Source organism: Nevskia ramosa DSM 11499 (assembly GCF_000420645.1).
Taxonomy (GTDB): Bacteria; Pseudomonadota; Gammaproteobacteria; order Nevskiales; family Nevskiaceae; genus Nevskia; species Nevskia ramosa.
In genome coordinates this window covers 286123-490933 of sequence record NZ_ATVI01000007.1, presented here as the reverse complement: position 1 = coordinate 490933, position 204811 = coordinate 286123, and the positions used below count along the sequence as shown (strand labels likewise).

The window sequence follows — 204811 nt, the reverse complement described above, 5'->3', positions numbered from 1 at the left end:
CAAATTGACGAAAGGACAGGACAATCTCGAACTTTCGATCGCGCCAGCTCACCGACATAATCTATTCCGACGCGTTTTCACACAGCCTCAGCCCGAGGCCGACGGATTACGCCTGCGCTTCAATGCCGGGAAGCAGACATTCGCCTGTCGTCACGGCGCTACACCCCTACGGAGCACAGACTTTCAGCGCGATCAAAGATCGTCATGGTTCGATGTTCTGACCTCAACGTCGGTTCTGGTAACGCTCCAGTTCGTCCGGGTCGTAGCCCTGGTCAGTCAGCACCATTTCGTCGAGATCGAAGTTGAAGTGCAGCACTCGTTCGAGCACGCGCCGCGCGAGGCGGTCGAACCAGGTCTGGTTGCGCGAAGCCTTCTTGGCCAGCGCGAAGCCGACCTTGGCCAGCGCCACGCGAACGATGTAGGGCTGCTTCATGCGAGCGCTCCGCTGCGCTTGACGATGCGGCAGGGCAGGCCTTTCAGATGCGGCACGCCCTGCTCGACATCGAGGTACTCGCCATCATCCGGGCACAGCTGGGCGTCGGCGTACTGCATCGCGCCGGACAGCTTGCCAAGGCCGCGCTCGGTCTCCGGCTTCCACCAACCGTGTGGAATGCGCACCAGGCCATCGGGCATGTTGGTGCGCACGCCGACCTGAATGTCGACCTTGCCGGTGCGGGTTTCGACCTGCACCCATTCGCCTTCGCTCAAGCCCTGTGCTTTCGCCGTGGTCGGACTGACGAACAGCACCGGTTCCGGTTTGCGTGCGCGCAGCTCGGGCACGTGGCGGCCACCGGTCTGGAAGTACTCGGCCTCGCGCACGCCGGTGAACATGGTGAGCGGGTACTCGGCATCCGGCGGCGGTGCGTCGCGCCAGTACGGCAGCGGATCGAAGCCGAGGTCGTCGAGGATCGACGAACGCAGTTCGACCTTGCCGCTGGGCGTGGCGAAGCCTGTCTTTTCGTACTTGCGGAATTCGAGCTTGTCGGCGTGGACCTCGTAGGTCTCGGCGAAGGTTTCGAAGTCGACACCGAGCGCCTCCAGTCGCCAGTCGTACAGCGCTTCCAAGGTCGGCCAGGGCACCAGCTCGGGTCGGCCGAGCGCGCCGGCGATCCGCTTCCAGAACTCGAAGGTGCTGGTGCATTCGCCCGGCGGCTCCATGGATCTCTGCGAAGGCTTGTAGATCGACAGCCAGCCGTAGCCATCGAACATCCACGGCCGCTCCAGCCAGGAATCGCCGGGCAGCACGTAGTCGGCGAGCTGGGCGGTCGGCGTCATCACGTGCTCCTGCACCACGATCAGGTCCTGGTTCAGCAGGGCCTTGAGGATCAGCGGCATGTTGGCGAAGCCCATCAGCGTGTTGTTGCCGATCGAGAACAGCGCCTTCACCGGATACGGCCCTTCGCCGGCCATGGCCCGAAACACGGCCGAGGGATTGGCCATGAAGCAGCCGGTGACCTGATTCGCGTACTCATGGCCCCAGACCCGCTTGCAGGGTTCGCGCAGCGCGGCCTGGCCGCGATAGGTGAACACCGGATGTGCATCCGAGCCGAGCTGCTTGGCCTTCTGCGACTCCGGCAGCGCCTCGTGCATCTCGATCTCGGATTCCGAGACGATCTTCGGATGAAAGCCCATCAGCGCTTCGCCGCCCGGCACATCGAGGTAGCCGCAGACCGCGCGCAGGATGCTCTGCAGACGGATGCCCGAAGTGCTGTTGCGCTGCTGGTCGGTGATCGGCGTCCACGGGATCACCGACGGCCCCATCGTCGCGTACATGCGTGCGGCCTTGGCGATCATCTCCGGCGAGCAGCCGGTGAGCTCGGCGACTCTCGACAGCGGGAACTCGTCGACCCGCTTGCGTAGATCCTCGAACCCGATGGTCCAGCGTTCGACGAAGGCGCGGTCATACAGGCCTTCATCGAAGATAACCTTCAACCAGCCGAGCATCATCGCGGCATCGCTGCCGACCTTCAGTGGCAGCCACAGGTCAGCCATCTCGGCGCATTCGCTCTTGCGCGGATCGAGCACGATCAGCTTGCCGCCGCGCGCCTTCACGCGCTGGATCTGGTTGTAGACCGGCACCCAGCTGTTCTTGCCCGGGTTGTGGCCGAACAGCACCACGCAGTTCGTGTTGTCGTAGTCCGGCCAGGGATACCAGCCGTAGGTCAGGCGATTCACCGCCGCGGTATTGCCCGCGCACAGCGCCACCCCGCTGATCCAGTTCGGCGAACCGACGTGATTCATGATCCGCCGGCCGAGGCCGTGATCGGTGCCGGTATTCCACTGGCTGGTCGACACCGCCCAGGCTTCGGGGCCGTGCTCGTCGATGATCTTCTTCAGGCGCGTGCCGATGTCGGCCAGTGCTTCGTCCCAGCTGACGCGCTCGAACTTGCCGGAGCCACGCTCGCCGACCCGTCGTTGCGGATAGAGCACGCGGTCGGGGTTGGCGAAATTCTTAGGTGCCGTGATGCCCTTGATGCAGATGTTGTCCTTGAACAGCGGATTGTCGGAGGAGCGCACGCGCGTCACCCGGCCTTTCTGCACTTCGGTGACCACGCTGCAGGCGATATCGCAGCTTGCACACAGCGTCTTTCGGGTCGTGATGCCGGGGCGCTGATGCGGACGCGGGATGCTTTTGCTGCCAGCGGCGGAAGGGGTGATCGAAGGGGCGCCGGGCATCGTGAGCTTCCTGGATGAAGGGGTCAGGCCGTGACAGGCTGACATGGTGCGTGTATATACACTCAAATGAACGCCAAGCGCTACCACCTGCCTTTCCTCGAAGACGTCCGCACGCAGCGTTACGTCTGCTTCGCCGAACAGCTGCGCTCGGCGAACCGCGCGATCACCAAGCTGTACACCGAGCATCTGGGTGATGCCGATATCGGTATCGCCCAGCTGTCGCTGCTGATCCGGCTGTACTACTTCGGCGAGATCACGCTGTCGCGACTGGCGCAGAACCTCGAAACCGATCGCACAACCCTGACCCGCAACGTGCAGATCCTGGAGCGCTCCGGACATCTGGAAATCGGCGGCGGCGAGGATCGCCGGCAGCGCAAGGTCCGCCTCACCGATCGTGGCTTCGAATCACTGAAGACCACGATTCCGCGCTGGCTCAAGGCTCAGGAGGCGCTGCGCCAGCAGCTCGGCGATCCGCTATGGGACGAGCTGTTTCAGGGCATGCGCAGGCTGGCCCGGATGGAAAAGGAACCGACTCGGCAGAAATCGTCGGTTCGGTCTCATTCCCATGGAGCAAGCAGATGAGCCGTGTGGTGACCGACCGAGTGGGGAGCAGCATGTCGACGGATCTTGATCGTCTCAACCGCGAGGCGATCGCCGCCGCACAAAGGCACATGGGCGAGGTCGCCTGGGGCACTGTTGCGCTGGTGATCGGGGTCGTCACGGCAACCATCGCCAATCTGTGGCTATTCGCCGCCGGCATGATTCCGGCGTGGGCTGCAGCCGTGGCGCTGGCTGTGCTGACCTATGCGTCCTACACGCCACTGCACGAGGCCGCGCACGGCAATATCCACGGCCGCAACGAGCGCTACCGCTGGGTCGGCGAACTCTGCGGTTACCTGTGTGCGCCGATGATCATGCTGCCGCACAGCTCGCACCGGCTGGAGCACATGAACCACCACCGGTACACCAATGATCCGGTGCGTGATCCGGACTTCCACATCAGCTCGATGGGCAACGGTCCGTGGGCCTTCCTGATCGCGCCTTTCCGGCTACTGTGGATTCATGTCACCTACATCTTTCGCGGCCATTGGCAGCAGCGAGCCAGCTTCGGCGAAAAGTGCCGCTACATTGCCGAAGTGAGCTTCAGCCTTGGATGGCGCATCGCATTCCTGAGCCAGGTGCCCCTGCTACCGGGGCTGGCTGTGATCGTGATCGGGTACATCGCGGGGGCCTTCTTCACGGTGTACTGGTTCGCTTACCGGCCGCATGTACCGTACGACACCATCGGCCGATACGCGGATACCTGCAGCCTGATCGTGCCGCGCTGGTTGAAGCCCTTCGAATGGATCTGGCTTGGGCAGACCTTGCACTCGGTCCATCACGCGTTCCCGCGAGTGCCGTTCTACCGCTATCAGTCGCTGTTTCGCGAAGTCGAAGCCGCGATGCGCGCGCATGGAGGCAAGGCGATCGGGATCTTCTCGCGCGTGACAGTCACACTGTAAAAGCGGCCCCGCAGGTTGTGCCGGCAAGCCCTAAGCGGACGGACGTGAATGTCTGCAGCTGGCACAAAGCTGCCATTGAGAGCAATTTGAGCAGACGGCTTGCATGCCGCTTGAGCATTGAGAAAAAAGCGGATGTGGTTATGTCGGTTCATTCCTAGCGCACACGAAAAAGCCCCGCAGCTTTCAGAAGGTGCGGGGCTTTTTCGAAACGCGAGCTTCAGCGAACGTCGTAGCTGAACGTCACGCCAACGATGCGCGGCTGGCCGGCATAGGCGAAGGCCGTGTCGCCGAGGTTGACCACTGAGGCGCGGTAGAACTCGTTGGTCAGATTGCGGACGAAGGCGGTGACCTGCCATTGCTGGCCGGGTGCCGAGAAGCCGAGGCGTACGTCGATGATCTGATGTTCGTTGAGCTTGAAGACCGGATCGCCTTCCAGGGTCGAGTTGGTTTCGCCGGTATGCGTCCAGACCACGCCGGGTGAGACGTTCAGCGAGTTGTCGATGGTGAACGTGTAGTTGGCCAGCAGGCTGGTCTGCAGATGCGGTGCGTAGTTGAACGGCCGGCCGGCGAAATCGAAATCGTCGCCGGTAGCAGTCTGGCCGACGAATTCGATGACCTTGGTGCGGACATAGGAACCGAGGGCCGTCAGGTTCAGGTTCTTGATCGGCAGCCAGGTGGCGGTGATTTCGCCGCCTTCCACGCGTGACTTCGGCACGTTCTGCAGGTACTGCAGGTTGCCGAAGATCGGGTCGCTGAAGTAGGTCAGCAGCTGCTTGTTCTTGTAGTCGTAATAGAACGCTGCGCTGTTGATCTGCACGCGGTTGTCGAACAGGCCGAGCTTGGCGCCGACTTCGTAGGCATCGAGCCGCTCCTGGACGACCGGCGCCAGGCTGGCCTGATCGACCGAGAACACGGTCGGGAAGCCGCCGGACTTGAAGCCGCGCGTGTACGAGCCGTAGAACAAGGTGTCCTTGATCGGCGTCCAGCTGAGCACGCCGCGATAGGAGATGTTGTCCTGCTTCAGGTGATCGCTGTAGAGGCCGGCGTTGCCGTCGGCATCGACGCTGCCGCAGTCGCCGGCACGGACGACGGAACTGCCGCCACGGGCGATGCTGGCGAAGGTGAACAGTGCCGAGAGCGGCACGATCGAATCGTTGTCCGCGTTCTCGTAGGTGCAGCCGCTGTAGGCCTGCGCTTCACGCGAGTAGCGGACGCCGGCGGTGAGCTTCAGCGTTTCGATGAACGCCCAGGACGCATCGGCGAAGGCGCCGTTGGAACGGATCTGACCGTCGCCGCGTGCCGAGCCACGGTTCAACACCAGTGGCGTGAACAACGGTGGCGTCGAGCCGTACAGCGGGAAGTTCAGGCTGTTTTCCGAGCCGCGACCTTCGCTGACGATGCCGTATTCGTCGTAGTTGGAGTTGACGCCAACCAGCCAGTCGGCCGTGCTGCCGATGGTGCCTTCCAGGCGCACTTCACCGGACACGGTGCGGATGTTGCCGGTCAGGAACTGGTCGATGTTTTCCAGGTCGGTGCCGCCCTGCGGCAGCGCCGAACCATCGGAACGCACCTGCGAATACGCGAACAGGCCGATCAGCTTCAGGTTCTCGTTGATGTTCCACTGCGGCCGCAGCGTGGCGTTCCAGAAATTGTCGTTGAGGCCGAAGCCGCCATCGGGATTCCAGTCGGCGACCTTGTTGCTGTTGTTGTTCGGAATCAGCGGGTAATCGCGCAGGCGTGGCGAGATCGAAGCGTTCCCGGGCACCAGCGGGTTCTGCGGCCGGATATCGACCGCATACGGCGCCTGCGGCTCGCTCTTGTCGAGCCAGCCGGACACCGCCAGACGCACCGAGACATCCTCGACCACATCCCAGTCGGCGATGCCGCGCGCGGCACGCTTCGAGACCTTGCCGAGCCGGTCATCCGGCCGGGTGTTGCTGGTCTGCCAGCCGGTCTGCGATTCGCTCATGGAGCCGGCGAGGCGCACCCGCAGGTTGTCGGTGATCGGGCCGCTGATGAAGCCTTCGGTATCGAGGCGGCCATAGCTGCCACCGGTCACTTCGGCTCCGGCCGTGAAGGTCTTGGTCGGCTTGTTGGCGATGTAGTTGATGGTGCCGCCGGTGGAGTTGCGCCCGTACAAGGTGCCCTGCGGTCCCTTCAGCACTTCGACCCGGCGCAGGTCAAGATTCGGGCCCTTGGTCATCACCGGATAGGGCAGGGCGACTTCATCGAGATAGACGCCGACGGTCGACTGGTTGGCGAAGCTGGAATCGGCGAAGCCGACACCGCGCAAGGTGTAGATCGGCGTGTTGAAGCCGGAATCCGCGGCTGTGAAGCCGGCCACCAGCTTCGACAGTTCGCGGGTGTCGCGCACGCCGACCGCTTTCAGGTCTTCGCCGCCGTAGGCGCTGATCGACGCCGGAATGTCATCGATGTAGCCGTTGCGGCGGGTGGCGGTGACCACGATCTCTTCGATGCGGGCAACGTCCGGCGCGACGGTCGTCGGGCTCGCCGTTGCCGTCACGGCCACGGCTGGGCTTGGCTCTGCAACGGGGGCTGCATCGGCCGCAGCCGCTTCCGGCGTGACCGTGACGGGCTCGACAGGCTCCTGCGCCAGCGACGGGGTCCAGGGGGCGACGAAGCTGCCGAGGGTGGCAGCGGAGACAAGGGTTCGAATGTTCATCGAGCTTTAACGTTGCTGGAGTTTGGGAATGCGTTCCTGCACGAGACGGCGGCGCGTCTCGGCATCGGGGACAGCGGCTACCGCCTCGACCAGTTCGCGGGTCAGGTGCGGTGCGAAGCGCTGCATGAAATCGAACATGTAGCCGCGCAGGAACATGCCCTGGCGGAAGCCGATGTGCGTGGTGCTCGGCTCGAACAGATGATCGACCGGCAGGCTGACCAGATCGGCATCGAGCGTTTCGTCATGCGACATCGACGCGACGATGCCGATACCCAGACCGAGCCGGACGTAGGTCTTGATGACATCGGCATCGACTGCTGTCAGCACCACGTCGGGCTTCAGGCCTTGTGCGGCAAAGGCCTGATCGAGCTTCGAGCGGCCGGTGAAGCCGAAGGTGTAGGTGATCACCGGATGCTCGGCGATCGCTTCCAGGGTCAGCTCCTGCGGCTTGTCGCGATAGCGCTGGGCGAGCGCGTGAGTCGGCGGCACCAGGATGCTGCGATTCCAGTGGTAGCAGGGCAGCATCACCAACTCGTCGAAATGCTCCAGCGCTTCGGTGGCGATGGCGAAATCGGCAGTGCCTTCGACCGCCATCTTGGCGATCTGCGGCGGGCTGCCCTGATGCAGATGCAGGGCCACCTGCGACCAGGCCTGGCGGAAGCCGCTGATCACCGGTGGCAGCGCATAGCGTGCCTGCGTGTGCGTGGTGGCGACGCTCAGATCACCGCGATCGGCAGTGCGGAACTCGGCGGCGATGTTGCGGATGTTGTCGGCTTCCAGCAGCAGGCGCGCCGTGTATTCGAGGATGCGCTTGCCGGCCGGCGTGATCTCGGAGATGTGCTTGCCGTTGCGCACGAAGATGTCGACGCCCAGCTCGTCTTCGAGCAGGCGCACCTGCTTCGACACGCCCGGCTGCGAGGTGAACAGCGCATCGGCGGCGGCAGTGACGCTCAGGCCGCGCTTGGATATTTCCTGCACGTAATGCAGTTGACGGAGTTTCATGACGCTTCCCTTGATTCTTGATCGTTATGGTTTTTCAGCAGGGCCTGCTCGCCCCTTCAGCAGAACGTCGGTCTCTCGTTCAGCAGAACGAGGCCTCGGTCGCGCGATAGACGCCGTCATGGCCGGCCAGCGACAGCAGGCTGCGATCGACCCAGCGCGTATTGCTGAGCCACAGGCCATTCCAGTCGAAGCCATCGGCGCGATGCAGCAGCTCGATGCGGCCCTCGGTCTCATCGAGAAACACGATGCGGTTCTGCGGCCCCAGCCAGGCATCGAGGATGTGGCGGAAGGCGCGGTCGTAGATCAGCTTCCGCCGGCTGCTCAGGAACGGCGCCAGATAGTCGTTCACCAGATGCCAGGTGTCCGAGCGCCCGGCCTGGCGGATCTCGACCTTCGCGGTGCCGTTGTGCATCAGGTAAAGACCGGGCGCGATCTTGAACGGATGCAGGTTCTCGGCGTGCGACGAGCCTCGCGTGCGGCGCCGGAAATGGAACGCGCAGTTGCGCCCGGCGAACTCCTCGGCCAGGCGCGTTGCCAGTTCGACATCGGCGTTCGGGCTGCGCTCGATACGCAGCTTGCCGGAGGCATCGAACCCCATGAAGCCGAAACCGTCCGGGTTGTACTCGGCGGCCGAGCGCAGCAGCGCGACGGGTGTCGTGAGTTCTTCAGGCTGGTGGATGATCAGGCACATGGGCGCGGTGCTCGTTGACGAGGGAAGAAGGCCGGTGAAGACGGGCTCAGATCTTCGCGAGCATCACTTCGGTGGCCTTGAACACGGCCAGCACTTCGGTGCCGACCTGCAGATTCAGGCTCTTGATCGAACGGGTGGTGACGATCGAAGTGACGATGCCGGACTCGGTTTCGACATCGACTTCGGACACCACCGGGCCGAGCACGATCTCGACGATCCGGCCCGGGATTTGGTTTCTGCTGTTGATCGCGTGGATGACCATGACTCGCTCCTGAAACGCGGTGGTTGATAACGGAACGAGACTGTACGGGGCGATTGATATTCAATAAAGAAATATAAAGGAATTTTTATATATCAATTAATGGAATAAAGACCCGACAAAAAGCGCCCGGGCGAAATTTCGCTCCGGGCGCTTTTGTTTCAGGCCATCAAGGCTTGATGCCGCCCCCCCTGATCTCCGGGAAGGGCGCAGCCGGCTGCTTCAGCCTGCGTGCAGCGCAGCCAGCACCGGGTCGTTGGCCGGCTCGCGGCGCGACGGCTGGGCAGCGGCGATGACGCTCAACAGATGCCTCGCCAGGGTCTGCGCCTGGCCGCGGATTTCCGGCACGGCGGTGGTTTCCCAAAGCTCGCCCTTGCGGGTCGGGCCCAGGGTGAACACGCGTGCCGAGGCACCGCCATCACGTTCGACCAGGCCGCCGGCCGCGTCGGTTTCCAGGCCCAGGCCCAGGGTGTCGACTGTCGCCAGCCCCTGCTCGCGCAGCGACTGCAGCAGCGGATGGTTCAGGCGCCGATAGTTGCTGTCCGGGCCGGTGCAGTTGACGACTCTCTGCACGGTGCGGGTGATCGTCTGTTTGCCGCCGCGCGTGCGCAATTGCACCTCGACGGCATCGCCGTTGTCCGCGTAGCTGATCGGCCGCGCAGCCAGCACTTCGAGCTGACCACGCTGGGTCAGCCGGTTGACGGTCTCGACGATGCGCGGTGCCGCGCGATGGCGGTGGATGTCCCAATAGGTGCGGGCATGGCGCAGGAAGCGCAGCTGCTCCGGGCGCGACAGGCGCTGCCACAGGCGCTGGCCGTGCGGACGCAGCGCGTCCATTACCGAGCGCCAGTCGCCGCCTTCGGCAATCACGGTATCGATCTCGTTGCGGATCACGCGCATCAGCTGGCGCACCGTCGGCGGCACCGCGAACAGATCGAAGCTCAGCACATGCCGCGGCGCGACCGCATGCGCGCGCGGCAGCAGGCCGCGCCGCGAGACGACATGGATCGGCCCGCGATGGCCGCGCTCGTGCAGGGCGGCCAGCCAGTCCAGCGTGGTCAGGCCGGAGCCGATCAGCAGCACGGCATCGTCGTGGCGTACCGAGATCAGGCCATGCGTGGACCAGGCGTGGCTCTGGTACAGCGGGCTTGAATAGAAAGAGGGATCGTCGGCAGGCGGATCGGCCGGGCCGGGGTTGCCCATCGCCAGTACCACGCGCTGTGCAGTGATCGAGTTGCCCTTGGCCATGCGCAAGCGGATTTCGCGCTCGCTTGCGGCAACGCCGAGCACTTCGTCATGCACCAGTTCCAGGCGCACGTCGCGGCGCGAGGTGGCGGCGGCTTCGGCGAGGATCGAGCGCAGATAGACGCCATAGAGACGACGCGGCAGGAACGCGGCCGGGTTGACCAGCGCTTCATCGCCGCGATGTTCGGCAAGCCACTTCAGGAAGTGCGAGGGCTGATCCGGAAACGCGCTCATGCCTTCGGCGCGCACGTTCAGCAGATGACAGTCCGGCTGCTCGCGATAGGCCACGCCGAGACCGGCAGCGTCGGCACGCTCGATCAGGATCACCCGCAGCGGGCCGGTCGCCTCGCGAAGCAGATTGACGGCGACCATCGTGCCGCTGAAGCCAGCCCCGATGATGGCGACTGCTGGACAGCGTGGGTCAGTGTTCGAGGTCGACATGGGATTCCAATCAGCAGATGAGGAAGTATGCGAGGCCGCTTGTTATATCGGTATGACCTAATAATTAAATGTTACCGCCAGTCACCTGCGATCGAGTTCTATCGAGCCCGTCTGATGCGCGAAAAATGGTCGACAGCGATTGCTTGAAGCTGGCTGCTCATAATTGCATAAGCATGTTTCGCGCCGGAATAAGGCCTGACGGTTCTCCGATGAGAGCCCGTCGCCGCCCGCCCGCTGGTCGCTTGCCGTCTGCCGTCGGAAACGACAAAGGGCGACGACCCTGCGGTCGTCGCCCTTCGTTCAGGACCGCCCGGCGTGAAGGCCGGCGGTCAAGACTTCAGCGAATGGCCGATCAGGCCACCGCGTCCTTCAGCTTCTTCAGCGGACGCACGCGGATCTTCAGCGAGGCCGGCTTGGCGGCGAAGGTCTGCTCCTGGCCGGTGAAGCGGTTGATGCCCTTGCGCTTCGGCTTGGCCGGAACCTTGACCGCCGAGATCTTCAGGTAGCCCGGCAGCACGAACGAGCCTGCGCCCTTCTTGCTGACCGACGAGGCGATCGCGCCTTCCAGCGCTTCCAGCACCTTCTTGACGCCCTTCGCTTCGATGCCGCTATGGGTGACGAGGTGGGCGATCAGCCCGGTCTTGTTCAGCGTTTCCTTGATCGGCTTCAGTGCTGCCGGTTCGGCGGCCTTCGGCTTGGCGGCTGCTTTGGTCGCAGCAGCCTTGGTCGCGGCCGGCTTGGCAGCGGCCTTGGTCGGGGCGGTCTTGGTCGTGGTCTTCGAGGCTACTTTGGCCATGGGGCTCCTGATGTCTTTAGATGTGATTGTGTGATTGCGCCAGTGCTGCAAGCTTGTTGCAAGCTCACGACTACCGCCGGCACGCGAGTATAGGTGCTTGCGCGCCGAATTCCTCATTCTGCTTGTCGGCGTAGCTTATCCGTTGATCGCAGACTTTCGGCACTTGCCCAGCATCAAGCCGCAACGGGCTCCGGTCAACGGAGTGCAAACCCCGGCCAAATGGCTGGGGCGAACGGTCAGCAGACCCGCCACAATCCGGCTTTCACGATGGGCCGCACAAGCGCGCAAGCGCTGCAGCAAGCTTGTACAGGCCTGTCGACGCTTGCATCTCCCTCGAACCGAACCTTACGAACTCATGCTGACTGAAGAACAAAGACTGGTCGACGACGCCGCGCGCCGCTACTCGCGTGAAGTGCTGGCCCCCGGTGCTGCCGCGCGCGAAAAGGCGCTGGCGATCGAGCCGGCGGTGTTCGAAGGCCTGGCCAGCATCGGCCTGCTGGGCATGACGGTGTCGCCGGACTGGGACGGCGCGGGCGCCGATTACGTCTCCTACGCGCTGGCGCTGATGGCCGTGGCCGAAGGCGACGGTGCGGTGTCGACGGTGATGTCGGTCCATAACGCGCCGTTCTGCGCGATCCTCGAACGCTATGGTTCGGATGCGCACAAAGCCGAGGTGCTGCGCCCGGCCGCGCGTGGCGAGTTCATCGGCGCGTTCGCGCTGACCGAAAGCCAGGCCGGTTCCGATGCCTCCGCGCTGCGCACCCGCGCCGTGCGTCACGGCGATCGCTACGTCATCAACGGTGCCAAGCAGTTCATCACCAGCGGCAAGATCGGCCGCTACACGATCGTCTTCGCGGTCACCGATCCGGCCAACACCAAGCGCGGCATCTCGGCGTTCCTGGTGCCGACCGACAGCACCGGTTACAGCGTGTCGAAGATCGAGCACAAGCTCGGCCAGAAGGCTTCCGACACCTGCAGCCTGCAGTTTGATGACCTGGAACTGCCGCTAGCCGCGATGATCGGCGGTGAAGGCGAGGGCTACAAGATCGCGCTGTCGAGCCTCGAATCAGGCCGCATCGGCATCGCCTCGCAAAGTGTGGGCATGGCCCAGGCTGCGCTCGATGCGGCGATTCGCTACGCCGGCGAGCGCACCTCGTTCGGCAAGCGGCTGATGGATCATCAGGCGGTCAATTTCCGGCTCGTCGATGCCAAGACCAAGCTCGAAGCGGCGCGCCAGCTGGTGCTGTCGGCCGCGCGGATGAAGGACGCCGGCGTGCCTTGTCTGGAGCAGGCCTGCATGGCCAAGCTGTTTGCTTCGGAAACGGCAGAGGCCGTCTGCTCGGTCGCGATCCAGACTTTCGGCGGCTACGGCTATGTCGAGGATTTTCCGGTCGAACGCATCTATCGCGATGTTCGCGTCTGCCAGATCTACGAAGGCACCTCGGACATCCAGAAAATCATCATCGGACGCAGCCTGGCGGCTTGATCCTTCAGCGCAGCGATACAGAGACTGACACCGGCGTCTCGCTGCGATCGAAGCCGTACAGCACGCAGACCACCAGCAGCGCTGCCGGCGGTCCTGCGTAGGGATGCAGGGTCGCGGCCAGAATCGGCGCGACCAGCACCAGATAACGCAGGCCCCAGCTGTACAACACGCCGCCGCGTCGCACGCAGACTCGTCCGGCGTCGTTCCAGCGCTGCCGGCCCGGCGATTCGCAAGGCATGCCGGCGATGAAGCCGGCGTGGTTGTAGTAGCGCACGGCCATCGCCGAGCAGACCAATGACGCGAACAGCAGGCTCAGCAAGACCAGCTCCAGCATCAGGCTGGGCGTGATCAGCACCAGGCCGTCCGGATCGCTGAAACGAGCATGCAGCGAGGGTGCGGCGAGGCTCACCGTGGCCACCAGGCCGAGCACGGCGGTCGAGGCGGTCATCGTGGCCGACATCAACGAGTTGCGCAGCGTCTGCACGGCAAGCAGTTCCGAACCCGGATGGCTGGACACAGCCGCGAACCATTCTTCGCGCAGACGCGTGTGCGCAGTACGGGCAACGCGCTCCGGCGTGCGCCAGCGCATCAACGCCTGCAGCGCTTCGTAGCAGATCAGCACCGCGATCGTCGCCAGCGCCGCGATCCAGGTATGCGAGTTATTCATCACGATGAGTGGTGCCGTTGCGATTGCCCCGCGTCAGCCAGAACGCGAACAGGCCCGCAGTCGCCATCATGATCGGGCTGTACAGCGTTGCCGGGATCGCCATCGCCGGCTGGTTCAGCAGCAGCGGCGACAAGGCGATGGCGATGGCCAGCGCCGAGTTGTGCACGCCGATCTCCATGCCGATGGCGATCGCCTGCGGGCGGCCTAGGCCGAGCAGGCGCGGCAGGTTGTAGCCGATCGCCAGACTCATCAGATTGAACAGCAGCGCGGCACTGCCAACGCTGGCCATGTGCTGGGCAATGGTTTTCCAGCCGCTGACCATGATCAGCACCACCAGCAGGATCAGGAACAGGATTGAAAAGAGCTTCACCGGCGTCTCGAAGCGGATCGCCAGCGCCGGCCGACGATTGCGCAGCAGCATGCCGACGAGTACCGGCACGATGACGATCGCCACCACCTGCGCCACCTTCGAGAACTGCAGCGGCACGCTGCGTCCTTCGCCGATGAAGTGCACCAGCGCCAGATTGATGATCAGCGGCAGGCTGATGATCGCCAGCACCGAGTTCACCGCCGTCAGCGTGATGTTCAGCGCCACGTCACCGCGCGCCAGATGGCTGAACAGATTGGCGCTGGTGCCACCGGGCGAAGCGGCGAGCACCATCAGGCCGACCGCCAGTTCCGGCGGCAGCGCAAAGGCGAGGCACAACCCGAACGCGATCGCCGGCAGGATCAGCACCTGCACGACCAGCGCCACGGCGACGGCCCGCGGCTGGGTCAGCACGCGACGGAAGTCGGCCGTGGTCAGCGACAGGCCGAGTCCGAGCATGATCACGGCCAGCGCGATCGGCAGATAGGTGGAGGAGATCGTCGCCAGCATTGGATCGGAAGACCGGTGAAGCAGGGGCCGCTACTGTCCCGATTGCTGCGCTGCGCTGTAAAGCGAGGGGCAGCCCGAGAACCTAGGTCAGAACGTGAATTTGGTGACCTTGTAGCCGGCGTTGCCCGGAATCCGCAGCGTTCGCTTGCCTTCGGCGCCATCGGCCTGCTCGACGACTTCCGGCAGCACCATCACCGGCGGCTGCTTGCGGGCCGCGGCGAGTGCGCCAGCGACGGTGGTCTGCTCACCGAGCTTCTCGACGTTCAGCAAGGTGGCCGGCACCAGGGTCCGGGTGCCTGCTGCTGCCTCGGCGATCACAGCCGCCGGACGCAGCCAGACCGAGTCGACCATCTCCCGGCCGTCATGACCGGCCACCTGTTCGGACGGCGCCACGGCGAGGAAGAAGTAAGTGTCGAAGCGCTTCGGCATGAAGGTCGGCGTGACCCAGTGTGCGAACGGCACCAGCGCTTCGCAGGCCAGTTCCAGGCCTTCGCTTTCGAGCATCTCGACGATACCGATTGCACCCTTGTCGAGCGGCTTGCGGTAGTGATCGAGCGCGTCGAGCACTTCAGCACCAATGAGCTTGGCCGCGCCACGCTTGCGCGCCAGCAGCACGCCGCTTTCCTCGAAGGCTTCGCGGATCGCCGCGACCCTCAGTGCCAGCTGCTCGGTCGACAGGTCATCGGCGCCCGAGCACAGCTGGGCGAGGCGCGAATCGCTATCGCCGGCCGCGAGCTTGCCGCCCGGAAACACCAGCGCGCCGGATGCGAAATCGATCTGCTGATGGCGCACCACCATGAAGACTTCCATCTGAGCTTCGATTTTCGCGTCGACAGCGGCAGGGTCGTCGCGCAGCAGCAGGATGGTCGCCGCGAGGCGGGCAGGGGCGATGGCAGCGGTGTCGGGCATGTCTGCTTCCGGAACGAGGAAATTGATACGGTACCCGACTATTTTCGACGATCGCAGCCGGGTGTGCCCGCTGCGCCGCATCCACGACGACCCGACCGCCATGCCGACCTCCCGTCTCGACCCCCAGGGCTTCGCCGAATCGTTCCGCCGCCGCGCCTTGCGGATGCCCGAAAGACCGGCAGTGAGCTTCGAAGGCCGAACCACGAGTTATGGCGAGATGCAGCGGCAGATCGAGCAGATGGCCGCGGTATTCGTGCACGGCGGCGTGCAGGCTGGCGATCGTGTCGCCTGGCTGGGCCTGAACCACGCGCTGATCCTGGTCGCGCTGTTCGCCTGCGCCCGCATCGGTGCGATCTTCGCGCCGCTGAACTATCGGCTGTCGCGCACCGAGCTGGCCGACATCATCCGCGATGCCAGCATCCACACCCTGGTTGCCGACGCGCAGCACGCGCCGCTGATCGAACCGGCGCTGGCCGATCTGCCGGTACGGCGACGCCTGCTGCTCGGCGCCACCCAGCCGGGCTGGGAGGCGCTGGACGCACAGCTTGCCGCAGACCTGGCAATTCCCGACGCGATCGATGGCAAGCCGGATGACGTCGTGGTGCTGATCTACACCTCCGGCACCACCGGCAAACCCAAGGGCGTGATGCTCAGCAATCGCAACCTGTGGACCAACAATCTCAATTGGCTGCTGGCCAGCGATTACACGTCGCAGGACGTGACCCTGAACTGCGCGCCGCTGTTTCATAGCGGTGGCCTCTGCGTGGCGCTGCTGCCGACCTTGCTGATCGGCGGCCACGTCGTGCTCCAGCAGGGCTTCGAAGCCGGGCAGTTCCTGGATGCGCTGGAGCACTACCGGGTGACCGTGAGCTTCGCGGTGCCGGCGATGATGCTGTTCGCCAGCCAGCACCCACGCTTCGCGAGCACCGATTTGTCGGCGATGCGTCTGATCGTGGCCGGCGGCGCGCCGGTGCCCGAGCCGCTGCTGCGCACCTACGAGTCGCGCAACATTCCGGTCAGCCAGTGCTACGGCATGACCGAGTCCTCGACCGGCGCCACCTTTCTCGAAACCGGCCGGGCGACGACCAAGCTCGGCTCCTGCGGCCGGCCCGGCCTGCTGACCGAGGTCAAGCTGATCGACAGCGATGGCAACACGATCACCACGCCGGGCGAGCGCGGCGAGATCTGCATGCGCGGCGGCAACATCACCCCGGGCTACTGGCAGCGCCCTGCGGAGACGGCCGCGGCGATCGATGCCGACGGCTGGCTGCACAGCGGCGATGGCGCCTACTTCGACGACGAAGGCTTCTACTACATCTGCGATCGCCTCAAGGACATGATCATCAGTGGCGGCGAGAACATCTATCCGGCCGAGATCGAAAGCCTGCTCTACGAACATCCGGCGATTGCCGAAGCCGCGGTGATCGGCGCGCCCGACGCTCGCTGGGGCGAAACCGTGGTCGTGATCGCCGTGCTGAAGGCCGGGCAGGCGCTTGATCTGGAGACGCTGCTCGCCTTCGTCGCGCCACGACTGGCGCGCTACAAGCTGCCGAAAGCGCTGCACGTGATCGAGACGATGCCGCGCAACCCGAACGGCAAGCTCGTCAAGACCGAGCTGCGTCGGCTTTACAGCTGAACGTCGCCGTCCTCGACTTCACCCCGCCTCTGCGGCGGGCGTCCCCCAGTCCAAGTGAGACAAGGTTCCGGACGGACATCGCGCCGACACGATGTTTCCGTGCTGTGGCATCGCGCTGATACGCGCGCTGCCTAGTCTGGGCTCCAGCGAAAGTGACTCGCTTTCGACCTGCCTCGGAGCCCCAACATGAACACCTCGACCTTCTTCCGCCGTTCCACGCTCGTCGCCGCAGCACTCGCGAGCTTTGCCCTGTCGCAGCCGGCCGCTGCGGCTGGCGGCGTCTCTGTCGCGGCTGGCGACGTCAATGGTGATGGCGTGCACTACGTCGGCCGGGATGGCAACTGGTTCAACCCGTCCAACTGGAGCAGCCGCCGCGTGCCGGGTGCGGGTGACAACGTGTTTCTGGATGGCCAGGACTACGTGGTGATCGATCCGAAAAATGATCCGACCGGCTATTCCAAGGTGACCTTCGGCGATCTGGTGATCAGCAGCGTGGCGGTGCTGGAAACGCTGCCGGGCGCGCGGATCGAGAATCGCGACACGCATGTGTTCGACGCTGGCCAGTTCATCCACCGCAGCAGCACGCAGGGCGGGACGTTGGTCATCGGCGGCCGCAGCGCGACTATGAACGTGGGCTTGGGCGGCACCACGCCGGCCAGCCTGATGCGGGACGCAGCGGGGAGCAACCAGCTTGCTGCCGGTCCCGGCCAGTACTCGACGATGACGGCCGACACGATGGACATCGAAGGCGAGCTGAAGCTCTCGACCTACTACGGCTTCGAGCCGAGGCCCGGCGATTCGTACCAGATCATCACCATCAACGGCACGCGCAGCGGCGAGTTCAACGGCCTGCCCGAGGGCGGTTACGTCGGCTGTACGGATCAGAACGTCGGCATGCGCATCAGCTACGTGGGTGGCGACGGCAACGACATCGTGATCTCGGCCGAACAGACCGAGCCGGGCATCTGCCTGCTGTTGCCGGCGGTGCAGAAGGTGCGCGAGGCAGCGAGCCGCAGTCGCGAGGCCGCGCTCGATCCGATCGACAACGTCGGTGGCGCTGCTGCCGGCCTGGCGCCGCCCTCAGTGCAGAAGGAGCGCGAGGCGACTGTCAGTCCCTTGATCAAGACCCCGTTCAAGTGGGGTACCAAGCCTGCGCAACCGCTGCCCCACGATTGCGAAGGAACGCAGTGCTCCTGCTTTGGCGACGGCTGCAAGGGATTCGCAGCAGTTTGCAAGGCAGACACGCTCGAATGCGGCCTTTACCAGTGCGTCTGCGAGAAGAAATGACGTTGACGCAGGCGGGCGAAGCCTTCCGATCGTCGACCGCGCGGCCCGGATCACGGGCCGCGTTTCGCTTTCGGACGGGCTATCCGAACTGACTCACTCTCTGCAACATTGCGTCTGCAAAGCTCCTGACATCATGTTTCAGCCAGCTGACATGATCCGAAGCACCGTTGACACCGGCCGCGCCCACACTCGCCAGGCGCGGCCGAATTGCGGTCCGGTCTGTCGCGCCTCAGAGTCAGCTCCGGAGCCGCCGGCAGGACGATTGATGAACGACGCCACACCTCCCGCACCGCCAAGAGATCTCCGCCGGCTTGGCAGGGCGCGCTTCGACAAGGCCGCGCAGGAACACCTGATGAGCGACCTGGCGGAGTCGCTCCCCGGCGCGGTGTTTCAACTCGAATCCGACTGCGCCGACAACCTGCGCTACAACTTCGTCAGCGGCCGCGTGAGCGAAGTGCTGGGCGTGGAGCGGCAAGCGGTACTGGACGATCCGCTGCTGCCGTCGAAGTTGGTCATTGCCCAGGACTCGGCAATCCTGTTTACCGCGTACCGCGATTCGGCGCGCGAGAACCGGCCGGTGAACGCGGATGTCCGCATCCGCAAGCCCGATGGCACGCAGCGTTGGGTGCGCACCTTCGCGACGGTCCGCAAATCCGGCGACACGATGCTTTGGAACGGTTACTGGAACGACGTCACCGAGGAGCGCGAGGGGCGCGAGCAGTTGGAGCGCTCCGAGGCGCGCCTCCGCGCCATCGTCGATACCGTGCCCGGCGTGCTGTTCCAGCTGCGCCGCGGTGAAGACGGCTCCATCGGCCTCAACTATCTCTCGCACGGCAGCGAGCAGATGTCGGGAGTGCCGCACGCGGAGCTTATCGAGGATTTCGGGGCCTTCCTTCGTGTGGTGCACGAAGAGGACCGCCCGCAGATCGCCGAGGCGCTGGAACGCTCGGTGTCCGAAATGCAGGTCCAGGAACACGTCGTGCGCGTCAACCATCGTGACGGTTCGACGCACTGGATCAAGAATATTGTCGCGCCTCGCCGCGCCGAGGACGGGCAGGTGCTGTGGGAAGGCATCACCGTGGACGTGACCGAGCACAAGCGCGCCGAGGCAGCGCTGATCGACGCCGAAAACCGCATGCGCGAGATCGTCGGGTCCACGCCTGGCGCGATGTACCAAGTGGTCATCGGGGGCGATGGCGTCATTCGCATGACCTATGTGAGCGAGGGCATCGTCGATCTGGTGGGCATCGACAAGGCCGCCGCCGAAGAAGATGTGGGACGTCTGTACGCGATGGTGCAGACCACCGATCTGCCGCGGCTCAAGAAGGCCATCGTCGCCGCTGCCGGGCAACGGGACGCGTTGAGTTTCGACTTCCAGTTTCGCCACGCGATCACCGGCGAGCTGCGCTGGCTGCGCTCACGGGCGACATCGACCCGGCGATCAGGTGGCGAAGTCGTCTGCAACGGCTTCTGGCAGGACATCACCGATATCAAGATGCTGGAAATCGAACTGCGTGCTGCGCGTGATGCCGCGCAGGTCGCCGAACGCCGGGTGCTCGACATCACCGACAGCCTGCCGGGCGTCGTCTTCCAGATGGTTTACGGCACCGACGGTTCGGCGAGAGTCGCGCACGTCAGCGAGGGCATGCGCGCGCTTACCGGCATCGAGCGCGACGCCGCGATGACCGATCTGTCCGAGCTGGTCCGCAACATCGTTGACGAGGACCGCGCCCACGTCATCGCCGAGACCACGCGCATGGCGCGCGAGGCCGGCACGCTGCGGCTGGAATTCCGTCTTCGGCATGTGCTGAGCGGCGAGATCCGCTGGCTGCTCGCGCGGTCCGCCGGTCGGCGCATGCCCGATGGCAGCGTAGTGTCGAACGGTTTCTGGCAGGACATCACGGAGATGAAGACGCTGGAAGCCGAGTTGCGCGCAGCACGCGACCAGGCGCAAGCCAGTTCGCAGCAGCTGCGCGTGGTCACCGACTCGCTGCCGGGTGTGGTCTACCAGTACCGCGTCGCGCCGAATCTCGGCGGCACGTACACGATGATCAGCGACCAGGGACCGGTGTTGTTCGGACGCGCGCGCGAGTGGATCACCGGCACGCCGAACTCACTCCTTTATCTGGTGCACAAGGAGGATCAGTCCAAGTTGATCGGTGCGTTCATCGAAGCCATACGTAGCGGCGGCAATGTCGAGGCCACCTATCGCTCCGAAGTGGCCGACGGCCGCATGGCCTGGCTGCGCACTTCTGCCAAGCCCATTCCGCAGCCGGACGGTGGTGTTGCCTGGAGCGGCTTCACCCTGGAGGTGACAGCCGAGCGTGAGGCGCAGGCGCGTGCAGAAGAGGCTACTCGCCTGCTCATGGTGGCGCGTGATGCGGCGCAGGCCGCCGAAGCGCGTCTTCGCGCGATCTTCGACTACAACCGCATCGGACTGGTGATGATCGACGAGCAGCGTCAGTTCTCGGAGGCCAATCCCAGCTTGCGTGAACTGCTCGGCATCGAGGACGAGCAGGAATTTGCACGCGATTTCCCGAGCTTTTCGCCTACGCGGCAGCCTGACGGCCGGCCGTCGATGGAGAAGGCGGAAGAGGTGATTGGTCTGGCGTTCGAGCGCGGTTACAACCGCTTCGACTGGATGCACCAGACGCGAGCGGGCGAGCTGCGGCCCTGCGAGGTGGCGCTGACACGCATCCAGCTCGGCGGCAAGACGCAGCTGTTTGCGACCATGATCGACCTGCGCGAACGCACGCGCCACGAGGCGGAACTGAAAGCCGCCGAAGCCGCCGCGCATGCAGCGTCGAAGGCCAAGGGCGACTTCCTCGCCAACATGAGCCACGAGATCCGCACGCCGATGAATGCGATCGTCGGTCTGACCCACCTCGGCTTGTCGAGCAGCGAGCCCGACCGGCTCAAGGACTACCTCGGCAAGATCGACACAGCGGCCAAGTCGTTGCTGCAGATCATCAACGACATTCTCGACTTCTCGAAGATCGAGGCCGGCAAGCTGAGCCTGGAGGCGACGCCGTTCGATCTCTATGGCGTGCTCGATAATCTCTCCGACATGCTCAACCTGCGCGCGGCGGAGAAGGGCCTGGAACTGTTGTTCTCGGTGGAGCCGGGATTGAGCGCGCAGCTGGTCGGCGATCCGCTGCGGCTCGGGCAGGTGTTGCTGAATCTCACCGGCAACGCGATCAAGTTCACGGACAAGGGCCAGATCGTGGTGCGCGTGGAGACGGCCAAGCGCGGCCGCGACTTCGTACGTCTGCGCTTCGAGGTGGCGGACACCGGCATCGGGCTGAGCGAGGCACAGATCGAAAAGCTGTTCGAGAGCTTCTCGCAGGCCGATACCTCGACCACGCGGCGCTACGGCGGCACTGGCCTGGGCCTGGCGATCTCGCAACGTCTGGTCGATCTGATGGACGGCGAGATCACCGTGGACAGCACGCCGGGCAGTGGCAGCACGTTCTCCTTCACCGCGCGCTTCGGCCTTGCCCCCGCCTCGGCCAAGCGCAGCGCGACGCCGAAATCTCTGCGCGGCATGCGCGTGCTGGTGGTTGACGACAACGCGACTGCGGTGTCGATCTTGCGGGCCTACCTCGAATCGTTCGGCTTCGTCGTCGAGTCGGCGAGCGACGGACCACGGGCAATCGAGAAGATTCGCGCCGCCAACGATGGCGCCTTCCGCCTCGTGCTCATGGACTGGCAGATGCCGGGCATGAACGGCATCGAGGCCGTACGTCGCATCCGCGATCTTGCTCACCCGGAGCCGACCGTGATCATCATGGTCACCGCGTTCGGGCGCGAGGAAGTGGAGCGTCAGGCGCTGTCGGCCGGACTCGACGGCTTCCTGATCAAGCCGGTGAATCCTTCAGTGCTGCTCGACACCATTGTCGATGCTTTCGGCAGCGAGGCTGCGCTGGAGGTGACCAAGACCCCGGCCGCAGTGGTGGGTGCGAACACACTCGCCGGCCGTCGCGTGCTGCTGGTGGAGGACAACCAGATCAACCAGGAAGTCGCGCGCGAGCTGTTGCAACGCGTGGGCATCGGCGTGGACCTGGCCGTGCACGGGCAGGAAGCCGTGGAGCGCGTCGCCGCAGTCGATTACGACGCGGTGCTGATGGACGTGCAGATGCCGATCATGGATGGGCTGGAGGCCACGCGCCGTATCCGCGCGCTTGCGTCCAGGCGCGCGACGGTGCCGATCATCGCGATGACTGCGAACGCAATGGCCGAGGATCGGCAACGCTGCATCGAGGCTGGCATGAACGATCACCTCGGCAAGCCGGTGGACGTCAACCGGCTGTACGCGCTGCTTGCGAAGTGGATTCAAGCCGATACCGTTGGCGGGACAGACGTTCCGCGCGTGCCTGAAGGGAGCACGGGTGCCGCGCCACACACCACGAGTGCAAGCCGCCTCTCCCAGGGAACGGATGCAGAACCGGACTTCGATTTCCTGGCGTCAATTCGCCAGATGGCCGACAGCCGCGCGCTGTGGCAGAAGCTTGCGCGGCGCTTCCTCGCTGCGCCTCCGGCATCGAAGCAGATCGCGGAACTGCTGCACGGCGGCGAACTTGAATCAGCGAAGCGCGACGCTCACTCACTCAGAGGCGTGTCGGCCACGCTCGGCCTGCTCGCGTTGCGGCGCGCGGCGGCGGCGCTGGAATCGCGGCTGGGCGAGCAGGCCGCGAGTCCGGACGTAGAACTGGCCTCAGAACTGGCTGGCCTGATGCAAGCGGATGAGACAGCACGCCGCGTCATCGGCGAGTATCTGCAAAATCGAATGGAGTGCTGACGTGAAATCCCGCATCGCCGTGGTCGACGACGACGACATGCTGCGCGAACTGGTCGTGGACTATCTATCCAGCCAGGGCTACGAGGTGCTGAGCCTGGACGGTGGCCCGGCCCTGCGCGCCGCGTTTGCGACTGCGCCGGCGGACTGCGTGATCCTCGATCTGATCATGCCCGGCGAGGACGGCCTTTCTGTGCTGCGCTGGCTGCGCGCCGGCTCCGATGTGCCGGTCATCATGCTGACCAGCAACGACGCGACGGCGGATCGGGTGGTCGGCCTGGAACTGGGCGCCGATGATTACGTAGCCAAGCCGGCCGATCTGCGAGAGCTGCTCGCACGCGTGCGCAGCGTGCTGCGGCGGCGTCCCTCGCAGAACATCCAACCACTGGAGGCGATGCCGGTCAGCGCGGTCGAACGCCAGCGCGCGCCGGGAGAAGCCTGGTTCGGCCGCTGGAAGCTGGACCGCACGCGTCGGCGCATGGTCGATACCTCTGGCGAGGTGCTGCCCGTCACTGGTGCCGAGTTCGGCTTGCTGACCGCCTTTGCCGATCACCCCAACGTGGTGCTTTCGCGAGAGAAGCTGCTGGAGTTGTCCGGCACCGATCCGGGCGAGGTCTTCGACCGCGCCATCGACCTGCGCATCACGCGCCTGCGGCGCAAGATCGAGCCAGTGCCGGGCGATCCGACCGTGATCCGCACGGTGCGCGGGCATGGTGGCGGCTACGAGTATCTGCCGTCCGATGGGCCGAATTACGGCAGATAGAGGCGGGTGAGTGAGGAGGGGCGTCAGGCCTCTGCGATTGCAGGAGCGGATGAGCGGAAACATCCCGGACATCATGTTTCAGGATTTGGAACTTGGGTGGAAACAGGCCGGGCGTAGCCTGTTTTCATCGAAAGGAATTCTCCTCTCGAACACACCTGCAGGAGTTTCGCCATGACCACTTCCAAGTCCTTCTCTTTCTCCGCTCTCGCCACCGCTGCGCTGGTCTTCGCTGCCCTGTCCATGCCGACACAGGCTGGAGTCAGGCTCAACGGCCCCGTGCTTCAGGGCCCGATTCTTCAGGGCGTCACGCTGCAAGGCGTTACGCTGCAAGGCATCTCGCTGCAAGGCATCACGCTGCAAGGCATCCTGCTCAACGGCCAGACCACCACCGGCACGCAGGCCGGCAAGTACCTCGCGGTGACCCTGCCCAGCGGCGAGACGGTATCGCTGCGCTGAGCCCGCCCCATCCCGGGTTCAGAATCTTTCCCTTGCGTCCGCCTGGGTCTTGTCCGGCGGACGTATTCTTTTGCGCGGCAGGCCGCCAGCCTGCGGGTCATGCTCTCCGGATTGCCATGAACATCCTTGCGCTGCCGCGTGTGCTCGCGGTGCTGGTCCTCGCTGCGGCTTCGACTGCCTGCAACCGGCAGGACTCTGCCGCGACACCGCCGCCTGCCGCCGCCCCCGAATCGCCCGCCGCGGTCGCCGCCGGCGCCACGCTGGACGTGGACGGCAGCGCATTCGTGCTGCGCATGCCGGATGGCCGGGTACTGCGCGGGCGCGAACTGGAAGGCGCGGTGATTCACGTCGGCATCGACGGCGGGCAGGTCGCGCCGATGAAACTCAAGTCGATCACCCCGGACCCGAAGCAGCCGCAGGTGTTGCGTCACGAGTTCGAGACCTCGGACGGGCAGGGTGGCTGGAAGAACGCCTGCGCGCCGAATGCGGATGGCGAAACCTGGGGGCTGCCGCTGAAACTCGCACCGGGGCATCCGGGCCGCGACGGCGAGATCACCGTCAGTTGCATTTCGGGCGTGGTCGCCAAATGCGTGCGCTGGGGTTATCCGCCGTGGGAGAAGGGCCCGAGTGGCGAGAGCCTGGCACCGTTCCACGCTGCCTGCGTGCGCATGGCGCGCGCGGACTACTGTGGTGACGGCACGCCGCACACCAAGCAGGGCACGTCGATCGACAACTTCGACGACCTCGGCATCCAGAAGCGTGGCGCGGCGGACGATGCGAGCTATGTGTTCGAGGCTGGCTGGTCGCCGCAGGGCGCGGTGTGTGTGGCGCATACGCGCTGGAACGACGTGGTGACGCTGGACCAGCTAAAGGCGCAATGCCCGCGGCTGTCGGCGATTCCGCATTGCGACGAGAACAGCGCAAGAGCGTTGGGTGCGCGCATGTTCAATCACTCGCGGCTGCTGCCGGCGAAGTGAGCAGGCACGGAAGCCATGGCTGGCCTTCCCAGAGGCAGGTCATGGAGACGATCTAGGAGCGCGTGATCGCCCACCAGGCCGGCAGCAAGGCCTGCACGTCGGCACGCGCATACCGGCGATCGACCAGCACCACGGTGCCGCGATCGCTGTGATGGCGGATCACTCTCCCCGCGGCCTGAACCACCTTGCGCAGGCCCGGATACAGGTAGGCGTATTCGTAGCCGGCGCCGAACAGGGTTTCCAGCCGCGCCCGCATCGCTTCGTTGACCGGGTTGATCTGCGGAATGCCGAGCGTCACCACGAAGGCGCCGATCAGCCGTGCGCCGGGCAGGTCGATGCCTTCGGAAAACACGCCGCCGAGCACGGCGAAGCCGATGCCCTGATCCGTCGCGCTGAAGCGTTCGAGAAAGGCGAGGCGTGCCGGCTCGTCCATGCGCCGCTGCTGCGCCCAGACCGGCAGTTCCGGATGCGTTTCGATCAGCCGGGCGAGCACGCGATCGAGGTAGTCGAAGCTGCTGAAGAAGGCCAGGTAGTTGCCCGGCTGCTTGCGGTACTGCGTGGCGATCAGCGCGACGATCGGTGCCAGCGAAGCTTCGCGGGCATCGAAGCGGGTCGAGATGCGACTGGCGATCTGCACCGAGAGCTGATCGGCGGAGAACGGCGACGCGATGTCGAGCCAGGGTGTGTCCTCGGCCAGCCCGAGCAGCTGGCGGTAGTAGTCCGGCGGGTTGAGCGTTGCCGAGAACAGCACGGCGCCATGCGCGGCAGCGAAGCGTGGACCGAGGAATGGCGCCGGCACGACGTTGCGGACGCACAGGGTCGAGCCCGGTTTGGTGCTGAAGGCGTCCGGAGAATGCCGGCTCAGATCGACCATCGAATGCGGGCCGAAACTTTCCGCCAGCCGCACAAGACCGATCGCATCGAAGAAGAACTGCTGCAGGTCGAACGGCAGGCGCTCGCCCGTTTCGCCGAGCAGCCTGCTCGCAGCGGCGATGAAATCCGATAGCGCGTCGATCAGCGCGGCGGGCAGGGTGTCCAGAGTTTGATAGCCATCCGGCGCATCGAGATCGGCCGCGGGCCAGCGTCGCTGCACGCGATTCAGTGAGGCTCGCAGTTCGTCGGGTGCAGCCTTGCGCGCGCGCTGCAGGGCGCGTTGATCGAGCGTTGCCGAATACATGTCGCGAGCACGATCGACGAGGTTGTGGGCTTCGTCGACGAGCAGGCTGATCTTCCAGTCGTTGAGTACGGTCAAGCCGTGCAACAACGCATGGGCATCGAAGTAATAGTTGTAATCGCCGACCACGACATCGGCCCAGCGGACCAGTTCCTGGCTCAGGTAGTACGGGCAGACGACATGCTCGGCGGCGACCGTCTGCACGCTGCGCTGATCGAGCTTCGCGCTGCTCACCGCCGCGGCTCGCGCGACTGGCAAGCGATCGTAGAAACCCCGCGCCAGCGGGCAGGAGGCGCCGTGGCATTCCTTGTCCGGATGCACGCAGCTCTTGTCGCGCGACACCAGTTCCAGCACCCGCAGCGCCGGCTGATCGCCCTGGATCAACGCCAGCGCGTCCAGCGCGACTTGCCGTCCCGGCGACTTCGCGGTGAGAAAGAACAGCTTGTCGATCGGTGCCCGCGTGCAGGCTTTCAGCGCCGGGAACAGCGTGCCCAGCGTCTTGCCGATGCCGGTCGGCGCCTGTGCCAGCAGCGGCTGCTTGTTCAAGGTTGCGCGGTATACGGCGGCAGCAAGCGCGCGCTGGCCGGCGTTGAACTCGACGTGCGGAAAAGTCAGCGCTTCGATGGCCTGATTGCGGGCCAGCCGATGCGCCTGCTGCTGGCGCGCCCAGGCCAGGTAGTTCGCCGCCTGCTGTTCGAAGTACCCGAACAGCGCTGCCGCCTCGTGGCTTTCGCTGGTCGAGGTTTCGGTTTCGTCGTCGATGCGGAAATAGACCAGGGTCAGGGTGATCGATGCCAGCCCGCGCGCCCGGCACAGCAGCGCGCCGTAGACCTTCAGCTGCGCCCAGTGCAAGGCGCGATGGTTGTCGGGAATCCGCGCGCTGTCGCCACGATGGGTCTTGATCTCTTCGAGTTCGTTGCCGGCGGCGTCATAGCCATCGGCCCGGCCGCGGACCCGCAGGTCCTCGTGTCGACCTTCCAATGCGACTTCACGCTCGTACCCATCCGGACGCCGCCCGGTGACCTTGGCGTGGCCGGCGATGCCTTGCTGGCCGGTTGGTGCCGGCGTGAAGCGGCGATCGAGATCGCCACGCTTGGCAGTGAATTCGACCAGTTCGCGAACCGGGACGATGATCGCCGTCATCTCGTCTTCGGCGCCAGCCAAAGACTTCGCCGCCGCCTTCGCTCGGGGCTTCAGAGGGCGGGCTGGCTTGCCAGTTGTAGATGCGGTGGTCACGGCTGCGGCATTCTGCCGGGATGGATCGGATGGCGTGTCATTTGCTCACCGAGTTCCACCCACCGCGACGGAGTTTCCATGACGCCCCCCGAGCCTTTCATCCCGGCAGATCGGCAGATTGCCGAATTCACCGTGCGCGCCGTGGTGCTCGGCACCTTGCTCGGCATGGTCTTCGGCGCTTCGTCGCTGTATCTGGTGCTCAAGGTCGGGCTGACGGTCAGTGCCTCGATTCCGGTGGCGGTGATTGCGATCACCCTGTTTCGCCTGGTTTCGAAAGCCGGCGGCCGCGATTCGACGATCCTCGAAAACAACATCGTCCAGACCGCGGGCTCGGCGGGCGAATCGATCGCCTTCGGTCTCGGCGTAACCCTGCCGGCGATCCTGATCCTCGGTTTCGATCTCGACATCCTGCGGGTGCTGCTGGTCGGCGTGCTCGGCGGGCTGCTCGGCATCCTGATGATGATCCCGCTGCGGCGCAGCTTGATCGTCGCCCAGCACGAGACCCTGAAATATCCGGAAGGCACCGCCTGCGCTGAAGTGCTGAAGGCGGCGGAGTTATCGAAGGGCAGCGCCGATGACAGCCGCGCCAACGCCAGCCGCGCCGGGATCATCTTCGCGGGTTTCGGCATCGGCCTGCTGTACAAGGCGTTGAACGTCGCCTTCAAGGGCTGGAAGGATGTGCCGGAGCAGGTCTTCGGCGCGCCGCTGAAGGCGGGCTCGATCAGCTGCGAAATCTCCCCTGAGTTGCTTGGCGTCGGCTACATCATCGGGCCGCGGATCGCCGCGTTGATGTGCGCCGGCGGCGTGCTGGCCTATCTGCTGCTGATCCCGATGATCGCTTTCTTCGGCGATGCGCTGACCGTGCCGCTGGCACCCGGCGTCAAGCTGATCCGGGACATGAGCCCGGACGACATCCGCGGTGCCTACGTGTTGTACATCGGCGCCGGCGCGGTGGCGGCCGGTGGCATCGTCAGTCTGGTCAGGGCGATACCGATGATCTGGCACAGCCTGCGGGACGCCTTGCGGAGCTTCGGCGGCGCCGGTGTCGGCCAAAGCAGCATGCGCAGCAAGCGCACCGATCAGGACATTCCGATGAAGTGGGTGCTGATCGGCTCGCTGCTGCTGGTCGTCGCCATCATGCTGGCCACGCCGCTGCACATGAACCTGCTCGGCGCGCTGCTGATCCTGGTGTTCGGCTTCCTGTTCTCCACCGTGTCCTCGCAGCTGACCGGCGAGATCGGCTCATCGAGCAATCCGATTTCCGGCATGACCGTGGCGACCCTGCTGTTCACCTGCCTGATCTTCCTGCTGGTCGGCTGGACCGGCGGGCCGTACTACGTCACCGCGTTGTCGGTCGGCGCGATCGTCTGCATTGCCTCCAGCAACGCCGGCACCACCTCGCAGGATCTGAAGACCGGTTTCTTGGTCGGCGGCACACCGCGCCTGCAGCAGTACGCGATCCTGTTCGGCGCACTGGCCTCGGCGCTGATGCTCGGGCCGATCCTGATCAAGCTCAACGATGCCGCCACCGTCTACGTACCGATCGCGCAGGTGGCGCCGGGTTTGAGCACCGACGCTGCAAAGCTCACCGAGACCGCAGGCTTGCAGGGCCCGCAGGCCGAGCAGGATGGCCATCGCTATCGGGTCTGGCACAAGACCGATCTTGCTGGCGGCCCCGCCGGGAAGTACCTGGTCGGTGACGACGGCAAGGTTGTCTACTTGGTCGATCCGGGCATCAACGGCGCCTACAAGCAGCGACCGGATGGCAGCGAAGTGCGCAAGTACGATGCCCCCAAGGCGGTGCTGATGTCCTACATCATCAAGGGCATTCTCGACCGGCAACTGCCGTGGGCGCTGGTGCTGTTCGGGGTGATGATCGCCCTGGTGCTGGAGATGTGCGGCGTGCCGTCGCTGGCGTTTGCGGTCGGCGTCTATCTGCCGCTGTCATCGTCGATGCCGATCTTCGTCGGCGGTCTGGTGCGCTGGGCGGTCGATCGCCGACGCAACCGGCAGGCCGAGCATCGCAATGCCACGGCCGAGGAACAGAGCGCGGCCGGCGACCGCAGTCCGGGTGTGCTGATGGCCTCCGGTTACATCGCCGGCGGTGCCCTGGCCGGCATCATCATCGCCTTCACCGCCGGCGTGCTGAGCGACTTCGATACTTTCATCACCGACTGGTCGACGGCCCACAATCCGTTCTTCGAAGGTGCAAACGCGGATCTGTTGTCGGTGCTGCCGTATGCCTTGCTGGTGGTGGTGCTTTACTGGGCGGGCAGGGAAGCCGTCAGAACGCCGCCGAAGGCCTGACGCAAGTGAATTTTCATCGGCGTTCGTCAAGGACGATTAAGTACACGTCCGCCTTGGGTCTGCGGTTCTGCACTGCGATAATGTTGCTGCTCGCGGCCCTGCCGCTCGATCTCCACGGACCAAGACTCGCCTCACGATGAACAACATCCTCATCTGGAATTCCTTGCCGAAGCTGGCGCTCGTCAGCCTCGTCGCATTCAGCGTTGGCTGCCAGCGCAACACGCCTGCCCCTGCATCCGAACTGGCATCCGAACCGGCAGCGGCAGCAGCGGCGGAGCCGAAGCTGGTCGACACCGCGCGCATCGCCGCGGGAGACAGCGAACCCGGCAACTGGCTGAGCACCGGCCGCACCTACAACGAGCAGCGCTACAGCCCGCTGGAGAAGGTCAACGCCGGCAACGTCGCCAAGCTGGGTCTGGCCTGGAGCTACAAGGTCGACATCGATCGCGGTGCGGAAGCCACGCCCGTGGTCGTCGACGGCGTGATGTACACCACTGGCGCCTACAGCATCGTCTACGCGATCAATGCCAAGACCGGCGAGCAGCTGTGGAAGTACGACCCGCAAGTGCAGCGCTCGAAGTCCGGCAATGCCTGCTGCGATGTGGTCAATCGCGGCGTGGCGATCGGTCAGGGCAAGGTCTATGTCGCAGCCTTCGATGGCCGAGTCATCGCGATCAACGCCAAGGATGGAACCAAGGCCTGGGAAGTCGACGCCAAGGACGGTTCCGGCCGCACCTTCGCGCTGACCGGTGCGCCGCTGCTGGTCAAGAATCTGGTGCTGGTCGGCAGCGGCGGGGCCGAGTACAACGCTCGCGGCTACATCTCCGCGTTCGACGTTGCCACGGGCAAGCTGGCCTGGCGCTTCTACACCGTGCCGGGTGATCCCGCGAAGCCGGACGAAAGCGCGGCGATCACCCTGGCGCGCAAGACCTGGACCGGCAAGCAGTACTGGAAGCAGGGCGGCGGCGGCACCGTCTGGAACACCATCGCCTACGACCCGGAGACCGATCTGATCTATTTCGGCACCGGCAACGGCGTGTCCTGGAACAAGCTGGAACGCGACGAGCCGAACGGCGACAACCTGTTCATCTCGTCGATCGTCGCGGTCAAGGCCGAGACCGGCGAGTACGCCTGGCACTACCAGGAAACGCCGAACGACAACTGGGACTACGACGCCTGCGCCAACATCATCCTGGCCGACATCACCCTCGACGGTCAGCTGCGCAAGGTGCTGCTGCATGCACCGAAGAACGGCTTCTTCTACGTGCTCGACCGCAAGGACGGCAAGCTGCTGTCGGCCGAGAAGTTCGCGCCGACCACCTGGGCCACGCACGTCGATCTGAAGACCGGCCGGCCGGTGGTCGACCAGAAGGTGGCCGACTGGAGCAAGGAGGCGAAGGTCGTCGCTCCGGGCCCGTTCGGCGCGCACAACTGGCAGCCGATGTCGTTCAGTCCGAAGACCGGTCTGGTCTACATCCCGGCGCAGGAAGTGGCCTCGATGATGGCGCCGCACAAGGTGGTTGCTGACGGTGGGGGCTTCGACAACCGTGAAGGCGTCTGGAACATCGGTGGCGATCTGCCGATCCCGGCCGATCCGAAGGTCATCGAGCAGATCGCCGCCTCGCTCAAGGGCCGGCTGATCGCCTGGGACCCGGTCGCCCAGAAGCAGGTCTGGAGCCAGCCGTACACCAACATCTGGAACGGCGGCACCTTGGCGACCGCGGGCAATCTGGTGTTCCAGGGCACGGCCGATGGCCGCGTCGTTGCCTACTCGGCGGACAAGGGCGAGAAGCTCTGGGAATCGCCGGCCAATTCCGGCGTCATGGCCGGGCCGATGAGCTATGAAGTCGACGGCGAGCAGTACGTCACCGTGATGGCCGGCTGGGGCGGCGTGTTCCCGCTGATCGGCGGCGCGATTTCGAACTACGCCAAGGTTCGTCCGGAAGCGCGGGTGCTGACCTTCAAGATCGGCGGCACCGCGAGCCTGCCGGCGCCGAAGAATGAAGCGGTGCCGCTGCCCGAACTGCAGGAAGTGAAGGCCGACGCGAAGACGCTGGCCCGCGGCGCCGAACTGTTCATCGGCAACTGCGCGCAGTGCCACGGCCTCAACGCCGTCGGCGGCGGCGTGATTCCCGATCTGCGCTACCTGACGCCGGAGAAGCACGCGATCTTCGCCGGCATCGTCGCCGGAGCGAAGTCGGATCGCGGCATGCCGTCGTTCGCTGGCCGCTTCAACCCCGAAGAAGTCGAAGCGATCCACCAGTACATCATCGAGCGCTCGCATGCGCTGAAACAGGCGCTCGGCAGCCCTGCCGAGGGCGCCGCCAGCGCGAAGTGAGACTGCGCTGATTCGTTTGCCGCAAGGCTGCCAGCACCTTCGAGGTGCTGGCAGCCGACACACGGCAGCGATCATCCACACCAACGTAAAAGACAAGCAGCCTCTCAAGTTGATAAGGTTTGCGAATCATCAACCTAGGCTCAGGTCTTAATCCCCTAGTGAACACTCTTTCCTCCGCCCGGCCGGCGCCGCGCAAGCTTGCTCTCGGGCTGTTTCTGGTCCTGCCATTGATCTGGGCCGCCTGTGTGATTCCGGCCCAGGCCGCGACCGTCGCAGAGCGCGCGAAAGCGCCTCAATCGAAGGCTCCGCCAAAGACGGCGGCGAAGGCTTCGTCGAAGACTGCCGCGAAGGGCCGCCCGACCGTCGCCCCGGCCAAGCGCAAGGCCGTGGCGAAAGCCAAGGCCAAGGCCGCGACCAGCGATCTGGTGCTGAAGTCGAACGCAGCCCTGGTCATCGACGAAGACAGCGGCGAAGCGGTGGCGCTGAAGAATCCCGATGTCGTGCTGCCGATCGCGTCGCTGACCAAGCTGATGACCGGCCTGGTGGTGATCGATGCCAAGCTGCCGATGGACGAGGTGCTGGAGATCAGCAGCGCCGACGTCGATACCGAAAAGCACACCTATTCGCGGCTCGCGGTCGGCTCCGAGCTGACCCGCGACGAGATGCTGCTGCTGGCATTGATGTCGTCCGAGAATCGCGCGGCGATGGCGCTGAGCCGCAACTATCCCGGCGGCCGTGAAGCTTTCATCGCAGCGATGAACCTTAAGGCCAAGTCGCTGGGCATGAACTCGACCCATTTCGCCGATCCGGCTGGCCTGTCCAATCGCAGCGTCTCGACCGCGCGCGACCTGCATCGCCTGCTGATCGCCGCCCGCGCCCAGCCGCTGATGCGCAGCCACACGACGCAGCTGGAAAGCACCGTCCACACCAACGGCCGGACGCTGACCTTCGGCAACACCAATCGTCTGGTGCGCGCCGAGGGCGACTGGAACATCGACCTGCAGAAGACCGGCTTCACCAACGAAGCTGGCCGCTGCTTGGTGATGCACGTCACCGTCGAAGGCCGCCGTCTGGCGATGATCTTCCTCGACTCCAACGGCACCTTGACCCGCTACGCCGATGCCGCCCGCGTGCGCCGGCGCCTGGCGCTCGAAGCCAAGGCGCCGGCTCAGCCGGGACCGATCGCCACGGCTGCGGCGGCATCTTCTTCCTGACGGCCCTGATCAGGGCGGCGCTCAGCCAGCGAGGCTGAGCTCGGAGATTTCGAGCCGAGCTACCCGCACGCCGCAGTAAGAGCGGCGAGTGAACGGACTTCTCGTAGGCCTTTGCTCCGCTGGTTTTTGCAGCCTGTCCCGCGTTTGCGTTTCCTCAAAACGCGTTTACAAATCGTTCTCATTCGATTCAGTAACGTGGCGAACTTTTTCACCCCTGCCGGGTGAAGGTCCGCCGCCCCATGCTGAATCGAGCCATGAACGAAGAACGTCTAGCCATCATTCCCCGCCGATCCGCTTTCGCCATCGGCATTGCTGTCGCCTTCGGCGGCTGTCCTCTCGCAGGATTTGCCCAGGCGACGGACGCGCCGGTGCAACTGGCGCCGGTTCAGGTGGTGGGTGAAACGATCGACGACGGCTATCACGTCTCGAACACCAGCACCGCGACCAGGACCGATACGCCGCTGGTCGACGTGCCGCAGTCGATCACGGTGGTGACCCGCAGGCAGGTGCTCGATCAGTCCGCCCAGAACATCGCCGATGTCGTCCGCTATGTGCCGGGCGTGGTCATGGCGCAGGGCGAGGGCAATCGTGAAACGCCGGTGTTCCGCGGCAATGCCTCGACGTCCGATTTCTTCGTCAACGGCATGCGCGACGACGTGCAGTACTACCGTGATCTCTACAACATCGAGCGCATCGAAGTCCTGAAGGGCCCGAACGCGATGATCTTCGGCCGTGGTGGCGTCGGTGGCGTGATCAACCGCGTGACCCGCCAGGCGAACTGGGACGAAGTGCGGGAAATGTCCCTGCAGGTCGGCAGCTTTGCCAACAGGCGGGCGACCGTCGACCTGGGCACCGGCTTCAACGAGAACATATCGGGCCGGATCACCGCGCTGCTGGAGGATTCTGGGTCCTATCGCGACGGCGTGAGTCTGCAACGCGATGGCATCAATCCGACGCTGTCGCTGCGCACCGGCAAGAACACCCTGGTGACGCTCGGCTACGAGTATTTCCGGGACGAGCGGGTCGCCGATCGCGGCATCGCTTCGCAGAACGGCAAGCCGTTTCCGACTGATGAATCGACCTTCTTCGGCAACCCCAAACTGAGCCCGACCGACACCGAACTGAACACCACGACCGTCGGCATCGAACATCGGTTCACACCGAACCTGACGTTGCGCAACCGCACGCTGTACGGCAGCTACGACAAGTTCTACCAGAACGTTTTTGCCAGCGGCGCGGTCAGCGCGACCGGCACGGTGCCGATCCAGGCCTACTTCGCGGCAACCGATCGCCAGAACCTGTTCAACCAGACCGATCTGATCTACAAGCTCAGTACCGGCATCTTCCAGCACACGCTGCTGGCCGGCGCCGAGTTCGGCCGCCAGCGCACTGCCAACCTGCGCCTGACCGGCCAGTTCGCCGATGGCCCGGATGCAGACGCCAATCCGGATACCACCTTCATCGCCTCGGCCAGCGATCCGAACATCTCCGAGCCATTGGTCGGCTGGGTCGTCGGTGCCAACGATGGCAACAACTCGAGCGTTACCAAGATTGCGGCGGTCTATGCCCAGGACCAGATCCGCATCACCGAGCAGTTCGAGGCGGTGGTCGGTGTCCGCTTCGATCAGTTCAATGTCGATTTCACCAACCGCCGCACCGATGTGGCGCCGGAGAATCGCGAGATCAACACCAAGGACAGTCTGGTTTCGCCGCGCGTTGGCCTGATCTACAAGCCGCTTGAGGTCGCTTCGCTTTATGCGAGCTACTCGCTGTCCTATCTGCCGCGTTCCGGCGAGCAGCTGGCTTCGCTGTCGCCGACCAACAAGGCCTTCGATCCCGAGGAATACAAGAACTATGAAGTCGGCGCGAAGTGGGACCTTCGGCCAGATCTGTCGGTGACCATTGCGGTCTACCAGCTCGATCGCAGCAACGTGATCCTGCCGCCGATCAATGCCGGCGATGCCTCCACGCTCGGCGATGGCGCGCGGACCCAGGGCATCGAACTCGGCGTCAGCGGCAACATCACCAAGGCCTGGAGCATGGCCGGCGGCTACGCTTACCAGGACAGCAAGCTGACCGCGACCACCGGCGCCACCGCTCGCGACGGCTCGAGAACCGCGAACGTGCCGTACAACACGTTCTCGCTGTGGAACCGCTACGACTTCACGCCGTCCTGGGGCGCCGGCGTCGGCGTCTTCACCCGCAGCTCGATGTACACCACCACCAGCAATGCGGTGAAGCTCGAAGGCTATACCCGGGTCGACGGCGCGATCTTCTACACCCTGACCCCGAAGATCCGCGCCCAGTTGAACGTCGAGAACCTGCTGGGCGAGGACTACTTCGTCAACGCCCATACCGACAACAACATCTTGCCGGGTGCGCCGGCCAACGTCCGGGTCAGCCTGATCGCCGGCTTCTGAGCACAAGGCGTCTGTCTGCGCAGCGCTGCCTCACTGCAGGCCGGTCCGGCGCTGCAGTCGCAGGGGATCTAGAAATGGCACCCCGCTGCGACGATCACGTGGTCCAGCAGCAGGCTGCGGACAGTCGGGGGAATGTCGGCGGAACGGCGCGTGGTTTCGTCGATCATCACCAGCACCGATTCGGCGACGGACACGCAGCGATCACCGATGAACAGACCCTGGACCATGCGGCAAGAGCGGCTGCCGATCGTTGACACGCCGGTGCCGACGTCGACTTCGGCCGGCCAATAGATTTCGCTCAGATACTTGATGCGGAATTCGGCGAGCACCAGCAATGCCCGCGGATCGGCGTCCGGCGCCATGAAGCGGCGCAGCAGGATGGCGCGGCCGGTTTCGGCGAACGCGGCGCAGGCCAGGTTGTTGGCGTGGCCAGCCATGTCGGTGTCGGACCAGCGCACGTGCTCGTGAACCCAGTGGCCGTAGGCGGCTCGCTGTTTCAGGCGCGGGTCAGCCAGCAGATCGGCGGCAGCAGTGCAAGTACTTGGGTTCATCGGGATTTCGGGAAAGAGAATCGGTTGGATGGAGGCGGCTGGTTGAGCACCGCCGCGCCATGTTCCACGATTCCGTCGACGGCCGGCTCGGATCGCGTTGGCGTTGTGCCGGTGCGACCCTTGTCCTGCTTGTCGAAGAACGCCTGCGAGCTTCCCGCGATCACGCGGCAGTGCATCGTTCTTCGCTCTGCAGGTCGCTGGGCCGCATGTTTCAGGGCTTGTCGACGCCAGCCAGCAGGCTGGGGCCGAAGGCATAGACCACCATCAGCAGCACGGTGACCAGCATCAGCCAGCCGCTGATGACGCTGCGCCAGGGGTTCGGCGCATGGCGCAGTTCCATGAAATCGAGGATCACCAGGCGGCCCTTGATCGCGGCGATCGCCAGAGTCGCGGCGCCGGCCGTGATGCCGACCAGGCCATCGGCGCGCACCCAGAAGGTGGCGGCCGTCGCGATGATCAGGATCAGCCAGGTGCGGTGAGGATTGAGCAGGATGGTGGGCATCAGCGTCAGCCTCAGCGAAGCAGATACAGCAGCGGAAACAGGAAGATCCACAGCAGGTCGACCATGTGCCAGAAGCTGGCACCGGTCTCCAGGCCGCGGGTATTGCCGGCGTGGTACTTGCCCTGGCGAGCATTGCTCCACAGCACGATCAGCACGATGGTGCCGCCGATCACGTGGACCAGATGGATCATGGTCAGCGCGAAATAGAAATTGAAGAAGGTATTGGTGGTCAGCGAGATGCCGGCTGCGAACTTCGCCGAGTACTCGAAATACTTGATGACCATGAAGCCGACACCGAGCGCGATGGCCAGTGCCAGATAGCGGGGGACTGCCTTGACCTGGTTCTTGCGGGCCGATTCGATCGCGGTCACCACGGCCCATGAACTGGTCAGCAGGAACAGCGTGTTGATGACGCCGAGCGTCCGGTCCAGCGACAGCTGGGACTCGTTGAACAGATCGACTTCGAGCGCCCGATAGCCCACGTAGGCGACAAAGAACATGCCGAAAGTCATCAGCTCGGCAAAGATCAGGAACCAGATGTCGGGATCGCCGGGCAGGCGCAGCGCCGACTTTGAGTCAGCAGAGGCAGGGGCCGTCAGCTCGACTGGCATGAGAGAAGTGTCTTCGGGATGAGGAACAGCAAACTCCCTCCCCCGCTGGCGGGGGAGGGAGCTGGACGCTAGATCAGGCAGCCGCGAGGCGGCTGGAGCCAACCGGCTCGGCGACGGCCATCCGGCGACGGATTTCCTTGATCATGAAGATGCTGGCGGTGGAGTACCAGCAGAGCCAGCAGAAGTACGGGAAGTAGAAGCTCAGCACGCCGCTCCAGGCGAACGGGCCGGTCTTCATCACGCCGGTGAGGCTGGCCGGGAAGAAGCTGATGCCGCACCAGATGGTCAGGTAGCAGACCCAGCGCGGGAACAGCGGCACCTTGCTCTTGTCGGCGAGGCCGACCAGGGCCGCGGCAACCATCTGCAAGGTGGTGCAGGCGTACTGAAGATCGATGCAGAGCCAGCCGGTATCGGTCATCAGCTGGAAAGTTTCCGGGCTGGCGTCGGGACGGAACGCGGCAACGGCCCAGAACATCGCGCTGAACGAAACGACCATCACCGTGAGCGCGCCGCCGATCAGCTGCAGGTAGGACAGCAGCGGCATGTTCTTGCCTTCGATGCGCGACATCTGGCCAGCGAGCACGCAGCTCCACGGCATGTACAGGCAGACGGTGATCATCGAGATGATGAAGCCGAGGCGGATCTCGCCGAGGTTGCCGAGGTAACGCTCCTTGAGCGCCACGGCCGTCAGGTTGGGCGAGGGATTCGGCAGGTTGTGGCCGAGGATCAGCCAGAAGATGACGAAGGTGACCACGAACGCCGGGCCGCACCAGGCGCTGATCAGCTGATAGCGCAGACTCGTTTTCTCATCCATTTCCACTCTCCCCCACGTTGTGTCGATCGTCGTCGACGGACTGATGAAATTGTTCGGTACTAAGCCGCAGCGCTCATCGCACGCGCACTGTTGTCCAGTGACACGATCAGCTTGCGCAGCAGCTGGTCGAGCAGCGCGAATTCCTCGGCGCTCAGGCCCGAGAAGGCGCGTTCCAGCGGCTCGATCATCTTCGGCACGATGTCGCGCACGGCCTGGCGGCCGGCAGCGGTGATCGCGATCTCGTGACGGCGGCCATCGCGCGCGTGCACGCTGCGAGTGACCAGCTCGGCCTGCACCAGGTCCTCGACGATGCGCGTGGTGTTGGCGCGGCTGGTGCCGATCATTTCGCTGAGTTCGCTGGGCGCCGCCGAGCCCTGTTCGCTGGCCACCAGCAGACACAGCGCATGGAAGGCGTGCTCGCTGGTGCCGAGTGCGCGAAACACCGGCTCGAAGAAATTGCCGAGACCGAAGGCGCTGATGCGGATCAGGCGAACCAGCACGGTTGGCGCCATCGGCATGTCCGGCAGCGCCCGCGACATGCGTGGCGTGCTCGATTCGACAGCCGACAAGCGTTCGATGCCTTTCACTAGATGGTTGCCTGATAGTTTACCGGTGAACTATATGCTTGCACATCGAAATGCTGCGCGCAATGCGGGGGGGGGCGTCGCCCCCGCAAACGCTCGCTACATCGCGATGTAACCGCCATCGACGGACAGGCTGCTGCCATGCACGAACGAGGCGTCATCGGACAGCAGCCACACCGCGGCGGCGGCGATTTCCTCTGGCTCGGAGAAGCGGCCGATCGGATGCACGGAGTTCAGGTAGGGCTCGAGGTTCGGGTCCTCGGCGAACTTGCCGGTCAGCATCGGCGTGCGGATCGCACCGGGCAGGATCGCGTTCACGCGGATGCCTTGCTTGCCGTAGTCCACTGCTGCTGCCTTGGTCAGGCCGACCACGGCGTGCTTGCTCGACACGTACTCCGCCGCCATCGGGAATGCGGTTGCGCCTGCGGCGGAGGCGGTATTGACGATGGCGCCACCACCGGTGGCGAGCATCGCTTTCACTTCGTGCTTGATGCACAGGAAGGTGCCGGTGAGATTCACGTCCAGCGCGCGCTGCCATTCGGCCAGCGGCATTTCGTGAATCAGCTTGCTGATCTGCGGAATGGCCGCGTTGTTGAACGCACCATCGAGCCGGCCGAACGCGGCAACAGTGGCCTCGATCATCTTCTGCACCTCGGCTTCGCTGGCGATGTCGGTGCGGATGAAGTGCGCCACGCCGCCGGCCTGCTCGCACAGCTTCACGGTTTCGCGGCCGCCGGTCTCGTTGGTATCGGCCACCATCACGCGGGCGCCGTCGGCAGTCAGCAACAGCGCCGCAGCACGGCCGACGCCGCTGCCGCCACCGGTGACGATGATCGCCTTGCCGTTCACTTTCGCCATCTTCGTTCTCCTCTCGCTTTTATGGATGCAGCTGCCGCTCAGCGCGTCCAGGGCGCGCTGCTGTCGGCTTCGACGCCGTAGCGGGCGATGGCGTCGGCCAGCAGGCTCGCCTTGATCTTGCCGTCGCGCACCAGCGCATCGAGCGCTGCCAGTACCACGCCGTGACGATCCACCTCGAAGAAGCGGCGCAATGCCCTGCGCGTGTCGCTGCGGCCGAAGCCGTCGGTGCCGAGCACGACGTAGCGGCCCTGCAGATACGGCGCGATCAGCTGCGGATAGGCGCGCACGTAATCGGTGGCGGCGATCACCGGCGCATCGCCAGCCAGCTGCGTTTCCAGATGGCTGAGGCGCGGCGTCTCCAGCGGGTGCAGGCGATTCCAGCGCTGCACGTCGGCAGCCTCACGCGACAGCTCGCTGAAGCTGGTGGCGCTGTACAGGTCGGAGCCGATGTTCCAGTCCTGGGCCAGCAGTTCGGCGGCAGCGATCACTTCGCGGAAGATCGTGCCGGAGCCGATCAGGCGGACTTTCGCGACCGGCTTCTTCGGCGCCTGGCCGCCGTAGCGATACAAGCCCTTGATGACGGCTTCGTGCACCGCCGCCGGCAAGGACGGCTGCGCGTAGTTCTCGTTCATCACGGTGAGGTAATAGAACTCGTCCACCTGCAGCTCCAGCATGCGGCGCATGCCGTGGTCGAGGATCACCGCGAGTTCGCCGGCGAAGGTCGGATCGTAGCTGTGGCAGTTCGGCACGGTGGACGCGATCAGCTGGCTGCTGCCGTCCTGATGCTGCAGGCCTTCGCCGCCGAGCGTGGTGCGGCCAGCCGTGGCGCCAAGCAGGAAGCCGCGGGCGCGCTGATCGGCCGCGGCCCAGATCAGATCGCCGACTCGCTGGAAGCCGAACATCGAGTAGTAGATGTAGAACGGCAGCATCGGCACGCCGCTGACGCTGTACGAGGTGGCGGCCGCCGTCCACGAGGCGAGGGCGCCGGCCTCGTTGATGCCCTCTTCGAGCAACTGGCCATCGGTCGCTTCGCGGTAGGACAGCATCGACGACGCATCTTCCGGTTCGTACAGCTGGCCGACCGGCGAATAGATGCCGACCTGCCGGAACAGATTGGCCATGCCGAAAGTGCGCGCTTCGTCGGCGACGATCGGCACGATGCGCGGCCCCAGCTGCTTGTCCTTGAGCAGGCCACCGAGCATGCGCACGGCGGCCATCGTCGTCGACATCTCCTTGCCGTCGGCCTGTAGCGCGAATGCGGCGTAGCTGTCGATGGCCGGTACCGGCACGGCATCGGCCCGGGTGCGACGGGCCGGCAGATAGCCGCCGAGCGCTTCGCGACGCTGGCGCAGATAGCGCAGCTCGATGCTGTCCTCGGCCGGACGATAGAAGCGCAGGCTCGCGCAGTCCTCGTCGGACAGCGGCAGATGGAAGCGGTCGCGGAATACCTTCAGGCCTTCGATGTCGAGCTTCTTGGCCTGGTGCGATGTCATCCGCGACTCACCGGCGCTGCCCATGCCATAGCCCTTCTTGGTCTTGGCCAGGATCACCGTCGGCCGGCCCTTGTGGGCCTTGGCGGCGGCGAAGGCCGCGTGCAGCTTGCGCAGATCGTGACCGCCGCGCTTCAGCGCATCGATCTCGGCATCGCTCATGTGCGCCACCAGCTTCGCCAGCGCCGGGTCCTGCTGGAAGAAGTTGGCGAGGTTGTAGGCGCCGTCCTTGGCACCGAGCGTCTGGTATTCGCCATCCGGCGTGTTGGCGAAGATGCGCAGCAGGGTGTGCTCCGTATCGCGGGCGAACAGCGCGTCCCAGTCCGAACCCCAGAGCACCTTGATGACGTTCCAGCCGGCGCCGGTGAACAGCGCTTCCAGCTCCTGGATGATCTGGCCATTGCCGCGCACCGGGCCGTCGAGGCGCTGCAGATTGCAGTTGACGATGAACGTCAGGTTGTCGAGCTTTTCGCGGGCGGCGAGGGTGAGGCCGGCGATCGATTCCGGTTCGTCCATTTCACCGTCGCCGAACACGCCCCATACGTGACGGCCGTCAGTGGCGCTGAGCTTGCGATCGCGCAGATAGCGCAGGAAGCGCGCCTGGTAGACGGCGCTGATCGGGCCGAGGCCCATCGAGCCGGTGGGGAACTGCCAGAACTCCGGCATCAGCCAGGGATGCGGATACGAGCACAGGCCGCCGCCGGCAAGTTCCTGCCGGTAGTGGCCTAGCTGGTCTTCGCTCAGGCGGTCTTCCAGGAAAGCGCGAGCGTAGACGCCGGGTGCCGAATGTGGCTGGAAGTAGATGAGATCGCCGCCGTGACTATCGCTGCGGGCATGGAAGAAGTGCTGGAAGCCGACTTCGAAGATCTCCGCCGCCGACGCATAGGACGCGACATGGCCGCCGAGATCGCCGTATGCCGCATTGGCGCGCATCACCATCGCCAGCGCGTTCCAGCGCAGGATCGCCACGATCCGTTCCTCGATCGCCAGATCGCCCGGATAGGCACCTTGCTGATCCAGCGGCACGCTGTTGCGGTACGAGGAATACGGCTGCGCCAGCGCCACGGCGCCACGATCACGCAGCCGCGCTTCGAGCTGCTGGATCAGGTACTGCGCCCGCTCGCCACCGCCGCTCGCGAGCACGGAATCCAGCGCGTCCAGCCATTCGCGCGTCTCCTGCGGATCGGCATCGGGAAGGCTGATGGTGGACAGGCCACGAGCACGAGGATTTTCTGCGGACATGAGCAGCCTCCGGAAGCCGCGGCGCGGCCACCATGGTTCAGCGAATGAAGGTACGCCGATCCGGGAGATGGATATCGGCGTGAGTGCCGCTAGGAAGGAACCAGCACGATCTTGCGCAGCTGGATGCGCCAGCCGTCGGCGGTCAGCGTGTAGCGATCGTGATAGATGCCACGCAGACGCTGCACCTCGTCGCTGCCGGCGATGCCGCGCTGCATGTCGAGATCGACCTCGCCCGAAGCATTGCGGCCATCGGCATCGACGGTGACGCGGATGTTGCTGCAGACATGCTTCGACCAGGTGCCAGGCGGGCGTCCGGCGATCACTTCGCGGATCGCGGCGTGGCCGACGATCAGCTGGCCCATGCGATCGAACACGCCATCCTCGACATAGAGGCGAGCGAACTCATCGGCCTTGCCGGCATCGGCCAGCGCGCCGTAGGCCTTGCACAGCGCCGTGCAGGCGTCGATGGCTGCGGTGTTCTCGGAGATGCTCATGCCGGACCCTGCGATGGTGGGGGCGGTGGCGGCAGCGTGGTGAACTGATAGGCCTTGCCCGGCGCAACTGGCGCTGCGCCCTGCTGCAGCAGCTTGTTGATAGGCGTACCGCTGTGCAGCTTGGCGCTGAGTGCTGCCGGATCGAAATCGACGCCGATCGGATTGGCCTCGAATGCCGCAGAGCTGAACCAGGCCGTCGATTCGGCGAGCGTGTCGAAGTTCTCGACCTGCAGCTCGACCTCGTTGCCGTCTGGGTCGCGGTAGTACATCGAGGTGGTCGGGCCGTGGTTGATGCACCAGAACGGCTCGATGCCTGCGGTCTTCAATCGCTGCCAGGTGTGCAGCAGCGCCGGCAGATCGGCATAGGTGAAAGCGACGTGGTCGATGCCGGTGCGCATCGTGTCCGGGCTCGGCAGATGCGCGGTGTTCAGGAAGGCGATGCGGTGATGTTCCTCGTCATAGCTGAGGAAGGCGATCACCGGCGCTTCGAAGGTGGTGCGCAGGTGGAATACCGTGCGGTACCAGCTGAGCATCGCTTCGAAATGCTTGGCGCGGATGACGTAATGCGCGAGCTTGGTCGGCACGATTGTGCCGTTGGGGGCCGTGGCCGGAGCCGCTGCCTGGGTTCGCGCCGGCGTGGTCGCCAGACTGTCTGCGTTCATGGTTTCTCCTCTCCTGTCGCATCCCGAGTGTGTGCCGCGGGTGCTTGCATTCTGCATATTCTTACCATATGGTCAACTCGGATCGATGCGAGGTACGAGGCGGATGCCGGTACTCCACATCGATGATCAATACAGAAAAGTCCATCGACTGAATGGACCGCTGGAGGAGAGACGATGAAGCTTGCGACGTACACCGTGAACGGCGGCCAGGCACGGATCGGGCTGGTAGTCGGCAAAGGCTTGCACGATGTTGCGCGTCATCTGCCGCAGTCGCCTCCGACGATGCTCGGCCTGCTGGAAGCGCTGCCGGGCCTGCGTGCCGATCTGGACAAGATCGCCACCACCCAACCGGACCACGCATTGACCGACGTTCGTCTGCTGGCACCGATTCCACGCCCGGGCAAGATCCTGGCGCTCGGCTTGAACTACCGCGATCACGCGCTCGAAGCGAACATGGCGCTGCCGGAAGTGCAGACCTGGTTCGCGAAGATGACCACTTCCGCGAATGGTCCTTACAGCAATATCGACCTGCCCAGCGTCTCGACCAAGCTCGACTACGAAGCCGAGCTGGCCATCGTCATCGGCAAGAAGGTTCGCCATGCCACACGCGAACAGGCCAAGGCGGCGATCGCCGGTTACTGCTGCGCCAACGATGTCAGCGTTCGCGACTGGCAGTTGCGCACCTCGCAGTTCGTGGTCGGCAAGTCCTTCGATACCCATTGCCCTTTCGGACCCTGGATCACCAGCGCCGACGAGATCGCCGATCCGCAGGCGCTTTCCATTTGCGCCACCGTCAATGGAGAAGTCCGCCAGGACTCCAATACCCGGGAAATGGTTTTCGATGTCTACGCGATGATCGAACACCTGTCGCAGGCAATGACGCTGGAACCGGGCGATCTGCTGCTCACCGGCACGCCGGCCGGTGTCGGTGCCGTGTCGAAGCCGCCGCGCTACTTGAAGGCTGGCGATGTGGTGCGCATCGAGATCGAAGGCCTGGGCGCGATCGAGAATCGGGTCGAACCCGAGCCGCGCTGAAGCAAAGCTGCCGACGAACCGCGCCGATAGAGCGCGATCGTTCCATGCGAGAGAGGAGACGCTGATGCAGATGCAGAGTTCATTGCCCAATTCGTTGCCTGCAGGCTTCGAGGCGCTGGAGCCTTTCGTCGATTACTGGGCGGGTGCGACCAACGACATCCGCTGGGATCGCCGGGCTCGGGCCTCGATGGCCGAGATCCGCAGCTTCTACGACGCGGCCGTGCCGCGCGCCGATGAAGGTCTGCGTTATCTGGAGCAGTTCCCGCTCGATGCGATGCCGGACGACGCGATCCGGTTGCTGCGCCTGCTGCTGTCGCTGCCGCACGCGGCGATGGCGGTGGAATTCCATGGTCAGCCGCGCGCCGCCGCTTCGCCATTTCCACACGGCATGCATATCGGCCGGGGACCCTGGCCGCAAGGCTGATGAATCTCGCAAGCGGCTGTATCGCCTTTCAGTTGTCCGGAGAGTGCTCATGAGCGTCGTTGACCTGCAAAAGCCGAATACCGAATTCCCGAAGCTGACCGTGCCGAACGGCCTCGGCACCGGACCGATCCCGATCGCGCCCTATATTTCCCAGGCCTGGTACGAGCAGGAACGCGATCGCGTCTTCGGCCGCGCCTGGCTGTGCATGGGCCGGGTCGAGCAGCTGCCGGAAGCCGACAGTTTCATCGTCAAGGAAATCGAGATCTGCGGCGTCATCACGCTGATCACCCGCGATGCCAAGGATCAGATTCGCGCTTTCCACAACGTCTGCTCGCACCGCGCCAACCTGGTCGTGCACGAGACCTCGGGCAAGGGCAGCCGCTTCGTCTGCAAGTATCACAACTGGGCTTATCGCAATACCGGCGACTGCATCGGCGTGCCGGACCGCGCCAACTTCTTCGATCTGGACATGAAGAAATGCGGCCTGACGCCGATCGCCTGCGAGACCTGGGAAGGCTGGATCTTCATCAATCTGCAGAAGCAGCCGGAAGTGACGCTGACCGAGTTCCTCGGCAACTTCGGGGTAGCCTTTCGCGATGCCCCGGCCCCGTCCGCCACGCAGGCGTTCACCGTCGACGTGACCAGCATGCGCGCCAACTGGAAGGTGACCATCGATGCCTTCTGCGAGTCCTACCACGTACCGGTGCTGCATCCGTCGACCCTGGGTGACACCTTCGCCAACGACAGCAATCGCTATGCGCGGCCGCTGAGCGGCAATGTGCGCGGCGCCCATCGCACGATGACCACCTTCGGCAATCCGGACTATGTGCCGCCGGAAGCGTCGCTGGTCGAGCGTCTGGCCTACAGCAATATCGATACCGGCAACACGCTGGGCGCCAACGACGCAGCCGGCATGCAGGCGCTGCAGAACCATCCGGCAATCAATCCGAACAAGGTGTCCAACTGGGCAACCGAAATCTGCTGGCTGTTCCCGAACTACCTGATCTTCTACTCGCCCGGCGGTTTCTTCACCCTGGAGTTCTGGCCGCTGTCGGTGAACACCACACGCTGGGTGGCGAGGATGCACACGCCGGTCGCCGCCGATGTTCGCCAGCGATTCCAGCAGGAACATTACAGCTGCCGGATGGCGGAAATCTTCCTCGAGGATGTCGGCAATCTGGAGCGCCAGCAGAAGGCGATGGAGTCTGGCGGCAAGTCGGAAATCATCCTGCAGGATGGCGAATTCCTGCTTCGCCACTCGATCGAAACGATCCAGAAATGGGTGGCCTCGGCGACGGTGCGCGAAGCGCTCGCCGATTAGTCGATCACGAGCGCAATTTTCATGGACACCATCGCGGTCAATGTACTGATCGTCGGAGCCGGCGGCTGCGGCCTGAACCTGTCGATCTTCCTCGCTGATCTCGGCGTCGATTTTCTTTGCGTCGAGCGCAGTACAAGACTGGCAAACCTGCCGAAGGCGCATTACCTCAATCAGCGAACGATGGAGATCCTGCGCCAGCACGGCGTGGCCGATGACATCTATGCGATGGGCACGCCGCCGGAGAACATGAGCCGAGCGATGTGGCTGACCACTCTGGGCGGCGATGGCCCGCACGATCGCAAGGTGATCCACGAGATGGATGGCATCGGCGGTAGCGGCGATTCGCAGCGGGCGAGCTACGAGCGCGACAGCGCTTGCCGCAGCGCCAATCTGCCGCTGATCCGTTCGGAGCCGATCTTCCGTCGCCATGCCGATGCCCGCGCGCCGGGCCGTCTGCGCTTCGGCACCGAGTTGCTCGGCTTCAGCCAGGATGCCGATGGCGTGACGGCGACGATCCGTGATGTCGCCAGCGGCGAGGAATCGACCGTGCGAGCCCAGTACCTGATCGCTGCCGATGGCGGCCGCACGATCGGCAAGGCGCTCGGCAACAAGATGGTCGGGCCATCGGGCCTGGCGAAGAACGTCACCGTGCACTTCACGGCTGATCTGTCGAAAGTGCTGCTCGACGATCGGGTAATGCTGCATTTCTTCATTCACCCGACGCGGCGTGGCCCGTTGGCCAGCGGTGCGCTGGTGCCTGCCGGTGGAGCCGATGCGAAGTGGGGCCGGCACAGCAAGGAATGGATCTTCCATTTCATGGTCGCGCCGGATGATCCGGCGAAGTTCGATGAAGCCGTGGTCAGCCAGCAGATCCGTGAATTGCTGAAGCTGCCGGACCTCCAGATGGACGTTCACAAGATCAGCCACTGGATGATCGAAGCCGTGCTTGCCGAGCGCTACCAGTACGGCCGTGTGATCCTGGCTGGCGACGCCGCGCATCGTCATCCGCCGGCTTCCGGTCTGGGCCTGAACACAGGCATCCAGGACGCGCACAACCTGGCCTGGAAGCTGGCCCTGGTGACGCGCGGGCAGGCGAGTGCCGCGCTGCTCGACAGCTACGAAGCCGAGCGCCGGCCGATCGGCTCGTTCAACGTCGCCTGGGCGTTGTCGAGCTATTGGAATCATCTGCTCAGCGCCGCTTCGATCTTCGCCATCCATCCGGCCAACGTCTATGAAGCGGTCGGCCAGCCGGACGAGGACAACGAGATTGCCGGCCTGTTCGCTGACACGCCGGACGGCCGCATGCGCCGTGCGCGCACGGCCGAAGTGTTCAACACCCATCGCGTCGAGATGTACGACCACGATGTCGAACTGGGCTACGTCTACGAGCAGGGCGCGCGAATCCCGGACGGCACGCCGGCGCCGGCCCGCGATCCCTGGGGCACGGTCTATGTGCCGACCACGCGGCCCGGTCATCGTCTGCCCCATGCCTGGCTGGAGCGCGATGGCCAGCGCGTCTCGACTCACGATCTGCTCGATGACAAGGCCAGCCTGGTGCTGATCGCCAACGCCAGGGGCGCCGCCTGGTGCGAAGCCGCGCGCCAGCTGGCCACCGAATTGAAGCTGCCATTGCTTGCGGTCCGCATCGCGGCGGATGGCGATGCGCTCGACGCTGATCGCGCCTGGCAGGCGCTGTCCGAAGTCGACGAAACCGGAGCGCTGCTGGTGCGCCCCGATGCCATCGTTGCCTGGCGTGCCAGGCGGGGCGTTGCCGATCCACACCACGAATTGAAACAGGCCCTGCAGCAGATCCTGCGGCCGGCTCACTGAACTCCAACCTGGAAGCGACTCCATGCAAACCCTCGAAACCCCGGTCCTGATCTGCGGCGGTGGTGGTTCCGGCCTGAGCCTGTCCATCTTCCTGTCGGCGCAGGGCACGAAGTCGCTGCTGGTGGAGCGCCACGATTCGACCTCGCATCTGCCCAAGGCGCATTACCTGAACCAGCGGACGATGGAGATCTTTCGCGAGTACGGCGTCGCCGACACCATCTACCAGCGCGGCACCAAGTTCGAGAACATGCACCAGGTGCATTGGCTCACCTCGCTGGGCGGCGATGGCCCGCTCGACCAGAAGACCATTTACCGCATGGACGCCTTCGGTGGCGGTGCGCTGTACGACACCTACACGAAGGACAGCGCGGTGCTGTCTGCCAATCTGCCGCTGCTGCGCCTGGAGCCGGTGCTCAAGGATTTCGCCGAACGCGGCGCGCCAGGCGACGTGCGTTTCGGCAATGAGTTGCTGAGCTTCGAGCAGGACGCCGACGGCGTGACCTCGCTGATCAAGGATCTCAAGAGTGGCGAGACCTACCAGGTGCGCTCGCAGTTCCTGGTCGGTGCCGATCGCGGCCGCACCATCGGCCCGAAGCTGGGCATCGAGCTGGAAGGCCCGACCAACCTGATCGACATGGTCAGCACGCATTTCACCGCGGACCTGTCGAAGCACATCAATGACGACGCGCCGCTGATCCGCTGGTTCATCAACCCGGAAGGCGGCGGCGGCTGGGGCAGCGGCGCGATGGTGGCGATGGGGCCGACGCATTACGACCGGCGCTCGGAGGAATGGGTGTTCCACTTCGCGTTCCGTCCCGGCGATCCGGACTTCGACGAGAGCGTGATCGTGCCGCGCATCCGCGAGCTGCTGAAACTGCCGGACCTCGACATTCACGTGCACAAGGTCAGCCACTGGATCGTCGAAGCGATCCTCGCCAACAAGTATCAGGGTGGCCGCTGCGTGGTGATCGGTGACGCGGCGCATCGCCACCCGCCGACCACCGGGCTGGGACTTAATTCCGGCATCCAGGACGCGCACAACCTGGCGTGGAAGCTGACCGCTCTGGTCAAGGGCGAGGCCTCGCTGAAGCTGCTCGACAGCTACGAGCAGGAGCGTCGTCCGGTGGCTGCGCGCAACACCAAGTGGGCGCTGTTCACGTTCATGAATCACTTCGTCACCGATGCCGGCTTCGGCCTGATTCCGGGGGCGCCGCCGGAGGTCAATGCCGGCGCGTTCCACATGCTGATCTCCGAAGGCTACGAAGGCGACTGGGCCCGCGCCCGCATGCACGAAGTGCTGCAGACGCAGCGCATGGAGTTCTGCGCGCACGATCTCGAGATGGGCTTCCACTACGACGGCAACGCCGTGGTGGCCGATGGCACGCCGGCGCCGGCGCGCGATCCGATGGGCGTCAACTACGTGGTCACCACGCGTCCTGGTCACCGCCTGCCGCATGCCTGGCTCGAAGGCGCCAGCGGCAAGGTGTCGACACACGACATCACCGGCCATGGCCGCTTCGTGTTGCTCACCGATGCCAGGGGCAAGGCCTGGAAGGAAGCCGCGTCGGCCGCCGCGAAGAAGTACGGCGTGACCATCGATGTCTATGTGATCGGCGAGGGCGGCGATTACGCCGATGCTAGCGGCACCTGGGCGCAGCTGAAACAGGTCGAGGACGGTGGCGCGATCCTGGTTCGGCCGGATACCCATGTCGGATTCCGCTCCAGCGGCAAGGAAACAAATCCTTCGGACGTTCTTGCCCGAGTGCTCGCACAGATTCTCTGCAAGGCCTGAATCATCCACTCCACGTCGTCAGGAGCACCGTACACATGAGTACTACCGATCCCTTTCGTGTCGACGGCAAGGTCGCGCTGGTCACCGGCGCGGCACGCGGCATCGGTGCCGAAACGGCCGAGCAGCTGATTGCCGGCGGCGCCCGCGTGCTGATCACCGATCTGCTCGTCGACGAAGGCCAGGCGCTGGCGGCGAAGTTCGGCGCTGCAGCCAGCTTCTTCCGGCTCGATGTCACCCAGGAAGCCGATTGGCAAGCGGCGACTGCCGAGGCCATCGCGCGCTTCGGCCGCCTCGATCTCGTAGTCAACAACGCCGGCCTCGAACTGGCCGGATTCTTTGCCGACATGAGCGTCGACGACTACCGGCGGCAGATGGAGGTCAACGGCACCAGCGTCTTCCTCGGCATCAAGCACGCCATCCGCACGATGCGGCCGGGCGGCACGGCAGGCAGGGGCGGCGTCATCGTCAACCTGTCCTCGGCCGCCGGCATCAAGGGCGTTGCCGGGCTCGGCGCCTACTGCGCATCGAAGGGCGCGGTGCGGCTGATGACCAAGGCGGCAGCCAACGAATGCGCGCGCCTGCACTACGGCATCCGCGTCAACTCGGTGCACCCGGGCCTGATCAAGACCGAGATGGGCGTGAAGACGCTACGCGACTTCGTGAAGCTCGGCATCGTGCCCGACGAGGCCGCGGCCGAAGCCGCCTTCGAGGCCGGACATCTGCTTGGCCTTGGCCGTCCCATCGATATCGCGCTGGCAATTCGCTATCTCGCCTCCGACGCCGCGCAGTGGATCACCGGCATGGAGATGGTCGTCGACGGCGGCTATACGGCGGCCTGAGCCGTCGCGTTTCAGACCCGACAGATCGCAATCACAGCAGGAGCACAGCCGATGGCAGCGGACGATTTCATCGCCAACAAATGGACCCAGCTCGCGGGTCTCAAGAACGGTCCGGTTTCGGCTGAGTCCTATCGCTCGCCGGCGTTCTACCAGCTGGAACGAGAGCGGGTGTTCGGGCGCTCCTGGCTGATCATGGGAAGAGTCGAAGAGATCGCCAGGCCGCACAGCTTCATGGTCAAGGAGATCGAGATCTGCGAAGCCTCGGTGCTGATCACGCGCGACGGTGAGGGCCGCGTACAGGCCTTCCATAATGTTTGCTCGCATCGCCACAACCTGCTGGTCAGCGAGCCCCAGGGCTGCAGCCAGCTGATCAAGTGTCCGTACCACGGTTGGGCTTACGGTACGGATGGCGAGTTGCGCGGCGTGCCGGACGAGAAATGCTTCGTCGGCCTTGATCGCAAGACCGCCGGTCTTGCGAAGATTGCGACCGAAGTCTGGAATGGCTGGATCTTCATCAACCTGGAGCGCAAGCCCTCGGTCTCGCTCGAGGATTTTCTCGGTGACTTCGGCAGCTTCCTGGCCAACATGGAGTATCCGAATGCCGACAATCCGATCGTCGTCGAGGCCCAGCTCAACTGTAATTGGAAAGTGGTCGCCGATGCCTTCAGCGAGTCGTACCACATCCCGGTGATCCATCCGGAAACCATCGGCACCACGTTCGCGTCCACGAGCAATCGCACCGGCCGCCTGATGGACGCGCGCTTTTTCGGTCCGCATCGCTTCTGCTCGATGTACGGCAACCCGGAATATCGGCCGCACGATCACCAGAAGGTCGAACAGCTCGCCTACAGCCAAGTGCAGACCGGCAGCACCATCGCCGCCGGCAAGGTCGGCAGCATGGATGCCTTCCTGGCTCATCCCTCGGTCAACCCGACGCGCACCAAGAGCTGGTCGATGGATGTGAACTTCGTGTTCCCGAACTTCAATCTCGACACCGGCCCCGGCGGTTTCTGGACCCATCATTTCTGGCCGACCAGCTATCACACCACCCGCCATGAAGTGCGCTTCTACGTGCCCAAGGCGCTCAGCGTGCGCGAGCGTTTCCAGCAGGAGCATTACCTGTCGCGCGTGGTCGAGGTGCTGGTGGAGGACGTTTCCAACGTCGCGCGCGTGCAGCGCGGCCTGGAGTCCGGCGCCAAGGAAGCGATGTACCTGCAGGACAACGAAGCGCTGCTGCGGCACTCGGTGCATCACGTCGAGAAATGGGCGCAGTCGGCCACTGTGCAGGAGGCCATGAGCGAATGAACAACGCTCTTCTGCCAGCCGATTTTGCCGACCTCGAAGCGCATGCCGCCGAATGGGCGCTGCCCAGTTTCGATGCCCGCATGCAGCATCGTGCCGCGTCTTCGATGGACAGCATCCGGCGTTTCTACGATGCGATGCAGCCGCGCGCCGAAGCCGCCCTCGCATACCTCGAGAGTTTTCCGCTCGATGCGATGCCAGAAGCCGAGCAGCGCCTGATGCACCTGCTTTACGCACTCGCCCAGGCGGCGATGGCTGTCGAGATTCATGGCCAGCCGAAGGTCGGCCACGCCAAGCTGCCGATCGCGGTGCGCGTGCTGCGCGAACCGCTGCCCGTCTGAACCGCACCGGAGTCGCGTATGTCAAGCCTCAAGGGAAAAGTGGCAATGATCACCGGCGCCGGTTCCGGCATCGGCCAGGCCACGGCCAAGCTGATGGCCGAACGCGGCGCATCGGTGCTCTGCACCGACCTCAATCCGGAAACCGCAGAAGCCACCGCGACGATGATCCGCGAGGCCGGTGGCATTGCCGAATCGCTCGTCTGCGACATCGGCAGCGAGGATTCGATCAAGGCCGCCATCGCCCATGCGGAAACGCGCTATGGCGGTCTCGACATCCTGCACAACAACGCAGCGCTGCAAGACCCGAAAGTGCTGGCCAAGGATGCCGACATCGCCGCGATGGAGATCGACATCTGGGACCGCACGATGGCCGTCAACGTGCGCGGCACCATGCTCGGCTGCAAGCATGCGATCCCGGCCATGCTTCGGCGCGGCGGCGGCGTGATCGTCAACACCTCGTCCACCTATGGTCTCGCGGCCTACATCAGCCTGCCGGCCTACAGCGCCTCGAAAGCGGCGATCAACAGCATCACCCAGCACGTCGCTGCGGCTTACGGCAAGCGCGGCATTCGCTGCAACGCGGTGGCGCCAGCACTGGTGCTGACGCCGCTGACCGCAGGCTTCATCCCCAAACCGCTGATCGACATCAACGTCGACGGTGCCTGCACGCCGTTTCTCGGTGGCCCGCTGGAAGTGGCGCAGGCGGTGGCCTTCCTGGCCTCGGACGAGGCCCGCTTCATCACCGGCCACATCCTGCCGGTGGACGGCGGCACCTTGTGCACGCAGCCAACGGTGCCGGCATCGAGAAGCTTCTTTGCACAGGCCTCCAGCTGAATCGGTGGCTCGGTAGATTCGTTCCATAACAACGAGGAGAACACCATGGATCAAACCCGCAGCATTGCCCGCAAATATGCCGACCTGCTCTGCAGCGGCGCCTTCGCCGACGCCTTCGATCTGCTGGCGCCGAACGTGAAATACCGGATCATCGGCACCACGCCGCTGTCCACCGACATGCACGGCCGCGATACCGTCAAGGGCGCGCTGGTGCCGGCGCTGGCCAGCTTCAAGCAACCGCCACAGCTGACCCTCAAGGAGATCATCGTCGACGGCAATCGCGCGGTGATCCTCGCCTCGGGTCACGGCATCGGCCCCACCGGCCTGCCGTACTCGCAGCCGCATTACGCGATGGTGCTGCGCATCGACAATGGCTTCATTGCCGACGTCGAGGAATACGCTGATACCGTCGCCGTTGAAGTCGCTCTGGTCGGCAACAAGCTGGTTCCCGCCTGAGCCTGCGGAAAAGTGTTGTCGCCAAGGAGTATTTGATGAAAGCAGCCGTGGTGCGTTTGCCGACCAGTCTCGAATCGCTGTCGATCGAGGAACAAGCCGAACCCGCGATCACCGCGGGCAAGCTCAAGGTGCGCTGGCGCGCCTTGTCGCTGAACTTCCACGATTACGCGGTGGCGGCCGGCATGCTGCCGACGGCGGATGGCCGGATTCCGATCTCCGATGGCGCTGGTGAAATCGTCGCGGTAGGCGAGGGCGTCAACGGCTGGGCGGTCGGCGACCAGGTGATGAGCCTGTTCTTCCCGGACTGGCAGGACGGCGAGCCGACGGCGGCCACCACCAGCCGCCTCGGCGGTGATTCCACCGATGGCTGCGCGGTTGAGTTCAGCCTGGTCGATCCGGACAAGCTGACCCGCATTCCGAAAGGCTATTCGTTCGCCGAAGCGGCGACCTTGCCTTGTGCCGCGCTGACCGCCTGGCGGGCGCTGGTCGAAGTCGGCCAGATCAAGGCGGGCGATCAGGTGCTGGTCGAGGGCACCGGTGGTGTTTCGATCTTCGCACTGCAGTTCGCCAAGTCCTTCGGGGCGAAGGTCTACGCCACCTCGTCATCGCCGGCCAAGCTCGAGCGGCTGAAGAAGCTCGGTGCCGATGCCACCATCGATTACCGCGCCGATCCGAACTGGGGCGAGGCGATCAGCCAGTTGTCCGGCGGCGGTGTCGATCACGTCATCGATGTCGGTGGCGCGGCGACGCTCGATCAGTCGATCAGCGCGGTCAAGGTCGGCGGCAGCCTGATCATCATCGGCATCCTCGGTGGGCTGGTGGCCGAGATCAATCTGGCCAAGCTGATGATGAAGCAGCAGCAGATCCGCCCGATCGCGGTCGGCAGCCGCGCCATGCAGCTGCGCATGGTCGAGGCGATCGAGAAGAGCGGCATGAAGCCGATCATCGATGCCCGGTTTCCGCTGGGCAAACTGGCGGATGCTTTCCGCTATCAGCTGTCCGGCCAGCACTTCGGCAAGATCGTCATCGATATCGACTGAAGCCGGAATTGCTTAGGCTTCGCCGATGAGCGAACCGATAAAGAAGCGCAGCACCGTCGAAGCGCCCGCCACCGAGGTCGCCAAGAACGCTCGTGGCCAGCGGCGCAACCACGCTGCACGCTTGACTACCGCACCAGCGCCGGTGCCGAAGAAGCCGAAAGGCACCGCCAAGAAGCCGCGCGGCGCCGAGGTGCGCGAGCAGGTCCTTCACGCTGCGCTCGAATGCTTCGGTGCCTTCGGCTTCGAGGGCACGTCGACGCGAGCGGTGGCCGAGCGCGCCGGCGTCAGCCATCCACTGCTGCTCTATCACTTCGAGTCGAAAGAGCAGCTGTGGCTGAGCACCATGGAAGACGTGATCGGCCATTACCGGCTCGAGTTCGAGCAGCGGCTCGGTCTCACCGGTATCGGCGATGCCGTGGCCGGCCTGCACGCGTTCATCGAGAACTTCGTGCGCTTCTCCGCGCGCGTGCCGCAACTGCACCGGATCATGGTTCAGCAGAGCACTCAGGGCAGCGGCCGCATCCACTGGCTGATCGAAACGCATCTGCGCGCCTCGTTCGAGCAGGTGATCGGCATGATCATTCGCGCCCAGGCCGAAGGGCGCGTGCGCGGGGGCGATCCGGCTCGCTTGTACTACGCGATTATCGGCCTGGCCGGCACCTTGATGTCGGTGTCGTCGGAGTTCTGCGAACTGACCGGGCGCGACGTGTTTGCCGAGAGCGAAGTCGCGAAAACGATCCGCTACATCGACGACTTCGTCTTTCTCTGAGTGGCCGGTTTGGCCGCTGCAGCGGGCGGGTCCGCAAACGCCGTGCTGGCACTGATGTAGCCGAGCGATTCGGCCAGGCGATCCAGCTCCGCGCCGTTGCGCTCGCCGATGAAGCGGGCGCAGTACATGACGATCATCCAGCTCAAGACTTCGGCGACATCGTCGGTGGCACCAGGACGGCTGCGGCCCTTGCGCTGGATGGTGTCCAGCGACACCCGGCTTTGCGCGCAGATGCGGTCGACCATCGTCCGATACAGGCTGGCGACGTTCTGGTCGTAGGGCGCGGTGTCGTTGACGGCAGCAAGGATCGCCTGATGTTTCTTGAACGTTGCGACCATGCCGACCAGTGCCTGCTGCAGCACCTGATGGCGCGCGTCTTCGGCATCGCTGAGCCAGGTGCCGGTGCTGGCAATGATCTCTTCGGTGACCTGGCTCATCAGCCGCGCCACCAGTTCGCCCTTGTCGCGAAAGTGCAGGTAGAAAGTGCCGCGGGCGATGCCGGCCTCGTCGGTCAGTTGTTCGACCGTCAGTGCGGCGAAGCGATGGCCGTTTTCGAGCAGCCGTTCCATCGCCGCCAGCAGGCGTTCCTCGATGGTCAGCTTCGGCTGATCGCCGTGCTTGGCGCGGGTGCGCCGGGTCGGGCGGGATTCGATACGCGCCATGTCATCTTGAGTCCGGAAAGTAGGCGGATGATAAACGGGCTGCGTGCAGCTCCATTTTTCGGTGCCGGTTAATTTTATTGTCGTACTGTCTATTCAATATTGACACCGTGTCAATTAGCGGCAATCCTATGCTCGCAAGCACCCGGACGATGCCGCACGTCGTCGAGAGAGTGCGATAGGTCTGCAGCTTCCATATTGGAACCGCAGACGAAGAAGAACCAGCGAGGAGCCGTGATGACACCTGACAAGAGCCAGCCGAGCGCGGCGTGGATCGCCGAGTTGCGGGCGCGCTTTCCCACCGAGCGCGAGATCGATCGCGTGCTCACTCGGAAGATGCAGCGCCGTGCCGGCCCCGGCTATTCGCCGCTGGCGCTGGAGACGCTGGTCGACGGCGTCCGCTCGCTGCTCGATGCCGAGTTGAACACGCCTTACGAACTGCGCGACGCGCGCTGGCTGTCCGGCGGCGCCTCGAAGTTGCAGATGGCCTTCACGCTCGAATGGCAGCACCCGCAGGACGGGCTGTCGTGCACGGCCATGGTGCTGCGCATGGAGCCCAGCGAATCGATCGTCGAGACCAGCCGCCTGCGCGAGTTCCAGCTGATCCGCGCGATGGAAGGCGTAGTGCCGGTGCCGCCGGTCTACTGGTGCGATTCCGAAGGCGATCACCTGCCGTATCCGGCGTTGATCTACGGTTTCGCGCCTGGCGTCACCAAGCCGAGCACCGCCGCCAGCGGCGTCAGCGGCCTCGGCACGCAGTTGCCGGCGGCGCTGCGCGCCAAGCTGGCACCGCAGTTCGTCGAGCATCTGGCGAAGATCCACACCGCCGAGTTCCGCGGCAAGGGGCTCGATGCTTTCGACATCCCCGAAGTCGGCACCACGCAATGCGCCGAGTGGGGCATCAACTGGTGGGAGCGGGTCTGGGAAGAAGACTGCGACGAAGACGTGCCGCTGATGCGCCTCGCCGCTGCCTGGCTGCGCGCGAACCTGCCGGTGCTCGATCGCGCCGTCGTCGTCCACTCCGATTACCGCCTCGGCAACTTCCTGTTCACCGAGCGCGACACCACGATCACTGCCTGGCTGGACTGGGAACTGGGCCGCATTGGCGATCGTCATCAGGACATTGCCTGGACCACCAGCCGCGCGTTCGGCGCGATGGCCGAGGACGGCAAGACCTTCCTGACCTCCGGCCTGATGCCGGAAGCCGAGTTCATCGCCGCCTATGAGAAGGCCACCGGTTTGAGCGTCAATCCGAAGACCGTGCATTGGTACAAGGTCTACAACGATTTCATGATGGCCACGCTCAGTCTGGCCACCGGCTACCGCACCGCGCGCGGCGGCAAGACCCATCAGGACGTGCTCGTCACCTGGCTGATCGGCATCGGGCCGATGCTGCTCGAAGAGATGCGCAGTCTTATCGAGGAGAGCATCTGACATGCAGATGAGACCGCAGATCCAGATTCAAAGTGTGATCAAGGCGCTCAGCGATGTCGTGCTGCCGGCGATCGATCCGAACAACAAGCTGGCGATCGAGCAGGGCAAGTTGTCGATCGGCCTGCTCGCATTGCTTGCGCAGCAACTGCCGAACCAGTTTCGCTTCGATTGCGACGAACTGGCGCGACTGATCGCCACCGCGCGTGAACTGGTCGCGCAGGCGAAGGGTGGCGAAGGCACGCAGGCCGCAGTGGCTGCGCTTTATGAGGCAACGCAGATCGCCGGCAGCACGCTCGATGCCGCCCAGGCTTCGCCGGCCGATGTCGAAGCGATGGTGCGGGCGCTGAGAGTCACCAGCGGCCAACTGGTCACCGAGGTTTATCGCGATGGCGAAGCCGGCTGCCGCGCGGGCATCCGCGATGCGGTGCTGGCGATGTCGAAGGAACAATTGCTGCGCGACCGCTCGATGCTGCTGATGCAGGGCTGGGAGCCGGACCCGAAAGCCGTGCCGCCGATCGCGTCGCTGCTCGATGCCGGCGCGCGCTGAAGCGATCACGACCAATACGAAGCACCAACGAACAACGAGGAGATTCCGATGAGCAAGCTACCCCCGAACGGCCCGATGCCGATCCTGGACCCGATCAACGACGGCCGCCACAAGCTGCGCAACCTGCCGCTGGAGCGCGAGTCGATCCCTTACGTGATCGCGCTGCCCGAGCACGGCATCGCCGCGTTCGTCTACACCTGGGTGACCAAGGACAATCTCGCGGGCTCGGCGCTCGCGGCCTATGGCCCCGGCATCGGCGACACGCCGGTCTTCGAAGCGGTCGACGGCATTCCGATGGGCCCGGAGAAGAACTTCGACAACTGGCAAGTCGGCAAGCTGCACCTGGCCCAGGACCTGAAGCTGAAGACCGCGACGTTCGGCGTGGTCACGGACAGGGTCATCATCGATGCCAACTACGAAGCGCTGCACCCTGCCTTCGCCTACAGCTTCCATCCCGATGGCTGCCCGGCGTTCGCGGCGACCGATCGCCTGGAACAGGCCGGCAGAGTTCGCGGCACGATCAAGGTCGACGGCAAGTCGCTGGCCTTCGATACCTTTTGTGCCCGTGACCATTCCTGGGGCACGCGTGACTGGGGCCAGCCGCAGCACTGGAAGTGGCTGCACGCCTACAACGAAGGCACCCAGGTGCATTTCTGGAAGATCGAGGTCGGCGGCCGCAGCGAGTTGCGCGGCTATCTGAATCGCGATGGCCAGTTCGCCCAGGTCGCCAATGTCGAGGTGTCGTTCACCACCGACGCCCGTTACCACCAGAAGACCATCTCGGCCACCGTCACCGACGCCCTCGGCCGCAAGGTGCAGGTGGAAGGCGAGTACTTCGCCACCCTGGTGATGCCGCCGGTGCCGACCTGCACCCTGGTCGAAGGCGCGATGCGCTGCACGATCGATGGCCAGGCAGCGGTCGGCTGGACCGAGTTCATGTGGCCGACCGATTACCTCGCCTACATGGCCTCGCTGCAGTCCTGATTCTTTTGACGCGCCCGGTCCTGCCATCCCCCCTTTCAGGGATCGGGCGCATTTTTATTCTCAGGCGATCCGGCTGGTGAAAGCGGACGCCGTCAGCGGGTGCAACGGAGCGAGACGATGATCAAGCCGCAGGATGCCGAATTCCATTTCAAGCCCGATTCCCACTGGCAGTGGGTGGAAACCGTGGCGCTGTCCTTCCATGTGCCGGGGACCACGGTCAGCGGCATCATCTATGTGCTGACCCGGCCTATGCTCGGCGTCTGCATGGCCGATGTGACCATCCATGATCGAATCACCGATCTCTGGGAAGAGCAGATCTACATCGACAACCAGCAGCACCTGCCTTGCCCGAAGTCGCTGCTCGATTTCAGCTTGCCGAACGGCTTGAGCATCACCGCCACCGATCCGACCAAGCGCTATCACGCGCGCTACGAAGGCATCGACGACACCCATTTCGATCTCGATTTTCAAGCCATCCACGAGCCCTACGATCTCAATGATCCGGCGATGGATCCGATGGCCGCCGAACGCCACGGCCCGGCCTGGGATACCTCCTGGTCCGGTCACTACGACGTCACCTATCGCATCCGCGGCCAGCTCACCGTGCGCGGCAAGCGTTACGAAGTGGACTGCGTCGACACCGGCGATCGCAGCTGGGGCCCGCGTCCGGAACGCGACAATTCCTCGGTGATCTGGTGGCACGCCAGCTTCGGCGTGGCACTGACCGCGCACCTGTTCGTCGCTCATGATCTGGCCAAGACCAATGACTACGGCAAGCTGGTCAGCGGTTATGTGCTCGAAGACGGCAAGACCTACGGCATCAAGGAAGCGCGCGGCACGCAGGAGTACCGGAAGGCCGTGCCGATGGGCGGCGAATTGGAAATCGTCGACGTGCGCGGCAAGCGTTTCCAGATGACCTATTCGGCGCTCAACAGCTGCTACTGGGCACCGTACCCGTCGAACACTTATCTTCAGAGCTTCATGCGGGTCAGTTGCGCGGGCCAGCTCGGTTACGGGGTACAGCAGATCGGCCTGAGCCGCGCCTATCTGACCCGCAACCGCGATGCGATTCGCGCGCGCTGCTGAGCCATAACCAGAAAGAACAGCGAGGAGAGCAGCATGGCAGTCGTGGACAAGAACCGTCCCAGCCCCGAGTGGATCGAGCACCTGCGCAAGCGCTATCCCTGCGAGCAGGAAATCGATCGCGTGCTCACCCGCAAGCTCGAACGCCGCGCCGGGCCGCCGTACGCGCCGGTCAGCCTCGACACCTTGCAGGCCGGTACTGAAGCGCTGCTCAGAACCCAGCTGACCGAGCCGTTCACGATCACCGATACCCGCTGGTTGTCCGGTGGTGCCTCGAAGCTGCAGATGGCTTTCGTGCTGCACTGGAATCAGCCCGGCATCGGCCGCAGCTCGACGCCGCTGGTGCTGCGCATGGAGCCTTCGGAAGCGATCACCGAAACCAGCCGCCTGCGCGAGTTCCAGATCATCAAGGCGATGGAAGGCAAGGTGCCGGTGCCACCGACGTACTGGATCGACGCCTATGGCGAATACCTGCCGTATCCGGCGATCGTCTACGGCTTTGCCGAAGGCGTGACCAAGCCGTCGAAGTCGACCAGCACGGTCAGCGGCGTCGGCACCTCCATTCCGCCGGAGATCCGCGAAGCGCTCGGCCAGCAGTTCGTCGACCATCTGGCGATCACGCATACCTTCGACTGGCAGCAGGCTGACATCGGCGCCTACGATCGCCCGGCCGCCGGCACCGAAGCGCTGGAATGGGCGCTGAATCACTGGGAACGGGTCTGGGAAGAGGATTCCCACGAGGACGTGCCGCTGATGCGCCTGACCATGGCCTGGCTGCGCAGGAACATGCCGCCGATCGATCACATCTCGATGGTCCACGGCGACTACCGGCTCGGCAACTTCCTGTACACCGAGCACGATCTGCGCATCTCCGCCTGGCTCGACTGGGAACTGGCCTACCTCGGTGATCGCCATGAGGATCTGTCCTGGTCGGCGAAGCGCCAGTTCGGCCAGATGGCCGAAGACGGCAAGACCTTCCTGGTCGCCGGCTGCCTGCCGATCGAGGAATACCTGGCCCGCTACGAGCGCGCCTCCGGCCTCAAGGTCGATCCCAAGCGCATGCGCTATTACGACATCTTCAACAACTACAAATGCCTGGCCATCGTGCTGGCTACCGGCTACCGCGCGCCGCTCAACGGCAAGACCCATCAGGACGTGCTCGTCGCCTGGCTGAGCGGCATTTCCTATCCGCTGCTCGAAGAGCTGCGAACCCAGATGGCGGAGGTGCTCTGACATGGAACTTCGTCCCAGCTTCCAGATTCCAGCGCTGATCAAGTCGCTGACCGATGTCGTGCTGCCGGCCGTCGATCCGGCCAACAAGCTGGCCCAGGAACAGGGGCAGCTGGTGGTTGCCATGCTGCATCTGATGGCGCAGCGCCTGCCGCTGCAGTACCGCTACGACTGCCACGAGCTGAAGCAGTTTCTCGGCCTGGCCGACAGCCTCGCCACCCACGGCGCAGCGCTGCCCGAACTCGGTGAAACGCTGGCTGCGCTGGCGACTAGCGTCGAAACCGGACGCTACGTGCTGAGCCGTGCCGGCGTTGCACCGGCCGAGCTGGAAGCGACCAACCTGGCGCTGCGCACCAGCGTCGGCGCCGCGATCAGTGCTTCTGCGATGGCTGCCGATGGCCCAGCCACGAAAGCGATCAACGCCGCCGTGATGGCCCACGCGCAGGAGATGCTGCTGCGCGAGCGCGCCTGGCTGGCGATGCAGGGCTGGGAAGGCCCGAATGCCGGGCTGCCGGCGGTCGAAACGCTGATCGGCGACTGAAACGCTGCTGCGATCCGCCTTGCCTGGCGCTCGGCCTTCGCCGAACGCCAGGCATCCGCTCGGCATTGACACAATTTTGCCTTTTGACGCGGCCGGACCAAGCCCAGCATAATTTGTTGAGAACGATTCTTATCCGTTCGATACGACAGCGGCCTGAAGGGACGCCGCTGTAACGGGCCAGCCAAGGTTTCAGCCACGCCCTCCCAAGCCACACGTCAACAGAAGTGCACGGCACCGCGACGCACGCGGGAGGCCCACGCGCTCGATAGGGAGAGTAGGGATGAAAGCTGGTAGTTCCACGATGCAGTTGCGTACCCGGCGGCCTCTGCGCCTGCTGTCGATGGCGATCGCCAGCAGCTTCGGCAGCTCGCTGGCCCTGAATCCGCTTGCTGCCCTGGCGCAGGACAGCGGCGAGTCGGTGCAGTTCTTCGAATTGAATCTTCCCGAACAGCCGCTGGGCACGGCGCTGACCGCGCTGAGCCGCGAGACCGGTGTTCAGGTCGCGGCCGATCGCGAACTGCTGGCGGGCCGCCGCGCCGCCGCCTTGCGCGGCCGCTACAGTGCCGCGCAGGCGCTGGAACGCCTGCTCGCCGGTTCCGGCTTGAGCGCGCGTAGCCAGGGCGCCGGCTGGCTGGTCGAATCGACCGGCGCTGTCGCGCTGGCGCCGGTCACGGTGGCTGGCGTGCGTGCCGAGGGTTTCAAGGCGGAAACCCAGCAGACGGCGACCAAGATGCAGCTGAGCCTGCGAGAGACGCCGCAATCGGTGACCGTCATCACCCGCGAATCGCTCGACGCGCGCCAGGTGCAGACGCTCGGTCAGGCGCTGGAACTGTCCGCCGGTGTCGCCCAGTTCAGCGGCAACGGTCCGTTCGCCAGCCAGCCCTCGTTCGGCTTCAATCAGACGACGATCCGCGGCATCGCCATCGATGACCTGTACGACTTCCGCGAGGACGGCTTCGTCAACGGCTCGTACTTCTCGCTGCCCGATCTGGCGATCTACGACCGCATCGAAGTGGTCAAGGGCCCGAATTCGGTGCTCTACGGCCGTGGCAGCGTCGGCGGCCTGATCAATCGCGTACGCAAGAAGCCGCTCGCCGATGCCCGCGCCGACATCGAAGTGACCGCCGGCTCGTTCGATACCTATCGCGCCGACCTCGATGTCACCGGTCCGCTCGGCACCGACAAGGCTCGCGGCCGCCTGGTCGCCGCGTATGCGGATACTGGCTCGTTCGTCGATGGCCCGGAAGCGCAGCGCACGGTTGTCGCACCGAGCGTGGAACTGGATCTGACGCCGACCACCAAGCTACTGGTGCATGGCCTGTACCAGAGCGAAGACATCATCGCCAATACCGGTTTCGCGCTGCGCCGAACTGCAACGGGTTTCGATGCGCCGAACATTCCGCGCAGCCAGTACAACGGCGTGATCACGGCCAAGCCCTACACCTGGGAAACACTGGCAGCGAGCGCGACGCTTGAACAGAAGCTCGGCGATCGCTGGCTGGCGACCCTGCGCCTGAATGCCACGCGCATCGACACGCCAATCCGGGTCGACGCCTATTCCTACGGTTTCACGGAAGGCGACAACCCGGAGACTGAAGCCGTCGAACGGCGTGGCGACACGACCGTTCTCGGCAACGATTTCGAGATCGATCGCGAAATCTGGTCCGGCGAACTGCAGCTGTCCGGTGCCTTCGATGCCTTTGGCCGTGAAGTGAAAACCACCTTCGGCGTCGATCACAACAGCAACAACTATTCGCGCCGTGGCTCCTATACCGCTTACGCCTCCGGCAACCTCTACGACAACGTCTTCGAGCAGCCGGCACAGGAGCGTTTCCCGGGCGCGTTCTTCGGTGGCAATCCAAGCGCGACAGGCTTCTATGCGCAAGGGCAGGTCCGGCCGATCGAACGACTCAGCGTGCTGCTCGGCCTGCGTTACGACGAAGTGTCGCTGCGTGCATTCAACGGCGACGAGAGCGTCAAGCAGACGGACTCGGTTCGCGACGTCACCGGCCGCGTCGGCCTGACCTATGACCTGAGCGAGCAGGTCTCGGTCTACTCGTTGTACGCGCAATCGTTCGAGCCGGTGCTGTTCAGCACCGATATCAACGGCAATCTGCTGAAGCCGGAAACCGGCGTGGTCTATGAGTTCGGTACCAAGACGGAATGGTTCGGTGGTCGGTTGGGTGTCAACGCTGCGCTGTACCGCATCGAACGTGAAGACATTCCCATCAGTGCGGTCGTCCCGCCGGGCGAAAGGCCGTACTCGGTGTCCAGCGGCCTGCAGCGCTCGGATGGCGTGGAAGTCGAAGCCAACGGCAGACCCTTCCCAGGTTGGGACATCAGCCTGGCGCTGAACAGAGTTGAATCGGAGTTCAAGGATCCGGACGATCAGTTCTTTGGCCGCACGCCCGGTGGCAGCGCCCGCTGGCAGGCCGCGCTGTATACGGCTTACGAGGTGCAGACCGGCCTGCTGAAGGGCTTCGGTGCCGGCCTCACCGGTTTTGCGATCGACGATCGTGGTGTCAGCACTTTCGTGGTCGGCACCATTCCTGGCTACGAGCGCCTTGATCTGCATGCGTTCTACAAGGGCTTCCGCGATGTGCAGATCGATCTGACCCTGCGCAACGTCACCAACGCCCGTTACATCGAAGGCGCGGACCGCAACAATGCCCTTGCCCAGTTCGGTTCGCCGACCGCGGTACTGCTGAACTTGCGTTACCGTTTCGACGGCAAGCGCCGCTAGGAGCAGCAATGGCATCGGTTTCACATCCACCGTGGTACGTCGCGTCCCGCGTGCTGGCCAGCACGCTGGGCGGCTATGCGTTCACCTGGGGCTTCATCTCGCTCGGGGCGATGCTGCTGTTCGCGGCCGGCATGAACCTGGAAGAAGCCTCCAGCCTGTCGTCGATGCTCGGCTTTCTGGTGCTGCTGTGGGGCTTCTGCTGGGCGTTCGTCGCGGCGAGCCTGACGCGGGTCTGGTCGGTGCTGGCAGGTGGCGGCGTGGTGATGACGGCGGCCGGCTGGTGGCTGTCGCGCGCTCTGATGTGAGGCTCTAGACATGTTTCAGAATTTCCGCTTGTCGATGACCTGGCTGCATACCTGGTTCGGTCTGCTGCTGGGCTTCGTGCTGATGGTGGCGTTCTTCTTCGGCTCGCTATCGGTGTTCGATCGCGAGATCGATCGCTGGGCGATTCCGGCAACCCGCATCGAAGCCCGGCCGATGCCGTCGTTCGATACGGCGCTGGAGCCGATCTTCCGCACCATCACCGATCCGGATCCCGACGAACTGGCGGCTGCCAAAACGCGGGTTAGCCAGCCCTTGCCCGACAAGCTGACGGTGATGACCTGGAGCGCGTTCACCACCCATCGTGATCCGGTGCTGCGGATGTTCGTCGAGTTCGAAGTGCCGAACTCGCCGCTGCCGGACGATCACATCCACGGCAGCATCACCATCGATCCGCGCGATGGCAAGCAGCTGCCGGAGAATCGCCTGGCAATCGGCTCCGCGTTCTTCTATCCGATGCACTTCAGCCTGCATCTCACCTGGGCCGACATCGGCTACTGGATCGTCGGCTTCGCGGCGCTGGCGATGCTGGCGGCGCTGGTGTCCGGCGTGATCATGCATCGCAAGATCTTCCGCGAGTTCTTCACCTTCCGGCCAAACAAGAAGGTTCAGCGCAGCACGCTGGATCTGCACAATCTCAGTGGCGTTGTGGCGCTGCCGTTCCATTTCCTGTGGGCGTTGTCCGGACTGATCATCTTCGCCGGCCTGTATTTCCCGGTGCTGGGTACGATGATGCGGCCTCTGGCCGAAGCTCAGGAAAAACTCGAAGCGACGCAGACCGGCCTCGATCTGGAGCCCTCCGGCACGCCGGGCACGCTGGCGTCCGTCGACGGCATGGTCGCCGAGGCGAAAGCGATGTGGGTGGCGCGCGGGGTTCCGGGCGAGGTGGGTTTCCTGATCGTTCACCACGTCGGCAGCTCGAACGCCTATGTCAGCGTCTACCGCGACAACACCGATCAGGTCGGCGGCGGCCCGGGCCTGCACTTCCAGGGCTCCACCGGCAAGCTGATTCACGAAGATCCGCCCGAAGGCGCGGTGTCGGCCGTCAACAGCTTCCTGGTCGGCATGCATCTGCAGCGCTTCAAGCACTGGACCCTGCGCTGGCTGATCTTCGCCGGCGGCATCCTGAGCAGCGTCTGCATCGTCACCGGCTTCGTGTTCTTCGTCGAGAAGCGCAAGCGCCAGCATTCCGAACGACGCCGCAGCGGCGCTCGCTGGGCCGATGCGCTGGCGGTGACCACGGTGACCGGCATGGTCGTCGCCACCCTGGCGATCCTGGTTGCCAACCGGCTGTTGCCGGAGGATCTGGCGCAGCGCGATCTCTGGGAGAAGAGCAGCTTCTGGGCCGCCTGGATGCTGTGCCTGGTGCATGCGATCTGGCGCTCGTCGGCAGTGCTGAAGGCGCGTACTTCGCCAGCCTGGGCCGAGCAGTGCTGGACCATCGTGGTGCTCGCCATCGGCGCCGTGGTGCTCAACGCGGTGACCACCGGCGATCACCTGTTCAAGACCTTGTCCGAGGCTTACTGGCCGGTCGCAGGCACTGATCTGATGCTGCTGGCCTGCGCGGCACTGGCCGCGATTGCCGCGCGCCGTCTGCAACGCCGCGCCACGGCGGTGGCAAGTGCAGCCGCCGACGACCAGGACGAAGAATTGCGCGAGGCCCGACATGCCTGATGCCCTGCTGCTGATCGCAGCCCTGTTCAGCGCCTGCCTCGGCATGGCCTGGCTGGCGCTGGCGATGGACGTGCACTGGAAGCAGGTTTGCGGATCAGCGCCACCTTCGCCGCCGGTCGCCAAGCTGCTGCGCGGCCTCGGCTTCGCGACCTTGCTGGCAGCGCTGCTGCTGTGTCTGGAAGCGGATACCGCGACGATGGCGGTGCTGGTCTGGATGATGGCGCTGGCGGTGGCTGCAGTCACCGTCGCCTTCGTGCTGAGCTGGCGGCCGCGGCTGCTGGCCGTGCTGCTGCTGTGGAGGTGGCCGGCAGCTGAATGACCAGCACCGTGCGCCGACCATCGGTGCTTGTCGATGCGAATCATTCTCAATAAGATGAGGCAGCCAGCAATTTCCCATGCCAGCAAGCCCCTTGCCGCCACTGGAGATTCGCGTGCCCAAATATTCCGCCGGACTTGCTGCTGAACCATCTCGCCTGGTCTTTGATCTGGAGGCATTGTTGATCGACACCGTGGCCGGTGTTCAGCACGCGCTCGATGCCGTGGCGCACAAGCAGCGCGCCAATTGGCGGCGGCTGCTGAACATCGAGGACCTGCGCTCGACGCGTCTGGAAACGCTGATTGCCGACATCGCCGGTTGCGCCGATCCCAAGCTGATCGAAAAGCTGAGCCAGGACTACTGGAAGATGTACGAGCAGGACAGCCGCTACCAGGCGCCGCTGCGCGAAGGCGCGATGGAACTGGTCGAATCGCTCAAGGAGCAGGGCAGTGAACTGCACTACATCACCACCCTGGGCCCGGAAGCGGCCACCCGGCTGACCCGGCATCACGCGCTGAACCGGATGATCACCTCGATCTACACCAGCCCGGCGCCGATCTGCGCCTACGCTCGCGCGGGCGTGTTCGGCCGCTTCGTTTCCGAATCCGGCCATGCGCCGGAATCGTTCCTGCTGCTCAGCGACCATCTGCCCGAACTGATGACCGCGCAGCGGATCGGCGTGCCGGCGCTGGGCCTTGCCTACGGGCATGCGCCGCAGGTGGTGCTGGAAACCTTGCCCGGCGTGCTTGGCGTGGCCTCGTCGCCGGCCGATGTCATCGACTGGCTGAACGCGCGCACCCTCGCCAACCAGCACGTGCAGGCCGCCGCTCATCGTTACGCCGCAAGGCTGCACTGATTCCATCGTCTGTCCATGAATGACGTCGCCGAACCCACGCTCGATACGGAAGCGCCGCTCGGCGAAACCTTGCAGGCCCTGTTGAACCGAGGCGATTCGGCCGGCGCGCTGGCGCTGTGCCGGGCGCGGATCGCGCAAGCGCCCGAGGAGCCGGACGCCCATCGTCATCTGGGCCAGATGCTGGCGGCGTCCGGCGCCTTCGATGCTGCGCATCGCCACGGTCGCCGCGCCTGCGAACTGGCGCCGGACGATCCGCGCAGCTGGTCGGACCTCGGTCGCGTCCATGCGCTGGAAGGCAAGTTCGGCGACGCCGCGCAGTGCTTCGCCGAAGCGATCCGGATCGACGATCGTCATGCCGATGCCTGGCACAACCTCGGCACTGCACTCAAGAAGCGCGGTGATCGGGACGGAGCTTTCAAGGCATTGAAGACCGCGCTGCTGATCGACCCGAGCCGCGCCGACACCTATCTGAATCTCGGCAATCTGCTGATCGATGCCGGCCAGCTCGAAGACGCGCTGGAATGCTTCGAGCGCGCCGCGAAACACGATCCGGCACTGGCTCGCGCACGCAGCCGACTTGCCCAGCATTTCTCGCAGGCTGGCAAGGTCAAGCAAGCGGAATCGCTGTTCCGGCAGGCGCTGGGGCTCGATCCGGATCATCTGCAAGGCTGGTTCGGGCTCGGCCGCACGCTCGAAGATCTCGGCGAGGCCGATGGTGCGCTCGGCTGCTATCTGCAGGTGCTGAATCGGCGCCCGCAGCACGCGCAGGCGCTGGGCCAGTATCTGGCGCTGGTGCGCGACGAACCCGAGGCGGGCGTGCTGAGCACGGCGCAAGCGCTGCTCGACAACCCGGCAGTGAAGGACGAGGCGAGGGCGCTGGTCGGCTACGGCCTCACCAAGTTCCATGATCGGCGCAAGGACTACGCGCAGGCCGCTGCGGCTGGCCTCGCCGGCAATGCCGCACGCCGCCAGGCGAACGGGCCGCTGGATCGCGCGGCACTCAGCCAGCGCATCGACCGGATCATCGAAACCTTCGATGTCGCGTTCTTCGAAAGACGTCGTCGTCTCGGTCTGGGCACCGATCAGCCGGTGTTCATCGTCGGCCTGCCGCGTTCCGGCACCACCTTGACCGAGCAGATTCTCGCGTCTCATCCGCTGCTGCATGGCGCCGGTGAACTGCCGGACCTGTCGCGGCTTGCCAATGGTTTGATCGGCAACGACGAAGAACCCTGGCAGGCGGCGCAGAAGCTGGACGAGATGAGCAGCCGAACGCTGGCGCTCGATTACCTGAAAGCGCTGCGTGAAGATGCGTCGAAATCGGCCGCGAGAATCAGCGACAAGTCGCCGCTGAACTTCTTCCATCTCGCTTTCGCTGCGTTGCTGTTCCCGAACGCCAGAGTCGTTCATTGCATTCGCGATGGCCGCGACAATGCCCTGTCGATCTGGATGGAGAACTTCAGCCCCGATCAGCGCTACGCCACCGATTTCGACGATCTCGCCTTCTTCCGCCAGCAGTACCTGCGGCTGATGGCGCATTGGCGTCAGGTGCTGCCGATGAAGATGATCGACTTCCAGTACGAGGAAACCGTGGCCGATCTCGAAGGCCAGGCGCGACGGCTGATCGGCTTTCTCGATGCCCCCTGGGATGCGCGCTGCCTGGCTTTCCACAAGGCCGAACGCGCGGTGCAGACGCCGAGCCGCTGGCAGGTAAGGCAGCCGATCTACACGAAGTCCGTGGCGCGCTGGAAAGCCTATGCCGAGTATCTGCCGGCTTTGGACCGCGCCTTCAGCGACGATCAACAAGTCGACGCTTGATCAGAATTCACCCGAGTATCTTTCTTCGGCTTGTTACTGAGAATGATTCTTATTAATATGCGACCCCATAAGCAGTCAAGGCCAGCCAACGACCGTTAGCGAGCGATGACTCCGGACTTCAGTCAGGAGCAGTCATGGGCAAGCGGTGGTGGCAGGGGGCGTTGTTGGGGGTTATCAGCGGTGCGGCGGCAGCGGAAACAGCCGCATTTCCACCGCTGGAAACGGGTGAGATCACGTTGGGCAAAGTCACTGTCAGCGCGACGAAGGACGAACGCAGGCTCGATGAAGTGCCGGCGACCGTGACCGTGATCGACGCTGCCGATCTGCAGCGCAGCGTGGTCGAGAACATCAGCGATCTGGTTCGTTACGAGCCCGGCGTCAGCGTGCCGTATCAGGGCTCGCGCTTCGGCCGCAGCGGTTTCACCATTCGCGGCCTCGGCGGCAATCGGGTGCAGATCGAGATCGATGGCGTGCCGATTCCCGATGGTTTCTCGATCGGCGATTTCTCCAACGCCGGCCGTGATTTCGTCGACCTCGACAACCTCAAGCGCATCGAAATCGTCCGTGGTTCGGCGTCGAGCCTGTACGGCTCGGACGCGCTCGGCGGCGTGGTCAGCTTCACGACGAAAGACCCGCTCGATTACCTCGCCGGACCCGACGACAAGCTGGCCGTGCAGGCCCGTGGCGGCTATGCCAGCGCTGACGACACCTGGATCGGCGGCGGCACCATCGCCGGCCGCAGCGGCGCGTTCTCCGGCCTGTTTTCGGCGGTGGTGCGCAGCGGCGATCAGCTCTCGAACAAGGGCAACAATAGTGGGACCGGTACAACGCGCACGCAGCCGGACCCAAGCGAAGCCGTCAGCCAGAACCTGCTGGCCAAGCTCGTCTACGGCGAGACCGGCGATGCGCCGATCAAGCTGACCCTGGAACGCCTGGTCGACGACAGCGACACCAAGGCGCTGAGCGCCGTGCGCGCGGTATCAGCCACCACTCAGACCACGGCGCTGGCGGCCGACGATCAGGCCCGCCGGGCGCGAGTCAGCCTCGAGCAGACGCTGTTCGATCTCGGCCCGCTGAACAGCCTGCTGTGGCGCGTCTATCTCAACGACAGCCGCACGCGGCAGGACACGCTGGAGTCGCGCACGGTCAGCACCGGCGGCGGCTCGATGCGCGAACGCGAGCGTCGCGCGCTGTTCAAGCAGCAGGTGATCGGCGGCGAAACCACCGCCACCGGCGTGCTCGAGACCGGCCCGCTCGCGCATCGCTGGGTCGCTGGCTTCGAGCTGGAACGGATCCGCACCGCGCAGTCGCGCAGCGGCAGCGAACGCAATCTCACCGCCGGCACCGAAACCTCGACCATCGGCCCGGACGCGTTTCCGGTCCGCGACTTCCCGATCACCCACACCCTCGAAGCCGGCTTCTACGCGCAGGACGACATCCGCTATGGCGCACTGACCGTGATTCCGGGCCTGCGAGTCGATTACTACGATCTCGATCCGCGGCCGGACAGCATCTTCATCGAAGACAACCCGGGCGTTGACCCCAGCGATCTGAACAAGCTCAACCTGTCGCCGAAGCTAGGCTTGGTCTGGCGCTTCAACGAGCGCCTGAGTGCCTACGGCAACTACGCGCGCGGTTTTCGCGCACCGCCGTACTCGGACGTCAACGTCGGCTTCACCAACGTCCAGTTCGGTTACACGGCGATTCCGAATCCCGATCTGAAGCCGGAAACGAGCAACAGTTTCGAAGTCGGCCTGCGTGGCGGTGTGGAAGACGCCACGGCCTCGGTCGCCGCGTTCTATAACCGCTATCGCAACTTCATCCAGAGCTTCGTCTCGCAGGGCGTCAATGCCGATGGCCTGCTGGTATTCCAGTCGCAGAACCTGACCCGGGTGCGCATCTTCGGTGCCGAAGCGAAGGGCGAAGTCAGTGGCGCGCTGCTCGATGCCTCGCTGAAGGCCTTCCACCTGCGTGGCGCACTGGCCTGGGCGAAAGGTGATGACCTGTCGGCGAATGTGCCGCTGAATTCGATCGACCCGTTGACCGGCATCGTCGGCCTCGCCTGGCGTCCGGCAGCGCTGCCGGTGTCCGCCGAACTGGTGTCGACGATGACCATCGAAGACAGCCGCACCGACAACAGCAATGGGCAGGGCTATCAGGCGCCGGGCTACGTCCGCGTCGATCTGCTCGGCGAATGGCACGTCACCCCGAAGGCCGATTTCAACCTCGGCCTGTTCAACCTCGGCGACCGCCGCATCGTGCCGGCCGCCAGCGTCCAGAGCCGGCTCGCCAGCGATCCGGCGATCGACCGCTTCAGCCAGCCCGGCTTCAACGTCGGCGGCAACGTTCGTCTGCGCTTCTGAAGGTTCTCGCCCACATGCTCAAGGGAATCGTACCGATGAGACTGCCCGCATTACTGGCGCTGCTGATCGCTGCTTGCAGCGCCACACCGCAGGCGCCGATCACGCTGTCGCCGAGCACGCCGCCGGTTGCCGACAAGGCTCGTTTCGATGCCGACCGCAAGGCGATCCTGGCGATGGCCGGCGAGTTCAAGGTGGCTTTCCAGTTCGATGAGGACGTGCCGCTGAAGGCCGGCTACAAGCCGCACGAGCAGCACCGCAGCGGCGCCTTCGAGTTCGTCGAAGTGCTCGAAGACAGCGGCACGCGGATCGTGCTCCAGCATGTGCTGGTGATCGGCGATGACGTCATCAAGCACTGGCGGCAGGACTGGCAGTACCAGCGCGCAAGGCTCTGGGCCTATACCGGCGACGACACCTGGGTGCGTCGCGAGCTGAGCGCTGCCGAAGTTGCCGGCAGCTGGACGCAGGCGGTCTGGCAGGTCGACGACAGCCCGCGCTACGCCGGCATCGGCCGCTGGACGCATGAGGGCGGCGTGTCGTCGTGGACGTCGGAAGTCGAATGGCGACCATTGCCGCGCCGCGAACTGACCACCCGCAACGACTACGACAAGCTCACCGGCACCAATCGCCAGACCATCACGCCGACCGGCTGGGTGCACGAGCAGGACAACCTGAAGATCGATCGCAAGGCCGCGGGCGGCGAACAGGTGCTGACTCACGAACGCGGCCTGAACACCTACACCCGGATCAGCGATCACGACTTCAGCAAGGGCCGCCAGTACTGGCAGGAAACCCGCGACTACTGGGCCGTGGTTCGCCAGGCCTGGGATGACCGTTTCGCCAGGCACGATCGACTGGTGATCCACGCCGCACAGGGCGAAGAGCGGCTGTATCAATCGATGTTCGAGCAGGCCGAGGCGCTGAGCAATCAGAAGATGGCCGCCACCGAAATGCGCAGCTGGATCGACCGCGTGCTCGATCGCTTCGTCGAACCTTCGCAGCTCGCCGCCAAGACTCCATGAGCAGAAGTCTGTCCCCCCGTTCAACCGGCGCGCGCAGCGTCGATGTTGCCGCCGCCAACGATGACGGCCAGCAGCACAGTCACCGGCGACTGACTGCGTCTTTCCCATTCCATCCTGATTCCTGCCGGAGCTCTCCCATGTCCTCGCCAGTCCGCTTTCGTCACCTCGCTGTTCTCGGCCTGCTGTTCGCAGCTGGCAGCAGCCAAGCCCATCAGATCTGGATCGAGCAGGACGCCAAGGGTGCAGCGCTGTATTTCGGCGAATTCCGCCTGAACCTGCATGAGGACTCGCCGGGCATTCTCGACAAGCTGGCCAAGCCGGCCGGGCTGCTGATTGCGGCCGATGGCGAAGAGCAGGCCGTGGTGCTGGAGAAGAAGACCACCGAGTACGTTCTGGCCAGCCGCGCGACGAAGGGGCAATCGCTGCTGGTGGAAGACTTGGCGTATCCGGTGCGCGAGGCGCGTGGCGAACTGGGCCTGACCGGCAAGATGCTCTGGGTGCCGCATGCCCGCTATGTGTCGGACCTGGCCGCGCGCAAGCCGAAGCTGGCGCTGGACATCGTGCCGACCGGCGAGGCCGGGGCCTTCCGCGTCTACTGGAACGGCGAAGCGGTGCCGGGCGCGAAAGTCGAAGTGGTGGCGATGTCCGGCTGGTCCCGCGAAGTGGCGGCCGATGAGACCGGCACCATCCACGCCCTGCTGCCCTGGCGCGGCCGCTATCTGCTGCTGAGCCATCACACCGAAAAGACCCCGGGCGAAGCCGGCGGCAAGCCTTACGACTTCATCACCCACACCTCGACCCTGTCCTTCGAACTGGCCAAGGGCGACCAGTCACCACCAGTGCCGCCGCTGGCCGCGCCGAGCCTGTAGCGCAGGGAACTTCGCTTCGGCTGTCGACGAGACAGCGCAGGAAAACGTACCGACTTCGTTTCAACCCCGGCGCGCCTCGCGGCCTGCCGGGGTGCTTGTTGCCGCATCACCGTCGAGCCGGCATTGGCGCCGGACGAAGGCCCACTCTCATCACTCGAGACACCCACGTACATGCAACCGATAGCCCGAATCACCGTCGCCGCGCTGACTGCGACTGGCTTGCTGGCAGCTGCTTCCGTATCCGCCCAGACCGCGCAGAAAACCGCGCCGCCCGATCAGCCGGCCGCCGACGAAGCCACGGTTGCATCGTCGGACGACGCCGTGCAGCTTGCGCCAGTGACGGTCAGCGCCAGCGCCGATGCGTCGGCGCAGGGCCTTTCGCGGGCTTATGCGGGTGGTCAGGTGGCGCGTGGCGGACGGGCCGGCATCCTCGGCACGCGGGACAACCTCGAAACGCCGTTCTCGATCACCAGCTACACCAATGCGCTGATCCAGGATCGCCAGGCGAAGAGCGTCGGTGACGTGCTGCAGTCCGATTCCGGCGTGCGTGTGGCGCGCGGCTTCGGCAACTTCCAGGAGTCGTACATCATCCGCGGCTTCGTCCTCGGCTCGGACGATGTCGCCTACAACGGTCTGTACAGCCTGCTGCCGCGCCAGTACATCGCCACCGAACTGTTCGAGCGCGTGGAAGTGCTGCGCGGCGCCTCGGCGTTCCTGACCGGCGCCAATCCCGGCGGTGGCGGCATCGGCGGTGCGATCAATCTGCTGCCGAAGCGCGCGCCGAACGATCCGCTGACCCGCTTCACCGCCGGCTCCGGCAACGGACCCTACGGCAGCGGCGCGCTCGACGTGGCCCGCCGTTTCGGTACCGATAACGCCTTCGGCGTGCGCATCAACGCGGCCTATCGCGATGGCGATACCGCGGTCGATGACGAACAGGCGAAGCTCGGCCTGGTCTCGATCGGACTCGACTGGCGCGGCGATTCGGCGCGCCTGTCCGGCGACATCGGCTACCAGAACAACCAGCTCGACCAGACTCGCACCAACATCCAGCTCGGCTCGCTGGTGACTCGCGTGCCGGACGCGCCGGACGCCAGCAAGAACTACGCGCAACCCTGGTCGTACTCGAACGAGCGCGATCTGTTCGGCACGCTGCGCGGCGAGTACGACATCATCAAGAACCTCACCGCCTACGCGGCCTATGGCTTGCGTCGCAGCAAGGAAGCGAACTCGCTGGCCAACATCACGGTCACCGATGCCGACACCGGCGCAGCCAATACCTCGCGCTTCGACAACACCCGCAAGGACCGTGTCGACACCGGCGAAGTCGGCCTGCGTGGCAAGCTCAAGACCGGGCCGGTCAATCACGAACTGGTGTTTGCCGCGTCCTACTTCGAGGCCCAGAAGGACAACGCCTATGCCTTCGATTTCTTTAACACCTTGGCGACCAATCTGTACACGCCGACCGAGTCGCCACTTCCGGATTTCAGCGCCAATGCCTTCGTCGGCAATGAACTCGATAACCCGGAACTGACCAATCGCACGACGCTGACCAGCTATGCCGTCGGCGACACGCTGGACTTCCTCGACAAGCGCGTGCTGTTGACGCTCGGCCTTCGCCATCAGACGCTGAAGGTGGAGAACTACGCCTACACCACCGGTGAGCCTGCTCCGGTTTACGACGACTCGCGGCTGAGTCCATCGGTTGGTCTGGTGGTCCGCGCGACCAGGCAGATTTCGCTGTACGCGAACTACATCGAAGGTCTGACCCAGGGCGACACTGCCCCGAGTCAGGCCACGGCAACGCCGGGCAAAGTGCTGGCGCCGTACGTGTCGCGGCAGAAGGAAGTGGGCATGAAGTTCGATGCCGGCAAGCTTGGCGGCGGTCTGGCGCTGTTCACCACCAAGCGGCCAAGTGGTTTGGTCAATGCCCAGAACGAGTTTCAGGCCGGCGGCCAGGATCGTCATCAGGGTGCCGAGTTGAACGTCTACGGCATCGCTGCCCCCGGTCTGAAAGTGCTCGGTGGTGTGACCTGGCTCGACGCCGAGCAGAAGACGACGAGTGGCGGCGCGACTGACGGCAATCGCGTGATCGGCGTGCCGCGCATCCAGAGCAACATCGGCCTCGAATGGGCGCTGCCGGTACTGCCTGACATGGCGCTCGATACGCGCTTCGTGCAGACCGGAGCCAGCTACTACGACTCGGCCAATGCGCTGCGCGTGCCGGGCTGGGCGCGGATCGATCTCGGTGCGCGTTATCGCGTCGATATCAGTGGTCATGAGTTGACCCTGCGCGCGCGCATCGACAACGTCACCGACGAGAACTACTACGCCTCGGCCGGTGGTTTCACCGGGCTGGGCTATCTCGTGGTCGGCGCGCCGCGCAGCTTCGTGTTCAGCATCGCCGTCGATCTCTGAAGCCTGCCGTCATGCTCGCGATGCAGCCGAAGTTCTTGCCCCGCGTCGCCAGTTCGCTGGCGCCGACGATGCGAACCGTGAGCCGCGTGCTGCTGGCGGTGGTCGGGGCTTACTTCTTCACCACCGCGAGCGTGATGCTCGCGGCGCGCGGCATCGCGGACCTCGGCTTGTTCAGCCGCAGCGATGCGGTGGTGCTCGCCGCGATGTTCGGCTTCCTGCTCTATCTGGGCTTGCTGCTGTGGGCGTTCGCCGAGCGGCGTCTGTGGTGGCTGGCGATCGTGCTCGGTGGCGGCGCCTTGCTGCTGCATGGTGCCGCTTCGCTGCTGCAAAACCGGGCCTGAGCCTCAACAACAATCGTCATGGAAGACACGTTCCGCAAATCGATGGGCTGGCTGCACACCTGGGCCGGCGTGGTGCTGGGCAGCGTGATGTTCGCGATGTTCTGGATGGGATCGTTAAGCGTGTTCGATCGCGAGATCGACCGCTGGATGATGCCCGCCACCCGGCTCGCCGCACCGCCAGCAGATTTCTCGCTGGACCGCAGCGTGGTGCCGATCGCCCGGGAACTGGCGGCTGCTTCGCCGCAGTGGGGCATCAGCTTGCCCACCGAGCGCACGCCGGTGCTGCGGCTCAACTATGTCGGTGTCGACAAGCAGCGCACGCGCCGTGATTTCGATCCGGTGACTGGTGCTTTGATCGCCGATCAGGGCACGCTTGGCGGCACCGGTTTCATCTATCCGTTCCACTACATGCTGCACATCAAGTGGCGGCAGATGGGTTACTGGATCGTTGGCGTGACGGCGATGGCGATGCTGGTGCTGCTGGTCAGCGGCGTGATCATCCACAAGAAGATCTTCATCGACTTCTTCCTGTTCCGGCCGAAGAAACAGTTGCAGCGCGCCAGTCTCGATCTGCACAACCTCAGCGGTGTGCTCGGCCTGCCGTTCCATTTCGTCATGGTGCTGTCGGGCCTGATCATTTTCATGGGTATCTATTTCCCGACCGCGCCGCTGCTCACCTACGCCGATACGCCGGATGCGCCCCAGGCAATCAAGGCGTTCACCGATGACGCCTACGGCCGCTACAACCGTGACAAGGCGAACCAGCCCGGCACCCTGGCGTCGCTCGACGCGATGATTGCCAGCGCCGAGCAGCAGTGGCAGGGTGGCCGGCCGTTCTTCGTGCGGGTGATCAATCCGGCCGATGCAAATTCAATCGTGGAAGTGCGCCGCAGTTCGGCCAGCGACATCACGGTGAACCTCGACCAGATCTATTTCGATGGCACCACCGGCGCCGTGCTGAGCCGCTTTGAAGCAGCACCGGTGATGACCGTGCAGCGCTTCATCAGCGGCCTGCATCTGGTGCAGTTCAAGCACTGGACCCTGCGCTGGATCTACTTCGTGCTCGGCCTGAGCGGCTGCGTGATGATCGCCACCGGCTTCATCTTCTGGCTGGAAGCGCGGCGGGCCAGCCATGCGAAGAAAGGCCTGAAAGGCGTGCGGATCGTCGAAGCGCTGACCGTCGGCAGCGTCACCGGCATCATCGCGTCGACGGCGATGTTCTTGGTGGCCAATCGCCTGCTGCCGCTCGATGCGCAGTGGCTGGGCTACGAACGTCCGCAGCTGGAGACCGGAGCCTTCTATCTGCTCTGGCTCGCCAGCTTCGCGCATGCGGCGCTGCGTCCGCGGCGAGCCTGGTGCGAGCAGACCGGCGCCATCGCCGTGCTGGCCGCGCTGGCAGTGCTGCTCGATGCGTTGACCACTCACGACCATCTGAGCAGCGTGATGCACGGCCAGTGGGCCGCCGTCGGCATGGATGCCGTGCTGCTGCTCGCGGCCGCCATTGCTGCCTTCGCTGGCCGTCACATGGCCCAGCGCAAGCCGATACAGCGCGCGGTTCGATCGCCGTCTAGAAATGCCGAGCTTGAACATGGCTGACAGCTTGCTGCTGATCATTGCCGCGGGCGCGGCTTATCTCGGCTTCGCGCTGTTTGCCCTGTCGCAGTCGCGACACTGGCAGCAGGTGGCGCCCAGCCATGTCGCGCAGCCGCCGCAGAAGAAAGCGCTGCGACTGCTGGGCAGCCTGGCGCTTGCCTTGTCGCTGAGCTGTGCCTGGTTGCGCGATGGCGCGGCGTTTGGCTCCGTGCTGTGGCTGCTGCTGTTGAGCGTTGCCGCGCCGTCGCTGGTGTTCACTCTGAGCTGGCGTCCGCACTGGCTGCAGCGGCTGGCGCAGCGCCTGGCGACCCCGCATCCAAGACATTCTCGATCGATCAAAAGAGGCCCGTTGCACCGGGGCTAGTCGCCCAGAATCTGTTTCTCCAATCTACCAGCCAGCCCTTCGCCAGCTATCCATCTCCCTAGAAGGACGCTGACGCTTGTGAATAGAAAACTGATGCTGGCAACGCTGGTCGCGATGAGTGGCAACCCGGCGATGGCCGAGGATGCGACCCCGATTGCCGCCGCTGAAACGGCTTCCGACCCGGCTGCCGAAACCCGTGAACCCAATGCGCCAGTGACGCTGGCGCCGGTGCAGGTCATTGCCGAAAAGCCGGCCGATGCCTATGTCGGCGACCTGAGCATCGGCAAGGGCTCGCTGACCATCCGGGAAACGCCGCAGTCGGCCAGCGTCATCACACGCGAACGGCTCGATGACCAGAACGTCGTCAACATCGCCGATGCCCTGAAGTTCACCACCGGCGTTACCGTGCAGCGTTTCGATGGCGCCGGGCTGTTCAACAACTATTACGTGCGCGGCTATCAGGTCGATTCGATCCAGCTCGATGGTCTGCCGTTCGGCAGCGCCGGCAACATCGTCGACAACGACCCGGCGATGTACGAGCGCATCGAGCTTCTGCGCGGCCCCGGTGGCCTGTTCCAGGGTGCCGGCGAGCCTGGCGCTTCGCTGAACCTGGTGCGCAAGCGCGCGCCGGACAAGACCCTGCTCAACGGCGCGGCCACCGTCGGTTCCTGGAACCTGTATCGCGCCGAACTCGACGGCGGCGCGCCGCTGACCGAGGACGGTTCGCTGCGCGCGCGCGGCGTCGCCGTCTACGAGACGCGCGACTCCTATCAGGACGTGGTCAATTCGCAGAAGAAGCTCGGCTACGGCACCCTGGAATACGACTTCGACAAGGCCACGACCTTGTCGGTTGGTGGCGTCATCCAGCGCGTCGATTCGGTGATCAACCAAGGCTTGCCGGCGTACATCGATGGCCGCCTGCTCGACGTGCCGCGCTCGACCTTCATCGGCGCCGACTGGAACGAGCTGGCCCCGAAAACCACTGATGTCTTCGCCGAGCTGGAGCGGCGTCTGGCCGGCGGTGGCGAGATCAAGTTCGCCGTGCGTCGTCTCGATCGCAAGGTGCTCTACAAGGTGGCGCGTGCCAACAGCGCGATCGATGCCAATGGCAACACTGCGATCCAGACCGGCGTCTACACCACCGATCGCGAAAACCTCAGCACCGATCTGTACGCCAATCTGCCGTTCGATTTCGCCGGGCACACCCACAACCTGATCGTCGGCGCCAACTGGCGCGATCAGGATCAGACCAACGACAGCTCGACATTCGCGAACAGCTACACACAGAACGTGTTCGAGCCCGATCACGCGCTTGCCGAGCCGCCGCTTCCGTACACCATGCAGGACGACGTCAAGACCACACAGTTCGGCGGCTACAGCCAGGTGCGGCTGCGGGTGCTCGATCCGCTGACCCTGGTCGCCGGCGGCCGCATCAGCTGGTGGGAATCGCGCAGCCGCAATTTCACTCAGGGCACGAGTTCCGAATACGCCGTTGATGGCCAGCTGACGCCGTTCTTCGCAGTGATCTACGACGTGCTCGAACAGGTGTCGCTGTACGCCAGCTACGCCGACATCTTCCAGCCGCAGAACGCCATTCAGGCCGACCGCACGCTGATCAAGCCGCGCACCGGTAGTCAGTACGAAACCGGCGTCAAGGCCGAATTCCTGAATCAGCGCGTGATCGCCCAGTTCGCGCTGTTCAGGCTTCAGGATCAGGACCGCGCGATCACCGATCCCACTGACATTCGGTTCTTCGTGTCGTCCGGCAAGGTGCGCAGCCAGGGCTTTGAAGCCGAGGTCACCGGCATGCTGTTGCCGGGCTGGAACCTGAGCGCCGGCTACACCAATGTCGATACCCAATATCGCGTCGGCACGGTGACGCAGGAAGGGCAGTCATTCGCGCCATTCACGCCGCGTCACTCGGCGAATTTGTGGACGCGCTACCAGATCGCCAATGGCGCGCTGCAGGGCCTGAGTTTCGGCGGTGGTCTGCGCGCGGTCAGCTCGTTTTACAGCCAGGTCGGTACGGCGCGCTTTGTTGGCGATGCCTACACCGTGCTGTCGACGCAGCTCGGCTACGAGCTGAACTCACACTGGAGCGCCAATCTCACGGTCAACAACCTGCTCGACGAGAAGTACTACGAGAAGGTCAGTTCTTCGTTTCGACAGAACTTCTACGGCGAGCCGCGCAGCTTCACCCTGGCGCTGCGGGCGAAGTTCTGAGCATGCGTCCTTCGCCGTTCTCGGTGATCACCGATGCCCGCGCGCGGGCGGTGCTGGAGCGCCTGCACGAACAGGCGCATACCCAGAATCTGCAATTGCTGCGCCACTACTTGCCGCAGTTGCCGAGACTGCTGGCCGGCTATGGCGCGCGCTGGCACAACCGCGACCTCGGCTTCTATGACGACAAATTCATCGCCATCGAAGCCGGGCAGGGCGCGTTGCTCTATCAGCTGGCGCGGGCGGCACAGGCACGGCGGATCGTCGAGTTCGGCAGCAGCTTCGGCGTCAGCACGATCTGGCTGGCCAGCGCGCTGCGCGACACCATCAACTGCGAGCCGGCCAGCCGCGGTGGCAGCGGTCGCGATGTCGTGATCGGTACCGAGATGGTTGCCGCCAAGGTGGTGGCGGCGCGTCAGCACATCGAGCAGGCTGGCCTTGGCAGCTATGTCGAGATTCGCGAAGGCGATGCCCGCGAAACCCTGCGCGCGCTCGATGGTCCGATCGACTTCGTGTTGATCGACGGCTTCCCCGATCTGGCGCTGGAAGTGCTGCAGTTGCTGACGCCGAAGCTGCGCTGCGGCGCGATCGTGGTCGCCGACAACCTCGGCACTTTCAAGTCGGCGCTCGCCGGCTATGCCGCGCACGTGCGCGATCCGGCCAACCGTTTCACCTCGCTGACGCTGCCATGGAAAGGCGGCACCGAATTTTCCATCAGGCAATGAGTGGTTCCAGAACCATAAAACCGATGTGCTTCGCCGTTGTTGCTGCACTGACCGGCTTTCCTGCGCTGGCCGAGGAGCTGCCGCCTGGGGAAGCCGCCGTCAGCGAAGCGCCCGACGACGGCGCAACGCTGGGCATCATCCGTGTGCCCGACAAGCCGATCGTGCTGCCGACGCGCGAGCCGGCGCCGGTGCGGCTCGATTCGGTGATGGTCAAGGGCGAGAAGCTCAATCGTGCCTTGGCCGACACCGCGAGTTCGGTCAGCGTCACCACCGGCAAGCAGATCGAGAACTACGGCGACCAGAACCTGTACGACCTCGCGCGCCGGGTTGCCAATGTGCTCGCCGATGACGATGGCAGCATCAGCCTGCGCGGCGTCAACAGCCTGGGCGCGCAGGGCTATGGCTCGCCCAGCAGTGCGCCGGTGATCAGCATCTATGTCGATGGCATCGCCCTGGATCCGACTGCCGTCGGTGGCAATGCCGTGGATGTTTTCGATGTCGAGCAGGTGGAAATCCTGCGCGGACCGCAATCGACCAGCCAGGGCCGCAATGCACTCGCCGGTGCGGTGGTCAGCACCACGCGTGATCCGACGCCGTACTGGGATTTGCTCGGCCGAATGCGCATTGCCACCGAAGGCTCGCGCCAGTACGCGCTGGCCGGTGGCGGACCGTTGTCGGATGCCTTCGGCTTCCGGCTGGCTGCCAATCGGGTGGAGGACGATGGTGATCTCGTCAACATCACCCGCAACGACGGCCATTGGGATCGCAGCGTCAACGAGTTGGCGCGCCTGAAACTGGCCCTTACGCCGGCTTCGATCGCCGGCCTCAAGAGCGTGGTGGCGATCAGCCGTACCCGCACCGATGCCGCGCCGGACACCCTCTTCATTGCCGACAGCGCCCGCGACAGCACGCGCCGCAAGGCGACCGACAACGAGCCCTATCGCTATATCAACGAATCGACGCTGGTGTCGTGGCGCAACGAGTACGTGCTGACGCCGGTGTTTTCGCTGAGCGGGACCACCGGCTTCATCGACACCACCGGCGATCTGGCGCAGGACTTCGATCAGACCGCACGCGACGGCGGCAGCACCACGCTTGATCTGAAAGGCCGCAACCTGTCTCAGGAGCTGCGTCTCAACGCCAAGGCCTGGGGCCGCGTCACCGGTTCCGTGGGCGTGTACGCGACGAGCTTCGAGGACCGGCGCGACTACGTGCTGCGCGATCTCCAGGTACCACTCTCTGCCGTGCTGCCGGTACCCGGCGCTGGCCAGGTGGTGGCCCGCATCGATACCACCAGCCTGGCCAGCAACAAGGGCGACAATCTGGCGCTGTTCGGCGAAGTCGATATCCAGCTGAGCGAGCCGCTGACCCTGACCCTGGGCCTGCGCTACGACCGCGAGCAGCGCGAAACCAGCGTGCTCTACAGCATCGATCGGGCCGATGCCTATCTGTTCGGCAACGAAACGGTACCCGGCATCAACGTGCTGCCGGTACTGGTTGCAGCCGATCTGCTGCCGACCACCGACGGCACGCAGCGCGCCACCGGCAAGTACAGCGCACTGCTGCCGAAGATCGGCCTGCGCTACCGGCTGGCACCGGAGTGGACCTTGTTCGCGACCTACAGCGAGGCCTATCGCGCTGGAGGCGCCGAAGTGCTGCGTGGCCAGGGCACCATCAACGAGTTCAAGCCCGAGTACACCCGCAACTACGAGGTCGGCTTCCGCGCCACGCCGTGGCAGAAGGTCGGCATCAATCTCAACGTCTATCACGTCGACTGGCGCGACCAGCAGGTGGCGACCATCGACAGCGACGATGGCTTCGACTACAGCACCAAGAACGCTGCCAACTCGGTGCTCGATGGTGCGGAACTGGAAACCCGCTGGCAGCCGCTGAGAGGGCTCGAGCTGTATCTGAGCAGCGGCTACGCGCACACCCGGTTCAAGGATTTCGTCGACAACGGCCAGGATTTCTCCGGCAATCAGTTCGTCGATGCGCCGCGCTTCAGCGGCAGTGTCGGCGGCAGTTATCGGCACCGTACCGGTGCCTTCGTGTCGCTGAGCTATAGCAGCACGGCCGCCTACTACAGCAGCCCGGCCAACGCCGCCGATGAGCGCGGCGACATCCGCCGGCTGCTCGATGCGCGGCTGGGCTATCAGGGCCAGCGGCTGGCGGCCTATCTCTACGGCCGCAATCTGCTCGATGACGACACCGTCAAGAGCAGCGTCCGGACCACCACCGGCCTGGGCATCACCGAAGAAGGACGGTTCGTCAGCTACGGCACCCTGCGGCGGCTGGGTGTGCAGTTGGAGGCGCGTTTCTGATTTGTCATCGAAACGTTGAGGCTGACGTTCAATTGCGAATACTTATCATTTAAACTTTCGCATGAGCTTGTCGAACGAAGCCGCCTGGGCAGCGGCTCGTGCCGTGTTCGTCACCACAAAAAAAACATCCGGGGAGAAGTTCGATGTCATCCAGCAAGACCTTGTCGATCAAGGCGGCCGCCGCGCTGCTCGTCGTCATCACCATTCCAGCGAATGCTGACGACACCCAGCCTGCCGATGCGCAGCCGGCGCAGTTGAATCCGGTCACCGTCACTGGCGCGCGCGATCAGTACCGCGCCACTGACGCCAGCAGCGGCGCGCTCGGTAATCTGCCGCTGATCGATACGCCGTACTCGATCAACGTGCTGAGCCGCGATCTGCTCAACAACCAGCAGGCCGCCACTTATGGCGACTACCTGAAGAACGATCCTTCGGCGACGGTCGGCAATGTGCCGGTCGGTTTTGCTTCGCTGCGTGGCTTCAGCATCGGCACTGACGGTTATCTGTATGACGGCCTGCCGGGCAATGTCGGTTTGTCCGATGGCCGCTACCAGATCAGCAACCTCGATCGGGTCGAGATCCTCAAGGGCCCGAGCGCCTTCCTGTACGGCTTGGGCGCCGCCAGCAGCGTCGGCGGTTCGATGAACTTCATTCCGAAGCGGCAGGGCGATGTGCCGGTACGCTCGGCGTCCGCCACCTACACCGGCCGGGCGTTGTTCGGCCTCAACGCCGACATCGGCGATCGCTTCGGTGCCGATCGCCAGTTCGGCTTCCGGGTGAACGTTGGCTACAAGGATGGCGAGCAGGCGGTCAAGGATGCCGACTGGACCCACAAGAGCGCCTCGCTGTCGTTCGACTGGCGCGCCGCTCCCGGCGTGACCTCGACGACCATCATCGAATACGCCAACAACCAGTTCCCACAGCTGCAGCCGTTCTTCGTGGTGGCCGCAGGCGTTGCCGTGCCGAAGCCGCCGAAGGCGACCCGCAACATCGCCCAGCCCTGGGACAATTTCGAGACCGAGGCGCGCACGCTGTATCAGCGCGTGGACTGGGAATTCGCCAAGGACTGGTCGGTGACTGCGCAGTTGCTCGACGGAGAAGATCACCGCCCGGCGACCAAGAACGCGCGCTTCGGCAGCATTTCCGACAGCAATGGCGACGCCGCACTGTTCGGCAGCATCAGCGGCTCCACCAACCGTCAGACCAGCGGCCAAGTGTTGCTGCATGGCAAGTTCGATACCGCTTTCATCCGCCATCAACTGACGTTCGGACTGAGCGGGTCGGAAGCGAAATCGCGCTTCAATGGCGATGGTTTCCTCGGCGTGTACCCGACCAATCTCTACAACCCGGTCGACGCGCCGGAACCGGATACCGTGCCGATCACGGTCGGTCTGGCCCAGAAATCGGACGCCTCGGGTGTATTGCTCAGCGACATCCTCAGCATCGGCTCGCAATGGTCGCTGCTGCTCGGTGCCCGCTATTCAAGCCTGGAGATCCGTAACTACGACACCGCGACGGACGACCTTCTGCCGCCGGTCAACAAGGTTCACAAGACCTCACCGACCGCTGCGCTGATCTACAAGCCGGTGGCCTATGCCTCGCTGTACGCGAACTACGCTCAGGGCCTGGAGCAGGGCGGCACGGCACCGATGGGCACCAGCAACGCGAACCAGGTGCTGGCACCGATCGAGACCGAACAGTTCGAGATCGGCGGCAAGCTGGAACTCGCGCGGATCACACTTACTGCGGCTCTGTTCGATATCAAGCGGCCGTTCGAGTACGTCGACACCAGTGATCCGGCGGTGCCGAACGGCACCTACGTGCAGAACGGCGAGCAGGAGCATCGCGGCTTCGAACTCGGTGCCAGCGGTGCCGCGACCGAAGACCTGAGCCTGGTCGCAGGTGTGATGCTCCTTGACCCGACGACCAAGGACACCGGCGATGCCAGCACCGAGGGCAAGCGGCCGGTCGGCGTTTCGCGGCTGGTGTCGAACCTGTTTGCCGATTACCGAGTGCGACCGCTGCCGGGTCTGTTCGTCAACGGCGGCGTCTATCACGTCGGCAGGCAGTTCCTCGACAGCGCCAACACCCAGACGGTGAAGAGCTCGACGCGCTTCGATCTCGGCATCCGCTACGAAACCCGGCTTGCCAGCCATCGCGCGGCGTTCCTGCTCGGCGTCGAGAACATCGCCGACAAGAACTACTGGGCCAACGCCCAGAGCGGCCTGCTGACCCTCGCCGAGCCGCGCACGATCAAGGCGACTCTGCGTTACGACTACTGAAACCGAGAGCGACATGTCCACTTCTCCAGCCACGTCCGCGGTACGCAGCAAGGGTCGCTTCTTTCGCGCCAACCTCTGGCTGCATCGCTGGGCCAGCCTGGTTGCCACGCCGTTCTTCCTGGTGCTGTGCATCACCGGCGCGATCCTGATCTTCCACGAGGAGATCGACGAAGCGCTGGGCTATGTGCCGGCGGTCGAGCGTGCCGGCAACGCGGCGCCGAAACCGCTGGCCGACATCGTGGCTGCCGCGCAGAAGCAGCTGCCGGAGCTGCGGCCGATCTCGGTGTTCGTCGATATCGAACATCCGGAACGAACGGTCGTCGGCATGGCACCGCTGACCGCGACCAAGCTGGAGGAAGGCAAGCCGTACTTCTACAACAGCTACAGCGGCGAGCCGCTGGGTACCACCGACTTCGAGAAAACGCCGACCGGTTTCATCCTCGAACTGCACGCCAACTGGTTTGCCGGTTTCTTCGGCCAGCTATTCGGCGGGCTGATCGCGCTGCTGGTGCTGATCTCGCTGATCTCCGGCGTTGTGGTTTACGCGCCGTACGTGCGCAAGCTGCTGTTCGGCATGATCCGGCGTGGCCGAGGCACGCGGCTGATGCAGCTCGATCTGCACAACTTCATCGGCGCGGTAGTGCTGGGCTGGGCGCTGGTGGTGACGATCACCGGCGTCGCCCTGGCGCTGGGCGGCGTCGCGCTGGCGATCTGGCAATCCACCGAGCTGAAGGAGATGGCGGGGAAGACGCCGGTCGCCGCCGATGCCGTACCGCTGGTGTTGACCGCATTGCCGGTGACCATCGACCAGGCGGTGACGGCCGCGCAGGCCGCGTTGCCGGACAAGCGCCCGTATTTCCTGATCTGGCCGGGCACCGATTTCTCCAGCCCGCGCCACTACATGATCCTGATGTCCGGCACCCAGCCCTACGACGAACGCCTGTTTGATGTCGCTCTCGTCGACGCTGTGAGCGGCCAGCTCGCCGATGCCCGTCCGCTGCCGCTGTATCTGAAGGCGATCCTGATTTCCGAGCCGCTGCATTTTGGCGACTACGGCGGCCTGCCGCTGAAGCTGCTCTGGGTCGCCTCGTCGCTGCTGACCCTGTTCATCACCGGCAACGGCGCCTGGCTATGGTGGGCGCGCCGCCGCCGCGCCGTGGCCAGAACGGCGACGGCGGTGACGCGATGAGCGCCCGTCAGGCGCTGTGGTGGCTGCTGCCTCTGAGCCCGTTGGGCATCGTCGCGATGCTGGTCGGCAATGGTCTGTGGGATTGGCTCGGCTTCGCGCTGGCGGCGATTCCGGTGCTGGCGGGCCTCTTCGTCGTGACGATCCGCCGCCGCGGCGGATCGACGCCGTCCCCCGAATCCGGTAGTCCGCGCTGATTCGGATGTCTGCATCGGTGGAAGATATTTCGAGCGGCGGCGTACACAATCGCGAGGCCGCCCGGCTCTGTTGGGAGAAGCAGGCGGCAGCTAGCGCTCATCCACCATTGCCAGGGAGCATTGCCGTGACCGTCCGATTCCTTGCTGTTGCCACGCTCGCCGTTTCCGCTATCAGCGCCGAAGCTCAGCCGCCGCTGCAAGCGCCGGCAAATTTCCTTTACTTTGGCGATTGCGCCGAGCAGACCGTATTGCTGAACTATCCGGCTTCGCGGTTTGCCGATCTGCTGCCGCCTGGTTTCACGTTCCCCGGCAATGGGCGTCGGGCGTCGGTGCATGTGTCCGGCTCGACCTGCGCCGATGGCGGCGAGGGCCGGCCGAGTGACGAGGTGATTTCCTTCGTCGAGGTGGTGCCGCCGCTGGCGCTGCAGGCGGACGGCATCCTGGCTTACGGCATCTTTCTGGGTGCGATCACCGAAAGCACGAAGACCGCCGCCGGTTTTGCGGCGCTCGGTTTCGGTGATCTGGTCGAGCTGGGCATGGTCGATGTCAGCGTCAAGACCTTGCTCGGCACCCGCAGCGGCAAGACCCAGGCGGCCGGCCCGCGGACTCGCTTGAACACCAGCACGGTGGTGACCGGTCCGGTGCTGAAGTTCGCGGCGGCCTCCGCACGTTTGTTCCGGGTAGAGAACAAGGTGGTGACCGCGGTGATCGAAGGCCATTACAGCGCGCAGAACGCCAAGATCGGCACCGGCACGGTGCTGCAGGCCAAGGGCGGATTTCTGCCTTTGCCGCTGCCGCTCGGTGTCGGTGTGGCCAGCCATGCCTACGGGTATGACCTGAGCATCGAGCCGGTCACGCTGCCGTGAATCCTTGAACGCGCGCGACGGCCAACAAGTCGTCGCGCGCTGACTCGCCGTGACGCAAAACCGTCGCGATCGCGTCTGGTCCGGAACTTGTAAATGTCCCCTCGTCCGCCGGATTCCGGCATGCGAAAGACGGGGCCAGACGATGAATTCAGCACTCTGGGTTGCCAAGACCGGGCTCGATGCCCAGGCCACGCGAATGAGCGTGGTGTCGAACAATCTCGCCAACGTCAACACCACCGGCTTCAAGCGCGGCCGTGCGGCGTTCGAGGATCTGCTCTATCAAACGGTGCGCCAGCCCGGCGGCCAGACCACGCAGTCGACGCAGGCGCCTACCGGTTTGACGCTCGGCACCGGCGTCCGTGTGGTCGCCACCGACAAGCAGTTCACCCAGGGCAACATGCAGCAGACCAACAACTCGCTGGATGTCGCGATCAATGGTCGCGGCTTCTTTCAGGTGCTGCAGCCGGACGGCAGCACTGCCTACAGCCGTGACGGCAGCTTCCAGCTGAACAGCCAGGGTGAACTGGTGACGGCGGCCGGCTACACGATCCAGCCCGGCATCACGGTGCCGCCGAACGCGCTGTCGGTGACCATCGGAACCGATGGCACGGTGTCGGCGCAGTTGCCAGGCCAGGCTGCCGGCCAGCAGATCGGTTCGCTGACGGTCGCCGATTTCGTCAATCCGGCCGGCCTGCAGGCAGTGGGCGGCAACCTCTATGTGGAAACCGCATCTTCGGGCGCGCCGCAGGTCGGCACGCCGGGCCTGAACGGCACCGGCTCGCTGCAGCAGGGCGCGCTGGAAGCCTCGAACGTCAATGTCGTCGAGGAGCTGGTCAACATGATCGAGACGCAGCGCGCCTACGAGATGAACTCGAAAGCGATCTCGACCACCGACCAGATGCTGCAGTACATCGGCCAGAACCTGTGATCGCTGTCCGCGCCCTGATGCTGACCTCGGCGCTGCTGCTCGGTGCCTGCAGCTCGATGTCGCCGAGAGTCTCGCTCGGCGAAGAGCGCCCGCAGCCGGTGCCGATTCCCTTGCCGCAAGGCATGCCGAGCGAAGGCGCGATCTACAGCGATGGCCAGTCGATCGCCCTGTTCGAGGACGCCAAGGCGCGAAACGTCGGCGATCTGATCACCATTCTGCTGATCGAAAAGACCCAGGCGCAGAAGAGCGCCGAAACCAATACCTCGAAATCATCGAAGGTCGATCTCACCGACATCTCGGTGTTCGGCAAGTCGGTCGGCGTCAACACCGGCATCGCCGGCACTCGCAGCGCCAATGGCAGCGGCGATTCCAAGCAGAGCAACAGCCTCGACGGCAGCATCACCGCGGTGGTCGTCGGCCGCCTGCCGAACGGGCTGCTGCAGATCCGTGGCGAGAAGCAGGTCGAGCTGAATCAGGGCTCGGAAACCCTGTTCATCGACGGCGTCATCCGCCCGGTCGACATCCTCAGCAACAACACCGTGTCTTCCGATCGCGTCGGCAACGCCCGCGTCTCTTACAAGGGCCGCGGCGCGCTGGCCGATGCCAACTCCCAGGGCTGGCTGACGCGCTTCTTCAACTCCCCGTGGTTCCCGTTCTGATCGCCGAAGGCAGGCACTCCATGTCCATGCGCACTGCGTTCCACCTCATCGCCCTGCTCAGCTTGCTGATGGCGATTGCCACTCTGAACGTGGCCCGCGCCGAGCGCGTGAAGGATCTGGCGACGGTTGCCGGCGTGCGCTCGAATCCGCTGATCGGCTACGGCCTGGTGGTCGGTCTCGATGGCACCGGCGATCAGACTTCGCAGGCACCGTTCACCGTGCAGAGCCTGAAAGCGATGCTTGCCCAGCTCGGCGTCACCGTGCCGCCGGGTGTCAATCCGCAGCTGAAGAATGTTGCCGCGGTGGCGATCAACGCCGAGCTGCCGCCGTTCGCGAAGCCGGGCCAGACGATCGACATCACCGTGTCGTCGATCGCCAACTCCGGTTCCCTGCGCGGCGGCACCTTGCTGATGGCGCCGTTGAAAGGCGCTGACGGTCAGGTCTATGCCATCGCCCAGGGCAATGTCGTGGTCGGTGGCCTCGGCGTGTCGGCCAAGGATGGCTCGCGAGTGACGATCAATGTGCCGAGTGCCGGCCGGGTGCCAGGCGGTGCAACGGTCGAACGCGCGGTGCCGGCCACCTTCGGCGCCAGCCCGGAACTGCGGCTGGATCTGCGGACTTCCGATTTCACGACGGCGACTCGTCTGGCCACCGGCATCAACAGCGCGCTCGGCTCCGAACTGGCGCGGGCGATCGACCCGGTGACGGTCTCGGTGGTCGCGCCGGCCGATGCCAACGCCAGAGTCGCGTTCCTGTCGCAACTCGAAAACCTCGACATCACGCCCGGCGATGCGCCGGCCCGAGTGATCGTCAACTCGCGCACCGGCACCGTGGTGATCTCCAGCGCCGTGCGCGTGCTGCCGGCGGCGGTCTCGCATGGCTCCTTGAGCGTGACGATCAGCGAGAAGCCCGAGGTCAGCCAGCCGGAAGCGTTCTCGAAAGGCCAGACCGTGGTGGTGCCGCGCTCGCAGATCGAAGTCACCTCCAGCGGCCGCCCGGCCTTCGTGTTCGATGGCGGCGCCAATCTCGACGACATCGTTCGCGCGATCAATCAGGTTGGGGCAGCACCCGGCGATCTGGTCGCGATCCTCGAGGCGCTGCGTGCCGCCGGTGCGTTGCGTGCCGAGCTGGTGATCATCTGATGAGCAGCGCGGCCCCAGCACCAGGCATCAATACGACGGACTTCGGCCAGTTCGCCAAGCTGCGTTCGGGTGCCAAGGACCGTGATCCGGAAACGATCAAGCAGGTCGCGCGTCAGTTCGAAGCGCTGTTCACCCAGATGCTGCTCAAGGCTTCGCACAGCGACGATACGGCGAGCAACGATCTGCTCGGCGGTTCCGGCAGCGATACCTATCGCGACATCTACGATCAGCAGATGGCCGCGCAATTGTCGTCCGGCAAGGGCCTGGGGCTCGCGGACCTGCTGGCGCGTCAATTGATTGGCGCGCAAACGCCGGGCACCGAAAGCGCGACGGCGCCAACGGGTCTGCGCGGCCGCAGCGCTGCGACTTCGGCAACGAGCGTGGCACCGGTCAGCGGCAAGGCTGCCGAATCCGCCGACGCCTTCGTCGACGAGATCACCCCGTTCGCCGAGAAGGCCGCGAAGGAACTCGGCATTCCGGCGCGCGTGCTGGTGGCGCAGGCGGCGCACGAAACCGGCTGGGGCAAGCGCCAGATCAAGAATGCCGATAGCACGGACAGCCACAACCTGTTCGGCATCAAGGCCAGCCGCGGCTGGGAAGGTGCGACGACCAACACCACCACGCACGAATACGTGAAGGGCGAGCGGAGAGTCGAACGCGCCGAATTCCGTTCGTACAAGTCGGTCGGCGAAGCCTTCGAGGATTACGTGTCCTTCGTTAAGGACAACCCGCGTTATGCCGAAGCGCTGAAGCATGGCGGCAGCGGGGAACAGTACCTGCAAGGTCTGCAGCAAGCCGGTTATGCCACCGACCCGGCCTACGCGCAGAAGATCGCGCGAGTCGCTTACGGACGCACGATGTCGGCCACGCTGGATGCGTCGCCGGCACGCCCCGGCATGAGCTCTGGCAACACCTGGGAGACCTGAGATGGCGGACATCCTCGGCATCGGCATTTCGGCACTGCTAGCGAACCGCAGCGGCCTGGATGTCACCGGCCACAACATCGCCAACGTCAACACCGCTGGCTATTCACGCCAGCGGCTCGATACCACCAACGCCGTCGGTGCGGTCACCACCTACGGCTATGCCGGCAATGGCGTGACTGTACGCGGCGTCGAGCGGCTGTCGGACAAATTCGTCTTTGCCCGCGAGATCGCCGGCGCGGCTTCGTACTCGCGAATCGAAACCTTCACCACCGAAGCGAAGCGCAGCGATGCACTGCTCTCCGATGCCACCACCGGCCTCGGCACGCCGCTGAGCAGCTTCTTCGACAGCCTCAGCGTGATGGCGACCACGCCGTCATCGAGCGCCACCCGGCAGACCGTGCTCAGCGCCGCCGATGCCCTGGCCGGCCGCTTCAACGATCTGCAGAGCCAGCTTGATTCCGATGAGCACTCGATCAACTCGCGAGTGACGCAGACCGTCACCGAAATCAACAACTACGCCGGCACCATCGCCCAGCTCAACGAGCGCATCGCCCAGGCGATCGGCAGCTCCGGCGGCAAGATTCCCAACGATCTCGTCGATCAGCGCGATCAGGCCGTGCGTGATCTGGCGGATCGCGTTTCGGTAACCACCGTCGAGCAGGACAACGGCGCGCTGAACGTGTTCGTCGCCAACGGCCAGAGCCTGGTCGTCGGCACCCAGGCCACGCAGCTCGGTACCGCGCCGAACGAGTTCGATTCCGGGCGCGTGGAAGTGACCGTGCCGGGCGGGGCGGTGATCAGCGGCCAGGTCGGCGGTGGCAGCCTCGGCGGCCTGCTCGATGCGCGCCGCGAAGTGCTCGATCCGGCGCGCGAGAAGCTGGGCCGCATCGCCATCTCGCTGTCCGAAGCGGTCAACGCGCAGCAGGCGCAGGGCGTCGATCAGAACGGCAACTTTGGCCAGCCGCTGTTCGCGCCGCTGGCGGGCACCGCGCCGGCGTCCTACCGCAACACCGGAAGCGCTGCAGTCAACGTTGGCTTCAGCGATGCGACCCAGCTCGATGGCCGCGCCTACCAGCTCAGCTACAACGGCAGCGCCTGGTCGCTGACCGATGCCGCCAGCGGTTCGGCTGTGCCATTCACCGGCAGCGGCACCACGGCCGATCCCTTCGTCGCCAAGGGTTTGAGCCTGAGCGTCACGCCGGGCGCCGCTGCCGGCGACAAGTTCCTGGTCCAGCCTGGCCGCCGTGCCGCCGGACAGTTGCAGGTGGCGCTGACCAATCCCTCGCAGCTCGCCGCTGCCGCGCCGATCAAGGCCAGTGCCACGGTCGGCAATCTCGGCAGCGGCAAGATCACCGCGGGCGAGGTCGTCGACGTTTCCAATCCGAACCTGCGCACGCCGGCCCAGATCCAGTTCACCAGCGCCAGCACCTATTCGATCAACGGCAGCGGCAGTTATGCCTACACCGCCGGCAGCGACATCAGCGTCAATGGCTGGAAAGTCGCGATCAGTGGAGCGCCTTCGAGCGGCGACAGTTTCAGCGTCGGCCCTACCGGCGCCAACAGCGGTGACGATCGCAATGCCCGCCTGCTGTCCGGTATTGCCACGAAAACGCTGCTCGACGGCGGCCTCAATACGCTGACCGCGGCCAATGGTCAGCTGGTGCAGCAGGTCGGCTCCAGCGCTCAGACCGCACAACTGCAGCTCGATGCCCAGACTTCGCTGCAGGCGCAGACGATCACCGAGCGCAATGCGCTGTCCGGTGTGAATCTCGATGAAGAGGCGGCCGACCTGCTGCGCTATCAGCAGGCTTATCAGGCCGCTGCCCAGATCATTTCCGTTGCCAGCACGGTGTTCGATTCGCTGCTCGCGGCAACGCGTCGCTGAAGGAGAGACACATGAGAGTCTCGACCGCTGATTTCTATCGCCAGAGCATCGCCTCGCTGCAGCGTCAGCAATCGCTGGCCCTGGCAACGCAGAACCAGTTGTCGTCCGGCAAGAAGCTGCTGACCGGTGCGGACGATCCCACCGGTGCCGCGCACGGCTTGTCGCTCGACCAGACCCTGAGCGCCAACCAGCGCTACACCTCGAACACCCAGGCGGTATCCGAACGCCTAGGCTTCGAAGAAAACGCGTTGTCCGGCGCCAGCGAAACCCTGAACCGGATTCGTGAGCGGGTGCTGCAGGGCAATGGCGGAACGCTTGGCGATTCCGATCGCAAGAGCCTTGCGGCCGACGTTCGCCAGTCGCTCGATCAATTGCTGAGCTACGCCAACGCCGCGGACGGCGAGGGCCGCTATCTGTTCGCCGGCAGTAATGACGCTTCGGCGCCGTTCTCGCTGACCAGCGGCGGCACCCAGTTCAGCGGCGATGACGTCATCCGCCAGATCCAGATCGGCCCGAACCGCGCCGTGCAATCCAGCGATGGCGGTGCCGAAGTGTTCCTGCGTCACGTCTCCGGCAACGGCAACTTCAGCATCGCCGCCACTGCCGCCAACACCGGCACGGCGACGATCGCGTCGAGCAAGGTTTACGACTCATCGGCCTGGGATGGCGGCAGCTACTCGGTCAGCTTCAGTGCCGGCAACTACTCGGTGACCGACGCCAGCAACAACGTCGTTTCGAGCGGCGCTTATACGGCCGGCAGCAGCATCCGCTTCCGCGGCGTCGATCTGACCATCACCGGCGAGCCGGCCGATGGCGACTCCTTCAGCGTTGCGCCGAGCAGCCAGAAAGACATCTTCCAGACCATCCGCGATCTCGCCACCCTGCTGGAAACACCCACCGCCACCGATCCCGCACTGCGCGCCAAGGTGCAGACCGGCATGCTCGAAAACCTGTCGTCACTGGAAACGGCGCAGAACCGGATCATCGACGTGCGCGCCTCGCTGGGCGCGCGGCTGGTCGCCGCAGACGACGCCAACAACCAGCTGTCCTCACAGGCCGTGAAAGTGCAGGACGCGCTGTCCGGCCTGCGCGACATCGACTACGCCGAAGCCGCCGGCCGCCTCACGCAACAACTCACCGGCCTGCAGGCTGCGCAGCAGTCGTTTGCGAAGATTCAGGGTTTGAGTTTGTTCGACTATCTGCGTTGAGCGTGGCGGTTGAACTGAGTTAGGCGTACTCGCGCCAATCGGTCGGCCGTATCTCGTTTGCGCAGGCGGTAGCGCTTGCTGGGAGAAGCGATGTACCGTCTGTTCTAGGCCACTCCCCGCGTGGCTTTACGAGCTTGGAACGCATGCAGCGCTCCAGCAGGAAAAGTCGCTTCACTAAGATGTCGCCATGTCCGTCCAGTAAGCGTGTGAATTGCTTGGATTCGCCAACGCGGAGAAGATTTTTCCGCCAAATGGTCGCTTTCTTCTGGTGAGCTTGTTCGGCGAATGTGTACGCTAAATCCAACCAGGTACTACGAATGGTTCGTTCAATTGGAGAAGATCGCAGCGAGCAGAAAGTCATTGATGACATAGCTAATTTCGGGTGGCACTGCGTCCATATTCAGGCAGAAGATGCGCAAGTCGAATATTCCTTCACGGTCGGACTGTTCCGGACTTACGAGCATCCAGAGCTAATAATCTTTGGTCTCCCTTCTAGGGTTTCTCATCTAATTCTTACAACTGCGGCAGAGGCGGCGCAGTCGGGTACTCCACTCGACCTCAGCAAGCCGAGTGACGAATTGCTTAATGGCTATTCGTGCTGTTTCGCAGAGGTGGCGAAAGCTGAGTATTACGAGCATGTTGGTTATGCTCGGTGGTATTACGAAGGCGACCATTTTCCCTTGCATCAGATCGTTTGGCCATCTCGCTCCGGTTACTTCCCGTGGCATCCGCTGGCAACAGCAGACTTCAAACTCTCGCAGCCGGTTATCGCAATTGGTGCAGCGAGTGGGCCTGGATAGACGGAATTACATATCTCGTGATTCTCCGCGCCCCAGTTTCTCTCCCTTACCACTACCTCACCTCGGAGGTTCCATGAAGCGAGTCACCGGCATCGGCGGCATCTTCTTCAAGGCCAAGGACGCTGCGGCGCTGCAGGCCTGGTACAAGCGGCATCTCGGAATCGATCTGCAAGGGTGGGGCGGCACGGCGTTCACCTGGACCGACGGTGATGGCAAGCCGGTTGCCGGAACCACCATCTGGTCCATCGGCTCGGCGCAAGGCGACCAGTTCGCGCCTAGCACTTCCACGTTCATGATCAATTACCGGGTGGACGATCTCCACGCCCTGGTCAAGGTCTTGCGCGAAGAAGGCTGCAACGTCCTCGAGAAGATCGACGATTCCGAGTACGGGAAATTTGCCTGGGTCATCGATCCGGAAGGCAACAAGGTGGAACTTTGGCAGCCGCCTGCTGGCCAATGATCAGAGCGGCGTGTTGCTCGCTCGGCTGAGCCGATTCCATTGGCGCAAGTTCATTGGAGCGGACGCGCGCCCATTTGAACGAGCCTTAAAAACAGGAGCCCGAGATGTCCGACCAGAAAATCGAAGGCGGCTGCCAGTGCGGCGCCGTGCGATACGCGATCACTGGCGAGCCGATGCTGGCCGCCATCTGTCACTGCACCATGTGCCGCCGCGCCCATGCCGCGCCGGCGGTGGCCTGGGCGATGTACTCGCAGGACCAGGTGCATTTCAGCAAGGCCGCGCCCAAGTCCTACGCTTCATCGTCCGAAGCGCAGCGGGGTTTCTGCGAGGTTTGCGGCACGCAGATCGCTTTCACGGCGAGCTTCCTGCCGGGCCTCGTCGATATCGCCATCGGCAGTCTGGACCAGCCGGACGCGGTCCAGCCAACGCTGCACTGCTGGCACTCCGAGCATCTGGCCTGGGCCGAGTTCGCGGATGCCTTGCCGCGCCATTCCGAGTTGCCGCCGTTTTCCTGAAATCCTCTCTCTGAAAAGAAGCGACCGGCGCTGGGCCGGTCGTTTCTTTTCAGCTTGCTGACTGATTACTGCCCCAGCGGCGCCGCGATCGCAACCAGACGGGCGCCGATGCGTGGCGTGGTGGCGATTGTGCTCAGACCGCCGGTGGACAGGTTGACGGTGAACAGCGTCGCCGTCGTGTCGGTGTTGTTGATCGACAGATAGCCGGTGTTGGCGATCGTCTTGCCAGCCGGATTCAGCGAGCTCAGCACATCGAAGCCGACCGGGCCGGTCACGTCGCGTTCGAGACTGCCGATCGCCGCCAGCGAGCCGTTGTTCGGCGGCGAAATCAGCGCCACCTGGTCAAGGCTGGTGTCGATCGAGAACAGCGTGGTGGCGGTGGTGGTCAGCAGATCGTTGTTGGTATAGGCCACGGCGCTGATGCCGAGCGCCGTCGGGCCGATGCCGTTGAGCACCGCGCCCGGGGCGTAGTCGAGCGGATCGTCGAGCAGCGTGATGCCGGTGCCGATGTTGTGGCGCAGGTTCTGCCCGGTGTTGCTGACGATGCGAAGGCGGTCCGCAGCAGGATTGAAGTCGACGCCGAACCCGGTGGCAGCGGCATCGAGCGTCACGCTGAGCGTGTGCAGGTAGGTCATTGCACCGGTTGCGGCGTCGATCCGGTAGACGCCGCTGTTGTTGCCGACGCCGTACAGGGCGCCGTCCTGCACGCGATAGTCGATTCCGACCAGCGTGGTATCGCCGGCGGTGAATCCGCCGAGACGGGCGGTCACCGAAAACGGCACGGCGGCATTGCTGTCGTATGAAACAAGGCTGTTGTTGCTGGTGACGCCGACCAGGGTCAGTGCCGAGGCAGTGCCGGTGCAGCCGAAAGCGAGCGTTGAAGCGAGCAGCAGATTCTTCCTGAGTGACATTTTTCTAGTCTCCAGTGGATGAGGCGTCGTCAGGCTTGTGCGAGCGCAGGGCTTGCGCTGCGAGCTGTCGACGCCTTCGGGGTACGAGCGCCGAGAGCCGGCAGATGCGGCTCGAGAGCCTGAAAAATCGAATATCGACAATGACTTGCAAATTTCATCAGACATTGACGATTTGTTCTCGCTTCGTTTCCAAGGCATTCACGAGCCGCTGTCCAAAGCGCCCTCATCACCGAACTTCCGCGCGCTGCTACCGCTGGTCGGTGTCAATCCGCTGCGAGTCAAGTTTTGCCGGGGCGGACCGCTAAATCCTCCAAGAGCAGCAAGGCAGCACCGAAGCAAAGCCCATCTTTCCCCGCTTTCTCGCAGCACCCTCGACACGGATCAGACCTGCCGAGACCCACCTCACCAGGAGCAATGACCATGGCCGCAATCATCAACACCAACGTGGCGTCTCTGAACGCGCAGCGCAATCTGTCGTCGTCTCAGGGCGCCCTGAACACCTCCCTGCAGCGCCTGTCGTCGGGCCTGCGCATCAACAGCGCGAAGGACGATGCCGCCGGCCTCGCCATCGCCGATCGCTTCACCTCGCAGATCCGCGGCCTCGATGTCGCCTCGCGCAATGCCAATGACGGCATCTCGCTGGCGCAGACCGCTGAAGGCGCGCTGGGCGAAGTCACCAACAACCTGCAGCGCGTCCGTGAACTGGCCGTGCAGTCGGCGAATGCCTCGAACAGCGCCACCGACCGTGCCGCGCTGCAGACCGAAGCCTCGCAGCTGCTCAGCGAAGTCGACCGCGTTGCCAACCAGACCAAGTTCAACGGCGTCAGCCTGATCGACGGTAGCTTCACCTCGGCCGTATTCCAGGTCGGTGCCAATGCCGGCGAAACGATCACCGTCAGCTCGCTGGTCGACGCCAACACGGCGGCGCTCGGCTCGGTGACTTCGGCCAGCGCCCAGTCCAGCGCCGTCTCCGGCATCAGCGTCCTGACCGCTCCGGTGGCCGGCACGCTGACCATCAACGGTACCGACATCAGCACCCAGATCGGTGCTGCCGGCACCTCGCAGCAGCGCGTCGGCCAGGTTGTCGATGCGATCAACAACAGCTCGACCACCACCGGCGTCAACGCCGCCTTCGATGCCTCGACCGGCAAGATCGTGCTGAGCTCGGAGTCCAACATCACCGTCGGCGGTACCGATGACGGCACGGCCACCGGCTTCGATGGCGCCACCGGCGTCACCGGCACGGCGAGCACCACCACCGGCCTGACCTCGCTGGATCTGTCGAGCTACGCCGGTTCCTCGCTGGCGATCAAGCAGATCGATTCGGCGCTCGGCCAGATCAACTCGGCCCGTGCCAACCTCGGTGCAATCCAGAACCGCTTCAGCTCGGTGGTCTCGAACATCGCTTCGACGTCGGAGAATCTGTCGGCTTCACGCAGCCGCATCCAGGATGCTGATTTTGCCAAGGAAACCGCTGCGCTCACCCGCGGCCAGATCCTGCAGCAGGCCGGCACCGCGATCCTGTCGCAGGCCAACTCGGCTCCGCAGAGCGTGTTGAGCCTGCTCCGCTAAGTAAAACGTAGGACGGGTCCGGCCTTCGGCTTGTCGTTCTGATCGGGGACGACAAGCCGGAGGTTGGATTTTTTAGAGGGCGACAGCCATGTCCCTGACCAGTACCGCAGTCAGCACGATCCAGGCCCCCATGATGAGTGGGGGCGTGGATCGTCTTGCCGTTTCCGTCATCGCTGCGCCGGGTTCGGCGCAGACGAATTCCATTCCAGCCGTGCTCCAGCCGTCGAGCCTGGCTGCTACCGATATCGCCGCCCAGCCTGCGCAGCTTGCCCAGGCGGTCGACGATCTCAATCAGCGTTTCAAGGACAGCCGCACCGATCTGCGTTTCAGCATCGACGAAGACAGCGGCCGCACCGTGGTGTCGGTCGTCGACGCCCAGGACGGCACGGTGCTGCGCCAGATGCCGACCGAGGAAGCGCTGCGCGTTTCGAAAGCACTCGACGAAGCGCTGGGCACCTTGATCAAGCGCATCGCTTAGGAGAATCTTCATGGCCGCCATCACTTCCGCCGGCATCGGCTCCGGGCTCGATGTCGCCAGCATCGTCTCGCAGCTGGTTGCCGCCGAGCGCGGCCCGGCCGATCAACGCATCTCGATCGCCACCACGCGCGCCAATACCTCGATCTCGGCACTGGCCAATTTCCGCTCGGCACTGGCCAATCTGCAGACCGCTTCGAAAGCGCTGCTGCCCGGCAGCAACGGCGCCGCCAGCAGCCTTGGCAAGCTCACGGCCACGCCAGCCAAGCCTGACTACTTCAGCGCCAGCGCCGAGAACAAGGCGGTGGCCGGCAACTACTCGGTGGAAGTCGTGTCGCTGGCCGCGGCCAACAAGCGCGCCAGTGATCTGTACGCCAGCAGCAGCGCTGTCGTTGGCGATGGCGATGTCACGCTCGCCGTCGGCGGCAAATCATTCACCGTCAATCTCACCAGCCCGGCCAACACGCTGGCCGACCTGCGCGACAAGATCAATGCCGCCAGCGACAACAGCGGCGTCGGTGCCGCCATCGTTTCCGACGGCAGCGGTGCCCGCCTGCTGCTGACCAGCCGCGCCACCGGCACCGCCAATGCGGTCAGCGTCACCAGTTCGATCTTCAACACCACGGAGTCTCAGCCGGCGGCCGATGCCGTGGTCAAGGTCGATGGCTTCACCACTACCAGCAGCAGCAATGCGGTGACTACTGCCGTCGATGGCCTGACCTTGAACCTGGTCAAGGCCGAGCCGGGCACCAGCACCACGCTGACCGTGGGTCTCGATCAGAAAGCCTCGGAAGCGGCGGTGGCGACCTTCGTCAACGCCTACAACAACGTCGTCAAGTTCATTGCCACCCAGACCAAGTTCGATCCGGTCGCGAAGACGGCGGGCATCCTGCTCGGTGACTCCACGGTGCTGTCGGCCACCCAGCAGCTGCGCAACGTCATCGGCGGCAGCGCCGATACTGCCGGCGTCTACAAGACGCTGTCGGCGATCGGCATCACCACCTCCGCAGACGGCACGCTGATCTCCGACACCACCAAGTTCAACAAGGCGACCAGCACCGATTTCGCCGCCGTGCAGCGCCTGTTCGCCGGTACCGATGGCCTGGCGACCAAGATGTCGGCGCTGACCACGACCCTGCTCGCCGACGATGGCCAGCTGCAGGCGAAGACCGATGGTCTGAACTCTCGGCTCAAGGATCTCGGCAAGCAGCAGACCGCTGTCGATGTCCGCATCCAGGCGTATGAGGCGCGCACCCGCGCGCAGTTCACGGCGCTCGATACGCTGATGTCCAAGCTCAGCTCCACCAGTTCGTATCTGACTCAGCAACTGGCCAAGCTGAGCTGATTGGACGCGGCGCTCAGGCGTTGCGCGGCCCGAAATAGATCAGCAGCAGACCTGCGAACACGAACGCGGCACCGGCCAGATCCCAGTGATCCGGCCGAATGCCGTCGACACCCCACAGCCAGAGCAGCGCGATCAGCACATAGACGCCGCCATACGCGGCATAGGTGCGGCCGGCGGCTTCCGGGTGCAGGGTCAGCAGCCAGGCGAACAGCGCCAGGCTCGCTGCCGCCGGAATCAGCAGCAGCACCGAGCCGCCCTTGCGCAGCCAGAGATACGGCAGATAGCAGCCGACGATTTCCGCGACGGCGGTCACCGCGAACAGCGCCAGCGTCTGGATCATCGTCGCTCGAGCCTTTGTGAGATCGCGAGAGCAATCATGCTTGCGAGGGCGCGACCGTGATCGCAGATTCGCGCGCCGGCCGCTCGCGCCGATGCACCAGCCGATACAGGCCGGGCAGCACCAGCAAGGTCAGCAGGGTCGACGAGAGGATGCCGCCGATCACCACCGTCGCCAGCGGTCTCTGCACTTCGCTGCCGATGCCGGTGTTGAAGGCCATCGGCACGAAGCCGAGGCTGGCGACGAGCGCCGTCATCAGCACCGGGCGCAGGCGGGTCAGCGCGCCTTCGCTGATCGCCGCGTCGATCGGCCGGCCACGATCGATCAGCTCGCGAATGAAGCTGACCATCACCAGCCCGTTCAGCACCGCGACACCGGACAAGGCGATGAAGCCGACACCGGCCGAGATCGACAGCGGAATGCCGCGCAGCCATAGCGCCAGCACGCCGCCGGTCAGCGCGAGTGGCACGCCGCTGAAGATCAGCGCGGCATCGCGCATCGAGCCAAGCGCGAAGAACAGCAGCATCGCGATCAGCATCAACGTGACCGGCACCACGATCGCCAGCCGCGCCGAGGCCGATTGCAGTTGCTCGAAAGTGCCGCCGTAGCGAATCCAGTAGCCCGGCGGCGGCTGCACCTGGGCATTGATCGCCCGCTGCACGTTGGCGACGAAGCTGCCGAGATCGCGGCCACGCACATTGGCGGTGACCACGACTCTGCGCTTGCCGTCTTCGCGATTGATCTGGTTGTAGCCGCTGAGCAGTTGCAGATCGGCGACTTCGCCGAGCGGCACGAAGCCGCCCCCCGAACCACGATTGGGCAGCATGATCGGCAGCCGCTTCAGCGCTTCCGGATCGGCCCGCAATGCTTCCGGCAGACGGATCACCAGGTCTTCGCGGCGATCGCCGTCATAGAGCTGGCCGGCGATGCTGCCGCCAGTCGCGGTCGCCACCAGATCCTGCACGGTGGTGATGTCGAGCCCGAGCCGGGCCAGGGTTTCGCGCTTCGGCAGGATGGTCAGCACCGGCAGGCCGGTGGCCTGTTCGGCGCGGGCATCGGCCGCACCGGGCACCGCCTGCACGATCGCTTCGATCTGCTCGCCGAGCTTCACCAGGGTATCGAAGTCATCGCCGAACACCTTCACCGCCAACTCGGCGCGCACGCCGGCGATCAGCTCGTTGAAGCGCATCTGGATCGGCTGGGTGAACTCGTAGTTGTTGCCCGGCACGCGGCGAACGATCGCTTCGAGTTCGGCCACGAGCTGCGCTTTCGACTTACCTGGATCAGGCCATTCGTGGCGCGGCTTCAGCATGATGAAGTTGTCGGCGACCGACGGCGGCATCGCATCGGTTGCGACTTCCGCAGTGCCGATCTTGGCGAACACGCGCTCGACTTCCGGCATCGTCTTCACCGCGGCTTCCAGCTGCGCCTGCATCTGCACGGCCTGGGTCAGGCTGGTGCCGGGAATGCGCAGCGCGTGCATGGCGATATCGCCTTCATCGAGGTTCGGCACGAACTCGGTGCCGAGCCGCGTCGCCAGCCAGCCGCAGCCGATCAGCAGCACCAACGCCGCCGCAACCACCATGACGCGCGCTCGCAAGGCGGCCGCCAGCAAGGGCGTGTAGACCTTGCGCGCGATGCGCATCAGCCAGACTTCACGCTCGGCCACCGTCTTGTCGAACAGCAAGGCAACGGCGGCCGGAACGAAAGTGATCGACAGCAGCATCGCCGCGATCAGCGCCAGCACCACGGTGATCGCCATCGGGTGGAACATCTTTCCCTCGACGCCCTGCAAGGCAAAGATCGGCAGGTAGACGGCGGTGATGATGAACACCCCGAACAGCGCCGGGCGGATCACTTCGCGAGTGGCATCGAAGACCAGCTTCATCCGTTCATCGAGGCTCGGCCTGCCCTGGCTTTCGGCCGCGTGCGACAGCCGCCGCAGGCAGTTCTCGACGATGATCACCGCGCCATCGACGATCAGCCCGAAGTCCAGCGCGCCGAGACTCATCAGGTTCGCCGACACCTTGCCCTGAACCATGCCGCTCAGGGTCATCAGCATCGCCAGCGGAATCACCGCAGCCGTGAGCAACGCGGCGCGCAGGTTGCCGAGCAGCAGCATCAGCACGACGACCACCAGCAGGGCGCCCTCGATCAGGTTCTTCTCGACCGTCGCCAGCGTCTTGTCGACCAGGGTCGTGCGGTCGTAGACGGCGTTGACGGTGATGCCTGGGGCCAAGCTGGCCTTGATCCCGTCGAGCTTGGCGGCGACGGCCTTCGCAACCGTCCGGCTGTTTTCGCCGAGCAGCATGAACACCGTGCTCAGCACCACTTCATGGCCGTTCTGCGAAGCGGCACCGCTGCGCAGTTCGCGGCCGGCCTGAACGCTGGCGATGTCGCGTACGCGCAGCGGCACGCCGTCCTGCACGCGCACGACGATGGCGCCGATATCGGCCATGTCCGCCGCCTGACCGGGCACCCGCACCAGCCATTGCTGGCCGTTCTGTTCGACGTAACCGGCGCCGCGGTTGGTGTTGTTGCCAGCCACCGCGCGCTGCAGATCGCTGATCGTCAGACCGTACGCGAGCAGCTTGGCGGGGTCGGGCGCGATCAGCGTTTCCTTGCGATAGCCGCCGATCGGATTGACCTCGACGACACCCGGCACGCGCAGCAACTGCGGGCGGATTACCCAGTCGTGCTCGGCGCGCAGATCGGCCGGCGTGATCGGCGAGCCATCGGCCTTGGTTGCGCCGGGCAGGGCATCGACGGTGAACATGAAGATCTCGCCCAGGCCTGTCGCGACCGGCCCCAGCTCCGACGTCAGCCCGGCCGGTAGCTGGCTCTGTACCGCATTGATCCGCTCGGCAACCTGGGCGCGAGCGAAGTAGATGTCGGTGCCGTCCTCGAACACCGCGGTGACCTGGCTCAGGCCGTAGCGCGACAGCGAACGCGTCGCCACCAGCTTCGGCAGCCCGGCCATCGCCGTCTCGATCGTGTAGCTGACGCGCTGCTCGGCTTCCAGTGGCGTGTAGCCCGGCGCTTCGGTGTTGACCATCACCTGGACATTGCTGATGTCCGGCACGGCGTCGATCGGCAGCCGGGTGAAGCTCCAAAGGCCGATGGCGATGATGACGAGACTGGCGAGCATCACCAGGCCGCGTCGTGCGATGGCCAGTTTCAGGATTTTCTCGATCATGGTTCTGGCCTCAGTGATCGTGGGCGGCGCCGGACTTCTCGATGTCCGCCTTGATCAGATAGCTGTTGCCGCTGACATAGATCGCACCGGGCTTGAGGCCATCAAGCACTTCGACGAAGGCACCATGACGACGGCCGAGTTCGAGCATCCGCACCTCGTACTGATCGCCGATCTGCTCGAAGACCACGCTGGCATCACGGAACTGCTGCAGGCCGCTGGTCTTCACTGCGAGCGGTACGTCGATGCTGCCGACTTCGACTTCCGCCGTGACGAAAGTGCCGGGCGGAAACGCGCCGCTGCGGTTGTCGAGCACCACGCGAGCAGTCACCGCCTGATTGCCGCCGGCTTCGAGGCCGATGCGCGACACGTTGCCGCTGATCGCCTCGCCACCATCGGCTGCGCGCACGCGGACCACGGCACCGGGCCGCACTCTCGCCCGATCACGCGGGAACACTGACAGCTCGGCCCAGACCGAGGCCGGATCGGTGATCGTGAACAGCATCCGCTCGCCGCTCTGCTCGCCGGGATTGGCATCGCGCGCAGTGATCACGCCGGCCATCGGCGCGGTCAGCGCCACCGGTTCGAGGCTCAGATTGCTTTCGATCACCGCCAGCGTTTCGCCAGACTTCACGGTATCGCCGATCGAGCGCCGCACGCTCTTGATCAAGCCCGGAAAGCGCGCCGCGACTTCCCGTTGCTGCTCGGCATTGGTGGCAATCTGGCCGTATAGAACCAGCGTTTCCGAAAGCGTCGCCGGGCCAGCAGCCTCGCTGACCAGCTTCGATGCGGCCGCGACTTCGGCTGGAATCTGCACGCGGCCTTCGTGGCTTTTGTAGGTCCAGCGATGCTCCTTGCCCGCGTGGCGAGCCGTCACCGTCACGTCGAAGGAATGCGGTTCGTGCACTTCGGCGTCGCCGCGCAGGAAGGCGTCTTTCGGAGCGAAGCGGATCGTGTCGATCGCACCGCCGAGGCGCGCCAGGCTCACTTCAAGCTGCACGTCGGCGGGCGCCAGCGGCTTGTCATCGAGCCTTGCCCAGGCGTGGAATTCCGGTGGCGCGTTGCCTTCGATCAGCGCCAGCTCCAGCGCAAAGGCGCCATCGACCAGCAGGCGTCCGCCGTTCGGACCTTTGACGGGTTCGGCTGCTTCGGAATGTTCGCCGGCAGCGATTTCAGGGGCGGCAGTTTTCTCCCGGCAAGCGGTGAGCAACACGGCCAGCAACAGCGACAGCAAGAGTCGGTTGGCAAGCTTCATCGGGATTCTCATGGCGTGGTCCGGGCCGGCAGCGCGCCGGTCAGACGATCGATTTCGGTGGCGAAGCCCCAGCCGTCGGCGGCCGCCTGGATGCGCGCGCGGCGGGCTTCGAGCAGCTCTTTCTGGGCGGCGATCAGTTCCTGATAGCCGTAGCGGCCGCGGCTGTAGGCGTACTCGGTCTGGCGCAGGGCTTCGTTCATCTGCGGCAGCACCGCGCGGTCCAGCGTGTCGGCGGCGGTGCGCGCGTGCTTCAGCTCCTGGAACAGCTCGAACAGCTGGGTCAGGCCACGTGTTTCCGCCGCCGTGCGCTGTACCGAAACCTGTTCGGACAAGGCTCGCGCTTCGGCTACCGCGCCCTGCGCGGCATCGCGAACGCCGAGCGGAATCGACAGGCCGAAGACGCCAGCGAAGTCATTGCCGGACTGGTAGCGGCGCAAGCCGGCAGAGACCTGCCAGGCCGGCTTGCGGCGCTGCTCGGCGAGCTGCAGCTCGGCATCGCGCACGCGCTGTTCGGCGATGAACGCCAGCAGCGCCGGATTGGCCTGCAGCCGCTCGGCCAGCGCTTCGAACGGCGCCAGCTCCGGCAGCACCATCAGATCGCCGAGCGCCGTGCCGAACGCCGGTTCGCGATCGCCCCATAGCGAAGCGAGCTGGCGGCGGCTGGTCAGCAGTTCGTGCTCGGCGTGCTCGTGTTCCAGCTCGGCCCGCGCCAGCGCTGCCATCGCGCGAGCCACTTCCGCCGACGGCACGGCGCCCGCCTTGACCCGCTTGCGCGCCATGTCGACGGTCTGCTGCGCCAGCTCGATCGCTTCGTGAGTGACCACCAGCTGCGCCTGATCGGACAGCACATGGCCGTAGCGGCGCGCCGTTTCAGCCGCGGTGTCGACCAGCTTCTCGAGCTGTGTGGCGGCCAGCTTGTCGCGTCCGGCCGAGGCAAGGGCGATGCGGCCCTGCCGCGCGCCGCGCTCCAGTACCTGGCTGAGGCTGATGGTGAACTCGGCGCTATCGATGCCGCTGCGGGCACCGCTGCCGAGTGCATCTTCGACCGTCAGGTTCAGCAGCGGATTCGGCACCAGCGCGGCCTGCACGCTGCGGCCATCCTGGGCGCGGAACTCGTAGCCGAAGGCGGCGAGGTCCGGGTTCTTTTCCAAGGCTTGGGCGATCGCTTGCGCAAGCCGGATCGGCGGGCCTTCCAGAGGCGCCTCCGTTTCGGCAAAGACCGCGACGGGAAGCAACAACAGCACGCCGACGCATAGCCGGCGGGCAAATGACGACCACATGGTTCATCTCCTTCTCAAAGCCGCGGCGCGCATGGCGCCAGCGGCGTTCGATGCCCGAGCCTCAGCGGCCGGGCGCGTTCAGATCACGCGAAGGAGAAACGGGGTGGACCGCGCAGTGGCGGCCGTAAATGCTGTGGAGATGGAGAGGGACGGGCGACCAGGCGGGCAGGGCGCAAGCCACTGCGCCGGGCCAGCGGCAGCAGCAAGCTGGCGGCGATCAGCAGCGCCAGCACCGGCAGATCGAGCGACGGCAGCTGGGTCACGCCATCGTCAGCGGCCGAGACTTCGACATCGTGGTGATGCACGTCGTCGTTGATCAGATCGCCGCCTGCCGTCTCGATGTGATGCAGCCCGCCATCGACGAAGTGCAGCGCGCTCGGTGCTTCCGAGCCATCGAAGCAGAGATGCTGGTGAACGCCGCCAAGCCGCATCACCAGTACGGCAATGCAGGCCAGAACCAGCAGCAAGGGGCGAGTGGTGATCACGCTGAAAGGGTAGCAGAGCCGAGCATGGGTCCGAATGAATGACGATCGATGAAGGCCACATCGCACTCAAGTTCCCGCCCGCGAGGCCGTTAGACGAAGCAGGCAAACGAAGGAACCGGCGATGGCCCACTACATGAATTCCGCGATGAACCAGTACCGCCAGACCGGCATCGCGGCGGCGACCGTCGAGACCGATCCGGTCAAGCTGATCGAGATGCTGCTCGGTGGCGCGATCGATCGGCTGGCGTATGCCCGCGGCGCGATGCTGCGCCAGGAGCGCGAAGCCAAGCATCACTACCTGACCTCGGCGATGTCGATCATCGAGCATCTGCGGCTGGTGCTCGATGTCGATGCTGGCGGCGACATCGCCCGCAATCTGCGCCGCCTCTACGACTACATGCTCGGCCGCTTGCCGGCTGCCAACCTGGCCGACGATCCCGCAGCCGTCGATGAAGTGATCGGCCTGCTGCGCGAGATCAAGAGCGCCTGGGACCTGATCACGGCGCGCGCCAAGGCGCATTGATCTAGGGTCTGCCGACATCACTTTGATCGCTGCGTTGCGAGTCAAAAAGCCGCCGGGCGAGGCGCGAACCGCAGGCCATAGCTTACCTATGGTCAAGGTTCGCAACGACGTCCCGGCGGCTTTTTGGCCGCAACCCTTCGGGGCGGGATCGTTTTTGCCCATTGCTGCCTCTCTCGTCGCGCCAATGGGTCGGCCATTGGCCGCTCCTCGTTCGTTGCACTGGGCAAAAACGACCTCCGCCGCAGCGACCAAAGCGATGTCAACAGACCCTAGGGCAGGGCGCGTCGGCTATCCGTCGCTCGCTGGCTGGGCGCAGGCCTTGCACGGAGCCCTTCATGCCTGATCCGACTCCGATGACTGCCGTTGTCAGTGCTCCGCTCGGCGATGCGCTGAGCTATGACTCTGCCATGCCGGTCAGCTGGACGCCGCTGGCCGCATTGCCCGGCGCCGTCCGCCTGGAGCAGTTCAACGAAGACAATCTGCGCGTGCTCGCGGCCGTCGCCCTGCTCGACGAGCAGCGCGGCAGTGGAACTACGGCCGATGAAAATTCGCCGATCGATGCCGAGATCGCGCGGCTGAACCAGAAGCTGAATCTGGTCATCGATCTGCTCGGCTTTCTGGTCAGCCAGAACGCACCGACGGCGGAAGCGCGCCGGGTGCGTCTGTCCTGGCAGGGCCTGGTGTTCAGCGGTGAACAGGCGCTCGGAGACGTCGGTCTGGTATCCCTGCGCCTGAACCGCAGCGTGCCGCAGCCGCTGGTCTGGCCGGCGCGCATCGTCCACGTCGATGGCGATGAACGTCACGCTTGTTTCGAAGCGTTCGGCGATGCGCTGCAGACCGCACTCGAACGCCACGTCTTCCTGCGTCACCGCCGGGCGATTGCCGGACGGCTGCCGGTCAGGGGCCGGACGTCCACGAGCTGAGCCCGCCGAGATGGCGCGGCGCTAGACTGCGGCTATCTTTCGTGTCGGATCACCTGTTTGCCATGCGACTCGTCCTCGCCGATTCCCAGCCGCTGGTTCGTGCCGGCATTCGCAAGCTCTGCGAAGCGATCGTTGGCATCGAGGTGCTTGGCGAAACCGGCGATGGCCAGCAGTTGCTGGAACTGGTCGCCCGGCAGCAGCCGGATCTGGCGCTGATCGACCTGACCCTGCCGACGATCAACGGCCTCGACGTGCTGCAGCAGATCCGCCGCCACTACCCGCAGACCATGGTCATGGTGCTGTCGGCGCGCTCCGAGGCTTCGCAGGTGCGGGCGGCGCTGAAGGCTGGCGCGGTTGGCTATCTGTCCAAGCAGGGCGAAGCGGTGGAGCTGGAACTGGCGCTGAAGGCGGTGGCCAAGCGTCAGACGTACTTAAGCCCGAGCGTGTCGCACACGCTGGTCGGGGTGCGCAAATCGGCGCGTGCCGAGGACAGCGTGACCCTGCCGCGCCGCCAGCAGCAGGTGCTGCAGATGATTGCCCGCGGCAAGTCGACCAAGGAAATCGCCCAGTTGATGGGCATCAGCACCAAGACCGTCGAAACCCACCGGGCGCGAATGATGGATGCGCTCGGTCTGTATGGCACCAATGCGCTGATGCGCTACGCGATCCGCACCGGTCTGGAAGGCGCGGAAAGCTGAGCGGTGTGGACTTGCCCAGGCCGAGAGCACGGCCTCGCCCAAAGCTTGTATCCGGACCGGCGAGGGCAATTTCCGGACCAGTGGCATGACCGCCGATCAGCTTTTGACACATGTCAGGATTTAGCTGACATCCGGTCAGGAATAAACTGATTGGGCGATGCTGCGCTTTGATTGAGGATGGCTCCAGGCAATCACTCAACGGAGCGCAATCATGAAGCCGGCCACCAGGATGGGCATCTCGCAGAATCTCGCGATGACCCCGCAACTGCTTCAGTCCATTCGCCTTTTGCAGCTTTCGGCGATCGAGCTGGAACAGGAAGTGGAATCCGCCCTGGAAGGCAATGTGCTGCTCGAGCGTCATGACGACGTCGCTCCGACGACGGCCGGTGCCGAAGCGCCGTCTGCCGAGCTGATCGACCGCACGCTGGCCAGCAGCGAGTCCACCGAGGTGGCGGTCAGCGGTTGCGACGAAGCTGCTGGTGACAGAGTCGATGCCGACTTCGACTGGTCGAGCGCCGAGTCCTGGTCCGGTGGCGAACCGACCGAAGACGGCGAGCCGATCGAAGCCCGCCGCGCGGCGGCGCCGATCGAGGATGCCCGGGTTGCCGCCCTCGAACAGCTGGAGCTGATCATCGACAGCCGCCGCGACTGGCAGCTGGCCATCGCGATCATCGAACACGTCGACGACAACGGTTATCTGGAAACCGAGCTGGCGGTGATCCTCGCCAGCCTGCCGGCCGAATGGCAGGTGACGATGGCCGAACTCGAAGCCGCGCTGACCACCGTGCAGAGCGTCGAACCGACCGGCTTCGCCGCTCGCGATCTGCGTGAATGCCTGCTGCTGCAGCTGGAAACGGTCAAGGCCGGCACGCCGGGCCGTAACCTGGCGGAAACGCTGGTGATGAACCATCTGGAGAGAGTCGCCGCCCGTGATTTCGGCAAGCTGCGCAGCGAACTCGGCGCCACCGAAACCCGGATGATCCAGGCGATGGATCTGATCCGCACGCTCGATCCGAAGCCGGGTGCCTCGCGCATCGAACCGGCGCAGGCGGTGGTGCCGGATCTGATTGTCAGCGGCGTCGCCGGCGCCTGGAAGATCGAACTGAATCCGGCCAGCCTGCCGAAGCTGCGCGTCAACAGCACCTACGAGCGGATGATGGCCACGTCGGCCAGTGCCCATCGCGGCCTCAAGGATCAGATGCAGCAGGCGCGCTGGCTGGTTCGCGGCCTGGAAATGCGCCATGAAACCCTGCTGAAAACCGCCCGCGTGGTGTTCGAACGGCAGCGCGATTTTCTGCGCCGCGGCGAGGAAGGGATGCTGCCGCTGACCCTGCGCGAAGTCGCCGATGCGATCGCCATGCACGAGTCCACGGTGTGCCGCGTGACCTCCAACAAGTTCGTCGCCACGCCCTGGGGCGTGTACTCGATGAAGGACTTTTTCCCGAGCCAGATCCAGGGCGCGGAGAGCGATACCTCGGGCATCGCGGTACGGGCGATGATCCGCCGCATCGTCGATGGCGAGAAGCTGAGCGCACCGCTGTGCGATGGCGCGATCGCCGCTATCCTTGCCCGCGGCGGCGTCCTGATCGCCCGCCGGACGATCGCCAAGTACCGCGAAGCCATGAAAATTGCACCGGCCAAGGAACGCAGGCGGATCGCGCCTCTGGTTCCGGTCAGAATGGGTGAATTCGCGCGAGCTTGTTGAAGTGCCTTGAATGGCACTTCAACGCGCGATTTCACGGGCGGCAGCCCCGGAGCTCAGTCAGCCCCGTGAACACGCTCACCGATCACGACGTTTCTGGATGAACCCGCTGCCGAGAGTCGACATGAATACCGTTCGTACCTTGCTGGTCGATGACAACGAAGCGTTTCTGGTGCTGGCCCGCCATCTGTTGGCCACGGTGCCGGAAATCAGCGTCGTTGGCCTCGGTCATGACGGCTACGACGCCGTGCGTCTCGCCGAAGAACTGCGCCCCGATCTGATCCTGATGGACTTGTCGATGCCGGGCATGGGCGGCCTGCAGGCGACCCGGCTGATCAAGGCGCAGGACACGCCGCCGCGCATCCTGATCGCCAGCCACTACGACGACGCCGAGCACCGCGAGCACACCGCGCAGGCCGGTGCCGATGGCTTCATCTCCAAGCACGATTACGAGCACCGCATCGCCGAGTACGTGCGCGCCAACATGGTCGCATCGGTACAGGAGGGCGGCGCGCATGGCTGAGTCCCGTGTGCTGGTGATCGATGGTGACGAGCAGAGCTCGGCCACACTTGCCTCGATCCTGCAGTTCATCGATTTCGTGCCGGTCTGCGTGCCCAGTGCGGCCGCGCTGAAGCTGGCCGACCGCAAACCCCAGGAATGGCTGGCGGTGATCGTCGGCCAGGAAGCCGACGCTGCTGCGCTCGGCCGCTTCGTCGAATGGCTGAAGCGTGACCGTCACCATCCACCGCTGCTGGTCTCGCCGATGCGCCAGGAAGCGATCTGCGAGCAGTTCAGTCTCGATCGCAGCGCCTGCTTCGCGCTCGAACAGCCGGTGCGCTACGCCCAGCTGAACGATCTGCTGCGCCGTGCCGGCCTGGTGCGCATGGACCAGGAAGCGGCGGCGACGCGCCTGGTCGGCCCGACCGGCAACTCCGCACCGATCCGCAAGGTGCGGCGCATGGTCGAACAGGTGGCCGGCCATGACACCACCGTGCTGGTCACCGGCGAATCCGGCACCGGCAAGGAAGTGGTGGCGCGCGCCGTGCACGAGCAATCGGCGCGACGCGACAAGCCGTTCGTCGCGGTCAACTGCGGGGCGATCCCGAGCGAACTGCTGGAATCGGAACTGTTCGGTCACGAGAAGGGGGCCTTCACCGGCGCGATCACTTCGCGCAAGGGCCGCTTCGAGATGGCCGATGGCGGCACCCTGTTCCTCGACGAAATCGGCGACATGACCCTGCCGATGCAGGTGAAGATCCTGCGCGTGCTGCAGGAACGGACCTACGAGAGAGTCGGTTCCAATCGCAGCATGCGTTGCGAAGTGCGGATCATCGCCGCGACTCACCGCAACCTCGAAGAGAACATCATAAAGGGCACGTTCCGCGAAGACTTGTTCTATCGCCTGAACGTGTTCCCGATCGAGATGCCGGCGCTCCGTGAACGCCTGGAAGATCTGCCGCTGCTGATCGATGACCTGATCGATTCGATGCGCCGCAACGGTCATGGCTCGGTCAGGCTGGCGCCCGATGCCGTGCACGCACTGCGCGCCTATCACTGGCCCGGCAATGTCCGCGAGCTGTCGAACCTGATCGAGCGTCTGGCGGTGCTGCATCCGCATTCGATGGTCGGCATCGCCGAACTGCCGACCCGCTATCGCCAGAACGTGGCGCTGCCGGTGACGCCCGTGACATCGGTGCCGGCGGTGGCCGACGAAGAACACGAGCCGATCGCCGTCAATGCCCGCAGCCTGTCCAGCGGTGGATCGGGAATGGGCTCGACCGGCTTCACGGCGATCAGCAGCCTGCCGCCGCTGTCGTCGGCATCGAGCACCTATTTCCCGTCAGCCTCGACACAGTTGCCGCCCGATGGCGTCAACCTGAAAGACCACATCGAAACCATCGAACTGGCCCTGATCAAGCAGGCGCTGACGCAGTCTTCCGGCGTGGTCGCCCATGCCGCAAAGCTGCTCAATACGCGGCGCACGACCCTGGTCGAAAAGCTGCGCAAGTACGGCCTGCAGCGCGACGACGCCGACATCGAGCTCTAACGTGCTTTGCGGGCACACCCGGCAGCCTTGCGCTGCCGGGTGCTTACTTCGATTCGAGAATCAGGCTGCCTTCAAGGTCGCCAGGTCGATCACGAAGCGGTACTTCACATCGCTCTTGACCATGCGGTCATAGGCTTCATTGATCTGCTTGATGTCGATCACCTCGACATCCGAAACGATGTCGTGTTCGGCGCAGAAATCGAGCATCTCCTGCGTCTCCGCGACACCGCCGATCAACGAGCCGGCGAGGTGGCGGCGCTTGAACACCAGCGGTGCCATTTCGATGGTCGGCGGTTTGTCCGGCACGCCGACCAGGGTCATCGTGCCTTCGCGCTTGAGCAGCACCATGTAGGCGTTGAGATCGTGCGGGGCGCTGACGCAGTCGATGATGAAATCGAAGCTGTTGGCGTGGGCCGACATCGCTTTCTTGTCGTTTGAGATCACCGCTTCCTTGGCGCCGAGTCTGATCGCATCGGCGACCTTGCTCGGCGAGGTGGTGAACAGCACCACGTGGGCGCCCATCGCATTGGCGATCTTCACTGCCATGTGACCGAGCCCGCCGAGGCCGACGACGCCAACCTTGTCACCCGGGCCCACCTTCCAGAAGCGCAGCGGCGAGTAGGTGGTGATGCCGGCGCAGAGCAGTGGCGCGACCGCGTCCAGCGGCAGCTTGTCCGAAACCCGCAGCACGAAGGCTTCATCGACGACGATGTGATTGGAATAGCCGCCGTAGGTGGTCGAGCCGTCGTGGCGATCCTTGCCGTTGTAGGTGCCGGTGAAGCCTTTCTCGCAATACTGCTCGACGCCTTCCTGGCAGGCCGCGCAGCTGCGGCAGCTGTCGACCATGCAGCCGACGCCGACGGTATCGCCGACCTTGAAACCCTTGACATCAGGGCCGACGGCGGCGATGCGGCCGACGATCTCATGGCCGGGTACCAACGGGAATTTCGAGCCGCCCCATTCATCGCGGGCCTGGTGGACATCGGAGTGGCAGACGCCGCAATAGAGGATGTCGATAGAGACATCCTTCGGCCGCAGGTCGCGGCGGTTGATCGTGAACGGGGCAAGCGGGGCGCTGGCGGCGGGGGCCGCGTAGCTGAGCGAGGTGATGGACATTTTTGGGGTTCCGTTGCTGGCGGGAGAGCGATGATACCGATCGGTAACATACTCCTGGTCCGACAAGCGAAGTACTGAAAGCGTTCAAAAAAGCTCGCAGTCTCCCCGGAACATCGCGCCTGATCAGCTCGCGGCTGTCATCTGCCGATCAACCAGCTCCAGCAACTGCGCCAGCGATTCACTGCCGGCCGGCTCGCAATGCAGCAGGCCGATCCGGAAATCGAACTGCGCTTCGAGGATCGGATTCGCCGACAACTCTGCGACCGCGGCCTGCAGGCGGCGGCGGATCACGTCCACTTCGCCGTACGAATCCGGCGCCAGGATCGCGAAGCTGTCGTCGCCGATGCGGGCGACGATGTCGGTGGTGCGAAAGCTCTTGCGCAGGATCATTGAAGCCAGCGAGATCAGCGCGTCGCTGGCGGCAGAGCCCAGGCGCTCGTTGACGCCGCCCAGGCCGTCGAGCCCGATGCAGACCAGGGTGCAGGACGAACCGCGCCGCCGCGCGCGCAGCAATTCCGGTTCGGCCTGCGCGTCGAAACCGTTGCGATTCAGCAGCCCGGTGAGGTTGTCGGTGATCGTCTGCCGATGGGCGACCTCGTGCTGGCGAACGCGCTCGGTGTCGTCCTCGGCCAAGCCGCCGACGTAGCGCTGGCCAGCGGCGTCATGGAACGGGAAACGGGTGACCCGCCAGATCAACTCGCGGCCATCGCGGCCGATCATCGTTTCGATGCTGTGCCGCGGCGCATGGCCGCCAAGCACGTCCAGATCGAGCGCGCGGATGCGCTGCGCTTCCGCTTCGGGAAACAGTTCGAAATCGCTCTTGTCGAGCGCCGCGCTTTCGTCGACGCCGAATTGCTCGAACCAGTGGCGATTGGCCCAGACCAGCCGGCCGCGTTCGTCCTTGAGCCAGGCGAGCTGAGCGCTGCCATCCATGAACGCCTGCATCAGCAGGCCATGGCGGCTGAACCGCTCGCTGCTTTCGACCGTGGCATGGGCGAGAGCCAGTGCTTCGCGTAGCCGCGCGACCTCCGTCGGTGCGATCGGCGCCTCATCGCCAGCAGCGGTTGTTCCTGAAGATTGCGACATCACGATTTCTCTATTGGGAGCATGGCCGGCGATGCCGGCACAACTGCAGACGGCGCGAGTGTGGGCGGCGTTGATGACGGTTGACAGTGATCAATTCTCGTTGGCCGACCGAAGGTAGAGCTGCGCGGAAGCTCGGTTTGACGCGCCGTTTCGCGTCGGAAATCTGTCGCCATTCCGCCTGATTACAGGGGTTTTCGCGTGCTCCCGCCGTGGAACAGGTCTTGCTCGAACGCTGGCAGACCAGCCCTCAAGTGCTGCCTAGCCCAAGGTGAAGATGGATGAACACGATCGACGTCAGCCAGGTGCTTTCCCAGATTCGCGCACTGCAGACGCAGGCGACGAATCGCCCGTCGGCGCCGCTGGCCACGGAGGCCGGCAGCGAGGCCGCCGGCGGTTTCGGCGCCATGCTGAAATCGTCGATCGACTCGGTTGGAAGCCTCCAGAACAAGGCCAGCGAGCTGCAGAAGAAGTTCGAGCTGGGCGATCCGAACACCGATCTCGCCAGCGTGATGCTCGCCACCTCCAAATCCCAGGTCTCGTTCAAGGCCATGGTCGAAGTTCGCAACCGTCTGGTATCTGCCTACCAAGACGTCATGAACATGCCGCTGTGATCACAAGAATCTAAACGACCATGGCTGACATCGCCCTTCCCGCGGGATTCGCTTCCCGCAAGCTCCAGGATCTTCCGGCGGTACGCCAGCTGATGGCGATCGCCGGTATCGCGCTGGCGATCGCCGCCGGCATCACCCTGTTCTTCTGGGCGCAGAAGCCGAACCAGGCGCCGCTGTACCCCAACCTTGGCGAGAAGGATTCCGCCGAAGTGGCTGATGCGCTGCGCGCCGCCGGCATCGAATTCAAGCTTGATGGCGCGAGCGGCAGCGTCACCGTGCCGGCCGACAAGGTTCACGAAGCGCGCCTGCGTCTGGCTTCGCAGGGGCTGCCGAAAGGTTCATCGCTGGGCATGGAGATGATTCGCGAGGAACAGGGCTTCGGCACCAGCCAGTTCATCGAAACTGCGCGCTATCAGCTGGCCCTGGAAACCGAGCTGTCGCGGACCATCGGCAGCCTGATGTCGGTCAAGAGCTCGCGCGTCCATCTGGCCTTGCCGAAGCCTTCGGCGTTTGCCCGCTCGCGCGATCAGGCCAGCGCGTCGGTGCTGCTGGAGCTGCATCCGGGCCGCCAGCTTGAAGCCGGGCAGGTGGCGTCGATCGTCCACATGGTGGCGTCGAGCGTGCCGAACCTGCAGCCCTCGGCCGTCACGGTGATCGATCAGTACGGCCATCTGCTGACTGGGGACGGCAACAATAGCGAGGCCGATGCTTCTTCCGAACAGTTCAGCTTTGCGCGCCGCGTGGAAGCCGATTACGTGCGCCGCATCGAACAGTTGCTGGCGCCGATGATGGGCGCAGGCCGGGTCAGCGCCCAGGTCTCGGCCGACGTCGATTTCAGCGTCACCGAAGAAGCGCGCGAAGCCTACAACCCGAACCCGCAGGCGATCCGCAGCGAGCAGACCAGCGAGGAGGCGACGCGCAATGGTGCCGGCGGTGCCGCCCAGGGCATCCCGGGCGCCACCTCCAACCAGCCGCCGAATCCCACGCAGGCCGTGCCGTTGAACACGGTCAATGGCGCGCCGGTTCCGGGTGCTCCGGCAACAGCGGTCGCCAGCACGGCTGCGAGCACCACGCCGACCACCGAAACCCGTTCGGCCACCCGCAATTTCGAGCTCGACAAGACCATCAGCCATACCCGCAAATCGCCGGGCAAGGTGCAGCGGCTGTCGGTCGCCGTGCTGGTCGACAATCTGCCGAAGGCCAACGACAAGGGTGTGCTGGTGCCGACCGCGCTGACCGATGCCGAGATCGCCAAGGTGCAGGCGCTGGTTCGTGAAGCAGTCGGCTTCGACGAGAAGCGCGGCGACACCGTGACCGTGCAGAACGCCGCCTTCATGCCCAATGAAGCGCTGGCACCGATCGCCCCGCTGCCGATCTGGCAGCAGCCGGAAATGCGCGACTACGCACGCCAGGGTCTTGGCGCACTCGTGGTGCTGCTGATCGCGCTGCTGGTGGTGCGGCCGATGCTGAAAAGCCTGATGTCGCCATCGGCACCACGCACGGTCGATGCCGTGCTGGAACAGATGGCCGAGCGCAAGGCGCAGCTCGCGGTCGGTGGCGAGATGACCGGCGAAGTGCTCGGCGATCGCCTGAGCCTGAGCAGCGCGCCGGAAGTACCGAAGGTATACGAACAGAAGCTGGTGCAGGCCCGCGCTGCGGTGGCCCAGGATCCGAAGCGGGTCGCGCAGCTGGTCAAGAACTGGATCGGTAGCGAAGGATGAGCGCGGTCATGAAAAACGACATTCCGGGACCTGAGCGCGCGGCGATCCTGCTGATGTCGCTCGGCGAAGCCGAAGCTGCCGAAGTGCTCCGGCACATGGGCGCCAAGGACGTGCAGAAGGTTGGCCAGGCGATGGCGGTGCTGACCAACGTCTCGCGCGAGCGCGCCACCGAAGTGCTGGAGAACTTCGTCACCGAACTCGATACCCAGACCAGCCTCGGTGTCGGCGCCGATGACTACGTGCGACGCGTGCTGGTAGGCGCGCTCGGCGAGGACAAGGCTTCCGGCCTGATCGATCGAATCCTGCTCGGCCGCAACTCCAAGGGCCTGGAGGCGCTGAAGTGGATGGAGACTCGCGCGGTCGCCGATCTGGTGCGCAACGAGCATCCGCAGATCGTCGCCATCGTGCTCGCCTATCTCGATCCCGATCAGGCCGCCGAAGTGGTACTGCAGTTGCCGGAGCGGATGCGCAGCGACGTGCTGATGCGCATCGCCAAGCTCGACGGCATCCAGCCGGCCGCACTCAAGGAACTCGACGAGATCATGGAACGCCAGTTCTCCGGTGGCTCCAATCTGAAGTCCTCGAGCGTCGGCGGCGTCAAGGTCGCGGCGAGCATCCTGAACTTGATGGATACCGCGTCGGAAACGGCGATCGTGGCGCGGATCAGCGAAAGCGACAGCGAACTTGGCACTCGCATCCAGGACCTGATGTTCGTCTTCGACAACTTGGCCGACGTCGACGATCGCGGCATCCAGACCCTGCTCCGCGATATCCAGACCGAGCAGCTGGGCCTGGCGCTGAAGGGCGCCGATCCGAAGATCCGCGACAAGTTCCTGAAGAACATGAGCAAGCGCGCCGCCGACATGCTGGTGGAGGACATGGAAGCCAAAGGCCCGGTGCGGCTCGCCGATGTCGAATCGGCGCAGAAGGAAATCCTCGCCGTGGCGCGCCGTCTCGGTGACGCCGGCGAGATCATGCTGGGCGGCAAGGGCGAATCCTTCGTCTGATGTCGAACCCACAGGGCTACTGGAGCGCGGAAACCGTCGGCGATGCCACTCGCTGGGCGATGCCGACGTTTGCCGATCCTGCCGATTCGCCACCGCCGCCACCGCACAGCGCCGATCATCTCGATCAGCTCGAACGCACCGCCTACGAAGACGGCTATGCGCGCGGCTATGCCGAAGCGCAGGCCCAAGGTTATGCCGATGGCGCGGCGAAGATTCGTGATGCGGTCGATCGCCTGAAAGCGGTGTTCGAGCATCTGTCGCGGCCGCTGAAGGATCTCGATGGCGAAGTCGAGCGAACGATGATCGCGCTGGCGCTGGAAGTCGGTCGTCGTCTGGCGCAGACCACGCTGGTGCAGGAGCCGGCCGCGATCGCCGGCATCATCCGCGAAGCGATCGGCGCGCTGGCAGTGCCGGCCCGCGATGCCCGCATCCATCTGCACCCGGCCGATGCCGATCTGGTGCGCGATACCCTGACCCTGCCCGAGGACTACGCCGGCTGGAAGCTGGTGGCCGACAAGGAACTGATGCGCGGTGATTGCCGCATCGTCACCGACTCCGCGCAGATCGACGCCCGGCTCGATACCCGCGCCGCGTCCGTGGCCCAGGCCTTGCTCGGAGAGCGGTAATGACCGCCCTGACTGCCGCCCGTGACAGCCGCCTCGCCAAGGCTTTGACGCTGGCTGCCGACCGCGCGGCCAACTCACGCTCGGTGGTCGTCGAAGGCGTGCTGAAGCGCGTCGTCGGCCTGACCCTGGAAGCGGTCGGCTGCCAGAGCCAGATCGGCAGCCGCTGCCGCGTGGTCAACGCCGATGGCGGCATGCTCGAAGCGGAAGTGGTCGGCTTCTCCGGCGACCGCACCTATCTGATGCCGACCGGCGAGATGCACGGCCTGAAACCGAATGCCAGAGTCATCCCGATGGCGCGGATGCCGCGGGTGCCGGTCGGCGAAGGTCTGCTCGGCCGCGTGCTCGACAGCGAAGGCGAACCGCTCGATGGCCTCGGCCGTCTGGTCTGCGAACGTCGCGCGGCGACCACGACGCCGATCAATCCGCTGGCCCGCGCGCCGATCAAGGAGCCGCTCGATGTCGGCGTGCGCGCGATCAACGCGCTGCTGACCGTTGGCCGCGGTCAGCGCCTCGGCTTGTTCGCCGGCACCGGCGTCGGCAAATCGACCTTGCTCGGCATGATGACCCGCTATACGCAGGCGGACATCATCGTCGTTGGCCTGGTCGGCGAACGCGGCCGTGAAGTCCGCGATTTCATCGACAACGCGCTCGGCCCGGAAGCGCTGAAGCGCGCCGTGGTCGTCGCTACGCCTGCGGATCGTTCGCCCTTGGCGCGCGTACGCGGTGCCTGGCTGGCGACCTCGATTGCCGAGGCGTTTCGCGATCAGGGCAAGAACGTGTTGCTGCTGATGGATTCTTTAAGCCGCTATGCGCAGGCACTGCGCGAGATCGGCCTGGCCGTCGGTGAACCGCCAGCGACACGCGGCTATCCGCCCTCGGTGTTCGCGCAGTTGCCGAAGCTGGTCGAGCGCGCTGGCAATGGCTTGCCGGGCGGCGGTTCGATCACCGCGTTCTATACCGTGCTCGCCGAAGGCGATGACCAGAACGATCCGATCGTCGACGCCGCACGCGGCATTCTCGATGGCCACTTCGTGCTGAGTCGCGCGATCGCCGACGCCGGCATCTACCCGGCGCTCGACATCGAAGCCTCGATCTCCCGCGTCGCCAACGAAGTGACGCCGCTCGATCATCAGCGGCGGGTCCGCGCCTTCAAGCAGACGGTGTCGACCTACCAGCGCAATCGCGACCTGATCAACATCGGCGCCTACAAGCCGGGCACCGATCCCAAGGTCGACGCGGCAATGGCGATGTGGCCGCGCATCGAAGCCTTCCTGCGTCAGGACGTGCATGAGCCGTCGATGTTTCCGGCGTCCCACGCGGCGTTGCAGAACCTGTTCCCCGAGGTGAAGTAAGTCATGGCGCTCTCTCAGGTTCGTCTGGAATTGCTGAACCTCGTCGCCGAGCGCAACGAGGACGATGCCAAGGCCCTGCTGGCCAAGGCCCAGGCCCGGCTGGCCGAGCAGCAAGCGCTGCACGGCGAGCTGCAGCACTACCTGGAGGACTATCAGAGCCGCTTGCCCGTTCGGCCGACGCCGATGCTGCTGGAGAACCAGCGGCAGTTCTGCGGCAAGCTGGTCGAAGCGCTGAATGCGCAGCAGGCGGCCATCGACGCCGAGCAGGGCCGGGTCGCACAGGCCAACGAACGCTGGCTGGCGATGCGCCGCGAGTTGCGCATCACCGAGCACCTGCAGCAGCAAGGCGATCTCGAAGTTCGCCGGACCGAGGAAAAGGCCAGCCAGCGCGAGATGGACGAATTCGCGACGGTTCGCCACTTCGCCGCGAGCCAGCGCTCGTGAGCGCCGGCCTGTCGGCCATGCTGTCGACTTCCTCGATCGGCGGATCGCGGGCGACCGCGCGCGGCGATGCCGCGACCGAGCCGAAGGACAAGGGCTCGCCATTCGCCGATCTGCTGGGCGCTGGCCCGGCCGCTTCGAAAGCCGCTGCGAGCAAGGAAGCCAAGGCCGCGGAGGAAGACAAGAACAGCGATGACGATCGTGATGAGGCCGGCACGGCCGTGCCAGCCGACGCCGCACCGGCCTTGCCGGCCTGGCTGCAGGCGCTGCGTGTGCCGCCGCCGGTCAGCACGCTCGGCGATGCTCAGTCAGACGCTGCCGATGGCAGCGATGCTGCGCTGGCGGTGCTGGCAAGCGCGGCTGGAAGCGGTCGGCCATCGCAGCCGATTGCCGAGGTGCCGGCCTTGCCGACGAGCAGTGATGAAGCCACCGCTTTCGCTGCCGCTATTGGCGCGGGGCTCGATGCGGCGACGCCAAGCGCCGAAACCGTGTTGACGACGGCCCAGAACACCAGCCTCGACAGCGCACTGGACGCACTGGTCATCAAGGCCGACCTGCCGATCGTGCCGGTCACCGCCGTCACCGCCGAGCGCGCGCCACAAGCGATCAGCGTCACCCCGACCAGCAGCAGCGACGCAGCTTCGAGCCTGCTGGCCGCCGCACCGGGCACGGCGCTGGATGCCTATGGCGAGCCGCTGGCGCTCGATGGTCTGGACGCTGCAGTGCGTCTTGGCGAACGCCTGCGCTGGCTGAGCGAAGCCGGCGTGCAGGAAGCACGTCTGCAACTGCATCCGCGCGAACTCGGCAGCATCGATGTCCGCATCAGAGTCGAGCAGCAGACGGCCAGCGTCTGGTTCGGCGCCGATCATCCCGCCGCCCGCGCGGCGCTCGAAGCCAGCCTGCCGCAACTGCGCGAACGCATGGCTGCGGATGGGCTGCAACTGGGTCAGGCGGAGATCGGCGGCTCGGCGCAGTTCCAGTCTCAGGAGCGGGAAGCGGGCGGGCAGGGCCGCCCCGGAACGTCATCCTGGTCGGGTGCTCCCGGCAGGTTGCCGGACGAGCCGATCCCGGGACATGACCGCTTGGTCGCAGCGGTGGCCCGTCATCGCGGCTTGATCGATCGCTACGTCTGATCGTTCCTGCCGACCCCGAATCGGCCGAATCCGGCCCGATTCATGCTCGTGTTGTGGCCATTAGCGTGGTCCAACTGATCGGGATTCAAACCTATTGGCGGGCTGCGCTGTCCTAGCGATTAACGCGAGTCTGCGATCGGCCGGATTTTACGTCTCGGCGGGTCCTGCGCTTGCTCCCGCATGCAGCCCGGAGATGGCCACCCGATGGATAGACGCGACTTCCTGAAACGAACCAGCACCAGCGTTGGCGCGCTGATGCTGCCGATCTACGGCAATGCAGTGGCCGCCGAGGTACTGGCGACCCAGGCCGACAAGGCGATGCGCAAGACGCTCGCCGATACCGCGCTGAATGCCGCGACCAAGGCCGGTGCGACCTATGCCGATGCCCGCATCGGCCGCTATCTGCGCCAGTTCGTGATCACCCGCGAGACACGGGTCGAGAACGTGGTCAATACCGAATCGACCGGCATCGGCATCCGGGTGATCGTCAACGGCACTTGGGGCTTCGCGGCGACCAGCGACTTGTCCCCAGACGCAGTTGCCAAGGCCGCTCAGCAGGCTGCCGCGATCGCCAAGGCCAACTCCAAGTTCCAGACTGCGCCGGTGCAGCTGGCGCCGACCAAGGGCCTCGGTGAGGTGTCCTGGGCGACGCCGATCAAGAAGAATGCGATGGAAGTACCGATCAAGGACAAGGTCGAGCTGCTGCTGGCGGTCAACAACGCCGCGCTGAAGGCCGGCGCCGACTACATCAACTCGATGATGTTCCTGGTCAACGAGCAGAAGTATTTCGCGTCCACCGACAACTCCTATGTCGACCAGGACATCCACCGCATCTGGACGCCGATGCAGGTCACCGCGATCGACAAGAAGAGCGGCAAGTTCCGCACGCGCAGCGAGATGTCGGCACCGATGGGCATGGGCTACGAGTACCTGGATGCCAAGCCTTCCGGCAAGCTGAAACTGCCGGGTGGCGTGATCGGCTATTCAAGCTCGTACGACATGGTCGAGGACGCGATCGCCGGCGCCAAGCAGGCGCGCGCCAAGCTGACCGCGCGTTCGGTGAAGCCGGGCAAATACGATCTGGTGCTCGATCCTTCGCATCTCTGGCTGACCATCCACGAATCGGTCGGCCATCCGCTGGAACTCGATCGCGTGCTCGGTTACGAGGCGAACTACGCCGGCACCAGCTTCGCCACGCTCGACAAGTGGAAGCAGAAGGACTTCAAGTACGGCAGCCCGGCCGTGACCCTGTTCGCCGACAAGATCCAGCCGACCACGCTAGGCGCGGTGGGTTACGACGATGAAGGCGTGACCACCAAGCGCTGGGATCTGGTCAAGGACGGCGTGCTGGTCAACTATCAGGCGATCCGCGATCAGGCCTACATCATCGGCGAGAAGGAATCGCAGGGCTGCTGCTATGCCGATTCCTGGCAGAGCGTGCAGTTCCAGCGCATGGCCAATGTCTCGCTGGCGCCGGGCAAGGCCAAGCTCGGTGTAGAAGAGATGATCAAGGACGTCGAGAACGGCATCTACATCATCGGCGACGGCTCGTTCTCCATCGATCAGCAGCGCTACAACGCGCAGTTCGGCGGCCAGCTGTTCTACGAGATCAAGGACGGCAAGATCACCGAGCAGATCGAGGACGTGGCTTACCAGATGCGGACGCCGGAATTCTGGGGTGCCTGTGCGGCGATCTGCGATGACAGCGATTACCGTTTCGGCGGTTCCTTCTTCGATGGCAAGGGCCAGCCTTCGCAGGTATCGGCGGTGTCGCACGGGTCTTCGACGACCCGGTTCAACGGCATCAATGTCATCAACACCGCGCGCAGCCTCGGCTAAGGACAACTCACGAACATGAGCATCTATACGGAAGCACAGGCCAAGGCGATTCTCGACAAGGTCATCAAGCTGTCGAAGGCCGACGAATGCACGGCGACCCTGGACGGATCGGTGGCCGGCAACATCCGCTACGCGCGGAATTCGGTATCGACCAGCGGCATTGTCAGCAACTGCGAACTGGCGGTAAGAGTCGCGTTCGGCAAGAAGGTGGGCACGGCGACGATCAACGAGTTCGATGACGCGGCACTGGCCAAGGTCGTCAAGCGCGCCGAAGACCTGGCCCGTCTGGCGCCGGACAATCCGGAGTTCATCGCGGCGATCGGCAAGCAGGACTACAAGCCGACACCCACGTTCGACGCCGCCACTGCGGCGATCACGCCGGAGTATCGCGCCCAGGTAGCGGCCGACAGCATCACGCCGTCCAAGGCCGGCAAGCTGGTCGCCGCCGGTTTCTTCAGCGATTCGGTGCGCTTTTCGGCCGTCGCCAACTCGAAGGGCAACTTCGGCTACCAGCAGGCCACCAATGTCGATTTCACCTGCACCGTGCGCACTGAAGACGCCCGTGGTTCGGGCTGGGTGGCGCGCAATGTTTCCGATGTCGGAACGTTCAGCGCCAAGAGCGACATCCAGACGGCGATCGCGAAAGCACAGAAGTCGGTCGATGCCAAGGCCCTGGAGCCGGGCAAGTACACGGTGGTCCTCGAACCGGCGGCGAGCGCCGGGATGCTCACCTACATGATGCAGGGCTTCGATGCCCGCTCGGCCGACGAAGGCCGCAGCTTCCTGACCAAGAAGGGCGGCGGCAATCGCCTTGGAGAAAAGGTTTTCGACGAGAAGGTCACGCTGTTCGCCGATCCGCTGCATCCCGGTGCTGCCGTGCTGCCCTGGGACGAAGACGGCCTGCCGCGCGAACGCATGCCGATCATCACCAACGGCAAGGTCGACAGCCTGCAGTACTCGCGCTACTGGGCGCAGCTGAAGAAGGCCAAGGCGATCGGCCAGCCGGGCAATCTGATCATGGTCGGCGGCACCAAATCGACGATGGATCTGGTCAAGTCGACCAAGAAAGGCATCCTTGTCACTCGCACCTGGTACATCCGCTCGGTGGACCCGCAGACGGTGCTGCTGACTGGCCTGACCCGCGACGGCACCTTCTACATCGAGAACGGCGAGATCAAGTATCCGATCAAGAATTTCCGCTGGAACGAGTCGCCGGTGATCATGCTCAACAACGTCGACGAGTTCGGCAAACCGGAACGAGTGGGTGATGACGAGTCACCGTTCGTGATGCTGATTCCGCCGATGAAGATTCGCGAGTTCACGTTCACCTCGCTTTCCGACGCGGTATAGCTTGGGCATGGCAACGGCATCCGCTGGCGTTTACGACTTCTGGTTCACGAGGCTGCAGTACGAGTCCGGCAACTGGGATGTCGATCAGCGGATGCCGTCGAACATCATCGATACCTTGCTGCAGTACACGACGCTGAGAGTGGACCCGGAAGAGAAGGTCATTCCGCTCGCTGATCCGCGCATGCTGACCGCGCCGTTCGTCTACATCGCCGGCAACAAGCTGGTGGAGTTCACGCCGGACGAACGCAGGAATTTCGAGGCCTATGTCCGCAACGGCGGCTTCGTGTTCGCCGACGACTGCAATCACGATATCGACGGCCTGTTCGCGAAAAGCTTCGAGCGGCAAATGGAGTCGATCTTCGGTACGGAGTCCCTGAAGAAGCTGCCGAAAACGCACGCCGTGTACTCCAGTTTCTTCAGCTTCGACGGGCCGCCTGCCAACAGCATCGAGCTGAACGGCTGGGGCGACGATCTGGTGCACGACTATCTGAAAGGCATCGAGATTAACGGCCGCCTCGGCCTGCTGTACAGCAACAAGGATTACGGCTGCGAATGGGATTACGACTGGCGCAACAAGCGTTTCAACGCCGAGGACAACACCAAGTTCGCGGTGAATATCGTGGTCTATGCGCTGACTGCCTGATTGTTCTTCCGTAGGGTGGGCAGGCTTCATCTGCCCACCGATTCGCAACCGTTCGACCGTGACGCGCGTGTGGGCAAGTGAAGCCTGCCCACCCTACGAATACCTTCAACCCGCTGCCAACATGCCCGACATCTCCCTGTTGACCGAAGCCGCCATCACCACCCAGCTCGCTGCACTGGCCGAAGTCCGCAAGGCCATTGCCCGGGTCATCGTCGGTCAGGATGCGGTCGTCGAGCAGCTGCTGGTCGGCTTGCTTGCGGGTGGTCATTGCCTGCTCGAAGGTGTGCCCGGCCTCGGCAAGACCTTGCTGGTGCGCTCGCTGTCACAGGCGCTGAAGCTCGATTTCCGGCGCATCCAGTTCACACCGGATCTGATGCCGAGCGACATCCTCGGCACCGAAATCCTCGAAGAAGATCACGGCACCGGCCGGCGCAGTTTCAAGTTCCAGAAAGGCCCGGTGTTCACCAACCTGCTGCTCGCCGACGAGCTGAACCGCACGCCGCCGAAGACCCAGGCCGCACTCCTCGAAGCGATGCAGGAGCACACGGTTTCCTACGCCGGCACGACCTGGGCACTGCCCGAGCCGTTCTTCGTGCTGGCCACCCAGAACCCGCTCGAACAGGCTGGCACCTATCCGCTGCCGGAAGCGCAGCTCGATCGCTTCCTGCTGCACATCCGCGTCGACTACCCAAGCGAAGTCGAAGAGCGCGCGATCATCAGCCAGACCACCGGCGCTGCCGGTCAGGCGATCAGCGCGGCCATGAGCGGCGACGAAGTTCTGGCGTTGCAGAAGCTCACTCGCGACGTACCGTTGAGCGATGACTTGCTCGGCTGGATCGCCCGGCTGGTGCGTGCGACCAGACCGCAGGACACCACAGTGCCGCAAGTCCGCGAATGGCTGCGCTGGGGTGCGGGGCCGCGCGCTGGCCAGTCGCTGGCACTGGCCGCGAAGGCGAGGGCCCTGCTGCACGGCCGCTACGCGGTGACTCGTGAAGACGTACGCGAACTCGCCGGCCCGGTGCTGCGTCATCGCCTGCTGCTGTCGTTCGCGGCGGAAGCCGAGGCGCGGACTGCGGATGAGGTGGTGGCAGCGGTGCTGGAAGCGCTGCCCGCGCCGTAGGTCCGGATCGCTCCGGACCGAACGATGAGCAGCCTGATCCCGCCCAAAGTCCGTGCTCGCCTGAAAAGCCTGCGCATCAGCAGCCGCCTGACGCCGAACGGTCAAGGTCTGGGCCTGCACACCGGGCGCGGACGTGGCGCCGGGCTCGAGTTCGCGCAGTACCGCGCCTACGGCCAGGGCGATGAGCCGCGCCAGATCGACTGGAAGCTGTATGCCCGTTCGGACCGCTACTTCGTCCGCGACGCGACCCGCGACAGCCCCTTGAGCGTCTGGCTGGTCATCGACACCTCGGCATCGATGGCGCAGGCCGATCCCGAACGTCCCGATTACGCGCGCATCGACGCAGCCCGGATCATCGCTGCCTGCATCGCCGAACGTGCCGTGCAGCAGGGCGACAGCGTCGGTCTGATCACCGTCGGTGGCCGAAGCACGCAAGGCCTGCCGGCCGCGCCCGGCGTTCGGCACCGCGATCGCCTGCTGTTGCTGCTCGCTGGCCTGGTCGCCGACGGTCGCGATGGCGCGAGAGCCACCCCGCCACTCCTGTCCGCGCAGATCGCCGCGGATGCGCTGGTGATTGTGATCAGCGACGGCTTCGACGACAGCCTCGCCGAGTCCTGCGAACGCCTCGCCGCCGCTCGCCGCGACGTGCGTGCGATCCGCATCCTCACGGTCGGCGAAACTGAATTCACGTTCCAGGGCAGCCAACGCTTCATCGATCCGGAAAGCGGCCGCGAACGCACGCTCGATGCCGATGCTGCCCGCAGCGGCTTTCTCGATCGCTTCGGCACCGCACGTCGCGAACTGTTGCGACGGCTTGCGCGTCACGGCGTCACCGGCGTCGAACACCTGCTCGATGAGCCGGCCGATGTGCCGCTGCACAAGCTGTTCGCAGCACGAGGCCGGAGCGCGTGATCAGCTTCGCCGCAGCGTTCGGCTGGCTGGCGCTGGCCGCGCTGGCCATCCCTATCGCGATCCACCTGATTCGCCGCCGCGCCGCTCGCGATGTTCCGTTCGCTGCGCTGGCATGGCTGGCCGCCCGCACGCCACCGCGCCGGCAATGGCGACTCGATGATCGCTGGCTGCTCGCGGTGCGACTGCTGCTGATCGCCTTGCTGGCCGCACTGCTCGCTGAGCCTCTGTGGCGTTCGAACGAAGCGGCCGATGCGGCTGCGGTCTACGTCGCGCCAGGCCTTGACGCGAACGCGGCGCGGGCGGCCGTCGACGCGCCCTTGGCGGACTGGCACTGGCTTGCCGCGGGTACTCCATCGCTCGATCAACCCGCGCCTGCGGCTGATCTGCACGAGCTGCAAAGCCTGATCCGCGAACTGGATCGCGAACTGCCAGCGGGAACGAAACTGAGCATCGTCGTCCCGGCCGAACTCGCCGGGCTCGACGGCGAACGCTTGCGCATCGGTCGTGATGTCGTCTGGCGTTCGCTGCCGGTGGCTGCGGCTACTCCGGAACTTGCACCCGCTGCGCAGCCATTCCGCATCGCGATCCGAACCGCGTCCGACGCGCCGGCAGCCGCCAGCGTTGCACGCGCGCTGACCGCTGCCTGGCAGGCCGCAGGCATTGCGATTGAAGTCGACGACCAGGCACTTGGCACCCCGATTCCGAGAGGCAGCAACTTGTTGATCGTCTCCGGCAACAAGCTCGACGAAGCAACGCAGGCACTCGTCAGCAAAGGCTTGAACCTGCTGCTCGGCGATCCGGAAACGAAGACGGTCGAGGTATTGCTGCGCGATGCCGACGGTCAGCCGTTGCTGCGCCGGCAAGCGGAGCATGTCTACGCGCTTGCAGGCCCGCTGGATCCGGTCGCCTGGCCGGCGTTGCGCGATTCGCAACTGCCGGCGGCTTTGCTGAAGCTGCTGCGTCCCGCCGTGTCGCCGCCGGATCGCGCACCAGCGGCGAGCGTTGCACCGCTGCGGGCCGCAGTGGATTCCGCGGGCCCGGCAACGTCGTTGACGCCGTGGTTGGTGCTGGCGATTGCGCTGTTGTGGCTGATCGAGCGTCTGCTGGCGACACGACGGCGGAGCGACGCATGAGCACTGATCCTGCGCTGATCCGGCAGCTTGCCCGCTTGTGCCACGCCGCCAGCATGCGGGCGGTGCTGATCGATGTCGCGGCCGTACTGCCGCTCGCTGCCGGTTTCGCAGTGCTGAGCTTTTCGCTGGCCGGCTGGACGCCAGCCTGTGCATTGCTGATCGCGGCAACGCTCGCATTGATTGCCTCGGCGATCCGCCACGCGCGGCGTCACGATCAAGGCTGGGTATTGCGCAAACTCGATGCAGCCTGCCCGAGCTTCGAGGACAGCAGCGCGCTCGCCTTGCAGCCGAAGCTGCCATCCGGCCCGCTGGCCGCGCTTCAGCAAGCGCGGATTCGCGTCCGGATGGCGCATCTTTTGGTGAGCGCAGCGCCTGATCTGCGCGCGTCGTGGCCGCGTCGTCGTCTGCAAGGTCTTTGGCTCATCGGACTTGCGTTGATCGCTTTCGCGCTGTTGCTGCCGAGCTTGCGCGCGGTGCTGCCGGCGTCCGAGTTGTCGGCAACCAGTGCGCAGCCGCTCAGCGGGCAAGGCACCCAGCTCGCGGCGATCCGCCTCGCGATCACGCCGCCGACTTATACCGAGCTGCCATCGCGAAAGATCGACACGCTGGATGCCAAGCTGCCTGCTGGAAGCCAGGTCGAATGGCTGCTGAAGCTCGATCGCGACGCTGATGGTGTTGCGCTGAGCTTCCACGATGGCTCGCGGCTGGACCTGGCTCGCGATGGTGAGTTGTGGCGCGGTACGCGGGTGATCGACTCGGCCACGCTGTACCGGATCGAACTGCGTGGCGCCGCGGCACTCGCCGATGATCGCGGCTACCGGCTCGATGTGATTGCCGATCAGCCGCCGGCGATCGTCGTCCGCGAGCCGGCGCAGACCCTGACGGTGATCCATGCCGCGCAGGCCGAGTGGCACTTAAGCTTCGAAGCGAAGGACGATTACGGTCTCGGCGATGCCGAACTGAGCTTGAGCCTGGCGCAGGGCGCGGGCGATCAGCTGAAGGTCACCGAGCAGCGCATCAAGCTCGAAGGTGACGGCGATGGGCGCAGCCGCCGTTATCGCCAACGCCTTGATCTGGCCAAGCTCGGCTATGCGCAGGGTGATGATCTGATCGTGCGGCTGACGGTCGCCGATCGCCGCCAGCCCGAAGCACAGCAAAGCGTCAGCACCAGCCTGATCCTGCGCTGGCCGGCTGATGGCGGCAGCTTGAGCGAGGGCATGGAAGGCCTGGTGCAGAAGGTGGCGCCGGCCTATTTCCGCAGCCAGCGGCAGATCATCATCGACAGCGAAGCGCTGCTCGCGCAGCACGCCACCCTGAGTCCGCAACGCTACGCCCGCGATGCCGATGCGCTCGGCGTCGACCAGAAGATCCTGCGTCTGCGCTATGGCGAATTCCTTGGCGAGGAGTTCGAGAACGGCGCGCCGCATGACGACGAACATCAGCCGGAGAAGGCTGCGCCCGACGGCCTTGGCCATGCCGAAGACGTGCTCGCCGAGTTCGGCCACGAGCACAACGAATCCGAAGCCGCGACTTTGATGGACCCCGAGACCAAGCGCCTGCTCCGCGATGCGCTGAACGAGATGTGGCAGGCCGAGCTGCAACTACGTCAGGCCAAGCCTGGCGAAGCATTGCCTTACGAGTACAAGGCGCTGGCACTGATCAAGCAACTGCAGCAGGCCGAGCGCATCTATCTCGCGCGCAGTGGCCTGGAGCTGCCACCGTTCGATGCCACGCGACGCCTGAGCGGCGAGCGCGAGGGGCTGAGCGATCGCAGCCGCGTGCTCGATCCGCGCAGCGATGACGGCTCGCCGCTGCCGGCGCTGCTGCGCCAGCTCAATGGCTCGGCGCGCGTCGATCCCGCGCCGCTGCTGGCCTGGGTGAAGGCGCATCCGGAGACGCCCGATCCGCTTGGCCTGCTCGCCGATGCCGACAGCCTGCAGCGGCAGCCGGATTGCGCACCCTGCCGCCGCGCGCTGGCGGCGCGGCTGTGGCCGCTGTTGCCGGCGCCGCCGGCCGCAGTCGACGCGCGTCGATTGCCAGACGCTGCTGGACAGGCCTGGCTCGATGGCTTGAGCGGAGCGCGGCGATGAGCGCCACGCTGCTGCTGATTGCATCTGCGACGGTCCTTGGCTTGTGGCGCGCGCATCGCAAAGGCTGGCGCGATCCGGCGTTCTGGCTGCAGCCAGTCGCTGCGGTGTTTTTGGCGATGACGGTGTTGCCACCGTCGATCCCGGTCGATGGCTCGACCTTGACCGTGCTGACGCCGGGCGCCAGCACTGAACAACTGCGCGCGCTGCCGTGGTTCACGCCGCTGGCCGCGCTGCCGGGTACCGATGCGCCGCTGCGTGCAGACGCAGCGCGCGATCTGGCGGCCGCGCTGCGTCAGCATTCGCAGGTGACTGCATTACGAATCATCGGCAACGGCTTGCCGCCACGCGATCAAGCGGCCGTCGGCGAACGCGCGCTGCGCTTCGATGCGGCGTCTGAATTCGGCATCGTCGCGCTCGATGCGCCGTCGACGGCGAAGCTCGGCACTCAGATCGTCATCGGCGGTCGCGTCGCGAAGCCGGGCTTGCGGGTCGCACTGCACGATCCTTCCGGTGCGCAGACCGATGTCGCGACGCTGGACGGCGAGGGCGGCTTCAGGCTGTCGACCGTCGCCCGTGCGGCAGGCGCGGTGCAGTTCGAGCTCCGCGCTTTCGATGCCGCCGACCGGTTGATCGACAAGGCGGCGGTGCCGCTGATCGTCACCGCGGGCGAGCGCTTGTCCGTGCGTTATCGCGCTGGCACGCCGGACGCTGATGCCAAATATTGGCGGCGCTGGGCACAGGACGCCGGGCTGACCGTGGCCTATCGCGCCGGCCTGAGTGCAGGCGTGCAGCTGTCCGCCGACGATGCCGCTCTGACGCCGGATGCCTTGGCGACCAGCGATCTGGTGGTGATCGATGATCGGGCCTGGCTGCAACTTGCAGCCGACGAAAAGGCCGCACTGCTCGCTGCAGTCGAGCGCGGGCTCGGGCTGTTACTCAAGGCCAGCGGCCCGCTCGATGCCGCCGTCGCGGCGGACTGGGCCACGCTTGGTTTTGTAACCACGCCGCTCGATGCACCTGCATCGCTGACGCTCGATCGTCGGCTGGCGATGCGCGAGCGTGCCGACTTCACCGCCGCACCGGTCACGATCAACGAAGCGGCAGACCTCACCCCGCTGCTGCGTGCCGACGATGGCGCGCTGCTCGCCGCCTGGCGTGCGCAAGGCGCCGGCAGGATTGCAGTCTGGCGGCTGCTCGACAGCTATCGGCTGGTGCTGGCTGGCGAGGCCGCACGCTATGCCGCGCTGTGGGGCGACACGCTCGCGCAACTCAGCCGGCCGCTGCGGTCGCCTCCGGCGGGGCCACAGTTGCCAAGCGAGGCTTGGGTGGATGAGCGCGCAACATTTTGCGGCCTGGGCTCAGCAGCGAGCCTGCTGTCGCCCGATGGCAACACTCGGCAGCTGAGTATTCGAGTCGATGGCTGCGCGGCGGCCTGGCCGGGCGAGTCCGGCTGGCATTCGCTGCAGACCGGCGCCGATAGCTGGCCGATGTTCGTGCGCGCTGCCGACGATGCCCGTGGCCTGCGGGCGAATCGCGATCGTGTAGCGACGCTACGTCTGCAGCGGGAGCCGACGGCAGATGCGGCACCGGTTCGCATCGAGGCACCGCTGCCACGCTGGCCGTGGTTCCTCGTCTGGCTGATCGTCGTCAGCTTGCTGTGGTGGCGCGAGCGCCGTTAGGCGCCGGCAAGAACACGCCAATCAGGAGTGCGGGGACAAGCCTGATTACCTACGCTGCGCGCTGATTTTTCCTACAGTAGCGATCGTCTTTGCCTCTACGACCGTAACTGTCATGACCAACGCTTATCCGCACCTGCTGGCTCCGCTCGATCTTGGCTTCACCACGCTGAAGAATCGGGTGCTGATGGGCTCGATGCACACCGGCTTGGAGGACGCGAAGAAGCACACGCCACGGCTCGCCGCGTACTTCGCCGAGCGCGCGCGCGGTGGCGTCGGCCTGATCGTCACCGGCGGTGTCGCGCCGAACATCGTCGGCTGGGCCAAGCCGCTGGCCGGCACTCTGGCGACGCATTCGGCGGCGCAGCGCCATCGCATCGTCACCGATGCCGTGCATGCCGAGGGCGGCAAGATCGCGATGCAGATCCTGCATACCGGCCGCTACGGCTATCACCCGTTCGCGGTGGGGCCGAGCGCGATCAAGTCGCCGATCTCGCCGTTCAAGCCGCGCGAGCTGTCGGCACGTGGTGTCGAGAGCCAGATCAAGGCCTTCGTCCGCTGCGCTTCGCTGGCCCGCGAAGCCGGCTATGACGGCGTCGAGGTGATGGGCTCGGAAGGCTATTTCATCAACCAGTTCCTGAGCGCCCACACCAACAAGCGCAAGGATCAATGGGGTGGCGATTACTCGAACCGCATGCGCCTGCCGATCGAGATCATGGAACGTACGCGTGCAGCATTGGGCCGCGATTTCATCATCATCTATCGCCTGTCGATGCTCGACCTGATTCCGGACGGTTCGAACTGGGACGAGACCGTGCAGCTCGCGAAAGCGATCGAGCAAGCGGGTGCGACGATCATCAACACCGGCATCGGCTGGCATGAAGCGCGGGTGCCGACGATCGCCACCAGCGTGCCGCGCGCCGCCTTCGCCTGGGTGACCAAGAAGATGAAGGGCGAGGTTTCGATTCCACTGGTCGCGACCAATCGCATCAACACGCCGGAAGTGGCCGAACAAGTGCTGGCCGATGGATGCGCTGACATGGTGTCGATGGCGCGACCGCTGCTCGCCGATCCGGATTTCGTCAACAAGGCGGCGCGCGGTCTGGCGCACGAGATCAACACCTGCATCGCCTGCAATCAGGCCTGCCTCGATCACGCGTTCCAGAACAAGGTGGCGTCCTGCCTGGTCAACCCGCGCGCCTGCCATGAAACCGAGCTGCGCTATGACCGCGCGGCAACACCGAAGCGCATCGCCGTGATCGGCGCCGGGCCGGCCGGACTGGCCTGCGCGACGACGCTCGCCAGCCGCGGCCATCAGGTCGAGCTGTTTGATTCCGCGAGCGAAATCGGCGGCCAGTTCAACATGGCCAAGCGCATTCCGGGCAAGGAAGAGTTCTTCGAAACGCTGCGCTACTTCGGCAGCCAGATCGAACGTCACGGCGTGCGCCTGCATCTGAACACGCGTGTCGATGTCGAGCAGCTGTTGGCGGAGAAGTTCGATGAAGTGGTGATCGCCACCGGTGTCGTGCCGCGCGATCCGAAGATCCTCGGTCAGGACAGCCCGAACGTGCTGAGCTATGTCGATGTGCTGGCTGGCAACAAGCCGGTCGGTCAGCGAGTGGCGGTGATCGGTGCCGGCGGCATCGGTTTCGATATCGCCGAATACCTCGTCCACGAAGGTCCTTCGCCGACCTTGGACCTGAAGACCTGGCGCGCCGAATGGGGCGTTGGCGATCCTTCGTCGACGCGCGGCGGTTTGAAGCGACCGGAGATTTCAGCACCGGCGCGACAGGTGACCTTGCTGCAGCGGAAGACCGGCAAGGCTGGCGCTGGCCTCGGCAAGACCACCGGCTGGATCCATCGCTCCGCGCTGAAGGTGAAGCAGGTCGAGATGCTGTCCGGCGTCAATTACGACGGCATCGATGCCAAGGGTCTGCACGTCAGCTTCGGTGAAAAGCGCGAACGGCCGATGCTGGTCGAGGCCGATACCATCGTGCTGTGCACCGGTCAGGAACCGCTGCGCGAACTGGAAGCGCCGCTGAAGGCGGCCGGTGTCGCGGTGCATCGCATCGGCGGTGCCGATGTCGCCTCCGAACTCGATGCCAAGCGGGCGATCGATCAGGGCTCGCGGCTGGCGGCGCGGCTCTGAGGCTGACGTCCTCCTCCGCGAGCGCGGAGGAGGACGTTTGTAGCTCAGCGCAGCTCGGCCGAGGACTTGCCGAGCAGGCGCCGGGCCACGATCAGCTGCTGGATCTGCTGGGTGCCTTCGAAGATGTCGAGGATCTTCGCGTCACGGGCCCACTTCTCCAGCAAGGAAGTTTCGCTGTAGCCGATCGAGCCGCACAGCTCGATTGCTTTCAGCGCGACATCGACACAGGTGCGGCCAGCCTTGGCTTTCGCCATCGAAGCCTGCAGCGAGTTCGGCTTGCGATTGTCGGCCATCCACGCGGCCTGCAGGGTCAGCAGGCGCGCGGACTCGTAGTCCGCTTCCATGCCGATGAACTGCGCGGCAGCGGCGCTCTGAGTAATCACCGGCGCGTTGTAGTCGATGAGCACACCGGCAGCTTCAAGCACGCGGCGCGTCTCTTCGAGCACGGCGCGGGTCAGGCCCAGGGCCATGCCGGCGACCAGCGGACGGGTGTTGTCGAAGGTCTGCATGACGCCGGCAAAGCCCTTCTCGACGTTCACTTCCGGATCACCGAGCAGGTTCTTTCCCGGCACCCGGACATCCTTCAGCACGAAGGCGGCGGTGTCCGAAGCGCGGATGCCGAGCTTGTGTTCGAGGCGCACCAGCTCGAAGCCCGGCGTGCCTTTCTCGACGACGAAGCTCTTGATCGCGGCGCGGCCGATGTTCCTGTCCAGCGTCGCCCAGACCACCACCAGCTCGGCGCGATCGCCGGCGGTGACGTAGATCTTTTCGCCGTTGAGGATGTAGTCATCACCGTCCTTGACCGCGGTAGTGCGGATCGCCGCGGAGTCCGAACCGCAGCCTGGCTCGGTGATCGCCATCGCGGCCCAGCGGCCCTTGAAGCGCTCCAGCTGCTCCTCGTTGGCCACCGAAGCGATCGCCGAATTGCCGAGGCCCTGACGGGGCATCGACAGCAGCAGGCCGACATCGCCCCAGCACAGTTCCATGACGCCGACCAGCGACGACAGGTTGGAACCGTTGCGGTTCTCGTCGCTGTCTTCGCGGATGCCGCGGCCGACACCGGCAGCGCCGGCTCCGGCTGCGCCACCGCCGGCGGTCATGCCATCGAGCAGTGAAGCGAGCATGTCCAGCTCTTTCGGATAGGCGTGTTCGGCAAGATCGTACTTGCGCGAGATCGGCCGGAAGATTTCCTTCGCGACCTGGTGCGCCTGCATCGTCAGCGCGGAAAACTTCTTGGGAGATTCGAGATTGATCATGGGTGTTCGTATCCGTTAAACGAGAACGACGCCTTCCATCACACCGACCGCGCGCAGATCGCGGTACCAGCGTTCGGCCGGGTGTTCCTTGATGAAACCGTGGCCGCCGAGCAGCTGCACGGCGTCGGAGCCGATCACCACGCCCTTGTCGGCGCAGAGCTTGCGGGCGATCGCGGTTTCGCGAGCGAAATCCAGGCCCTGCTCGGCGCGTGATGCGGCACGCAAGGTGGCGAGGCGCATGCCTTCCAGCTCGATGCCGATGTTGGCGATGTTGAAGGCCACCGACTGGCGATGGCTGATCGGCTCGCCGAAGGCGACGCGTTCGTTGACGTAGGGAATCAGGTAGTCGAGCGCGGCCTGGCCGCAGCCGACCGCGAGCGCGCACCAGGCGATGCGGCTCAAGCTGATGCACTCGGCGTAGACCTCCGTTGCGCCATCGGCGAGCAGGGCATCGCCCGGCAGCTCGACATTGTTCAGCGTGACCGTGCCGGTGGCGGCGGCACGCAGACCCATCGCCGGTTCGGCGTCGATCTTCAAGCCGGCAACCGTGGCTTCGACGATGAACAGCGCCGGGCCCGCACCTTCGAGCTGGGCGGCGATGATGAACAGCTCGGCTGTTGCTGCCAGCGGTACCAGCGCCTTGACGCCGTTCAGCACATAACCGCCGGCCTTCTTTTTCGCAGTGGTCTGCAGCTCGAACGGATTGAACAGCGCGCGCGGTTCCTGGATCGCCAGCGCCGCTGGCGGCAGCGATTCGCCGGTGAACGCCGGCAGATACTTGGCCTGCTGGTTTTCGTCGCCCCAGAGCACCAGTGCGGTCGACACCGCGCTCGGTGCCAGACAGGCCACGGCCAGGCCGAGATCGCCCTGAGCCATCGCTTCATGGACCAGCACGTTGGTGACGGCCGAGCGTTCGGCACCGGCACCACCGAGTTCTTCGGGAATGCCCATCAGCGCCACGCCGAGTTCGGCGGCCTGGGTCAGCAAGGCCGCCGGCGTGCTGCAGGCGGTATCGGCAGCAACGGCGGCTGGCCGCAGCTGTTCGTTGGCGAAGGCCAGCACGGCGTCGCGCAACATCTGCTGCTCGTCGCTCGGCGTGAGATCGAACAAGGCGCGGCCCGATGCCTTCGGCAACCTGGCCGGCTTGGTCAGCTTCTGCACGGCGGTGAACTGCCGGCCGACCTTTTCGGCAGCGCGAAACGCGTTCTTCGAGCTCAGGAACAGCAGGCGTTCGGCCGGCTTGCGCAGGCCGAAACGGTCGATCAGGGGCGACGCGGATACGCGGTTGAGAATGCGCAGACCACGGCCCATCAGGGCATCAGCAGTACTCATGAGGATTTCTTCTTCGGGAAAGTTTTGACGGGAATTTTCGTGGCCAGCGCTTCGCCGGTACGGGTCAGGAAGCGTTCGATCAGCGTCGTCATCTTGTTGACGATGAACGGCCCTGCCAGCGGCCGATACAGCAGCGGAACGGGAACGTCGTGCATGACGCCCTCGACCTTGAACAGCATTTCGGTCTGCGCGCCTTTTTCGGCGAGACGAATCTCGCCGCCGATGAGCGCGTTGCCATGGCCTTTCAACGGCTGCCAGCGGATCGCCCCGGCATCACGGTCGATCTCGTAGCGCGCGGCGTAGCTCAGGTCATGGGCGATCTTGGCGATGCGCACGCCCATCGTCCGCATCTGCCAGAGATAGCTGTCGTCGGCAAGACGGGTCAGCTTCTTCAGATTCGGGAAGCGGCCGATGGTGCCTTCGAGATCATCGAGCAGGCTCAGGGCGCGGGCGTGGTCGATCGGGAACAGCAGACGGCGTTCGATGTCGAGCTTGATGTTCATCTGCGGCGTGGAGCTGTGGAGAATGTGATTTTCATGGCCGGAAGCTTCCGGACTGGAGCTTCGCGTGCGTCGCGGGTGTCAGCTTCCGATAGCTGTCGCCGTCGAGCACATAGAGCGGTTCGCTGATCTGTTCGAGATCGAAGCCTTCGCGCTTCAGATCGACCTTGCGGTACTTGAAGGTTGCGGTGACTTCCTGCTCCTTGCGCAACCGGATGAACAGCGGCACGGCGTAGGCGGGCAGGGCGGCACGCAGTTCGGTGGCGATGCGCTTGCCATCGAAACGCTTCGCGGCGCAACTCAGGGACGCCATGCCGGCTCGGCCATCGGTGCCCGGCACCTCGACGCCGTAGACCACGGCCTGTTCAATACCTTCGATCTGGTTCAGCGCGGCTTCCACTTCGGTGGTCGCGACGTTCTCGCCTTTCCAGCGGAAGGTGTCGCCAACGCGGTCGACGAACTGGATGTGGCGCAGACCTTGATCGCGGACCAGATCGCCGGTGTTGAACCAACAGTCGCCCTTCTTGAACACGTCGCGCAGCAGCTTGGCTTCGTTGGCGCGCTTGTCGGTGTAGCCGTCGAACGGCGCTCGTTCGCTGACTTCGGAGATCAGCAGGCCGACGCCGCCGCTGGCGACTCTGGTCAGCCGGTCCTTGGCGTTGCGAACCGCGCTTTCGGCATCGGTATCGAACGCGACGATGGCATAGCTCAGCGGGCAGAAGCCGGCGGTCTTGCTCAGGTTGAAGCCGTTGACGAAAGCCAGATTCGATTCGCTGGCGCCGTAGAACTCGGCGATCCGCTCGATGCCGAAGCGGTTCTGGAACTCGTCCCAGATCTCCGGCCGAAGGCCATTGCCGACCATCAGCCGTATCTGATGCTGACGATCCTTCGGGCTCGGAGGCTGGTTCAGCAGGTAGCGGCACAGTTCGCCGATGTAGCAGAACGCGGTGGCCTCGTAGCTGCGGATCTCGTCCCAGAACTTCGAGGCGGAGAACTTGCGCGACAGGGCGAGGGCGGCGCCATCGGCGAGCACCGCGCCCCAGCAGACCGTCAGCGCATTGTTGTGATAGAGCGGCAGCGCGCAGTACAGGGTGTCATTGCCATGTAGCCGCATGGTCATCTGGCCGAGACCGGCCATGCCTCGCTGCCAGCGGTAATGGCTCATCACCGACGCCTTCGGCAGGCCGGTGGTGCCCGAGGTGAAGATGTGGAAGGCCGGTTCCTTGAGCTGGATCGTCGCGGTTTCCGGCGGATTGCCGGACGGCTGACGATCGCATTCGGCTGACCAGTCGAGCCAGCCTTCGGGCGTTTCGGCGCCGTCCCAGCATTTCACGCAGCCGGCATCGAGTGCCTGTTCGCCGTCGAGCGAAGCAACGGCCTCGGCGCATTCCTCGCCGGCAATCAGCAAGTGGGGCTTGCTTAAGCGCAAGGAATGGGCGAGCACCTTGCCACGCTGGTTGTGGTTGAGCATCGCCGCAACGGCGCCGAGCTTGACCACGCCGGCGATCGCCGCCAGCGTCTCCGGCCGGTTGCTGCTGATGATCGCGACCACCTGGCCGCGCTTCACGCCAGCGGCTCGACAGGCCGCAGCACAGCGGTTGGCCCAGGCGTTGAATTCGGCATAGGTCCAGCGCCGGTCGTCGAATTTCAGCGCTGTAGCGTACGGCGTCGCGTCGGCGAGCTTCTGCAGCTGCAGGCCGATCGAGCCGATCGAGGTCGGCTTGCAGAGCGCCAGATTCCACAGCCCGCGCTGCACGGTCAGCACCTCGGGCAGCGTGGCGATCACGCCCTTGAGTAGATCGCCTAGCCGGATTCGGTCCCCTGAGCGCGCTGCGCTCACGCCGCTTGCGCCTGTCGTGCGAGCGGCTTGGCCTGGCGATCGTTCGACTGGAGCAGGGCGATCTGGAACGGCCGGCCAACGGCCGACCGATCGACAAACCGATCACGGCGTTCGATCAGGGTGCTGACGCGACCTGTCGGGCGGGTCTTGTTGGTCATCGCGATGGGTTCCTCGTCGCTGGGTTCTGCGAAGTGCGGCGAATAATGGAACAACTGTTCACAAAGTTCCAGCGCCGCACGTCAGTAGCGAATTCCGTCGTTTCGGGAAATTCCGCTCCGATGCCATTTTCGCGACGCATTTCTGGCGCCTTTCCAAAGCCTTACGCGAATTTTTCGGAGTGCAATTCACGAGCCAAAACCGCTGTTCTTCAAGAACAAACCGTTGATCGTTGTAGATGGCTAGTCGTTTTTTTTACCTATTAATGTTCGCTCACTCCAGTCGCATTCCAACCCCTGCACCGACGAGCCCGAACATGAAAATCCACTCCCTGAGCCTTCCCCTCGCTGCCATTGCTCTCCTTTTCTCGTCGACGGTCGGTGCCGCAACGGCCACTTCCACGGCTCCGAAACTGATGATCGATCTGTCCAAGTTCAAGCTGACCCTGCCGGTCAACAGCACGGGTGGAATCACGGGGAAGGCAGTGGATGTCAAGCCGACCGAACTGACTGGAACGCCTGGCTATGCATCAAAATATTTCTATACCGATACCACCGGCGCGGTTGTTTTCTATTCGCCGGCGAATGGGGCAACGACTAGCCCGGGTGAGGGTAGCGACCACACTCGTTCGGAGTTGCGCGAGATCTATACCGGCGCTGGCACCACCGAGTGGACCAATGCTGTCGGCGGCACGATGACTGCCTCCTTGCGTGTCGATCAGGTTGCCGACAAATCCGGCAAGGCCATCATCGGCCAGATCCACGGCCTTTCATCGATGATGATCCTGGTCTACTACAACGTCCCCAAGAAGACGATCGAAGTGCGCTACTTCACTTCGCCCGACAACAAGACTTCTCAGACTTTCGTGGCGGCGAGCAACGTCAATCTCGGTGCAAAGATCAACTACAAGATCCAATGGATTGGCAGTTCAGTATCGGTCATGGTGAATGGCTCTACTTTCAACAAGGTCACACCTGCTGCCTGGAACAAGGTCCCGGTTTACTTCAAGGCGGGTGCCTACAGCTCGACGTCGAATGTCGGCAATCCGGACAGCGCCGCTACCCAAGTCTGCTTCTACAGCCTCAACATCCAGCATTGATCCCACTATTGATCATGGGAGCAATTAACTTTCCATATCCCGATTCTGATCAAGACTCGGGATATGGAATGGAATGAAGATGAAGATGAAGATGAAGATGAAGATGAAGATGAAGAGTCTTGTTGGTTGATGATCGTTTCGAAATTGATGTCGATGTCCGTTTGAGCAGTCCAAAGAATTCTCAGTGGAGCATCAGTCCCAGGTTGCCGTCAGCGGCCTCGAACGACAGATGCTTCAACGATACGTACCAGCCGCGCCGCCGGATCACGGCATTCGCGAAAGGTGGTGGCAAAATCGGCAGGCGAGTGCAGAAGTGCCGTATCGAAACCGACATCCTGCAAGGCCTGAATGGCTTCATCCGTCGAGCCGAAATGCAGATGCACCCGGCCACGAACGAAAGCTGATAGCAGACGGACGCCAGCCTGGATCAGCGGTGAGCGATTCTCGACGGCCAGATGAAGGTCGGACAGATACAGGCCTTGCGGAAAGTCGTGCAGGGTCTGGGCGATCTGACTCCACAACGCGGTCACGGCCGGCAGTGGAAAGTAGTTGATCAGCCCTTCAGTGATGATCGCCGTGCCCTGTTCGGGATCCAAAGTCGCCGCGATGCCCGGAAGACTGGCCGGCCCGGCGGTTGCAAACGCATCGATATCGGCCACCCGGTGATGTTCCGAACCGTGACTGCCTACTGCAGCCAGCAACGTCCGCTTGCGTGCCGCCATGCCGGGCAGATCGGCTTCGATGTAGCGGATGCGGCTGCCGTACTGCTTGGCGTAACGCCAGCCGCGTGGCGACAGGCCGGCAGCGATCTCGATGATCTGAGTCACCTTCCCGGCGGTGATCGCCGTCTGAAGCTGATGGTCGATGACCCGATGCCGAGCCAGCAGCAGGCCTTCGAGCGTCGGCCCGCCGACGGCGCGGCTCAAGGCGAGCGCCGGTCGGCCGATAGTGAACAGCAGCCGTCCTTCCGGCGTTGCGAACGACGGATGGCCGAGCCCGTGGCGCGCCCAGACGTAGCCGGTGTAATGCGCGGTTGGGCTGACGTTGGTCGAACGACTAGGATCAGGCACGTAAGGACACTCCCTCAAAAAATGTTCACGGCGGGCTTGCCGCAGAAAGCGGAATGCGTCTATCGTAATGACATCGCATTAATGCTGGAGCCAGTTTCTCGCTCATGCTGATGGCCGTCAAAAAATCCACCACCGAGCACAAGCCCGCGAAGCTGAAAGCGACGCGCTCGCGTGCCCTGGATGGCGTGGCAGGCACGCGTGAGGCGCTGATCCGCGGTGCGATGAAGTTGTATGGCGAACGCTCGATCGGCGCGGTGTCGCTGCGCGAGATCGTGCAGAAAGCCGGGCAGGCGAATCAGTCGGCCATTCACTATCACTTCAATGATCGGCAGGGCCTGATCGCCGCCATCGCCGATTTTGTTCACAAGCTGTTCGAGCCGCATTTCGACGCTTCGCTGGCGATGATTGCCGAGCGGGAGCGCAGTGGCAGCCTGACCACGGAAGATCTCGTCGAAGCGCTGGTCATTCCGCTGATCCGGGTCTTCCACACCGATGAAACCGGGCGCGATGCCATCCGTTTCATCGCCCGTCTTGCCGCGGATGGCGATGACGCCGGTCAGGCGCTGCTGTTGAAACAGGTGGCCTCCTTTCTGGTGCCGATCGAGGCTCGTCTGGCGGCGCAGATGCCGGACAAGCCGCGCGACAAGTTGCAGTTGCAGTTGCTGCTGGGGCTCAGTTCGACGGTCTACGGCCTGACCGTGATCGGCACGCTGCGACATGCGCCGTTTTCGGGCGGTGTTCCGCTGTATACCGGTCGCTTCGACGACCTGATTCGTGACTACGTGCATTTCGTTGGCCGAGGCTTGCTCGGCGCCTGATTGCTTTACCTGGCGGCACTCCGTTCATCAAAAAAGCGCGAGCATCACCCGGGCAACAATAAACGCCGTGCACTGATACGGCGCCGACAGTGGAGAGGAGAGCTGATGAAACACAAGCTGATGGGCGGCGTGGCACTGGCTGTACTGGCGTTTCATGCGCCGTCGCGGGCAATCGATTTCGAGTATGGGGAACTCACTGGCGCCTGGAAGAGCACGCTATCGGTGGGCAGTGCGTTCCGTACCGAGAAAGCCGACTCCCGTCTCATCGGCAAGCTCAACGTCAATCCGAGCCTGTGTCCGGACGGCTGCCTTTCGTTCGCCGGAGATCCAGCGCCCAATCAGCGCCTGGTCGACGCGCCCGGCGCCTTCATCGGCTCGAACAAGGATGACGGTGACCTGAACTACCGGCAGTGGAACCCGGTGGCCGCGATCACCAAGTTCTCGACCGACCTGAACGGCACCTACGGCGATTACACCTTCAAGATCGGCGCCATCGCCTTCTTCGATCCGGTCAATTTCCGCTTCAACGAAAGCCATCCGGACACGACCTTCCAGCCGTCGACCACTGGCCGCCCGTACCGGCTCGGCAGCCCGCTTGCGCAGGATATCCAGATCAAGGATGCCTTCATCGGCAAGTCCTTCCAGCTGTTCGAGCACGATTTCAACGCGACCGTCGGCTACCAGCACATCCGCTGGGGCGAATCGACCTTCGTGGTGCTGAACTCGATCAACGAACTGCAGCCGCCGGATGCGCGCCTGCTGCATCAGCCGGGCACGCCGATCAACGAAGTGTTTCGGTCGGTGCCGCTGATCACCCTGAATACCCAGCTCACCGACGGCATGTCGCTGGATTTCATCTACCAGCTCGCCTGGCGCCCGGTGAATCCGGATCCCGGTGGCGCGTTCTACTCGAACATCGATTTCTACAAGCGCTCCGAGTTCCTGATCGGTCTCGGCCAGTTCCATGAGGATCCGAATCGCCTGCAGCGCATCCCGTTCCCGATCAACGCGATCTCCAATTCGTCGTTCACGGCCAACGTGTTGCCGCTGAAGTTTGCGCAGCCGAACAATCAGGGGCAGGTCGGTGCCAAGCTGACCTGGTATCTGCCCGATTTCAACGGCGGTACCGAGCTGGGCTTCTACGGCCTGAACTATCACAGCCGCCTGCCTTACTTCAGCGTCATCGCCACCAACGAATCCTGCGCCCGCAACGCTGCGGGCTTCGTCGAGGCGTTCACCGCGTGCAAGGGTTTCGTCGGCCTGAATCCGCAGACCGGCCTGGAGCCGGCACCGATCGATTCCGAGCAGGTGTTCTTCGCCTATCCGGAGAACATCCAGGTGTTCGGCATGAGCTTCAACACCAACGTCGGCAAATGGTCGCTGGCGGGTGAGTACTCGATCCGCCCGAACATGCCGCTGCAGGTATCGGCCAGCGACGTGTTCTTCGCGGGTCTGCAGCCGTCGCTGCCGCGACAGGACATCACGCTGGGGCTTTCCCAGGATTTCATCCAGCAGACGATCGCCTCGCTGCGCGGCTCGATCGGCGACATCGGCAGCTCGAACCCGCAGGAACTGCTGGGCCAGCTGGCGGCGCTGCTGAATGGTCTGCCGGTGCTGGTGCCAGCATTCGCTCAGAACGTCACTCTGCCGGCATCACGCAGTGCAGTGCCGGATTTCCTGTCGCGCTATCGCGGCATCGAGATCCAGCCGAATCAGCGTATCAACGGCTATGAGCGCTTCGTCGTCGATCAGCTCGACATCACCGGCATTCGCGCCATCGGTGCCTCGGAAAATCCGTTCGGCGCTGATCAGGTGATCATCCTCACCGAACTGGGCATGACCCATATCTACGGCATGCCGAACCGCAGCCGTCTGCAGTTGGAAGGCGGTGACAACAACGGAACGCATGCCAGCCCGGGCGCCGACGGCACCGGCCAGGTCAACGGCCAGCCGGACACGCGCTCGTTGAACCCGACACAGCAGACCAGCGGCTTTGCCTCAAGCTTTTCGGCGGGTTACCGCATCCTGACCCGCTTCGAGTACAACAATCTGCTGGCGGGCCTGAACTTCAAGCCGGCGATCTACTTCGGCCACGATTTCTATGGCATCTCGCCATTGCCGGTGCAGAATTTCATCGAGGGCACCATCAGCTATGCGGTTTCCACCGAGATCGAGAACGGCGGTCCCTGGTCGGGTCAGTTGATCTATCAGGGTTCCACCGGTGGCGGCACCGTCAACACCCAGCGGGATCGCGACGTGATCGCGCTCCAGATCGGCTACACGTTCTGATTGGAAAGCCCGGTGCAGCCTTGGCCGGGTCAGTTTTCTACGAGTGGATCCGGTCCTTGCCAAGCCGCCTGACGCGCGTTCGGCTTCGACCGTCACCGTTGTTCCCCGAAAGGCGGCAAAGGCGCCGGTTTCCCGGAGCAGCATCAGCAGGCCATGTTTTCTTGTGAGGAGATTGACGATGTTCAAACAAGCAGGTTTGTTCATGTTGGCAGGCGCCGTTGGCTTGGCTGCCAGCGCCAATGCATACGCCAAGGCGAGCGCCGAGGAAGCCGCGAAACTGGGCAAGGAACTGACGCCGGTCGGCGCCGTTGCCGGTGCCAATGCCGACGGGTCGATTCCGGCCTGGGTCGGCGGCGCGAACTTCGATGCCGAAGTGCGGGCGCTGACGCCTGCCAAGCTCGAAGAACTGCGCCAGCAGTTTGAAGTGGTTCGCGGCAAGAGCCCGGGCGATTTCGCCGCGCTGCTGAAGTATCTCGATACCTTCACGCTCGCGGATTACCCGAAGATCTCCAAGCAGATCGACGACATCATCGCCAAGTTGCCGCCTGAGCTCGGCAAGCTGGCGACCAAGCAGCGCCAGCAGATCGGTGGCGGTGGCAAGTTCGAAAAGCCGCTGTTCATCATCACCAAGGCCGATGTCGCCAAGTACGGCGACAAGCTGACGGAAGGGCAGAAGGCGATGTTCGCCAAGTACCCGACCTACAAGATGATCGTCTACCCGACCTTGCGCTCGGCGTTCTTCCCGGACGAGATCAATGCCGCGACGATCAAGAACGCGACGACCTCTGAACTGGTCGGCACCGATGAAGTGAACGGTGCCGTGCTCGGCTTCCCGTTCCCGATTCCGAAGAGCGGCGCCGAGGTGATCTGGAATCACAAGATGCGTTACCGCGGTTCGGCCGTGAAGCGCTACAACAACCAGGCCGTGGTCAAGGCCGATGGCACGTACAAGATCACCAAGCTGATCGAAGACGTGAAGTTCAAGTACGCGAATCTTGCCGAAGCCAATCCGGGCACCAAGATCCTGCTGTACTACCTCTCGAATGTCGTCGCTCCAGCCAAGGTCGCCGGTCAGCTGACCCTGGTGCATGAAACCTCGGGTGCCGAAGGCTCGGGCCGCAATGCCTGGATCTTCAACCCCGGCCTCGGCCGCGTGAACAAGGCGCCGGATGTCGGTTACGACAATCCCTACATTGGCACCGATGGCGAACAGTTCAACGATCAGGTCGACGTGTTCAACGGCGCGCTGGATCGTTACGACTGGAAGCTGGTGGGCAAGAAGGAGATGTACATCGCCTACAACTCGTTCCTGATCAACGCGCCGCTGATCAAGTACAACGACATCATCCGTCCGGGCCACATCAACCAGAACCTGTCGCGCTACGAGTTGCACCGCGTCTGGGTCGTCGAGGCCACGCTGCGTGCCGGCCTGCGTCACCAGTTCAAGAAGCGTCGCTTCTATGTCGATGAAGACAGCTGGGCAATTGCCGCGGTGGATGACTACGACACCCGTGACCAGCTCTGGAAGGTGCAGGAAGCGCAGCTGATCTCGGTGCCATTCGTGCCGACCGTCACCGGCATTCCGGAAGTCATCTACGACCTGCAGAGCGGCCGCTACTTCGTCACCGCGCTGTCGAACGAAGACAAGATCTCGGACTTCAAGATCACCTTCAAGGACGACTACTTCTCGCCGGGCAGCCTGAACCGCAAGTCGCAGTCCAAGTAACAAATCATCGCAAGCGTCGCGGCCGGCGAGGCGACTCGCCGGCCTGTGCGCAAGGTGTCGCCAGTACACCGGGGGAGTTCATGAATCGTCACCGAATCACTCTGCAGAAGGCCGTTCTGGCCTCTGCAATCGTTGCTGCGTTTGCCTTCCCGGTCTATCTGCTGGCACAGGAGGAAGAGGCTGAAGACACTGGCGTCGATACGACACTGGTGCCGCGTCCTGCAGTGATCGCGCCTCGCGCCACGTCCGGCCTGATCCTGAGCCTGGCCAAGGCGGGCGACGGTTATGTGGCCGTCGGTCAGCGCGGCGGCGTGCTGTTGTCTGCCGATGGCAAGGTCTGGAAACAGGTCCTGACGCCGGCCGATGCAACCCTGGTGCGCGTCCGTTTTCTCGATGACACGCACGGCTGGGCCGTGGGCTACGACGGCACCATTCTGGACACCACCGACGGTGGCAAGAGCTGGACCCTGGCCCAGTTCGATGCGGCCTGGGGCAAGCCTTGGTTCGACATCCTGTTTCTCGATGCCAGCAACGGTCTCGTCGCTGGCGGCAACGGCGTGCTCAAGCGCACGGCGGATGGCGGCAAGACCTGGGAAGCGGTCGAATCGCCGGTTTTCGAAGATCAACCGAATCTCTACAACCTGATCAAGCTCGGTGACGGCAGCCTGCTGCTCACCGGCGAGCGCGGCTTTCTCGCCCACTCGGCCGATCAGGGCAGTACCTGGAAGCAGTTGAAGTCGCCGTACACCGGCTCCTACTTCGGCGTGGTGCCGGTGGGTACCAATGGCGCGATCGCCTTCGGCCTGCGTGGCAACGCCTTTCATATCGTCGATGTCGCAAAGGCGCCGGGACTCAGCGAGGCCGATCTCGCCGCGCTGCGCGAACTGGCCGCCAATCCCGAAGCCTCGGGGCAGAACGCAAACCCGGTCAGCGAGGTCGCCGGCTGGAAGCGCCTGGCTTCGAACGACACCGAAAGCCTGTTCGGTGGCTCGGTCGGTGAGGACGGCACGGTGCTGCTGTTCGGCGCCAACGGCCGGGTGATGAAGGCGGATGTGGAAGCGGGCGCACTGACGAGAGTCAACCTGCCGACCAACATCAACATGAACATGGGACTGGCTGCCGCGGACGGCCTGATCGTGGTCGGCACGTCGGGCGTGAAACTGCTCGCCCTTCCGAACTGATTGCTGCGCGACACCACTAGAACTAGAAGCGGAGAAGGCATATGGCAGGTGCAGCAGTAGGCGGCGTCTGGGCCGACAAGATTCTCAGGGCGGTCGAGCCGATCATCTATGGCCGGCGTCAGATGACGCACTGGATCCTGATCATCCTGACCCTGCTGTTCACGGTTCAGATGGCGCGCCTGAAGCCGGATGCCGGCTGGCTGAAATCGGTGCCGCTGGAACATCCGTACATGGAGAAATTCCGCGAGTACTACCGGGATTTCGGCGGTGCCAATACGGTGCTGGTGGCGCTGATCAAGGACGAAGGAACCGGCGATATCTACACGCCGGAGTTCATGGGCACCTTGCAGAAGGCTACCGATGAAGTGTTCTTCATGCCCGGTGTTGACCGCGCGAAGGTCACTTCGCTGTTCACCCCGAACGTCAATTACGTCGAGAACATCGAAGGCGGCCTGAGCGGCGCCACGGTGATTCCGCCGGACTACGCGCCAACGCCGGAAGTGCTGCAGAAGGTGAAGTCCAACGTTGCCAAGGCGCAGGTGATCGGCCGTATCGTCACCAACGATCAGCGCGGCGCGATGATCCTCACCGAACTGCTGGAAATAGATCCGCAGACCGGCGAGAAACTCGACTATCTGAAAGTCGGCCAGTACCTCGAAGAACTGCGCGCCAAGTACGAAAAGGACGGCATCAAGGTCCACATCATCGGCTTTGCGAAGATCGTCGATGACATGACCAAGGCGTCGCTCGAAGTCGCCGGCTTCTTCGGTCTGACCCTGATCATCACCGGCTTCCTGCTCTGGATCTATTGCGGCTCGTTCAAGCTGGCGATGATTCCGCTGTTCTCGTCCGTGGTCGCCGTGGTCTGGGAAATGGGCTTGCTGAAGACGCTCGGCTTCGGCGTCGATCCGTTCGCGATCCTGGTGCCGTTCCTGATTCTGGCGGTCTCGGTCAGTCATGGCGTGCAGTACGTCAACGCCTGGGTCGATGAGGTCCATGCCGGCAAATCCAGTTTCGATGCCTCGCTGGAAACCTTCCGCCGCCTGGCGATCGCCGGCACCATTGCGCTGCTGACCGATGTCGCCGGCTTCGCGACGATCTATCTGATCAAGATCCAGATCATCCAGGAGATGTCGATCAACGCCGTGCTCGGCGGCCTGGCGATCATCGTCGCCAACAAGATGTTCGTGCCGATCTGGCTGACCATGATCAAGCTGAAGGACGTCAATGCCTTCATCGATCGACAGACCAAGAAGGACGCCAAGCTCGATCCGATCTGGTGGTGGCTGTCCGGCGTCACCAAGCCGGCAGTGGCAACCGGGGTGATGGTGGCCTGCGGTGCGATGCTCGGCTGGGCGCTGTGGGGCAAGGCGGATCTGAAGGTGGGCGACGCGTTGAAAGGCGTGCCCGAACTGCGTCCGGACTCGCGCTTCAATCAGGACTTCAATGCGATCACCGACAACTTCCAGATCGCCGTCGACATCTTCAAGGTGATCGCCGAAACCAAGCCGAACGGCTGCGTCAGCTATCAGCTGATGGATCAGGCCGATCGCTTCGCCTGGAAGATGGAAAACACTGCCGGCGTGCAGTCGACGCTGTCGCTGCTGACCTTCGCCAAGCTTGTCTATCAGGGCCTTTCGGAAGGACGTCTCAACGCGCTGGTGCTGCCGCGCAACCAGTTTGCGCTGGCCCAGGCCACCGCCTTGGTGCCGACTTCCACCGGCCTGCTCAACGATGATTGCGATGCCCTGGCGATCTATCTGTTCACCAAGGATCACAAGGCCGAAACGATCAGCCACATCGTCGAGGAAGTGAAGAAGTTCAACGCCGAGAACGCCGCGGACTTCTACGCCAAGGCACCCGATACGAAGCCGGAATACTGCGCGACCAAGTACGACACTTTCCAGAAGCTCAAGGCCTCGAATGGCGAAGTGTTCAAGCTCGGCGATACTGCCACGGCCGAAGTGCTCGACGCGGCACGCAAGAAGCAGACGGATCTGAAGACGGCCTATGAAGGCATGACCAAGGATTGCCCGGTCAACTTCGCGCTGGCCACCGGCAATGTCGGCGTGATGGCCGCGACCAATGAAGTGGTCCACGAGCAGGAAGGCAGAGTCGTGCTGCTGGTCTACGCCGTGATCCTGGTGCTGCTGTGGATGTGCTTCCGCGAATGGCAGGCGATTGTCTGCATCATCCTGCCGCTGGCCCTGGTTTCCGAGATGGGCTACGCGGTGATGGCCGAGCTCGATATCGGCATGAAGGTAGCGACCTTGCCGGTGCTGGCGCTCGCGGTCGGTATCGGCGTCGACTACGGCATCTACGTCTACGGCGTGCTGATGTCCGGCCTGAAGGAAGGCAAGAGCCTGCGGGTGGCGTACTTCGAGACGCTGCGCGGCACTGGCAAGGCGGTGATCTTCACCGGCATCACCTTGGCCGCATCGGTCTCGACCTGGCTGCTGTCGCAGCTCCAGTTCCAGATCGACATGGGCCTGCTGCTGCTGTTCATGTTCACTGCCAACATGTTCGGTGCCGTGCTCGGTCTACCGGCGATCGCCGCGTTCCTGTTCCCGCCGAAGCCTGGCGAGGCGCCAGCGACGATGCCGAAGAATCTGGCGCCGGCCAAGACAGCGCATTGAGTAAGTTCTTCAATGGCCAAGGCTGATTCACGCAGCGCATCGCTGGACGCGCTGCGGGCAGCGCTCGATCGAGCGCCGCCCGCAGGCCTGGACGGGCTCGATCCGAAGCAGCTGGCCCAGCTGGCCACGCTGCTGAGCGACGCCAAGCGGCGCCAGAAGACGCAGGTCGACGCGGCGCTGACGGAGTCGCTCAGCCACGTGCCGCTACTGCTGCGCGGCGCGGTGCGCAAGATCCTGGACCTCTAGCGCATGTCATTGGCCACGCTGTCACTCGGGCATCGCGCCGAGATCATCAAGCTGGCGCGGCTCTGCGGCGTCGCCGAGGATTCGCTGGCCTGGCTCGGCCAGCTGGAGCCCAAGACCATTCGCGCGCTGCGCGAGCAGGCCACGGCGGCGATGTTCGACGCCGATCGCAAGCGCTTCCAGAACATGGCGGTGGCGAGCCGGTTGCTGCCGATCCCGATCCTGGTGCTGATCATCGAGAAAGTGATCGGTCCGCTGATCTGCGCCCGGGTCTGCGGGCTGGTGCCGGCCTCGCGGGCGATCGAGATCGCCGGCAAGCTGAAGCTGCCGTTCATGGTCGACACCTGCATGCAGCTCGATCCGCGTTCGGCGCAGGAGCTGATCGGCAGCTTCCCGAAGCATCTGATCATCGCCATCGCCCGCGAACTCGCTGCCCGTGGCGAATACGTGACCATGGGTCGCTTCATCGATCTGATCGCCCTCGATGTCATTCCTGCCGTCGTCGAAGCGATACCAGACAACGCCAAGCTGCTGCACATCGCGTTCTTCGCCGAAGACACATCGAGACTCGGCGACATCGTCGAGCGACTGACGCCGGAGCGGCTCAAGAGTGTCGTCGAACACAGCGCCAATGGTTCAGCCGAACTGTGGGGCGAAGCGCTGGCGCTGATTTCGGGTGTCGATGTCGGGCTCCAACAGAAGCTCGCCGCAATCACTGGCGCGCTGCCGGAAGCCTCGCTGAACACCATCGTTCGCAACACCCAGGCGATTGGTCGCTGGGACGTGCTGCTGCCGATCGTCGCTCGCATGGAGCCTGCTCAACAGCAGCGGGTGATCAATCTCTCTGTCCTGCAGGACGATGCGATCTTCGCCGACATCATTCGCGCCGTGTTCCAGCTGCCGGATATCCGCCCGGTGATCCTGCTGCTGACGCAGCTGAAACCGGACGCCCGCGCCAGGCTCGACGAGATCGCGAAGCGCTTGGGCCTGAGCCTGCCGGACCCGGCGCTGCTGGGGCCGTTGATCGGCGGGCGCTGAAGGAAGAAGCCGGCTCGTACCATGTGCGCCGGCTTACTTCGGCGCACCTTCTGGTGCTTGAACCAGCACATCGTCATCGGCACTCCAGGCCGGCGTGGTCACCGCGTAGAACTCCAATGCTTCGCCCTTGCTGGCGCGAATGGAGCGAACGACGCTCGGCGGAATCAGAATGAACGAACCCGGCCGAACAGCATGGGCCTGAGTCCCCGTCCAGACTTCGCCCTTGCCCTTCAGGATGAAGAACGATTCTTCGCCGACCTTGTTATGACTCCAGGCGCTCGCCCGACCTGGTTCCAGGCGAAACAAGGCCACGCTGCCCATCGTTGATTGAGCAGCCGGGGCGCCGACACGGCCGGTAAGCTCCTTCAGCGTCACCCCGGGCGAAACGGTCAGCTTCGCCACATCATCAGGATGCAGCGCTACGGGGCCTGATGATTGCTGCGCATTCGCTGCCGATGTCGCACCGAGGGCCAACAGCAAGACTAGCGATTTCATGAGGGGGGAAATCCTTTGGATCATGATGGCCAGTTTGCTTTGGCGGGCTGAGGCTTGACGAAGCACATCCAGTAAAACAGGCGCTGAGTCATCGGTGCCTGCGATCGTCATCCGATCTTTGTTCTGACGGAATCCAGAATCAGTTGTTCAAGAACGGCGACATCCACGTCCTTGAGCTTGCCAACGTAAAGACATCCCTTGCCTGTCTTGTGCTTCCCGAGCGTCGGCAGTAGCTCCTCTCGCCGCGGGGCACTGCCAGTTCCGTAGATGCTGATGTCGCCTTTCCTTGACGAGAAACCGACCAGGCAGGTTTCTCCCTCTCGACCGCTCTCGTATTTGTACTTGAGAATGCCAAAGCCGACGATGGCGGTGCCCCACATCTTCGGCTTCTGCTGGGTCACCCTGGTCATGATCTTGATCAGTGCAGCGCAGTCTTTCCGCCGAGCCTCGTCTTCGATGGCGGCCAGATACTGCTCGACGCTCGCGTCGGTAAGCCGGGTCTTGTTCTCTGCCATGTCACTGAACTCCTGAACCGATGAGCCGCGAGTCCCTATGCAAAGCCGAGTAGCGCGCCTGCTTGGTCGGCGCAATGATTCCGCGTTGCTAAGCCGCAGGTTTTCTCAGAAAGCCAGCGACAAGAAGCGCCCATGCAAGGATCAATGCCAAGCCTGCGCCCATGTGGGCCAGCTTCACCACCAGTTCCTGCCATATCGCGCCTCCGGTTGCACCGGCCTGCTGCGCCGCCAGGGGAAGAATCTGGCTCGTGCCCCACCAGGCATTGGCGACTTCGGTGAGCGCCATGATCCACGTCAAGCAGGCTGCCCCCAGCATCACGGAGGCTGAGCGGACGCCGACATTGTTGGGAACCGCCAGGAGAAGCAGCGCCATCGCAATGAACAGCATCCCGTTCGTGACCAACTGGATATGAGCGCCCAATGCAAGTCGTGGAAAGGGCGTGTGCGGCACCACGAGACCCCATACCAGACCGACCAGAATCAGTACTAATCCGTGGACAAGAATCTGACGACCTCTGTCAACTGCATTCATCGGTTTCCCCCGTGTAGCTGCGATTTGCATGCACCGGCACCCAACACTCGCCGCTTCTCGCTGTCGGCTTTTTTTGTCCTTGTTGATTGCTGGCTCGGTTATTTGTAAGCGATCACCGCGCTGGTAGGGCCGGCAAGAGCAATCATGTCGAACCGTCGGAAACCGGCCTCGCTGCACCAGTTCCTGAAATCGGCGCCCGTATAGTCGAAGGCATCGCCAAACTCGATCAGCATGTTCAGCGACATCAGCAGACCAAACGCGTTGTCGCGCCTGGCGTCGTCGATCACGTTTTCGATGGCGATGAAAGCACCGCCGTCGGGCAGGGCGTCGTATGCCTTCCTGATCAGGATCTTCTTATTCGCGAGATTCCAGTCATGCAGGATATTGCCCATCGTAATGACGTCTGCCTTCGGCAGATCGTCTTTGAAGAAGTCTCCGGCAATCGGTTTGATTCGGCTTTCCATACCGGCCGCCTTGATGTGCTTCAGCGCGAGCGGCGCCACAGGAGGAAGATCGAAACTGGTGAACGACAGATGCTGATGGTGTGCGCCCACGACTCTCGACAGCAGCGCCAAGGCTCCACCTACGTCGCCCACTGTCTTGTAGCTGGAGAAGTCGAACTTCTGCGCCAGCAATGCAAAGTTCGCGGCCTGGAAGCCGGTCATCGCATCGAGAAATTCACCCAAGCTGTCCTGGTTGGCGTAAAGCGCCTCGAATATCGACTTGCCGCCGTCCTTGACTTCGTTTTGCGGTTTGCCGGTCTTCAATGCGGCCCCGAGATGATTCCAGAATCCGAACAGGCGGGAGTTCAGCATCAGCGTGAGTCCGCCGATGTAGGTGGGACTCTTCTTGTTCAGGAACGCCGCTGTCTCCGGCGTACTTCTGTATTGGCCCTCGGGGCCGTCTCCATCTCGATCGAGAAATTTCAAGGCCACCAGCGCATCGAAGAAATCGTAGGTGCCGCGAGGATGAAGCCCGAGTGCCTGGCCCAGTTGCGTCGCGGATTGCTGGCCGTCACCGAGGGTCGTGAAGAGATCGAGTTCCACCGCGGTCAACAATACTTTCGAAGCCCAGAATGCAGTGGCGGTCTGCATGATGTGAGATGGATCAAGTTGTTCTTTCATTCTTATCCCTCGTGATCGGAGTATTGGTATGCCTGACGCCCGGGTTCAACGCGCAGGTAAGCGATCGCGTTGAACAGCTTGTTGGATACGCTCTGGCGTGAGTCTTATCACTGATATACATCAGCCCCGCACCGCGGCCGTTTTTGCGTCGCTGAGCCAGCTTGCGCGGAAAGCCGGCCGAGTTTACTGAGGAATCTTGCGCGCCACGCCTATTGGCAAGGCGTCGATCTTCCGCATCTCGGAGGATTCGAACAAGGATGGATCTGCGAGATAGGCATCCACGAATTGCATGGAATCCGCGCCCCAGAACAACTGCTTGTCGATAACGAAACTCGGCACGCCGAAAACCCCATTCTCGATGGCTTGGTTGGTGCTCGCCCTCAGGGCGTCCTTGATGCTTTGCTGCTCAAGACTGGCGGGGTCGATGTTCAGTCGAGCCGCTAGATCCTGAATGACCTTGGGGTCGGTAGGATCTGCGCCCGTTGTCCAGAGCGAAGCGAAGATGGTGTCGATGGCCGCGCGCGAACAATCGGCGGCGAATGCCAGGCGGAGATAAGGGACCGGATTGAACGGGTGGCAAACCGGGATGCAGAAAGGAATGTTCTGCTGCTGCGCCCACCAGGTACACCAGCGGTACGTCCACTCGCGTTTCTTCGGAACTTCCGCCGGACCTTTCTGGCCCCAGTGATTCAGCAAGGCGGCAAAAAGAACCGGGTGACGTCGAACTTCGGCCCGCGTAGACAGCTCTTCTAGCTTCAGCGAAGCGAAGTAGGCATATGGGGAGATGAAGTCGAAGTACCAATCAGCGGTGATCATTCTTTTCTCCAGCGATCGTTCGTCATCCGGATTGAAGTGTAGGCCGGAGTACTGGTCAGACATCATCGCAAGGCCGCTCATCAGGCGCTATGCCGACGTGGTCCGGCATCCGGTTATCGCGGGCGAGCTCGTCGGGCGACTGCTACGCCAATGGTTCGGCCGAACTGAGAGTGAAGAGCCGGCGCTGATTTCGGTCGCCGCCTGGTTCGCGGCTTTTCGAGCGCCCCGTACGAACTGCCTAAACCGCTTCCTCGACCGGATCGTCGATACCGTCGCTGTCCTCCGGCGCATCGAGCGGAAAATCAGCATCCGGTGCAGATGTCGTGACGCTGGTTGCCGCGGTCGGAAGCTCGGAAAACAGCATCTCCGGCTCGACGGGTGGCGTGCTATCCAGCGGCACCAGAATCAATGCAATGACCAGCGCGATGCCGGACAGCTCCAGCATTCTCGGCAGCGTCAGCAGATTCACCAACGCCCGTTGATGCCCATTGCGGATGGCCCACCGGCGCCAGGAGCAGCCGGCACCAAAGCCAACGACGATCGCGGCGAGATAGGTAAAGGCGTGCATGGAGCGCTTCCGTGGTAGACAGAAAGTGTATGCATTGTGCCGGCAGTGTGCGCGGCGCTTATGTTGAGAAAGTTAAACCGGTCAGGGATTCTTGGAGGCTCGTTCGCGGGAGACGAGCAGTGATGGCGTTTTCGTTTCAACAACTGCTTCGCACAAAAACAATATTGCGGGACGCAACAGGACGGGTCTTGCATCTCTAACTAAAAAGCCCGCGAGCGATTGCTCGCTCGCGGGCTTGATGCCAGAAAGATCAGGCGTCTGTCACGCAGCCCTCAGCGCGGCGCCATGCGGATGGCGCCATCAAGACGCACACATTCGCCGTTGAAGTAGCCGTTCGAGCACATCTCGACGACCAGGCTGGCGTACTCGGCCGGGTTGCCGAGGCGCTTCGGGAACGGCACGGAGGCGGCGAGGGCGTCCTGCACGTTCTGCGGCATGCCCGCCATCATCGGGGTCATGAAGATGCCCGGCAGGATGGTGTTGATGCGCACGCCGTCGTTCATCAGATCGCGGGCGATCGGCAGGGTCATGCCGACTACGCCGGCCTTCGAGGCCGAGTAGGCGGACTGGCCGATCTGGCCGTCCTGAGCAGCAACCGACGCGGTGTTGATGATGACGCCGCGCTCGCCGTGTTCCAGCGGCGTGCCGGTGATCATGCCGGCGGCGCTCTTGGCGATGCAGCGGAAGGTGCCGATCAGGTTGATCTGGATGGTCTTCTCCCACTGGTCGAGGGCGAAGTGCTTGATCTCGCCAGTCTTCTTGTCGAAGCCGGCGGTCTTGGCGGCGGTGGCGATGCCGGCACAGTTGACCAGGATGCGTTCCTGGCCGTGGGCGGCACGGGCTTTCGCGAAGCCGGCGTCGACATCGGCATCCGAGGTCACGTTGACCTTGCAGAACACGCCACCCAGTTCGGCGGCCAGCGCTTCGCCGCGCACGTCGTTCATGTCGAAGATCGCAACCTTGACGCCGAGCGAGGCGAGCTTGCGGGCGGTGGCTTCGCCGAGGCCAGAAGCGCCGCCGGTGACGACAGCGGAAACGGAACCATCAAGAATCATCGTAGGGGTCCTGAGCAGAAATCGGGAGGAGAGAGAAGTTTATTCCGGGAAAGGGCTGACTGTTGAATCAGTCATTTCCTAAGAACCTTATGAGCTGATCGCAGCTTCCGGGACTTTTTACCGGAACTTCCACCGGTTTTGTCCGAACAAAGGGATGGGATCGCTTAGAGGTCGAGATCCCATCCGTCGGTTTGGCCCTGTCGTTACCGCCAGATTCGGCGGCCAAGGTGTCCGGGAACGCGGATTGCAGCCGTCTCCGGGTAACGCCTCCAGAAGGCCCCCAAAAAAGTTAAAAAGGATGAACGTCATGCTCAGAGTCGATGACAGCATTTTTGAATATGCACTTTACGATGTGCTCAATGCGCTCGATGCACAGCAGGAAACCGTGGTCGAGCTCGAAGCGCTGCGCAGCGAATGGCGCGCCACCGGGTTGCGTCATACCGACCTCTATCTGGCGCTCGATCTGCTGACCTCGGCAGAAAGTCTGATTTCGCCGGGTCCCGGAGCCTGGCAGCTGACCGAAGTGGGTGCCGAACGTGCAGCGCTGGTGGCGTCGGTATCGACGCCGACGATGGCCGACCAGGTGGCTCGCAGCGTGCTCAAGCTGATCAAGGAACGGGTGCCGGCCGGCAGCAGTGCACCGCGCAGCAACATGGTCCGCCGTCGTGCTGCAGGCCGCGTTCGGGTGCGTGAACTGAGCCGGCCAGGCCAGCTCTGAGCCCACCGCTCGGCGACGATAGCGTCGCCGTTGTCAGTCGCCGATGTCGGCAGGGGACGCGAACTGGCAAAATGCACCGTGGAATTTTCCACGAGCATTGCAGCGGCAGTCCCGCAGGTAACGACATGAACGTCACTCGCTCGACCTTCAACGAGGTCATGGTTCCCAACTATCAGCCCGCCGACATCGTGCCGGTGCGAGGCGAGGGTAGCCGCCTGTGGGATCAGGCCGGGCGCGAGTACGTTGACTTCGCCGGTGGTATCGCCGTGACCTTGCTCGGGCATTGCCATCCGAAGCTGGTCGCCGCGCTGACCGAACAGGCCGGCAAGCTCTGGCATCTGTCCAACGTGATGACCAACGAGCCGGCGCTGCGCCTGGCGAAGAAACTGGTCGACGCGACGTTTGCCGATCGCGTGTTTTTCTGCAATTCCGGCGCCGAAGCCAACGAGGCCGCGTTCAAGCTGGCGCGTCGCTATGGCAACGCGATCGACCCGGCGAAGCACGAGATCATCGCGTTCTACAACGCTTTTCACGGCCGCACGCTGTTCACGGTATCGGTGGGCGGTCAGGCCAAGTACACGCAGGGTTTCGAGCCGATTCCCGGCGGTATCCGTCATCTGCCGTTCAACGATGTTGCGGCGCTTGAAGCTGCGGTATCGAGCAACACCTGCGCGATCGTGCTGGAGCCGGTGCAGGGCGAAGGCGGCATCATGCCGGCCAGCACGGCGTTCATGGCTGCTGCGCGTCGTCTGGCCGACCAGCACAAGGCGCTGCTGATCTTCGATGAAGTGCAGACCGGCGTCGGTCGCAGCGGTCACCTTTATGCCTACCAGCATTACGGCGTTGCGCCGGACGTGCTGACCACGGCGAAGGGTCTTGGCGGCGGCTTTCCGATCGGCGCGATGCTGGCGACCCAGGCCGCTGCGGACGTGCTGGCGTTCGGCACTCATGGCTCCACCTACGGCGGCAATCCATTGGCCTGCGCCGTTGCCGAAGCCGTGATCGACACCGTCAATGATCCGGCGGTCCTCGCCGGCGTTACCCACCGCGCGCAGCTGATCCGCGACGGGCTGGACTCGATCGGCCGCCGCTACGGCGTGTTCGCGCCGAGCCGCGGTCTGGGTCTGCTGATCGGTGCGCCGATGAGCGAGGCCTGGAAGGGGCGTTCGAAGGACATCGTCAACGCTGGTCTGGCGCAGGGTGTCTGGGCGCTGGTGGCCGGTCCGGACGTGCTGCGTCTGGCGCCGTCGCTGGTGATCAGCGAGGCCGATATCGCCGAAGGTCTGCGTCGCCTGGAAGCGGGCATTGCCAAATTGGTCGAAGCGCCGAAAGCCGCTGCGGCCTGACCTCAAAGCCGTTCATGGAAAAAACCCGCTCAAGCGGGCTTTTTCTTTGGGTGCAGACTCAGGTCTCGGTCCGTGATGAATTCACGGGCCGGCCGATCGCCGGCCGATATGACGATCGAAGAAGGCCAGCAGCTCTTCGTAGCGCTTGGTGCGATGCGCTTGCAGATAGAAGCCGTGGGCTTCATTGCTTTCGATGTACTTCTCGTACGAGACGCTTTCCCGTTCGAGCGCTTTCATCAGCTGCTTGGCCTGACCATAAGGCACGATCGAATCCAGTCGGCCGTGAATCAGGAGCAGCGGCGCCTCGAGCTTGCCGATCGCGCTCAGCGGCGACGACATGGCGCTGCCAATTCCGCTCATGTAAAGCCCGATGAGGCTGCGACCGTAGGCCGTCTCGGACAGGTAGGTGTCCTTGCGCCAGGCATCGATATCGACGATGCCGGCTTCACTGACGATGCAACGAAACAGCGCGGGTTCTTGCACAGCGGCAGTCAGCGCGATGTAAGCCCCGTAGCTGTCGCCATGTATGCAGATGCGATCGCCATCGATCTGATCCTGCGTGCGCAGCCATTTCAGGTTTTCGATCAGTGCCGCGGCAAGGCCGATTGCTGGATCGGGCTGCACTACCTGCGCTGACGTGCGCCGCGCTGCGCCGTCGTAGTTGTCGATATCCAGCACCGCGTAGCCACGGCTGGCAAGTGCCTGCGAATCGGCATCCCAGGTCCAGCTCGCGCTCGCGCCGTAGACACCTCGCAACTTCACCACCAGCGGCGGCTTGTTCGCGCCGCTGGCCGGCAAGGTGAGGAAGGCTGCATCGGACTGAGCCGCCGCCGGCAGCTTCAGGATCTGTCGCGGCGACATGACGGCAGGATCGATCTCGTCGCGTTGCGAGAACAGGTACCGGACCTGATTCTTCGCGCGATCGAACAGGTAATAGCGGCCCGGATCGCGATCGCTGATCACCTTGATGATGGCCTTGGACCCGTCGCTCGTATAGACGAGATAGAGCACCGCGTCCGAGGCCAGATCGCGTTCCAGCGCCTGTAGCAGCAGGTGATCTGGATGCTCGCTGTCCAGATGCATCAACCGTGGCCGCTCGCTGTCATAGAGCCGCAAGGCAATCGGTTCGCGGCGATCGAATGAATAGAGAACCGTGGGTTTGCCGTGCGAACACCCCAGCACCTCACCGCCCTGCAAAGTGCCGGCGGCCCGACGCACGATGCAATTCTTGATTGGCTCGCGCGTCGAGGTTTCTGTGTACAGCACGCTGCCGTCGGGCAGGATGCGCTCGATGCCAACCCGCATGTCCGGCGGCATCGGCAATTCGACCCAGGCCGCCTGTTCATCCTGGCGCGCATAAAGATGGTGTTGGCCCAGAGCGTCCAGTACCCCGACATTCAGCACTCGCCCGCTGGCATCGGCAGCAAACGTCGCCTGTCCCTTGATCGGCGCCGTGGCGACGCGGACGCGGCTTCCGGTATCGATGTTGAGCTTGTGCGCCGACATGGCTTCGCCTCGGTCGCGCGCGCCGTAGCGCTCCAGCAACATCAGCACGTTGTGATCGTCATCGGCGATTGGATCGATCATCCAGCCGAAGGCGTGATCGATCTGCCCATCGCGTTCACCAGAAAGATAGATCTGGTTCTTGCCATCGGCATCGACTGCGAACAGCTCGCCGGTGCGCCGTGGTGCAGACCATCCGTCGGTCTGCAGGGCACCCGATATCACCAGCCGCCGCGGCGACGCCCACCAGATATCGTCGACATGCTGGTTCACCTGCAGCTGCAGGCGCAGGCTGGCTTCCAGGGTTGCGGTGCGCAGGACGACGAGCTGGCTACGCTCGTCTTTGCGCAGTATCGCGGCCACGTAGTCGCCGGTCGGCGAAAGCCGCACCTCGGTGAAATCGGGATGTGCTGCGAACACCGCCAAGGGAATTTCCGCAGCAGGAGCGGCCTGCGCGGGCAGCAGGTGCAGCATGAACGCCAGCAAGGTCACAGACTTCAACAACCAGGCCGCCTTGTTCATTTCCCTCCCCTTTATGAAAAAGCCCGTCTAGGCGGGCTTTTTTCTTCTTGTTGGTCGGCCGCGTGTATCAGCGACTGCTGTACAGCACCTGTTCGTTGCGCCAGTCGAAGACGATGCCTTCGGGCACGATCTGGGCGATGCGTGGGCCTTCGCTCAGGGCGTCGCCCTCGCGGTAGCGGCGGCCATTGATCAGCACGAAGCGGCGTTGCGGGTTGTCGTTGTAGACGTGCACGTCGATGGCGATCGGCGGGAAATCGGCGCGATAGGCCGGCGGCATGTCCTTGAGACGCCGGACCGATGCCGGAGAAGCGGGCTGCGCTGGCGCAGGAACCGGCGCAGTCTGACGTGCGGTCGATGCCGGCGCCGGGCCGGCTGCGGCTGCGGCTGAGCTAGCCGTCACCGGTACGTATTCCTCGATCGGAATCACCAGGTCTTCGCCGGCGGCAGGTGTTGTGTTGCTCGGCGTCGCATTCGCGTTCGTCACCAGCTGCTGAGCTTGCGGCTGGGGCGCCGACGACGTGGGTGACGGCTTGGGGTCAAGCTTGAAGGACGTCGACGATGGCGGCGACGGGGCCGGCTTTGCGGCGATAACGGGTGCCGGTTCACGCGGCTGCGATGGCGTCACCAGCGTCGAACCGTCATCAACCTGCATGCCGCCGGTCGCCTCGTCAGCGGCCGGAGCGGCCGCGGCATTGGACGCGTCGCCATCGGTCAGATCATCGAGCGAGGCAATGCTGGCGCCATCCTCGATGCGCGCATCCTGGGTTTCATCCGCGGGATTGGCGGTGGCGGGCGCTGGGGGAGCAGCAGGCGCGGGCTCGTGAGTAACCTCGACGAACGCCGATTCAGCCGGAGCGGCCGCCGCCGCTGTCGGGTGCCTGCTGCGCAGGAACGCAAACACGGCCAGCGCCGCAATCGCCACGGCGACGACGCCAAGAATGATCGGCCGTCGGCCCGGTTGCTGCCGTGTGGCCGGTGGCGGCACGGCCACTTCTTCGAGCGCGGTGGGCGCCTGGCCCAGCTTGCGCTCGCGTTCGGCGCGTTTCAGGGCATCGAGGATCAGACTCATGGCGCGTCCCTCAGCGACGGCGTGCCGGGTTTCGGCGACAGGTTGCCCAGCAGCATCAGGGTGCGGGTGCCGGCGATGCCGTCAGCGGGCAAGCCGTGGCTGGTCTGGAAGCGCAGCACCTGCGTTTTCAACTCGGCCCCGAAATTGGTCGGCAAGGCGCCGGTCAGCGTCTTGCCGTCGGCTTTCGCCAAGGTCCGGCGCAGCCACAGCACTGAATCGCCGCGCGTCTGGCTATCGATCTGGGATTCCTCGATCGGCCGCTGCCAGAGCATCAGGAATTCGCTGTTCCAAAGAGGATCGAGGGTTGCGAACGGCAGCCGTAGCGGGCCGTTGGCTGTATCGATGATGGCGTTGTCGCCATCGACTGCGCGCAGCAGCGCGTACTGCCGGCTGCCGTCCTCGAATTCCAGGGTCAGGATCGCCGGATGATTCATCTGCCGCAGTTCGTCCCAGCTGGCATCGCCCTTGTAGCAATCGATGGCATTGCGGGCCAGCGCGCGGCAGACGTTCTGGCCGCGCGGAATGCTCAGGCCCGGCTGCCAGAGGCCGATCAGTCGCGACATCACCACCGGCAGCGGCTGAGCCGTTGCCTGCAGCGCGCCAACGCCGGAAAGCTGCGCCGCCGGCGCAGGTGCCGGCGGTGCAGGTGCGGCAACGGGCGTGGGTTTCGGTTTCTCGGTTGCGGCGGCGGCGGCAGGCTTGGCTTCGGCCTTGCTGCCGCCATTCAGCGTCTGGTTCAGCAGCACACCGGCGATCACCAGCGCCGCAATCGCCAGCGCCGATTCAACCCAGGGCAGGGGCACGGCTCGCGGACGCAGGCGCTTCGCCAGCCAGCCGGAGGCCGACTGGCTCGGCTGCACGCCGGTCACTTCCACAGCCGCCTGATCGACGATTGCCGGCGTTACCGACCGCAGGCCGCGCGCATAGGCGCCGAGCAGCGAGCGATCGCAGATGATGTTGATCTGGCGCGGAATGCCGCGGGCATAACGATGCACGCTGCGCATCGCCGGATCGGTGAACAGGTCCGACGGACCGCCGACGACGTGCAGGCGATGGATGATGTACTGCATCGTCTCGACGACGGTCAGCGGCGTCAGATGGAAGCGCGCGGTGATCCGGCTGGCCAGCTGGCGCAGCTCCGGACGATTGAGCAGCTCGACCAGTTCCGGCTGGCCGATCAGCATGATCCGCAGCAGCTTTTCCTTCGTCGTTTCCAGATTGGTCAGCAGCCGCACCTGTTCGAGCACCGGCGTCGGCAGGTTCTGTGCTTCGTCGATGATCAGCACCGTGCGCCGGCCGGCGGCATGGCTGGCCAGCAGATGCTGGTTCAGCGCATCGACCAGGGTCTTGATCGAATGCCCGGACGGATCATTGCTGCGGCCGGGATAGTCCACGCCCAGCTCGTCGAGGATCGAGGCAACGAACTCGATCTCGTTCTGGCGCGGGTTGTGGATCATCGCGATGTCGACGTTGTCCAGCTTCTGCGCGAGCAGGGTGCGGACGATCGTGGTCTTGCCGGTGCCGACTTCGCCGGTCAGCTGCACGAAACCGCCGTACTGGCCGGTGCCGTAAAGCAGATGGCCGAGCGCCTCCTGATGGCGCGAGCTCATGTACAGGAAGGCCGGATCGGGGGCGATCGAAAACGGCGGCTCGCGAAGTTTGTAATGCGCGGCGTACAAGGGCGGAAACGGAGTCTGAAAAGGCGCCGGAGATAGGCTGCGCGAGTATAACGAAAGGCTTGCCCGCTTCCGGTTCCGTCTTAAGACCTTTAGGTTTTCTGGGTCTCCGGAGGCCGAATATCGGCCACATCGGCCTCGAAACGGCCACGTGCCAGTTGCACCGAAACCCGCTCGCCGCTGCTCACTTCGGCGCTGTCGCGAAGGATGCGGCCATCGGCGCCGGTCGCCAGCGCATAGCCGCGTTCCAGCACGGCGGAGGGATTCAGGCTGTTCAGCAAGGCCCCCGCCTGACGCAGGCGCGCACGCCGTTCGATGAGCACGCTGCTGCCGGCGCGCATCAGACGATCGGCCAGCAGACGCAACTGGCTCTGCCGCAGCACGATGCGTGGCAGCGGCGCAGCGGCTTCGAAGCGCTGTTCGTGACGGCGCAGACGGTCAGCGCTGGCCGCGAGGCGAGTGCTCATCGCATGACGCAGGCGCTCGTCGAGTTCATCGAGCCGCTGTGCGCGCTCCTGCAGACGGCGGCCCGGATGCAGGCTCTGCAGACGGCTCGACATCTGCGCCAGACGCTCGCGCAACTGCAGCAGCCGACGGTTGACCAAGCCGATCAGCGCGATATCCAGCGTATCGACGCGCGAATAGCGCTCGGCGATATCCGGCGTCGCCAGCTCGGCGGCGGCGGTCGGTGTGGCGGCACGGAGATCGGCGGCGAAGTCGGCGATCGTGAAATCGATCTCGTGGCCGACGCCGGATACCACCGGCACCGTGCAGGCGCGAATTGCCCTGGCCACGCCTTCATCATTGAATGCCCACAGGTCTTCCAATGAACCGCCGCCTCGGGCGAGCAGGATCACGTCGACCGGTGCGCGCAGCGGCAGTTCGCGCAGCGCCCGGATGATCGCCGGCGGCGCTTCCTTGCCCTGCACCGGTACCGGCAGGAGCATCACTTCCGCGAGCGGCCAGCGGCGCCATAGCGCATTGAGGATGTCCTGCAGCGCCGCACCGGTGCCCGAGGTGATCACGCCGATGCGGCGCGGCAGTTTCGGCAGCGGCCGTTTCAGCGCGGTATCGAACAGGCCTTCGGCAGCGAGCTTGGCTTTCAGCTGCTCGAAGGCCCGCAGCAGCGCACCGGTGCCGGCCGCTTCCAGGTGCTCGACGATCATCTGCAGTTCGCCGCGCGCCGGATAGACGCCGACCTTGGCGCGCACCAGCACCGCATCGCCGTCCTTCGGCTGCGGGCGCACGTAGTAGTTGGTGTTCTTGAACATCGCGCAGCGCAGCTGGGCGCGCTCGTCCTTCAAGGTGAAATACCAATGGCCGGATGCGGGGCGGGAGAAGTTCGAGATTTCGCCGGATACCCAGACGCTCGGCAAGCTGTCTTCCAGCAGGCCGCGCAGGATGTCGGCCAGTTCGGAAACGGAATAGGTGGTGCGCGCCGGCACGCCGCGGGAGGCTTCGTTCATCGGGCAAGCCTAGCGGCATTCCGTGCCGCATGGCACAGCGCCGCTGAGAGTTCAGCGTGGCGGCCAGCTGAGCTCGAAATCGACGGTGACGAACGGCCGCTGATTGGTCAGCCTGCGGGTGCCCAGACCGAGACCGACCCGCAAGGGCGTCGGGCCGATATCGTTGAACGCCATGCCCAGACCCTTGATCTGGTAGCTGGGATCGCCATCGAGCCAGGCGTTCGGCCCCATCGTCCAGCCGCTGTAGCTGCGATAACCGGTGAAGCTCCTGACGATGAACAGGCTGTGGCCGCTGGTCCGGTCGCGGCAATCGGCCCGTTCGATGAATACGCCACAGCCGAAGCCCTTGACCAGCAACTGACCGGACAGCGGGGTCAGCCAGTTGAAGCTGAACGGGAGAAGCCGGCGGTGCTCGGTGGCGGTCGGCTCGGCGTTCGCCGGCAAGCCGGTCACCAGACCGAGCAGGGTCAGACGCAACAGCAGGACTGGAGAGAGTCTCACGGGCCGTACCGCCGTTTCGGATCGGCATTGGCTTGCCGGATAGTGAAACTTACGGCGCCGGATTCAGCTACCGGAGCGGCCGGGTTGCCGCCGGTAGCGTTGGTCGGAGCAACGGGAGGCCGGCGTTTTTTTTATACTATCGGATGGATACCAAGAACCCCGCTTCCCGCATTGACCTCGAAGCCCTGACGTTCGACGACGTCCTGCTGCAACCGGCCTATTCCGAGGTGCTTCCGCGTCAGGTTGACCTGCGCACCCCGCTCACTTCGCGGATCACCCTGAACATTCCGCTGTTGTCGGCGGCGATGGACACGGTGACCGAATCCGGCCTGGCGATTGCGCTGGCTCAGGAAGGCGGCATCGGCATCATCCACAAGAACATGACCCCGGCGCGCCAGGCGGCCGAGGTTCGCGCGGTGAAGAAGTACGAGAGCGGCATCATTGCCGATCCGATCACCGTGCCGCCGGGCATGACCATCGCCGATGTGCTGGCGCTGACCCGTGCCAATCACATCTCCGGCGTGCCGGTGGTCGACGGCGACAAGCTGGTCGGCATCGTTACCAGCCGCGATCTGCGCTTCGAAACGCGCATGGATCAGCCGGTGTCGAAGATCATGACCCCGCAGCCGCGGCTGGTGACGGTCAAGGAAGGCGCGCCGCGCTCGGAAGTGATCGAACTGCTGCACGAGCACCGCATCGAAAAGGTGCTGGTGGTCAACGAGGCTTTCCAGCTGCGCGGCATGATCACGGTGAAGGACATCCAGAAGTCCACCGAACATCCGCTGGCCTGCAAGGACGATCGCGGTCGCCTGCGCGTCGGTGCGGCGGTTGGTACCGGTGCCGATACCGATGAGCGCGTCGCTGCGCTGGTCGAGGCCGGCGTCGATGTCATCGTCGTCGACACCGCGCACGGTCATTCCAAGGGCGTCATCGACCGCGTTCGCCAGATCAAGCAGCAGTACGGCGACCGCGTGCAGATCATCGGCGGCAACATCGCCACCGGCGCTGCGGCGCTGGCGCTGGTGGAAGCGGGTGCCGACGCGGTCAAGGTCGGCATCGGCCCCGGTTCTATCTGCACCACGCGCATCGTCGCGGGTGTCGGCGTGCCGCAGATCAGTGCGGTGATGTCGGTGGCCGCCGCGCTCAAGGATCTCGGCATCCCGCTGATCGCCGATGGCGGCGTGCGCTACTCGGGTGACTTCGCCAAGGCACTCGCTGCCGGCGCTTATGCGGTGATGGTCGGCTCGATGCTCGCCGGCACCGAGGAGGCGCCGGGCGATGTCGAGCTGTACCAGGGCCGTTCGTACAAGAGCTATCGCGGCATGGGCTCGCTCGGCGCGATGGCGCAGGGCTCCAAGGATCGCTACTTCCAGGACACCACGGCGGAAGTCGAAAAGCTGGTGCCGGAAGGCATCGAAGGCCGCGTGCCGTACAAGGGCCCGATGGCGGCGATCGTCCATCAGCTGATCGGTGGCCTGCGCGCCAGCATGGGCTACACCGGCTGCCAGAACACCGAAGAACTGCGCACCGTCACCCGCTTCGTGAAGATCACCTCCGCCGGCATGCGCGAGTCGCACGTCCACGACGTGGCGATCACCAAGGAAGCACCGAACTACCGCACCCAGAGCTGAAGATCCGATGACTGCTGCTGCCGTTGCCGTGAAGCAGATTCCGACGCCGACTCCAGATATCCATGCCGACCGGATTCTGATCCTCGATTTCGGCTCGCAGTACACCCAGCTGATCGCCCGCCGGGTTCGCGAACTCGGCGTCTACTGCGAGCTGCATCCCTGGGACATGTCCGAGGACGAAGTCCGCGCGTTCGCGCCGAAAGGCGTGATCTTGTCCGGCGGCCCGGAGTCAGTCACCCAGCTGAAAGCGCCGCGCGTTCGTGACGCGGTCTGGGACCTGAAGGTGCCGGTGCTCGGCATCTGCTACGGGCTGCAGGCGATGGCACACCAGCTGGGCGGCAAGGTCGAAGCGCACGATTCGAAAGAGTTCGGCTATGCCGAAATCCGCGCCCGCGGCCATTCCGAACTGCTGCGCGACATCGAAGACCGGGTCAGCGAAGAAGGCCATGGCCTGCTCGATGTCTGGATGAGCCACGGCGATCGCGTGGTCGAAATCCCGCCCGGCTTCAAGCTGATTGCCAGCACCCGCGACGTGCCGATCGCCGGCATCGCCGACGAGGACCGCCGCTACTACGGTCTGCAGTTCCATCCGGAAGTCACGCATACCACGCAGGGCACGCGCATCTACTCGCGCTTTGTCCATGAACTCTGCGGCTGCGGCAACGCCTGGAACGCCGACAACATCATTCACGATGCAATCGACAAGGTCCGCGCCCAGGTCGGCAACGGCCGCGTGCTGCTCGGCCTGTCCGGCGGCGTCGATTCCTCGGTGGTCGCCGCGATGCTGCACAAGGCGATCGGCGATCAACTGACCTGCGTGTTCGTCGACCACGGCCTGCTGCGCCATCATGAAGGCGATCAGGTCATGCAGATCTTCGCCAAGAACCTCGGTGTGAAGGTCATTCGTGTCGACGCCGAAGCCCGTTTCCTCGGTGCTCTGAAAGGCGTGTCCGATCCGGAAGCCAAGCGCAAGATCATCGGCCGGCTGTTCGTCGAAGTGTTCGACGAGGAAGCGCAAAAAATTACTGGAGTCGACTTCCTGGCTCAAGGGACGATCTATCCCGACGTGATCGAAAGCGCCGGCGCCAAGACCGGCAAGGCGCATCTGATCAAGAGCCATCACAACGTCGGCGGCTTGCCCGAGCACATGAAGATGAAGCTCGTCGAGCCGCTGCGCGAGCTGTTCAAGGACGAGGTACGCAAGATCGGCGTCGAACTCGGCCTGCCGCGCGACATGGTCTACCGCCATCCGTTCCCGGGCCCCGGCCTCGGCGTCCGCATCCTCGGCGAAGTGACCAAGGAAGCGGCGGATACCCTGCGCATCGCCGACTACATCTTCATCGAAGAACTGCGCGCCGCCGGCTGGTACGACAAGACCTCGCAAGCCTTCGCCGTCTTCCTGCCGGTGAAGTCGGTCGGCGTCACCGGCGATGGCCGCCGCTACGCCCCGGTGATCGCGATCCGCGCGGTAGAGACCATCGACTTCATGACCGCCCGCTGGGCACGGCTGCCGTACGAACTGCTGGAGAAAGTGTCCTTGCGGATCGTCAACGAGATCAATGGCGTCTCGCGAGTCGTCTACGACATCTCCGGCAAGCCGCCGGCGACGATCGAGTGGGAGTGACAGGCCAGCAGTTGTAGGCCGTATCCGGCGGCATTCCTGGCAACGGACAGGTTCACCGCGCTGAACCTGTCGGGCTGACGGCACCGCGTTGCGCGAGCCGGAAGATCGGCAGCGCCAGCACCGATGTTGCGGCCAGCACCACGAAGGCGATGCCGAAATGCTGGCCCGCGCCGACCACGGCGTTGGCCATGGCGGGACTGAGTGCCGCGCCGACGCCCTGCAGCGTCATGACGAAACCCAGCGCGGTGTTGAAGCGGCCGCTGCCACGCGTGTAGCGCTGCACCAGCAGCGGCGTGGCTACCCCGAGTGCGCCAGCCGCCAGGCCATCGAGTATCTGCACCGGGATGTTGTTCCACTCGCTGGCGAATGCGTAGGCGAGTGCGCCGCGTACGGGCAGCACGAGAATGGCGACGTACACGAACCAGGCAACGTCGTAGCGGCGGCTGCGCGCGACCCACAGGGCCACCGGAATCATCGTGAGCTGGGCGACGACGATGGCGATACCGGTCCACAGCAGTGGCGCCGAATCGGCGACGGTGGCGGCCAGCCGCTGGTTCAGCAGCGGCAACATCGCGGCATTGCCGAGGTGGAAGAAGGCGCAGGCCAGCGCGAAGAACAGCAGCGGCCGGTTGCGGAACAGGGTGACGATCGGCGCGTGCCCTTGTCCGTCGATTTCTGCAGGCTTTGCGTCCTGTGGCTCGTCGCCGCGTGCAGCTTCGTGGTCGATGTCGGCGGCGCGGATGGCCCACACGGAGAGCAGCGCGCCAATCGTCAAAGCCGCCATCACCGCCAGCATCCATGGCGCGCCGAACAGATGCGCTGCCAGCCCCGCGCCGACCGCCGAGATCATGTTGCCGGCGTGGCTGAAGGCCTCGTTGCGCCCGGTCTGCTGTTTGAAGCCTGCGGATCTGGCGAGGCCCAGCGTCAGCGCCGCCATCGTGGCGGCGAGCACCGCTCCGGCGACGCCGGTGACGATCTGTGACGCGATCAGCATCGACGCCGACAGCGTGGTGAAGGCGATCGCGCTGGAGGCGAGCACGGCAAGCGCCGCGACCACCGTCATCGCCCGTTTGGCGCTGGAACTGTCAACCCACGCCCCGGCGAACGGCGTCATGACCACGGCGGCCAGGCCGCCGGCGGTCATGGTGTAGCCGATCAACTCCTGCTGTACCCGGTGCTCCTGCAGGTAGGTCGCCAGGAATGGCCCGAGTCCGTCGCGCACGTCGGCCATGAAAAACGCCAGCCAGGTCAGCGCCAGCAGGGACGTCGATCGATCACGCATCACCTAGCCGCCGTCAGTGCGCGGATTCGACCGTCCTGCCGTTGACGCGCGTCGCCTCGATCACCCGGCCGTTGCCGGTCACCAGTGGCCGCGCCATCCCTTCGGCCTTCACCTGGTCGCCGATCTTCAGTCCCAGCCTGGCGAGTCCTTCGGGCTTGGTGTGGATGAAGTCACCGTTGTCGAGCACCACGCCGTTGGCGGCCCCGTGCTTCGCGTAGTTGTAGCGGATCACCTTGCCGCTGGCTTCTTCGCCCGCAGCCGATAGCTTCGGCGGCTTGCCGTCGATCGAGGCCAGGCGCTTGAAAGCGTAGACCCAGTGCGCCGGCTCGCCCTTGGGCGACGGGCCGTGGTCGCTGCCTTCGATCACCAGTGCCTGGCCAACGCGCAGTGCGGCGAATTGCTCTGCGACGGACGGGTCATGCGGATCGGTGACGAACTGCGTCGACACGCCGTCGGTATCGATCAGCACGCCTTCTACGCCGCCCTTCGGGCTGTAGATCAAATTCTGGAAACGGCCTTCGACCGACCAGACGTCGGCTTCGTGATGGGGATGTGGCATGGCTTGCTCTCCGTGAACCGTGTGTTGAGGGAATGAATCAGGGGGCGGTCGGCGCAGGCGCCAACCGTTCTTCGCGCGGACCGCGCGGCAAACCGGCTTGCTCGCCGTTGGGGCGGGCGAACAATTCGTGCAGATCGTCGGACGTGCTGCCGATCGCTGTGGCTTCGAGCGCATTGCCCGAGGCGCTGCTGCTGCCCCAGCCCTTGGCGTACAGCTTGCCGCCGGGCTGCACGATCATCGCGAGCTGCGCACCGGCCTGTGGCGGAAAGCGGACGATGGTGCCGTCATCGAGCACCACACCATTGACGTCGCCGCGATCGGTGTAGATCTCGCGTGCGACCTGGCCGTCGGCACTCATCGCTGTCAGGGCTCCCGTCAAAGCGCCGGGCTCGCGCGGCGGCGGTGACGGTGCGTCGGGGGCGGGCGGCTGGTCGCTGACGCTGCGACCGCTGTCAGCGGTCAGTGTGGCGGCACGCACTACCGGTGCATTGGCAGCGCGCCGGCCGCTGACTTGCACGGTGTCGCCGGGCTTCAGCAGCTGCTGCACGGCGGCCGACAAATGTGGCGGGAACGACACCTGAGTGCCATCGGCGAGCAGCAGCCCGTCGACTTCGCCGTTGGGGTTGATCAGCCAGCGCTGGATACGGCCGCTGACCACAGGCGCTGCGGGGCCTGCTTGCGCGTGCGGCGGCGAGCCGAGTGCTGGCGGTGGGGTCAACTGCGCAAAGGCGCAGGGACCGAGCGTCGTGAAGACGATGCAGGCGGCAAGACGGGAATGAACGGACATGAGGTGCTCCTGGCGGACGAGCCTGATAAATCAAGCGCCGTGCCAGCCTCACATGTCTGTCGAATCAAGGGTTTGCGTCGACGCTTCGACGCTAGTCGCATGAACTGCGTACACCTCGGTGTCCGTTATCCGGACGCTTCAGCTCAACTCAGCCCAGCCGAAGCAGGAGGGCCGTTGCGGCGCAGACCAGCAGGAACGGAATGCTGATCTTGTGGAACTCGCGCAGCCCCCTGGGCAGCGCAGCGAGCCGCAACGCGATCAGGTTGGCCAGCGAGCCGAGCACGCAACCGAAGCCGCCCACGCTCACGCCGGCGGCCAGCGCCGGCAGATCGCGCACCGGGCCGTCGAGCAGGATCGCCGCCGGCACGTTGCTGATCACCTGCGAGGTGGCGATCGCGGCGAGGTAGGCGCGCCAGCCCTCGGCGATCGGCCATTGCTTCAGCTGCGCGGCGATGGCGGGCAGCTCGGCCAGCTGGCGCAGGTCGACGAACATCAGTGCAATGATCGCCAGCAGCGCCCAGTCGACGCCGCGCAGCACACGCGGGTAGAGCAGCAGAAACGCGCCGAACACCAGGCCCAGGCCGGCCAGCAGCCAGTGCTGGTCGAGCGCGATGACGAAGGCGACGAACAGCAGGCCCGCCAGGCTCAGCAAGCGCGGCTGCACCGGCGCCGCTTCGGCGGCAGGCTTGAGCGCGATCGGCGTGCGCGGCACCAGCAGCCACACCGCGACCAGCAGCCAGAACAGCATGACGGCCACCGTCGGCGCCATCATCGCCATGAAGCCCAGGAAGCTGTCACCCGAGCGGTGCCAGAGATAGAGGTTCTGCGGATTGCCGATCGGCGTGAGCGCCGAGCCGGCGTTGACCGCCAGCGCCTCGAGTACCACCAGCCGGGCCAGCGGCAAATGGGCTTGGGTCGCCAGCACGCGGGTCAGCGGTACCAGCAGGAACAGACTCACATCGTTGGTGACCAGCGCCGACAGCAGGGCCGCACCCGCGGTCAGCAGCAAGGCGAGGCTGCGCAGATCGGTGACCTTGCCGAGCAGCCGCTGCGCGGTCGCCTGCAGCATGCCGCTCCGCTCAACGCCCTGGGTGATGACCAGCAGGCCGGCCAGCGCGCCGACGGTTTGCCAGTCGACCAGCTTCAGATAATCCAGCGGCGCACGCGGATGGAAGAGGGCGAAGACGATCGCTACCGCGACCAGCACCCAAAGCAGACCATTGCCGCCGGCTTCTCCGGCTGGGACGACATCATTGGAAGGGGCGGGACGGGAGCTTGCAGCGTTGGCCATGCGGAGGGAATCAGTCGAGGCCGTACTGCGCCATCTTGCGATAGAGCAGCTGGCGATGGATGCCGAGACGGCGTGCGGTTTCTGCACGATTGCCGCCTGTCTGGCTCAAAGCATGCGCGATCAGCAGGCGCTCCAGGCGCTCGACGCTCGCGGGCAGTTCGCCATCCAGCCAGTCAGCGGGGAGGGAGTTTCCGCCGTCGATCATCGACCCGCCGTCGGCATCGCCGGCCAGGTCCGTACTGTCGATCACGCGCTGTCGCACCAGCGCGTGGCAGCGTTCCATCAGGTTGCGCAGCTCCCTGACGTTACCCGGCCAGCTGTGGCGGATCAGCCATTGCGCAGCGGCTGTCGACAGGGCTTTCGGCGCATCGGACGCAGCCGCGCGGCGCAGGAAATGCTCGGCCAGCGGAACGATGTCGGCCAGCCGGTCGCGCAACGGCGGTACCTGGATCGACAACACGTTGAGGCGATAGAACAAGTCTTCGCGGAAGCTGCCGTCGCGCACCGCCGTCGAAAGATCGCGGTGTGTGGCCGCGACCACGCGCACGTCGACCTTCACCGTTCTGTGGCTGCCGAGCGGCGTGACCTCGCCCTGCTGCAGCACGCGCAGGATCTTGGCCTGCACGTTGAGCGCCATGTCGCCGATCTCGTCGAGCAGCAGCACGCCGCCATCGGCCGCCCGGAAACAGCCGGGCCGGTCGCCGGTGGCACCGGTAAAGGCCCCGCGCACGTGGCCGAACAATTCGCTTTCCAGCAATTCCCTGGGAATGGCAGCGCAGTTGATCGCGATCAATGGCGCATCGGCGCGGGCCGAGTGGCGGTGCAGTGCCCGGGCCACCATTTCCTTGCCGGTTCCGGTTTCACCGAGGATCAGTACCGGCGCTGCGCTCGCCGCCGCCAGACCGATGCGCTTGTGTACTTCGCGCATCGCGTTGCTGAGGCCGATCAGCTCGTCCTCTTCGCCGCTGAACGGCGTGCTGGCGGCACTCGGTGCCTCGGCGCGCAGCGCACGGGCCAGCACCTCGATCACCGCGTCGCGGCGGATCGGCTTGGTCAGATGATCGAACGCGCCGAGGCGCATCGCCTCGATCGTGTTGCTGCCGCTCGCATGCGCGGTGAGCACGATCACTGGCGGCAGATGGGCGATCCGTGCCCGCATGGCGGCCAGCGTCTGCAAGCCGTCCATGCCGGGCATTCGGTGATCGAGGAAGACGGCATCGAAACGGGCCTCCCGCATCGCGTCGAGCGCCTCGCCACCGCGCGCGACCTCCACGGTCCTGTGGCCGAGGCCCTGCAGCGTCTCGGCCAGCGTTTCGCGGAAAGCATCGTCATCGTCGACGATCAGGAGGTGCGCCATGGCAGCTCCAGTTCGAAGCGGGTGCCAGGCTTTAGTGCGACGTGTCGCAGTTCGCCGCCGTGAGCCAGGGCCACTTCACGCGCCAGCGCCAGACCCAGACCGGTGCCGTCGGCGCGGCCGGTGGCAAAGGGCTCGAACAGCCGGGCCTGCAAGGCTTCGGGAACCCCGGTGCCGGTGTCGTCGACGCGGAATAACAGCGACCCAGTCTCGGCTGCGGCAGCGGCCAGCACCACCGAGCTGCCCGGCGGTGCATGGCGCACGGCGTTGTCGAGCAGGTTGTCGATGGCGCGTGCCATATGCACGGGATCGAAGCGAGCCTGCGATGCGCCCGAATGCTGCAGATGGATGTCCACGTCCTTCGCGGCTGCGCGCCCGGCAACGGCCTGGCGGCGCTCGGCTAGCCACTGCCGCAGGTCGACGAGCTGCGGTGCGAGCGTCACCGGCTGCACCAGCGCGAGCAGGCTTTGCACCAGGCCTTCAAGCCGGTCGATCTGCCCGACGATCGCCCGCAGCGCAGTGGCTTGCTGTTCGGGCGAAGCGGCAAGGGCGTTCTCGGCCTTCAGGCGCATGGTCGCGATCGGGTTGCGGATTTCGTGCGCGATGCCGCCGCTCATGCGGCCGAGCGCAGTGAGGCGCTGGTCGCGACTGCGCTGCTGCCCGGCTTCGCGCAACTGCGCGCTGGCTTCCTCGAAGCGGAGGCGGTAGCGGTTGAACGCGTCGACGATCCGGTCCAGCTCGCGCACCCCGGTGCGATCCAGCACCGGTACCGCGTCATCGGCGGCTTCAGCCAGCCTCGTTTCGAGATGCTGCACATGGCGGAGTCCGCGCAGCAGGATCAGCCCCAGCCAGAGCCCCGACGCGAGCACCACCCCCATCAGCACCGCCAGGCCGGTGCGCAGGCTGTTCTGGGCGGCGAGCGCGCCGGCGTGGGTACGAGTCATCGTCCAGGCGGCCAGGTCCTTGCCCGGTGCGGCGAGCGGGCAGGACGAAACGATCAGCGCCTCGCGGCTGCCGCGCACCACATCCGTCTGGGCTTGCTGGGTGCGCGCGGCCTGTTGCGCGAGTTCAACGATGAACGGCTGCTCGGCTTGAGGAATGTCACGCTTCACCCCGCTGCCTTCATAGGTCGGATAGGCATAGGCCAGCAGCCCGCCGGAGGCCTGCCAGATGCCGCCCTCAACATAGGGTGCCTCGATCAGCACCAACTGCAGCAACACCTGCAGCAGATCGAGCTGAGGCTGGGCCTGCGTGGCATCGGGCACCGACCTGGCATAACGAGCCGCGATCGCGCGGCACGACTGCTCGGCCGCGGTACGGCCTGCGGCCACTTGCTCACCGGCGCTGCTCCGATAAAGCGTGACCATCACCGCCGCCAGCCCTGCGCTGACGCCGAACAACAGGAGCCACAGGCAGATCAGTTGGAAGCGCAGAGATCGCACCGGCCCCCCGGTTCGTGCGGATCGGCCGGGATCGGTCGAGGACGAGACGAAAGAGCCAGGCGCTTGGCCGCGCGCTCCGTCCAGTTTTCGCGTGTACCGGCCGACATGAACAACGCTGATGCCCCCTGATGATTGGGCGAAAGGTTACGCGATGTGTCGAGCCGAAGACGCGGAAGCAGGTTCGGTTCGGCGGGCTTCACCGGCGATCTGCGCGGCGCGAATTCGAAAGCAAGCTGCGGAGTGCTGCGCCGTCGGCCGCTGCCTAAAGTGCCGCCATCGCTCAAGATGAGTGCTGGAGAACGCTGATGAACAAGTCGAACGAAATCGAAATCCTGGCTGCGGCGACCGTCCGTGATCCACGCTGGGCGCGGGTTCAGGCCCGTGATGCGGCGGCCGATGGCCAATTCTTCTATTCGGTGCGGACCACCGGCGTCTACTGCCGGCCGTCCTGCGCGGCGCGCCCGGCGCGGCCGGAGAACGTCGCGTTTCATTTGACCGCGGCAGCAGCCGAAGCGGCCGGCTTCCGGCCCTGCAAGCGCTGTAAGCCGGATCAGGCGCCGCTGGCCGAACAGCATGCCGAGTTGATCGCGACCTTGTGTCGCGTTATCGAACGCGCAGAAGTGACGCCGACCTTGGAAGAGCTGGCTACGCAGGCAGCGATGAGCAGCTTCCATCTGCATCGCGTGTTCAAGGCGGTGACCGGGCTAACGCCACGCGCCTACGCGGCGGCTCATCGCGCCAAGCGGGTGCGCAGCGAATTGAACCGGGTTGGATCGTCGGTGACCGATGCGATCTACGACGCCGGCTACAACTCCAATGGCCGCTTCTATGCCGAGGCCGACGGCATGCTCGGGATGACGCCGAGCGACTACCGCGCTGGCGGCACCAACACCGAAATCCGTTTCGCGATTGCCCAGTGCACGCTTGGCGCGATCCTGGTGGCGGCGAGTGCTCGCGGCGTCTGCGCGATCCTGATGGGCGACGATCCCGATGTCCTGGCGCGCGATCTGCAGGATCGCTTTCCGAAGGCGAGCTTGATCGGTGCAGACGCTGCGTTCGAAGCAACGGTGGCCAAGGTCGTCGGCCTCGTCGAAGCGCCAAGAGTCGGGCATGACCTGCCGCTCGATGTCCGCGGTACGGCGTTCCAGCAGCGGGTCTGGCAAGCGCTGAGAGAAATCCCGGCCGGCGAAACCGCGAGCTATGCCGAAGTGGCCCGCCGCATCGGCGCGCCGACGTCGATGCGCGCCGTCGCCCAGGCCTGCGGCGCGAATGCGCTGGCAGTGGCGATTCCCTGCCATCGAGTCGTGCGCAGCGATGGTGCCTTGTCCGGTTATCGCTGGGGTGTCGAACGCAAGCGCGTGCTGCTCGATCGCGAAGCGCAGCCATGACCGAAGTCGCGGCGATCGACTGGCCGCGCGTGCTCGCCGATCTGGACGCGCAGGGCGCGGCAGTCATCAGCGGCTTGCTCGATCTGGAGCAGTGCCGCGCGATGGCCGCCCGCTATGGCGATGCGCAAGGTTTCCGCAGCCGCGTGGTGATGCAGCGCCACGGCTACGGCCAGGGCGAGTACCGCTACTTCGACTATCCGCTGCCGGACCTCGTCGCCAGCCTGCGCACGGCGGTCTATCCGCAACTGGCGCCGCTGGCCAACCGCTGGAACGAGCGGATGAATATCGACACCCGCTATCCGGCACAGCATACGGACTACCTCGCGCGCTGCCACGCCGCTGGCCAGACCCGGCCGACGCCCCTGCTGCTGCAGTACGGCCCAGGCGACTACAACTGCCTGCATCAGGACCTGTACGGCGAGCAGGTGTTTCCGCTGCAGCTGGCGGTGCTGTTGTCGGCGCCAGGACAGGACTTCAGCGGCGGCGAGTTCGTGCTGACCGAACAACGGCCGCGCATGCAGTCACGGCCGGAGGTGGTGCCGCTGAAACAGGGTGATGCGGTGATCTTCGCCGTGCATCACCGGCCGGTGGCCGGCTCGCGTGGCAGCTATCGCGTCAACCTTCGTCACGGCGTCAGCCGCATTCGCAGCGGGCAGCGCCACACGCTCGGCATCATCTTTCACGACGCCGCGTGATGCAGACGCTTGCGCTGTTCGATGAGCCGGAAGTGTCTCGCGAGCCGAAGCAGATCGTCGATGGCGCGATGCTGCTGCTGGGCTTCGCGCTGGGGCTTGATTGTGAGCTGATCACCGCCGTCGAACGGATCATCACGGCTGCACCGTTCCGCCATCTGCAGACGCCGGGCGGTCTGACGATGTCGGTGGCGATGAGCAATTGCGGTGCTTATGGCTGGGTGTCGGATCGTCGTGGCTATCGCTATGAAGCCTGCGATCCACTGAGTGGTCAGCCCTGGCCGGAAATGCCGGCTTCGTTCGCGACACTCGCGGGCGCAGCCGCAGCGGCGGCGGGCTTCGATGATTTCGCACCCGATGCCTGCCTGATCAACCGCTATCTGCCGGGCGCGAAGATGTCGCTGCATCAGGACCGTGACGAACGCGACTTTGCCGAGCCGATCGTGTCGGTGTCGCTGGGCTTGCCGGCGGTGTTCCAGTTCGGCGGGCTGTCGCGGAAAGATGTGGTGCAGCGCGTGCCGCTGATGCACGGCGATGTCGTGGTCTGGGGTGGCGCTGCGCGACTGCGTTTTCATGGCGTGCTGACCCTGAAGGCGGGCCAGCACACATTGCTCGGCGAGCGGCGGATCAACCTGACGTTTCGACGCGCCCGCTGAGCGTCATCGCTGCAGATCGAGCATCGCCTGCGCCAGCGCTTCGACGGTCAGTGGCGCCGAGCCCTCGGCCTTGTTGCTGATCGTCACGTAAGCCTTGTGGCCGGCGGCCGTGGTGGCGGCGATCACCTTGACCAGCGCCGCCCGGGTTTCCGGATCGGGATCGACGAGCTTGTCGTACGGCGCATAAAGCTGTTTTGCTTCCTCGTAACCGAACGCGCCATGCACGCGGTGCAGGTTCCAGCGGCAGACCAGAGGGCGCGGCCATAGCGCCCGCAGCATCGGCAACTGCTCGGCGATCGGCGGCATCTTCGCGTGCAGGCCCAGGCAGTAAGTGGCGCCGGCATCGCGCAGCAGGCTGGCCAGACGCGCGGCATGCGGTGGCTGCAGGAACAGCGGATCACGCACTTCGACGGCGATCACGGCATCCGGCGCAGCCGGCAGCAACGAAGGCAACGTGGCGAGCATCGTCGCCAGTTGATCGAGCACGCGATCGAGCCGCTTCAGCCAGGCTTCCGGCAGCGGGCTGAGCTGGAACACCAGCGCGCCGAGCTTGTGGCCGAGCCCGGCCAGCGCCGGTTCGACGAACTCGCGGACCGCCCGCTCGGGGTCGAGGAAGTTGCGGTTCATGGTCATGCCGCGGCCGGTCTCGTCGCGGACCAGCGCGTCGCTGACCAGGCTCGGCGCCTTGATGACGAAGCGGAAATCGTCCGGCACTTGCAGCGCGTACGCCGTGTACTGACTGACCGTCAGCGGCCGGTAGAACGCCCGATCGACACTGACCGCGCGCATCAGCGGATGCTGCGAGTAGGCACGCAAGCCTTCCTTCGACAGCTTCGCGTCCGGGTAATCCTCGGCCCAGACCAGGCCGGTCCAGCCGGGATAGGTCCACGACGAGGTGCCGAGATGCAGCGTGTTCGGCAAGGCCGCGGCCAGCATCTGATGTTCGGGGCGCGGCGCTGCGGGCTGCACCGAGGTTGATGTCTTTCGCCGCGGTGAGGCGGGCACCGGAACGGGCCGCGGCGCGTCAGGGAACAGGGAGTTCTGCATGCCGCAAGCTTATGACAGGCCGCACCGTCACCGTATTCGGCGCCGGTGGCAGCAATCCTGCCGGGCGCGCCCCGGGGACCAACCGAGCCGCGCTCTGTTCGAGTGTCCGCCGAACTGCGACCTCAGCCCGCTTCAAGCCCCAGCGGTTCGCGCTGAACCGTTGCGGCATAGAAATCGGCCAGCGCGCCGAGGTAGCGCAGGCGTGCTTCGATCTCGCGAATGCGGGTGTTGGCGGCCGCTTCTTCACGCAGGTTGACCAGGAAAAAGTCGCTGGCCCCTTCGGCGAAGCGTTCGCGTTCGGCGCGCGACAGCACATCGGCCTGCTCGACTTCCTGGGTCGCCAGTTCGACGAAGCGATAGGCGGCGGACAGATCGTTGGCGAGGGTGCGGATTTCGACGGCAATGCGTTCTTCGAGCAGGCGTCGATCAAAGTCCAGCCGCGATAGATTGGCCTGGGCGGCGTCGATCTGGCCGCGTGCAGTCCGCGTCTCGATCGGGATGGTGACGTTCAGTCGGACGATCGCGTCGGTGCCGACACGATTGCTCGGGCCGCTGCCGAAGTCGCGCGCGGCTTCCAGGTTCAGGTCGACGCGAGGCTTGAGCAGATTCTTGCCCAGCGCCAGGTTCAGGCGTTCGCGTTCCAGGTCCGCCGCCATCACACCGATTTCCGGGCGCGCCTGAAGTGCCGCGTTGATCGCGGCATCGACGGTGGTCGGATCGACCAGCGTCGGCGGATTCGGCCAGCGGCGCGGCAATTCGGCTTCCAGGGGCAGGCGCGGCGTGCCATCGGTCTGGCGCAGGTACAGCGACAGCTTGTTGGCCGCGGCCGCGAGCTTCCGCTCGGCTTCGACGACGAAGCCGCGCCGCCGCAGGATGTATTGGCGGTTCTCGTTGAGGTAGACGTTCGCCAGGTCGCCTTCCTGCACGCGGACGTCGAGGCCCTCGTTGCGCGCTTCGGCGAGTTGCAGCAGCCCGCGGTAGACGGCCAGCGCTTCGCCGGCGGCGATCCAGTCGACATAGGCAGTCATCGCGTCATGCTGAACGCGGACGCGGGTCAGCAGGGCATCCAGTGCGGTCTGATCGAGCGCCAGACGGCTGTCGCGCAGCTTGGCGCGGCGGGCATCGATGTCGCGATCGCGCAGCAGCGAGAACACGGCGCCGACCTTGAACTCGCCGGCGTCGAGCGTATAGGCCTCGTCCTCGTAGATCGGGAAGCGGCCACCTGAGACCTTGTAGCCGCCGTAGATATCGGTGCTGAAATCAGCGAGTGGCTGGACGATCTTGGCGCTGGTATAGCGGCCGTCGTAGTAGCCGCTGAGGCGGCTCTTGCTGGTCTGCTCGGCGTAGAGGTCGAAAGCGCCTTCGCTCGACAGCAGCTTGCCGGACTGGGAGCGGATCTTCTCGCGCGCCGCCAGCACCTGCGGGTAGCGCTCGCGGCTGCTGGTCAACACGGCGTCGAGCGTGAGAGGCGCGATCGTCGTCGACGCCGGAGGCCCGGCGGGCGCTTCCGCCCGTGCCGAGATGGCCAGCGCCAGTCCGGCGCAGAACGCCGCGCCGCGCTGGATCATTTCGAGGCTCCGTTACCAGTGGATTTCACATCTGGCGTCGGTTCGGGCGGGAAATAGTTGAGCTGACGCCAGATCTCGTAACCCAGCTTCACTTCGTTGAGCAGTACCCAGCCCTGGGCGCGGCCACCGAGGCGCAGGAAACGCTCGTCTGGCCAGGGTTCGCCGGGCTTTTCCGCCACCACCACGCGGTAGCGGCCATTGATCGACACCGCCGGATCGACGAACTGCACCACGCCTGGGAAAGTGCCGACCGCCACCGACGGCCAGCCGCTGAACTGCACCGACGGCCAGCCTTCGAAGCTCAGGCGGACGTCGCGGCCCGGCGCTATCAGCACCGCGTCGAGGCCGCTGACGAAGAGTTCGGTGGCGCGACGCGTCGCCACCGGCGCGAAACTGACCAGCGCTTCGCCTTCCTTGACGAAGGTCGAGGTATCGCCGCCGAAAATCTTCAGGATGGTGCCGTCGCGTGGTGCCGTGACCAGCTGGGTCTGCTGGCGCGACACGGCGGTCTGGGCCTTGACCACATCGGCCATGGCACTCGCTTCGGAGGCCTTCAGTTCGCGCCAGCGGATATTCGCCGCTTCGAGGTCGCGCCTGGCGGCGAGACCCTTTTCGAACAGGCGCTGGCGGCGCTCGACGTCGATCAGCGCGATCTCGCTGGCCGTTCGTCTGGCTTCCAGGGCTGCTCGTGCGGCATCGAGCTCGGCCTGCAGGCGTTCGGTGTATCGCGGATCGTTGTCGGTCAGTTCGACCAGCGGATCGCCTTGCTTGACGCGCGAACCTTCCTGCACATGCCATTGCTTGATGCGGCCGCTCAGTGAAGCGGTGACCGACTGCACGCGGTTGGTCGGGTCCAGCGCGATGATCTGGCCGGTGCCGGCTGCGGTCTGGATCCACGGCGTCAGGCTCAGCGCCAGGACCAGCAGCACGAGGATGACCAGGATCAGTCGGGCGAAGCTGCGCGTTGGCCGCGGCGGCGCCAGTTGCTCCAGCGTCGTGAATGACGCGCTGTAGCTGGGATCGAACTTCGGGTTCTGCAGGCGGTTCATCGGGCAGTTCCGCGATCGGCAGATGGCAGCGCCTGTGGTGCCGGCGTGTGCAGCGGCAGGCTGCGAAGATCATCGAACCAGCGCTGCTCGGCGGCGGTGATGTCGAGCGCCGCATCGAAGCCGAGGACATCGGCGCGGCGGCTGAACTGCAGGTAGGTCAGCTCGGGCTGGCGACGCACGGCGTCGAGCACCGCCTGCCGCTGCACCAGCGACAGGCGATCGGCGACCGGCGTGACGATCAGCAGGCGCGGCTTGTCGAGCAGTGCCGAAGCAATCCGCATCAGCAGCATCTGCTCGGCTGTCAGCGGATCGCCGCAGCGCGCAAGCACGGTATCGAGACCGTCGGGCAGCCGATCGACGGCTGCCGACAGGCCGAGCAGATCGAGCACCTCGCGCATCGCGCTGCGCGTGATCGCCGGATCGTCGAGACCGAGATTCTCGGCGATCGTGCGTTCCAGCGGCTCGGTGGAATCGATCACCAGCACGGCGTCGCGCAGGCGGTGCAGGTGCAGATCGCCGAGTTCCGCCGCGCCGAGCTGCACGCGCCCCGATGCGAGCGGGCGGTGGCGGCGCAGGATCGCCAGCAGCGTATCGCGCAGTCCGTCGTCCTCGCAGTTGACGAAGACCTTGCGCCCGGCCGGTACGGTGAACGAGAAGCGTGCCTTGCCATCGCCAACCGCCACGGTGGCACCGTCCAGCCTCAGGCCGGCAGCGCCGGCCGGCAGATCCTCGCCTTCAGTAGCGTCCTCCAGCTCCAGTTCTAGAAACTCGCCGAGCTTGTCGACTGCTGCACACAACTCGTAATAGGTATCGAGCAACCACGGCAGCCGGGTCAGTGAATAGAACACGGCTGCGAAGATCAGTTCGGCCGCCACCAGCTGCCCCAGCGTCAACTGATTGATGATCACCAGCCAGCCACCGACGCCGAGCAAGGCGGCGCTGGCCACGGCGTAAAGACCGAAATAGCCGATGGTCTGCGCCAGCTTGTAGCTGAAATGTCTGCGATGGTCGCTCGCGTACTCGGCGATCAGATTCTCGGCTTCACGGGTGGCGTAGCGAATGGTGCGTGTCGACTGGAACGAGGGATGAACTCGCGCCAGTTCCTCCAGCCAGCGGGCCACCTTGAACTTCTCCTTCGAGGCGTCGATCTTGCTGTCGATCGCGCGGTTGGCCCAGATCTTCCAGATCAGCCAGGCGATCAGGACCAGCGCCACGCTGAACACGACGAAGGCCGGATGGTAGGCCGACACCACGAGAATGCCGACGATGGCCTGCATCAGGATTGCCGAACCGTTGAGTATCAGGGTCGGCACATTGCGTTGCACGGTCACGATCTCGAAAAAACGGTTGGCCAGTTCCTCGCGGTTCATGCGCCGGCCGGCGGCGACCGTGCTGTGCACGCTGCGCAGCACGATTTCCTGCGTGTAGCGAGCGAAGAAGCGGCGCTCGAAGCGGTCCATCAGATGCGCTTGCACCACATACAGGGCGCCGTACATCGCAAGCAGGCCGAACAGGATCAGTGCCAGCACCACCACCGGCTGCAGCAGCGCGGTGTTCGACACCGTGGCGATCAGAACCTGCACCGACAGCGGCACGGCGAGCGTGAGTACCGAGGTGGCGATGCTGTAGATGACGGCCAGCCAGTAGAACGAGTTCTCGGGCCCGAGGATTGCCTTGAACAGCGTGGATCGTCGGTCGCGGGCGTTGATTGTGTCGGTCACGGCGTCAGAGTGAACGATGGCGATGGTCGGATATCTGGGGTGTCGATGCTGAGTCTCAAGAGGGCCGGATTCAGATGCGGCACCGATGCGGGCCTGCGCGGGTTCATACCGAAACGCCTTAATCTTCGCAGCCGATCCGGTCCCACGCGCCTCATGCCGATGCACTGCTCTCATCACCTTGCAGGACGCTGCCGCTCCTGTACCGAGCTTGCACAGCCGTATGCCGAGCAGCTGGCGGCCAAGCAGGCGCATTGCCGGTCCTTGCTCGCGGCGCATGTGGGGCTGGACTGGCTGCCGCCGGTCGTGAGCGCCGAAGCCGGCTTTCGTAACAAGGCGAAGATGGTAGTCAGCGGCACCGCGCTGCGGCCGATTCTCGGCATTCGCGATGCGGCCGGGCAGGGTGTCGATCTGTCCGATTGCCCGCTGTATCCGCCGTCCATGCAGGTCTGCTTCCCGGCGATCAGTGCCTTCATCGTCCGCGCCACACTCGATCCCTACGATCTCGCCAGCCGACGCGGCGAGCTGAAATTTGTGCTGCTGACGGAAAGCCCGGACGGCTCGCTGATGCTGCGTTTCGTGCTCCGCTCCGAAGCGACCGTCGCCCGCATCCGCAAGCATCTGGCCTCGCTGCTGGCTGCCCTGCCGCAGCTCGCCGTCGTTTCGGTGAACCTGCAGCCCGAGCACAAGGCGGTGCTCGAAGGCGAGCGCGAAGTCCTGCTGAGTGCCAAGTCGCGGCTGAGCATCGGCGTCAACGACATCACCCTGCATCTTCGTCCGCAGAGCTTCTTCCAGACCAATACCGCCGTTGCCGCGAAGCTGTATGCACAGGCGCGAAGCTGGATCGACGAGGTACAGCCGGCCAGCGTCTGGGATCTCTATTGCGGCGTCGGCGGCTTTGCCCTGCATGCCGCAGCGGCGGGTCGCGTCGTGACCGGCATTGAACTGGAAGCCGAAGCGATCGCCAGCGCCCGGCAAAGTCTTGCCGATCTTGCTGCCAGCGGCCGCGACATCGGCGAGGTGCAATTCGCCAGCGCCGACGCCACGGCCTGGGCGCTGTCTCAGCCGAACAGCGCCGAACTGGTGATCGTCAATCCGCCAAGGCGCGGCATCGGTGAAAGCCTGAGCCGTCATCTCGAAGCGGCGCGCGCAACGCGCTGGCTGATCTACTCCAGCTGCAACGCTGAATCATTGGCTCGCGATCTGGCGTTGATGCCCTCGCTGAAGCCGCGCCGCGCTCGGGTTCTCGACATGTTTCCGCAGACCCGGCACTACGAAGTGATCGTGCTGCTGGAGCGCGGCTGAGTGGATCATCGACAATAAAGCGATGAGCCCATCGACCAACGAGGCCGATCAACACTGGCTGCGCCACGCGCTGAGCCTGGCCGAGCGCGCGGCGGCGGAAGGCGAGGTGCCGGTCGGTGCCGTGCTGGTCGGTGCCGATGGCGCACTGCTCGCCGAAGGCTGGAACCGGCCGATCGCGCTCCACGATCCCACCGCCCACGCCGAGATCATGGCGATGCGCGCCGGGGCGGCGGCACTCGGCAATTACCGGCTGACCGGCAGCACGCTGTACGTGACTCTGGAGCCCTGCGCGATGTGCGCTGGCGCGATCATTCACGCCCGAGTCGGCCGCCTGGTGTTCGGCGCCAGCGATCCGAAAGCGGGTGCGGTGAACTCGGTCTATGACCTGATCGCGCGGCCGCAGCTGAACCATGTCGTCGCCTGGCAGGGCGGTGTGCTGGAAGCGGAATGTGCCGAGCAGCTGCGGGCGTTTTTCCGGGTGCGGCGAGGCCTGCGCAACGGCTGAAACGAAAACGCCCGACCTGTCGCAAAGACAGATCGGGCGTCGCATCGAGCTTGCAACTCAGCCGCGGTTGAACACCAGCCCGGCGTCGCCGGCGTCGACCTGCACCGTGTCTCCAGCGGCGAACTTGCCATTGAGGATCAGGCTCGCCAGCGGGTTTTCGATCAAGGTTTGGATCGCGCGCTTCAGTGGCCGTGCGCCGTAGACCGGGTCGTAACCGGCTTCCGCCAGCTGGGCGAGGGCTGCTTCGCTGAAGGTGATGCCGATGCTGCGCTCGGCCAGGCGCTTGTGCAGGTAAGCGGTCTGGATGCCGGCGATGACGCGAATCTGCGCCGCCGCCAGTGGCCGGAACACCACCGCTTCGTCGATGCGATTGATGAACTCCGGCCGGAAATGCTGGCCGACGACGGTCATCACGCCTTCCTTGATCGCTGCGTAATCCTCGCGCGTCGCGCTGTTGCCCATCAGCTCCTGAATGAGTTGGGAGCCGAGGTTCGAGGTCATCACCACGACGGTGTTGCGGAAGTCGACGGTGCGGCCCTGGCCATCGGTCAGGCGGCCGTCGTCGAGCACCTGCAGCAGCACGTTGAAGACATCGGCATGTGCCTTCTCGACCTCGTCGAGCAGGATCAGCGAGTACGGCCGGCGGCGCACGGCTTCAGTCAGATAACCGCCTTCGTCATAGCCGACGTAACCCGGAGGCGCGCCGATCAGCCGGCTCACGGAATGCTTCTCCATGAACTCGCTCATGTCGATGCGGACCATCGCGTCCTCGGTATCGAACAGGAAGCCGGCCAGCGATTTGCACAGCTCGGTCTTGCCGACGCCGGTCGGACCCAGGAACAGGAAGGAGCCGATCGGCCGATTGGGATCGGACAGGCCGGCGCGCGAACGGCGGATCGCGTTGGCGACCGAGGTCAACGCTTCTTCCTGGCCGACCACGCGCTGGCGCAAGGTGTCTTCGAGGCGCAGCAGCTTGTCGCGCTCGCCTTCGAGCAGCTTGCTGACCGGGATGCCGGTCCAGCGGCCGACCACTTCGGCGATCTCTTCCTCGGTGACGCGGGTACGCAGCAGTTCGAACTTGGTCTGCGTCGTCGCGCTGGCAGCGGCCAGCTTCTTTTCTAGTTCGGGAATCTTGCCGTATTGCAGCTCGGCCATCTTGGCGAGATCGCCCGAGCGGCGCGCCGCTTCGAGCTCGACCTTGACCCGTTCCAGTTCCTCGCGGACACCGGCGCTGCCGGCGACGCTGGCCTTTTCGGACTTCCATTTCTCTTCGAGATCCGAGTACTCGCGTTCCAGCTTGGCGATCTCGGCCGCCAGCGTTTCCAGCGAGCGCTTGGCACCCTCGTCGGTCTCGCTCTTGAGCGCTTCGCGCTGGATTTTGAGGCTGATCAGCCGGCGTTCGAGCCTATCCATCGACTCCGGCTTGGAATCGCTTTCGATGCGCACGCGAGACGCGGCTTCATCGATCAGATCGATCGCCTTGTCGGGCAGATTGCGGTCGGTGATGTAGCGGTTGCTGAGCTTGGCGGCGGCGATCAGGGCGCCATCGGTGATCTCGACGTTGTGATGGGTTTCGTAGCGATCCTTGAGGCCGCGCAGGATGCCGACCGTGTCTTCCACGCTCGGCTCGCCGACCAGCACTTTCTGGAAGCGGCGTTCGAGTGCTGCATCCTTTTCGACGTACTTGCGGTACTCGTCGAGCGTGGTCGCGCCGATGCAGTGCAGCTCGCCGCGGGCGAGGGCGGGCTTGAGCATGTTGCCGGCGTCCATCGAGCCTTCGGCCTTGCCGGCGCCGACCAGGGTGTGAATCTCGTCGATGAACAGGATCACCGTGCCGTCGGTCTTGCCGAGGTCATTGAGCAGTGCCTTCAGGCGCTCTTCGAACTCGCCGCGGAACTTGGCACCGGCGATCAGCGCGCCGAGATCCAGCGACAGCAGACGCCGGTTCTTCAGGCCTTCCGGCACTTCGCCATTGACGATGCGCTGGGCCAGGCCTTCGACGATTGCCGTCTTGCCGACACCGGGCTCGCCGATGATCACCGGGTTGTTCTTGGTTCGCCGTGACAGTACCTGGATGACGCGGCGAATCTCCTCGTCGCGGCCGATGACCGGATCGAGCTTGCCGGCCATCGCGCGGGCAGTGAGATCGACGGTGTATTTCTCCAGCGCCTGGCGCTGTTCCTCGGCGTTCGCGGAATCGACCTTCTGACCACCGCGCATCGCGTCGATCGCCCGCTCGATGCCGTCCTTCTTCGCACCGGCGTCGCGCAGCAGCTTGCCGAGCGCGCTCTTGTCTTCGGTCAGCGCCAGCACGAACAGCTCGGTGGAGATGAACTGGTCCTTGCGCTGCTGGGCGAGCTTGTCGGTCAGATTCAGCAGGCGCGCGAGATCGCTGCCGACGTTGACTTCGCCGGTCGGCGTGCCGATCTTCGGCAGGTTGTCGAGCAGCGCGCCGAGCTTGCCGCGCAGGCCATCGACGGCGACACCGCCCTGGGCGAGCAGCGGCAAGGTCGAGCCGCCTTCCTGCTCGATCAGCGCCTGCAGCAGATGGGCCGGATCGATCTGGTTATGGTCGCGGCCCACGGCAAGGCTCTGCGCATCGGCGAGCGCCTGCTGGAAGCGGCTGGTGAATTTTTCCATTCGCATGGTGCGAACCTCGTGTGAGTCTGGTCTGGATGCAACGGGATGCCTGCAAGCTGCGGACATTGCTGCGGCTTTCAAGCCGCTTGAAAGTGCGCGCGGCGGCGCCATCATCCGCCTATCCGGCTGGCGGCCTCCGTACGGTTCGCGCCTTACAATCCGCCCGTACTGAATTCCCCTTGAAGACTCGAACCGGATGAACATCAGCCTCGATCCCACCGCTCCGCCGGACGCTGCGTTCCCGACTCGCGTGCCGGTCACTGCGGCGTCGATCGCGGCTTATGTCGCCGATTCGATCGCGGTGAAGCAGCAATTGCTGGCCGATACCGCGCTGCTGGCGAAGATCGCCGACGTGGTCAGCCTGTGCATCGCCACCTATCGCGCCGGCGGCAAGATTCTGGTCGGTGGCAATGGCGGTTCGGCGGCGGATGCCCAGCATCTGGCGGCGGAACTGGTGGCCCGTTTCGAGTACGACCGGCCGGGCCTGCCAGCGATGTCGCTGAGCACCGACACCTCGGCGCTGACGGCAATCGGCAACGATTACGGCTACGAATTCCTGTTCGCCCGTCAGCTCCAGGCGCTGGCGCGGCCGGGCGATCTGTTCATCGGCATCACCACGTCCGGCAACTCGAAGAACGTGCTGAAGGCTTTCGATGTGGCGCCGAAGTTGGGCGTCACCCGCATCGCGCTGTGCGGCAGTGGCGGCAAGGCCAAGGACATCGCCGAACACGCGCTGTGCGTGCCGTCCGCACACACACCGCGCATTCAGGAATGTCACATCCTGATCATCCACATCCTGTGCGCGCTGCTCGAGGAGAACCTGTTTCCCGAGCACAAGGCGCCGAAGCCGGCGGTGCTCTGAAGCTCAGGGATTCCGATTGGTCGGCAGACGCTTCTCGAACTCGGCGCGCTCCATTTCGGTCTCGACTCGGGCGTCGTTATCGACCGGCTGATTCTGCTGGGGCGTGATCAGGTAGACCGCAGTGTCGAGCACCTTCTTGACGAGCGACGGTGGTGGTGGCGGTACGGTGTTGTCGCAACCCAGACAGGGGCCGCCTTCCATCAGCTGGCGAAGTTTGCGGTCCGATTCCTCGAAGGCATTGAGCTTGCCGTGCACGGTGACTTCCGGCAGCGGAACCGCTGGGCCGGTCGATTCCGTGGGTGGATGCAGGTCAAGGGCAGTGCTGGTCGCCACCGGCAGCAGCACGGCGACCAGCGTTCGCAGGGTGTGGCGCAAAACGGGCCCGAACGCATCCTGCATCGAGGTCTCGTATCAGTGTCGCGGTAACGGCGAGGCATCGTCATAAAGCGACTTTCCGCTATCGTTGCAGGCCACCGACCCGAACACAAAAAGGTATCGCTACAAAAATGACCAAGGCCTACAAGAATCAGGAATTCCTGCTGAGCGACGAAGCGCGCGGCGTGCGCATGCTCTGCGAGTACCTGGAGCCGAAGCAGCGTCTTGAAGCCGCCGGCGTCAAGCGGGCGATCATCCTGTTCGGCTCGGCACGCACGCGGCGTCTGCAACCGGCGGCAGGTGCGAGTTCGACGCCTGATTACTACGCCCTGGCCGCCGATCTCGCCGAGCGCTTCGCCCGCTGGACCACGGACAATCATCAGGGCGACGAGCGCTACTTCCTGTGTACCGGCGGTGGTCCCGGGATCATGGAGGCCGGCCACGAAGGCGGCGCGCGGGTCGATCGCAATCTGAACATCGGCTTCAACATCTCGCTGCCGTTCGAGCAGCACATCAATCCGTTCGTGAAGGATGACCACTCCTACGAATTCCACTACTTCTTCATGCGCAAGTTCTGGTTCATGAACGTCGCGGAAGCCTTCGTCGTGTTCCCGGGCGGTTTCGGCACGCTCGACGAGCTGTTCGAAGCCTTGACCCTGACCCAGACCGGCAAGGCGCGGCCAATGCCGGTGGTGCTGTTCGGCAAGGAGTTCTGGGACGGACTGGTGAACTTCGAGCGTCTGGTCGAGCGCGGTCTGGTGTCGCGCGCCGATGTCGATTCGCTGGTGATGGCAGAGACCGTGGACGAAGCTTTCGATGCGATCGTCAACGGCCTCGCGCAGCCGAAGCGGCCACGCCGGATCTAAACCGACAGTGTCACCGTCACGCGCGCACCGCCGAGCGTTTCGGCCTTTCCGAGCGCGATGCTGCCGTCGTAAAGCTTGACCAGCTCGGCCGCGGCACCGAGGCCGATGCCCTGGCCTGGCGTCAGGCTGTCGGCACGGACGCCGCGACTGAGCAGCTTGTCGGCATCGTCCGGGAAGCCGGGGCCATCGTCGTCGATCAGCAAGGTCAGCATCCGCTGCTGGATCGTCACCGTCAGGCGGACTTCGGTGCGGGCGAACTTCGAGGCGTTGTCGAGCAGGTTGCCGATCAGCTCGTAGAGATCGCCCTCGTCGGCGCGCACGCGCAAGGAATCGGGTACATCGATCGTGAAGCGCAGCGACTTCGCTGCGTAGACCTTGGCCAATGCGCCGGCAATCTTGTCGGCCAGCGGCTTGATCGCCACCGGTTCGGCGAGGGTCCGGCGCCCGGCGGCGGCAGCCTTGCGCAGCTGGTGATTGGTGATTTCCTGCATGCGATCGACCGGATCGCGCAGCTTGTCGCGGGCATCGGTCGCCAGGGTCCGGTCATCGACCAGACCACGCAAAACGGCCAGCGGCGTCTTCAGCGAATGGGCGAGATCGTCGAGCGCATTGCGGTAGCGCTGCTGCTGATTGCGCTCGGCGGCGATCATCGTGTTCAGGCCTTCGGCGAGCGGCGTCAGCTCGGTTGGATAGACCGCGTCGATGCGTGACTGCTGGCCGGATTCGACGCCGCGTAGTTCGCGCACCAGCTTGCGCAGCGGCGACAGGCCCCAGCCGAGCACCAGTACCTGAACGATGATCAGCGCGAAGCTGGCGCCGCCCAGCCAGATCCACAGCAGGTTGCGGAAGGCATGCAGCTGGACGTTGTAGTCGTTCTTGTCTTCCATCACCGCGACGGTGTAGCGCTGCGGTTTCGGCTTGGCCGAGAACAGGCGCAGGCCGCCGTTGTCGCTTACCCAGCGGATGCCGTAGGTGCTGGCGAAGCGGTCGTCGAGTTCGGTGAACAGGCTGGCGCCGACATCCGGGGCCAGCAGTTCCGGCACCTTGCCGGCGAAGCTCGGACTGCGCCAGATGACCTTGCCGGAAGCGTTGAAGATCAGCGCTTCAAGCCCGGATTGCACGCGCGTCAGGCGTGGATCGGGCAGGGCGCCGACGCTGATCGTCAGTTGATCGCGGTCATTGGAATCGGCGGCGCCGAGCAGCGCGAAGATCATGCCCTGCTGCTTGTCGCGCTGCGCCTGCAGCGCACTGCCGCGGAAGGCCTGATCGAGACCGGCGCCGCAGAGCAGCATGAAGCCCATCAGCACCAGGGTGGCAACGACCAGCAAGCGGGTGCGTAGCGACTTCATCGCCGGCAGACCGCCGTCACGCGCGCGGCAGGTTCCAGCGGTAACCGCTGCCGCGCTGGGTGGCGATCGGGTTCAGGGTGTTGTCCGGATCGAGCTTGGTGCGCAGGCGGCGGATGAACACCTCGATGACGTTGGAATCGCGTTCCTCGTCCTCGTTGTACAGGTGCTCGGTGAGGGTCGATTTCGACACCACTTCGCCGGCGTGCATCACCAGATACTCGAGCACCCGGTACTCGTAGGCGGTGACTTCCACCGCCGCGCCGCCGAGGCTCACCGTCTTCGAGGCGGTATTCAGAATGATCGGGCCGGATTCCAGTTGCGGCGAACTCCAGCCGCCGCTGCGGCGGACCAGTGCCCGAGCGCGGGCCAGCAGCTCTTCCTTGTGGAAAGGCTTGACCAGGTAATCGTCAGCGCCGGCTTCAAGGCCTTCGACCTTGCTCTGCCAGCCGTCGCGGGCGGTCAGGATCAGGATCGGATAGCTGCGGCCGGCCTTGCGCACCGCCTTGATGATGGCGATGCCCGGCGTCTTCGGCAGGCCGAGATCGATGATGGCGATATCGAGCGGATATTCGACGGCCATGTACTGGCCCTGCTCGCCATCGGCAGCCGAATCGACGGCATAGCCTTCGTCGCTCAGGTGGCGGCAAACCTGCTCGCGCAGGGCGGGATCATCCTCGACGACGAGCGCACGCATCGACAGCTCCGAACAGACTGAAAGAAAGTTGAGGGTGCTACTGAACGTAGACGACGCGGACTTCGCCATCGCGCAGCAGTTTCACACGATAGCCGTTGCCGCTCGGTTCCACCGAGAGCACGCGGCCGCCGCCATTCTGGTTCTGCGCCTGGCGCGCGGCCTCGTTCGGGCTCAGACCACCGCGCGGCTGTTCGTCCCGGTTATCGCGGCCCGGCGCCAGGAAGGGCGTATCGAGCCGCAAGCCATTGCGCCGATCCGCCGACGCGGGCGCGCTGCCGAGCATTCCGGCAGCGAGCACGATCATCAGGAGGGCGGCGCGCATCAATGGATTCCGGGCTGGAGTGGGACGGTCAGCGATCAGTACGACGCCGGGCGAACGTTGACCTCGACGGCGATACGGTCACCCGGGTCATATGGCAGACGGGTGTCGTAAATGCGACCGTGGTAACGATAACGCACGTCATAGCCATCAACACGCTGTTCGTAGCGCGAATCCTGCACCGTGGTGCAGCGTTCCTCGTAGCCATAGCTCGGCTCGCGATAGCCGCCACCATTGTTGCGGCCGATGCTGGCACCGGCGCTGGCGCCGACCACGGCACCGGCAGCGGTGGCGAGCGCACGGCCCGAGCCCTGGCCGAAACGGTTGCCGACCACGCCGCCGACCACCGCGCCGAGCACCGCACCAACGCCGCCGTTGTTGCGGCCGCCGCGATAGCCATCGTCATAGACGACTCGTTCGTCGCGGCATTCCTCACGCGGCACGGTCACGCGCACATCACGGTAGATCGGACGAGCATCGACCACCTCGGCGTACTCGACGCCATCGTCATGACGGCCAGCCTGCGCGGCAGTCGAAGTACCCAGTACGGCAATGGCAGTCAACAGCGCGGTCAGCTTGGTGTTCATGTCTGGTGTTCCTCGGATGGACGTGACGGATTCCGGCACGGTGCGAGGGTCAATCTACGCAGCGTTCCTGAATTGAGGCTGAACTGTTCCCGCCTCGCGCAGGGTCTCAGTCGGCATCGAGCCGCGAACGGTTGCGGGTTTCCGGCAGACGGAGATAGACGGCGAGCGAAACCGCGATCATCGCGCTGACATACCAGTAGAAGCCGGTCTCGCTGCCGATGCCCTTGAACCACAGCGCTACGTACTCCGCCGTGCCGCCGAACAGCGACACCGTCAATGCATAAGGCAGGCCAACGCCGAGGGCGCGGACGGCGACCGGAAACAGCTCCGCCTTGACGATGGCGTTGACCGCCGTATAGCCGCTGACGATCACCAGGCCGGTCAGCATCAGCGCGAATGCAGTGAAGGCGTCGCCGGCCGTGGCCAGCGCGCCGAGCAGCGGCACGGTACCGAGACTGCCGCCGATGCCGAAGAAGATCAGCAGCGGCCGGCGGCCGACCTTGTCTGACAGCGCGCCGAACACTGGCTGCAGCAGCATGTAGACGGTCAGCGCAGCCGCCGAGATCAGGGTTGCGTCGTCCTTGCTGAAGCCGCCGGTGTTGACCAGGAACTTCTGCATGTAGGTCGTGTAGGTGTAGAACGCCAAGGTGCCGCCAAGGGTCAGGCCGACCACGGTCAGTACTTCACGTGGATGCTCCCGCAACAGGCGACGCAGCGGCGCGCGTTCGGGCGCGGCCTGTTTCGCGAAGCTTTCGGTTTCATGCAGGCCGCGGCGCAGCCACAGCGCCGCCAGGGCCAGCAGGCCACCGATCACGAATGGAATGCGCCAGCCCCAGGCGTCCAGTTCGGCCGGCGTCAGCAGCCAGCGCTGCAGTGTGATCAGCAGCGCCAGCGCGGTCAGCTGGCCGAGGATCAGGGTCACGTACTGGAAGCTCGACCAGAAGCCGCGATGCTCCTTCGAGGCGACTTCGCTGAGGTAAGTCGCCGAGATGCCGTATTCGCCACCAAGGCTCAGTCCCTGCACCAGCCGGCAGATGACCAGGATGATCGGCGCGGCGACGCCGATCTGCGCATAGCCCGGCGTCAGCGCGATGGTCAGCGAGCCGGCGCACATCATCAGCACCGACAGCAGCATCGCCGCGCGGCGGCCCTTGCGGTCGGCGAGGCTGCCCATCAGCCAGCCACCGAGCGGCCGCATGAAGAAGCCGAGCGCGAAGATGCCAGCGGTATTCAGCAACTGGGCGGTCGGATCGCTGCCCGGGAAGAAGGCTTTCGAGAAGTACAGCGCGAACGCCGAATACGCGTACCAGTCGTAATACTCGACGAGGTTGCCGATCGAGCCGCTGAAGATCGCCCGGAAGCGGGCGCGTGGCGTCATCGGCACTGCGTTCATGGCTTGAGTCCTTCAGGGAAGTTTGTCGGATACTGGGGCGGCAGGTAATCCAGGGTCAGGCCCAGCGCCCATAGCAGCAACAGCACCACCGGCAGATGGATGATGAACTGCAGGAAGGTGTAGCCGACGATGTCGCGGACTTTCAGTTTGACGATGCCGAGCAACGGCAGCATGAACAGCGGATTGATCAGATTCGGCAGCGCTTCCGCCGCGTTGTAGATCATCACGCTCCAGCCCAGGTGCACCTTCAGCTCGTTGGCCGCCTGCATCACGTATGGCGCTTCGATCAGCCACTTGCCGCCGCCCGAAGGCACGAAGAAGCCGAGCGTCGCCGAGTACAGGCCGATCACCGCCGGAAAGCTTTCCCGGGTGGCGATACCAGCGAAGAAGGTCGACAGATGGCTGGCGATGGTCGCGCCGTCCGGCGCTTTGGCGGCAGTCAACACCATGGCGATGCCGGCGTACAGCGGGAACTGGATCATGATCCCGGCCGTCGACGGCACCGAGTGGGTCACCGCATCGAGGAAGCGGCGCGGCGTGCCCTGCAGCAGCAGGCCGATGACCAGGAACAGGAAGTTGTAGGTGTTCAGATTGGCGATGCCGGCGATGAAGCCACGCGCGGCGAACTCGCCCCACAGCCACGCAAGGCCGAGCAGCGCCAGCGCCCAGTTCAGCCAGGGACTGTGCTCCGGCCGCTCGCCGGGCCGCAGTTGGCGCGCCGCTGCTGGCTGCGGCAGCGAGACATCGATGCCGAGCTGCCTGGCGGTCTGTGCCAGGGCCGGCGCCGGTGCCGAGCGCACGGCGATCAGCCAGGACATCGCGACGATGACCACGGTCATCAGCAGCGACTGCCACAGGAAGATGGTCTGCGTGAACGGGATGACGCCGGTGATCGCCAGCAGTTCCTTGCTCATGCTCGCGGCATTGGCCTGGAACTGTGCGGCGGTGGACGACAGGCCCAAAGCCCAGACCGCGCCCAGGCCGAGATAGCCGGCCGCCGAGGCAGCGCGATAGTCCATCGGCAGCTCGCTGCGCCTGGCCAGCGCCCGGACCAGCAGGCCGGCGGCGACGAAACCCAAAGCCCAGTGCAGCAGCGACAGCGCCATGCAGGTCATCGCCACCAGGCCGACCGCGCCGGGGCCGGTCTTCGGTTGCGCGGCGAGCTTCTCGATCAGCCGGGAAACCGGTGGCGACAGCGCCACCACATGGCCGCCGATCAGCACGTAGCAGACCTGCATCGTGAACGGGATCAGCGACCAGGCACCGTCGCCGAAAGCCTTGACCGTTGTTGCCGGCGTGGCGCCGATCGCGAGTGCGGCGACGCAGACGATCAGCACCGCCGAGACCGAGAACACCCAGGCATCCGGGAACCAGCGTTCCGACCAGACGCAGAAACGCAGCGCCAGTCGCGACATCGGATTGCCTGGATTCACGCCATCTCCCTTTGGGAGCTTGTCCGCCAACGCGAACAAGCTCTTAGCCGGGCATCGTCGATCGCGACGCCTCGTTGATCGTCGCGATGATAGCGGCGCAAGCAGTGGCTCAACGAAAAACGCGCCGGGGTTAGCGGCGCGTCGTTCGCAGCCAGTAGCTATTTACTGAACTGCCTTGCCTGTGAAGTAAGCCTTGCGGATGTCACGGCCGCACTGGACGCTGGTCCAGTAGGAATTGGCCCGCAGCTGTTCGCGGGCGACGATGCCGTAGGTGGTCTTGTCCTTGGAAATCCAGGGATAGAAACCGAGCAGGCCGGGCGACGAGAAACTGCCGTCGCCGGTGCGCGGGTCATCTTCCACCCAGTGGTTCAGGCTGTAGTGCCAGGCTTCCTTGACCGGGCTGGTCAGCGCGCCTGGGCAGCTGCCAGGCAGGGTGCAGACGGCGTCCTTGCCGAGGAATTCCTTCATCCGCAGCTGGCCGTTGATGATCTTGCGCAGGAAGCCGGCATAACCCGCCGGAGTGCCTTCCAGGCCGCCGGCCGGCTGTGGCTTGTCGTAGACCAGGCCGAGATCGCCGCCGAGGTAGCGCTGCACTTCCTGGGTCATCTGCGCGGCGCTGTAACCGCCCAGGCCGAGATCGATCGCCAGCTTCTGATCGTGACCACCGCCGTACGAGAACTTGCCGACTGCCGACGAATCCTGTTCGCCATTGCTGCGCGAAGTCAGGCAGGACTCGGCCGTGCGGCTCAGCAGACAGGCAATCGGATTGAACTTGACCAGGCCGGAACGCATGGTCAGCGCCTGCACGGTGCGATCGTCCGGCTGCTTGTCCTTGCCGATCTTCTCGAGCACGTAGGCGCCCCAGACGAACTTCGACGCCGAGGCGATCTTGATCGACTTGTTCGGTGCGTATTCGTCACCGACCGAGCCCGAAACCACCGTGCCCTTGCCGTCACCCACTTCCCAATAGAAATCGCCGATCGCCTTGCAGTTGGCGCTGCCGTTGGCAGTGGCCGTTGCGGCGGCGTTCGGGCCGGAGCTGGCGGCTGCCGGTTCGGCCTGCACGGATGGCGAGGAGCAGCCGATCAGGCCGGACAGCGCCAGGCCGATGGCCAGAAACGGGCGGCTGGGAAGCAGCGGCACCAGCAGGTGCGAGCGAGGTGGATTCACGGTGACTCCAGGGGGACGGGGATCAGGATGGGACGGCGCTGCGCTTCAGACCGCGCGTTGCAGCTTGCGGTTCAGCTTACTCGTCACTGCCCAGCAAGCCACCGAGCAGACCGCCGCCGACCAGGCCACCCCCGACGCCGCCGAGCAGCGAACCCTCGTCGCGCGAGCGGCCGCCCATCGCCGGTGCAGCCATGACGATGCGGTTGGCCATCCGCGACAGCGGCAGCGACTGCAGCCAGATCCGTCCCGGGCCCTGCAGCAGGGCGTAGAACAGCCCTTCACCTGAGAACAGTGCCGACTTCAGCTTGCCGACGTACTGGATGTCGAAATTGACGCTCGGCTGCATGGCGACGATGCAGCCGGTATCGACTCGCAGGGTTTCGCCCGGCGCCAGGGTGCGCTCGTACAAGGTACCGCCGGCATGGATGAAGGCCAGGCCGTCACCGTCGAGCCGCTGCATGATGAAGCCCTCGCCGCCGAACAGGCCGACACCGAGCCGCTTCTGGAAGGCGATGCCGATCGAGACACCTTTCGCAGCGCAGAGGAAGGAATCCTTCTGGCAGATCAGCGTGCCGCCGACGTCCGGCAGATGCACCGGCACGATGGTGCCGGGGTAGGGCGCCGCGAAGGCAACCTTCTTCTTGCCCATGCCCTGATTGGCGAACACCGTGGTGAACAGACTTTCACCGGTCACCAGGCGCTTGCCGGCGCCGGCCAGCGAACCCCAGAAGCCTTTGTTGGCCTGCGAGCCGTCACCGAAGATGGTGTCCATGACGATGCCGTCTTCCATGAACATCATCGCGCCGGCCTCGCCGATCGCCGCTTCGTTCGGGTCCAGTTCGATCTCGACGAACTGCATGTCTTCGCCGTACAGCTTGTAATCGATCACATCCATGGCCATGGGTCTTGCTCCTCGGGGCTGGGTGGAAAAAGTGTGCTGGACAGATTGTGCCGCAAGCCCGCGGCGTGGCGATGACGCCCGCCCGGGATTGCTGCCTCAGAACTGCGGCAGCAGGCCGCGCTTGTCGTAGGCACGGAACAGCGTGCGGGCCAGCACCCCGAGCGTGCGGCGGACCTCTTCCGGCGTCGCATGGCGCAGCGGCAGCACCACGGCTTCGACGATCGAGATGATCGCCCGCGACATGTCGTCGAGATCGTCGCCGAAATCGAAATGGCCCAGTTCGACGCCGCGCGCCAGCACGCTGCGGATAACCTCTACCGACCGTGCCTCGAAAGCCCGCTGACCGGCAGCGAGTTCGGCGGTATCGGGGCTGTCAGGGATCAGCCAGTAGCCGGCGATGCCATTGCGCACCAGCGGGTCCTGAAGCAATCGGCTGATGCCGTTGAACAGCGCCAGCACGCCCGCCACCGGATCGGCCTCGGCGCGCATCACGTCGAAAATGTAGCTGTCGAACAGGGCGTGCAGCCGGCGCAGGCAGGCCAGATAAAGCGCTTCCTTGCTCGTGTAATGCCAGTACAACGCACCTTTCGAAAGCTTGGCCGCGGTCGAGATATCGCCGATCGACACACCGTCGTAGCCATAGCGGCCGAACAGGTCGAAAGCGCAATCCTGGATTGCTTTCAGCGTGTCGAACTGTTCGTGTGCAGGTTTGCGGGCCATGGGCTGAGCTGAGAAACGTCGGGCAATTATCAACAATGAATGACATTGCTGCAGCACGAGCCTGATTGGCCGCCGATCAGCCGCTGAATAGGATCGAGGCAGATCATTCGGCGGTAAACTTGCGTGCTGGCCAATCCGCCAGTTTCCTCGGCATCACCGCATCGGCATGAACGATTTCACCAAGTGGGGCCCTTCGACGCTCGGCATCCGCGCGGCCGAGCCGCGTACCGGGGAGATGGAGCACTCGGCGGCGCTTCATCTGACCTCTTCGTTCGTCTACACCAGCGCGGCCGAAGCGGCGGCGGTGTTTGCCGGCGAGAAGAAGGGCAACGTCTATTCGCGCTTCACCAATCCCACCGTGCATGCGTTCGAGGAACGGCTGGCGGCGATGGAGGGCGGCGACGCCTGCGTGGCGACGGCCAGCGGCATGTCGGCGATCCTGTCGATGTGCATGGCGCTGCTGAAAGCCGGTGATCACATCATCGCCTCGCGGACTCTGTTCGGCGCCACGATCAATCTGTTCAACAACGTGCTCGGCAAGTTCGGCATCGACACCACGTTCGTCGATCCCAGTGATCTGAACGCCTGGGGCGCGGCACTGCGTCCGTCGACCAAGCTGTTCTTCGTCGAGACGCCGAACAACCCGCTGACCGAGATCGCCGATATTCGTGCGCTGGCCGACATCGCCCACGGTGCCGGTGCGATTCTCTGCGTCGACAACTGCTTCCTGTCGCCGGTGCTGCAGCAGCCGCTGAAGCTCGGTGCCGATCTGGTCGTCCACTCGGCGACCAAGTATCTCGATGGCCAGGGCCGCTGCATGGGTGGCGCGGTGGTCGGCGATGCCCAGCGGGTCGGCAAGGAGGTGTTCGGCTTCATGCGCACCGCCGGGCCGAGCATGAGTCCGTTCAACGCCTGGGTATTCCTGAAAGGCCTGGAGACCCTGGGCCTGCGGATGCGCGCGCACTGCGAATCGGCACTGGCATTGGCGCAGTGGCTGGAAGCCCAGAAGGGCATCCGCCGGGTGTTCCATCCCGGCCTCGCCAGCCATCCGCATCACGAACTGGCCAAGCGTCAGCATCTGCGGTTAAGTCCGGGCGGCATCACCGGCTTCGGCGGCATCGTCTCGTTCGAGGTCGAGGGTGGCCGTGAAGCCGCCTGGAAGGTCATCGATTCGGTGCAGATGCTGTCGATCACCGCCAATCTCGGTGACACCCGGACCACGATCACCCATCCGGCGACCACCACCCACGGCCGCATCTCCGCGGAAGCCCGCAAGCTGGCGGGCATCACCGAAGGCCTGGTGCGGGTCGCGGTGGGGCTCGAGAATGTCGAGGACATCATCAACGATTTGTCCGGCGGCCTTTAGATGCAGGCGGCGGCCGTCGAAAAACTCCGGGCCCGGCTGGCCGGCAGCAACGAGGTGCAGCGGCCGGTCGCGCGTCTCGATCTGCCGCTGAAGCTCGATTACCTGCTCAGCGAAAGCGCCGTCGCGCTGCTCAAGCCGGCGGCGGTGCTGGTGCCGATCATCCGCCGCCCGCACGGCCACACCGTGCTGCTGACCAAGCGCGCCGATCATCTGCGCCAGCACAAGGGCCAGATCAGTTTCCCCGGCGGCCGTCGCGATGCCGGCGATGTCAGCCTTGCCGCGGCGGCGCTGCGCGAAGCGCATGAGGAAGTGGGCCTGCCGCCGTCATCGGTGCAGGTGATCGGCTACCTCGACGATTACCCGACGATCACCGGCTATCGGATCACCCCGGTGGTCGGCTACATCGAGGCCGATTTCGTCGCCGCGCCGGAACCGGGCGAGGTCGCTGAAGCCTTCGAGCTGCCGTTGGACTGGATCACCGGCGACAACCGCTTCGAGCGCAAGGAAATGACCCGCATCGGCGTGACCATGCCGTTCCTCGAACTGAAGTTCGGCGAGCACGCGATCTGGGGTGCGACCGCCGGCATCCTGTGGAACCTGCGCGAGCAGTTCGGCCACGGATGAGCGAGCCGAAAGCCGAGCCATTCGCCGACGCCCTGCAGCTGCAGGCTGATGCCGCCGCACAGGGTTTCGACTGGGACGATCCGCAAGGTCTCTGGGACAAGCTGGCCGAGGAAATCGCGGAACTGCGCGAGGCAGACAATGCGGCGCATCGTCAGGAAGAACTCGGCGATCTGCTGTTCATGATCGCCAACATCGCTCGTCATCTGCAGCTTGATCCGGTTGCCGCACTCACGGCTGCGAACGCCAAGTTCCGTCGCCGCTACGGCCACGTTGCCGCCCAGCTCGACAGCCTGCCGCCGCTCGGCGATCCGCAGCGCATCGTGCAGATGGAAGCGCGCTGGCAGGACGCCAAGCGGATCGAGAAAGCTAAGTCCGGGGCCTGATCTTCTCTCGCCACTCGGCCGCTTTCGCCAGCACCGCCGGTTCATCGAGCGTCAGCAGCCGGCGATCACGCATCAGCGCGCGGCCGGCGACGTAGACATCGGTGACCTGATCGCGGCCCACTGCGTAGGCAAGGATCGAGATCACGTCGTAGACCGGCGTCGTCGATGGATGATTGAGATCGATGGCGATGAAATCGGCGGACTTGCCGGCCACCAGGCTGCCGATGTCGGCATCCAGGCCCAGGGCCTTCGCGCCATTGAGCGTGGCCAGCTTCAGCGCCTGCGCCGCTGGCACCGCGCGGGGGTCGCCGGACGTGCCCTTGGCCAGCAGCGAGGCTGTGCGCATCTCGGCAAGAAGGTCGAGATCGTTGTTGCTGGACGGGCCATCAGTGCCGACCATCACGTTGGCTCCGGCGGCGATCAGCCTGGCGATCGGCGCGATGCCGCTGGCCAGCTTCAGGTTCGATTCCGGGCAATGGGCGATGTTGACGCCGAGCCGGCCGCAGTCGGCGATCTCGTCGTCGGTCAACTGGGTCATGTGCACGGCGATGAAATCCGGGCCAAGCAGGTCCAGCGACTTCAGCCGCTCCCAGGGCCGGCGACCATCGGCGGCGACCGCGCCGTTCACTTCATCGGCGGTCTCGTGGACGTGCATGTGGATCGGCAGACCCATCTCGGTGGCCAGTTCGCGGATCCGCAGCAGCGGCGCGTCGGACACCGTATATGGCGCATGCGGCGCGAACGCGGCGCTGAGCAGCGGCTGCAGGCGGATGTCGTTCTCGTAGACGTCGAGCCCCTTGCGGATGTACTCGTCGGCATTCGCGGCCCAGGTGGTCGGGAAGTCGATCAGCAGCAGGCCGATCACTGCCCGCATGCCGGTCTGCGCCGCGACTTCGGCGGTGGCGTCCGGGAAGAAATACATGTCGTTGAAACAGGTCGTGCCGCCGCGAATCATCTCGGCCGCGGCCAGCCGCACGCCGTCGACGCAGAACGCGCGCGACACATGCGCGCCTTCGGCCGGCCAGATGTGGTTGTTGAGCCAATCCATCAGCGGCAGATCGTCGGCGATGCCGCGCAGCAGGGTCATCGCCGAATGGGTGTGACCGTTGACCAGACCGGGCATCACCGCATGATCCGCGAGCACCAGGGTGTCGCGCGGCGCATAGGTCTGGCGCGCGAAATCGGCCGGCAGGATTTCCAGGATGCGGCCGCCGTCCACGGCCATCGCATGGTCCTCCAGCGCCTGGCCTTCGGGTTCGATGGTCACCAGCCACTTCGGGAATACCAGCAGATCGATCGGTTGCATGGAGTTGGGTGATGAATGGGATAGCCCAGTTTCGCAGGTCGGGCAGGGCGCGTGTCTGCTCGGACGATAGAATGCCGGTCCCGCAATTCCGATCGATCCGCATGAGCGATAAATCCAATACCGTCCAGGCCATCCAGTGGCAGGACGGCGTGTTGCGCCTGCTCGACCAGCGCCTGCTGCCGCTCGAAGAGCGCTACATCGACTGCCGCAACGCCGAGGACACTGCGACTGCGATCCACGAGATGGTGGTCCGCGGCGCACCGGCGATCGGTATCGCCGCAGCCTTCGGGCTGGTGCTCGCGGTCCGCGCCGACCCGACCCTGTTCGATGCCGCCGAAAAGGTGCTGGCCGAATCGCGGCCGACCGCCATCAACCTGCACTGGGCGCTGCGCCGCATGCGCGCGATCTGGGCGGCTTCATTCAATGCCGATGAGTTGGAAGCCGAAGCGGTCGCGATCTTCGAGGAAGACTTGGCCCAGAACCTGAAGATGGCCGAGTTCGGTGCGGCGCTGATCGCGCCCGGCTCGAAGGTGTTGACCCACTGCAACACCGGCGCGCTGGCCACCGGCGGCCACGGCACCGCGCTCGGCGTGATCCGTACGGCCTGGGCACAAGGCCGCATCACGCAGGTCTACAACACCGAAACCCGCCCTTGGCTGCAGGGCGCACGGCTGACCGCCTGGGAGCTGATGCGCGAAGGCATTCCTGGCAAGCTCATCGCCGATGGCGCCGTCGCCCATCTGATGTCGACGACCAAGATCGACTGGGTGATCGTCGGCGCCGATCGCATCGCCGCCAACGGCGACACCGCGAACAAGATCGGCACCCACATGCTCGCCGTCGTCGCCCGGCATTACGGCGCCAAGTTCATGGTGGTGGCGCCGAGCGGCACCTTCGACCTGAGCATGGCCGATGGCAGCGGCATCCCGATCGAGGAACGCACCGCCAGGGAGCTGACCGAGTTC

Annotated in this window: 179 protein-coding genes (1 of these 179 cut by a window edge); 108 read left to right on the top strand and 71 right to left on the bottom strand. The window is 64.8% G+C overall.

All coding sequences use genetic code 11. The annotated features are described in order from the left end of the window. Nucleotides 1–223: 223 nt before the first annotated feature. On the bottom strand, nt 224–433 hold the full coding sequence (locus G513_RS0113550) for a hypothetical protein (protein WP_022977391.1): 210 nt from the start codon (nt 431–433) through the stop codon (nt 224–226). Beyond that, on the bottom strand, nt 430–2676 hold the full coding sequence (locus G513_RS0113545; protein ID WP_022977390.1) for a molybdopterin-containing oxidoreductase family protein: 2247 nt from the start codon (nt 2674–2676) through the stop codon (nt 430–432). Before G513_RS0113545 ends, G513_RS0113550 begins: the two co-directional genes overlap by 4 nt. A 66-nt stretch (nt 2677–2742) precedes the next feature. On the opposite strand from G513_RS0113545, the gene G513_RS23010 reads away from it, so the two are divergent. Together G513_RS23010 and G513_RS0113535 are read left to right on the top strand one after the other, a co-directional pair. Continuing rightward, complete coding sequence (locus tag G513_RS23010) at nt 2743–3258, top strand: MarR family winged helix-turn-helix transcriptional regulator (protein WP_022977389.1); 516 nt, start codon at nt 2743–2745, stop codon at nt 3256–3258. Then, nucleotides 3255–4178, top strand: a complete 924-nt coding sequence (locus G513_RS0113535) for a fatty acid desaturase family protein (RefSeq protein ID WP_022977388.1) — start codon at nt 3255–3257, stop codon at nt 4176–4178. The genes G513_RS23010 and G513_RS0113535 overlap by 4 nt, the downstream gene beginning before the upstream one ends. Nucleotides 4179–4395: 217 nt before the next feature. Here G513_RS0113535 and G513_RS0113530 read toward each other — a convergent pair whose 3' ends face one another. The 6 genes from G513_RS0113530 to G513_RS0113505 form a co-directional block, all read right to left on the bottom strand. Beyond that, nucleotides 4396–6861: a TonB-dependent receptor gene (locus G513_RS0113530; RefSeq protein WP_022977387.1), complete on the bottom strand. Its 2466-nt coding sequence runs from the start codon at nt 6859–6861 to the stop codon at nt 4396–4398. Between the two features lie 6 nt (nt 6862–6867). Further along, nucleotides 6868–7863 (bottom strand): HTH-type transcriptional regulator CysB, encoded by a 996-nt coding sequence (gene cysB / locus G513_RS0113525; RefSeq protein ID WP_022977386.1) that lies wholly within the window; start codon nt 7861–7863, stop codon nt 6868–6870. Between the two features lie 79 nt (nt 7864–7942). Next, entirely contained in the window at nt 7943–8554 is a 612-nt protein-coding gene (locus tag G513_RS0113520; protein WP_022977385.1) for a class II glutamine amidotransferase domain-containing protein, read from the bottom strand. Nucleotides 8555–8600: 46 nt separating this feature from the next. Further along, nucleotides 8601–8816, bottom strand: coding sequence for a TOBE domain-containing protein (locus G513_RS0113515; RefSeq protein ID WP_022977384.1), 216 nt, complete (start codon nt 8814–8816; stop codon nt 8601–8603). 219 nt (nt 8817–9035) lie between these two features. Next, a complete protein-coding gene (locus G513_RS23005; RefSeq protein ID WP_022977383.1) occupies nt 9036–10499 on the bottom strand; it encodes an FAD/NAD(P)-binding protein in 1464 nt (487 codons plus the stop codon). A gap of 352 nt (nt 10500–10851) precedes the next feature. Next, entirely contained in the window at nt 10852–11295 is a 444-nt protein-coding gene (locus tag G513_RS0113505; RefSeq protein WP_022977382.1) for an HU family DNA-binding protein, read from the bottom strand. A 355-nt stretch (nt 11296–11650) separates the two neighbouring features. Between G513_RS0113505 and G513_RS0113500 the strand changes: the two genes are divergently transcribed. Continuing rightward, nucleotides 11651–12781, top strand: a complete 1131-nt coding sequence (locus tag G513_RS0113500) for an acyl-CoA dehydrogenase family protein (RefSeq protein ID WP_022977381.1) — start codon at nt 11651–11653, stop codon at nt 12779–12781. A 4-nt stretch (nt 12782–12785) separates the two neighbouring features. Here the strand turns inward: G513_RS0113500 and G513_RS0113495 are convergent, their stop codons facing one another. From G513_RS0113495 to G513_RS0113485, 3 genes are all read right to left on the bottom strand, one after another. Continuing rightward, nucleotides 12786–13448, bottom strand: coding sequence for a DUF599 domain-containing protein (locus tag G513_RS0113495; RefSeq protein ID WP_022977380.1), 663 nt, complete (start codon nt 13446–13448; stop codon nt 12786–12788). Further along, nucleotides 13441–14325 carry a bile acid:sodium symporter family protein gene (locus G513_RS0113490; protein WP_022977379.1) on the bottom strand — a complete coding sequence of 295 codons (885 nt, stop codon included), beginning with the start codon at nt 14323–14325 and terminating at the stop codon, nt 13441–13443. The genes G513_RS0113495 and G513_RS0113490 overlap by 8 nt, the downstream gene beginning before the upstream one ends. An 87-nt stretch (nt 14326–14412) precedes the next feature. After that, on the bottom strand, nt 14413–15234 hold the full coding sequence (locus G513_RS0113485) for an NUDIX hydrolase (RefSeq protein WP_022977378.1): 822 nt from the start codon (nt 15232–15234) through the stop codon (nt 14413–14415). Nucleotides 15235–15334: 100 nt separating this feature from the next. Between G513_RS0113485 and G513_RS23000 the strand changes: the two genes are divergently transcribed. From G513_RS23000 to G513_RS24995, 6 genes are all read left to right on the top strand, one after another. Then, nucleotides 15335–16870 carry an acyl-CoA synthetase gene (locus G513_RS23000; protein ID WP_033417829.1) on the top strand — a complete coding sequence of 512 codons (1536 nt, stop codon included), beginning with the start codon at nt 15335–15337 and terminating at the stop codon, nt 16868–16870. Nucleotides 16871–17056: 186 nt separating this feature from the next. After that, nucleotides 17057–18157, top strand: coding sequence for a hypothetical protein (locus G513_RS0113475; RefSeq protein ID WP_022977376.1), 1101 nt, complete (start codon nt 17057–17059; stop codon nt 18155–18157). Between the two features lie 265 nt (nt 18158–18422). Next, entirely contained in the window at nt 18423–22955 is a 4533-nt protein-coding gene (locus tag G513_RS25000) for a PAS domain-containing protein (protein WP_169560645.1), read from the top strand. Nucleotide 22956: 1 nt separating this feature from the next. After that, the gene (locus G513_RS0113465; RefSeq protein WP_033417707.1) at nt 22957–23715 is read left to right on the top strand and encodes a response regulator; all 759 of its coding nucleotides are present in this window, start codon (nt 22957–22959) and stop codon (nt 23713–23715) included. 171 nt (nt 23716–23886) lie between these two features. Further along, the gene (locus G513_RS0113460) at nt 23887–24171 is read left to right on the top strand and encodes a hypothetical protein (RefSeq protein ID WP_022977375.1); all 285 of its coding nucleotides are present in this window, start codon (nt 23887–23889) and stop codon (nt 24169–24171) included. Nucleotides 24172–24287: 116 nt separating this feature from the next. Next, nucleotides 24288–25148 (top strand): ADYC domain-containing protein, encoded by an 861-nt coding sequence (locus tag G513_RS24995; protein WP_022977374.1) that lies wholly within the window; start codon nt 24288–24290, stop codon nt 25146–25148. 52 nt (nt 25149–25200) lie between these two features. Here G513_RS24995 and G513_RS0113450 read toward each other — a convergent pair whose 3' ends face one another. Continuing rightward, complete coding sequence (locus G513_RS0113450) at nt 25201–27465, bottom strand: ATP-dependent DNA helicase (protein WP_028475524.1); 2265 nt, start codon at nt 27463–27465, stop codon at nt 25201–25203. Between the two features lie 171 nt (nt 27466–27636). On the opposite strand from G513_RS0113450, the gene G513_RS0113445 reads away from it, so the two are divergent. The 4 genes from G513_RS0113445 (at nt 27637) to G513_RS22980 (ending at nt 35837) form a co-directional block, all read left to right on the top strand. Next, nucleotides 27637–29865 (top strand): OPT family oligopeptide transporter, encoded by a 2229-nt coding sequence (locus G513_RS0113445; RefSeq protein WP_022977372.1) that lies wholly within the window; start codon nt 27637–27639, stop codon nt 29863–29865. 136 nt (nt 29866–30001) lie between these two features. Continuing rightward, nucleotides 30002–32203: a PQQ-dependent dehydrogenase, methanol/ethanol family gene (locus G513_RS22985; protein WP_022977371.1), complete on the top strand. Its 2202-nt coding sequence runs from the start codon at nt 30002–30004 to the stop codon at nt 32201–32203. 158 nt (nt 32204–32361) lie between these two features. Further along, complete coding sequence (pbpG, locus tag G513_RS0113435; protein WP_022977370.1) at nt 32362–33417, top strand: D-alanyl-D-alanine endopeptidase; 1056 nt, start codon at nt 32362–32364, stop codon at nt 33415–33417. 254 nt (nt 33418–33671) lie between these two features. Next, nucleotides 33672–35837 carry a TonB-dependent receptor gene (locus G513_RS22980; protein WP_022977369.1) on the top strand — a complete coding sequence of 722 codons (2166 nt, stop codon included), beginning with the start codon at nt 33672–33674 and terminating at the stop codon, nt 35835–35837. A gap of 68 nt (nt 35838–35905) precedes the next feature. Here the strand turns inward: G513_RS22980 and G513_RS0113425 are convergent, their stop codons facing one another. From G513_RS0113425 to G513_RS22970, 10 genes are all read right to left on the bottom strand, one after another. Further along, nucleotides 35906–36388 carry an acyl-CoA thioesterase gene (locus tag G513_RS0113425; RefSeq protein WP_022977368.1) on the bottom strand — a complete coding sequence of 161 codons (483 nt, stop codon included), beginning with the start codon at nt 36386–36388 and terminating at the stop codon, nt 35906–35908. Further along, nucleotides 36385–36564 carry a hypothetical protein gene (locus G513_RS25960; protein ID WP_169560643.1) on the bottom strand — a complete coding sequence of 60 codons (180 nt, stop codon included), beginning with the start codon at nt 36562–36564 and terminating at the stop codon, nt 36385–36387. The genes G513_RS0113425 and G513_RS25960 overlap by 4 nt, the downstream gene beginning before the upstream one ends. A gap of 35 nt (nt 36565–36599) precedes the next feature. Beyond that, nucleotides 36600–36890, bottom strand: a complete 291-nt coding sequence (locus tag G513_RS0113420) for a cytochrome C oxidase subunit IV family protein (protein WP_022977367.1) — start codon at nt 36888–36890, stop codon at nt 36600–36602. 11 nt (nt 36891–36901) lie between these two features. Further along, nucleotides 36902–37501 carry a cytochrome c oxidase subunit 3 family protein gene (locus G513_RS0113415; protein WP_022977366.1) on the bottom strand — a complete coding sequence of 200 codons (600 nt, stop codon included), beginning with the start codon at nt 37499–37501 and terminating at the stop codon, nt 36902–36904. A gap of 73 nt (nt 37502–37574) precedes the next feature. Next, nucleotides 37575–38315, bottom strand: a complete 741-nt coding sequence (locus tag G513_RS0113410; RefSeq protein WP_022977365.1) for a hypothetical protein — start codon at nt 38313–38315, stop codon at nt 37575–37577. A gap of 59 nt (nt 38316–38374) precedes the next feature. Continuing rightward, nucleotides 38375–38902 carry a MarR family winged helix-turn-helix transcriptional regulator gene (locus tag G513_RS0113405; protein ID WP_022977364.1) on the bottom strand — a complete coding sequence of 176 codons (528 nt, stop codon included), beginning with the start codon at nt 38900–38902 and terminating at the stop codon, nt 38375–38377. Between the two features lie 96 nt (nt 38903–38998). After that, nucleotides 38999–39757 (bottom strand): glucose 1-dehydrogenase, encoded by a 759-nt coding sequence (locus tag G513_RS0113400; RefSeq protein ID WP_022977363.1) that lies wholly within the window; start codon nt 39755–39757, stop codon nt 38999–39001. Nucleotides 39758–39795: 38 nt separating this feature from the next. After that, entirely contained in the window at nt 39796–42489 is a 2694-nt protein-coding gene (mdeB, locus tag G513_RS0113395; protein WP_022977362.1) for an alpha-ketoglutarate dehydrogenase, read from the bottom strand. An 89-nt stretch (nt 42490–42578) separates the two neighbouring features. Next, nucleotides 42579–42983 (bottom strand): nuclear transport factor 2 family protein, encoded by a 405-nt coding sequence (locus G513_RS22975; RefSeq protein ID WP_022977361.1) that lies wholly within the window; start codon nt 42981–42983, stop codon nt 42579–42581. Then, nucleotides 42980–43645 carry a VOC family protein gene (locus G513_RS22970; protein WP_022977360.1) on the bottom strand — a complete coding sequence of 222 codons (666 nt, stop codon included), beginning with the start codon at nt 43643–43645 and terminating at the stop codon, nt 42980–42982. The genes G513_RS22975 and G513_RS22970 overlap by 4 nt, the downstream gene beginning before the upstream one ends. Nucleotides 43646–43819: 174 nt before the next feature. On the opposite strand from G513_RS22970, the gene G513_RS0113380 reads away from it, so the two are divergent. The 12 genes from G513_RS0113380 (at nt 43820) to G513_RS0113325 (ending at nt 55628) form a co-directional block, all read left to right on the top strand. Next, the gene (locus G513_RS0113380; protein ID WP_022977359.1) at nt 43820–44680 is read left to right on the top strand and encodes a fumarylacetoacetate hydrolase family protein; all 861 of its coding nucleotides are present in this window, start codon (nt 43820–43822) and stop codon (nt 44678–44680) included. Nucleotides 44681–44744: 64 nt separating this feature from the next. Continuing rightward, on the top strand, nt 44745–45104 hold the full coding sequence (locus tag G513_RS0113375; RefSeq protein WP_022977358.1) for a hypothetical protein: 360 nt from the start codon (nt 44745–44747) through the stop codon (nt 45102–45104). A 49-nt stretch (nt 45105–45153) separates the two neighbouring features. Further along, nucleotides 45154–46425: an aromatic ring-hydroxylating oxygenase subunit alpha gene (locus tag G513_RS0113370; RefSeq protein ID WP_022977357.1), complete on the top strand. Its 1272-nt coding sequence runs from the start codon at nt 45154–45156 to the stop codon at nt 46423–46425. A gap of 21 nt (nt 46426–46446) precedes the next feature. Then, entirely contained in the window at nt 46447–48255 is a 1809-nt protein-coding gene (locus G513_RS0113365; protein WP_022977356.1) for an FAD-dependent monooxygenase, read from the top strand. 22 nt (nt 48256–48277) lie between these two features. Then, nucleotides 48278–50047, top strand: coding sequence for an FAD-dependent monooxygenase (locus tag G513_RS0113360; protein WP_022977355.1), 1770 nt, complete (start codon nt 48278–48280; stop codon nt 50045–50047). Nucleotides 50048–50082: 35 nt separating this feature from the next. Next, nucleotides 50083–50886, top strand: coding sequence for a glucose 1-dehydrogenase (locus G513_RS0113355; protein ID WP_022977354.1), 804 nt, complete (start codon nt 50083–50085; stop codon nt 50884–50886). 51 nt (nt 50887–50937) lie between these two features. Next, a complete protein-coding gene (locus G513_RS0113350; protein WP_022977353.1) occupies nt 50938–52191 on the top strand; it encodes an aromatic ring-hydroxylating oxygenase subunit alpha in 1254 nt (417 codons plus the stop codon). Further along, on the top strand, nt 52188–52529 hold the full coding sequence (locus tag G513_RS0113345) for a hypothetical protein (protein ID WP_022977352.1): 342 nt from the start codon (nt 52188–52190) through the stop codon (nt 52527–52529). The genes G513_RS0113350 and G513_RS0113345 overlap by 4 nt, the downstream gene beginning before the upstream one ends. Nucleotides 52530–52547: 18 nt before the next feature. After that, entirely contained in the window at nt 52548–53363 is an 816-nt protein-coding gene (locus G513_RS0113340; protein ID WP_022977351.1) for an SDR family NAD(P)-dependent oxidoreductase, read from the top strand. A gap of 45 nt (nt 53364–53408) precedes the next feature. Beyond that, nucleotides 53409–53819 (top strand): nuclear transport factor 2 family protein, encoded by a 411-nt coding sequence (locus tag G513_RS0113335; RefSeq protein ID WP_022977350.1) that lies wholly within the window; start codon nt 53409–53411, stop codon nt 53817–53819. Between the two features lie 35 nt (nt 53820–53854). Next, nucleotides 53855–54859 (top strand): zinc-dependent alcohol dehydrogenase family protein, encoded by a 1005-nt coding sequence (locus G513_RS0113330; protein WP_022977349.1) that lies wholly within the window; start codon nt 53855–53857, stop codon nt 54857–54859. A gap of 25 nt (nt 54860–54884) precedes the next feature. Further along, entirely contained in the window at nt 54885–55628 is a 744-nt protein-coding gene (locus G513_RS0113325; protein ID WP_022977348.1) for a TetR/AcrR family transcriptional regulator, read from the top strand. Here G513_RS0113325 and G513_RS0113320 read toward each other — a convergent pair. Then, complete coding sequence (locus G513_RS0113320; protein ID WP_022977347.1) at nt 55601–56290, bottom strand: TetR/AcrR family transcriptional regulator; 690 nt, start codon at nt 56288–56290, stop codon at nt 55601–55603. The two genes, G513_RS0113325 and G513_RS0113320, sit on opposite strands and share 28 nt — an antisense overlap. 234 nt (nt 56291–56524) lie before the next feature. On the opposite strand from G513_RS0113320, the gene G513_RS0113315 reads away from it, so the two are divergent. The 35 genes from G513_RS0113315 to G513_RS0113145 all read left to right on the top strand — a co-directional run bounded on the left by G513_RS0113315 (nt 56525) and on the right by G513_RS0113145 (nt 97118). Further along, complete coding sequence (locus G513_RS0113315; protein WP_033417814.1) at nt 56525–57721, top strand: phosphotransferase family protein; 1197 nt, start codon at nt 56525–56527, stop codon at nt 57719–57721. 1 nt (nt 57722) lies between these two features. Beyond that, nucleotides 57723–58268 carry a hypothetical protein gene (locus G513_RS0113310; protein ID WP_022977345.1) on the top strand — a complete coding sequence of 182 codons (546 nt, stop codon included), beginning with the start codon at nt 57723–57725 and terminating at the stop codon, nt 58266–58268. A 48-nt stretch (nt 58269–58316) separates the two neighbouring features. Continuing rightward, a complete protein-coding gene (locus G513_RS0113305; RefSeq protein WP_022977344.1) occupies nt 58317–59252 on the top strand; it encodes a DUF7064 domain-containing protein in 936 nt (311 codons plus the stop codon). Nucleotides 59253–59369: 117 nt separating this feature from the next. Beyond that, on the top strand, nt 59370–60338 hold the full coding sequence (locus tag G513_RS0113300; RefSeq protein WP_022977343.1) for a DUF7064 domain-containing protein: 969 nt from the start codon (nt 59370–59372) through the stop codon (nt 60336–60338). Between the two features lie 33 nt (nt 60339–60371). Beyond that, nucleotides 60372–61568: a phosphotransferase family protein gene (locus tag G513_RS0113295; RefSeq protein WP_022977342.1), complete on the top strand. Its 1197-nt coding sequence runs from the start codon at nt 60372–60374 to the stop codon at nt 61566–61568. 1 nt (nt 61569) lies between these two features. Then, nucleotides 61570–62106 (top strand): hypothetical protein, encoded by a 537-nt coding sequence (locus G513_RS0113290; protein ID WP_022977341.1) that lies wholly within the window; start codon nt 61570–61572, stop codon nt 62104–62106. A gap of 301 nt (nt 62107–62407) precedes the next feature. Beyond that, a complete protein-coding gene (locus G513_RS0113285; RefSeq protein WP_022977340.1) occupies nt 62408–64849 on the top strand; it encodes a TonB-dependent siderophore receptor in 2442 nt (813 codons plus the stop codon). Between the two features lie 8 nt (nt 64850–64857). Beyond that, the gene (locus G513_RS0113280; RefSeq protein ID WP_028475515.1) at nt 64858–65154 is read left to right on the top strand and encodes a hypothetical protein; all 297 of its coding nucleotides are present in this window, start codon (nt 64858–64860) and stop codon (nt 65152–65154) included. 10 nt (nt 65155–65164) lie between these two features. Continuing rightward, on the top strand, nt 65165–66844 hold the full coding sequence (locus tag G513_RS0113275) for a PepSY-associated TM helix domain-containing protein (RefSeq protein ID WP_022977338.1): 1680 nt from the start codon (nt 65165–65167) through the stop codon (nt 66842–66844). Continuing rightward, the gene (locus G513_RS0113270) at nt 66837–67163 is read left to right on the top strand and encodes a DUF3325 family protein (RefSeq protein WP_022977337.1); all 327 of its coding nucleotides are present in this window, start codon (nt 66837–66839) and stop codon (nt 67161–67163) included. The genes G513_RS0113275 and G513_RS0113270 overlap by 8 nt, the downstream gene beginning before the upstream one ends. Before the next feature lie 112 nt (nt 67164–67275). Beyond that, a complete protein-coding gene (locus G513_RS0113265) occupies nt 67276–68016 on the top strand; it encodes an HAD family hydrolase (protein ID WP_169560641.1) in 741 nt (246 codons plus the stop codon). A gap of 15 nt (nt 68017–68031) precedes the next feature. Further along, the gene (locus G513_RS22965) at nt 68032–69831 is read left to right on the top strand and encodes a tetratricopeptide repeat-containing sulfotransferase family protein (RefSeq protein WP_022977335.1); all 1800 of its coding nucleotides are present in this window, start codon (nt 68032–68034) and stop codon (nt 69829–69831) included. Between the two features lie 236 nt (nt 69832–70067). Further along, nucleotides 70068–72194, top strand: coding sequence for a TonB-dependent hemoglobin/transferrin/lactoferrin family receptor (locus G513_RS0113255; protein ID WP_022977334.1), 2127 nt, complete (start codon nt 70068–70070; stop codon nt 72192–72194). Nucleotides 72195–72229: 35 nt separating this feature from the next. Continuing rightward, nucleotides 72230–73213 carry a DUF6607 family protein gene (locus tag G513_RS0113250; protein ID WP_028475513.1) on the top strand — a complete coding sequence of 328 codons (984 nt, stop codon included), beginning with the start codon at nt 72230–72232 and terminating at the stop codon, nt 73211–73213. A gap of 137 nt (nt 73214–73350) precedes the next feature. Further along, a complete protein-coding gene (locus tag G513_RS0113240; protein ID WP_022977331.1) occupies nt 73351–74082 on the top strand; it encodes a cobalt ABC transporter substrate-binding protein in 732 nt (243 codons plus the stop codon). 171 nt (nt 74083–74253) lie between these two features. Further along, complete coding sequence (locus G513_RS0113235; protein WP_022977330.1) at nt 74254–76500, top strand: TonB-dependent receptor; 2247 nt, start codon at nt 74254–74256, stop codon at nt 76498–76500. Nucleotides 76501–76511: 11 nt separating this feature from the next. Continuing rightward, nucleotides 76512–76841 carry a hypothetical protein gene (locus G513_RS22960; RefSeq protein WP_022977329.1) on the top strand — a complete coding sequence of 110 codons (330 nt, stop codon included), beginning with the start codon at nt 76512–76514 and terminating at the stop codon, nt 76839–76841. Between the two features lie 18 nt (nt 76842–76859). Continuing rightward, complete coding sequence (locus G513_RS0113225) at nt 76860–78437, top strand: PepSY-associated TM helix domain-containing protein (protein ID WP_022977328.1); 1578 nt, start codon at nt 76860–76862, stop codon at nt 78435–78437. Next, a complete protein-coding gene (locus G513_RS22955; RefSeq protein WP_022977327.1) occupies nt 78430–78798 on the top strand; it encodes a DUF3325 domain-containing protein in 369 nt (122 codons plus the stop codon). Before G513_RS0113225 ends, G513_RS22955 begins: the two co-directional genes overlap by 8 nt. Nucleotides 78799–78876: 78 nt before the next feature. Further along, nucleotides 78877–81021: a TonB-dependent siderophore receptor gene (locus G513_RS22950; RefSeq protein ID WP_156891655.1), complete on the top strand. Its 2145-nt coding sequence runs from the start codon at nt 78877–78879 to the stop codon at nt 81019–81021. Between the two features lie 2 nt (nt 81022–81023). Then, a complete protein-coding gene (locus G513_RS0113210; RefSeq protein WP_022977325.1) occupies nt 81024–81743 on the top strand; it encodes an O-methyltransferase in 720 nt (239 codons plus the stop codon). Nucleotides 81744–81766: 23 nt separating this feature from the next. Further along, a complete protein-coding gene (locus G513_RS0113205) occupies nt 81767–84064 on the top strand; it encodes a TonB-dependent receptor (protein ID WP_022977324.1) in 2298 nt (765 codons plus the stop codon). Nucleotides 84065–84207: 143 nt separating this feature from the next. Further along, the gene (locus G513_RS0113200; RefSeq protein WP_022977323.1) at nt 84208–86346 is read left to right on the top strand and encodes a TonB-dependent siderophore receptor; all 2139 of its coding nucleotides are present in this window, start codon (nt 84208–84210) and stop codon (nt 86344–86346) included. 13 nt (nt 86347–86359) lie between these two features. Beyond that, nucleotides 86360–87535 carry a PepSY-associated TM helix domain-containing protein gene (locus tag G513_RS22945; RefSeq protein ID WP_022977322.1) on the top strand — a complete coding sequence of 392 codons (1176 nt, stop codon included), beginning with the start codon at nt 86360–86362 and terminating at the stop codon, nt 87533–87535. After that, nucleotides 87532–87729, top strand: a complete 198-nt coding sequence (locus G513_RS24990) for a hypothetical protein (protein WP_156891653.1) — start codon at nt 87532–87534, stop codon at nt 87727–87729. Before G513_RS22945 ends, G513_RS24990 begins: the two co-directional genes overlap by 4 nt. Nucleotides 87730–87854: 125 nt before the next feature. Then, nucleotides 87855–88595 carry a hypothetical protein gene (locus tag G513_RS0113185; protein WP_022977320.1) on the top strand — a complete coding sequence of 247 codons (741 nt, stop codon included), beginning with the start codon at nt 87855–87857 and terminating at the stop codon, nt 88593–88595. A 142-nt stretch (nt 88596–88737) separates the two neighbouring features. Further along, complete coding sequence (gene flgG, locus G513_RS0113180; RefSeq protein ID WP_022977319.1) at nt 88738–89523, top strand: flagellar basal-body rod protein FlgG; 786 nt, start codon at nt 88738–88740, stop codon at nt 89521–89523. Further along, nucleotides 89520–90182, top strand: coding sequence for a flagellar basal body L-ring protein FlgH (locus G513_RS0113175; protein ID WP_022977318.1), 663 nt, complete (start codon nt 89520–89522; stop codon nt 90180–90182). The genes flgG and G513_RS0113175 overlap by 4 nt, the downstream gene beginning before the upstream one ends. A gap of 20 nt (nt 90183–90202) precedes the next feature. Next, entirely contained in the window at nt 90203–91324 is a 1122-nt protein-coding gene (locus tag G513_RS0113170) for a flagellar basal body P-ring protein FlgI (RefSeq protein ID WP_022977317.1), read from the top strand. Beyond that, nucleotides 91324–92250, top strand: a complete 927-nt coding sequence (flgJ, locus tag G513_RS22935; protein WP_022977316.1) for a flagellar assembly peptidoglycan hydrolase FlgJ — start codon at nt 91324–91326, stop codon at nt 92248–92250. The genes G513_RS0113170 and flgJ overlap by 1 nt, the downstream gene beginning before the upstream one ends. 1 nt (nt 92251) lies before the next feature. Continuing rightward, the gene (flgK, locus tag G513_RS0113160) at nt 92252–94135 is read left to right on the top strand and encodes a flagellar hook-associated protein FlgK (protein WP_022977315.1); all 1884 of its coding nucleotides are present in this window, start codon (nt 92252–92254) and stop codon (nt 94133–94135) included. An 11-nt stretch (nt 94136–94146) separates the two neighbouring features. Next, nucleotides 94147–95343 carry a flagellar hook-associated protein FlgL gene (gene flgL / locus G513_RS0113155; RefSeq protein ID WP_022977314.1) on the top strand — a complete coding sequence of 399 codons (1197 nt, stop codon included), beginning with the start codon at nt 94147–94149 and terminating at the stop codon, nt 95341–95343. Nucleotides 95344–95660: 317 nt separating this feature from the next. Then, nucleotides 95661–96143, top strand: coding sequence for a DUF4262 domain-containing protein (locus G513_RS25520; RefSeq protein ID WP_084711517.1), 483 nt, complete (start codon nt 95661–95663; stop codon nt 96141–96143). A 73-nt stretch (nt 96144–96216) separates the two neighbouring features. Next, nucleotides 96217–96603 carry a VOC family protein gene (locus G513_RS0113150; protein ID WP_022977313.1) on the top strand — a complete coding sequence of 129 codons (387 nt, stop codon included), beginning with the start codon at nt 96217–96219 and terminating at the stop codon, nt 96601–96603. A gap of 104 nt (nt 96604–96707) precedes the next feature. Next, on the top strand, nt 96708–97118 hold the full coding sequence (locus G513_RS0113145) for a GFA family protein (protein ID WP_022977312.1): 411 nt from the start codon (nt 96708–96710) through the stop codon (nt 97116–97118). Between the two features lie 65 nt (nt 97119–97183). On the opposite strand, the gene G513_RS0113140 is transcribed toward G513_RS0113145, so the two are convergent. Further along, nucleotides 97184–98029, bottom strand: a complete 846-nt coding sequence (locus tag G513_RS0113140) for a DUF4394 domain-containing protein (protein ID WP_022977311.1) — start codon at nt 98027–98029, stop codon at nt 97184–97186. Between the two features lie 420 nt (nt 98030–98449). Between G513_RS0113140 and G513_RS0113135 the strand changes: the two genes are divergently transcribed. From G513_RS0113135 to fliD, 3 genes are all read left to right on the top strand, one after another. After that, nucleotides 98450–99601 (top strand): flagellin, encoded by a 1152-nt coding sequence (locus G513_RS0113135; RefSeq protein ID WP_028475509.1) that lies wholly within the window; start codon nt 98450–98452, stop codon nt 99599–99601. Between the two features lie 145 nt (nt 99602–99746). Continuing rightward, nucleotides 99747–100079 carry a flagellar protein FlaG gene (locus tag G513_RS24985; protein WP_022977309.1) on the top strand — a complete coding sequence of 111 codons (333 nt, stop codon included), beginning with the start codon at nt 99747–99749 and terminating at the stop codon, nt 100077–100079. Nucleotides 100080–100089: 10 nt separating this feature from the next. Beyond that, nucleotides 100090–101421: a flagellar filament capping protein FliD gene (fliD, locus tag G513_RS0113125; protein ID WP_022977308.1), complete on the top strand. Its 1332-nt coding sequence runs from the start codon at nt 100090–100092 to the stop codon at nt 101419–101421. A 13-nt stretch (nt 101422–101434) separates the two neighbouring features. Here fliD and G513_RS0113120 read toward each other — a convergent pair whose 3' ends face one another. The 5 genes from G513_RS0113120 to G513_RS0113100 all read right to left on the bottom strand — a co-directional run bounded on the left by G513_RS0113120 (nt 101435) and on the right by G513_RS0113100 (nt 107971). Continuing rightward, nucleotides 101435–101761 (bottom strand): YnfA family protein, encoded by a 327-nt coding sequence (locus G513_RS0113120; RefSeq protein WP_022977307.1) that lies wholly within the window; start codon nt 101759–101761, stop codon nt 101435–101437. Between the two features lie 34 nt (nt 101762–101795). Next, nucleotides 101796–104954: an efflux RND transporter permease subunit gene (locus G513_RS0113115; protein WP_022977306.1), complete on the bottom strand. Its 3159-nt coding sequence runs from the start codon at nt 104952–104954 to the stop codon at nt 101796–101798. Between the two features lie 10 nt (nt 104955–104964). Beyond that, on the bottom strand, nt 104965–106206 hold the full coding sequence (locus G513_RS0113110; RefSeq protein WP_022977305.1) for an efflux RND transporter periplasmic adaptor subunit: 1242 nt from the start codon (nt 106204–106206) through the stop codon (nt 104965–104967). An 8-nt stretch (nt 106207–106214) separates the two neighbouring features. Then, nucleotides 106215–107486 carry a TolC family protein gene (locus G513_RS0113105; protein WP_028475506.1) on the bottom strand — a complete coding sequence of 424 codons (1272 nt, stop codon included), beginning with the start codon at nt 107484–107486 and terminating at the stop codon, nt 106215–106217. 83 nt (nt 107487–107569) lie between these two features. Continuing rightward, the gene (locus tag G513_RS0113100) at nt 107570–107971 is read right to left on the bottom strand and encodes a hypothetical protein (protein ID WP_156891651.1); all 402 of its coding nucleotides are present in this window, start codon (nt 107969–107971) and stop codon (nt 107570–107572) included. A 121-nt stretch (nt 107972–108092) separates the two neighbouring features. Here G513_RS0113100 and fliS point away from each other — a divergent pair, with 121 nt between their 5' ends. From fliS to G513_RS0113070, 6 genes are all read left to right on the top strand, one after another. Next, on the top strand, nt 108093–108494 hold the full coding sequence (gene fliS / locus G513_RS0113095; RefSeq protein ID WP_022977302.1) for a flagellar export chaperone FliS: 402 nt from the start codon (nt 108093–108095) through the stop codon (nt 108492–108494). A 335-nt stretch (nt 108495–108829) separates the two neighbouring features. Beyond that, nucleotides 108830–109417, top strand: coding sequence for a PilZ domain-containing protein (locus G513_RS0113090; protein ID WP_084711515.1), 588 nt, complete (start codon nt 108830–108832; stop codon nt 109415–109417). Between the two features lie 62 nt (nt 109418–109479). Next, entirely contained in the window at nt 109480–110115 is a 636-nt protein-coding gene (locus G513_RS0113085) for a response regulator (protein WP_028475505.1), read from the top strand. 211 nt (nt 110116–110326) lie between these two features. Further along, on the top strand, nt 110327–111820 hold the full coding sequence (rpoN, locus tag G513_RS0113080; protein WP_022977299.1) for an RNA polymerase factor sigma-54: 1494 nt from the start codon (nt 110327–110329) through the stop codon (nt 111818–111820). A 121-nt stretch (nt 111821–111941) separates the two neighbouring features. Further along, on the top strand, nt 111942–112340 hold the full coding sequence (locus tag G513_RS0113075; protein WP_028475504.1) for a response regulator: 399 nt from the start codon (nt 111942–111944) through the stop codon (nt 112338–112340). Next, nucleotides 112333–113865 carry a sigma-54 dependent transcriptional regulator gene (locus G513_RS0113070; protein WP_022977297.1) on the top strand — a complete coding sequence of 511 codons (1533 nt, stop codon included), beginning with the start codon at nt 112333–112335 and terminating at the stop codon, nt 113863–113865. Before G513_RS0113075 ends, G513_RS0113070 begins: the two co-directional genes overlap by 8 nt. A gap of 60 nt (nt 113866–113925) precedes the next feature. On the opposite strand, the gene G513_RS0113065 is transcribed toward G513_RS0113070, so the two are convergent. Together G513_RS0113065 and G513_RS24980 are read right to left on the bottom strand one after the other, a co-directional pair. Continuing rightward, complete coding sequence (locus tag G513_RS0113065) at nt 113926–114981, bottom strand: NAD(P)-dependent alcohol dehydrogenase (RefSeq protein ID WP_022977296.1); 1056 nt, start codon at nt 114979–114981, stop codon at nt 113926–113928. 123 nt (nt 114982–115104) lie between these two features. After that, nucleotides 115105–116067, bottom strand: a complete 963-nt coding sequence (locus G513_RS24980; RefSeq protein WP_022977295.1) for a GGDEF domain-containing protein — start codon at nt 116065–116067, stop codon at nt 115105–115107. 278 nt (nt 116068–116345) lie between these two features. Between G513_RS24980 and fliE the strand changes: the two genes are divergently transcribed. The 16 genes from fliE to G513_RS0112980 all read left to right on the top strand — a co-directional run bounded on the left by fliE (nt 116346) and on the right by G513_RS0112980 (nt 135870). Beyond that, nucleotides 116346–116678 (top strand): flagellar hook-basal body complex protein FliE, encoded by a 333-nt coding sequence (gene fliE / locus G513_RS0113055; RefSeq protein ID WP_022977294.1) that lies wholly within the window; start codon nt 116346–116348, stop codon nt 116676–116678. Between the two features lie 20 nt (nt 116679–116698). Further along, the gene (gene fliF / locus G513_RS0113050) at nt 116699–118399 is read left to right on the top strand and encodes a flagellar basal-body MS-ring/collar protein FliF (RefSeq protein WP_022977293.1); all 1701 of its coding nucleotides are present in this window, start codon (nt 116699–116701) and stop codon (nt 118397–118399) included. 20 nt (nt 118400–118419) lie between these two features. Continuing rightward, nucleotides 118420–119406, top strand: coding sequence for a flagellar motor switch protein FliG (gene fliG, locus G513_RS0113045; protein ID WP_028475503.1), 987 nt, complete (start codon nt 118420–118422; stop codon nt 119404–119406). Beyond that, on the top strand, nt 119406–120032 hold the full coding sequence (locus tag G513_RS0113040) for a FliH/SctL family protein (RefSeq protein WP_022977291.1): 627 nt from the start codon (nt 119406–119408) through the stop codon (nt 120030–120032). The genes fliG and G513_RS0113040 overlap by 1 nt, the downstream gene beginning before the upstream one ends. Beyond that, a complete protein-coding gene (fliI, locus tag G513_RS0113035; RefSeq protein ID WP_022977290.1) occupies nt 120032–121384 on the top strand; it encodes a flagellar protein export ATPase FliI in 1353 nt (450 codons plus the stop codon). The genes G513_RS0113040 and fliI overlap by 1 nt, the downstream gene beginning before the upstream one ends. A gap of 3 nt (nt 121385–121387) precedes the next feature. Beyond that, nucleotides 121388–121828 (top strand): flagellar export protein FliJ, encoded by a 441-nt coding sequence (locus G513_RS0113030; protein WP_022977289.1) that lies wholly within the window; start codon nt 121388–121390, stop codon nt 121826–121828. Beyond that, nucleotides 121825–122958, top strand: coding sequence for a flagellar hook-length control protein FliK (locus G513_RS0113025; RefSeq protein WP_022977288.1), 1134 nt, complete (start codon nt 121825–121827; stop codon nt 122956–122958). The genes G513_RS0113030 and G513_RS0113025 overlap by 4 nt, the downstream gene beginning before the upstream one ends. Nucleotides 122959–123162: 204 nt before the next feature. Beyond that, entirely contained in the window at nt 123163–124797 is a 1635-nt protein-coding gene (locus G513_RS0113020; protein ID WP_022977287.1) for a TldD/PmbA family protein, read from the top strand. 15 nt (nt 124798–124812) lie between these two features. Then, nucleotides 124813–126147, top strand: a complete 1335-nt coding sequence (locus tag G513_RS0113015; RefSeq protein WP_022977286.1) for a TldD/PmbA family protein — start codon at nt 124813–124815, stop codon at nt 126145–126147. A gap of 7 nt (nt 126148–126154) precedes the next feature. After that, nucleotides 126155–126790, top strand: a complete 636-nt coding sequence (locus G513_RS0113010; RefSeq protein ID WP_022977285.1) for a DUF4159 domain-containing protein — start codon at nt 126155–126157, stop codon at nt 126788–126790. A 121-nt stretch (nt 126791–126911) separates the two neighbouring features. Next, nucleotides 126912–127910, top strand: a complete 999-nt coding sequence (locus G513_RS0113005; protein ID WP_033417702.1) for an AAA family ATPase — start codon at nt 126912–126914, stop codon at nt 127908–127910. A 24-nt stretch (nt 127911–127934) separates the two neighbouring features. Beyond that, nucleotides 127935–128822 (top strand): DUF58 domain-containing protein, encoded by an 888-nt coding sequence (locus G513_RS0113000; protein WP_022977283.1) that lies wholly within the window; start codon nt 127935–127937, stop codon nt 128820–128822. After that, a complete protein-coding gene (locus tag G513_RS0112995; RefSeq protein WP_022977282.1) occupies nt 128819–129955 on the top strand; it encodes a BatA domain-containing protein in 1137 nt (378 codons plus the stop codon). Before G513_RS0113000 ends, G513_RS0112995 begins: the two co-directional genes overlap by 4 nt. Beyond that, nucleotides 129952–132045 (top strand): hypothetical protein, encoded by a 2094-nt coding sequence (locus G513_RS0112990; RefSeq protein ID WP_022977281.1) that lies wholly within the window; start codon nt 129952–129954, stop codon nt 132043–132045. Before G513_RS0112995 ends, G513_RS0112990 begins: the two co-directional genes overlap by 4 nt. Next, entirely contained in the window at nt 132042–133724 is a 1683-nt protein-coding gene (locus G513_RS0112985; protein ID WP_022977280.1) for a hypothetical protein, read from the top strand. The genes G513_RS0112990 and G513_RS0112985 overlap by 4 nt, the downstream gene beginning before the upstream one ends. A gap of 112 nt (nt 133725–133836) precedes the next feature. Further along, nucleotides 133837–135870 (top strand): NADPH-dependent 2,4-dienoyl-CoA reductase, encoded by a 2034-nt coding sequence (locus tag G513_RS0112980; protein WP_022977279.1) that lies wholly within the window; start codon nt 133837–133839, stop codon nt 135868–135870. A gap of 44 nt (nt 135871–135914) precedes the next feature. Here G513_RS0112980 and G513_RS0112975 read toward each other — a convergent pair whose 3' ends face one another. Genes G513_RS0112975 through G513_RS0112955 form a run of 5 tightly spaced genes read right to left on the bottom strand, consistent with a single transcriptional unit; the run spans nt 135915 to nt 140956 of the window. Next, nucleotides 135915–137126: an acyl-CoA dehydrogenase family protein gene (locus G513_RS0112975; RefSeq protein ID WP_022977278.1), complete on the bottom strand. Its 1212-nt coding sequence runs from the start codon at nt 137124–137126 to the stop codon at nt 135915–135917. Between the two features lie 15 nt (nt 137127–137141). Continuing rightward, nucleotides 137142–138437 (bottom strand): acyl-CoA dehydrogenase family protein, encoded by a 1296-nt coding sequence (locus G513_RS0112970; protein WP_022977277.1) that lies wholly within the window; start codon nt 138435–138437, stop codon nt 137142–137144. 17 nt (nt 138438–138454) lie between these two features. Then, on the bottom strand, nt 138455–138961 hold the full coding sequence (locus tag G513_RS22920) for a hypothetical protein (RefSeq protein ID WP_022977276.1): 507 nt from the start codon (nt 138959–138961) through the stop codon (nt 138455–138457). 31 nt (nt 138962–138992) lie between these two features. Then, the gene (locus G513_RS0112960; RefSeq protein WP_028475499.1) at nt 138993–140798 is read right to left on the bottom strand and encodes a long-chain-acyl-CoA synthetase; all 1806 of its coding nucleotides are present in this window, start codon (nt 140796–140798) and stop codon (nt 138993–138995) included. Then, nucleotides 140795–140956 carry a hypothetical protein gene (locus tag G513_RS0112955; RefSeq protein ID WP_156891650.1) on the bottom strand — a complete coding sequence of 54 codons (162 nt, stop codon included), beginning with the start codon at nt 140954–140956 and terminating at the stop codon, nt 140795–140797. The genes G513_RS0112960 and G513_RS0112955 overlap by 4 nt, the downstream gene beginning before the upstream one ends. A 314-nt stretch (nt 140957–141270) precedes the next feature. On the opposite strand from G513_RS0112955, the gene G513_RS0112945 reads away from it, so the two are divergent. Continuing rightward, nucleotides 141271–142053 carry a polysaccharide lyase family 7 protein gene (locus G513_RS0112945; protein WP_169560639.1) on the top strand — a complete coding sequence of 261 codons (783 nt, stop codon included), beginning with the start codon at nt 141271–141273 and terminating at the stop codon, nt 142051–142053. Between the two features lie 209 nt (nt 142054–142262). On the opposite strand, the gene G513_RS0112940 is transcribed toward G513_RS0112945, so the two are convergent. Then, nucleotides 142263–143123 (bottom strand): class I SAM-dependent methyltransferase, encoded by an 861-nt coding sequence (locus G513_RS0112940; protein WP_022977272.1) that lies wholly within the window; start codon nt 143121–143123, stop codon nt 142263–142265. Between the two features lie 110 nt (nt 143124–143233). Between G513_RS0112940 and G513_RS24975 the strand changes: the two genes are divergently transcribed. From G513_RS24975 to G513_RS24965, 7 genes are all read left to right on the top strand, one after another. Further along, complete coding sequence (locus G513_RS24975) at nt 143234–143941, top strand: TetR family transcriptional regulator (RefSeq protein ID WP_169560637.1); 708 nt, start codon at nt 143234–143236, stop codon at nt 143939–143941. A 105-nt stretch (nt 143942–144046) separates the two neighbouring features. Continuing rightward, on the top strand, nt 144047–146230 hold the full coding sequence (locus G513_RS0112930; RefSeq protein ID WP_022977270.1) for a DUF1302 domain-containing protein: 2184 nt from the start codon (nt 144047–144049) through the stop codon (nt 146228–146230). 178 nt (nt 146231–146408) lie between these two features. Beyond that, a complete protein-coding gene (locus tag G513_RS0112925; RefSeq protein WP_022977269.1) occupies nt 146409–147956 on the top strand; it encodes a DUF1329 domain-containing protein in 1548 nt (515 codons plus the stop codon). A gap of 80 nt (nt 147957–148036) precedes the next feature. Continuing rightward, complete coding sequence (locus G513_RS24970; protein ID WP_022977268.1) at nt 148037–149137, top strand: WD40/YVTN/BNR-like repeat-containing protein; 1101 nt, start codon at nt 148037–148039, stop codon at nt 149135–149137. Between the two features lie 41 nt (nt 149138–149178). Next, a complete protein-coding gene (locus tag G513_RS22905) occupies nt 149179–151773 on the top strand; it encodes an efflux RND transporter permease subunit (RefSeq protein ID WP_022977267.1) in 2595 nt (864 codons plus the stop codon). Between the two features lie 12 nt (nt 151774–151785). Next, entirely contained in the window at nt 151786–152019 is a 234-nt protein-coding gene (locus G513_RS0112910) for a hypothetical protein (RefSeq protein ID WP_022977266.1), read from the top strand. Nucleotides 152020–152022: 3 nt separating this feature from the next. Next, the gene (locus G513_RS24965; protein WP_156891646.1) at nt 152023–153054 is read left to right on the top strand and encodes a hypothetical protein; all 1032 of its coding nucleotides are present in this window, start codon (nt 152023–152025) and stop codon (nt 153052–153054) included. A 33-nt stretch (nt 153055–153087) separates the two neighbouring features. On the opposite strand, the gene G513_RS25515 is transcribed toward G513_RS24965, so the two are convergent. The 7 genes from G513_RS25515 to G513_RS0112870 form a co-directional block, all read right to left on the bottom strand. Further along, nucleotides 153088–153660: a cupin domain-containing protein gene (locus G513_RS25515; RefSeq protein WP_084711513.1), complete on the bottom strand. Its 573-nt coding sequence runs from the start codon at nt 153658–153660 to the stop codon at nt 153088–153090. After that, on the bottom strand, nt 153657–154064 hold the full coding sequence (locus G513_RS0112895) for a DUF1801 domain-containing protein (RefSeq protein WP_022977263.1): 408 nt from the start codon (nt 154062–154064) through the stop codon (nt 153657–153659). Before G513_RS0112895 ends, G513_RS25515 begins: the two co-directional genes overlap by 4 nt. Before the next feature lie 88 nt (nt 154065–154152). Beyond that, the gene (locus tag G513_RS0112890; RefSeq protein ID WP_156891644.1) at nt 154153–154596 is read right to left on the bottom strand and encodes a styrene oxide isomerase; all 444 of its coding nucleotides are present in this window, start codon (nt 154594–154596) and stop codon (nt 154153–154155) included. 98 nt (nt 154597–154694) lie between these two features. After that, a complete protein-coding gene (locus G513_RS0112885; RefSeq protein WP_033417700.1) occupies nt 154695–155720 on the bottom strand; it encodes a methyltransferase in 1026 nt (341 codons plus the stop codon). 183 nt (nt 155721–155903) lie between these two features. After that, the gene (locus tag G513_RS0112880; protein WP_022977260.1) at nt 155904–156617 is read right to left on the bottom strand and encodes a 2-hydroxychromene-2-carboxylate isomerase; all 714 of its coding nucleotides are present in this window, start codon (nt 156615–156617) and stop codon (nt 155904–155906) included. Between the two features lie 157 nt (nt 156618–156774). Beyond that, nucleotides 156775–157104, bottom strand: a complete 330-nt coding sequence (locus G513_RS0112875; RefSeq protein WP_022977259.1) for a hypothetical protein — start codon at nt 157102–157104, stop codon at nt 156775–156777. Nucleotides 157105–157376: 272 nt separating this feature from the next. Beyond that, complete coding sequence (locus G513_RS0112870) at nt 157377–158159, bottom strand: SDR family NAD(P)-dependent oxidoreductase (RefSeq protein WP_022977258.1); 783 nt, start codon at nt 158157–158159, stop codon at nt 157377–157379. Nucleotides 158160–158466: 307 nt separating this feature from the next. Between G513_RS0112870 and G513_RS0112865 the strand changes: the two genes are divergently transcribed. Both G513_RS0112865 and G513_RS0112860 read left to right on the top strand, forming a co-directional pair. Next, nucleotides 158467–158877, top strand: a complete 411-nt coding sequence (locus G513_RS0112865; protein WP_156891643.1) for a hypothetical protein — start codon at nt 158467–158469, stop codon at nt 158875–158877. Between the two features lie 125 nt (nt 158878–159002). Continuing rightward, the gene (locus G513_RS0112860) at nt 159003–160223 is read left to right on the top strand and encodes an aspartate aminotransferase family protein (RefSeq protein ID WP_022977256.1); all 1221 of its coding nucleotides are present in this window, start codon (nt 159003–159005) and stop codon (nt 160221–160223) included. A gap of 81 nt (nt 160224–160304) precedes the next feature. Here G513_RS0112860 and G513_RS0112855 read toward each other — a convergent pair whose 3' ends face one another. The 5 genes from G513_RS0112855 to G513_RS0112835 all read right to left on the bottom strand — a co-directional run bounded on the left by G513_RS0112855 (nt 160305) and on the right by G513_RS0112835 (nt 166960). Further along, the gene (locus tag G513_RS0112855; protein ID WP_022977255.1) at nt 160305–162248 is read right to left on the bottom strand and encodes an alpha/beta hydrolase family protein; all 1944 of its coding nucleotides are present in this window, start codon (nt 162246–162248) and stop codon (nt 160305–160307) included. A 67-nt stretch (nt 162249–162315) separates the two neighbouring features. After that, nucleotides 162316–163317, bottom strand: a complete 1002-nt coding sequence (locus G513_RS0112850) for a general secretion pathway protein GspB (protein ID WP_022977254.1) — start codon at nt 163315–163317, stop codon at nt 162316–162318. After that, complete coding sequence (locus G513_RS0112845; RefSeq protein WP_022977253.1) at nt 163314–164996, bottom strand: ExeA family protein; 1683 nt, start codon at nt 164994–164996, stop codon at nt 163314–163316. The genes G513_RS0112850 and G513_RS0112845 overlap by 4 nt, the downstream gene beginning before the upstream one ends. 89 nt (nt 164997–165085) lie before the next feature. Then, the gene (gene xseA / locus G513_RS22890; protein WP_022977252.1) at nt 165086–166459 is read right to left on the bottom strand and encodes an exodeoxyribonuclease VII large subunit; all 1374 of its coding nucleotides are present in this window, start codon (nt 166457–166459) and stop codon (nt 165086–165088) included. A 51-nt stretch (nt 166460–166510) separates the two neighbouring features. Next, nucleotides 166511–166960: a hypothetical protein gene (locus G513_RS0112835; protein WP_156891642.1), complete on the bottom strand. Its 450-nt coding sequence runs from the start codon at nt 166958–166960 to the stop codon at nt 166511–166513. 143 nt (nt 166961–167103) lie between these two features. Between G513_RS0112835 and guaB the strand changes: the two genes are divergently transcribed. Together guaB and guaA are read left to right on the top strand one after the other, a co-directional pair. Then, a complete protein-coding gene (gene guaB, locus G513_RS0112830; RefSeq protein WP_022977250.1) occupies nt 167104–168591 on the top strand; it encodes an IMP dehydrogenase in 1488 nt (495 codons plus the stop codon). A gap of 7 nt (nt 168592–168598) precedes the next feature. Then, the gene (gene guaA / locus G513_RS0112825) at nt 168599–170215 is read left to right on the top strand and encodes a glutamine-hydrolyzing GMP synthase (protein WP_022977249.1); all 1617 of its coding nucleotides are present in this window, start codon (nt 168599–168601) and stop codon (nt 170213–170215) included. 52 nt (nt 170216–170267) lie between these two features. On the opposite strand, the gene G513_RS0112820 is transcribed toward guaA, so the two are convergent. The 6 genes from G513_RS0112820 to G513_RS0112795 all read right to left on the bottom strand — a co-directional run bounded on the left by G513_RS0112820 (nt 170268) and on the right by G513_RS0112795 (nt 176930). Continuing rightward, a complete protein-coding gene (locus tag G513_RS0112820; protein WP_022977248.1) occupies nt 170268–171497 on the bottom strand; it encodes an MFS transporter in 1230 nt (409 codons plus the stop codon). Between the two features lie 13 nt (nt 171498–171510). Further along, nucleotides 171511–172056, bottom strand: coding sequence for a hypothetical protein (locus G513_RS0112815; RefSeq protein ID WP_022977247.1), 546 nt, complete (start codon nt 172054–172056; stop codon nt 171511–171513). A 37-nt stretch (nt 172057–172093) separates the two neighbouring features. Continuing rightward, nucleotides 172094–172843, bottom strand: coding sequence for a hypothetical protein (locus G513_RS0112810; protein WP_022977246.1), 750 nt, complete (start codon nt 172841–172843; stop codon nt 172094–172096). Between the two features lie 148 nt (nt 172844–172991). Continuing rightward, nucleotides 172992–174134: an SLC13 family permease gene (locus G513_RS0112805; RefSeq protein ID WP_022977245.1), complete on the bottom strand. Its 1143-nt coding sequence runs from the start codon at nt 174132–174134 to the stop codon at nt 172992–172994. A gap of 10 nt (nt 174135–174144) precedes the next feature. Continuing rightward, the gene (locus tag G513_RS0112800; RefSeq protein WP_022977244.1) at nt 174145–175491 is read right to left on the bottom strand and encodes a sigma-54-dependent transcriptional regulator; all 1347 of its coding nucleotides are present in this window, start codon (nt 175489–175491) and stop codon (nt 174145–174147) included. After that, a complete protein-coding gene (locus G513_RS0112795; protein ID WP_022977243.1) occupies nt 175476–176930 on the bottom strand; it encodes a sensor histidine kinase in 1455 nt (484 codons plus the stop codon). Before G513_RS0112795 ends, G513_RS0112800 begins: the two co-directional genes overlap by 16 nt. 305 nt (nt 176931–177235) lie before the next feature. Between G513_RS0112795 and ada the strand changes: the two genes are divergently transcribed. From ada to alkB, 3 genes are read left to right on the top strand one after another with little or no spacing between them, the layout of a single operon-like run. Beyond that, entirely contained in the window at nt 177236–178318 is a 1083-nt protein-coding gene (gene ada, locus G513_RS0112790) for a bifunctional DNA-binding transcriptional regulator/O6-methylguanine-DNA methyltransferase Ada (protein ID WP_022977242.1), read from the top strand. Further along, nucleotides 178315–179013 (top strand): 2OG-Fe(II) oxygenase, encoded by a 699-nt coding sequence (locus tag G513_RS0112785; protein WP_022977241.1) that lies wholly within the window; start codon nt 178315–178317, stop codon nt 179011–179013. Before ada ends, G513_RS0112785 begins: the two co-directional genes overlap by 4 nt. Continuing rightward, nucleotides 179013–179666, top strand: coding sequence for a DNA oxidative demethylase AlkB (gene alkB / locus G513_RS0112780; protein ID WP_022977240.1), 654 nt, complete (start codon nt 179013–179015; stop codon nt 179664–179666). The genes G513_RS0112785 and alkB overlap by 1 nt, the downstream gene beginning before the upstream one ends. Before the next feature lie 3 nt (nt 179667–179669). On the opposite strand, the gene G513_RS0112775 is transcribed toward alkB, so the two are convergent. The 4 genes from G513_RS0112775 to G513_RS0112760 form a co-directional block, all read right to left on the bottom strand. Continuing rightward, nucleotides 179670–180713, bottom strand: coding sequence for a DUF72 domain-containing protein (locus tag G513_RS0112775; RefSeq protein ID WP_028475493.1), 1044 nt, complete (start codon nt 180711–180713; stop codon nt 179670–179672). 122 nt (nt 180714–180835) lie between these two features. Beyond that, nucleotides 180836–182281: a TolC family protein gene (locus G513_RS0112770; RefSeq protein WP_022977238.1), complete on the bottom strand. Its 1446-nt coding sequence runs from the start codon at nt 182279–182281 to the stop codon at nt 180836–180838. Beyond that, nucleotides 182278–183330 carry an efflux RND transporter periplasmic adaptor subunit gene (locus G513_RS22885; protein ID WP_022977237.1) on the bottom strand — a complete coding sequence of 351 codons (1053 nt, stop codon included), beginning with the start codon at nt 183328–183330 and terminating at the stop codon, nt 182278–182280. The genes G513_RS0112770 and G513_RS22885 overlap by 4 nt, the downstream gene beginning before the upstream one ends. After that, complete coding sequence (locus G513_RS0112760) at nt 183327–185051, bottom strand: ABC transporter transmembrane domain-containing protein (RefSeq protein WP_022977236.1); 1725 nt, start codon at nt 185049–185051, stop codon at nt 183327–183329. Before G513_RS0112760 ends, G513_RS22885 begins: the two co-directional genes overlap by 4 nt. A gap of 159 nt (nt 185052–185210) precedes the next feature. Between G513_RS0112760 and rlmC the strand changes: the two genes are divergently transcribed. Together rlmC and tadA are read left to right on the top strand one after the other, a co-directional pair. Further along, nucleotides 185211–186353 (top strand): 23S rRNA (uracil(747)-C(5))-methyltransferase RlmC, encoded by a 1143-nt coding sequence (gene rlmC / locus G513_RS0112755; RefSeq protein WP_028475492.1) that lies wholly within the window; start codon nt 185211–185213, stop codon nt 186351–186353. 22 nt (nt 186354–186375) lie between these two features. Next, entirely contained in the window at nt 186376–186858 is a 483-nt protein-coding gene (gene tadA, locus G513_RS0112750; RefSeq protein WP_022977234.1) for a tRNA adenosine(34) deaminase TadA, read from the top strand. A gap of 57 nt (nt 186859–186915) precedes the next feature. Here tadA and clpB read toward each other — a convergent pair whose 3' ends face one another. Beyond that, a complete protein-coding gene (gene clpB, locus G513_RS0112745; RefSeq protein ID WP_028475490.1) occupies nt 186916–189504 on the bottom strand; it encodes an ATP-dependent chaperone ClpB in 2589 nt (862 codons plus the stop codon). Between the two features lie 190 nt (nt 189505–189694). Here clpB and G513_RS0112740 point away from each other — a divergent pair, with 190 nt between their 5' ends. Continuing rightward, a complete protein-coding gene (locus G513_RS0112740) occupies nt 189695–190360 on the top strand; it encodes a D-sedoheptulose 7-phosphate isomerase (protein WP_022977232.1) in 666 nt (221 codons plus the stop codon). 3 nt (nt 190361–190363) lie between these two features. Here the strand turns inward: G513_RS0112740 and G513_RS0112735 are convergent, their stop codons facing one another. Further along, nucleotides 190364–190759, bottom strand: coding sequence for a hypothetical protein (locus G513_RS0112735; protein WP_022977231.1), 396 nt, complete (start codon nt 190757–190759; stop codon nt 190364–190366). A 107-nt stretch (nt 190760–190866) separates the two neighbouring features. Between G513_RS0112735 and G513_RS22880 the strand changes: the two genes are divergently transcribed. Further along, nucleotides 190867–191601, top strand: coding sequence for an LOG family protein (locus tag G513_RS22880; protein ID WP_022977230.1), 735 nt, complete (start codon nt 190867–190869; stop codon nt 191599–191601). Here G513_RS22880 and G513_RS0112725 read toward each other — a convergent pair. The 9 genes from G513_RS0112725 to G513_RS0112685 form a co-directional block, all read right to left on the bottom strand. Further along, the gene (locus tag G513_RS0112725) at nt 191598–192950 is read right to left on the bottom strand and encodes an ATP-binding protein (protein ID WP_022977229.1); all 1353 of its coding nucleotides are present in this window, start codon (nt 192948–192950) and stop codon (nt 191598–191600) included. The two genes, G513_RS22880 and G513_RS0112725, sit on opposite strands and share 4 nt — an antisense overlap. Before the next feature lie 16 nt (nt 192951–192966). Then, nucleotides 192967–193644 carry a response regulator transcription factor gene (locus G513_RS0112720; protein ID WP_022977228.1) on the bottom strand — a complete coding sequence of 226 codons (678 nt, stop codon included), beginning with the start codon at nt 193642–193644 and terminating at the stop codon, nt 192967–192969. 37 nt (nt 193645–193681) lie between these two features. Beyond that, nucleotides 193682–193966 carry a hypothetical protein gene (locus tag G513_RS0112715; protein ID WP_022977227.1) on the bottom strand — a complete coding sequence of 95 codons (285 nt, stop codon included), beginning with the start codon at nt 193964–193966 and terminating at the stop codon, nt 193682–193684. 35 nt (nt 193967–194001) lie between these two features. Further along, nucleotides 194002–194550 carry a glycine zipper 2TM domain-containing protein gene (locus G513_RS0112710; RefSeq protein ID WP_022977226.1) on the bottom strand — a complete coding sequence of 183 codons (549 nt, stop codon included), beginning with the start codon at nt 194548–194550 and terminating at the stop codon, nt 194002–194004. A 106-nt stretch (nt 194551–194656) separates the two neighbouring features. Continuing rightward, nucleotides 194657–195943 (bottom strand): MFS transporter, encoded by a 1287-nt coding sequence (locus tag G513_RS0112705; RefSeq protein ID WP_022977225.1) that lies wholly within the window; start codon nt 195941–195943, stop codon nt 194657–194659. Then, complete coding sequence (locus G513_RS22875) at nt 195940–197358, bottom strand: short-chain fatty acid transporter (protein WP_022977224.1); 1419 nt, start codon at nt 197356–197358, stop codon at nt 195940–195942. Before G513_RS22875 ends, G513_RS0112705 begins: the two co-directional genes overlap by 4 nt. A gap of 180 nt (nt 197359–197538) precedes the next feature. Next, a complete protein-coding gene (locus tag G513_RS22870; protein WP_245563111.1) occupies nt 197539–198546 on the bottom strand; it encodes a hypothetical protein in 1008 nt (335 codons plus the stop codon). Between the two features lie 76 nt (nt 198547–198622). Next, nucleotides 198623–199447: a TIGR00266 family protein gene (locus G513_RS0112690; RefSeq protein WP_022977222.1), complete on the bottom strand. Its 825-nt coding sequence runs from the start codon at nt 199445–199447 to the stop codon at nt 198623–198625. 96 nt (nt 199448–199543) lie between these two features. Continuing rightward, on the bottom strand, nt 199544–200167 hold the full coding sequence (locus G513_RS0112685; protein WP_022977221.1) for a TetR/AcrR family transcriptional regulator: 624 nt from the start codon (nt 200165–200167) through the stop codon (nt 199544–199546). Nucleotides 200168–200333: 166 nt separating this feature from the next. Between G513_RS0112685 and G513_RS0112680 the strand changes: the two genes are divergently transcribed. The 3 genes from G513_RS0112680 to G513_RS22860 are packed head-to-tail and all read left to right on the top strand — an operon-like array spanning nt 200334 to nt 202540. Next, nucleotides 200334–201533: an O-succinylhomoserine sulfhydrylase gene (locus tag G513_RS0112680; RefSeq protein WP_022977220.1), complete on the top strand. Its 1200-nt coding sequence runs from the start codon at nt 200334–200336 to the stop codon at nt 201531–201533. After that, nucleotides 201534–202157: a CoA pyrophosphatase gene (locus G513_RS22865; RefSeq protein ID WP_022977219.1), complete on the top strand. Its 624-nt coding sequence runs from the start codon at nt 201534–201536 to the stop codon at nt 202155–202157. After that, nucleotides 202154–202540, top strand: a complete 387-nt coding sequence (locus G513_RS22860; protein ID WP_022977218.1) for a MazG nucleotide pyrophosphohydrolase domain-containing protein — start codon at nt 202154–202156, stop codon at nt 202538–202540. The genes G513_RS22865 and G513_RS22860 overlap by 4 nt, the downstream gene beginning before the upstream one ends. On the opposite strand, the gene G513_RS0112665 is transcribed toward G513_RS22860, so the two are convergent. Beyond that, a complete protein-coding gene (locus tag G513_RS0112665; RefSeq protein WP_022977217.1) occupies nt 202524–203846 on the bottom strand; it encodes a TRZ/ATZ family hydrolase in 1323 nt (440 codons plus the stop codon). The genes G513_RS22860 and G513_RS0112665 overlap by 17 nt on opposite strands. A gap of 101 nt (nt 203847–203947) precedes the next feature. On the opposite strand from G513_RS0112665, the gene mtnA reads away from it, so the two are divergent. Further along, on the top strand, nt 203948–204811 hold the 5' portion of the coding sequence (gene mtnA / locus G513_RS0112660; protein WP_022977216.1) for an S-methyl-5-thioribose-1-phosphate isomerase. It continues 147 nt past the right edge of the window; only the first 864 of its 1011 coding nucleotides appear in the window; the start codon lies at nt 203948–203950; its stop codon lies off the right edge, out of view.

Coding starts and splice junctions, on each gene's coding strand:
- G513_RS0113550 (WP_022977391.1), bottom strand. CDS start 433: ATGAAGCAGCCCTACATCGTTCGCGTGGCGCTGGCCAAGGTCGGCTTC.
- G513_RS0113545 (WP_022977390.1), bottom strand. CDS start 2,676: ATGCCCGGCGCCCCTTCGATCACCCCTTCCGCCGCTGGCAGCAAAAGC.
- G513_RS23010 (WP_022977389.1), top strand. CDS start 2,743: ATGAACGCCAAGCGCTACCACCTGCCTTTCCTCGAAGACGTCCGCACG.
- G513_RS0113535 (WP_022977388.1), top strand. CDS start 3,255: ATGAGCCGTGTGGTGACCGACCGAGTGGGGAGCAGCATGTCGACGGAT.
- G513_RS0113530 (WP_022977387.1), bottom strand. CDS start 6,861: ATGAACATTCGAACCCTTGTCTCCGCTGCCACCCTCGGCAGCTTCGTC.
- cysB (WP_022977386.1), bottom strand. CDS start 7,863: ATGAAACTCCGTCAACTGCATTACGTGCAGGAAATATCCAAGCGCGGC.
- G513_RS0113520 (WP_022977385.1), bottom strand. CDS start 8,554: ATGTGCCTGATCATCCACCAGCCTGAAGAACTCACGACACCCGTCGCG.
- G513_RS0113515 (WP_022977384.1), bottom strand. CDS start 8,816: ATGGTCATCCACGCGATCAACAGCAGAAACCAAATCCCGGGCCGGATC.
- G513_RS23005 (WP_022977383.1), bottom strand. CDS start 10,499: ATGTCGACCTCGAACACTGACCCACGCTGTCCAGCAGTCGCCATCATC.
- G513_RS0113505 (WP_022977382.1), bottom strand. CDS start 11,295: ATGGCCAAAGTAGCCTCGAAGACCACGACCAAGACCGCCCCGACCAAG.
- G513_RS0113500 (WP_022977381.1), top strand. CDS start 11,651: ATGCTGACTGAAGAACAAAGACTGGTCGACGACGCCGCGCGCCGCTAC.
- G513_RS0113495 (WP_022977380.1), bottom strand. CDS start 13,448: ATGAATAACTCGCATACCTGGATCGCGGCGCTGGCGACGATCGCGGTG.
- G513_RS0113490 (WP_022977379.1), bottom strand. CDS start 14,325: ATGCTGGCGACGATCTCCTCCACCTATCTGCCGATCGCGCTGGCCGTG.
- G513_RS0113485 (WP_022977378.1), bottom strand. CDS start 15,234: ATGCCCGACACCGCTGCCATCGCCCCTGCCCGCCTCGCGGCGACCATC.
- G513_RS23000 (WP_033417829.1), top strand. CDS start 15,335: ATGCCGACCTCCCGTCTCGACCCCCAGGGCTTCGCCGAATCGTTCCGC.
- G513_RS0113475 (WP_022977376.1), top strand. CDS start 17,057: ATGAACACCTCGACCTTCTTCCGCCGTTCCACGCTCGTCGCCGCAGCA.
- G513_RS25000 (WP_169560645.1), top strand. CDS start 18,423: ATGAACGACGCCACACCTCCCGCACCGCCAAGAGATCTCCGCCGGCTT.
- G513_RS0113460 (WP_022977375.1), top strand. CDS start 23,887: ATGACCACTTCCAAGTCCTTCTCTTTCTCCGCTCTCGCCACCGCTGCG.
- G513_RS24995 (WP_022977374.1), top strand. CDS start 24,288: ATGAACATCCTTGCGCTGCCGCGTGTGCTCGCGGTGCTGGTCCTCGCT.
- G513_RS0113450 (WP_028475524.1), bottom strand. CDS start 27,465: ATGACGGCGATCATCGTCCCGGTTCGCGAACTGGTCGAATTCACTGCC.
- G513_RS0113445 (WP_022977372.1), top strand. CDS start 27,637: ATGACGCCCCCCGAGCCTTTCATCCCGGCAGATCGGCAGATTGCCGAA.
- G513_RS22985 (WP_022977371.1), top strand. CDS start 30,002: ATGAACAACATCCTCATCTGGAATTCCTTGCCGAAGCTGGCGCTCGTC.
- G513_RS22980 (WP_022977369.1), top strand. CDS start 33,672: ATGAACGAAGAACGTCTAGCCATCATTCCCCGCCGATCCGCTTTCGCC.
- G513_RS0113425 (WP_022977368.1), bottom strand. CDS start 36,388: ATGAACCCAAGTACTTGCACTGCTGCCGCCGATCTGCTGGCTGACCCG.
- G513_RS25960 (WP_169560643.1), bottom strand. CDS start 36,564: ATGCACTGCCGCGTGATCGCGGGAAGCTCGCAGGCGTTCTTCGACAAG.
- G513_RS0113420 (WP_022977367.1), bottom strand. CDS start 36,890: ATGCCCACCATCCTGCTCAATCCTCACCGCACCTGGCTGATCCTGATC.
- G513_RS0113415 (WP_022977366.1), bottom strand. CDS start 37,501: ATGCCAGTCGAGCTGACGGCCCCTGCCTCTGCTGACTCAAAGTCGGCG.
- G513_RS0113410 (WP_022977365.1), bottom strand. CDS start 38,315: ATGGATGAGAAAACGAGTCTGCGCTATCAGCTGATCAGCGCCTGGTGC.
- G513_RS0113400 (WP_022977363.1), bottom strand. CDS start 39,757: ATGGCGAAAGTGAACGGCAAGGCGATCATCGTCACCGGTGGCGGCAGC.
- mdeB (WP_022977362.1), bottom strand. CDS start 42,489: ATGTCCGCAGAAAATCCTCGTGCTCGTGGCCTGTCCACCATCAGCCTT.
- G513_RS22975 (WP_022977361.1), bottom strand. CDS start 42,983: ATGAGCATCTCCGAGAACACCGCAGCCATCGACGCCTGCACGGCGCTG.
- G513_RS22970 (WP_022977360.1), bottom strand. CDS start 43,645: ATGAACGCAGACAGTCTGGCGACCACGCCGGCGCGAACCCAGGCAGCG.
- G513_RS0113380 (WP_022977359.1), top strand. CDS start 43,820: ATGAAGCTTGCGACGTACACCGTGAACGGCGGCCAGGCACGGATCGGG.
- G513_RS0113375 (WP_022977358.1), top strand. CDS start 44,745: ATGCAGATGCAGAGTTCATTGCCCAATTCGTTGCCTGCAGGCTTCGAG.
- G513_RS0113370 (WP_022977357.1), top strand. CDS start 45,154: ATGAGCGTCGTTGACCTGCAAAAGCCGAATACCGAATTCCCGAAGCTG.
- G513_RS0113365 (WP_022977356.1), top strand. CDS start 46,447: ATGGACACCATCGCGGTCAATGTACTGATCGTCGGAGCCGGCGGCTGC.
- G513_RS0113360 (WP_022977355.1), top strand. CDS start 48,278: ATGCAAACCCTCGAAACCCCGGTCCTGATCTGCGGCGGTGGTGGTTCC.
- G513_RS0113355 (WP_022977354.1), top strand. CDS start 50,083: ATGAGTACTACCGATCCCTTTCGTGTCGACGGCAAGGTCGCGCTGGTC.
- G513_RS0113350 (WP_022977353.1), top strand. CDS start 50,938: ATGGCAGCGGACGATTTCATCGCCAACAAATGGACCCAGCTCGCGGGT.
- G513_RS0113345 (WP_022977352.1), top strand. CDS start 52,188: ATGAACAACGCTCTTCTGCCAGCCGATTTTGCCGACCTCGAAGCGCAT.
- G513_RS0113340 (WP_022977351.1), top strand. CDS start 52,548: ATGTCAAGCCTCAAGGGAAAAGTGGCAATGATCACCGGCGCCGGTTCC.
- G513_RS0113335 (WP_022977350.1), top strand. CDS start 53,409: ATGGATCAAACCCGCAGCATTGCCCGCAAATATGCCGACCTGCTCTGC.
- G513_RS0113330 (WP_022977349.1), top strand. CDS start 53,855: ATGAAAGCAGCCGTGGTGCGTTTGCCGACCAGTCTCGAATCGCTGTCG.
- G513_RS0113325 (WP_022977348.1), top strand. CDS start 54,885: ATGAGCGAACCGATAAAGAAGCGCAGCACCGTCGAAGCGCCCGCCACC.
- G513_RS0113320 (WP_022977347.1), bottom strand. CDS start 56,290: ATGGCGCGTATCGAATCCCGCCCGACCCGGCGCACCCGCGCCAAGCAC.
- G513_RS0113315 (WP_033417814.1), top strand. CDS start 56,525: ATGACACCTGACAAGAGCCAGCCGAGCGCGGCGTGGATCGCCGAGTTG.
- G513_RS0113310 (WP_022977345.1), top strand. CDS start 57,723: ATGCAGATGAGACCGCAGATCCAGATTCAAAGTGTGATCAAGGCGCTC.
- G513_RS0113305 (WP_022977344.1), top strand. CDS start 58,317: ATGAGCAAGCTACCCCCGAACGGCCCGATGCCGATCCTGGACCCGATC.
- G513_RS0113300 (WP_022977343.1), top strand. CDS start 59,370: ATGATCAAGCCGCAGGATGCCGAATTCCATTTCAAGCCCGATTCCCAC.
- G513_RS0113295 (WP_022977342.1), top strand. CDS start 60,372: ATGGCAGTCGTGGACAAGAACCGTCCCAGCCCCGAGTGGATCGAGCAC.
- G513_RS0113290 (WP_022977341.1), top strand. CDS start 61,570: ATGGAACTTCGTCCCAGCTTCCAGATTCCAGCGCTGATCAAGTCGCTG.
- G513_RS0113285 (WP_022977340.1), top strand. CDS start 62,408: ATGCAGTTGCGTACCCGGCGGCCTCTGCGCCTGCTGTCGATGGCGATC.
- G513_RS0113280 (WP_028475515.1), top strand. CDS start 64,858: ATGGCATCGGTTTCACATCCACCGTGGTACGTCGCGTCCCGCGTGCTG.
- G513_RS0113275 (WP_022977338.1), top strand. CDS start 65,165: ATGTTTCAGAATTTCCGCTTGTCGATGACCTGGCTGCATACCTGGTTC.
- G513_RS0113270 (WP_022977337.1), top strand. CDS start 66,837: ATGCCTGATGCCCTGCTGCTGATCGCAGCCCTGTTCAGCGCCTGCCTC.
- G513_RS22965 (WP_022977335.1), top strand. CDS start 68,032: ATGAATGACGTCGCCGAACCCACGCTCGATACGGAAGCGCCGCTCGGC.
- G513_RS0113250 (WP_028475513.1), top strand. CDS start 72,230: ATGAGACTGCCCGCATTACTGGCGCTGCTGATCGCTGCTTGCAGCGCC.
- G513_RS0113240 (WP_022977331.1), top strand. CDS start 73,351: ATGTCCTCGCCAGTCCGCTTTCGTCACCTCGCTGTTCTCGGCCTGCTG.
- G513_RS0113235 (WP_022977330.1), top strand. CDS start 74,254: ATGCAACCGATAGCCCGAATCACCGTCGCCGCGCTGACTGCGACTGGC.
- G513_RS22960 (WP_022977329.1), top strand. CDS start 76,512: ATGCTCGCGATGCAGCCGAAGTTCTTGCCCCGCGTCGCCAGTTCGCTG.
- G513_RS0113225 (WP_022977328.1), top strand. CDS start 76,860: ATGGAAGACACGTTCCGCAAATCGATGGGCTGGCTGCACACCTGGGCC.
- G513_RS22955 (WP_022977327.1), top strand. CDS start 78,430: ATGGCTGACAGCTTGCTGCTGATCATTGCCGCGGGCGCGGCTTATCTC.
- G513_RS0113210 (WP_022977325.1), top strand. CDS start 81,024: ATGCGTCCTTCGCCGTTCTCGGTGATCACCGATGCCCGCGCGCGGGCG.
- G513_RS0113205 (WP_022977324.1), top strand. CDS start 81,767: ATGTGCTTCGCCGTTGTTGCTGCACTGACCGGCTTTCCTGCGCTGGCC.
- G513_RS0113200 (WP_022977323.1), top strand. CDS start 84,208: ATGTCATCCAGCAAGACCTTGTCGATCAAGGCGGCCGCCGCGCTGCTC.
- G513_RS22945 (WP_022977322.1), top strand. CDS start 86,360: ATGTCCACTTCTCCAGCCACGTCCGCGGTACGCAGCAAGGGTCGCTTC.
- G513_RS24990 (WP_156891653.1), top strand. CDS start 87,532: ATGAGCGCCCGTCAGGCGCTGTGGTGGCTGCTGCCTCTGAGCCCGTTG.
- flgG (WP_022977319.1), top strand. CDS start 88,738: ATGAATTCAGCACTCTGGGTTGCCAAGACCGGGCTCGATGCCCAGGCC.
- G513_RS0113170 (WP_022977317.1), top strand. CDS start 90,203: ATGTCCATGCGCACTGCGTTCCACCTCATCGCCCTGCTCAGCTTGCTG.
- flgJ (WP_022977316.1), top strand. CDS start 91,324: ATGAGCAGCGCGGCCCCAGCACCAGGCATCAATACGACGGACTTCGGC.
- flgK (WP_022977315.1), top strand. CDS start 92,252: ATGGCGGACATCCTCGGCATCGGCATTTCGGCACTGCTAGCGAACCGC.
- flgL (WP_022977314.1), top strand. CDS start 94,147: ATGAGAGTCTCGACCGCTGATTTCTATCGCCAGAGCATCGCCTCGCTG.
- G513_RS25520 (WP_084711517.1), top strand. CDS start 95,661: ATGGTTCGTTCAATTGGAGAAGATCGCAGCGAGCAGAAAGTCATTGAT.
- G513_RS0113150 (WP_022977313.1), top strand. CDS start 96,217: ATGAAGCGAGTCACCGGCATCGGCGGCATCTTCTTCAAGGCCAAGGAC.
- G513_RS0113145 (WP_022977312.1), top strand. CDS start 96,708: ATGTCCGACCAGAAAATCGAAGGCGGCTGCCAGTGCGGCGCCGTGCGA.
- G513_RS0113140 (WP_022977311.1), bottom strand. CDS start 98,029: ATGTCACTCAGGAAGAATCTGCTGCTCGCTTCAACGCTCGCTTTCGGC.
- G513_RS0113135 (WP_028475509.1), top strand. CDS start 98,450: ATGGCCGCAATCATCAACACCAACGTGGCGTCTCTGAACGCGCAGCGC.
- fliD (WP_022977308.1), top strand. CDS start 100,090: ATGGCCGCCATCACTTCCGCCGGCATCGGCTCCGGGCTCGATGTCGCC.
- G513_RS0113120 (WP_022977307.1), bottom strand. CDS start 101,761: ATGATCCAGACGCTGGCGCTGTTCGCGGTGACCGCCGTCGCGGAAATC.
- G513_RS0113115 (WP_022977306.1), bottom strand. CDS start 104,954: ATGATCGAGAAAATCCTGAAACTGGCCATCGCACGACGCGGCCTGGTG.
- G513_RS0113110 (WP_022977305.1), bottom strand. CDS start 106,206: ATGAAGCTTGCCAACCGACTCTTGCTGTCGCTGTTGCTGGCCGTGTTG.
- G513_RS0113105 (WP_028475506.1), bottom strand. CDS start 107,486: ATGTGGTCGTCATTTGCCCGCCGGCTATGCGTCGGCGTGCTGTTGTTG.
- fliS (WP_022977302.1), top strand. CDS start 108,093: ATGGCCCACTACATGAATTCCGCGATGAACCAGTACCGCCAGACCGGC.
- G513_RS0113090 (WP_084711515.1), top strand. CDS start 108,830: ATGCCTGATCCGACTCCGATGACTGCCGTTGTCAGTGCTCCGCTCGGC.
- G513_RS0113085 (WP_028475505.1), top strand. CDS start 109,480: ATGCGACTCGTCCTCGCCGATTCCCAGCCGCTGGTTCGTGCCGGCATT.
- rpoN (WP_022977299.1), top strand. CDS start 110,327: ATGAAGCCGGCCACCAGGATGGGCATCTCGCAGAATCTCGCGATGACC.
- G513_RS0113075 (WP_028475504.1), top strand. CDS start 111,942: ATGAATACCGTTCGTACCTTGCTGGTCGATGACAACGAAGCGTTTCTG.
- G513_RS0113070 (WP_022977297.1), top strand. CDS start 112,333: ATGGCTGAGTCCCGTGTGCTGGTGATCGATGGTGACGAGCAGAGCTCG.
- G513_RS0113065 (WP_022977296.1), bottom strand. CDS start 114,981: ATGTCCATCACCTCGCTCAGCTACGCGGCCCCCGCCGCCAGCGCCCCG.
- G513_RS24980 (WP_022977295.1), bottom strand. CDS start 116,067: ATGTCGCAATCTTCAGGAACAACCGCTGCTGGCGATGAGGCGCCGATC.
- fliE (WP_022977294.1), top strand. CDS start 116,346: ATGAACACGATCGACGTCAGCCAGGTGCTTTCCCAGATTCGCGCACTG.
- fliF (WP_022977293.1), top strand. CDS start 116,699: ATGGCTGACATCGCCCTTCCCGCGGGATTCGCTTCCCGCAAGCTCCAG.
- G513_RS0113040 (WP_022977291.1), top strand. CDS start 119,406: ATGTCGAACCCACAGGGCTACTGGAGCGCGGAAACCGTCGGCGATGCC.
- fliI (WP_022977290.1), top strand. CDS start 120,032: ATGACCGCCCTGACTGCCGCCCGTGACAGCCGCCTCGCCAAGGCTTTG.
- G513_RS0113030 (WP_022977289.1), top strand. CDS start 121,388: ATGGCGCTCTCTCAGGTTCGTCTGGAATTGCTGAACCTCGTCGCCGAG.
- G513_RS0113020 (WP_022977287.1), top strand. CDS start 123,163: ATGGATAGACGCGACTTCCTGAAACGAACCAGCACCAGCGTTGGCGCG.
- G513_RS0113015 (WP_022977286.1), top strand. CDS start 124,813: ATGAGCATCTATACGGAAGCACAGGCCAAGGCGATTCTCGACAAGGTC.
- G513_RS0113010 (WP_022977285.1), top strand. CDS start 126,155: ATGGCAACGGCATCCGCTGGCGTTTACGACTTCTGGTTCACGAGGCTG.
- G513_RS0113005 (WP_033417702.1), top strand. CDS start 126,912: ATGCCCGACATCTCCCTGTTGACCGAAGCCGCCATCACCACCCAGCTC.
- G513_RS0113000 (WP_022977283.1), top strand. CDS start 127,935: ATGAGCAGCCTGATCCCGCCCAAAGTCCGTGCTCGCCTGAAAAGCCTG.
- G513_RS0112990 (WP_022977281.1), top strand. CDS start 129,952: ATGAGCACTGATCCTGCGCTGATCCGGCAGCTTGCCCGCTTGTGCCAC.
- G513_RS0112985 (WP_022977280.1), top strand. CDS start 132,042: ATGAGCGCCACGCTGCTGCTGATTGCATCTGCGACGGTCCTTGGCTTG.
- G513_RS0112980 (WP_022977279.1), top strand. CDS start 133,837: ATGACCAACGCTTATCCGCACCTGCTGGCTCCGCTCGATCTTGGCTTC.
- G513_RS0112975 (WP_022977278.1), bottom strand. CDS start 137,126: ATGATCAATCTCGAATCTCCCAAGAAGTTTTCCGCGCTGACGATGCAG.
- G513_RS0112970 (WP_022977277.1), bottom strand. CDS start 138,437: ATGGGCCGTGGTCTGCGCATTCTCAACCGCGTATCCGCGTCGCCCCTG.
- G513_RS22920 (WP_022977276.1), bottom strand. CDS start 138,961: ATGAACATCAAGCTCGACATCGAACGCCGTCTGCTGTTCCCGATCGAC.
- G513_RS0112955 (WP_156891650.1), bottom strand. CDS start 140,956: ATGACCAACAAGACCCGCCCGACAGGTCGCGTCAGCACCCTGATCGAA.
- G513_RS0112945 (WP_169560639.1), top strand. CDS start 141,271: ATGAAAATCCACTCCCTGAGCCTTCCCCTCGCTGCCATTGCTCTCCTT.
- G513_RS24975 (WP_169560637.1), top strand. CDS start 143,234: ATGGCCGTCAAAAAATCCACCACCGAGCACAAGCCCGCGAAGCTGAAA.
- G513_RS0112930 (WP_022977270.1), top strand. CDS start 144,047: ATGAAACACAAGCTGATGGGCGGCGTGGCACTGGCTGTACTGGCGTTT.
- G513_RS0112925 (WP_022977269.1), top strand. CDS start 146,409: ATGTTCAAACAAGCAGGTTTGTTCATGTTGGCAGGCGCCGTTGGCTTG.
- G513_RS24970 (WP_022977268.1), top strand. CDS start 148,037: ATGAATCGTCACCGAATCACTCTGCAGAAGGCCGTTCTGGCCTCTGCA.
- G513_RS22905 (WP_022977267.1), top strand. CDS start 149,179: ATGGCAGGTGCAGCAGTAGGCGGCGTCTGGGCCGACAAGATTCTCAGG.
- G513_RS0112910 (WP_022977266.1), top strand. CDS start 151,786: ATGGCCAAGGCTGATTCACGCAGCGCATCGCTGGACGCGCTGCGGGCA.
- G513_RS24965 (WP_156891646.1), top strand. CDS start 152,023: ATGTCATTGGCCACGCTGTCACTCGGGCATCGCGCCGAGATCATCAAG.
- G513_RS25515 (WP_084711513.1), bottom strand. CDS start 153,660: ATGACGATCGCAGGCACCGATGACTCAGCGCCTGTTTTACTGGATGTG.
- G513_RS0112895 (WP_022977263.1), bottom strand. CDS start 154,064: ATGGCAGAGAACAAGACCCGGCTTACCGACGCGAGCGTCGAGCAGTAT.
- G513_RS0112890 (WP_156891644.1), bottom strand. CDS start 154,596: ATGAATGCAGTTGACAGAGGTCGTCAGATTCTTGTCCACGGATTAGTA.
- G513_RS0112885 (WP_033417700.1), bottom strand. CDS start 155,720: ATGAAAGAACAACTTGATCCATCTCACATCATGCAGACCGCCACTGCA.
- G513_RS0112880 (WP_022977260.1), bottom strand. CDS start 156,617: ATGAGCGGCCTTGCGATGATGTCTGACCAGTACTCCGGCCTACACTTC.
- G513_RS0112875 (WP_022977259.1), bottom strand. CDS start 157,104: ATGCACGCCTTTACCTATCTCGCCGCGATCGTCGTTGGCTTTGGTGCC.
- G513_RS0112870 (WP_022977258.1), bottom strand. CDS start 158,159: ATGATTCTTGATGGTTCCGTTTCCGCTGTCGTCACCGGCGGCGCTTCT.
- G513_RS0112865 (WP_156891643.1), top strand. CDS start 158,467: ATGCTCAGAGTCGATGACAGCATTTTTGAATATGCACTTTACGATGTG.
- G513_RS0112860 (WP_022977256.1), top strand. CDS start 159,003: ATGAACGTCACTCGCTCGACCTTCAACGAGGTCATGGTTCCCAACTAT.
- G513_RS0112855 (WP_022977255.1), bottom strand. CDS start 162,248: ATGAACAAGGCGGCCTGGTTGTTGAAGTCTGTGACCTTGCTGGCGTTC.
- G513_RS0112850 (WP_022977254.1), bottom strand. CDS start 163,317: ATGAGTCTGATCCTCGATGCCCTGAAACGCGCCGAACGCGAGCGCAAG.
- xseA (WP_022977252.1), bottom strand. CDS start 166,459: ATGAACGAAGCCTCCCGCGGCGTGCCGGCGCGCACCACCTATTCCGTT.
- guaB (WP_022977250.1), top strand. CDS start 167,104: ATGGATACCAAGAACCCCGCTTCCCGCATTGACCTCGAAGCCCTGACG.
- guaA (WP_022977249.1), top strand. CDS start 168,599: ATGACTGCTGCTGCCGTTGCCGTGAAGCAGATTCCGACGCCGACTCCA.
- G513_RS0112820 (WP_022977248.1), bottom strand. CDS start 171,497: ATGCGTGATCGATCGACGTCCCTGCTGGCGCTGACCTGGCTGGCGTTT.
- G513_RS0112815 (WP_022977247.1), bottom strand. CDS start 172,056: ATGCCACATCCCCATCACGAAGCCGACGTCTGGTCGGTCGAAGGCCGT.
- G513_RS0112810 (WP_022977246.1), bottom strand. CDS start 172,843: ATGTCCGTTCATTCCCGTCTTGCCGCCTGCATCGTCTTCACGACGCTC.
- G513_RS0112805 (WP_022977245.1), bottom strand. CDS start 174,134: ATGGCCAACGCTGCAAGCTCCCGTCCCGCCCCTTCCAATGATGTCGTC.
- G513_RS0112800 (WP_022977244.1), bottom strand. CDS start 175,491: ATGGCGCACCTCCTGATCGTCGACGATGACGATGCTTTCCGCGAAACG.
- ada (WP_022977242.1), top strand. CDS start 177,236: ATGAACAAGTCGAACGAAATCGAAATCCTGGCTGCGGCGACCGTCCGT.
- G513_RS0112785 (WP_022977241.1), top strand. CDS start 178,315: ATGACCGAAGTCGCGGCGATCGACTGGCCGCGCGTGCTCGCCGATCTG.
- alkB (WP_022977240.1), top strand. CDS start 179,013: ATGCAGACGCTTGCGCTGTTCGATGAGCCGGAAGTGTCTCGCGAGCCG.
- G513_RS0112775 (WP_028475493.1), bottom strand. CDS start 180,713: ATGCAGAACTCCCTGTTCCCTGACGCGCCGCGGCCCGTTCCGGTGCCC.
- G513_RS0112770 (WP_022977238.1), bottom strand. CDS start 182,281: ATGATCCAGCGCGGCGCGGCGTTCTGCGCCGGACTGGCGCTGGCCATC.
- G513_RS22885 (WP_022977237.1), bottom strand. CDS start 183,330: ATGAACCGCCTGCAGAACCCGAAGTTCGATCCCAGCTACAGCGCGTCA.
- rlmC (WP_028475492.1), top strand. CDS start 185,211: ATGCACTGCTCTCATCACCTTGCAGGACGCTGCCGCTCCTGTACCGAG.
- tadA (WP_022977234.1), top strand. CDS start 186,376: ATGAGCCCATCGACCAACGAGGCCGATCAACACTGGCTGCGCCACGCG.
- clpB (WP_028475490.1), bottom strand. CDS start 189,504: ATGCGAATGGAAAAATTCACCAGCCGCTTCCAGCAGGCGCTCGCCGAT.
- G513_RS0112740 (WP_022977232.1), top strand. CDS start 189,695: ATGAACATCAGCCTCGATCCCACCGCTCCGCCGGACGCTGCGTTCCCG.
- G513_RS0112735 (WP_022977231.1), bottom strand. CDS start 190,759: ATGCAGGATGCGTTCGGGCCCGTTTTGCGCCACACCCTGCGAACGCTG.
- G513_RS22880 (WP_022977230.1), top strand. CDS start 190,867: ATGACCAAGGCCTACAAGAATCAGGAATTCCTGCTGAGCGACGAAGCG.
- G513_RS0112725 (WP_022977229.1), bottom strand. CDS start 192,950: ATGAAGTCGCTACGCACCCGCTTGCTGGTCGTTGCCACCCTGGTGCTG.
- G513_RS0112720 (WP_022977228.1), bottom strand. CDS start 193,644: ATGCGTGCGCTCGTCGTCGAGGATGATCCCGCCCTGCGCGAGCAGGTT.
- G513_RS0112715 (WP_022977227.1), bottom strand. CDS start 193,966: ATGCGCGCCGCCCTCCTGATGATCGTGCTCGCTGCCGGAATGCTCGGC.
- G513_RS0112710 (WP_022977226.1), bottom strand. CDS start 194,550: ATGAACACCAAGCTGACCGCGCTGTTGACTGCCATTGCCGTACTGGGT.
- G513_RS0112705 (WP_022977225.1), bottom strand. CDS start 195,943: ATGAACGCAGTGCCGATGACGCCACGCGCCCGCTTCCGGGCGATCTTC.
- G513_RS22875 (WP_022977224.1), bottom strand. CDS start 197,358: ATGTCGCGACTGGCGCTGCGTTTCTGCGTCTGGTCGGAACGCTGGTTC.
- G513_RS0112690 (WP_022977222.1), bottom strand. CDS start 199,447: ATGGCCATGGATGTGATCGATTACAAGCTGTACGGCGAAGACATGCAG.
- G513_RS0112685 (WP_022977221.1), bottom strand. CDS start 200,167: ATGGCCCGCAAACCTGCACACGAACAGTTCGACACGCTGAAAGCAATC.
- G513_RS0112680 (WP_022977220.1), top strand. CDS start 200,334: ATGAACGATTTCACCAAGTGGGGCCCTTCGACGCTCGGCATCCGCGCG.
- G513_RS22865 (WP_022977219.1), top strand. CDS start 201,534: ATGCAGGCGGCGGCCGTCGAAAAACTCCGGGCCCGGCTGGCCGGCAGC.
- G513_RS22860 (WP_022977218.1), top strand. CDS start 202,154: ATGAGCGAGCCGAAAGCCGAGCCATTCGCCGACGCCCTGCAGCTGCAG.
- G513_RS0112665 (WP_022977217.1), bottom strand. CDS start 203,846: ATGCAACCGATCGATCTGCTGGTATTCCCGAAGTGGCTGGTGACCATC.